The sequence below is a fragment of the Sphingomonas sp. genome (genome assembly GCF_029239295.1).
Lineage (GTDB): Bacteria > Pseudomonadota > Alphaproteobacteria > Sphingomonadales > Sphingomonadaceae > Sphingomonas.
This window is the reverse complement of sequence record NZ_JAQZBC010000002.1, coordinates 57,672-282,357: the sequence shown is the minus strand read 5'-3', so window position 1 is coordinate 282,357 and position 224,686 is coordinate 57,672. Positions and strand designations below refer to the sequence as shown.

Below are 224,686 nucleotides of genomic sequence, written 5' to 3'. Positions count from 1 at the left end.
TCGCCGACACGCGTCTGCCGCAGGCGCTCAACGTGCCCTACGCTGGCGGGTATATCCTGGAGCGGCACGGCGCGCCTGAGCAGGGAATCCATGCGATCCAGCTGGAGATCGACCGGTCATTGTATCTGGACAGCCGGATGGACGCCGCCGGCCCCGGCCACGGCCGCATCGTGGATCTGGTCCGCAGCATCCTTGATGCCCTGGCGGACGAGGCGATTTCCGGTCCCGAGCGGCTAGCCGCTGAATAAAAAAACCACCTCGGGCAGAGCCCGAGGTGGCCTAGGTTCAGGGAGGAGACACACCAGAAGGTGTGCCATACGGTTCCGCGAAAGGGGGGACACGGAAGCCGTACCATCACAACATAAGAAGGGGGCAATTGGTTTCAAGAACCGTGCGCCCCTGCAAAAAGATGCGGTCGCCAAGGGCGAGAGGCGGGTGCAGGAAACCCCGCGCCCGCCCGGATCATCACGCCGGGATCATCACAGCGTCGGCTGCGGCATCTTGCCCATCTGCACCTGGCGCGCGAACACTTCGCGCATCAGCGACAGCGAGAACAAGTGCGCATACAGCAGCGGCAGCATCCCGCTCTGCACCATCTTGCGCAGCTGATCACCGCGCAGGCCCTGCAGCTTCTCTTCGTTGACCATCTGGAAGCCGCGATACACGAACGGCTGCTCGAACCCTTCCTGCTGGATCGACACTTCGCCGTCCATCAGCAGTTCCGATTCACGCAGTTCGTTCATGAACTGGGCAGTGCGGGCGCCGGCCTGTTCGAACTGCTCGTTGAACGCCAGGATGTTCTTGGTCACTTCGCTGGGCTGGCCGTCTTCGAACAGCGCCTCGCCATCCTCGAACTGACCGATCGTGTCCGACGTCGGATCAAAGCAGAGCGACAGCTCTTCCGCATCCGGACGCAGGCGCGCGAGGAGATACGGATAGCGACGGATGTAGGCGGGGACGTAGAAGGTGCTGTCGACCAGCTTGCCATCGGCATCGACAAACACGTTCACGCCCTCGTTCAGGCCCATCAGCGCGATCGGGATCGAATCCTCGCCAGCGGAAAAGACAATCGGCATGTAGCGCTGGACCAGCGCGAATTCGTCGACCGTGACTGGAATGGCGTGCTGCGTCGTCAGGAACGGCGCGGTTGCGGCCGGGCGGATCTTGTAGTCGGCATGCAGATCGCTCGAAAGCGGCTCGAGGCCGTTGTAGAAAAGCGGAAGCTGCTGCGGCGCGCTGGCCATGGTTTCTCTCCAGATACGGGTGCGGGAACGACCCAAAAAGCTCGATTTCGGCCCCTATTCGGCCGGTGCGTCGGGCGCAAGCGCCACTAGTTTGCCGGGATTGAAGATGCCGTGGGGATCAAGCGCCTGCTTGATTGCGCGCAGCATCGCCATGCGGGGGGGCGGTGATAGGCGCTCCAGCTCCGCCAGCTTCATCTGGCCGATGCCATGTTCGGCCGAGATCGACCCGCCGGCTGCCACCACAAGATCGTCGACGAAGCGGGTGACGGTCGGCGCCTCTTGCGCCAGCCATGTTGCGCGGTCGGCGCCGCGCGGTGCGCGGACATGGAAATGGACGTTGCCGTCGCCGAGGTGCCCAAAACCGCTGGCACGCGTGCCGGGAAAGCGCGCCTCGCACGCGTCGGCGGCTTCGATCAGAAAGCGCGGCATCGCCTCCACCGGCACCGAAATGTCATGCTGCGCAGCCGGGCCGGTGGCCCGTTCGGCATCCGAGATGGAATCGCGAATGCGCCAGAACGCCTCCGCCTGAGTCTCGGTCGCAGCGATCGTCGCATCCTCGACGATGCCATCTTCGATCGCTTGTGCCAAAACACGCTCGACAAAGGCTGCAGGAGAGGGCGCCGCGGGATCACTGACGACCGCCTCCACCAGTACGTGCCAGCGGTGCTCCCCCGCCAGCGGTGCGCGTGCGCCGGGCACGTGCGCCAGCACGGCCTGCAGCGATTCCGCGGGCAGCAGTTCGAAGCTTTCGACCAGATCGCCGGCCTTCTGGAAGCGGCGCAACAGGTGGAGCGCGGCGTCAGGGGTGGCAAGGCCGATCCAGCCGACCGTCCGGGTTGCGACGGCAGGGGCGAGGCGCAGGGTGGCCGCGGTGATGATCCCTAGCGTGCCCTCCGCCCCGATCAGCAACTGATTGGGATCATAGCCACGATTATCCTTTTTCAGCGCGGCAAGACCATCATAAAGGCTGCCATCCGCCAGAACCGCCTCAGCCCCGGCCACCAGGCCGCGCATCGTGCCCCAGCGCAATACCTGGGTGCCGCCGGCGTTGGTCGACACCAGCCCGCCGATCGTCGCGGAGCCGCGGCTACCCAGCGTCAGCGGGAAACGGCGGTCCAGGGCGGCGGCTGCTTCGTGCAGATCGGCGAGGATGACGCCCGCCTCAACGATGGCGAGCCCGGCATCGGCATCGATCGAGCGAATCTGGTTCAGCCGTCGCAACGACAGGATCGCCGCCGTGCCGTCCGCCGGGGGGGTGGCGCCGCCTACCATCGACGTGTTGCCGCCCTGTGGAACCAGCGGCACCCGTTCGCGCGTCGCCGCGGTGACGATCGCCTGCACCTGCGCCGTCGTGGAAGGCGCGAACAGGATCGGCGCGGTGCCGTGCCAACGTTTCCGCCAATCGGTTTCCCACGGTGCGATTTCGGTGTGATCCGTCACGATCACGCGCTCGGGCAGCGTGTTGGAGAGCGATTGAAGCAGGCGGGACTGGCGCGGTGTCATCACCGCTTCATCGCGCGAATTCATGCGGGGTTCAAACTCCGAACAGGAGAGAGACGGACGTATCGATGCTGATCCGTGCCTGCCCCATGCTTCCGCTGCTTATGGCTGCTCCCCTGGCAATTGCTGCCGGGCCGGCGGATGAGCGTTATGCGCAGACGTCCTACCGGGAGCGGATCATCATCCGCATCCCGCGTTTGCCGCCGCAGACGCGCGCGCAACGGGCTGCGCCGATCACTTGGGAGGAGAAGAAGGCCCCCAAATGCGTGCCGGTTGATCGGCTGGCGAGCGCCAGCATCACCCCTGACGGTGATATCGACCTGATCGCCACGGATGGCCGCAGGCTGCGCGCGAAGCTGGATCGCGATTGTCCGACGCTGAACTTCTACGGCGGCTTTTATCTGAAGCGGTCGAAGGACGGGAAGTTCTGCGCGCGGCGAGACGTGTTGCGGACACGATCGGGCAGACAGTGTGAAATAAGTCGCTTTCGGCTGCTGATCCCGAAGAATCCGTCCTAAAAAGCCGCCTTGCGCACCGCGCTACCTTGACATCGAAGGCGCAATCGCGTCTCGCCCGGACGATAAAAGGGCAGCATTTACGCGCCTTCTTTTCAGGATTGCCATGAGCTTCGCCGACCTCGGCTTATCAGAAGAACTCCTCCGCGCCGTCGGTGACACGGGCTATACCGACCCGACTCCGATCCAGGCGTCTGCCATTCCCAGCGTGTTGATGATGCGCGACATCATCGGCGTCGCCCAGACCGGCACCGGCAAGACCGCATCGTTCGTGCTGCCGATGATCGACATCCTGGCGCATGGTCGCGCCCGCGCGCTGATGCCGCGCAGCCTGATCCTCGAGCCGACGCGCGAACTGGCGGCGCAGGTCGCCGAGAATTTCGAGATCTACGGCAAGTATCACAAGCTATCGATGGCGCTGCTGATCGGCGGCGTGCAGATGGGCGATCAGGTAAAGGCGCTGGAGCGCGGGGTCGACGTGCTGATCGCGACGCCGGGCCGCCTGATGGACCTTTTCAGCCGTGGCAAGATCCTGCTCAACGGCTGCAGCATGCTGGTGATCGACGAGGCGGACCGGATGCTCGACATGGGGTTCATTCCCGATATCGAGGAAATCTGCACCAAGCTGCCCAAGCAGCGCCAGACGCTGCTGTTCTCCGCCACGATGCCGCCGCCGATCAAAAAGCTGGCGGACAAGTTCCTGTCCAACCCCAAGACGATCGAAGTTGCCCGTCCGGCGACGACCAACATCAACATCGCCCAGTGGGTGGTGCCGGTGAAGGGATCGTCGTCCGACAAGCGAGCAGTGCTGCGTCAGTTGCTGCGTGAGGAAGCGGTGACCAACGCGATCGTCTTCTGCAATCGCAAGACGACGGTTCGTGAACTGAACAAGAGCCTGAAACAGCATGGATTTGCGTCAGGCGAGATCCATGGCGACATGGAGCAGCCGGCGCGCGTTGCCGAGCTTGAGCGGTTCAAGGCCGGCGATATCAGCATCCTGGTGGCGTCGGACGTCGCCGCCCGCGGGCTGGACATCAAGGGCGTGAGCCACGTCTTCAACTTCGACGCGCCATGGCATCCGGACGATTACGTCCATCGCATCGGACGCACCGGTCGTGGTGGCGCAACGGGCATCGCCTACACGCTTGTCGGACCCGACGACGCCGAGAATATCGAGAACATCGAGAAGCTCACGGGTCAAAAAATCCAGCGGCGCGAAGTGGTGGTCGAGGGCGAAGAGCGTAGCAAGCCGTCGCGTTCGCGGCGCCACGCCGACGACAGCGGCCGCGATGATCGGCGGGCGCCGGTGCGCGAGGCCGAAGCTCCGGTGGCGGGTGCGCCCCAGCGTGAGGTTGAGGCACCTGTCGCGCGTGCACCGCAGCGCGCCGTCGAGGCGCCGACCGCTCGCGCCCCGCGCCCTGAGCGCGAGCAGGAGCGGCCTCGCCGCCCGGCGCCGCAGCGTCAGGATGGCCGCGCCGAGCACGACAATGGGTCAGACTCGGCGTGGAACGGCCCGATTCCGGCCTTCCTGAGCGTCTCTCTGGGGTCCTGACGCGTGGTGGCTTGGCGCTACCGGGCTGCCGGGCGCGCCATGCGGCTTTATTCCCGGATCGTGCGACCGCGGACCTTTGGCGTCCGCGCACTGGTGCTTGATCCAACCGGCCGGATCGCACTGGTCCGCCACCATTATATCGAGGGATGGTATCTGCCCGGCGGCGGCGTTGACCGGCGGGAAAGCGCCGACGCAGCGATCCGGCGCGAACTGGCGGAAGAGGTCGGCCTGATCGACGTCACGCTCGCCGGGTTGCTCGGCGTCTATCACAATCGCTCCGAAGCAAAGGACGACCATGTCGTCGTCTATCGATGCGAGGTGCGCGATCCCGCGATCCTGCGGGCAGCCGATCCGCGTGAGATTGCCGAAGCCGGATGGTTCACCGTCGATGCGCGGCCGGCGACTACTTCGCCGGCCACCCGCCGCCGGATCGACGAGCATCTCGCCGGGCGACACGGCATGGGCACATGGTGAGCCTGCCGATTTGAGGCCGCCGGGGTGAGCGGTGCGGGGGTGATCGGCGGGCGCTACCACAAGCGCGGACGGCGTCGGACGGTTTCCATCTCGTCGATCGTGTCGGCCTCCACCTCCCAACTATGATTTTCGACGATCCAGGCATTTACCGGGCGCCCGCGGTCGTCGAGCGAGGGGCGGAAGCGGAACCGCTCGCGGATCAGCCGGCAGGTGATCGCATCAACGCTGGCGTTGCCGCTGGACCGCGTGACGACACAATCGCGCACGCGCCCGTCGGTGGCCACCAGATAGCGAACGCCAACCGTGCCCGAGAAACCAGAGACGAACAGCGCTTCCGGCAGATCAGACGTACTCATCCGGCCGCGCAGGAAGCGCGGCGGTGTTTCGGGAGAACCACCGCCGCTGCCATCGCCGTCCCCCGCGCCGCCGCTGCCAAACCCGTCGCCGACGCCCCCTGCGCCGGTCCCCGGACCGCGCACATCGGCTGATCCGGACATGGGGTCATTCGCGACATAAGGGCGCGGCGCTGCGATTACCGGGGGCGGGGGCGGGGGCGTGACGACGATCGGCGTCGGCGCCGCGACCGGCGAGGCGCGGCTGCGCAGATTGGGGGGCGAGGCGCGCCCCTCTGGCCGTTCAGCGGTGGCCCGCGGCGGCGGCACGGACGGTGGTGGCGGCGGCGGGGGCGGGGCGGGCACGGCGGTGAACAGTTTCAGGCTGTTTTCGACCGCGGCCGGGAAAGAGACGGCAAGGCCAGTGATCAACGCATAGCCGACGAGCAGTTGCACGACGATCGCGGCCGCGGCGCCGATCAGGCGCTCACGCGTCACCCTTTGCCGATCGATCGTGCCATAGGCCATGCGCGACGTAACGCACGGGCCCGCTGAACGGCTGCTGGCTAGCCGTTGCGCGTGGCGGCGATCTCGCCGGCGAGCACATCGTTCTTTTCCCGCGCCCGAACCGCAGCGCCACGGGTCGTCACGCGATCGAGAGAGCGGGCGAAACCACCGTCGGCGGCCAGGACCCCGATTGGGCATCCCCAGCCGATCTGGCTGCCGACATAGACATCGGCGGCGCTGAAGCAGCAGCCGGCGATACAATCATGCGCGCTGACGGCGGCACGAAGCGTCGGTACCCCAAGATCCATGCTGCCATAGCCGAGCATGATCTGCTGTTGCTCGGTGCGCTGACGCACAGCGCCAGATTCGTGCTTGTGGCTTCGATCGGACCGGCGGCGAAGAACAGCCAGCGGTGCTAGTCCACGCGCTCGACCTCGGTTGGTGCGAACCCGGCGGCGAGGAAGCTTTCCGCCAGACAGACGATGATCGCTGCCGTCTCGCTCGCCACCCGGCCGTGGTGGACGATCGTTGGCACTTTCCCCATCGGATTCGCCGCCAGCAGGTGCGCAGGCTTGTCCCTCAGATCGACCAGCCACACCCCATAGGGCGGCCCAATTCCTCCAGCATCCCCAGCGAACGATCCACCCACGCGACATCGGGTTGGTGTAGAAGATCAGATCAGCCGCGACGGCTGTCAGCCCTTGTGCGTGCGACGTGCCTCAGCGATCGAGGTAGCGATGCAGGAAGGCGGTACTGCGTTGCCACGCAAGGTCGGCCGTCGCCTTGTCGTAGCGCGCCGCCGAGGTGTCGTTGTTGAACGCATGATCGACGCCCGGGTAGGTGAAGGCCTGAAACGGCTTGCCCGCGGCCTTCAGCGCGGCGATCCATGGCTCACCGGTCTGGGCGACGCGCGTGTCCTTTTCGGCATATTGCAGCAGCAGCGGGGCCGACACGCGCGTGGCCTCCGCTGGCGCAGGTGCCGGGCCGTAATAGGAGACGCCAGCGTCGATCCCGCCGGCCACTGCCATACGGTTGACGAAGGCGCCGCCCCAGCAGAACCCGATCATGCCGACCTTGCCGGATGACTGCGGCAGTGTGCGCAATTCATCGGCAAAGGCGCGGGCCTGTGCGAGCGCCAGATCATAATCGACGGTGCCGATCAGTTCGCGCGCCTTGTCCTCGTCCGCGGGCGTGCCACCCTGCGGGGCGAGCAGATCGGGCGCGACCGCCAGGAAGCCATCGAGCGCAAGGCGACGGGTGACATCCTGGATATGCGGCGTCAGCCCGCGATTTTCGTGGATGACCAGCACGACGCCGCGCTTCGGCGCCTTTCCCGTATCCTTGAGCATGGCGACATAGGCGCGCGCTGGCTTTCCGGCCTGCGTGCCGGTGCGCATTTCCGTCATCAAGCGCGGATCGGCGGGGTCGATGATCGTCGCGGCGGCGGGCGAGGCGGCGATCCCCGTGATCAACGCCTCTGCAGCGACCGCCGAACCCGCGAGCGCCGTCATCTGCCGCAACAAGGTGCGCCGGTCCCGATGCTCATGGGTGAAGGCATCGTACAATTGCACGGCACGGTCGCGAAGGGACGGATCAGTCATGGCTTTCCCCGAATCGGCGCCGGTCGCCGCGGCCCCGAGGCTAGCGGGTAGCAGAGGGTTAGGCGAGGGCGGGGCGCCGCCGTGGGGGACACGGGTCATGCGCCGCCCGGCAAACCGGATCGCTCGTGCAACGAGTCCGCAGCGAGATCGTTACGGGCGCATGGCTACCCGCATTCATCCCGGTGCTTCGAGCGCCGTCAATCCGGCAACGATCGCCGTGCTGATCGCCGCCGCGCTACAGATCCTGACGCCGCTGATGCCGGCGCTGGGCATTGGCGAGCCGATCGGATCGCAGTCGGACTCGGTCCGCACGATCATCACGCCGGCCGGCTGGGCGTTCTCGATCTGGGGGGCGTTGTACACCGGATCGACGCTGTTCGCGATCTACCAGGCATTGCCGGCGCAGCGGAACAACGCGCTGATCGACCGGCTGCGCTGGCCGGCGGCCGGGGCATTCCTGGGCAATGCGCTGTGGGCAGCCTACACCCAGGTTTACGGGTTGAGCGTGATTTCCGTGGTGATCATCGCCGCCACGCTGCTGTGCCTGCTGATTTGTTATCGCACGCTTTCCTTTGCCCAGTTGAGCACTGGCGAGCGCTGGCTGGCCTATCTGCCGCTATGCGCGCTGGCGGCGTGGCTGACGGTGGCGACGACGGTGAATATCGCTGCGGCACTGCGCTACCATGGCGTGGAGGCGGGCGAATCGGCCCCGGTGATCGGCGCGATCATCGTCGTCGTGGCGGGCGCGATCGGCGCCACGGCGCTGGTGCGCGGGCGCGGCAACCTGCCCTACGCCGCGGTGTTCCTGTGGGCGTTGTCGGCAATCTTCGCGGCGGGCGGGCAGCAATCGTCGCTGGTCGCCGGCGGTGTGGCCGTCGCCGCTGTACTGATTATCGGCGGAGCGATCGCGGGCGCACGACGCACCCGCTGATCGGTGCTACAGGCCGAAGCGGAAGCCGTAGCCAAGGCCCAGCGTGAATTGCATCCGCCGGCCGCGCTCTCGCACCAAAGGCGAATCGCCCGGTTCGCCGCCGAGCCGATCGAGCCCGCTGAACAAGGTCAGGACGCTTCGGCGGTCGAGCGGGTGGATGACCGAGCTGCCCACGCCAAAGGACAGCAGGCCGCCACCCGGGCGATACGGCGCGAGGCCGGAGCGCTGCGATTGCACCGGATCAATCCCGAAATAGGTGCGCATATAATCCTTGCTGGCGACCGTCGCGCGTGGGCCGAAGCTGAGGATCGTGCGGCCAAGCCGCGCCTGGTACGCGACCGATCCGTCGACCAGCACGCCTTCATGACCGCCGAAGCCGCGCCGCGCCTCGACCCGGCCGCGCCAGGGGCCGATGCGCTTTTCGGCGAAGCCACCCAGTTCGGCCGCGGCGCTGACATCGCCCAGACCGAGCAGGGCATCGCTGCCGCCGGTGATGAGGAAGGGCGATCCGCCGCGTTCTTCGTCCCGCCCGAAGCGGATCTTGGCCAGCGGGCCGGCACGCCAGCCGTCGCTGTTCACCGCATTCCAGCCCAACCCCTCGGGGATCGAGGCGAAGATCACGTCCTTGTAGTTGAAGCGGATGTCCGGGAAGAGCGACAGCGCGGTGTCGCGCGATCCCTGCCACACCGGGCTGATCACAGGCGCGACGCCGATCGTCATGCTCCAGCCGTCGGCGCCCGGAAGGGTCGGCGGCCGACCGGGCAGCGTATCGGCCGGCCGGCCGGCCGATACGTCGGGTGGCGGCACCTGGACGATCGGCGGGGTCTGGACCGGCGCCTGGGCCTGAACGGACATCGGCAGGGCCAGGAACGTGGCCCCTAGGACAAGCGCCGCGGCGGCGGAGGATGAGCGCATCGATGAACCTTTGACTAGTCGCCAACCGGCCGCCGGAGCACCGGCGGAAAGAGCGAAGGTAAGTTGTGCGCAAACTAAATGGCCGCAGCATAAAGGCAACCGCTGATCATCATGCCCAAAGGTGCCGGTATTCAGCGTTGGTCTGCGGAGGGCGTGTTCAGCAGGCGAGGCAGCGCCCCAAGGTTAGAGCGGCAGCGTCATGAAGCGGTTGTGGAGGCTTTCGGGATAGTCGCCGAATGCTGGCCCATCCACGAAGCCGGCCGCCTCGTACATCCGGTTGGCGGCGGTGAACATCGGTGCGGTGCCGGTTTCCAGGCTGACCCTAGTATAGCCACGGGTACGGGCCAGCGCGATCAGATGCGCCAGCAGCGTGCGCGCCACTCCGCGCCGCAGATGCGTGGGCGCGGTGCGCATCGATTTGATCTCGCCATGATCGCTCGACAGGGCGCGGAGCGCGGCGATGCCAAGCAGTTCCTCGCTCTCCCACAATCCCCAAAAGCTGATGTCGCGGGCCCGCAGGCCATCGACGTTCATCGCATGAGCGTTTTCGGATGGGGTGGTGGCGCGCGCCTCACCCTGATGGTGCGCCACCAGCGCGAGGACACGCGGATCATCCAGCCCGCCCTCACGCAATTCCATCACTGCGCCGCGACCATGTCGGTCAGCACCTCGAGGCAGGAGACGCCGAGCCGGGCCGACCGCTCGGGTGACCAGGCGTGGTCGGAATCGGGATTTGCATCATGATCCTTGAACGGCATTTCCAGCGTTATGCTGACCGCGCCGAACCGCTCGGCCAGCTGATTGGTCGACAGCGACAGATTGGCGCGGCCGGGCTGTGCGCGATCATAGCCGAGCTCGGTCTGGAAGTCCGGCGTGTGCGCTGCCAGGCGGCGGCCGAACTCCACGAAGGCGTCGCCCTGTTCGGGCTTCAGTGAAGGGATGCCTTCGAAGCCGGCGATGAAATTGGCAGGAATCGCCTCGTCGCCGTGGACGTCCATCGCGAAATCGACGCCGGTTTCGTCCATCGCAGCCCGGACGTGGTACACTTCCGGGCTCCGCTCCAGCGACGGGGCGTGCCATTCACGGTTGAGGTTCACCCCCGCCGCATTGGTGCGCAAATGGCCCCGGCGAGTGCCGTCCGGGTTCATGTTGGGCACAACGTGCACCGTCGCGGCGGTTAGCAGCCGCTCGGCCGCAGGGCTGGTCAGCCAGTCCAGCGCACCGTCCATCCAATATTCGGCCATCGATTCGCCGGGGTGCTGGCGGGCGTAGAGCCACACCTGCGTCCGGCCGGTGCCGAGGCGAAAATAATCGATCGCCTGGCCATCAAGCGTCGTGCCCAGTTCGCGATGGGTGACGCCGGGCCTCGCTGCGATTCGCGCGACCAGATCGGCGTGGCGTTCCATCGTATAGGGTGCGAAATAGGCGAACCAGACGACTTGGCCGCCGCCGGCCCAGTCGAATTCCAGCACGCCATCGGCGTAGCGCGTGTCCACCGTCCGCCAGGTCTGCCGGTCGGTGGAGGCGCGGGTGCGATAGCCGGGCCAGCCGAACGGATAGGCAGAGCCACCCGCGTTCAGGATGCGGAACGTCAACCGGCGGCCGGCCGCACCCGCGACGCGGAAGTAGAACCACTGGTAGAAATCGGAGTCGTTGTCGCGGACGATCTCCAGGTCGACACGGTCGCCCTGAATCTCGACCAGACGGATGTTGCCGCTGTCAAAGGCGGCGTTGATGCTGAGGGTCATGGCACCTCGATAGTGCGCCCGCTGTCGCCGGGAAAGCCGGTGAAGAGCGCGCGGGCGAGCCGGGCCGCAATCGCCGGCGTATCCGATTCGGGGGCGGTGAGGTCAGTCAGCGACTGCGCCTGTCCTTCCCACAAGGCATCGGGACCACGGCGGATGCGCACCGACAATTCGGTGACGATCCCCTCGCGCGCGCCGCTGCCGCCGACCGGGAAGCTGACGCCGCCCCCGAGGCCAACGCCGCCGCCGCGCCCGCCGCTGATGCCGCCACCGCCCAGACCGATCGACACCGGCGATTGGCGCGGGGGAAGCACGCCTGGCGCGCGGCTGAAGGAGACGGTCGCCAGGAACTGCGGCGTCTGGCCCGGCGCCGGATTGGTATAGCCGAGGCGCAGCAATTCGGTCTGCACCGCGGCGGCATAGGTCTTGTATTCGATGCTGGCGGTGCCGCTGCCGGTCAGCGGCTCCACCGCGATCGTGCCGCGATCAGCCATTGCGTCGAAGTGGAATCGGGTCGCCTGGACGGGGAAGCGCGACGGGCCGGTGGCGCAGCCCGCCAGAGTGGCGGAAAGCCCCAGTGCCAGTCCTGTCACGATCGTTATTCTGCGCAATTGCGTTCTCCCCACTGTCGTTACGCTGCTACAACGCCTCGCGTGATCCCCGGCTCCGGCTTGACTTGCAAGGGGGTACGCCCTAGGCGGCCACGCTTTCCAGACACGCCCATTTAAAGAAGCGAATCCGCCATGAAGATCCGCAACAGCCTGAAGTCGCTCAAGGACCGCCATCGTGACAACCGCGTCATCCGTCGTCGCGGCCGGACCTATGTGATCAACAAGACGAATCGCCGCTTCAAGGCCCGCCAGGGCTGATTCGAATGCGGCCGATTGCCGTTGTCTTCGACATCGGCAACGTCCTGTACGATTGGGACCCCAAGGTCCTCTACCGGCGCCTCATCACCGATGATGAGGCGCTGGACGTATTTCTGCGTGATGTCTGCTCCAAGGAGTGGCATTTCCAGCATGACGCCGGCCGTCCGTTCGCCGAGACGTCCGCGGAGCTGTGCGCGAAATTCCCGGACCATGCCGATCTGATCGCCCAATGGGGGCCGCGCTTCTCGGAGCAGATTCCCGGGCCGATATCCGGCATGCCGGAACTGGTCAGCGATCTGGACGCGGCGGGCATACCGTTGTTCGCGATTACCAATTTCAGCGACGAATTCTTCACGCCGTTCCGAGAACGCGAGGCGGCGATGTTCGACCGTTTCCGCGACATCGTGGTGTCCGGCGCGGAGAAATTGGTGAAGCCGGATGTGGAGATCTACCATCTGGCGCTGAAGCGTTTTGGCCTTGCGCCGGGCGAGGCGCTGTTCGTCGACGACCGGCAGGACAATGTCGATGCCGCCGCGGCCGTCGGCATGCATTCGGTGCTGTTCAACGATGCCGCCGCCTTGCGCGCCGACCTGAAGCAGCAGGGGCTGCTCGCCTGACTCCCGCACGGCGCGGCCGCGCCGCCTGAGCAACCGGCGACTCGCCGGATCGATCAGGTGCGCCCCCAACCGGCGTCACTTGTGGCTGTGCAATTCGTCGCCGATGATGCTCACGACGTGAAGCACATTGGTGGCGCCCGGCGTGCGGAAGGGCACGCCGGCCATGATGATCACCCGGTCACCCGCATTGGCAAGCCCGTGGCGCAGCGCCATCCGCTTCGATTTGGCGACCATTTCCTCGAACGAATCGACGTCGCGCGTGTGAACGGCATGCGCCCCCCACAACATGCCCAGGCGACGCGCGGTTTCCATCCGGGGGGTCAGTACCAGCAGCGGGATCGACGGCCGCTCACGCGCCACACGCCGCGCGGTGGAGCCCGAGGTGGTGAAGCAGATGATCGCCTTTGCCGAAATCGTGATCGCGATATTCTTCGCCGCCTCCGCCAGCGCGTCGGCTGTCGTCGGGTCGGGGCGGGTTTCGGTGAAGCGAACCCGATCGCCGTGCATCGGATCGCGTTCGACCGAGGTGCCGATGGCGTCCATCATTGCCACCGATTCGACCGGCCAGTCACCCGCGGCGCTTTCGGCCGAGAGCATGATCGCGTCGGCGCCGTCGTACACCGCGGTGGCGACGTCCGACACCTCGGCCCGGGTCGGCGAGGGCGACTTGATCATCGATTCGAGCATCTGGGTTGCCACCACGACCGGGCGACCCAGCCGGCGGGCAGTTTCCACGATCCGCTTCTGTAGCGGCGGCACGGCCTGCGGGGGCAGCTCAACGCCCAGGTCGCCGCGCGCGACCATGACGCCGTCGCACAGCTCCACAATTTCATTCAACCGATCGATCGCCGCCGGTTTCTCGATCTTGGCCATCAGCGCCGCGCGGCCACCGATCAGCTTGCGCGCCTCCGCCAGATCCTCCGGTCGCTGGACGAATGACAGCGCGATCCAATCAACTCCCTGCTCGATGGCGAAGGCGAGATCGGAGCGATCCTTGTCGGTCAGCGCCGCCATCGGCAGCACCACGTCCGGCACGTTCAGCCCCTTGTTGTTGCTGAGCGGGCCGCCGATTTCGACATTGGTGATGATCCGGTCAGGCTCATGATCGACGACGCGCAGGACCAGCTTCCCATCATCAAGCAGCAGGCGTGCGCCGGGCTCCACTGCGGCGAAGATCTCCCGATGCGGCAGTTCGACGCGGGTGGCGTCTCCCGGCGTCGGATCGCGGTCGAGAACAAAGGTCGCGCCATGCGCCAGATCGACCCGCCCGGCGGCAAAGCGCCCGACGCGCAGCTTTGGCCCCTGAAGATCGGCGAGGATCGTCGTCGGACGGCCATAGCGTTTCTCCAGGGCGCGGATCGCCTGGATCACCTCCACCTTGGACGCCTGATCGCCGTGGCTCATGTTGACGCGAAAGGCATCCGCACCCGCGAGGAACAGCTTCGCGATCATGTCGGGCGTGTTGCTCGCCGGGCCGAGCGTCGCGAGTACGCGGACCTGACGGCTGCGAAGAATGATCGATCGTGTCATGTAAACGGTTACTCCGCTTTGCCGCGCGATGCACTAGCCTCTATCTCGTCGTGATCAACTGTGGAGAAGACAATGGATCCGATCGACGCGATCGACGATGCCGCCGCCGCTGCGGCCTTTCGCCGACTGGTACGCCATCTGCGGCATCGAAGCGATGCGCAGAATGTCGACTTGATGGGGCTCGCGGGTTTCTGTCGCAATTGTCTGTCGGACTGGATCGGTGAGGCGGGCGGACTGCCCAAGGATCAGGCGCGCGAGGCGATCTACGGCATGCCCTATGCGCAGTGGAAGGCCGAGCATCAGCAGGAGGCAACGCCCGAGCAGCTGCGCCGCATGGAAGAAAGCGTGGCAAAGAACGCCTGATCCGCGTTTGACGTAATTTTCCTGCTCGTGCCTGCTTGTCGGGCACGGGTTGTTTCTTCTACCGCCTGCCGCGTCAAACAATGCGTCGGGTACGAACCGGCGCCAAGGGGGGTAGGGGAACGATGAAGAAGATGATCGCGGCCGCGCTGCTGGCGGCCGTCAGCATGCCGGCAATGGCGCAGACCGGACCGGCTGGTCAGGCACCTGCCGTCGCACCTACGGTGACCTATATCCATGCCGGCGCGCTGCTCGACCGCCCGGGTCAGGCACCGCGCGGCAACAGCACCATCATCGTGCGCGATGGCAAGATCGTCGAAGTGCGCGACGGCTTCGTCCCGCCGGAGGGCGGCGCGAAGCTGGTGGCGCTGAACGACAAGTTCGTCCTGCCCGGGCTGATCGACCTTCACGTTCACCTGATCGGCATTGGCGGCGATCCGATGCGGGCGCGCCTGACCGCACTCAACACCGAGGGCGCGGACGACGTGCTCTATGGCGCGGGCAATGCGAAGGCGACGCTGAACGCGGGCTTCACCACCGTCCGTGACCTGGGCGGCGAGCCGCGCAGCATTCGTGCGCTGCGCGATGCTGTTGATCGCGGCGACGTGGCCGGCCCGACGATCGTTAACGCGGGCACCGCCATTTCGGTGACCGGGGGTCATGGCGATCCGCTCAACGGCCTCGCTGAGCCGTTCGCCCATGCGGTGAAGGAAACGGTGGAGAATACCTGCGACGGTCCGTCGGATTGCGTGCGCGCGACGCGGCGGCAGATCGGCCTCGGCGCGCAGGTGATCAAGATCACGGCGACCGGCGGCGTGCTCTCGAACGTGTCGGGCGGGCTTGGTCGTGCTTTCACTCCCGAAGAGATGAAGGCGATCGTCGATACGGCGCACAATCTGGGCCGCAAGGTCGCGGCGCACAGCCATGCCGCCGAGGGCACTAAGGCAGCGCTGGCGGCAGGCGTCGATTCGATCGAGCACGGCAGCTTCATCGACGACGAGGCGATCGCAGAGTTCAAGAAGACGGGCGCGTACCTGGTGCCGACTGAGATAGCGCCGGTGGCCGCCGTAGCGCAGGCGCGCGCAGGCGCGCTGCCGCCAGCAACGATTCCCAAGGCCGAGGCCGCCGCCGCGGCGATGCAGGAAAGCCATCGCCGCGCGTACAAGGCGGGCGTGAAGTTCGCTTTCGGCACCGACAGCGGCGTTTCCAAGCATGGGGACAATGCCCAGGAATTCGCCTTGCTGGTAGAGAAGGTCGGCATGACCCCGTCGGACGCGATCCGCAGCGCCACCGTCACCGCGGCAGAGGTGCTGGGGCAGGGCAATGTGATCGGCACAATCGAGCCCGGCAAGCAGGCCGACATCATCGCTGTCGACGCCTCGCCGCTATCTGACGTGCGCCAGCTGGAGCGCGTCCGCTTCGTGATGCGCAAGGGCGCAGTCGCCAAGCCGCTCGCCGAATAGCGTTTGCCGATTTCGATTTGATTGGGGCGGCGGCTTCCCATAGGAGCCGCGGCCGCAACCGATAGTACGGCAATTGCGCCGCCGCCCCACACGCGATTCGCGGGTGGAGCGGCGGTGCTTCACTTATGGGGTTTTCAAGATGGCTGAAGAACGCGGCGAGGGCATGGGCGGCGGTCAGGTGGCGGCGGACGAGCTGCGCCTGCTGATCGAGCGTGCCGAGCGGCTGGAAGAAGAAAAGAAGGGCATCGCCGACGACATCAAGGACGTGTTCGCCGAGGCCAAGAGCCGCGGATACGACCCGAAAGCGATCAAGAAGATCATGTCAATCCGCAAGAAGAAGCGCGAAGAATATCAGGAAGAGGAAATGATCCTCGAAACCTACATGCAGGCGCTGGGCATGCTCTGAGCCGCACGGCTCGAGAACGTCACACTATCCGGGCAGAGGCGGCCGGCATGAAGACCCTCATTCTTGCCCTGTCGCTTCTGCTGCCTGCCGCGGCGGCACCCGTCGTCGATCCCGCGGCAGGATTTTGCGCCCGCATGGCGGCGCAGCACGCGATGAAGCCGGTCAGCCAGCCGAGCGGCAAGCCGGCTTTTGAGGCGCGTGCGCTGAAGGGGCTGGGCGTGGCACTGTTCGGTGGGTCGACGATGGTCGGCATGCAACTGAGCTCGCCGGATGACCCGGCCCTGATTGGCGATCCCGCGCGCTTCGCCGATGCGTGCAAGCTGAGCGCGGGGCGCGTGGGCTGCAGGATCAGCGGCCCCGCCGTGTTCGAGATGACCGTCGGCGATCATGCCGCCAGCACCGATGCCGCGCCGGGGGAACAGGCGGAGGTCAGCATGGCCAAGAACCGGATCCGCTGCGAGGAGCGCTGACCGAACGTCTCGGCAGAGGCTAGGCAGCCTCCGCCGGCGCCGTCGTCCAGCCCAGCCGGGCGATGGTGATCGACCGTTTCCCCGACAAATCAGTGCGGGTGACGATGAGGTCGCGGCTCTCGATATAACCCATCAGCCGGCGCACGCGGCCGAGCGAGGACGTGCCATAGGTTTCGGCGAGCGCAGCGTCGCTGGGGCACGGGGCTCCCTCGCGCGCGGCCTTCGCCACCAGCAGGAACGGACCAACCATCTCGTCCTGAAGCGTGCCGGCCAGCGCGATCACCTCGGCCCAGTCGGGATCGGCGATATCGAAGATGCCGGCGCGTGCGCACGACAGGCGACGCGAGAAATCGCCAAGATCGACGCCTGAGCGCGTCAGGCCCTGCATCCGGCAGCGCACCTGGAAATCCTGGAACAGCATCGAGGCCGGACGACCGATCGCGTCGGCATCCTCGACGATCGCGCGCAGTACGTCGGCGATGATCCGCGCCACTTCCTCCTCGCTGCGTTCGGGTTCTGGCGGCAGCGGCGCTGGGCGCGCCATGTCGGCGATGATCTCATCCGCCGGCACGCGGCGCGGGCGTGCCTCGAACGCCATCGGCAGCTGGGGTGCGGCCTCCGGCTCTGGCGGGGCAAAAATCAGTTCCTGAAGATCCGCCGGCGGTGCCGAGGGGAGCGGCGTCAGCTTGGGGCTGCCGCTGCGGGCGCTGGTTTCCACTGCGCCGATCTTCACCGTCTTGGGACGGCGGCAGACCGCGGGGCCGAGCGCGAGAAAGGTGCCGCGCGGCAGATCGCGGATCGATTCGGCCTGCCGGCGTTCCATGCCGAGCAGGTCGGCAGCGCGCGCCATGTCGATGTCGAGGAAGGTGCGCCCCATGAGGAAGTTCGACGCTTCAGCCGCGACGTTCTTGGCAAGCTTCGCCAGCCGCTGAGTCGCAATGACCCCGGCGAGGCCACGTTTGCGGCCGCGGCACATGAGGTTCGTCATCGCCGATAGCGAGGCGCGGCGCACCTCCTCTGCCACTTCTCCGCCCGTGGTGGGGGCGAACAGCTGCGCCTCGTCGACCACGACCAGCGCGGGATACCAATGTTCGCGCGGCGCATCGAACATGGCCGACAGGAAGGTCGCGGCGCAGCGCATCTGCCCCTCGGCCTCCAGCCCCTCCAGGCTGAGCACCACCGAAGCGCGGTGTTCGCGCAGGCGGCCGGCGATTCGCGCGATCTCGCGCTCCGAATAGTCCGTCGCCTCGATCACCACGTGGCCGTACGCGGGGCCGAGCGTGACGAAATCGCCTTCCGGATCGATCACCACTTGTTGCACCTGCCCGGCCGACCGCTCCAGCAGGCGGCGCAGCAGGTGCGATTTTCCTGATCCGGAATTGCCCTGCACGAGCAACCGGGTAGCCAGCAATTCCTCTAGGTCGATCAGGACCGGCGCGCCCGAGGCATCGGCGCCCATGTCCACCGCTATCGTCATGCCGCGCGTTTGGCCGAAACCGGCCATGCGGGGCAAGACGTTTGCGCGCATTGCGGATATTGCAGGGGTCGCCCGGCAGCTAGCCAAGGCAGGCACGGCACGAGCAGAGGGAATGCAGGGGCACCGGGCGGATATCGAGGAACTAGCGCGCCATCTGCTGGGCAAGCCGCTGGAGGCGCTGGACGAAGAGGAGCAGCGCGTCCTGTCGGCGATCGCGTCCGGCACGACCGGTGTGCGCGATGCGTCCGATGTCGCCGAGGAGCAAGCGACCTTTGGCGAGCGACTGGCCGACCGAGTCGCGGAGATCGGCGGCTCGTGGGGCTTCATCATCGTCTTCACCGCGGTGCTGCTGGGCTGGATGGTGCTCAACAGCAACGTGCTGGGGCGGATCGGTCTGGTATTCGATCCCTATCCCTACATCTTCCTCAACCTGATGCTGTCGACGCTGGCTGCGGTGCAGGCGCCAGTCATCATGATGAGCCAGAACCGACAGGCAGCGAAGGACCGGCTGACCGCGGCGCTGGATTACGAGACGAATCTACGCGCGGAACTCGAGATTCTGCGGCTCCACCGCAAGATGGACCAAGATGTGATCGTGCGGCTGGAACGGATCGAGGCGCTGTTCCTGGAAAAACGCGCCTCCTGATGAGCGCAGCGACTTGAGCAGGGCGCCCAACCTTCGCTAGAGGCCCGCACATGGCAGGTCATTCCAAGTTCAAGAACATCATGCACCGCAAGGGTGCACAGGATAAGAAGCGTTCGGGCATGTTCTCGAAGCTTTCCCGCGAAATCACCGTCGCGGCAAAGATGGGATTACCTGATCCGGACATGAATCCACGCCTGCGCGCCGCTGTGAATGCGGCCAAGGCGCAGTCGATGCCCAAGGACAATATCCAGCGGGCGATCGACAAGGCGAGCCGCAGCGATGCGGAGAATTACGAGGAAATCCGCTACGAGGGCTTTGGCCCTGGCGGCGTTAGCCTGATCATCGAGGCACTGAGCGACAATCGTAACCGCACCGCCACCAACGTACGCACCGCGGTGAGCAAGAACGGCGGCAACCTTGGCGCGTCGGGTTCGGTCAGCCACGCGTTCGATCGCATGGGGCTGATCAACTATCCGGCGAGTGCGGGCGACGCCGACAAGGTGTTCGAGGCCGCGCTGGAAGCAGGCGCCGAGGACGTGACGTCGAGCGAGGATGGCCACGAGATCTGGACCGCGCAGGGCGATCTCCACGAAGTCGCCAAGGCGCTGGAGCCAGTGCTGGGCGAGGCGGAGAGCGCGAAGCTCGCATGGCGGCCGCAGACCATGGTCGCGGTTGACGAAGGCGATGCGGCGACGTTGTTCAAGCTGATCGACGCGCTCGACGACGACGACGACGTCCAACAGGTGTGGGGCAATTACGAAGTGTCCGACGAGGTGATGGCGAAGCTGGGCTGATGGCCCGGCGATGATCATCCTTGGCCTCGACCCGGGGCTTGGCACCACCGGCTGGGGGGTGATCGCAGCGGAGGGCAATCGACTGCGGCACATTGCCAACGGGCAGATCCGCACCGATCCCTCCATGCCGCTGCCGCGCCGGCTTGCGAACCTCTACGCGGCGCTGATCGATGTCATCCGCACCGAACGGCCCGACAGCGCGGCGGCGGAAGAGGTATTGGGCAACACCAACGCGCAATCGACGCTGAAGCTGGGGCAGGCGCGGGGCGTGGTGCTGCTCGCCGCTGCTGGTGCCGGGCTCGACATCGGCGAATATCATCCGTCCACGGTCAAGAAGGCGGTGGTGGGCACCGGCGGCGCGGAAAAACGGCAGATCCAGGCAATGATGGGGGTGTTGTTGCCCGGCGCCAAGGTCGCCGGGCCAGACGCCGCCGATGCGCTGGCGGTGGCGATCTGCCACGCGCATCACCGTGCCAGCGCGGCCGGCATGATGCGTCGACTGCAGGCCGGTAGCTAACCGGGAGTTGGCCCGCCCCGGCCAAGGCGCTACGGATCAACCCGGCATGAGGGACCAGCATCGGTGATCGCGTATCTGAAGGGTATCCTCGCCGCCACGAGCGCGGATTCGGCTGTGATCGAAGTCGGCGGTGTCGGCTATCTGGTCGGTGCGTCGTCGCGCACGCTGGCGGCGCTCGGCCCTGTGGGCGAGGCGGTCCACATCCACACCGAAATGCTCGTCGGCGAAGATTTCCAGCGACTGGTCGGCTTTGCCAATGCCGAGGAGCGTGACTGGTTTCGGCTGCTCACCGGCGTTCAGGGCGTCGGCGCACGGGTCGCGCTGGCGATCCTGTCGGCGCTGGAGCCCGCCGAGCTCAACCGCGCCGTCGCGGCGCAGGACAAGGCGATGGTGGCGCGCGCGAATGGTGTCGGCCCGAAGCTCGCTGACCGGATCGTGCGCGAGCTGAAGGACAAGGCCGGCGGCATCGTGCTCGGGCCGGGCACGGCGGCGCAGGCGATGCCGGTAGGCGCGGCGGCGGATGCGGTATCGGCGATGCTCAACCTGGGTTTCCGCCCGGCAGAGGCAGCTGCCGCGGTGGCCGCGGCCGAGGAGGATCTGGGCACGGGCGCCACGCTGGACGCACTCGTCCGGCTGGCGCTGCGCAAGGCGGCGAAGTGACCGGCCGCGCGGTCGCGGTCTACAGCCTGAAAGGAGGCGTCGGGAAGACGACGCTGGCGGTCAATCTGGCTTGGGCAGCAGCGACTCTGTCGGCGCGGCGCACCTTGTTGTGGGATCTGGATGGGCAGGCCGCGGCAACGTGGATCCTGGGCTATGACGGGCAGGGGCGCGAGGCTGGTGCCGCTATCCGGCGCGAGATCGATCCGCGTCGGCTGATCCGGCCTACTGCGATCGATCGGCTCGATCTGCTGCCGGCCGACCCCTCGTTGCGCACGCTCGACATCGCCTTTCATGCCATCGACAAGAAACGGCGGCTGGCGCGTCTCGTCGAAGACGTGGCGGGCGATTATGACCGTATCATCATCGATTGCCCGCCGGGGCTGACCGACACGTCGGACCAGATCATGCGTGCGGCCGACCTTGTGGTGGTGCCGGTGATCCCCTCGGCGCTGTCGCGCCGCGCGCTTGATACGATCGCCGCCCATGTGGCGGGCAAGAAGGGGCCAAAGGTGACGCTGGCGCCGGTATTCTCGATGGTTGATCGGCGCCGCGCGGTCCATCGCGAGGCATTGCAGCAGCATCCTGACTGGCCAGTCATCCCGATGACCAGCGCGTTCGAGGCGATGACCGAGCGTCGTGCCCCGCTGGGCGCCTATGCGCCGCGTGGCTCGATTGGCGTCGAGGCGATATCCGACCTGTGGCGCCGGATCGAAACTACGCTATCGGAGATCCGATGACCGATAGCGATCGCCTGATCACACCCGCGCGCCGCGTCGAGGATGCCGATGCGGCGCTGCGCCCCAAGCGGCTGGACGAATTTGTCGGCCAGGCGGCGGCGCGCGACAATCTGCGGGTGTTCATCGAGGCGGCGAAATCGCGCGGCGATGCGCTGGACCATGTACTGTTCTTCGGCCCGCCCGGGTTGGGCAAGACGACGCTGGCGCAAATCGTGGCGCGTGAGATGGGGGTGGGTTTCCGCGCGACGTCAGGCCCGGTGATCGCCAAGTCGGGCGATCTCGCCGCACTGCTGACCAATCTCGAGGACGGCGACGTGCTGTTCATCGACGAGATTCACCGGCTGCAGCCGGCGGTGGAGGAAGTGCTGTACCCCGCGATGGAGGATCGCGCGCTCGATCTGATGATCGGGGAGGGGCCGTCGGCGCGCAGCGTCCGGATCGACCTCCCGCGCTTCACGCTGGTAGGCGCGACGACGCGGCAGGGGCTGCTGACGACGCCGCTGCGCGATCGGTTCGGCATCCCGATCCGACTGCAATTCTACACGGTGGAGGAACTGACGCGGGTCGTCACCCGGGCGGCGGCGCTGCTGGATCTGCACATCGCACCTGACGGAGCGGCGGAGATCGCGCGCCGGTCCCGCGGGACGCCGCGCATTTCCGGCCGCTTGCTGCGCCGGGTGCGCGATTTCGCCAATGTCGCGGGTGTGGTGGAGGTCGATGCAGTTGCTGCCGATCGCGCGCTGAACCGGCTTGAGGTCGACAGCATGGGTCTCGACGCGATGGATCGCCGCTACCTGACGATGATCGCGGACATCTATCGTGGCGGCCCGGTAGGCGTGGAGACGCTGGCGGCTGGGCTGTCCGAACCACGCGACACGATCGAGGAAGTGATCGAGCCCTATCTGATCCAGCTCGGCCTGGTGGCCCGCACAGCGCGTGGACGGATGCTGAACGCGGGCGGGTGGAAACACCTGGGGCTCAATCCGCCGGCCGGGAGCCAGGACGGATTGTTCGATTAAGCGGGAGCCGTCGGCCGACGGCGGCGTTTGTTCTTTCAACAGCAAGAGGACCATGATGACCCACACGCCGCCGGTACCGCCAGGCAACCAGTCGCCCTTCCCGATCCAGGAACCGCCGCACACGCCGACCGCGTCGGCCACAGCTGGGTCTGCAACGTCTTCCAGCAAGGCCTCCACGCCGACGCCGAACTCCTCGTCCTCGAAGGGGGATGAATGGGCCGAACCAGGCAAGCGCCGTTGGTCGCTGGGCAAGATCATCGGCGCGACCGCAGGTGTCGGCGCCATCGCGATCGGTGTCGCTGCCGTGCTGTTCCCGCGCGACAGTGCGCCCGAGCCGAAGAAAAAGAAGCAGAAGAACTGATGTTTGCTGCGGTGCCACGCAGCAAATGTTGCGTGGCACCCAGCCCCTTCGCCTGCTAGCCCAGCGTCATGCTTTCTGCCGCCGCTTCCGCCCGCGAAATCCTCGTCAATCTCCATGACGTGATGGCGGCGCGGTCCAACGCGCAGGCCAAGCTGAACCAGGTCGTCGACATCATCGGTGAGGCGCTGAACAGCGAAGTCTGTTCGATCTACCTCCTGCGCGAAGGCGTGCTGGAACTGTTTGCGACGCGCGGCCTCTCTCCCGACGCGGTTCATGTGACCAAGCTGGCGCTGGGCGAAGGCCTGGTCGGCACGATCGCGCAGAACAGCGAAGTGCTGAACCTGGACGAGGCGGCGAGCCACCCCGATTTCGCGTACAAGCCCGAAACGGGTGAGGATCGTTTCCACAGTTTCGCCGGCGTGCCGATTATCCGGCGCGAACGCTCAGTCGGCGTTCTGGCGGTGCAGCATGCCGACCCGCGCCGCTATGCAGATGTCGAGATCGAGGCGCTGCAGACAGTCGCGATGGTGTTGAGCGAGCTGATCGCCAATGCAGGCCTGATCGACCCCGCCGGGGTGCGCGACCGGCCGCAATCCTCCACCGCCAGCATCCGGCTGACCGGGCAAAAGCTGGTCGAGGGAATGGGCGCGGGCTACGCGGTGTTTCACCAGCCGCGTATCCATATTGAGCATACCGTCGCCGAGGATGTCGAGGCGGAGCGGCACCGTGTCTATGCCGCGTTCGACAAAATGCGCGAACAGATCGACAAGATGACGCGCGAGGCTGAGTTCGGCGGCGGGGGCGAGCATGAGGAGGTGCTCGAGACCTACAAGATGTTCGCCTATGATGAGGGTTGGTCGCGACGCATCAACGAGGCCATCGACAGCGGCCTAACTGCCGAGGCGGCGATCGAGCGGGTGCAGCAGCGCACGCGCCAGCGGATGCGGCAGATCGACGATCCGCTGCTCGCCGACCGGATGCATGATTTGGAGGATCTGTCGAACCGCCTGCTGCGCATCGTGTCGGGTCAGATGGGTACCGCGGCGCAACTGGGGCTGCGACAGGACACCATTTTGATCGCGCGCAATCTGGGGCCGGCCGAGTTGTTGGAATATGACCGTCGGCGGCTGAAGGGCGTGATCCTGGAGGAAGGATCCCTGACCGCGCACGTCACCATTGTGGCGCGCGCGATGGGCGTGCCGGTGCTGGGCCGCGTGCGGGAGGTGCGTCGGCAGATCGCTGAGGGGGACCTGCTGCTGCTTGACGTTAACGGTGGGTCGGTCGTGGTCCGCCCGTCGAGCGCGATGGAGGAGGCGTTCGATGCCAAGCTGGCGCTGCGCCAGAAGCGACGCGCCGCCTATGCGGCGCTGCGCGATGTCGCGCCCACGACGAAGGACGGGCATCGCGTGACCGTGATGATCAATGCCGGTCTGCGCGACGATGTGGGCGCGCTGGACGTGACCGGCGCCGACGGCATCGGGCTGTTCCGTACCGAATTCCAGTTCCTGGTTTCCGCCACCTTGCCGCAGCGCGAACGCCAGCAGCGATTGTACCGCGAGGTGCTGGACGTTGCGGACGAGCGCCCGGTGGTCTTCCGCACCGTCGACATCGGCGGCGACAAGGCGCTTCCCTATCTGATCCAGCACGACGGCGAGGAGGAAAATCCGGCGATGGGCTGGCGCGCGCTCCGCCTGGCGCTGGAGCGTAACGGTTTGATGAAGGCGCAGGCGCGCGCGCTGCTCGAGGCGGCGGCTGGGCGGACGCTACACGTCATGTTCCCGATGGTGAGCGAGGCTTGGGAATTTGACGAGGCGCGCGCGCTGTTCGAACAACAGCGCGCCTGGGTCGCCTCGCGGCACCGGCGGCTGCCCAACGAAGTGCGCTACGGCGCGATGCTGGAGGTCCCGAGCCTTGCCTATCAGCTCGACCTGCTGCTGCCGCAGGTCGATTTCCTGTCGATCGGGACCAACGATCTGACGCAATTCCTGTTTGCCGCGGATCGCGCCAATCCGAAGCTGGCGGAACGGTACGACTGGCTGTCGGCGTCCATTCTGCGCTTCATCGGTTCGGTGCTGGAGCCGAGCCGCGTTGCCGGCGTGCCGGTTGCCGTCTGCGGCGAAATGGGTGGCAGGCCGCTGGAGGCGATGGCGCTGATCGGTATCGGGATCGATCGCTTCTCGATCACCCCTGCAGCCGTCGGCCCGATCAAGGCGATGGTCCGCACGCTCGACCGCGCCGCTATCTCCGCCGAGATGACGCGGCTGCTCGCCGCACCCCCGCGCGACATGCGCACCGTGCTGACGCAATGGGCCGAAGCGAACGGGGTCGAGCTCGGCTGAGCAAACGGCGCTGAACGGAGCGCCGGCACCGATCAAAAGACGTGTGGCTCGATTGACACAGATAGCCTGCTCTGTGAGACGTGCGGGCGAGGACGGACGGGGCAGTCCGCCCGAAGCGGAGAAGCGAATGACTGAGGCCGAGCGCGGCGATAACGCGACGCTCTTCCCGCAACCTGTTGGTGAGAGGCTGCGCGCCGCCCGCGAGCAGCAAGGCATGTCGCTGGCCGAAATCGGCGCGCGCACACGCGTGCCGCTGCGTCACCTGGAGGCGATCGAGGCTTCGAACTATGGGGCGCTGCCGTCGCCGACCTATGCGGTCGGCTTCGTGCGGGCCTATGCCCGTGCCGTGGGCGAGGACGAGGTCGTGCTGGCGCGCGACGTCCGCGTCGAGGCGTTGAAGTCGCCGCGTACGACGCCGCAATATCAGCCCTATGAGATTGCCGATCCCGCGCGCGTGCCAAGCCGCGGGATGGTGGTGGTTGCCGCCGGTCTGGCGCTGGCTGTAGCCGTTCTGGCGGTGCTGTGGTTTGCGAGTGGGCTGTTCCACGGTGAGGGCGATGCGCCTGCCGCCAGCCCCTCCGTCGCGGTGGCCGTTCCCGCCGCGCAGCCGACGCAGGTGCCGCGCCGCGCCGACCAAGTCTCGCTGGTCGCGACCGACGAGGTATGGCTGCGCGTCTATGATGCGGCGGACAAGACGCTGTATCTGGGCACGATGAAGCCGGGTGAGCGCTATGACGTGCCGGCGGACGCGAACGACCCCAAGATCAACGTCGGGCGGCCCGACAAATTGCAAGTGACGCTGAACGGTTCTGCACTGCCGCCGCTGGGCAGTGGCGCTCGCCCGATCAAGGACGTTCCGGTGGGTGCAGCGGCGCTCGCGGCGCGGATCGGCGGCGAGGGCGCACCCGCGCCTGCAGCATCGCCTACCGCCAGCCCGGCGGTCGCCGGCGCCCGCACCAGCGCGGCCGTGCCGCCGGCGTTCGCCACGTCCGATGCTGCTGCGGGTGCTGCGGTTGGCGCAGGGACCAGCGTTCCGGCGAACTGATCGGCCTTAAGGCTGGCGACAGGCAAGCGTGTGTAGCTATAGCGCGATATCAACCTGTTCCGGGGGCATTGACTGATGCGTAAGTTCCTCATTGTCGCCATGATGTCTGCTGCGGCGACGCCGGTTGCAGCGCAATCGGGCCTGGAGGGCCGCGTCGGGAAGCTCGAGAGCGAGATGCGGGCCGTCCAGCGCAAGGTATTCCCCGGTGGCGCCGCCGCGTATCTGGAACCGCAGGTGCGAGCGCCGCAGGCCGCTCCCGAAGAGATCGGGTCGCCCGCCTCCAGCGCGGTGCTTGACCTGACGCAGCGCGTGTCGTCGCTGGAACAGCAGATCGCCAGCATGACCGGGCAAATCGAGCAGACGCAATATCGCGTGCGCCAGCTGGAGGATCAGTTCACCGCCTATAAGAAGGCGACTGACGCGCGGCTGGACGGTGGCCTCGGCGGCGATGCAACGGCCAGCAATCTGGGCACCGGCGGGCCGGTGGTGCCGCCGCCGCCTCGCCCGGCGAGTGCGTCGACCGGCACGACCAGCCCGACCCGCGGCGGCGGCAGCCTTGAGGGGCAGGTTGCTGGCACGTCGACGGCCAGCAAGCCCGCTGGGGCCGGTGCGGTCGAGAAGCCGTCGACCGGCAAGGCCGACGAGGACGACTATATCTACGGTTATCGATTGTGGGCGGCCAAGCGCTATCCGGAAGCGGCCGATCAGTTGAAGAAGGTGGTGGCGACCTATCCCAAGTCACGCCGGGCGAGCTATGCGCAGAACCTGCTGGGCCGGTCCTATCTGGACGATGGCAAGCCGAGCCTCGCGTCGATCGCCTTCTACGACAATTACAAGAAATATCCGGATGGCGAGCGCGCGCCGGAAAGCCTTTATTACCTGGGACAGGCGCTGTTGAAGCTCAACAAGCCGGCCGACGCGTGCAAGGTCTATGGTGAGCTGACCGACGTCTATGGCGACAAGATCGGCCAGGGCATGAAGGACGACGTCGCGCGGGCGCGCACCGCTGCCAAGTGCAAGTGAGCCTGTGGCTGATCACCCGGAAGTCGTCCGGTTCCGCCAGGATCTGATCGGCCTGACCCGCGAGGCGCCGACGCGTGAGCGCCCGATTGGGGTCGCGGTGTCGGGCGGACCGGACAGCATGGCGTTACTGGTGCTCGCGGCGCTTGCCTTTCCTGACGCGGTCATCGCCGCCACGGTGGATCACGGCCTGCGCCCCGAAGCGGCAGAGGAAGCGCGGATGGTCGGGCGAGAGGCCGCCACATTGCGCATCCCGCACGACATTCTGACGGTCAGCGCGCCGATTGAGGGCGCCAGCGTGCAGGCGCGAGCGCGCGAAGGGCGCTACGATGCGCTGGCTACCTGGGCCGAGCGTCGCCAGGCGATGGCGATCGCCACCGCCCACCATGCCGACGACCAGGCCGAAACGTTCCTGATGCGCGCATCGCGCGGATCGGGGGTCACTGGGCTCGCCGCCATACGCCCGGCGACAACGATCAGCGGCGCATCGGTGGTGCGCCCGCTGCTGTCGTGGCGCCGTGCCGCATTGCGCGCCACCGTCCGCCGCGCCGGGCTGCCGTTCATCGACGATCCTGCCAATCACGACCTGCGGCATGATCGCACCCGTTTTCGTCAGCTGCTCGATCGCAACGAATGGCTTGATCCGCCGGCGCTGGCACGAACCGCCGCTGCGGTCGGTGAGGCCGAGCGCGAACTGGCGGAGATTGCGGCGCTCTTCTGGCGTGAGCGCGCCGAGATTCGCGTCGATGGCGTCCAGCTGAGCCATCAGGGGCTGCCGCGCGACACCCTCCGGCGCTTGGCCCGCCGCGCGATCATCGTCGTGCGGGCGGCGGCGGGAATCACCACGCCGGCGTTCGACGAGGCAGCCAATGTCGAGCCGCTGCTCGACGCGTTGCTGAGCGGCCGCCGGGCGACGCAGGGCGGGGTGGTGGCGGGCACCCGGCGGGGCAGCTGGTACTTCCGTGAGGCACCGCCGCGTCGATCAGTCTGAGCGAGCGAATTCTGCGTCCCGTTCCATTGCCATTAACCCGGCGCAGCCTACATTGCAGGGCGTGAAAGGTACGGCATGAACGACAACGACAAGCAGTCAGGTGATAACGGCGGCCCCGGCCCCAATCCCTGGATGAAGAGCCTGCTGATCTGGGTCGGCATCTTGCTGTCGCTGGCCATCGTCGTGACCATGTTCGATGGTCGCACGAGCGCCGCGACGGGCAACGCGATCGCCTATTCGGCATTCCTCGACAAGGTCGACGAGGGCACCGTCAAGGACGTGACCATTTCGCGCGACCAGATTTCGGGTACGCTGTCGAGTGGCGAGAAATTCCGTACCGACCCTGTTTCCGATCCGCAGCTGACCGATCGCCTGCGCAAGGCAGGTGTCGAGATTTCGGGCAAGCGCGACGAAGGCCCCTCGATCTGGCAGTATATGCTGGTTCAGGCGCTGCCGTTCCTGCTGTTCCTCGGCATCGCCTTCTTTGTCGTTCGGCAGATGCAGAAGGGTGGCGGCGCCGGCGGCGCCATGGGCTTCGGCAAGAGCCGCGCGAAGATGCTGACGCAGAAGGAAGGCAAGGTCACCTTTGCCGACGTCGCTGGCATCGACGAGGCGCGCGAGGAGCTGGAGGAGATCGTCGAGTTCCTGAAGGACCCGTCGAAGTTCGCCCGCCTGGGCGGCAAGATCCCGAAGGGCGCGCTGCTGGTCGGCTCGCCCGGTACCGGCAAGACGCTGCTCGCCCGCGCAATCGCGGGTGAGGCCGGCGTGCCGTTCTTCACCATCTCGGGCTCGGACTTCGTCGAGATGTTCGTTGGCGTCGGCGCCAGCCGCGTTCGCGACATGTTCGAACAGGCCAAGAAGAGCGCGCCGTGCATCGTCTTCATTGACGAAATCGACGCGGTCGGCCGCCATCGGGGCGCTGGCCTGGGCAACGGCAATGACGAGCGCGAGCAGACGCTGAACCAGCTGCTCGTGGAGATGGACGGCTTCGAGGCGAACGAAGGCATCATCATCATCGCAGCGACCAACCGCCCCGACGTGCTTGACCCCGCGCTGCTGCGTCCGGGCCGCTTCGACCGCCAGGTCGTTGTGCCGCGCCCGGACATCGAGGGCCGCGTGAAGATCCTCGAAGTGCATATGAAGAAGGTGCCGCTGGCGCCGGACGTCGACGCGCGCACCATCGCGCGTGGCACGCCGGGCTTCTCGGGCGCGGATCTCGCCAACCTCGTCAACGAGGCGGCGCTGACCGCGGCGCGCAAGGGCAAGCGGCTTGTCGCCATGGCCGAATTCGAAGAGGCCAAGGACAAGGTCATGATGGGTGCCGAGCGGCGCTCCATGGTGATGACCGAGGACGAGAAGCGCATGACCGCCTATCACGAGGCGGGCCACGCGATCGTCGCGCTGCACGAGCCGGCATCCGACCCGATCCACAAAGCGACGATCATCCCGCGCGGCCGTGCGCTGGGCATGGTGATGCGCCTGCCGGAACGGGACAGCTACAGCTACCATCGCGACAAGATGTACGCGAACCTAGCGGTGGCGATGGGCGGCCGCGTCGCCGAGGAAGTCATCTTCGGCTACGACAAGGTCTCTTCGGGTGCGAGCGGCGACATCCAGTATGCCACTGGGCTGGCGCGCGACATGGTCACCAAATGGGGCATGTCCGACAAGGTCGGCCCGGTCGACTATGCGCAGCCCGAGGGCGAGAGCTTCCTCGGCTATTCGTCCTCGCAGCCGACGCACATGTCGAACGAGACGGCGCAGTTGATCGACCATGAGATCAAGACGATCGTCGAGGGCGGTCTGGCGCGCGCCAGGGATGTGCTGACCGAGCACAACGACCAGCTTCACCTGCTGGCCGGCGCGCTGCTCGAATATGAAACGCTGTCGGGCGACGAGATCAAGAAGCTGATCTCCGGCGAGGGCATCGGCCGCACCGAGCAGCCGAAGACGTCGTCGCTGCCGGCGGTCGGGACGTCGATCCCGAAGACGCGCCGGCCGCAGGGCCCGTTCGGCAATCCGACGCCGGCCGGCGCCTGATCGCTGTTCAATGATTGCTGGACGGGCACCGCCGCTTGCCAGTCATCACGGCAAACGGAACGTTCAAATGCCGGGCATCGCCCGGCATTTGTCGTTTGGGTGTATGGCAAGCGTAACGCGCGCTAGGTGCGCAAATCCATCGGATTACCTCAGGCGACGCCCAGATAGACTAGCAGGAACGTGAAGGCGGGGATGATCGCCGCCATGATGAACAGGAGCAGCGCAGCCGTCCGCAGCAGCGCGCTTTTGCGACCCAGGGCGTAGGTGCCGCGCAGCTGTTTATAGATGTGGATCGGCGCGATCATGGAAACGACCGTGATCAGCAATTGCGCGGGGACCGCCAGCGACGCCAGGATTGCCGCCGCGATCGTCAGCAGCGACATGAAGGTGAGCGAGTACGTCGCGAAAACCGCGTGATCGTAGAGGCCGAAGCGCCGGTTAAACGGGAACAGCAGCCACAGGAACGGGACCGACAGCGGGATCAGCGCCCAGCTAAACTTATAAGCCGACGTCTTCATCTTGTAGAGCAGCAGCGTCGGGTTCTCCCGCGCATGGCGCAGCTTGGCATCAAGCCAGCTCTCTCCCGTCCCGCGCGACAGTTCACTGACACCGCGCTGCGGCAGCAACTGCTCGGCCCGGCGCAGATCAGCGGCGGTTTCACGCGCCTCGGTTAGCCTGCGCTCAAGCGACGCAATCCGCTCGCCTTTCGGGTCAGCCTTTTGCCGTTCGCCGGTCAGCCGGCGGCTGTAGTCGGCGATCTTGGCCTCGGCCTTTGCACGCTCGCCCGCCACCTTGGCGCGCGTTTCGGACATGCCGCCAGACAGCCCCGAGGCGAGCGCATCGCCCCCCGCAAACGTCCATCCCGGCAGGTTTGCAACGATTGCGAACATGAGGAACACGGTGAAGAGGAACATGGCGAGCGGCGAGACAAACCGCGCGCGCTGGCCGTCGACATAGCGCCGCGTGAGAAGCCCCGGCTGGCGCACCAGCATCGGTAATGTTCGCCAGATCTTTCCTTCGAAATGGAAGACGCCGTGGGCGATATCATGGACGATTGCGCCGGCGGTGCGATGGACATGGCCCGATTGCCCGCAGACGTGGCAGTGCGGGCCGATCAGCATCGTGTCGCAGTTCAGGCAGTGGGTTGGATGGTGATGCTGATGGTGAGCGACGGCGGTCGGCTCCACCGCTGGGCCGATCAGCCCGCCCCTCGCGCGGTCAGCGCCTGCGTCGATTGCGTTTGACATGAGCCCCCCTCGGCCGGTCGCGCCAGCATAAGGTGCGCGCCGGGCGGGAGGCAAGATGCGGGCGCGCGGCGGCGGACAGTCGCAGCCGCCGCGCTACCACATCAGTATTTGCTCAGTTGGACGGGAAGGCGGCGGTAGCCGTGGACGAAACAGGCCGATACGCGATCGGGCGCACCCGTGACGTTCACGCGCATGCGCCGCTTGGCCATTTCTTCCAGCAGGATGCCGATCTGCAATTCGGCGAGCCGCGCACCGACACAGCGATGGATGCCGTGGCCGAAGGCGAGGTGCCGCCGGGCGTTGGGGCGATCGACCACAAGCGCGTCGGCATCCGCGCCGAACACGCTCTCGTCACGGTTGCCGGAAATGTACCAGAGCGCCAGCTTGTCCCCGGCCTTGATCTGCTGCCCCATCAGCTCGGTATCGCGCGTCGCAGTGCGCCGCATATGGGCCAGCGGCGTCTGCCACCGGATCAGTTCGCTGACGGCATTGGGGATCAGGGAGGGGTCGGCCTCCAGCTTGGCGCGCTGATCGGGATATTTGTCGAGACCATAGGCCAGCCCCGACATGGTGTTGCGCGTCGTATCATTGCCGCCGACGATCAGCAGGATCAGGTTTCCGATGAACTCATTGTCGTCCATCTCCCGCATCGCATCGGAATGGACCATCATGCTGATAAGATCGGGCTGAAGCGGCTTGTCGAGCCGCTCGTTCCACAGCCTGCGGAAGTAGCTGCCGCACTCATACATGTGCATCAGCCGCTGCTGGCGCAGCTCGTCGTTCTTGATGATTTCGATATCCCCGGCCCAATCGGACCAGAAGGTCAGCTTGCGCCGGTCCTCCCACGGGAAATCGAACAGGATGGCGAGCATGCCGGTGGTCAGTTCGATCGACACGGTGTCGACCCAGTCGAACTCCTCGTTCCAGGGCAGCCGGTCGAGCACTTCCGCGGTACGACGGCGAATATCGGCCGCCATGCGCGTCATTTCGGAAGGGGTGAAGGCGGGCGCGACGGTGCGCCGCTGCGCGGTATGCACCGGCCGGTCGCGCGCGATGAACATCGGCATGCGCACCGCCTTGGGATCATCCGTCTCGAAATTGGCCAGCGTGATGCCGCCCGTCTCGGAAGAATAAAGGTCCGGAAGCGATTCGACCTCGACGATCGGCTTGTAGGTAGAGACCGACCAATAGGGGCCGAATTCCGAATGCGACACATAGTGCACCGGCGCCTCGGCCCGCAGCCGCGCAAAGGGCGCCCGCCAGGTGTCGTCACGGTAGAGCTCTGGTCGGCTCACATCGAACGGATCAACCGACTCCACCGCGCTCCTGGCAAGGGTCGCCATCATCTCTCTCCCGTATCTTATGGATGGAGAGAAGCCCTAACTGACAGAACTGTCAATAGGGGTTGCGGTCAAAGGTCTGACGACCCGCGACGAAACAGCTTCTTCCACCCGCCGGCCGGGCTTCCCGATTGAAGGACGCCGCGGCGGAACAGGCGCGCGCCAATGGTGATGAAGATCGCCACCCACAGCAATTGCCACGCGAGCGCCGCGACGTGCGGCCACAGTTCAGGCGAATTCGCCGCGCGCCCTGCCATGGCGAAGGGGGAGGACAGTGGGAATATCTCCGCCAGTTGCGCCACCCAGCTGCCCGGGTTCGACGCGGCGGCGGAGGCGAGCGCGAACATGCCCACCTGGAGCACGGTGATCGGCAGCGACAGCATCTGGATTTCGCGCATCGTCGACGCCTGCGCGCCGATGCCGAGGAACACCGAGCCGAGCAGAAGGTAGGCAGTGGTGAAATAGGCCGCGAACAGCAGGGCAAAGGTGCGGAAGCCAACCGCCGGCGTCAGATCCGCAATATCGACCTCCGGCGGTAGCAAGGCGCCAATCTGGCTTACGACCAGTCCCCAGAAGCCGACGAAGAGGACGGCAACGCCGAACATGCCGAGCAGCTTGCCCAGGAACACGCTTTCCAGCGGGACGGCCGCGGCAAGTACCTCGATCACCTTGTTGTTGCGCTCCTCCGCCATCGTTCCGACGACCTGGCCCGACAGGAACAGCGTCAGGAAGAAAATGCCGAACACTGCGAAAAACGCGGCGGTGTTGCGAGAGCCTGCGGTCGGGGCGGCACGAGTCATGCGGGTGAAGGTCGCGCGGCTAAGCGGATCGATGCCGGTGCGATCGATCCGCAGTGCCTGATCCGCAAGTACCGCCAGGTAGCGGGCGGAGCGCCGGCTTTGTCCGTACAGGATCTCGGGCGCGGCAAAAGGTCCGTGCATCACCGCGAGTACGTCGACATCGGGCGTGTTGAACGCTTCGAGCGCCTGGGCACGTGCGTTGCCCTGTGGCGCGCGCAGGTCGAGCGGCGGGGGCGCAGCCTCCGAGGAGGAGAGCCGCCGCAGCGCGCGGTCGGCGGCCACCAGAGTTGCCGTGTCCTGCGGATCGGCGATCACCACCACGCGCTCCTTTTCGGCGGCGCCCGCAGAGACGGACGCGGCGCCCAGCCCGCCGATGGCGCCGAACGAGCCCATGATGACGGGTGCCAGCAGGAACAGCAGAAAAATTGGCGTAAAGACGGTGGCGGTGAAATCGCGGTGCGCGATTGTCAGCGTCTGACGCAGGCGGCGGCGCAGATCCGTGGTGCGGGCGGTCATGCAGCGCGATCCATCGCGGCGGCCTCACCGACGATACGAACGAAGGCCTCGTGCAGCCCTGGCCGCTCGATCGACAGACCGGATATGCCATAGCCAGCATCGATCAATCGCTTCAGCAGCGTCTCTATTCCTTCCGCTGGTAGTTCAAAACGCCACCCGTCACCATCGGGCCGCGCATCGGGAGGTAATTGGCCGCGAATGTCGTCGTCGGGGAAGTGTGGCTCATAATGTACCTGTTGCGGCAGCATGGCGCGGGCCTGCGCCACCGTCCCCTCGAACCGGCGCTTGCCCCCGGCGATGATCGCCAGCCGATCGCACAGCCGTTGCGCATGGGCCATGACATGGGTGGAGAACAGGATCGTCGCGCCGCGATCGCGCTCCGCCAGGATCAGCGTTTCCAGCCGTTCCTGATTGACCGGGTCGAGGCCGGAAAAGGGCTCGTCGAGCACCAGAAGGTCGGGCTGATGGACGATTGACCCCAGCAGCTGGACCAGCTGAGCCATGCCCTTCGACAGCTTGCGGATCTTCTCATTGGCGGCCTGCTCCAGCCCGACTTGCTCCAGCAGTCGTCCCGCACGCACGCGTCCTTCGTGCCAGGGAAGGCCGCGCAGGGCGCCCATGAAGGCGATCGCCTCGCGTGCCTTCATCGCCGGATACAGGCCGCGCTCCTCCGGCAGATAGCCGACCCGGTCGCTCGCATCGCGCGGGTGGCGGCAGCCAAGCAGCATGCGGCTACCCTCCTCCGGCTCGATAATGCCGAGCAGCATTCGCAAAGTGGTGGTCTTGCCCGCGCCATTAGGCCCGAGCACGCCGTAGATCATGCCGCGCGGTACGGTGAGTGACACCCCGTCAACGACGCGGCGATTGCCGAAGCGTTTGACCAGACCATCGGCGACAATGACGAAATCCTGACTGCTGGTCACGTCCACAGGTGCTGCCCGTATAACGAACGATTGTCCGTCGTTGATCTGGTCGGGCGTTCGCGGACCGGCCGCCCCCCGTCTTTGTCGCTAGCAATCCCGCGGGGGAAAATACAGGCGAATTGATCGAGGTGAGCGGGGAGCAAATGGCACAGCCCGCCGTTGACCCGCTTCGAGCCGCCGCAACGCAGCAAACATAGATTACATTCCGCAGAAGCAGTGAAACAATCGTGTCCCTATATGCTTCCGCTCAACAAAGGAGCTTATGTAATGAGCCGTGAGCGAAAGCGCCTGGGAAGTTCGATCAGGGAGCAGTTTTGGTCGTCGCTGTTCTTTATGTGCTTTGGCGTCGCTATTCTGTTATTCCTTGTCGCTATCGAGCATCAGGAATGGTTCAGTCTGACGCCTGCAACTGGAACGGCAGAGGCGATGTCCTATGCCTCAACATCAAACGACACGAAATCATAAGGACGCGTTAGAAACGTTGCTGTGCGTCAGGCGTGGGTGCGGCACAGTACGAGCCTTTCGCCCGCTTCATCGATCAGAGCCGGATACGATTATGGTGGCGATTACTTCCCGCCAACGCGGCGGGTCAGCGCCGATACGCAGCTTGCGCGGTCGATCGCACGGCCGTCGGGCTGGCGGGCATCGACATAGGTTACGCGCGGTTCGGCCGATCCCTTGGGATATAGATAGGTGTCGAGCACGCAGATCCCGCTGTGGAATTGCAGCTTGCGCGCCTCGCCTTCCCGCACATCGGCGTCTGGCTGGCCGAACAGGCGCACTAGCCCGTTGGCGTTCTGACCGATGACGCGTTCAAGCCCGGCCCCACTGTACGGGATTGGCACCGGCGCGGCTCGCTCCAGCGTTCCGCCCCCGGTCGTCGCGCAACCTGCGACCAACAGAAGCAGGATGGGAGAGGCGGCAAGGCGGATCATCGATGGCTCCGGTGATAGAAATGGGTGGCCATAGCGGCGCCCAGCACCGGAGCCAGAATATTGAGGAAGGGGATCAGGAACAGGCCGGTCACCGCCAGCCCCAGCAAAAAGCGCCGTGCCATCGTCTGTCGCCGCCAGGCCGGCATCTCGGCGGGCGACATATGGCGCGCCGCCACCATGTCGCTCAGATCGCGGCCGAGCAGCCAGGCGTTGACCGCAAGGAACAGCGCCGCCGTGCCGATGCCGGTGGCCAGCAGCACCAGATACGCGGCCACCAGCAACAGGTTGATGCCGACGAAGCGCCCTGCGGAGGCAAGCCCCATCCGCATCGATTGTGCCATCGGCACGTCGTGCGCGGTGGCCAGCGCGCGCGGGTAATGGCGGCTTTCCACCGCCGCGACGATGGTGTCGGCATACAGCCCGACGATGGCGATCGCGACGGCGCGGAACATGAGCCACATCGCCAGCACACTGATGACCAGCGCGGCTGCCGCGGCCAGTGAGCCGTTGTACGTCCACCCTTCAAGCAGGCGGTTAACGCCCCACCAGGTAACGCCGCCGAGCAGCGCGAAGACGACAACGGTCAGCAACAGGCTTTTCCGCAGGACGGACCGGATCGGTCGATCCCCGAGCTGGGACAGGCTGAGAGCGAGCGCCGTGAACATCACGGCCCGAATGCGCGCAGCCGTGCGGTTGCGCAAGGCGGACCTGCCATCTACGGCCGCGCGCAACCCTCACCTTATCGGGATCGGAGTCTCCCCTTTTGACCCAGCCTGCTTATGACGTCGTCGCGATCGGCAACGCGATTGTCGATATCCTGTCTCCCGCCACCGACACCTTTGTTGCCGATAACGGCATGACCAAGGGCGCGATGGCGCTCGTCTTCTCACCGGAAGACGCCGACGCGCTATACGCCAAGATGGGTCCGGGGCAGGAAGTGTCCGGCGGGTCGGCTGCGAACACGATCGCGGGCATGGCCGCGCTGGGTGGCAAGTGCGCCTTCATCGGCCAGGTCGCTGACGATCAGCTCGGCACGGTATTCGCGCACGACATTCGCGCCGCCGGCATCCGGTTCGACACCGCGGCGCGGGCAGGCAGCCCCACCACCGGCCGCTGCATGATCTTCGTGACACCCGATGGGCAGCGCACGATGAACACCTTCCTTGGTGCGTCGCACTATCTGCCGGCAGACGCGCTCGACCGCGATCTGATCACCAACGCGAAATACCTCTACCTCGAAGGTTACCTGTGGGATCCGGAAGAGCCGCGCGCCGCGATGCGCGAGGCGATCGACGTCGCGCGCGGGGCAGGTCGCAAGGTGGCGTTCACGCTGTCCGCCGAATTCGTGATCGATCGCCATCGCGATGCCTTTCACGAACTGATCGATGCGGGCCTGATCGACGTCCTGTTCGCCAACGAAGCGGAAATCGTTTCGCTGACCCAAGCGGCCGACACCGAGGCCGCGATCGCCGCGGTCAAGAACAAGGTGCCGCTGCTGGTCGTGACGATGAGCGAGGAGGGCGCGTGCGCCATTACCGGCGACCAGCGCGTCCATGTGCCGGCAGCGCCGGTCGACAAGGTGGTCGACACGACCGGTGCGGGCGATCTGTTCGCCGCCGGGTTCCTGCACGGCCAGGCGCAGGGCTGGGATCTCGAGCGTTCGCTGCGGCTCGGCGCAATCTGTGCCGCGGAAGTGATTAGCCACTTCGGCGCGCGTCCGCTGGCTGACTTGAAGGCGCTGGCCGCCGACGCCTGATCGAAACGAGGGGGATCAGGCGGGCAGACGCCGCCTGATTCCCGCCCTCAACGGCTCAACTGCGACAATCCGCCTTCCAGCGGGCGTCCATCTCGGCATCGGTGGAAAGCTGCGAAGCCAGCGTCACCTTGCCCTGCTTCACGATGAAGCGTTCATAGCCCGTCCGACCCATGCCGACGCTGGCGTTCACCTCGCCGCACACGGCCTCGCCATGCGCGGCGACGCCCTTGAACTGCGCGGTTTCGGGCTCACGCAATTGCTGGCGCACCGCTTCGGTGCCGGCGCGCACGCGTTCCACTTCCTGCTGATCCGGCGCGACCTCGCAGCCGCCGAGCGCGAGCAGAAGCAGCGCGACCCGCTTCATTGCGCCGCCCCTGCTGCAGCGCCGGGCTTCAGCAGATCAAGCGCCGCCGCGGTCATCGCGGTTGCGCCGGTCACCACCACCGGCTCCGGCGTGATCTTGAAGAGCGGGGAGTGGTGCGATGCGACGGCCGGGCCGCCGCTACGCGCCGCCTCCAGTGCCGCGCGTGGGGTGCCACCGACCGCGATGTAATAGCCTTTCACGCCGGTATCGGGCTGAACGAAATAGGCGAAGTCCTCCGCGCCCATCCCCATTTGCTCGAAGGGGACGACGTTCGCTGCGCCCAGCGTGTCGACCATCACCGCGTTCAGTCGCCGCGCGAGCGCGGTATCGTTGATCGTCGTCGGCGTGCCTTCGATCTGGGTCACGACCGGCATCTTATCCTCAGGCATGCCGTTCATGATGCCCACGCCGCGCGCGATTCGCTTGATGCCGTTCACCAGCTGCGCGCGCGTGGCTTCGTCGTTGGCGCGTACGGTCACCTGCAGCTTCGCTTCGTCGCTGATGATGTTGTGCTTCAGTCCGGCGTGGAACGAGCCGACGGTGATGACGCCGGGAAGCAGCGGGGCGCGCTCGCGGCTGACGAGGCCCTGCAGCGCAATCACGATCTGCGACGCCATATAGACCGGGTCCTTGCCCGTATTCGGGCTGGCGCCGTGTGCGCCGATCCCCGGGACAACGATGTCGATCGAATCGGACGAGGAATATTGGATCGTCTCGCTTGCCGCGACCTTGCCCGTCTCCATGCTGGCGTCGACGTGATAGGCCAGCGCGTAATCCGGCTTGGGGAAGCGGGTGTAGAGGCCGTCGGCGACCATCGCCTTCGCGCCGGCGATCCGCTCCTCGGCGGGCTGGGCGACGAACACGATCGTGCCCTTCCAACGGTCGGTCATCGCGGCGAGGCGGCGGGCAGTGGCGATCAGGCCGACAATATGGGTGTCATGCCCGCAGGCGTGCATCACCGGCACTTCAACCCCGTCAATGCCGACCTGCCGCACGGTAGAGGCGTTGGGCAGGCCCGACTTTTCCTGCACCGGCAGGCCATCCATGTCTGCGCGGATCAGCACCACGGGGCCGGTGCCGTTCTTCAGCACGCCGACCACGCCCGTCTGGCCGACCTTCTCGGTCACTTGCATGCCACTGATCTTGCGCAGCTCGGCGGCAATCGCGGCCGCCGTCTTGGTCTCGCGGAACGACAGCTCCGGATTGCGGTGGAACTGGTCCCACAGCTTGCCCAGATCGCGGTCGTAATCGGCCTTGATCTGTGCCTGATAGTCAGGCGCCGCCGCCACGGGCGTGGCGACGGCGCAAAACAGTGAGGCAACAACGAAACGGCGCATTCGATTCCCCTCTTGTCGCGCACAGCATAGCCGCCGCGACGCCGGGGTGAAGCGGGTTTAGTCGACGAAGGCGCGTTCGATTACGAACTGGCCCGGATTGGCGTTCGACCCCTCGGTCATCCCAAGCTGTTCCAGCATCTGCGCGGTCTCGCGGATCATCGCGGTCGAACCGCACAGCATGACGCGGTCGGTTTCCGGATCGAACTTCGCTGGGCCGGTGACCGGCGGCGCGAACAGCCGGCCGTCGGCGATCAGATCGGTGATGCGGCCCTTCGTCTCGAATTCCTCGCGCGTGACAGTGGGGATATAGTGGAACTGCTCCTGTGCCTGGTCGCCAACCAGCGGGTCGTCGGCGAGCCGCGCGCCCAATTCCTCGCGGAACGCCAGGTCGTCGACACGGCGAACGCCATGAACGACGATCACCTGGTTGAAGCGTTCATACACTTCCGGATCGCGCGCGAGGCTGAGGAACGGGGCAAGGCCGGTGCCGGTCGACAGCAGCCACAGCCGCTCGCCACCCAGCAACGCGTCGCACACCAGCGTGCCCGTCGGCTTGCGGCCCATGTACAGCTGGTCGCCCGGCTGGATCATCTGCAGCCGGCCGGTCAGCGGGCCGTCCTGCACCTTGATCGACAGGAATTCGAGCTCGTCGGAATAGGACGGGCTGGCGATCGAATAGGCGCGCATGATCGGCTTTGCCGCGTCGTCCTCGCCCGGCAGGCCGATCATGATGAATTCGCCCGAACGGAAGCGCAGCGACGACGGCCGGTCCACCGCGAAGCTGAACAGATGCTCGTTCCAGTGGCGCACCCATTTCACGTTGACCGTCAGGAAGGCCTTGTGGTCGGGAATCAACTTTGGTTCTGCAAGTACGGTCAACGATCTCGCTCCTTGATGGCGCCCGGTGCGACAGGCGGCGCCACCCAATCATCGGCAGTCTTCAACACCTGACCGCCCCTTCGGTTACTAACAACGTCGTCGCCCTGCTCCTCGGCCGCAAGCAAGAAAAGCTCACGGCAAGAAAAGCCGGCCACGCGCTCGACCCTCACGTGACGGGGCGGGGGCAAGGCATGGCCAGCGCATGACGATCCGGTGCGCGCCGCCCGGCACCTCTGCCTGACGCGTACCATCGACCGCCCAAGTAGGTGAAGCGCGATGCGAGTGCAACGCATCCGCCGGTACAAGGAGGAGCAGCATTGCTCTTCCGCGCCGCACCTCGTGCCCCCATATTGCAGTGATGGCGATCCAGATCCGTACCTCGCTTGCTGAGCCTGAGACCGGCGAGAATTTTGTCCCTCATCGGCCTCAGCGCCCCGAAAAGGTGGAGGGTGGCAAGCCGTTCAGGCTGGTGTCGGATTACCAACCGGCGGGCGACCAGCCGACCGCTATCCGCGAGCTGGTCGATGCGGCCCTGCAGGGCGAGAAGGACCAGGTGCTGCTGGGCGTCACCGGCTCGGGCAAGACCTTCACCATGGCGAAGGTGATCGAGGAGTTGCAGCGCCCCGCGCTGATCCTCGCGCCGAACAAGATCCTGGCGGCGCAGCTCTATGGGGAGTTCAAGAGCTTCTTCCCGGAGAATGCCGTCGAGTATTTCGTCAGCTACTATGATTATTATCAGCCCGAGGCCTATGTCCCCCGGTCGGATACGTACATCGAGAAGGAAAGCTCGGTGAACGAGGCGATCGACCGCATGCGCCACTCGGCCACGCGGTCGCTTCTGGAGCGGGACGACGTGCTGATCGTCGCCTCGGTTTCGTGCCTCTACGGTATCGGATCTGTCGAGACGTACTCGGCGATGATCTTCGACCTGAAGAAGGGCCAGACGGTCGACCAGCGCGAGATCGTGAGGAAGCTGGTCGCGCTTCAGTACAAACGCAACGATGCGGCATTCCAGCGCGGCAATTTCCGCGTGAAGGGCGACAATCTGGAGATCTTCCCGTCGCACCTCGAGGATGCGGCGTGGCGGATCAGCTTCTTCGGTGACGAGATCGAGGAGATCGTCGAGTTCGATCCGCTGACCGGCAAGAAGGCGGCGAGCATGAACTCGGTCCGCGTCTATGCGAATTCGCACTATGTGACGCCCGGGCCGACGATGAAGCAGGCGACCGAGGCGATCCGCCACGAGCTGACCGAGCGGCTGAAGGAGCTGGAGGCGGAGGGCAAGCTGCTTGAGCATCAGCGGCTGGAGCAGCGCACCAATTTCGATCTCGAGATGATCGCCGCGACCGGCAGCTGCAACGGCATCGAGAATTACAGCCGCTTCCTGACCGGCCGACTGCCGGGCGAGCCGCCGCCCACGCTATTCGAATATTTGCCGGAGAACGCGCTGCTGTTCGTCGACGAAAGCCACCAGACGGTGCCGCAGATCGGCGCAATGGCGCGCGGCGACCATCGGCGGAAGATAACGCTGGCGGAATACGGCTTCCGCCTGCCGAGCTGCATCGACAACCGCCCGCTTCGCTTCAACGAATGGGACGCGATGCGGCCGCAGACGGTCAGCGTCTCGGCGACGCCCGGGCATTGGGAGATGGAGCAGACCGGCGGCGTCTTCGCCGAACAGGTCATTCGCCCGACCGGCCTCATCGATCCGCCGGTGGAGATCCGCCCGGTCGAGGAACAGGTGCAGGATTGCATCGTCGAGTGCCGCAAGACCGCGGAGCTCGGCTACCGCACGCTCGTCACCACGCTGACCAAGCGGATGGCGGAGGATCTGACCGAGTATATGCACGAGGCGGGCGTGAAGGTCCGCTACATGCACTCCGACGTCGAGACGCTGGAGCGCATCGAGCTGATCCGCGACCTCCGGCTCGGCGTCTATGACGTGCTCATCGGCATCAACCTGCTGCGCGAAGGGCTCGACATCCCCGAATGCGGGCTGGTCTGCATCATGGACGCGGACAAGGAAGGCTTCCTGCGCTCCGAAACCTCGCTGATTCAGACGATCGGGCGCGCCGCTCGTAACGTCGACGGGCGCGTGATCCTCTACGCCGATCGCATCACCGGCTCGATGGAGCGGGCGATGAACGAAACGGCGCGTCGCCGCGAGAAGCAGGAAGCGTACAACCGCGAACACGGCATCACGCCGACCACGATCAAGCGCAACATCGGCGACATCATCGCGCACGTGTCGAACAAGGACAGCGTGCTGATCGATACCGGCGACGAGGAACGGCCGCACATGGTGGGTCACAATCTGCGCGCCTATATTGAGGAGCTCGAGAAGAAGATGCGCAAGGCCGCGTCCGACCTCGAGTTCGAGGAAGCCGGGCGCCTGCGCGACGAGATCCGCGCCCTGGAGCAGGAGGAGCTTGGCTTGCCGGTGCAGGAGCACAAGGCGCCGCTGATGGGCCGAAGCAACGAGGGCAAGCCCGGCACGCGCAAGACGCGCTTCGGCAAGCAACAGGCGATCCGGATGGCAAAACGGCGGTAATCCGGGACGGCGGTGCGCGCTTCCCTCTGGAGACGCTCACCGCCGTCGGTACCGCTTATCGGAGCGTCAGGTCCTCGCCGCTGACCCCGTAATAACCTGCGACGCGATCGGCATAGGCCTGGTCGAAATGCGGGGCGTTGTTGGCCCAGCTCGGTCCGCCTTCCAGCATCCGCCGGTCGATCGTGACGACGTACAGATCGCGCACCGGATCGAAGTTCATCAGCGAGAACGGTAGCGGGTAAAAGCTTTTGCCCATTCCCAGGAACCCGCCCAGGCTGAGCACGGCATGGGTCACGCGGCCGCTGACCTTGTGGGTCAGGAACGACTGCACGGTGCCGATCTTGTCGCCATCACGGCTTTCGACCTTCACGGTCGACACAAGCGTCGCCTCGATCAGGGCAAGGGTGGTAGGGGTGTCGGCTGTGCTCATCATTGGCTCCCTGGCGCTGATCGTGTTTCGCTGAACCGATGTTCCCGCGCGGCGGTTCCGGTTGAGCCCGGGGGCAGGTGCGGGCTAGGGTGGGGCATGCGCCCTTTGATTGCCGCCGCCCTTCTTCTTCCGATCAGCGTGGCGGCGTGCGTCGCGCCCCCTGCCGACGCTCCGCCACCGCCCGCGCCGCGGCCGGCTGCGCCACCACCACCGGCGCCCACCCCGGCGCCGCTCGCTGGCGACTGGCAGGATTGGCCGCTGACTCCGGGCACGTGGCGCTATGCGCGCGAGAACGGGGGCACGCGTGCGATCTTCGGACAGGCGGGCGGCGTACCGCAATTATCGCTTCGCTGCGATCTGAACGGCCGCCAGCTGATCCTGTCGCGTCCGGGCGCTGCGACCGGCGCGATGACGATCCGCACCAGCAGCGCGACCCGCGCTGTCCCGGTGCAGGTCATGACCGGCTCCGCGCCATCGACGCAGGCGGTGTTCACCGCGCGCGAACCGCTGCTCGACGCAATGGCGTTCAGCCGCGGCCGCGTGGTGATCGAGCAGCAGGGTGCGCGAACGCTGGTGGTGCCGCCCTATGCCGAAATCGGTCGCGTGGTGGAGGATTGCCGCGCTTGACGCGCCATGGTGGCGGCATCGTCGCGGGGAACGGAGGATCGTTCAAAGCGGCATGCAAAACAAGACTTGTTTCCGATCGCTAAACGACTCAGATTGCGGATGTGGCCGATGAGGTCACGCTAGTTATCAGCCAGCGAAAGGAGGTGATCCGATGTCTCATGGTTCAGCAATGGGGTCGGTTCAGTTCGTTCGGGGGACGCGCTTCTGAGCCTGTAGCGGTCGACGGGGGGTATTTTCCTCCAGCCAACGTCGAACGCTGTAGTGATCAGAGGCCCGCATGGTCTCCCGGGCTGGAGCTCTCCGGCCGCTGACCATGTTTAGGGGTTGTCGGGTTGTCCGAAAGGGTGCCCGGCAACCTCTTCTCATATCTGGCGTACCCCGTATCGTCCCCCCGGTCGCGGCGGGCGCTCGCCCTGCCTCCCGCATTGGATGGCGAGCGGTGGTGATGGAGGCGCTTCGCCGCTAGACAGGCGGTCATGCGGTTCATCCTCCTGCTTCTTGCCCTCGGCATGTCCCTGCCGGCTGCGGCGCAGCGCGCCGACCGGGCTACTCCTGGCTTTGTTCGCGTGCGGCTGGAAACGGCGCTGGGGCCGATCACGCTGGCGCTCAATGCGAAGCGGGCACCCGCCACGACCGCAAACTTCATGAAATATGTCGATGATGGCCGCTTCGACGGGGTTAGTTTCTATCGCGTTGCGCGCAACAAGAAGGCGCAGCAGTTCGGCTTCATCCAGTCCGGCATCCGTACCGACGCGCGGCGCTTCCTCGACATGATCCCGCATGAATCGACCAAGAAGACCGGGATCAAGCATCTCGACATGACAATTTCGATGGCCCGGCGCGGCCCTCCGGGATCGGCCAACGGCAACTGGTTCATTTCGGTGGGCGCGATGCCCTGGATGGACTGGAAACCCGACAATCCCGGCTTTGCGGCGTTCGGCCGGGTCGTCGCGGGCCAGGCGGTGGTGAAGCGCATCCTGGCGCAGCCGACCGGCGGCGGCATGAACGGCACGCTGCTGATGAAGCCGATCTATGTGAAGCGCGCCGTCCGGCTGGATGGAAAGACAAAGCCGACCGGACGTCCGCGGCCGTGGGTGCTGGAAGGCCGCAAGGAAGGCTGAGCGGGCGGGTAGCGCCGAATGCTTTGAGGGGGAGCACCGCGACGGGCGCCGCTCGGCTCGTCGCAAGTGCACGATATATCGGTACTTTTACGTTGCTACGACAGTGGTCCTGACCTAGCAATGGTCATGCAGTACGGTGAGTTTACGGCCACTCCGGTCACGTCTTTCCGCTACGGTATGGCCGGGCTCAGTCGACCCGCAGCGCCGTGCTATGAGGAAGCGGATCCGGTCACGGCATTCGTCGCGCCCCCGCGCGCAACCTATGAGGAGGCTGACCCCAGCATCGATGACCGGCAGCAGCCGGACCCGATGGCCGATGGTGGTCCCTCGTTGTTCTTCATCACCAGCGCGCAGGATGACGCTGCCGAGCGGCAGCTGATCGGCTCGCTTGCCGCGCCCTTCTACCTGATGGCGCGCGAGAACGCCTGACCGCCGGACAGGCCCGATCGACCAGGCGAGCGGCGCTCAAGCGGTGCGCGCCTCGTCGGCAAAGGCATTCAACTGCTTCAGCGTGGCATCGAACCGGCCCTCCGCCTCGGCATTGCGCAGGAATTTGACCCGCTCGACCAAGATTTCCTCCGGCGTGGGTTGCTCGCCGAACAGCGCCATCACTTCATCGATAAAGGCCGTCAGCGGCACGTAGCCGGGCCGCGTTTCCTGGCCGGGCGTCAGGCTGGTCTGCACCGCGGGCGGCGCCAGTTCGATCACCTCCACCTTGCCGCGCAGCACTTCGCGCAGCGCCACGGTGTAGGAATGGATTGCCGCCTTGGTTGCGTTGTAGGTGGGCGCCGCCGTCATCGGCACGAACGCCAGTCCCGACGTGACATTGACGATCGCGGCGTCGGGCATGGCGGTCAAATGATCGACCAGCGCGTTGATCAGCCGAATGGGCCCAAGCAGATTTGTGGTGATCGTCGCCTCTGCATCGCCCAGATCGCGGCGGTGGGCCAGATCCTCGAACCGCATGATCCCCGCATTGTTGATGAGCACGTTGATCGCTGGATGTTCGGCGAGCAGCCGCTGGGCGAAATCCGCAACCCCCGCGTCGCTATCTACGTCCAGCTCGATCGCGTGCATATTGGTACGGCCGGAAACCGCCTGCTCGAGCGCGGCGCGGCGGCGACCTGCGATGATGACGGTGTTGCCGGCATCATGGAACCGCTCGGCCAGCGCCCGGCCGATGCCCGATCCGCCGCCGGTGATAAGGATCGTGTTTCCGCTCGTTTTCATGGCTGTGCTCCTGAACCCTGGAGCCGCCCATCTAGGAAGCGGGACGGCCCGCTACGACATGCGCGCGCGAAATAGCTGCCCTTCCTCGACGACCCAGACGATCCCCAGCACGATCAGGCCGATGCACAGATAGCCGATCGCCAGCGGCGCCGTCGTGCCGGTATAGGATTGACCGATCAGCGTGCCGACGATCACCGCGCCGATGCTGGTGATGAAGCCCTGCAGCGAAGAGGCGGTCCCGGCGATATGGCCGACCGGCTCCATCGCCATCGCGCCGAAATTGGCACCGCACAGGCCGATGCAGGTCATGCTGAGCGCCTGGAAGAAGACATAGCTCCACAGCGTCTCCCACCCGGCGAGCACCACGGCAACGTGGACGATCGACAGCGCGATCAGCGCCAGTACCGCGCTTTGCGAGATGAGCCGCGTGCCCAGCCGCTCGACCAACCGGCTGTTGAGGAACGAGGCCGCGCCCATCGCGCAGGCGCACAGCGCGAACAGCATGGTGAAGCGGTCCCCCGCACCGAATTCGTCGACGAAAATCTGCTGCGACAGCGAGACAAAGGCGATGATGCCGCCGAAGGTCAGCGACGCGGCAATGGCATAGCCGACCGAATAACGGTTGGTGAGGGTCAGGTGGTAGCTGCCGCGCAGTGCCTCGAGCGAGATCGGGCGGCGGAGGGCGACGGGCAGCGTCTCGGGCAGCCGCACCGCGCTCCAGGCGAGCACGAATGCCGCGAACGCCCCCAGCACGTAGAAGATGAAGCGCCACGGGCCAAATGCGAGCAGCAGCTGCCCGAGCGTCGGTGCCAGGATCGGTACCAGGAAGAAGATCATCTGCGCCACCGACATGGTGCGGGCCATCTGCCGTCCGGACGACCCGTCACGCACGATGGCCACTGCCAGCACGCGGGTGGAAGCGGACATCAGCCCCTGCAGCAGCCGCGCGCCGAGCAGCGCGACGAAGGTGGTGGAGCTAGCGGCGAAGATGCTGGCGGCGGTGAAGCCCGCCAGCGTGACAAGCAGGATCGGTCGCCGGCCGAAGCGGTCCGCCAGCGGCCCATAGACCAGCTGCCCCGCGCCGAACCCGACCATATAGACGGTGATGATCCACTGCCGGTGGTTCGCCTCGACGATCGACAGGTCGCGCCCGATGTCGGCCAGCGCCGGCAGCATCAGATCGACGCCAAAGGCGTTCACCGCCATCACCGCGGCGACAAAGGCGACGAATTCGCGCGGGTGCATGCCGGTGGGAGCAGCGTGGGTATTCATGGAAGGCCTATCGGAAAGGTGCGGCAGAGAAGAAGCGGCGCATGGAGCGGAGAGGAGGGGCTGTGCTACCCCTCGTCGACCGGGGCGACATCGACGGAAACGTCCATCTCCTGCGCGCCCGATCCCAGGACCACGCCATCGACGGGCGCGATCTCGGCATAGTCGCGGCCAACGGCGGTGATGATATGGTCGCTGGCCATCCAGATGCCGTTGGTCGGATCGACCCCGATCCAGCCACGCGCGGGCCCGCACCACAGCAGCACCCAGGCGTGTGTCGCGTCGGCACCGACCAGCCGTTCCTGTCCCGGCGGCGGCAGCGTGCGGATATAACCGGAGGCATAGGCTGCCGGCAGCCCCGCGGCGCGCAGCCCGGTGATCATGATCTGCGCGAAATCCTGGCACACGCCGCGCCGCTTCAGAAAGGCCTCGTGCGGCGGCGTGTCGACCAGCGTCGCGGCGGGATCGAATTCAAAATCGCGCTGGATCCGCTGCGCCAGCGCAATCCCCGCCTCCAGCGCATTTCGCCCGGGATCGAGGTCGGGCGCGCAATAATCCGCGATTTGGCGGTCCAGCGGGATCAGCGGCGAGGGGAAGAGATAGCTCGGCGCGCCAACCGGCGACAGATCGCGGCTGTCGCGCGCCATGGCGGCCACCTCGGCCAGCGTCGGGTCGCCAGCCTCGGGCATCGGCACCAGCCGGTCGACCGTCATGCGCGCACAGCTTTCGATCGTCAGCCGGCGCACGGGCGCATCGACCGTCAGGCGAGTTACATTGGCCAGCCCAGCCTCTGCCCGCGTCGGCGTGGTGCGCCCCGAAGGGGTCACGCGCAGCATGTACGATTCCAGCCGCTGCCCCGGCCAGTCGATCGGCTCCAGGCGCAGGTTGCAGCGCGCGAAACGGACCGGCGCGCCATAGTCGAAGCGCGTGACATGGGTGATGTCGTAGATCATGCGAGCGTCAGGCCGCTGGCACGAAGCGGCTCGGCCCCCTGCAGGAAATAGCGCCGCGCGACTTCAGCGGAGAGGATGCCCAGCCGCCGTTCGATCTCGCTCAGCGTCTTTCCGTCGAGCGTGCCGGCGCGGGCGATCGATACCATCGCTTTCAGCTCGGTCGCCTGTGCCTGTTGTTCCTCTGCCATGCCGTCGTCGTTCAATACCGGCAGCGCACACAGATGTTCCCAGATCCGCTCCACCTGAAAGGCGAGCGCGCGCGGATTGCCCGAATCGAGCGCCACCAGATCGACCACCGGCACGCGCGCGAGCCCCGTCAGGTACCGCTGGCGATAGCTGATCTGGCTGTCCGCAAGATCCAGCAACGTCGACAAATCATCGAGCGAGGCGCCCGCCAGACCGAAGGTCAGCACGGCGCGGACGATCGCCAGCGCGCGCTCGATCCGGCGGCCGAGGTCGTGGAAGCGCCAGGCCGCAGTGCGGCTCATATGCTCCGCAGACAGGCCGGCAATCGCCGCATAGCGCCGCTGGAGGGACCCTGCGCGGTCCAGCGTTCCGCGATGGGTGGGGAAGGGCGCATCGAGCAACCGCACCATGTCCGCCGACAGACGGTCACGCGAATTGTTGCCGATCCGCCGCGCGAGTAGGTTGATCTCGGCGACCGATTGCCAGCCTTGGCCGGTCGATTCCATCGCATGCCGCGCCATTTGCGTCAGGTCGGCGCGCTTGTGAGACGCGGGCGGTGCGGCGGCACCGGTCGCTACGATCAAACCGGCAAGCCGGCCCAGCGTCGCAGTGTTGAGCGCCGCCCCCCCATCGGCATCGATCGAATTGCCCAGCATGACGCGGATGACCGCCAGCAACGCCTCACCCCGCTCGAGATAGCGGCCGAGCCAGAAGAAATTGTCGGCGACGCGGCTGGGCAGCGTGCCCGGATTGCGGCGGATATGCTGCGAATCGGTCGGTGGCAGCAGCGACACCGGATCAACCGGGCTGGTGCCATGCACCACCACGTCGGCCGACCAATTGCCCTCGCCCATCACCGCCGCGCGCGGATCGGGATGCTCACCGATGCGCGCAAAGCCACCCGGCAGCACGACCCAGCGCCCATCGGCGCCACGCGCGGCAAATACCCTCAGGGTGAACGGGCGCGACACCAGCGTGTCGCCCGCCACCACGGGCATGGTCGACAACCTGACGATTTCCTGCCCGACATAATCCTGCGGGCGGCGCAGAAGGTCTGCGCGCAGCGCCGACCGTTGCGCATCGCTCAGGTCGTCGCCGGCGATCGGGACATCGGCCGGCAGCCCCAGCGTGCCGCCGCCGAATGCCGGACCGATCAGCAGATTATCCAGATCCTCCTCGACGCGCGCGCGCTCCGAAGGCTGGCCACACCACCAGGTTGCAATGTTGGGCAGGCTGAGGCTGGCGCCGGTCAGCCGGATGCACAGCTGCGGCAGGAAGGCATGCCAGGCCGGCGCCTCCAGCACACCGACGCCGGGCGCGTTCGACAGCACGACATTGCCCGCCGCATAGGCGTCGATCAGGCCAGGCACGCCGATCTGGGAGTGCGTGTCGAAGGCGAGCGGGTCGAGGTAGCGCGCGTCTAGCCGGCGCCACAGCGCGTCGATCCGCTTCAACCCGCCGATCGTGCGGACATAGACCTTGTCCTCCAGCGCCGCGAGGTCGGCGCCCTCCACCAGCAACAGGCCAAGGTAACGGGCGAGATGCGCCTGTTCGGGATAGCTGGGATTGTAATGGCCGGGGGTCAGCAACCCGATGCGTGGATCGGATCGGCGGCAGGAGGCGGCCAGGCCATCGCGGAACGCGGCGAAGAAAGGGGCGTGCCGCGCCACATTCAGCCGCGCCTGCAGGCCCCCCAGCGTTCGGCTGACCGCCAGCCGGTTTTCCAGTGCATAGCCCGCACCCGTCGGCGCCCGCAGATGATCGGCCAGCACACGCCATTCGCCGGTCGGGCCGCGCCCAAGGTCGACCGCGACGAAGTGGACGTGGTGGCCTCCGGGCGGCGGCAGCCCGACAAGCTGGCGCAGGAAGAACGGGCTGCCCGCAACCAGCGCGGCCGGGACCAGCCCGCGGCTGACCAGTTTCGCTTCCCCGTACAGGTCGGCAAGGATCGTCTCGAACAGGTCGGCCCGCTGGATCACCCCGCGTTCGATCGCCGACCATTCGTCGCCGTCGATCAGTAGCGGTACCGGTGACAACGGCCAGGGGCGCTCCTCGCTGTCGCCCATGATTCGGAAGCCGGTGCCGATGTCAGCGGCGTGGCGCTGCACGCGTTCGCGCGCATGTCCCAAGTCGTGATCCACCAGCGACGCGAGTTCCTCGAACATCGCAGCCCAAGGAGCTTCGTCGCCGCCGCACAACACGTCGCCACCGCTGGCGGCATGCGCGCGATAGTCGTCGATCCAGCGACGGGCGTTCGTGATCGGATCGAAAAGGGCGGGCTGTGTCGCCAAGACGATGGGGCTCCTGCGCGCCGCGGACCCTAGCGGGGCATTGTCGCGGCGCAATATGAAAGTGAGAATGGCGATGCATCGGCCGGGCGCCACTCGGCGCCCTGGGCGCTACAGGTCGGGCAAGCTCTGCGCCGCCACCCCCCATCCGGCGAGCGCGCGGCTGCCCGCCCGTTCGATCAGTTCCGCGGCGTCGGTGACATGCCACCGCGCGGCGCTGTCGATATCGCGCAACTCCGTCCAGGATACGGGCGCTGCGACAGGAGCGCCTTCCCGGGCACGCGCGGCATAGGGCATGATGGCCGTCGCGCCGCGCTGGTTGCGCAGCCAGTCGATGAAGATCCGGCCCTTGCGCTGCGCCTTCGACATGGTGGCGACGAAGCGGTCGGGCTCGGCCTGCGCCAGCGCGCGGGCAAAGCGATCAGCGAAGCTTTTCACCGCCGGCCACTTGGCGCCCGGGGTCAGTGGCACGATCACGTGCACCCCCTTGCCGCCCGACAGCATCGGGAAACTGGTGAGGCCAAGTTCGGCGAGCTGGTTCTTCAGATGCTCGGCCGCCTTCTTGGTATCGGCGAAGTCCAACCCTTCGTCAGGGTCGAGATCGAACACCAGCCGGTCGGGTTGTTCGAGATGGTCGATGGTCGATCCCCAACCGTGGAATTCGATCGTCCCCATCTGCACGCAGGCGACCAGCCCGTCCGCATCGTCGACCCACAGATAATTTTCGCTCGATCCGTCCTTTTCGGTGATCGGCACCTGATGGACGTGATCGCCGAACGATCCGGCGTCATGTTTCTGAAAGAAGCATTTGCGCGCACGGCCCTGTGGGCAGCGGACGAGGCTGATCGGGCGGCGGCCGGCCCAGGGCAGCATGATCGTGGCCGCCTGGGCGTAATAATCGGCCAGATCACCCTTGGTGACGCTCGACTCGGGGAAGATCAGCCGGTCGCGGCTGCTGACCTTGATGCTGGTGGCGGGGATGGCAGGTGGCGACACCGATGGTGCGGCCTCCGGCTGTTCGATCACCACATCCTTGGCCGCCTTGTCGCTGCGCAGGCCCAGGAAGCTGGGATGGCGCAGCAGCTTGTCGGGCGTGGTTTCGGTAAACGCGATTTCGGCGACCAGCTTGGGCGTGACCCAATGCGCGCCCTTCACCGCGGCACGGCCGAGATTCTTGGGCACCTCCACCGTCGGCGTCTTGCGCTCCAGCTTCGCAAGCTTCTCGCTCAGCTCGATCATCAGGTCGTTGGAAAAGCCGGTGCCGACCTTGCCGGCGTAGCGCAGCTTCCCGTCCTCATGCACGCCCAGCAGCAAGGACCGGAAGCCACGCGACTTGTCCGACGTCGTCCAGCCGACGATGACGAATTCCTGTCGCCGGGTGCATTTGACCTTCAGCCACGTCTTGGTGCGGGCACCGCGATACGGAGCATTGGCCTGCTTGGAGACGATCCCCTCCAGCCCCTCGCTGCACATCGTCTCGAACAGCTTTTCGCCCGAACCCACCACATGTTCGCTGAACTGCAGCCGGTCGTTGCCGGTGATCAGCGGACGCAGTCGCTCCTTACGCTGGATATTGGGCAGATCGCGCAAATCCTCGCCGTCCAGCTCCAGCAGGTCGAAGGCGAAGAACGTCATGTCGCCCGACGCCGAAATGGCATTCTTCAGCGTCGAGAAGTCGGGCCTTCCGTCCTTGAAGGCGACGATCTCCCCGTCGAGCAGCGCGCTCTCGACCGGCAGCGCCGCCGCCGCATCAGCGATCGCCTGGAACTTGTCGGTCCAGTCCAGCCCGTTGCGGGTATAGACCTTCGCCGTACCGCCACCGATTGCGATCACCGCGCGATAGCCGTCGTATTTCACCTCGTGCATCCACGCGGTGCCGGGGGGGACGCTGTCCACCAGCGTGCACAATTGCGGCGGGGTAAATGCGGGCGGCGCACCTTTGCCCTTGGCCCGCGTGCGCCTCACCGGTGCCTTGGCGGCCGCGGTGCTCCTGGTGGCAGCAGTCTTCTTCTTGGCAGTTGATTCAGTAGGGCGCTTGGCGGGCGCCTTTCCTTCGGCGATCTCCTGCATCGTCCGCCCGGTTTCGATGCTCGTCAGTGCGGTTTCGACCAACGTGTCGGTGCCGCCGGCATAGCCGTCGTCGATCTTGCGCAGCAGCCAGTTCTCGCGCTTCTCCTTGCCCCTGGGTTTCAGCCGGATCAGCAGCCACTCGCCCTTCATCCGCTCGCCATCCAGGACGAAGTGGAGGTGGCCCTTCTCCAGATCCTTGGGCGACTTGCCCTTGATCACCGACCAGGTGCCGCGATCCCATAGCATCACCGTGCCGCCGCCATATTCGCCCTGCGGGATCGTCCCTTCGAACGTCGCATAGCTGAGCGGGTGATCCTCGGTCCGCACCGCCAGCCTTTTTTCGTTGGGGTCGAGGCTAGGGCCGCGAGTCACTGCCCAGCTCTTCAGCACCCCGTTCAGTTCGAGGCGGAAGTCCCAGTGTAGCCGTGTCGCATCATGCTTCTGCACCATGAAGCTGTTGCCGTTGCCCGGCGCCAGCGTACCCGCAGGCTCCGCCGTCTTCGCGAAATCGCGCTTGGCATTGTAGAGCGCGAGGGGGTCGGTGCTCATGCGCTAGCGCCCTTCCGATCAGCGAGGGTTCCGCGCGCGAACGCCCCAACGGTGCGGCGGGCGGGGTCAGGCACGTTTGCGCGCCGCCGTCTTGGCTGCCGCTGTCTTGGCTGCCGCCGTCCGGGCGGCAGGCTTCTTGGCAGGCGCCTTTTTCGCAGCCGGCTTTTTGGCCGCCGCCGTGCTGGCCGCGCCCCCACCGGATTTCTCCATCGATTTCTTCAGCGCTGCCATCAGGTCGACGACGTTGGAGGCGGAGCGGCCGCTGCCCTCGTCCTTGTCCTCGATGATCTTGCGATTGCCCTTCTGCTTGCGCTTGCGCTCGATCAGATCCTTCAGCGCATCGACATAGCGGTCATGGAACTCCTGCGGGTCGAACGCGCCGCTCTTCTTCTCGATCAGCGCCTCGGCCAGTTCGAGCAGTTCCTCGTCCGGCTTTTCGTCAGGAATGTCGCGGAAATAACCTTGCGCGCGGTTCACCTCGTCGGCGTAACGCAGCGTCTCGAGCACCATGCCGCGCCCGCATGGTTTCAGGCTGACGACATATTCGCGCCCGCGCATCGCCAATTGGCCAAGGCCGACCTTCTTCGTCCGCCGCAGCGCTTCGCGCAGCACGATGAACGCTTCCTCCGCCAGATCATCGGCGGGCACGACGAAATAGGGCTTTTCGTAATACAGCACGTCAATGTCGCTCGCATCGACGAACTGGGTCAGCTCCAGCGTCTTTTTGGATTCGAGCTTCACCGAATCGATCTCATCCTGATCGAGCAGGACATATTCGCCCTTTTCGATCTGGTAGCCTTTCATGATGTCGTCGGGATCGACCGGACCGACGCCCTCGGCGACTTTTTCATATTTGATCGGCTTGCCGGTTGGCTCGTGGATCTGGCGAAAGCTGACGCTGGCGCCCGATTTCACCGCCGAATAGATTTCCACCGGGATGGAGACGAGCGCGAGGCGTATCTGCCCCTGCCAATATGCCCGTGCCGCCATGTTCGTCCGCCTTCATCGTTGCGAGGCCGATTCAATTCCCGGCGCGGGGAGTCGTTCCGCCGGATCGCCGGTGCTATGGGGCGGCGATGTCTACCGATCCCTTCGGCCTGTTCGACGCCTGGTTTGCCGAGGCGCAGGAAAGCGAACCCAATGACCCCAATGCGATGGTGTTGGCGACCGCCGATGCGAGCGGCCGCCCGGCGGCGCGCATGGTGTTGCTGAAGGGCCACGGACCCGACGGTTTCGTCTTCTACACCAACCGCGAAAGTCGCAAGGCGCACGACCTGAAGCAGAATATGCAGGCGGCGTTGCTGTTTCACTGGAAGTCCCTGCGCCGTCAGATCCGGATCGAGGGCGTGGTGGAGCGGGTGAGCGATGCCGAGAGCGACGCCTATTTCGCGTCGCGCGGCCGCGACTCGCAATTGGGCGCCTGGGCCTCCGAACAGTCGCGCCCGCTTGCCGCCCGCTCGATCTTTGAGGGCCGGTTCGACGCGATGCAGTTCCGCTTCGAGGGCACCGACGTGCCGCGCCCGCCGCATTGGGGCGGCTATCGCGTGGTGCCTGATCGGATCGAATTCTGGCAGGATCGCGCGCACCGCCTACATGAGCGTCGATTGTTCACGCGCGAAGAAGCGGGGTGGACGGAAGGCTTGCTGTACCCATGACCCACGACGAGCGCCGCCGGATCATCCCCCTTGCGATGCGCGCCGCGCTGGCGAGCGTCGCGACGGCGGCGTTCCTGCTGGCGCTGAAGGGGTTTGCCGCGTGGCACACGGGATCGGTCGCGATGCTCGGCTCGGTGGCCGACACGGGCCTTGATCTGCTCGCCAGCCTTGTGACGCTCTACGGGGTAAAGGTGGCGGCGGAGCCGGCCGATCACGATCACCGCTTCGGCCATGGCAAGGCGGAGGCGCTGGCCGCTTTGTTCCAGGTGGTGCTGATCACCGCCTCGGCGATCGGCATCGCCTGGCGTGCAGTCGAGCGGCTGTCCAACCCGCAGGTGAACCAGGATGCCTCGCTGGGCATCGGTGTGTCGGTCATCGCGATCATCGCGACCTTTGCGCTGCTCGCCTATCAGCGCAGCGTCATTCGCCGCACCGGATCGGTCGCGATCCTGGCGGACAATGTTCACTATCAGTCGGACGTCCTGCTCAACGTCGCGGTCATTGCGGCGCTGGTGCTCGATCAGTTCGCCGGCGTGCCCGGCGCCGATCCGATCTTCGGCATCGCCATCGCGGTCTGGCTGGCGTGGGGCGCGTTCAGCGCGTCGAGCCAGGCGATCGACATGCTGATGGACAAGGAATGGCCGGAGGATCAGCGCGCCGCCTTTATCGAGGTCGCCGCACGCCAGCCGGGCATTCGCGGCATCCATGATTTCCGGACTCGTCGCGCCGGCGCGCACGATTTCGCGCAATTCCACATGGAAGTGGATCGATCGCTGACCGTCGCCGCCGCGCACGATATTGTGGAAAATGTCGAGCGGCGGCTGCGCGATGTGTTCCCGCGGGTTGAGGTGCTGATCCACCTCGATCCCGAAGGGCATGTCGATACCGACAACCCGCTGGTTGAGGCCGATGTGACTCCGCATTGGTTCGGCAAGCGGGTCTGAACCCCGCGCAGCATCGTATCCAGGCTCGCCGCCACCAGGCGACCATTTCACGAAAGGACATCATGAGGATCCCGTTCGCGCAGATCGACGCCTTCGCCGGCGCGCCGTTCGTCGGCAATCCCGCCGCCGTCCTGCCGCTGGCCACGTGGCCCGAGGATGCGCTGCTTCAAGCGATCGCGTCGGAGAACAATCTATCCGAAACGGCCTTCATCGTGCCGATGCGCGGCAGCGATTCGGCCGATTACGAACTGCGCTGGTTCACGCCGGCCGCCGAAGTCGCGCTGTGCGGCCATGCGACGTTGGCCAGCGGGCATTTCGTCCTGTCATCCGACACAACGCTTGATCGGGTGCGCTTCGCTACTCGTCAGGCGGGGGTGCTCGAAGTCGCGCGGCGTCAGACCGGCTATGAGATGGCGCTCCCGGCGTGGCGGCCGCATCCCAAGCCGCTCGACGCAATCGTCGCGGCACTCGGCGTGGAGGCGGTGGAAACGCTGTGGCATGACATGGGCTATGCACTGGTGGTCGTCGCGGACGAGGCGGCGGTGCGCGCCGCGGCGCCGGACGGGCGTGCGATCAAGGCACTGGGGCCGATCGTTCACATCGTTGCCGCGCGTGGGGACAGCACGGATATCGTCAGCCGCGTTTTCACCGACTTCTACGACATTCCCGAGGATCCAGTGACCGGATCGGCGCACGCCGTGATGGCGCCCTATTGGGCCGACGTCCTGGGGCGCGATGCATTCACGGCGTTTCAGGCCAGTGCGCGCGGCGGCCGGCTCGGCTGCCGGGTGGCGGTCGACCGCGTGCTGCTGACCGGCGAGTGCGTTACCGTGATCGAGGGAACGTACCTGCTTCCCTGATCGGTGTTGGCTGTCGTGTGTCAGGCCGCCAGCGCGGCGGCCTGCGTGCTGGCGATCCATCCGCCGCCAAGCACCCGGTCACCGTCGTAGAGCACCGCCGCCTGGCCGGGCGCGACGCCATATTCCGGTGCGTCGAACAGCAATGTGTCGCCATGCAATCGCGCCGGTACCGGCTTGGCCATCGACCGCACCTTTGCCGCCAGCGGTCCTTCGAGCGGACCGAGAATGTTGAGATCGGCTAGCCGCGCGGCGGCCACTGCCAGCGCGGCGCGCGGGCCGACCACGACTCGGCGGGCCTGGGGCTCCAGCCGAATGACGTACAGCGGCTCGGGCTGGCCGCCGATGTCGAGGCCGCGGCGCTGGCCGACGGTGTAGTGGATGATGCCTTCGTGCCGGCCGATCGCGCGGCCCTGAAGGTCGACGATCTCGCCGCCGTCGACGGCCGCCGGGCGCAGCTTCTTCACCAGTCCGGCGTAGTCGCCGTCGGGAACGAAGCAGATGTCCTGACTGTCGGGCTTGCCCGCAACACCCAGGCCCATCTGTGCCGCGATCGCCCGCACCTGATCCTTGGGCAGCCCGCCCAGCGGGAAGCGCAGGAAATCGAGCTGCTGCCGGGTGGTCGCGAACAGAAAATAGCTTTGGTCGCGCGCGGGATCGATCGCGCGATGGAGTTCGGCGCCCTCGCTGCCGATCACCCGGCGGACATAATGGCCGGTGGCAAGGCAGTCCGCGCCTAGATCTCGCGCCAGTGCGAACAGATCGGTGAATTTCGGCCCCATGTTGCACTGGACGCAGGGGATCGGGGTGCGGCCGGCAAGATATTCGTCGGCGAACCGGTCGACCACTTGCGTGCGGAAGCTGCTTTCGTGGTCGAATACATAATGTGCGATGCCCAGGCTGTCGCACACGGCGCGCGCATCACGGATGTCCCGGCCCGCGCAGCAGGCGCCCGGGCGCGCGGTCGCTTCGCCATGGTCGTACAGCTGCAGCGTCACGCCGATCGTCTCAGCCCCGCTCGCCTTCGCGAGCGCCGCCACGACGGAGCTGTCGACTCCGCCGGACATGGCAACGACGATGCGGCGGCCGGCGGCGCCGCCGGCCAGCTGGAAATCACCGATATCAGTCACGCCCCGTCCATAACACATCCGAACCGGATGGTGAACGCGAACCGGGTTGGCGGCATCCTTTACGGACCCTTCACTTGCGTCGCGTAGCAATGGCTCTCCGATGGACGCATGAGGAGCCAGGCGTAGCGTGGATCTGAGTTTTGCCCTGTTTGACCGCCGCGCGCCGCTGGTCGAGCTTCCCAGCGACCTGGCGGTGCTGCTGGTGGAGATGACGGCGCGGCAGGCGGCGTCGCCGACCGCGACGGTATATGCCCGTTCGGCGCGGGTGCGGCTCGATTCGCCGCTTTTCGCGCCGGTAGACGGTGCGTTCAACGGCCCCGTGGCCAAAGCGCTAATGCAATGGAAGGACGATTGAACATCCTGTTTACCGATCGGTCGCTATGCTGCGCCGGTTCGCGTTCGTCACGCTGTGCAATGTCAGGTGGAAAGGGGGCCCGCGCCCCCAAAACCGAGGTTGAGTCATGATTGAGAACCAGAAGATCCGTCCCGCCCGGGTCATCGGCCCGCTCGGCGAGCCATTGACCCTCGACACGTTGCCGCCGCCCACTACGACGCGCTGGGTCGTGCGCCGCAAGGCGGAGGTCGTCGCCGCAGTCAACGGTGGGCTGCTGACCGTCGACGAGGTGTGCAACCGCTATGGCCTGACGGTGGAGGAATTCGCCAGCTGGCAGCGCGCGATCGACCGTTCGGGAATGCCGGGCCTGCGCGTCACGCGCATCCAGCATTACAAGTCGCTGTACGAACGTCAGCAGAAGTTCTGAGGCGAGTTACGCGAACGGAACAAAGATCGGCCGTCAAGAGTATTTTCCCCAGCCCGGCCGTTCGGGCCGTTAACGCAGGGGAGTTAGTTATGGGTATCATTCTCTGGTTGATCGTCGGCGGTGTGATCGGCTGGCTCGCCAGCATCATCATGCGCACCGATGCACAGCAGGGCATCTTCCTGAACATCGTCGTCGGCATCATCGGCGCGTTCATTGGTGGTCTTGTTCTTTCGGGTGGTTCGATCAACAATTCGCCGCTGACGCTGACCTCATTCCTGGTGTCGCTGCTGGGTGCGGTTGTTCTGCTGGCGATCGTCAACCTCGTTCGTCGCGGTAGCGTGCGTTAAGCGCTCGCCATTACGGCAACGATAAACGGGCCGCCCGATTGTTCGGGCGGCCCTTTTTCTTTGTTCTACTGACGATGTCATGGCCGCCCCGCGTCTCCGCGGGGCGGCCATTTGCTTATTTCAGCAGGAAGCGCACCGCGATGGTGACACTTACTTCGGTTTCACCGGCCATCATTTCGGGCGCCGAGTCCGCTTTCATCGCGCGGGCGTAAAGGACAGGCGGGCGGGGCTGGTCGCCGCGGTTCTCACCCTGTTCGTTGATCGACACGATCCGGTCGACCCGCAGTCCCGCTGCCTGAGCATAAAGCTCGGCCCGCGCGCGCGCCTGCTTCACCGCATCGACCCGCGCCGCATCAAGCGCTGCCGCCGGCTGATCGATCGACAACTGCGGCCCGTCGATCTGGTTCGCGCCCGCCTTCACCAGCGCATCCAGCACGTTGCCGCTCTTGCTGATGTCACGGAATTTCACCGAGACGGTGTTGGTCGCCTGATAGCCGGTGATCACCGGGGGCTGATTGTCGCCATAGCGATATTGCGGCGACAGGCTGATGCTGGCGGTAGCGATGTCGCGATTGGCGATACCAGCCGATCGCAGGGCAGCGATGACGCGTGCCATCTGATTGGCGTTCTGCGTCGACGCCTCGGTGGCTGTCGGGGCCTGAGTCACCACGCCGGCGCGCAGGGTGGCGACATCGGGCACGCGGGTAATGTCGCCCGTCGCGACAACGTCGAGCAGGGTTCCGTCCGGAAGAACCGGCCCGCCCATGGCGTTCTGCGCAAAGGCGGGAGTGGCGGCTGAGGCCAGCATCAGCGAAGCAATTAGGATGCGCATGCGTGTTTAACTCCGGGCAATCGGTTGGTCGTTCGTGGATAACGCTTCATCAACGCAGCCTGAACGCGGCTGGCTTGTCGCACAGCACTCAATCTGCCATGGCGCCAATCGGGGCAAGCCGGCACTTGAGGCCGGTGACTTATTCAGATAACACACTGCCAGTAAGGTAGCGAACGGCCGTCGGACGTCGCCGGAGCGGGATGTAGGGTGCATGAATCACGAGACCGGTAGTCTGAGTGGTGAGACCGTGTTGATCGAGGGGCCGGGGGACGATGGTGGACGCCGGCGGCGCCTCATCATCATTGCGATCATGGCGATCCTGGCGGTCGCAGCTGCGGCATACTTCCTCACCCGCAAGAGCGAGACCGGGCCGGCGGCGTCGTCCGCCGCCGATCAGGCGCCGCGCGTCACCGTGATCGTTCCGGGGCGGGCCGCGGTTGATCGCACGATCAACGCCACCGGCACGCTGGCCGCCCGCCGCGAAATGCCGGTCGGCGTCGCGGGCGAGGGTGGCATGGTCACCGCCGTGCTGGTCGAACCCGGCCAGTGGGTGCGCGCCGGGCAAGTGCTCGCCACCGTTGATCGTTCGGTCCAGACACAGACCGCCGCGAGCCTCGCGGCACAGGTCAATGTGGCGAAGGCCGATCTCACGCTCGCGCAGGCGGAGCTCGATCGGGCGCAGCAGCTGGTCGGCCGCGGCTTCATCAGCCAGGCCGACGTTCAGCGCCGCATCGCCACGCGCGATGCCGCCGCCGCGCGGCTGAAGGTCGCGTCGGCGACCGCCTCCGAACAACGCGCGCGCAACAATCGCCTTGATATCCGCGCGCCGGCCGCCGGTCTCGTGCTGACGCGCCAGGTCGAACCGGGCCAGATCATCAGTTCCGCCTCTGGCACGCTGTTTCGCATGGCCAAGGGCGGCGAGATGGAAATGCGCGCGCAGCTCGCCGAGGACGATCTGGTCACGCTGCGCCCCGGCGCTCGGGTCAGCGTGACGCCGGTCGGCAGCGCGACGAAGTTTGACGGTGAAGTGTGGCAGGTATCGCCGGTGATCGATCCGCAGACGCGCCAGGGCGTTGCCCGCGTCGCGCTGCGCTACGATCCTGCGCTGCGTCCCGGCGGTTTCGCTTCGGCCACCATCGTCGGCGGGACGGCCAGCGTTCCCGAATTGCCGCAGTCGGCGGTTCTTAGCGACGAGAAGGGCAATTATGTCTATATCGCCGACAAGGACAATGTGGTGCGCCGCCGCGACGTGCGGCTGGGCACGGTGAATGACGATTCGGTTGCGATTGCATCAGGCCTCGACGGCACCGAACGGGTGGTCGTTTCGGCGGGTGCGTTCCTGAACCCGGGGCAGAAGATCGCACCGGTGCTCGGCAAGCCCGGAGTGTGACGGCATGAACTTCCGCAATATCTCGGCTTGGTCGATCCGAAACCCGGTTCCGGTCATCGTCCTGTTCGTGATCCTGACGATCGCCGGGATCGTCAGCTTCATCCGAATGGACATCAACCGCGAACCGGACATCGATTTTCCGGCGGTGGCGGTCGAGATAACGCAGCCCGGCGCCGCGCCGAGCGAGCTGGAGACGCAGGTCACCCAACGGGTCGAGGCGGCGGTCCGTACGATCGAGGGCGTGGACGAAATCCAGTCCTTCGTGTCCGAAGGCAATTCGACGACGATGATCCAGCTGGACATCGGCACGCCGGTTGACCGCGCCGTGAACGAAGTGCGCGACGCGGTGACTCAGATCCGCTCCAACCTGCCTGAAGGCATCCTGGAGCCGCAGATCAGCCGCGTGAAGATCAACGACAATGATCTCGGCAGCTATTCGGCGATCGGCACCGACATGACGATCGAACAGCTCAGCTGGTACATCGACAATACGGTGACCAAGGAGCTGCTGGGCGTCGAGGGCATGGGCTCGGTCGAGCGGAACGGCGGCGTCGACCGCGAGATCCGCGTGATCCTCGATCCGGCGAAGCTCGCCGCTTACGGCCTCACCGCGACTCAGATCAATCAGCAGCTGCGGCAGGTGAACGTGAACGCCGCCGGTGGCCGTGCGGAAATCGCGGGTGCCGAACAGTCGGTGCGCGTGCTGGGCAATGCGCGCGACGCCTATGAACTCGGGCAGACGCAGATCATCGCCGGCAACGGTCGCACGATCAAGCTGAGCGCGGTGGCGACGGTGCGCGATTTGTACGCCGAGCAGCGGTCCGCCGCCGGCGTGAACGGCCGCCCGGTTATCACCTTCGATTTCAAGCGCGCCAAGGGCTATTCGGAAGTCACCGTCTTCAAGGAGGCACAGCAGAAGCTTGCCGAGCTGGAGAAGCGCAACCCGCAGGTGAAATTCCAGCTGCGGATCGACGGCTCCAAATACGCGATCGAGCAATATAAGAGCGCGATTCACGCGATGATCGAAGGCGCGGTGCTCGCGGTCTTCATCGTCTTCCTCTTCCTGCGCGACAAGCGGGCGACGTTCATCTCCGCGCTCGCCATCCCGCTATCTGCCATCCCGGCCTTCTGGTTCATGGACCTGATGGGGTTCACGCTGAACCAGATGACGCTGCTCGCGCTCAGCCTGGTGGCAGGCGTGCTGGTCGACGATGCGATCGTGGAGATCGAAAACATCGTGCGCCACATGCGAATGGGCAAATCCGCCTATCAGGCGTCGATTGATGCGGCCGACGAGATCGGTCTGGCGGTGCTGGCCACCACCATGGCGATCGTCGCGGTGTTCCTGCCGGTCGGCCTGATGCCGGGCGTGTCGGGTCAGTTCTTCAAGAACTTTGGCCTCACGGTTGTGGTCGCGGTGCTGATGAGCCTTGCCGTGGCGCGCATGATCACACCGATGATCGCGGCCTATTTCCTGAAATCCGCTGGGCCCGAGGCGCACGGCGAAGGCCGCATGATGGACATGTACATGAATGTCCTGCGCTGGACGCTCGACCCCGGCAAGTCGATGGCGATCCGGGCGCGCGGCGGCTTCCATCGTGTCACCGGCTATCTGCGCGATCACCGCATCTGGACGATCGGGATCGGCGTGCTCGCCTTTCTCCTGACCGTCGTCGGCTTCGCCGGTCTGCCGATGCAGTTCCAGCCGTCGATCGACCAGGAACGCTCGACCGTCACCGTCACCATGCCGCCCGGCTCCACGCTGGCGCAGACGCAGCAGGTGGTGAACAAGGTGTATGATCTGCTGCGTCAGCAGCCGGAGGCGGAAACGATCTATACCCGCGCCTTTGTTGGCAACGGGCGCGTGACCGTTCAGTTCAAGGACAAGCCTACCTTCAACGAACGGATCGGCGCGCTCTTCGGCGGTGACATCAGCGACAAGCGCCAGAAGACCTCGACCGAGTTCGAACGTGCGCTCGCGCCGGAACTGGCAAAGATCCCCGACGCTCGGGTCAACTTCCAGTCGCAGTTCGGCTGGGGCGACAACAATCGCGACGTGTCGGTGACCCTGGGCAGCGACGATCCGGTGCTGCTGCGCGAAACCGCTGACAAGATCGTGCGGGAAATGGCGAAGATCCCCGGCTTCCTCGCCCCGCGCATCGCGGGCGATCTCAACCGGCCCGAAATCGTCATCAAACCGCGGCTCGATCTGGCGGCGGACCTGGGCGTCACGACCAGCGCACTGTCGAACGCGATCCGCATCGCTACGCTTGGCGACATCGACCAGAACAGCGCGCGCTTCTCCCTCAGCGACCGGCAGATCCCGATCCGGGTCGCGCTCGATCAATCCTCGCGCACGCGCATGGCGACGATCCGCAACCTGCCGGTGCCGACGCAGAACGGTGGATCGGTGCCGCTGTCGGTGGTGGCGGAGATCGGCTTTGGCTCCGGCCCGACCAAGATCAATCGCCTCAATCAGCAGCGTCAGCTGACGATCGGTGCTGATCTGGCGCCCGGCCTCGTGCTGTCGAACGCGATGCAGCAGGTCAACGCGCTGCCGATCATGAAGAACCTGCCGCTTGGCGTGCAGAAGATGAGCGTTGGCCAGGCCAAGTGGCAGATGGAGATGCTGATCAACTTCGTGATCGCCGTGATCGCGGGCGTGTTCCTCGTCTTCTCGGTGCTGGTGCTGCTGTATCGCCGGCTGTTGCCGCCGCTGGTTAACATGGGCTCGCTGCTGCTTGCCCCATTGGGCGGCGTGATCGCGCTGCTGCTGACCGGCAATCCCCTGTCGATGCCGGTGTTCATCGGTCTGCTGATGCTGCTGGGGATCGTGGCAAAGAACTCGATCCTGCTGATCGACTTCGCGCTGGAGGAGATGCAGGCGGGTGTCCCGGTCTATGACGCGGTGGTCGATGCCGGGCACAAGCGTGCGCAGCCGATCGTGATGACCACGGTCGCCATGGTCGCGGGCATGGTGCCGACGGCGCTCGCGCTGACGGGCGACGGCGCATGGCGCGCGCCGATGGGGATCGTCGTGATCGGCGGCCTCATCGTGTCGACGCTGCTCACGCTGCTGATCGTGCCGGCTGCCTTCAGCCTGTCGATCGGGATCGAACGCCGCATCGGGCCATGGCTGGGCCGCAAGCTGTTGACCTATCGTCCCGGCGACGATGGATCGACGGTGATCGATCACCAGGGCCCCAGCGGTGTTCTGCCCGCCCCACACGGCCGCATCGGCTTCCGCGACGGCGATGTTCCGGCCGAATGACGGCGTCATAAGGATCAACTTCGAGAAAGAACGCTTGAACAATCCCCCGCTTGGGGGATTGATCGGGTCATGATGCCGGTCGCGCTGCGGCGCCCCTTGCGAATGTCTGCACCCCCGGGGTTGGTCCGCATGCGCGTGATCGCCACGGGAATGCTTGTTCTGATGGCGGCGACCTTCTTCGTCGCCGGGCGCCTGCAGGACAGCGCACCCGCCTGGGGCTTCGTCCGAGCCTTCGCCGAAGCCGCGATGGTCGGCGGCCTTGCCGACTGGTTCGCCGTCACCGCGCTCTTCCGCCACCCGCTGGGTCTCCCGATCCCGCACACGGCGATCATTCCGCGCAACAAGGATCGGATCGGCGACCAACTCGCCGTGTTCCTGCGCGACTACTTCCTCATTCCCGTGGTGGTGGCTCGCCGGATGCGGCGAATGGATGTGGCGGGTGTCGCCGCGCGCTGGCTCGCCAACCCGTCGGCGGGAAGCAAGCGCGTGACCCGCGGCGCCTCGCGCCTTGTGGTCGAGGCACTTCAGGCGCTGGATCAGGAGCGGCTCGGCGGGATGGTTCGCGGCGCCATGGTCGAGCAAATCCGGCGTTTGGATCTGGCGCCGCTGATCGGCCGCGCGCTGGAAGCTGCGATGGCGGAGAACCGCCATCAGCCGATTATCGACGGCATCGTGCGGTGGGCGGCGCGGGTGCTTGAGGCGAACCAGCAGGTCGTCCGCAATATGGTGCACGAACGGGCGGGCAGCATCCTGCGCTGGACGGGGCTGGACGAGACGATCGCCAACAAGATCATCGACGGGCTGGACAAGATGCTGGTCGACATGGCGGAGCAGCCCGACCATCCCCTGCGCACGAAGGCCGAGGAAGGGCTGGCGACGCTGGCACACGATCTTCAGCACAAGCCCGAGATGCGTGAGAGAGTAGAGGCGTTGAAGCTGGCGCTGCTCGAAAATCCGGCGATGCAGAACTGGATTAACGGCCTGTGGGAACAGGCGCGTCAAGCGATGCTACGTGCCGCGCGCGACCCGGAGCGGCTGCTGTCGGGCGGTATGGGTGACATGCTGCGCCAGCTGGGTGAGACGCTGGAGCAGGACATGCGCCTGCGCAATACGCTGAACCGCTATGTCCGTCGCGTGGCCGTGGGCACCGCAGCCGATTATGGCGATGTGATAGTCGGGCTGGTGTCGGAAACGGTGCGCGGCTGGGATGCGGAGACCATCACGCAGCGGCTGGAGCATGCAGTGGGCAAGGACCTGCAGTTCATCCGCATCAACGGAACGCTGGTAGGCGGCATGGTGGGGCTCCTCATCCATACGGTTGATGTTGCGCTATAGGGCGTGACCGTCACTGGACGGCGTCTCCATATCGCCGGCGCAACTCCATCGAGCGCTGCTCCGTGTCCGCTCTTGCAACAAGCGGACGCTCCGTACGTTCATCTTGCCGAGGTGCGGGGATTCCCGCAAAGGGTGGGAATGCGCGCACTGGCCGACTTCAGCGAAGATAGCGGAACGATGCGCTTTACTGGCGACCTGTCGCTTGCGCGCCTTGGTGATCTCCCGACCCGATTGGATGCCTACGATGGGCAGCTTTCGGTCGTCGACCTTTCGGGCGTTTCGCGCATCGACACGATCGGCGCGTGGATCATCCACCGCCTCGCTCAGCGCACCGGTGCGAAGGTCGAAGGCCTACAGGAGGAGCAGCGCGCGCTTTTTGATCTCGTCGTCAGTGCCGATCAGCCGGCCCAGACGCGCGCGAGACACATAAGTCCGTTCAATCGCGTTCTGGGCGAGGTGGGCGACGCGACCGTTACGGCCGGCCGCACCATGATCGGCCTGCTCGGCTTCATGGGTGCCACGCTGGCTGCGCTGGCCACCGTTATCCGTCATCCGCACCGCTTCCGCTTCAATGCGACAGTGCAGCGGTTCGAAGTTGTCGGTGTGTCGGCGCTCGGTATCATCGGGCTGATGAGTTTCCTCATCGGCATCGTGATTGCACAACAAGGCGCGGTGCAGTTGCGGCAGTTCGGTGCAGAGGTGCTGACGATCAACCTGATCGGGCGGATTACCTTGCGAGAGTTGGGCGTGCTGATGACCGCGATCATGGTGGCGGGCCGATCAGGATCCGCCTTCGCCGCACAAATCGGTACCATGAAGCTGACCGAGGAGGTCGATGCCATGCGGACGATCGGCGTGTCGCCAATGGAGGCGCTGGTGTTGCCGCGGACGATTGCGGCGGTCGTGCTGATGCCGCTGCTGGGCTTCTATGCATCCCTCGTCGCGATCATTGGCGGTGGCCTGCTGTGCTGGTGGCAACTCGATATTCCGCCAGTGACCTATGTCGCCCGCCTTCGCGAAGTGGTTCCGATCACTGATTTGTACGTCGGGCTGGTCAAGGCACCGGTATTCGGTGCGATCATTGCCGTCGCCGGATGCTTCCAGGGCATGCAGGTCAAGGGCGATGCCGAGCAGGTCGGCATGCGCACCACGGCCGCGGTCGTACAAGCGATCTTCCTGGTCATCGTTCTCGACGCTTTCTTCGCGGTCTTCTTCGAACGGATCGGCTGGATCTGATGGCGGGCGCGGAAAACATCATCGAGGTTCGCGGGCTGAAGAACGCCTTCGGCGATCAGATCGTGCACGAAGATCTGGATCTTGATGTTCGTAAGGGCGAGATCCTGGGTGTCGTTGGCGGCTCCGGTACGGGCAAGTCCGTCCTGATGCGGTCGATCATTGGCTTGCAGAGCCCGATGGCAGGCGAAGTCACCGTCTTTGGCGAACCGACAGTGGGGCGGCTGGAAACCGACGCCATTGAGATCAGGAAGCGCTGGGGCGTGCTTTTCCAGGGTGGGGCGCTTTTTTCGACATTGACGGTCGCGGAGAACGTCCAGGTCCCCTTGCGCGAATTCTACCCAACGCTCGGCCTGTCGCTGATGGATGAGATCGCGTCGTACAAGGTGACGATGACCGGTCTGCCCAATGATGCAGGGCCGAAATTCCCGGCCGAGCTGTCGGGCGGCATGAGGAAGCGGGCCGGGCTGGCGCGCGCGCTGGCGCTCGATCCCGAACTGCTGTTCCTTGACGAACCCACCGCCGGGTTGGACCCGATCGGTGCGGCGGCGTTCGACGAGCTGACGAAGTCGTTGCAGCGGACGCTGGGGCTGACGGTTTTTCTGATCACGCACGATCTCGACACGCTGTACGCCATTTGTGATCGGGTGGCGGTGCTCGCCGACAAGCGCGTGATCGCGGTGGGTACGATCGATGAACTACTGGCGCTCGATCATCCGTGGATCCAGGAGTATTTCCGTGGGCCGCGCGGACGGGCGGCAGTAGCAACGCAAGAGGCGCAGCGGGTGCCGTCGGAACAGGCGACCGCCGGTGCAGCAGCAGATTCAGGGGCTGATTGATGGAAACCCGTTCCAACCACGTCCTGGTCGGCGCCGTCGTGCTGATCCTGCTTGCCGTGCTCGCGCTATTCACCGTGTGGATCGCCCGGCTGGGTGGTACCCAGCAGAAGGAGTATGACATCTTCTTCAAGCAGTCGGTGGACGGCCTCGCCCGGGGTTCGCAGGTCACATACTCCGGCGTGCCGTCGGGTCAGGTCAAGTCGATCCAGCTGTGGCGTAACGATCCCCAGTTCGTTCGCGTGCGAATCGAAGTGAGCCAGGATACGCCAATCCTTCAAGGCACCGCCGCGACGATCCAGGGCAGCTTCACCGGCACCAGCACGATCAGTCTGGACGGCGCCCGCAAGGGTGCACCGCCCATTGTGTGCCCCGAACGGGATCCAGGCAGCGTCTGTCCCTATGGCGTTCCAGTCATTCCGACCCGAACGGGCGGTTTAGGTGCTATCCTGAACTCTGCGCCTCAGCTGCTGGAACGTTTGTCCACGCTGACCGAGCGTCTCACCGGGCTGCTAACCGACCGCAACCAGGCATCGATCGCCGGCATTCTGGAGAATACCAACCGGCTGACCGACGCGCTGGCCGATCGCGGGCCGGAAATCGCCGCTACGCTGGCGCAGACGCGCATCGCGGTGGCGCAGGCGGGCACGGCTGCTGAGCAGATCGGCAATCTGGCGGCGACGACAAACGGCATTCTGGCCGAGGACGTGAAGCCAACGCTGGCTAATCTGAACGAGACAATCCGCTCGGCGCGGCAAAGCACCGAAACGCTGAACTCGGCCATTCAGGATGCGCGGCCGGGCCTGCAGACCTTCTCGAAACAGACCATTCCGGAGGTCAACCAGCTCGTACTGGATCTGCGTCAGATGTCGGCAGCGCTCGCTTCCGTGGCAGAGAAGGTTGATCGGCAGGGTGCCGGGGCACTGGTGGGCCAGCAGAAGCTGCCGGATTACAAGGGCAAGTGAGGACGCACATGAAGAAGCTTCTGATCGGTCTTGCCGCCTTGCCGCTCGCCGGCTGCATCAGCTTTGGAGAAAAGCCCCCCAAGGCTCTTCTCAGCCTGTCATCGACCGAACAGGTGCCGGTTGGGCGCGAGCAATCATCAGCAGCGGCACGCACCGTGACGATCCAGGTGCCTGTGGTGCCGCAGGAACTCGCAACCAATCGCATCCCGGTGCAATCCAACCGCATCGACGTTGCCTATGTGAAGGACGCGCAATGGGTTGATCTGCCTGCGCGGCAGTTCGCCCGGGTGATGTCCGATACGGTCGCAGCACGTACCGGGCGCGTCGTCCTGTCGGGTGCGCAGGCGTTAGCTGATCCCGGGGCACGCCTGTCCGGTGAATTGCGGACCTTTGGCGTCGATGCCGGATCGTCCACCGCAGTCGTGACATTCGACGCAGCGCTGATCCGCGACGAGGGCGGCGCGCTGGAGAAGCAGCGCTTCGAGGCGCGTGTGCCTGTTTCCGTCATTGAGGCGGCGCCGGTTGCGGTGGCGCTAAACCAGGCGGCGAACCAGGTCGCGGTGCAGGTAGCCGACTGGATTGGCCGATAAGATACTTCCTCCCGCCCGCAGGCGGGGGGAAGGAGCAGGTCAGCCCTGCTCCGCCAATGTCTTCGCCAGATCGTAGAGGTAGTCTCGCCCTTCGTATAGCGCCGAGACCCGGATCCGTTCGTTCAAGCCGTGTGTCCCGTTCAGGTCAGGCTCCAGGAAGATGCCGGGAACGCCATAAACCGGCATCTTGAGCACGCCGAAAAAGACAGCGTCGGTCGCCCCCGTCGACATCATCGGCACGACCGGCGTGCCGGGGAAGTGCTTGGCCGCCAATGACTGCACTGGCCCCAGGATCTTGGCGTCAAGCGGCGGTGGTACAGCGATCGGACGAACCGGCTGGTTGGCAGTGACCGCGACCTTGGGACCGGCCAGCTCCTTCAGCTTTGCCAGCGTGGTGTCAACGCTTTCGCCGGGAAAGATGCGGCAATTGATGTTGGCGGTGGCGCGCTGCGGAAGTGCATTTTCTGCATGCCCTGCATTGAGCAGCGTCGCGACGCATGTCGTTCGCAACGTCGAATGCAGTACCTTGTCGCGGCTCACGGTTTCGTCGGCGCGCTTGTCGGCCGGATTGGCCAATAGGCGGTTGACCGCCTGGCCGGTCTGCGGCGGCAACGCCTGCGCGGTCGCGGTGAAGAAGGCGCGGGTCGTGTCGGTGAACTTGATCGGAAATTCGTATCCCTGAACACGCTTCACCGCGTCGGCCAGTTCGTAGATGGCGTTGTCCGGCGTCGGCGCGGAGCTGTGGCCACCTGGATTTGTGGCTGCGAAGGTGAAGTTCTGCGCCGCCTTCTCGCCGACTTGGATGGCAAGCGCCTGACGCTTTCCTTGCGCGTCCAACCGTCCACCACCACCCTCGTTCAGGACGAATTCGGCGCGAACCAGATCAGGCTTGTTGTTGGCCAGCCACTGCGCGCCGTTGAACGCGTAGGTGGTCTCCTCACCGCAGGTCAGCGCCAGCTTGATCGTGCGTCTAGGCCGAAAGCCATCCTGCTTGAACCGGATCATGCTGTCGGCCCAGATCGCGGACATGCCCTTGTCGTCGACCGTGCCACGGCCGTAGTAAAAACCGTTCTCTTCGATGAGCTTGAACGGATCGCGTACCCAGTCCTCGCGCTTGGCAGCGACGACATCGAGGTGTCCGAGAAGCAGCATGGCGCCTGCCGACGCGTCAGCGCCGGGCAAGGTGACCACCAGGCCGCCGTCGTCTGGGTGCTCCGGGGTCGAGAAAACAGTTACCTGTCCATCGGTGTAGCCGGCCGCTTTCAGGCGCGTCGCGACCTGTTGAGCCGCGCGCGTGCAGCTGCCTTCGCCAACAACCGTGTTGGTCTCCACCATTTCCTTATAAAGATCGAAGAACGCCCGTTCGTCTGGTCTCTTCTGCGCCGTCGCGAGAGACGGCGTCAGCGCCGCTCCGACGGTTACGACTGCCACGGCTTTCCAAATGCCCCGCATCCCACTCCCTTTTATTCATTATCTAAAGGGGGAGGTTACAGCCAAGTCGCTCAGGTGCAATGCGGCAATCGGTGTGTTGGCGCTTCCCGCGATAGGGGCAGTGGCTCAGGGTTGAGGCTTGGCCGCGGCTTGATCGTCAACACGGGCCTCGGCTGGCGTGGGTTCGGCTGGTGTCGGCGCCGGGGCGGTGTCAGCAGGCATCCCGGTACTTGGGATGGTGCCAACAATGGCTGCAGTCTCCAAGGTGTCGAGTGCCTGACGCGCCGCGATATAGCGTCGTGCCGCCGCGGACCAGTTTGCCGCCTGCGTGCCACCGGGCAGACGAGCCACTTCTTCAAGCGCCGGTTCCACCTGACCGGCATCGAGCAGGCGTTGCGCGCGCGCCAGCCGATCCGCCGGCAAGGGGGAAGGGGTGTTTGCATCGTGCAGCACCACGAGCCGGCGCATCTCGTCCATGAAGCCGGCAAACCAGCCATCCGCTCCGGGATTGAGGAGCATCGAGCGATTGGCGTCGAGCGCCTGTCGCAAGGCCTCGATCGTCACTGGATCTCGCCCGGCCTGGATCACCGTGTCGACAGCCGCTTGCTGGGTGGTGCCGAAACGCTGACGAAGCTGATCTTCGAGGTAACCGAGCGGCGCGCCCCGCTCGATTGCGCGGCGCGCAGCGAAGGAAATCAGGATCGCTTCGGCTTGCCCGGCCCGATCCTGCGACTGAGTGACATCCATATTGAGCCCGGCGGTGCGCGCCTCCAGCGCTGCAAGCTGAGCGGCAAGCGCGCTTTCTCGCGCGGCGAGGGTTGCCGGATCGACAGCCGCGGCGGCGGGGGCAGCAACAGCTGCGACCTCGGCCGTAGCGTTGGCCTTCTCCACCGCCGGTGGCTTCGCCTGCCGCTGCCACCAGCTGGTGCCGTCGCGCATCGACAGCCACATAAGAGCAAGGCCGACCACCAGGGCCAGAACCACGAAGAGTGTGAGTGGGCCAACTCGTGACCGGCGCGGAGCAGGAGCGAGCGGCGCGTTTTCGTCCATGTCGCGGCTTATCCCCGCCAGACGCTCACCGGTCAATCGCGAGCGTCATGGCAGTTTCCACCAAGGCCGGGTCGTGGGGCGCCGCGGCGACATCAACCTGCTGCCACCCGTTGCCTGCGGCAGCCGCGACTGCCTGGCTGAGAGCCGCCAGGCGGATACTGCTTCTGGCTACTTCCGCGGCGGCGACGAGGCTGCTGAAATGCTGCGCTGCGCGGGGGGAATGCAGCAGGACCACGCAGTCCTGGACGGCGCGTATTCGATGGGCGCCAGGATCAAGGGGATCGCTGGCATAGACGACAATGTCGGTGACGCCGGGAAGATGGATATGCTCCCGACCTGTCAGGCGGATCACCCGCCGCCACCCGTGCGCCTGCGCTAGCGCAAGCGCCTCTTTCCCGTCGCTATTCCCGACTGCTGCCAAGGACAGCCCTGCTTGTTGCGCGGCCTCGGCGGTGCCATGCCCGACCGCGACGATCGGGAGTTCGGCGAGAGTGTGAAGTCCTTCGCCCGCCTGCCGCACCGCATTGGCGCTTGTCAGAAGCAGGGCGTCGAAATCATCTGCCGGTGGAGCAGTCCACGGCACAGCAGCGATGGCAAACAGGGGAAGGCTTATCGCCTCGAACCCCGCCTCTGTAATCCGATTGGCGGTCGCGGTGTTGCCAGGTTCCGGCCGCAGCACGACGAGCGGGCGTATCATCCCGCAAACAATCGCCGTACCGAGTCTGGCGCGCGCGCCAGCAAATCGGCGGCGAGCTCACGGCCCAGCGTGGGGCCGTCCTCGCCTGCGATGACGCCGGTGACATGCTCCGACCCGTCCTCCGACAGCAGCTCGGCGGCAAGCGTGACGCCATCGCCCTCGCGACGGGCGAGCGCGCCAACGGGAGAATGGCAGGAGGCACCAAGCGCTGCCAGCAAGGCGCGCTCGGCCTGAACGCAGATGCTCGTTGCGGCGCAATCGATCGCCTGGACCAGCGCGAAGGCCGGGCCGTCAGTTAGCGTTTCGATACCGATGGCGCCTTGTGCCGGGGCGGGCAGCATGACGTGGGTCTCGATCGGCGCGCCCGTATCATGCCGGCCGAGACGCTCGAGGCCGGCGGCGGCGAGAAGTGTAGCGGCCACTTCCCCAGTCGCCAGCTTGCCCAGTCGCGTATCGACGTTGCCGCGAAACAGGGTGATCCGCAGGTCGGGCCGCTGGCGCAGGAGTTGCGCCCGGCGGCGGGGCGAGCTGGTCCCGACAATCGCCCCCTCTGGTAGAGCATCTATCGCATCCACGCCGATCAGGCGGTCTCGCACATCGGCACGCGGCAACATCGCGGCAATGGCGATTTCAGTAGGGCGGATCGTCTCCACGTCCTTCATCGAGTGAACGCAGGCATCGACCTCGCCGGCGATCAAGGCGCGGTCGAGCTCCTTGGTCCAGAGCGCCTTTCCGCCGATTTCAGCCAAGGCGCGGTCCTGTACGCGGTCGCCAGTGGTTCGCACGACGACGATCTCGACATCGTCCCAGCCATGGGCCGCCATCAGCGCGTCACGCACCATGCCGGCCTGGGTCAAAGCCAGCGGCGAACCGCGGGTGCCGAGTCTGAAACGCTGAGCCACCGGTCTCTTCTATCCTGCAGATATCCAGCCCGCTCTATCGCCGTGAGGCGCCCTTCGACAAGCGTGGGCCGAGCCGATATGAGCCCGGCATGCTGATCCTTGGTCTGGAATCCTCGTGCGACGAAACCGCGGCGGCGCTGGTGACGGGGGATCGCCGCGTGCTGGCGCACCGTCTGGCGGGGCAGGAAGCGGCGCATCGGCCCTATGGCGGCGTGGTGCCGGAGATCGCCGCCCGGGCACATGTCGAGGCACTAGAGCCTTTGATCGAGGCCGCTTTGGCCGATTCCGGGGTGTCATTGGCCGATATTGACGCTGTCGCGGCCACCGCCGGTCCGGGCCTGATCGGGGGGGTGATGGTAGGTCTGGTCACTGGCAAGGCGATCGCCCATGCCGTGGGCAAGCCGCTGGTGGCGGTCAATCATCTGGAGGGGCATGCGCTAAGCCCCCGGTTGGCCGATCCCGATCTCGCCTTTCCTTACCTGCTGTTGCTGGTGTCGGGCGGGCATTGCCAGTTGCTGCTGGTCGAAGGGGTGAACCGGTACCGCCGGCTCGCCACCACGATCGACGATGCGGCGGGCGAGGCGTTCGACAAGACGGCAAAGGTGCTCGGCCTGGGCTTCCCGGGCGGGCCGGCGGTCGAACGCGCAGCGGCGGCCGGTGAGGCCACGGCGGTGCCCCTGCCGCGGCCGTTGTACCGATCGCCGGAGCCGCATTTCTCCTTTGCCGGGCTGAAGGCTGCGGTGGCGCGGATCGCAGGCGATTATCGTCCGGAGGACGTCGCTGCATCGTTCCAGGCAGCGGTGGTGGACTGCCTGATCGATCGTACGGCCCGCGCCATCGGCCGCGCGCCGGGTGCCACGGCGCTGGTTGTCGCGGGGGGCGTTGCGGCAAACACGTCGGTTCGCACTGCGCTGGCGGCGCTCGCTGCGGAGCATGGCCTGCGGTTTGTCGCGCCGCCGCTTTGGCTGTGTACCGACAATGCCGCGATGATCGCCTGGGCGGGGGCTGAGCGATTTGCCGCCGGGCTGGTCGATCCGCTGGACACGCCGGCACGCGCACGGTGGCCGCTTGATCCCAACGCTGAGGCCGTGCGCGGCGCAGGGGTGAAGGCATGAACGGCGCGATGCGGATCGGGGTAATCGGCGGCGGCGCTTGGGGTACGGCACTGGCGCAGATCGCTTCGCGCGGCGGCGAGGTGCTGCTGTGGGCGCGCGAAACGGACGTCGTGGACGCGATCAACGAGCGGCACGAAAACAGTATCTTCCTGCCGTCCATCCCACTTTCCCGCGACATCCGGGCGACAGGCTCCCTGGACGATCTGGCGGATCGGGATGCGCTGCTGGTCGTCGCGCCCGCCCAGCATGTCGGCGCGGTGCTGGACGCGCTGCCGAGTGGCAACACACCCCTGGTGCTGTGTGCCAAGGGGATCGAGGCCGGATCACGCCGCCTGGTCGGGGAGGTTGCGCAGGCGGCGCACGCCGACGCGCCGATCGCGGTTCTTTCGGGACCCACGTTCGCACATGAGGTGGCGGCGGGCCTTCCCACCGCCGTGACGCTGGCATGTGCCGATCCGGCGCTGCAGGTGCGGCTTGCCGAGCGGCTCGCCAGCCCGACATTCCGCCCCTACGCCTCAAACGATGTGATCGGGGCGGAGATCGGTGGCGCGGTCAAGAACGTGCTGGCCATCGCGTGCGGCGTGGTGGAGGGTGCTGGCCTGGGCCAGAATGCGCGCGCAGCGTTGATCGCGCGTGGGTTTGCCGAAATGACCCGCTTTGGCCTGGCGCGCGGCGCGCGGGCAGAAACGCTGGCGGGACTGTCCGGCCTTGGCGATCTGGTGCTGACCTGCTCGTCGACCAGCAGCCGGAACTTTTCCTTGGGTGTGGGGCTTGGCCGGGGGCAACGAGCGAGCGAGCTGCTCGCCGATCGGCGGACGGTGGCGGAAGGGGCCTTCACGGCGCCCGTGCTCGCCGAAGCTGCGCGGGACGCCGGTGTCGACATGCCGATCACGGATGCGGTGTGCCGCCTGCTTCAGGGCGAGCCGGCGAGCGCGGTGATCAGCGGCCTGCTCGCCCGGCCTCGCCGCGACGAGGCCTGACTGGCTATGCCGGCGTCAACGTAGCACCTGCGCGGACAGTGCCGCGCAATCGGCACTGGTTGCGGTCGGACCTTGTCGCCCGGTGATCGCCCGCCCCAGCGCCTTGAACACGTTGCCGACCGACTTGACCTCCTTCGGCACCTGAACGTCTGGCTCGCTGATCGTGCCGGCGAGCGTTGCGGAGCCTGGCAGGCGAAGCACGCTATTCTGCTTGGGGGCTCCGGTAAGCCGGATGGCGAGCGTCTCGCCCGGGAACGTCACCGTGCCCTCGCCATCAAGCCGGCTTTGGGAGGTGTCGATCACGAAGGGCGAGGCCGTTCCGCGCCCGCCGCGCATCGCGAGGCCCACCACGACACAGCGCAATACGGCCCGATCCTTCTCATCGGCGAGCAGCGCACGGCCGGCGTCGAAGCCCAGTGCAGCGGCAATCTCCGCCGGCAGTTCGCCATTACGGGCGACGATGCCGATCCGTCCGGAGGACTTGCCCACCGCCTCACGGATGGTGCTGCCGCGCCCCGCCAACACCGCGCGGCCATCGACCCGGCCGGTCACCGATCCGCCACCGCCGCCAAGCGCCGGAACGCTGCTGTTGACGAGGCGCAGGTCCAGCCGAACGACCGGCACGGGCGCGCCGTCCGCCTGATCGATCACGGCGCTGCCCGTAATCTGACCGCGGGGAAGGCCAATGGTAAGCGGAGCGACCGTCAGCTTGCGCTGATCGAGCGTGAGCGTGCCTGCCAGTTTTGTCAGCGAGGACCGCCCCTGACGGCTGACAATGCGGTCGACGCGGAAAGCAATGTTGCCATCCGTCTTCCCGACCTTGGCAAGGTTGACGCGTGTGTCGGGGACTACACGCGGCCCAAGCGCGCGCTTCTTTGCTGCAGCCCGCCGCAGCCCCTCATCTGAGGCGAAATCGTCGAAATCTAGCTGGCGGGAGACAAAGGTGCCGGTCAGCTTTGTCCGGCCGTCCACCTTGTCGACGGTGAGCTTCCCCGACAAGTCGGAGCGGCCGATCCGACCATCCAGCCGGTCAATCAGCCATCGCTGCGGCTCGCGACGCACGTGAGCGGACAGGGTGACGGGCTGGGACTGGAACAGCCCGGCCTCGATAATGGCGTCAATGAGCTTCAGGTCATTCGCCCGCGCCGTGACGTCGAGCGTCATTCGATTGGTGTCGAACGGCGCCGCCATCGTGCCGCGTGCGTGCATCGATAGCGCGTCGCCGGCGATGCGCGCCTCAAAGGGCCAGCGCCCACCATCCGTGTCAGAGAGGGCAGGTGCGCGTGCGGAGAGTTGCACCGGTGCGCCGCGCACGGTGCCCGATCCCTGTAGCCGCAGCCCCGACGTCGCATCGGACCCTAACGCGAGGTCGAAGCGGCGATCCTGCTTGGCGTCGTCATAACGGAGCCGTGAATTGGCGACTGTCAGCCGATCAAGGCTGCTATTCCCCGATTTGCCCTTGTCATCATTTTCCTGGTGCCAGTTTTCGCGCCCATCCTTGGTGCGGATCAGATTGATCTGGGCGTTCGAGATGCTGATCTCACGCGGCGAAAGCCGCCCGGTGAGCAGTGCCAGTGAGTTGAAGCCCACATCCATTTGGCCAATCCGGGCCAAGTCTCGCGGGGCGGACCACGCAGGACCCGGTATCCGGATGTCGCGCAGCCGGACGGTGGTGGCGAAGCCGACAGGATCGACCCGCTCCATCTTGCCGATCGTGACGGGCCTTCCAAAGCGCTGTGTCAGGCGCTTCTCGGCGGTGTCCTTCAGCATGCCCCAGGGAAACACCGCCAGCGCCAGCACCGTACATAGAAGAAGCGCCACCAAAATGATCATGGTGGCGCGGACGCGGCGGCGGGACAGGAAGGCGGGCATCAAAGCTGAGACGCGCCGATGAACACTTCGTTCCGGAGGCGAAAGGAGTGACGTTACGTCACCCTACGGTCGATCGGACGGTCAGAAGTCGACGGCGATGCCCTTCTTTTCCCAGTCGCCATAGCGGACCGGATCACGGCCGAGCGGATCCTCGGCAGGCCGCTCCATCGGTGCGGGTTCAGGCACCGGCTTGTTGGGCGAAAGATAGGCCGGCGGCTTCACATGAGGGGGGCGTTTGGACATCGGCTCTTCCGGTTGAGGCGTTCACCCGCCACATGGGCGCGATGTCTGCTTCCGCCAACCCCCGCCCCGATCGCCAACGTCGTCCGGCCGATCCGCCCGGCACGGCCCCGCGCCGCGCTGCCCTTCGCCTTCTGGATGCGGTGCTGCGCCGAGGGGAACCGCTCGAATCCGCTTTGCCGCAGGCGACGCGCGGGCTGGAAGGCGCGGACCGCGGCCTGGCGCATGCCATTGCCGCGGAGACGTTGCGACGGCTGCCCGATCTCGATTCGCTGATCGATTCGGCGACCCGGCAGGTGTTGCCGGAGGATGCGAAAGCGCGCACCGCGTTGCGAATCGCTTTGGTCCAGACGCTCGCGCTCGGCACGCCGCCGCATGCGGCGATCGCCACCGTGCTGCCGCTGGTCGATAGTGGCCCGCGCAAGCTGGTGCATGGCGTGTTCGGTGCGCTGACGCGGGGGGGCGCGACATTGCCAGAGACTCCCACGCTGCCGCCGGTGATTGCCGATCGCTGGGGCACGGCGTGGGGCGAGGCAACGGTCGCTGCGGCAGCGCGCGCGATTGCAGTGCCCCCGCCGCTTGACCTGACGCTGGCGAGCCCGGCGGCGCTGGCGCCCGAGGGCGATCATCTCGCGCCCGACCAGCGCCGGGTCCGCGATGCGGCACCTGTCGCGAAGCTCCCGGGGTTCGCCGAGGGAGACTGGTGGGTGCAGGATGTCGCCGCGTCGCTTCCCGCCCGCTTGATCGGGCGGGGGCCGGGACGCGCGCTGGACCTGTGTGCCGCGCCGGGCGGCAAGACGATGCAGCTGGCGGCCGCGGGATGGGACGTGACGGCACTGGAAATCTCGCCGACGCGCGCGGCGCGACTTCACGAAAACCTGACCCGGACGAAACTGCCGGCGACCGTAGTGATCGCCGACGCGATGGACTGGGTGCCGGCCGAGCCGGTGGATGCACTGCTGCTGGATGCGCCGTGCAGCGCGACGGGCATTTTCCGGCGGCATCCCGACGTGCTTTACCGCGCCCATCCGCGCATCATCGCCGACATGGCGGCGTTGCAAGCGCAGCTGCTCGATCGCGCGGCTGACTGGGTCCGCCCCGGTGGGCGGCTGGTCTATGCCACCTGCTCGCTGGAACGCGAGGAAGGGGAGGAGCAACTGGAGCGCTTCCTCGCCGAACATCCCGATTATGCGATTGAGGCGCCGCGCCCGGGCGAACTTCCCGACGGGGTGAACGCAGAAGCGGCGGGCTATGTTCGTACGCTGCCCGGCACGCTGGAAGAAGCGGGCGGGTGTGACGGCTTTTTCATCGTCCGGCTCGTGCGTGCTTCCGCCTGATCGAATCGCAGGTTAAGCATCTTTGCGCATGTCCCTTCGTTTGCGCTGATCCGGCTTGCTGAGTGCAGGTGAGCCGGTCGGTGTGAGCCGATCAACAGTGAGATCCATGACCAAGCCTGTTCGTATCGCGCCTTCGATCCTGTCCGCCGACTTTGCCAAGCTGGGCGAGGAAGTCCGTGCGATTGACGCGGCGGGCGCCGACTGGATCCACATCGATGTGATGGACGGGCATTTCGTGCCCAACATCACCATCGGCCCGGCGGTGGTGAAGGCGCTGCGCCCGCACACCGCCAAGCCGTTCGACGTGCATCTGATGATCTCACCGATCGACGCGTACCTCGACGCCTTCGCCGAGGCGGGCGCGGACACGATCACCGTTCATCCCGAGGCGGGACCGCACATCCATCGATCGCTGCAGCACATCAAGTCGCTGGGCAAGCGGGCAGGGGTGGTGCTCAATCCTGGTACGCCGGCCAAGATGCTGGATTACCTGATCGACATGGTCGACCTGGTGCTGGTGATGAGCGTCAATCCCGGCTTCGGCGGACAGAGCTTCATCGAAAGCCAGCTGCGCAAGATCTCCTCAATCCGCAAGATGATCGAGGCGAGCGGCCGCGATATCGACCTGCAGGTCGATGGCGGTATCGATCAGCGTACTGCGGCGCTGGCGATCGACGCGGGCGCCGATGCGCTGGTGGCGGGCACCGCGACATTCCGCGGCGGCCCTGATGCCTATGCCGCTAACATCCGAGCCTTGCGGGGCGCATGAGCCAAGGCGCCCGCGATCCTGCAGCCGTCCCGGACGGGATAGACGAAGGCAAGCGGCTGGTCCGCGTCGGCGGCGATAAGGGCCTGTCGCTCGCTGAACGGCTGACCGACCGTTTCCATCGGCTGACCTGGCGTACCCCGATCCACGGGCTGCGCCTGAAAGGCCGCTACCCGCTGAAGCTGATCGCGGTGCCGGACGATCCCCTTTTTGGCGACGTCACGCGAGGCGAGGCGCTGCTCGCCGGACAGCTCGCCTTTCGTGGCGAGCGGCATGATATCGCAGGGCTGAACCTGCGAGCGCTTCAGCCGTCGGCCGCCTTTGCCGATTATCTCCACAGTTTCTTATGGCTGCGCGATCTGTCCAGCGTGGCCACGCGGACAACCGGGGCGCCGATCGCCGAGGACCTGATGTCGCGGTGGCTGGCGGCGCACGGCGAGCGAGTTACCGCAGTGGCGTGGCGGCCGGACCTGTGGGGGCGGCGGATCCTGTTCTGGACCGCTCATGCGCCGCTTATCCTGTCCTCCACTGATCTCGTCTACCGATCCAAGGTGCTGAACGCGCTGGCGCGGGGCGCACGGCATCTGGACACCAGTGCGGACAAGGCACCGATCGGCCCGGCCCGCGTGGCCGCATGGTGCGGCGTGATCGCTGCCGGATTGCTTATTCCGGGCGGCGATCCACGCCGCAGCTTTGGTGAGGCGGGGCTGGCACGCGCGCTGAGCGGTGCGGTGTTCGAGGATGGCGGGGCGGTGAACCGATCCCCTGAATCGCTGCTCGACATGATCGGGCTGCTCGCGATGCTGCGCGAAAGCTACATCACGCGCCGGCTGGAACTGCCCGAAGCGGTCCAGGGCACGCTGGCGCGGATGGTGCCGGCATTGCTTGCCGTCTGCCACGCCGATCGCGGCCTCGGCAGCTGGCAGAGCGGCGGTCCGGTGCCCGCGGAGCGGGTCGCGCAAGTGATCGAGGCTAGCGGCGTGCGGACTCGGCCACTGCGCCAGGCGCGCGACTGGGGATATCAGCGGCTGGTCGCGGGAACGACCGTCGTGCTGGTCGATGCGGCGCCACCGCCGGTGGCCCGGGAGGTCGAGGGTGGTTGCGCCTCCACGTTGGCCTTCGAGTTTTCGGACGGGCCGGCGCGGATCGTCGTGAATTGCGGCGGCGCGCGTGCGGCGATGGCGGGGCTGCCCCGTGCGCTGATCGAGGCGCTGCGTACGACGGCGGCGCATTCGACGCTGACGCTTGCCGACACGAATTCGACCGCCATCCATGCCGATGGAACGCTGGGGCGCGGCGTGGGTGAGGTTGAGCTGAGCCGTCAGGAATCGGAAAACGCCAGCCGGATCGAGGCCAGCCATGACGGTTATCTCCGCCGCCATGGCTTCTTGCATCGCCGCCAGCTGGTGCTGACCGACGACGGCAAGGAATTACGCGGTGACGACGTGCTGCTGCCGAAGGGGCGCCGCCGCGCGCCGGCAAGCGCAAAGCCATTCGCGATCCGCTTCCATCTCGGTCGCGGCGTCGAGGCGTCGCCGACGGCAGACAGCATGGGGGCGGTGCTCCGCGTCCCGGGCGGCGCGATGTGGCAGTTCCGCACGCGGGGTGGATCGCTGGTGATCGATGACAGCTTGTGGATCGACGGCGATGGTCGTCCGGTTACCACCCAACAACTGGTCGTCACCGGCATGTCCGAAGCGGGCGGCGCGACCGTCAGCTGGGTGCTGAAGCGCGCGCGCTGATCGATTTCTTGTCACACGGGTGCGCACGAGGGCTTGGGCGCACGCGCCGGCGGGTCTAGGGGGCTGCACGTCGCATCGCGACGATCCGGGACTCGTGCCCGATCCGTCGCCCACCCACCCCTTGCTCCTCCCCGTCCGCGGGAGAAGCGGAAAGAGTGTCATGACCGCCATCACCATCCGCCGCGCCCTTTTGTCCGTTTCCGACAAGACGGGGATCGTCGATCTCGCCCGAACGCTCGCCGAAAAGGGCGTGGAGCTGGTTTCCACCGGTGGCACGGCAAAGGCGCTGCGCGAGGCGGGGCTGACGGTGCGTGACGTGTCGGACCTGACCGGCTTCCCCGAGATGATGGATGGGCGGGTGAAGACGCTGCACCCGATGGTGCACGGCGGATTGCTGGCAGTGCGCGACGATGCCGCGCACGCCGCGGCGATGGAAGAACACGGTATCGGCGCGATCGATCTCGTCGTCGTGAACCTCTATCCGTTCGCGCAGACGGTGGCGAAGGGCGCCGACCGGCCCGAGGTGATCGAGAACATCGACATCGGGGGACCCAGCATGGTCCGCTCCGCCGCGAAGAATCATGCCTATGTGGCGATCGTCACTGATCCCGCCGATTATGCCGTCGTCGCTCGTGGCGAGACCACGCTGGACGAGCGCAAGCGCCTCGCCGCCAAGGCCTTTGCGGCGACGGCGACGTACGATTCGATGATTGCGAGGTGGTTCGGGCTGGAGGATCAGAAGGAGCAGTTCCCCGCAACGCTGCCCTTCACGCTCGAGGCGCCTACGGTGCTTCGCTATGGTGAAAACCCGCATCAGCAGGCGGCCTTCTATCGTCCTGCCGGCCCCAGTACGCCAGGCATTGGCCAGGCGCGTCAGGTGCAGGGCAAGGAGCTGAGCTACAACAACCTCAACGATGCCGACGCCGCGCTGGAGTTGGTCAGCGAATTCCGCGACGCCGACCCGACCTGTGTCATCGTGAAGCACGCCAATCCGTGCGGCGTGGCGACCGGGGCATCACTGGCAGAGGCTTATGAGGCGGCGTTCGCCTGCGATACAGTCTCGGCCTTTGGCGGGATCATCGCCCTGAACCGAACGCTGGACGCCGCGACGGCGAAGGCGATCACTGGCATCTTCACCGAAGTGGTGGTGGCGCCCGACGCCGACGAGGAAGCGATTGCGCTGTTCGCGGCGAAGAAGAACCTGCGGCTGCTGCTGACCGGTTCGTTGCCCGATCCGGCGCGTGGCGGGCTGACGGCCAAGACGATCGCTGGCGGATGGCTGGTCCAGTCGCGCGACAATGGCGTGCTGTCGGACGATATGCTGAAGGTGGTGACCAAGCGGCAGCCAACCGCGCAGGAACTGGCCGATTGCCGCTTTGCTTGGACTGTCGCCAAGCACGTCAAGTCGAACGCCATCGTCTATGCCAAGGATGGCAGCACCGCAGGCGTCGGCGCGGGACAGATGAACCGCCTGGAATCGGCACGGATCGCCGCATGGAAGGCGAAGGATGCCGCCGACAAGGCTGGCTGGGGCACGCCGCGCACGATCGGTTCGGCGGTCGCCTCTGACGCGTTCTTCCCCTTCGCCGACGGGTTGCTTGCGGCTGTCGAGGCCGGCGCGACGGCCGTCATCCAACCGGGCGGATCGATCCGCGACGCCGAAGTGATCGCCGCCGCCGACGAGGCCGGGCTGGCGATGGTTTTCACCGGCATGCGGCATTTCCGCCATTGATGATGGTGGAAGCGTTCACCGGGTCGCGGATCGGGCACGTCTGATGGCGGGAGGGGTAACGATCCTGGTCGACGCAGACGCGTGCCCGGTGAAGGAGGAGATCTATCGTGTCGCATATCGGCTGAACGTGCCGGTCACGATTGTCAGCAACGCGCATCTGCGGGTGCCACAGCATCCGCTGATCGCCCGCGTCGTCGTCAATGACGGGTTCGATGCGGCGGATGACTGGATCGTGGAACATGCCGATGCCACCACTGTGGTGGTTACCGGCGATATCCTGCTGGCTGATCGCTGCCTGAAACTGGGCGCGACGGTGATCTCGCCTTCGGGCAAGCCCTTCACCACCAGCTCGATCGGCAATGCGGTCGCGGTGCGCGCGATCATGGCTGACCTTCGCGCCGGGGGCGACAGGGTCGGCGGCCCAGCGCCGTTCGGCAAGGAAGACCGATCCCGCTTCCTGTCGGCGCTGGATCAGGCGTTAGGCAAGCTGTTGCGCGCGCGCGGAGGCTGAACGAAGGAGCTCAGGCGCGAGTGTACCACCAGGTGCCGCCACTTTCCTCACGCACGGCGCGCCCTTCGATCTCCAGACGCTTCAAATGGGCGAGCGATTCGCCAGTGGCCATGCCGATCACGTCCAGGCCGATCGGGCGCCGGAACAGCACCTTGAAGCAATCCACCGCGCGCACCGCCCCGCTTCCCATCAGGTCAACGATCGCATCCAGCCGGTCGATGTGTTCATCGCGAAGCGCATCAAGCCGGGTATGAAGCCCGTAGAAGGGGTCACCATGGCCGGGGAGCACCAGCAGATCCTCCGGCAGCGCGCGGAATTTCTCGATCGAGCGAAGCCAGTCGCCGAGCGGGTCGTCGTTGCTCTGGCTGACATGGACCGAAATGTTGGAGCTGATCTTTGGCAGGACCTGGTCGCCGGCGACGAGTACGCGGCGGTCGTAATCGACCAGGCAGGCATGTTCCGGGCTGTGGCCGTTGCCGGTGATCACATGCCAGTCGCTGCCGCCGATCCGCAGCACTTCGCCGTCCTGAATTCGGGTGTAGGTGAGCGGCATCCGCGCAATCGCCTTGCCAAAATTCGACCAGCCGCGACTGGCGCCATGCGCGACCTGATCCTCGTCCCATCCAGCGCCGCGCCAGAAGGCGAGCTGTTCATCGGGCACTTCGGGGCGCGAATCCGCCGACAGCATCCGTACCATCAGCCACTCGGTACGGGTCATCACGATTTGCGCATCATCGAAGCGGCGTGACAGCCAACCGGCCAGCCCCACGTGATCGGGATGCATGTGCGTGCACATGATCTTGCCGATCCGCTGACCCGCGAGCGGCCCCTCCAGAATCGTGCGCCACGCCTCTGTCGATCGCGGGCTGGCGGTGCCGGTGTCGATCGCCAGTAATTCCGGGCCATCATCCAGGATCAGGCCGTTCACATGCTTCAACGGGCCGGACATGGGCACGCGCCACCAGCGGATGCCGTCCATCAGCGTCAGCAGTTCGCCAGGCTGCGGCCCGCGATCACCGAAAGGAAAGGTCAGACCGGCCCAGCTGGTGGGCGTCAGCCCCTCATCCCCGATCAGCGTGCGTTGAATTGCCGTCGCCATGACCGAACGCTATCAGCATAACATTCGTTACGTCGAGAGGAATCGGGCGCCTTTATGCGATGAGCGCGATCCCGCCGAGCGGAACCGTGCCCATTATCCTGTTCAGGTCAGCCAGTGGCGGACCAGCCATCCGCCAGCAAACAGGGCCTGATTACCGGCGGAAAGGATCGTCCCCGAAGAACGGCTTGGGGCCGCGATCTTCGTCACCTGCCATCTGGGCATCGCGCGACGCCTGCTCACGCTCGGCGCGCAGCTGTTCGATCAGGGCCTCACGGTCCCCATCAAGGCGCGTATCGGTCGGCTGTGCCTCGACCCCGGCGGTCTTGGCAGCCTTTGCCACCGCCGCATCGAGCTCGCGCTGCGTGGTCAGACCCAGTGTCACCGGATCCTTTGGCGTGATGTTGCCGATGTTCCAGTGAGTCCGATCGCGGATCGCCGCGATCGTCGTGCGCGTCGTGCCGATCAGGTTGGAGATCGCACCATCGGTGATTTCCGGATGGTTGCGGATGATCCATGCGATGCCATCCGGCTTGTCCTGCCGCTTGGAAACCGGCGTGTAACGCGGCCCCTTCGTACGGCGGACCTGATCGGGACCCTTGGTCATCTTCAGGCGGTATTCGGAATTGGCCTGACCCTTTTCGATTTCGTCTTGGGTCAGTTCGTGCGCGCGCACCGGATCACGACCAGTCAACTTGGTCGCGGCGGTATCGTCGGCGATCGCCTGCACCTCGAGCACGTGAAGACCGCAGAATTCCGCGATCTGCTCGAACGTCAGCGACGTGTTGTCGACGAGCCATGAAGCGGTCGCGTGAGGCATGAGCGGCTGGGCCATGCGGGAAAGCCTTTCGGTAGAAACAAATAGGGCCGCCCCTTACCGGAGCGGCCGCCTAACCTGTGGTGACTTAATGTGCCCTTGCCGTCAGGGCAAGCGCCGTCGCGTCATGCCGCGTGCGGAACCGCGACCGGCACGAGGGCTGCCAAGAATTGTTCGGCGCTCGATTGCCAACTGTGCTGCCTGCCTTCCGCCGCGCATCGCGTGCGATCTAGCGTCAACGCGCCGGCGATCGCGCGGGTCAGATCATCGTCCATGACGCCGCTGGCTGACGACAAGACGTCGATCGGCCCGGGCACGGGATAGGCCGCAACCGGTGTTCCGCAGGCCAGCGCCTCGATCATGACGAGGCCGAAGGTGTCGGTTTTGCTGGGAAAGACCAGAACGTCGGCCGCGCGATAACAGGCGGCGAGCGCGTCTCCGAAGCGCGAACCGAGGAAATGAGCATCGGGGTAGCGCTGCCGAAGCGTGCTCAACGCCGGTCCGTCGCCCACCACGACCTTGCTGCCGGGGTGCGGCGTCGCAAGAAAAGCCGCGACGTTCTTCTCCACCGCGACGCGGCCCACGTAGAGGAGGATCGGGCTCGGAAGCGCGGTGATGAGGGGATCTTTCGTGCCCTCAACGCTGAATTCGCGCGAGACGCCGCGGCCCCACGGGCGCGTGTGATGGATGCCGTGCGCCTCCAGCATGTGCTGGATGGTGGGGGTGGATACCAGCACGGCGTCGGCTCGCCGATGGAAACGCCGGATAAGATGCCACACCCATGTCGGGTCCGCCCCGGTGCGCGCCGCGACGTAGTCAGGGAATTGCGTGTGATAGGCGGTGGTGAACCGCACGCCGCGGTCGAGGCACCAGCGCCGCGCTGCGAGGCCAAGCGGCCCTTCGGTGGCGATATGGACAGCCTCCGCGCCGAACGCGGCGATGCGGGCGCCGACCGCGCGGCGTCCGGCGAGCGCCAGCCGGATTTCAGGGTAGGTCGGGCAAGGCAGCGAGCGAAAGGCATCGGGGGCGATGACCATGGGCTCATGGTTCATCGCACGCAGTTCGGCGACCAGCGATTGCAGGGTGCGCACCACGCCATTGACCTGTGGTGCCCAAGCGTCGGTAACGATCGCGATCCGCATCAGGCATCCTCAGGCCGCAATCGCAACGATGGCGCCGGCATTGCGGCACGCCATCACCTCGGCCCAGTGCACGATCTCCATTCGTCCGTCGAAATGTTCGACAAGCGCGGTCGCGCTTTCCACCCAATCGCCATCGTTGAAATAATCGATGTCGCCGATCGTGCGCATTTCCGCCGTGTGAATATGCCCGCAGACCACCCCGTCGACGCCCCGCGCACCGGCAGCCTCCGCCACGACCTCCTCGAAGCGGGAGATGAAGGCGACGGCGTTCTTCACCCGCGCCTTCGCATGTTGGCTGAGCGACCAATAAGGGAGGCCAAACCGTCGGCGGAAGGCGTTCACGCCGCGATTAGCGAGCATCAGCAGGCCATAGGCAGTGTCGCCGACATGGGCGATCCAACGATGCGCCAGCGTGATGGCATCAAATTCGTCGCCGTGGAGGACCAGCAATCGTCGCCCATCGGCGGTGACGTGGATCGCGTTGCGGCGGATCGCGATACCCCCGAAATCAAGCCCGCAGAACTGCCGGAATGCCTCATCGTGGTTGCCCGGAATGAAGACCATCCGGGTGCCGCGGCCGGCCCGTTTCAGCAGGCGCCAGACCACGTCGCTATGCGCGGAGGGCCAGTAGAACTTTCGCCGCAGCCGCCACCCGTCGACGATGTCGCCCACCAGGTACATGGTGTCGCTGTCGACATGGTCGAGGAAGTCGATGAGCATCCCGGCATTACACCCTCGGGTGCCGAGATGGACGTCGCTGATCCAGATGGTGCGATACCGCATCCGCTCGACCGAGCGTTCGGGAACATGCGGCCGCGAATAAGCGAAATCAGTAAGGTCGGTGACGTCGGCGAACGTAACGGTCGTCGGCATGGCGGGCCCTCCCTGCCATGCGGTTCTATCGATGGTGCGTTACGGGCGCGTCTCCGATCGGTGACGCTTTCGTCTCAGGTTCGTCTCAACTGTGTGACGGCCCGCAGGCCGTCGCCGTGATCAGCGAACCTGTTCAACCGAGGGGGCGCCCGTCACCGGATCCGTGGTCGGGGTAAGCGTGAACAGGCCGACCGCGCCGAGCACGAACCCACCGGCGAACTGCCAAAGGAAGCTGGACTTGAGGAGGCGGGTCATAAGCGTGCTCTGTATCTCGTTTACGTGAATGCGGTGGTTACGCCGCCCGGCCTGAACGCGAGGTTGGACCCGCGTTCATCGACCGTTCGGCATATAGGGGGGCGCCCGATGCCCTTGTACGTCCACAATGGAAAGTAATCGTTTCCATTGTGGAACCGTTTTCAGGTTCATTCGTGCGGTGACTGCGCCCGATTGAGCGGCTCAGGTCAGCGCAGCGCGGCGCAGGCGCGCTGGATGCGGCTGCAGGCCTCGCGCAGGATGTCCTCGCTGGTGGCGTAGCTGATCCGCATTGCGGGCGAGAGGCCGAAGGCCACGCCCTGCACGGCAGCTACACGAGCTTCTTCGAGTAGGTAGCCGACAAAGTCGCTGTCGGTCTCGATCTTCTGTCCCTTGGGGGTCGTCTTTCCGATCAGACCCGAAACTTCGGGATAGACGTAAAAGGCGCCCTCGGGCGTTGGGCAGGTGATGCCGGGAGTGTCGTTCAGCATGCCGACAACGAGATCGCGACGCGCCTTGAATGCGGCATTTCGCTCAGCAAGGAACGACTGATCGCCATTCAGTGCGGCGGTTGCTGCGGCCTGCGCGATCGAACAGGGGTTGCTGGTCGATTGCGACTGGAGCTTGGCCATCGCCTTGATCAGCCATTGCGCGCCGCCGGCGAAGCCGATCCGCCAACCAGTCATCGCATACGCCTTCGAACAGCCGTTCACCGTCAGCGTGCGTTCGTAGAGCGACGGGCAGACCTCCGCGATCGTCGCGAATCGGAAGTCGTCGTAAACGATATGCTCGTACATATCGTCGGCGAAGATCCAGACATGCGGATGGCGCTCCAGCACCTCGCCCAGCGCCTTCAGTTCGGCGACGGTATAAGCCGCACCGGTCGGGTTCGAGGGCGAATTCAGGATCAGCCACTTGGTACGCGGCGTAATCGCCGCCTCAAGCATGGCGGGCGTCAGCTTGTAGCCATGCTCAGGCCCTGCAGCGACCACGACAGGCGTACCGCCAGTGAACTGTACGACATCGGGGTAGCTCACCCAATAAGGTGCTGGGACGATCACTTCGTCACCGGCCTCAACGGTTGCGACCAGCGCGTTGAACAGGGTGTGCTTGCCGCCGACATTCACGCTGATCTGCGCGGGCGTATAATCGAGGCGGTTGTCGCGCTTGAACTTGGCGACGATCGCGTCCTTCAGCTCGGGCGTGCCATCGACGTTGGTGTATTTGGTCTGGCCACGACGGATCGCCTCGATCGCCGCCTCCTTGACGAAATCGGGCGTGTCGAAGTCAGGTTCGCCGGCTCCGAGGCCGATGACATCGACGCCGGCGCGCTTCAGCTCCTGCACCTTGGTGGTGATCGCCAGCGTCGGCGATGGGCTGATGCGATCGAGCGCGGCGGACGTCTTCATGGTTGCGGCTCCTGTAGGCGCGGCGGGCTATAGCGACCGGCCTCCCGCCTCCGCAACCGCCACGAGCGCGGGAATGAGCCCGCGCAACGCATTTCCGACGTAAAACCCAGCGGCGAGGTCGGCCGGGGTCAAATTCTGCTCGGTCGCGCGCCCGGTTTCGAGCAGTTCGGCGCGGAGGACGCCGGGCAACAAGCCACGCGCCAGCGGCGGGGTCAGCAGCCGTCCGTTGCGCTCAACGAAGACGTTGGTGAAGCTGCCTTCGGTAAGGAACCCGTCCGGGTCGACGAACACCACCTCCGCCGTGCCGCCGACACGCCGGGCTTCGTCGTAGAAGCGCCGATTGCTGGTCTTGTGTCGCAGCCGGTAGTCGGACCGGCTGACCGGCAGAGGTACGAGTGTTACCTCGAGCGGTGCGGGGCGGGCCGGTGGCATCGGGGCGACCTCGATCGTGATCCTGCCGCTCTGGCTGAGGAGGAGCCGGATCCGCGCCGGCGCACGCAGGCGGAAGGTGGCGGCCTGCAATTCGTTGCGCGCGTCATGGCGATCGAAGACGAAGCCGAGCCGTGCGGCGCTCGCCTTCATTCGGGCGAGATGCCGTTCGATCAGCAGAATGCCGGCATCGGGATCGAAGCGCATCGTTTCGATCAGGTCGGGTGTCCGCTGGCCATGCGTCAGGAAGGCGCCTTTCGCCAGCGCTTCGTCCCACTCGCTATCGGCGTTGCTGTCGGCGACGATACCGCCGCCAAGCCCCAGCGTGGCATGATCGTCGCCATTTGCGATCACGAGCGTTCGGATGGCGACGTTGAACTGCGCATCGCCATTCGGGCTGATCGCCCCGATCGATCCCGTGTAGGCACCGCGCGGCGATTGCTCGATGTCGCTGAGCACCTGCATGGCGCGAACCTTCGGCGCGCCGGTGATCGATCCGCAGGGGAATAGCGCGGCAAGCACGTCAATCGCATCCCGGTCGGGCGCAAGGCGCGCGGTGACGGTGGAGGTCATCTGATGAACCGTCGGATACCGCTCCACCGCGAACAGCGCCGGCACCCTGACGCTGCCGGCCGCAGCGACGCGCGACAGATCGTTGCGCATCAGGTCCACGATCATCAGGTTTTCGGCGCGCTGCTTCTCATCCTCCGCCAGCGCGTCCGCCACTTGATCGTCGCGCGATGGATCGGCGGCACGGCGCGCCGTCCCCTTCATCGGCCGGCAGGTCAGCGCGTCACTCTGGAGGTGGAAGAACAGTTCCGGCGAAAAGGACAGCTGAAGATGGTCACCTGTCGCAACGATCGCGCCCCAACCGGCGGCGGCGCGACTCCGGACCGCGGCATATAGCGCCAGCGGATCGCCGGCGAAGGGAACGCGCGCCCGGAAGGTCAAGTTCGCTTGATATACGTCGCCCGCCGCGATCAGATCCAGCACCTGCCGCAGCGCAACGTCGTAGGCCTCGCGCGAGATCGTCGGCTCCGGCGCGCCGATCCAGGCGCCGGCGCCATCGGGCAGGTAGGCTGCGGGATCGCTTACTTCCTCTGCCGTCGCGAATAATCCGAACCAGAGAAGCGGCGTCGGGGGGGCGATGTGCGTATCAGTTCGCCGGCCGACGGCCCGAGGTTCGAACGCGGGGGCCGCCTCATAGGTAAGGAAGCCCGCGGCGTGATGCCCGGCCGAGATGCCGGCGCGCACGCGGCCCAACGCGGGCGCGACCTGATCCACCGTTTGCGCTTCGATGATCGCGACCGGGTCGCGATAAAGGCGTGCAGCGGCGCCTCCGGAACGGGCATCGTCGAGCAGCACGAAGGGTGCGGCGAGGGACATGGCACGCGCCATGCCCGTCCCCGCCCGTGGCGGCAACCCCGCGGCAGCTGACGCTCCTGCCTTGCGGTTGATGCGATCCGCGGGTTAGCAGTGGGTGCCGCCCACCAGGCGCCAGTCCCCGAGGAACCGCACGTGACCGAAACAACGACCGAACCAGCGCTGCGTGCGATGATCGTCCCGGTGACGCCGATCGAGCAGAATTGCACGATCATCTGGTGCACCAAGACGAAGAAGGCGGCAGTGATCGATCCGGGCGGCGACCTGCCGAAGATCAAGGCTGCGGTGGCGCAGGCCGGGGTGACGGTCGAGAAGATCCTGTTGACGCACGGGCATATCGACCACGCCGGGGAGGCCAAGCCGCTGGCGGTGGAGCTCGGGGTCCCGATCGAGGGGCCGCAGGAGGAGGATCGGTTTTGGCTGGCGCGGCTGGGTGATGACGGCCGCAACTGGGGCATTCGCGGGGTCCCGTTCGAGCCGGATCGCTGGCTGGAGGATGGCGATACCGTCTCCGTCGGCGAACTGACGCTCGATGTTTATCACACGCCGGGGCATACCGCTGGGCACGTCATTTTCCACCACGCGCCTTCTAAGTTTGCTCAGGTTGGCGACGTGCTGTTCCAGGGTTCGGTCGGCCGCACGGACCTGCCGCAGGGCAATCACAAGACGCTGATCAACTCGATCGTGACCAAGCTGTGGCCGCTGGGCAGCGAGACGGCATTCATCCCGGGCCACGGCAAGCCGTCCACCTTCGCGCATGAGCGGCAGTGGAATATGTTCGTCAGCGACGACGCGATGGAGGCGTGAGCCGACGCGCGACCTCGCCATTGTTGGATAAGGGCGCATGACCGAGGCCGAGTTCATCACCGCGCTGCGCCGCCTGCCGTTGCATGAGGGCGCGCATGGGCTGAGCGACGATGTCGCGCGGCTGGGCGATCTGGTCATCACCACCGACACGATGGTGGCGGGCGTGCATTTCCTGCCGGACGACCCGCCGGGCGACGTGGCGTGGAAGCTGGTTGCGGTGAACCTGTCCGATCTCGCCGCCAAGGGCGCCGCGCCAGTGGGTGTGCTGCTCAACTATCCCCTGTCTGACACGTCATGGGACCGGGCGTTTCTGGCAGGTCTGAATGCGTGCCTCTCGGCGCTTGATTGCCCGCTGCTCGGCGGTGACACGGTCGCGCTTCCGGAGGGTGCGCCGCGGGTGTTGACGCTGACGGCGATCGGGCGCGCCGATGCGCCGCCGCGGCGGTCCGGCGCGAAGGCGGGGGACCGATTATGGGTGACCGGCACCATCGGCGACGCCGGCGCCGGATTGAAGGTGGCTCGGGACGGGGCCGGGCCCGAGGCGCTTCTTGCCGCTTACCGCCGACCCCGCCCGCGGCTTGCGGAGGGGCGAACGCTCGCGCCGCTGGCTCACGCAATGATGGACGTTTCGGACGGGCTACTGATCGACGGTTGGCGGATGGCGGCGGCAAGCGGGCTGGCTCTGACCATCGCGCTCGACAGGATACCCTTGTCACCGGCCTATCGCAGCTATGCGGGCGACGACGTTTTAGCCGCAGCGACGGCGGGCGATGATTATCAACTGCTGTGCGCGCTTCCGTCGGATGTCGCGCCCACGAGCATCGCAACCTGCATCGGCGCGTTCGAAGCGGGCAAGGGACTTTCCCTGACCCATGCCGGGGCGCCCGTCGCCTTGCCATCGCGGCTCGGGTTCGAACATCGCGCCTGACGCGCCAAAGTCGAACACCAGTCAAAGCGCGTTCATCATCAATGATGCAGGGCATCATTTAAGCCTTTGGCGGCTCAAATAGCTGTTGTTATTGGCGCCTTGCACTTTCCTGCGGCGTGGTTACGCTCCGTCATACAAGAACGATAATCATGGGAGACCGGCGGTTACCGCCCAGGCGCGGGGCCGATCGGCCACGTTAGGGGAAGGAACGCGATGACTACGGTCTATATCGCCATCCTCTGCGGCCTGTTGGCCGTGGTCTATGGCATCGTAACCAGCCAACAAGTCCTACGTGCTTCTCCGGGCAATGACCGGATGCAGGATATCGCCGCCGCCATCCAGGAAGGGGCCAAGGCCTATCTGGGCCGGCAGTACACCACCATTGCGATCGTTGGTGTGGTCGTCGCCATCATCATCTTCGCCACGCTCGGCACCTTATCCACCGTTGGATTTGTGATCGGCGCGGTTCTGTCCGGCGTCGCAGGCTATGTCGGCATGAACATCTCGGTTCGGGCCAATGTCCGCACCGCGGAGGCCGCACGCGGCAGCCTGCAGGGCGGCCTGACGATGGCGTTCCGCTCGGGCGCGGTCACGGGAATGCTGGTCGCTGGCCTGGGGTTGCTCGCGATCGCGGGCTTCTTCTGGTATTTGACCGGGCCTGCCGGCTACGCGCCCAATGCGCGCGTGATCATCGAGGCGCTGACTGCCCTGGCGTTCGGCGCATCGCTCATCTCCATTTTCGCGCGGCTCGGCGGCGGCATCTTCACCAAGGCCGCTGACGTGGGCGCCGATCTGGTCGGCAAGGTGGAGGCGGGTATCCCGGAGGATGATCCCCGCAACCCCGCCGTCATCGCCGACAACGTGGGCGACAATGTCGGCGATTGTGCCGGCATGGCCGCCGATCTGTTCGAAACCTATGTGGTCACGCTGGGCGTGACGATGATCTCGATCGCGCTGTTGATTCAGGCAGCGCCCGCCGAACTGATGAACCTGATGAGCCTGCCGCTGATCGTCGGCGGCGTGTGCATCATCACCTCGATCATCGGCACCTATATGGTGCGGCTGGGATCGAAGGGATCGATCATGGGCGCGCTGTACAAGGGGTTTTGGACCTCCGCGCTGCTCGCCATTCCGGCGATCTACATCGCGACGCAGATGACGCTGGGCGACCTGAACGCGCCGATCGGCGCGTCTGGCTTCCTTGAGGCGACCAGCGACACGATCCTCAGCGGGGCGGGTGATCTTACAGTCACTGAGGTAACGGGCGCTCCGGGGGCGGATGCGTTCACCGGTATGGATCTGTTCTGGTGCATGCTGATCGGGCTGGCGGTCACCGGCCTCATCGTGTGGATCACTGAATATTATACGGGGACCAATTACCGCCCGGTGAAGTCGATCGCCCATGCCAGCCAGACTGGCCATGGCACCAACGTGATCCAGGGGTTGGCGATCAGCCTGGAGGCGACGGCGCTGCCCACGCTGGTGATCGTCGTCGCGGTGGTCGCGACGTACAAACTGGCCGGCGTGATCGGCATCGCCTTCGCCGCAACGTCGATGCTGGCGCTAGCCGGGATGGTTGTCGCGCTCGATGCCTATGGCCCGGTGACCGACAACGCCGGCGGCATCGCCGAAATGGCGGGCCTCGAAGACGAGGTTCGGCACCGGACCGACGCGCTCGATGCGGTTGGCAATACGACCAAGGCAGTGACCAAGGGCTATGCCATCGCCTCGGCCGGCCTCGCTGCACTGGTGTTGTTCGGCGCCTATACCACTGATCTTCAAACCTACTTTCCTGACATTGCCGTCGATTTCAGTTTGTCCAACCCCTATGTCATCGTTGGCCTGCTGCTAGGCGCGTTGCTGCCTTATCTGTTCGGCGCGTTCGGCATGACCGCGGTGGGTCGCGCGGCTGGCGCGGTGGTCGAGGAGGTGCGCGAACAGTTCCGCAACAATCCCGGGATCATGGAAGGGACGAGCCGGCCCAACTATGGTCGGACGGTCGATCTCGTCACCCGCGCGGCGATCCGTGAGATGATCATACCGTCACTGCTCCCGGTCCTCTCGCCGATCCTGCTGTATTTCGTGGTCACGGCAGTCGATGGCCAGGCCTCCGGGTTCGCTGCGCTTGGCGCGATGCTGCTGGGCGTCATCGTGTCGGGCCTGTTCGTCGCGCTATCGATGACCAGCGGCGGCGGCGCGTGGGACAATGCCAAGAAATATATCGAAGACGGGAACTACGGTGGCAAGGGATCCGAGGCGCACAAGGCGGCCGTGACAGGCGATACCGTCGGGGACCCGTACAAGGATACCGCAGGCCCGGCGGTCAATCCGATGATCAAGATTACCAACATTGTCGCGCTGTTGTTGCTGGCTGCGCTGGCCGGCGGCGGAGGAGGCTGACACACCCGCAATATTGCGTCGGGCCGCTGCGCTGCCTATCCCGGGTTGAAACAGGAGCAACGCAGCAGCCATGACTACCTTCGACGATCGCGAGCGCGCCTTTGAAACCAAGTTCGCGCGCGATGAGGACCTCGCGTTCCGCATCATCGCCCGGCGCAACCGCCTGCTCGGCCAGTGGGCGGCCGGGTTGATGAAGCTGACCCCCGAGGAAGCGGACGCTTATGCCAAGACGGTGGTTCACGCCGATCTGGAAGAAGCGGGCGACGGCGACGTAATCCGCAAGCTGGTCGGCGATCTGACCGCTGCTGGCGTCGACATCGGCGAGGCCGACGTGCGCGAAGCGCTCGACAAGCAGACGGTCGAGGCGCGCCGCCAGTTGATGGAAGCAAAGTAAGATGCCGATGGCGGCGGACGAAATCGCGGCGCTGATCCAAGAAGGCATTCCCGATGCCGAGGTCGAGATCACGGATCTGGCCGGTGACGGGGACCATTATGCCGCGCGCGTGACCGCCGTGTCGTTCGCCGGTCTGTCGCGCGTGAAGCAGCACCAGGCGGTATATGCCGCATTGGGTGGGCGCATGGGCGGGGTGCTCCATGCCTTGCAGTTGACGACGGGCGTGCCGAAATAACCATCAGCCCGCTTCCACGCGAAGGACCAAGAATGACTGACGATAGCAACGCCCGCATCGACGCGGTGGTGAAGAACAACCCCGTGGTGCTGTTCATGAAGGGCACGCCGCTGTTCCCGCAGTGCGGCTTTTCCAGCCGGGCGGTGGCCATCCTCCAGCATTTGAATGCTGACTTTGAAAGCGTAGACGTGCTGCAGGATCAGGGGATCCGGCAGGGCATCAAAGCCTATTCGGACTGGCCGACCATTCCGCAGCTGTACGTCAATGGCGAGTTTGTCGGCGGCTCCGACATCATGATGGAAATGTATGAAAGCGGTGAGCTTGCCGAGCTGATCAAGGACGGTGCTAAGACCGCCTGAGTACGGCTCCTACGGGCGGGCACGGGGAATAGCTGAACCGATGTGCCCGCTCGGCTGACGCCCTGACTATTTAGCAGCGAATCTAAATCACGATCTCTCGGCGGGCGCAGCAGGTGATCAGTGCAGCGACTGTAATTGTTCGCGTGTGTCGACATCGATCAGTTCATCGGCTGTCGCCCGTACGTGGTGCCCGCGCATGATCACCTCGCGGGCGCCCGCGTCTCCCGTCAGCGCTTCGAGCTTCGGAAAGATCGCCCGGCCAAAGATTGCCGGCGGCCGCGGTGTCTGGCCGTCCGTCGATGCGACGATCGCGTGGCTTCCGCTTGCCACTGCTAGGAGGCGTTGGATGTGGTCCGCGGAGACGCGGGGCATGTCAGCGAGCACGATCATCAGCGCGAGCGGTTGGGCAGCTGCCGCCTGGCGTACCCCCAGTCGAAGCGAGGATGCCATGTCGCCGACCGGATCTTCATTCTCGACGGCGACGTACCCGTGTTCGGTATAATCGATACTGCTCCGCTTCACGATCGCCAGCCGTGCCCGAAACGGGATCGGCGCCAGCGTTTCCACCACGTGCAACCCGAGCGGCCGGCCGTCGAGCATGGCATCCAGCTTGCTGTTTTGGCCCAAGAAGCGGCTTGATCGACCGGCCGCCAGAAGCAGTAGGGCGGTGTCCTCAGCCGCGATCATGAAACGCCTTCACCATCGCCCCGGCGATGGAGAGGGCGATTTCGGCCGGGCCGATCGCGCCGATATCAAGGCCAACCGGGCCGTCGATCCGGGCGAGATCCTCGGCCGCGACGCCGGCCTGCCTTAGCCGCTCCAGCCGAGCCGCATGGCTTTTTCGGCTGCCAAGCGCGCCGACATAGCCGGTGTTGGCGGCCAGCGCCGCGAGAAGGGCAGGGTCATCGATCTTGGTGTCGTGGCTGAGCGTCACCACGGCAGTCGCCGGACCCGGCTTGTAGGCCTCGACAGCCTCGTCGGGCCAGCGGTCGTCCAGGGTCGTGCCAGGGAAGCGATCTTCGGTGAGGAAGCGGCCGCGCGGATCGACCACCACCGTTTCGATGCCGAGCGTGCGGGCGAGGCCGACCAGCGACTGGGCAATCTGCACCGCGCCTACCACGATCAGGCGGCGTGGCGGATCGTAGCGGTTTACGAAGATCTCTCCCGTCTCCAGCGGCCGGAGATCGCTGTGACCAGTGGAAAGGTCGGTTGTCACGGTCAGCGCCTGACCCTCGCTGCGCGCCTCGAGGATGCGATCGAACAGTTCGGGGTCGAACCCTTCTGCCGAGACCGGTTGCACCATCACGCTGATCTCGCCGCCGCAGGGGAGGCCGGCCTCCCAGGCGCTGGCATCGGCGACGCCATATTTTTTCACCGCGAAAGGCGCACCCGCGATCACCTGTGCCGCGGTATCCAGGATCTCGCCCTCGACACATCCGCCCGATACCGAGCCTTCAAAGCGGCCGTCCTCATGCACCAGCATATGGCTGCCGCGGGGGCGAGGCGCCGAACCCCAGGTGGAGACCACCGTGGCGAGCGCCATGCGCGCGCCCTTCCACGTCCGGGCCGCGGAAAGGACACTGTCGTTATCGGCCATGGATCACACCGGGGGGAGATGAGGGAGAAGTTTGTCGAGCGTCACGGGCATATCGTAAATGCGCGCGCCGGTCGCATTGTGGATCGCGTTGACGATAGCAGCGCCAGCGCCGGCAATGCCAAGCTCCCCCACGCCCTTGGCGCCAGCGGGATTCGCCGAATCATCGATCTCCTCGATGAAATAGGCCTCGATCTGCGGCACATCGGCATTCACCGCGACGTGATATTCACCAAAGTCGGGGTTCACGAAGCGGCCGTTGCGGGGATCGACAACGCCGTCCTCGGTCAATGCATAGGCCAGGCCCCAGACCATGCCGCCGATCACCTGGTTCTTCGCGGTCTTTTCATTCAGCACGCGGCCGATGTCGAACACGCCAAGCATCCGGCGTACGCGAACCTCGCCGGTGACGGCGTTGACCGCGACTTCGGCGAAGTGCGCGCCGTGGCTCGCCTGGCTGGTCGCCTGAGATTCCTTGCCCGGTGAGGTTTTGCCGCGGGCGTTGATCGGCGAGCCACGTACGAGATCGGCGATCGGGCTGGTGCGCGCCCCGGCCGTCACCACGCCATCTTTCAATCGGAGGTCATCGGGCGCGGCGTTCATGCGGCGGCCGAGTTCGGTGAGGATGTCCTCACACGCCAGTGCGGCGGCGGCGCAGGCGCTGCCCGCCCCGAACGAACCACCCGATCCGGCGCTCGGCGGCAGATCGCTGTCGCCGATTACCACGTCGATTGACTCGATCGGCAGGCCGAGCATGTCGCCGACCGTCTGTGCGAGGATGGTGTAGGTGCCAGTGCCAATATCGGTCATGTCGGTTCGCACGGTGGCGCGCCCGTCGTCCCCCAACGTGACCTCCGCCTCGGCATTGACGGTGAAATTGCCGCGCAGTGCGGCGGCCATGCCCATGCCGATCAGCCATTCGCCCTCGCGCCGCCCTCCCGGCGTGGAGTCGCGCTGGTCCCAGCCGAAGCGGCGTGCGCCTTCCTCGTAACAATCGAGCAGGCGGCGCGTAGAAAAGCGCTTGCCAGTGGTGGGATCCTTAGCCGGTTCGTTGCGGCGGCGAAGCTCGATCGGGTCGAGCCCAAGCTCTTCGGCCAGTTCATCCATCGCGCATTCGACCGCGAAGGTGCCGATCGCCTCGCCCGGGGCGCGCACCGCGCCGGTCGCGGGCAGATCGATCCGCGCGAGATCGGTGCGGAAGCGGCGTGCCTCGCCGGCGTAGAGCGGCAGCGTGCCGAACGGCACCGGTTCCAGGAAGCCGCTGTCGTCATTCTGATAGGCGACGCTTTCGTGACCGATGGCGCTGATCCGGCCCTCGCGATCGGCACCAAGGCGAAGTCGCTGGGTCGTGGGAGAGCGGTGATGGACCATATAGGCGGTTTGACGGCGGGTGAGCGCGACCTTCACGGGGCGGCCGATTTTCTCCGCAGCGATGGCGGCGAAGATCACCTCGGGGCCGACTCCGGTCTTCCCGCCGAACCCCCCACCCACATAAGGGGCCAGGACGCGGACGCGATCCGCCTCGATGCAAAGTGCGGTGGCGATGGTGGACTTGGCCGCGCCGATCACCTGATTGCTGGAGCGGACAATGAGCTTGTCGCCCTCCCACCAAGCGAGCGTCGCGTGCGGCTCCAGCGCGGCTGGGAAGTGGATCGGCGTCGAGTAGCTACGGTCGATTACTACCTCGGCAGCAGCGAGTGCTGCGTCCAGGTCGCCGCGGTTTACCGGGGGCAGGAAGCCCAGCTTGTGGTCGCGCTGGATCTCCACGTTTGTCGCATCGAACCGACCGCCCCTTTCCTCGTAGCGGACATGGACAAGCCGAGCGGCGGCGCGAGCCGCCTCCTGCGTCTCCGCGACGACGATCGCGATGCCCTGGCCGTAGTGAAACACTTCGTCCTTGCCGATCGCGGACATGGCGCGTGAGTTGCCTTCGCCGGTCGGCATCCGTGGATCGCCGTGGATCACGGCAAGGACACCAGAGGCGGCTTCCGCCTCTGACGCGTCAATGCCCGTCACGCGGCCGCGCCCGATGCTGGCCTGGACGACGGCCAGGTAGGCGGTGTTCTCCGGTGCCTGTTCAAAGGCGTAAGGCGCAGCGCCACGGACCTTCTCACGGGCCTCATAGCGGTCGATCGGCTTTCCGAGCAGGCCCTGCTGGGCTCGATCGAGCGCCGCTGGGCGGTACGGTGCGTCCATAGCGAGATCGTTCATGCCGGCTCCCCGGTGAGATCGCGCAGCGCAGTGACCAGGATGCGCCGGGCGAGTGGGATCTTGAAGTCATTGTGGCCAAAGCCGCGTGCACCCTTGAGCAGCGCGTCGGCCGCGGCATTAAATGCGGCCTGCTCCGGCGGCTGCCCGATCAAAGCGGCCTCTACCGCAGGGTCGCGCCACGGCTGGTGGGCGAGACCGCCAAAGGCGAGCGCGGCATGAGTGATCGTGGCCTTCTCCACGGCTATGACCCCGGCGACCGAGACGAGCGCGAAGGCGTAAGATGCGCGGTCACGCACCTTTCGGTAGAGCTGTCGTGCGCCAGCGGGCGGTGCGGGCAGCGCGACATGGGTGATGAGCTCCCCTGGCTCCAGCACTGTCTCGATGTGCGGCGTGTCGCCGGGCAGCCGGTAGAACTCGCCAAGCGGGATCCGCCGACGATCACCATCGGGCTTCAGCGTAACCAGAGTCGCATCGAGCGCGCGCATCGCCACCGGCATATCGCCGGGGTGGGTGGCGATACACTTGTCGCTGGTGCCCAGGATCGCGTGGATGCGGTTGAAGCCGTCAAGCGCGTCACATCCGCTACCAGGCTCGCGTTTGTTGCACGCGGCGTGGGTGTCATAGAAGAAATAGCAGCGTGTGCGCTGGAGGAGATTGCCGCCGGTCGTCGCCTTGTTGCGCAGCTGACCGGAGGCGCCGGCGAGCAGCGCTCGGCTGAGCGCCGGATAGAGCGCGATGACGCGAGGATCAGCAGCAAGATCGCTGTTCGGGACGAGCGCACCGATCAGCAGGCCGCCATCCTGTTCCTCGACCGTGTTCAGATCCAGCCGGCTGATGTCGACTAGCTTTTCCGGCGTCTCCACCTGCAGCTTCATCAAATCGATCAGGTTGGTGCCGCCCGCGATGAAGCGACCGCCAGCGCGTACCGCTTCTTCGGGGCTGTTGGCGCGGGCATAATCGAAGGTTTTCATGCCTTCTCCCCCTGCTGATGCACTTCGCGGATCGCGTCCACGATGTTGGGATAGGCGGAGCAGCGGCAGATATTGCCGCTCATCCGCTCGCTGATTTCCGCATCATCCAGGCTGGGCGCGGCCAGATTGTCGCTGACATGGCTGGGCCAGCCCCTTGCGACTTCATCCAGCATGCCCGCCGCCGAGCAGATCTGGCCCGGCGTGCAATAGCCGCACTGGTACCCGTCATGACGAACAAACGCGCTTTGTAGCGGATGAAGCGAATCGGCGCTGCCGAGGCCCTCGATCGTCACAATGTCATCATCCTGGTGCATCACGGCGAGCGTGAGACACGCATTGATCCGCCGCCCGTTGACCAGCACCGTGCAGGCGCCGCACTGGCCATGATCGCAGCCTTTCTTCGTGCCCGTCAGGGCAAACTCCTCGCGGAGGACGTCGAGGAGCGAGGCGCGGATATCGGGATCGGCCTCGCGCTTGCTGCCGTTGATGGTGAAGCGCATGGCCGTACTATGCGCCACTCGCCCAGACGATCCAAGTATATCCCAATAATTCTTGTTATGGTGCTGGCGGGTTGTGGATCTACGCAGCAGATGGAGTCGATGAACATCGTTCCTTCGTTGTCCTCGCCAATCGTAATTGCTCATCGCGGTGCTTCCGGAGAGCGCCCGGAGCATACGATTGCTGCCTATGAACTGGCGATCGAGCAGGGCGCTGACGTGATCGAACCCGATCTAGTGCCGACTCGCGATGGCGTGCTGGTGGCACGGCACGAGAATGAGATCAGCGAGACGACCGATGTAGCGGACCATCCCGAGTTTGCCGAGCGACGCACCACCAAGACGATCGATGGGCGTGAGCAGACGGGCTGGTTCACCGAGGATTTCACGCTGGCGGAACTGAAGACACTGCGCGCGAAGGAACGGCTGCCGCTGATGCGGCCGGGCAATACGGCTTATGACGGTACAGAAGCGATCCCAACCTTCGACGAGGTGATCGCGCTCGCCAAACAGCATCGGGTGGGGATCTACCCAGAAACGAAGCACCCGACCTATTTCGCATCGATCGGCAAGGGGACCGATGCGCCATTGGTCGAAGCACTGCGCCGCGCAGGGTGGAACAGCGCCGAAGCACCGGTCTTCATCCAGTCGTTCGAGGTCGCGAACCTCAAGCGGCTGAAGGGGATGACTACGGTGCGGCTGATCCAGCTGGTCGATGGACAGGGCGGGCCGGCGGACGGAGCGGCGCCCAGCTATGCGGCGATGATGACCCCGGCGGGCTTGAAGGCAATTGCCGAATACGCCTGGGGCATCGGACCGAACAAGGCCATGTTGTGGGACGGCGTTGTGCCGACGGCGCTGGTGGACAACGCCCATGCCGCGGCGCTGCGTATTCACCCCTGGACGTACCGCGCCGAGAATTATTTTCTGCCAAGTAGTTTTCGCGCAGGCATCAACCCGCGCGGGCATGGAGATCTTGAAGGCGAGATTTCGGCGGCTCTTCGCCTTGGTATCGACGGATTTTTCACCGACTTCCCCGCAACAGGCGTAAAGGTGCGCGATCAGGCGCGGGGAGTGAAGTAATGCGTAAGACTGTTCTGATCGCGATGGCCGTGATGATCCCGCTGGCCGTCGGCGGCTGCGTCCGCACTGCCGCCAGCGTCGTGACGGCGCCTTTCAAGGCTGCTGGTCAGGTGGTCGATTGGACCACCACGAGCCAGGAGGAGGCCGACCGCAATTACGGCCGCAAGATGCGCAAGGCGGAAGCCCGCGAAGGACGCGAGCGTCGGGCCTGGGAGAAGCGCTGCCGCAAGGATCCGGAAACGTGCGGCCCCTATGACGGGTACGTCGCCGGGCGCGATCGCTAAAGCGAGCGCCAACTCCGCTAAAGTCTGATCAGTCGAACGCCGCGGCGAGACTCAGGCGGCGCGGCGTTGGCTTTGCGCGATGATCGCGCGGGCTGCCCGCTGCGCCACGGCGATGTCGCGCGCGGGCATGTCGTCCGCGATCTCGGCACGCGCCGCTTGTGCCGCCACGTTGCCGGCGACTGCGGCGAGATTGAACCATTTGTGCGCTTCGATCAGGTCGTATTCCGCGCCGTTGGTCCCGGTGGAATAGGCAACGCCAAGGTCGTAGCAGGCATCATCATCGCCGCGCAGCGCATCGCTGAGCCGGCTGTTGATCAGAAAACGCGCACTTTCGAGACTGTTACCCATTTCAATCGCCCCACGTTCATGTCCCCATGCGGTGACACTGCCGTGATTCGTGTATCAAAATGGTTAACGCGGCTCAGTCCAGCGTCACCGCGATGTTATCGATCAGCCGGGTGTGCCCCATCCGCGCTGCGGCGAGGAGCCGTCGGGGGCGATCAGCGCCCGGGTTAGCCGCCAGCGTCTCTGCATCGACCAGCGTTACATAATCGACGCTGAACCCCGCCGCGACGAGGCTGGTCTGCGCCTCCGACGTGGCCTCCTCGGCCGACATACCACGTGCGATGGCCCGCGCCGCAACACCCAGTGCGCGTGGCAAAGCCACCGCCTTGGCGCGCTCTTCTTCGTCAAGGTAGATGTTGCGCGACGAAAGGGCGAGCCCGTCATCGTCACGCTGAGTGGGCACGCCGACCACCTCGATCGCGAAATCGAGATCGGCCACCATCCGGCGAATCACCTGTAGCTGCTGATAATCCTTTTCGCCGAAGAAGGCTGCGTCGGGCGTGACCTGGTTGAACAGCTTGGTGACCACCGTCGCAACACCGTCGAAATGCCCCGGGCGGGTCGCCCCATCTAGCGTTTCGCTCACACCGGCGACACTGACCGCCGAGGCGAAGCCATCAGGGTACATGGTTTCAACTGCGGGCAGCCACAGCACGTCGCAGCCGGCCTCCACCAGCATGCGCGAATCGGCCGCTTCGCGCCGCGGATAGCGCGCCAGATCCTCGTTCGGGCCGAATTGCGTGGGATTGACGAAGATCGAGGCCACCACCTTCGTGCCGGTCCGCTTGGCCGCATCGATCAGGGCGACGTGCCCCGCGTGGAGAGCGCCCATGGTGGGTACGAGCGCGATACGCGCACCCTCTGCGCGGAAGGCGGCAATCGCGGCGCGCAGTTCGGTCAGGTCACGGACAGTCTGCACGCCGATGAAACTCCACTCGAAACGGAACGGGCGGGCATCTATGGGGATCGGTGCACGCGATCAACAAAGGATGCGACGATTTGCCGACCGGTTCCGACAATACTCACGTGATCGTGTTCGCCAATGAGAAAGGCGGGACTGGAAAGTCGACCACCGCCGTTCACGTTGCGATCGCACTTTCCGTGCGCGGCGCGCGCGTTACCTGCCTTGATCTCGATCATCGTCAGCGAACGATGGGGCGGTATCTCGACAATCGCGCCGAAACCGTTCGTCGCACCGGATCGGAATTGACGATCCCGCGCTATCGCACGGCGCATGAGGATTTCGAGGAGGCGTATCAGGACATGCTGCGCGACAGCGACTTCTTGGTGATCGATACGCCCGGCCGCGACGATCCCTATGCGCGCGCAGCAGCGACGCGGGCGGACACGCTGGTGACGCCGATGAACGACAGTTTCGTCGACTTTGACCTGATCGGGCAGGTGCATCCCGAAACGTTCAAGGTGACGCGGCCCAGCTTCTATTCTGAACTGATCTGGGACGCGCGCAAAGCGCGCGCCAAGGCGGATGGATCGACGATCGACTGGGTGGTGCTGCGCAACCGCCTTCAGCACATCGAGGCACGAAACATGCGGCGCGTCTCGGAAGCGCTGGACCAGTTGGCGAAGCGTGTAGGCTTCCGAATCATTCCCGGGCTTGGCGAGCGCGTGATCTATCGCGAGCTGTTCCCGTCGGGCCTCACGATGCTGGATACGAAGGATTTCGGCGGGATGGGGCTGGGCCATGTCGCAGCGCGCCAGGAATTGCGCGAGATGATGTCGGGCCTGTCGCTGCCTGAGCCTGCTGCGCCGCTCGTCGCATGATGCTGAAGCTGCTGTTTGCGCTGCTGGTGGCCTATGCCGGCTGGCGATTGTGGAAGAACGGCTTCGGCGGCAAGCCGGCTCAACGCAGGGTTGTTGCGGTCGACCCCACCGACGCGGCGGAGGCCCGCCGGTTGCTGGGGGTCGATCGGTTGGCGGACGAGGCGACGATTCGCGCAGCGCACCGTCGACTGATGGCAGCGGCGCACCCTGACCGGGGTGGTTCCCCCGAACAGGCGCGCGCGCTGAACGCTGCGCGCGACCTGTTGCTGCGCGGTGCCGGCTGAGCGACCGGCAAGCCGCGTCAGGCGGTGGTGGAATCCTTGTCCGCCCGCTCCTGATAGAAGCGCTGGACGATCGCCCAGCCCTCTGCGGCGCTTTCGACATACGTGAAGATGCCGAGATCGCGCTCTGAGATCACACCCTCTTCGACCAGCGCTTCGAAGTTGACGACTCGTTCCCAGAACTCGCGGCCGAACAGCAGCACCGGGATCGGCGCAACCTTGCCGGTCTGGATCAGGGTCAGCAACTCGAACAATTCATCAAAGGTGCCAAAGCCGCCCGGGAAGGCGGCGAGCGCGCGCGCCCTGAGCAGGAAGTGCATCTTGCGCAGCGCGAAATAATGGAACTGCATCGACAGTGATGGAGTCACATACGGGTTCGGCGCCTGCTCATGAGGCAGGACGATGTTGAGCCCGATCGATTCGGCATGAACATCCGCCGCGCCGCGATTCGCGGCCTCCATGATCGACGGGCCGCCCCCTGAGCAGACGACGAAGTGTCGCTTGCCCTGTTCGTCACGCGGGAAATTGCTGGCGAGACGTGCGAGCTCGCGCGCCATCTCGTAATATTTGGACTTGGCGACCAGCCGTTCGGCGATGTGGCGATGCTCGGGATCGGCCATCTCCAGCATTGCCTGCGCCTTTTCCGGCTCGGGGATTCGGGCCGAGCCGTACATTACGAAGGTGGAGCCGATATGGGCCTCCTCCAGCAGCAGTTCCGGCTTCAGCAGCTCAAGCTGGAAGCGCACCGGACGCAGATCCTCACGCAGGAGGAAATCCATGTCCTGGAAGGCGAGGCGGTAGGCCGGGTTTTCGGTCTGCGGAGTGGAGATGCCGGTCTTTGCCGACTCGGCATCCTGGCGCGCACGGGGAAAGGTGCGGCTCGGCACGCGTGTTTCTGTCATTTCGTCGGTCTTTAACGGCAGAAATTGGCCTTGTCGTCCTCCAGATGAAAGTGGTTGCGGTGGGCGCTGTTATAGTTTGGGCCAAGTACCGTGCCGAAACGGCGGCAAGCAGAGGCGGTAATCGTGCGCATGAACTGGCGCACCGCGGGGTCGGGCGAGTTCCAGTCATTGAGAACGGTGATTCGCCGCCCGTCCTTCAGAACGAAGCCACCGATATCGATGGCATTGGCCACCGAATGGCCGGAGCGGCGCGCAGTGCCCGCAACGTTGCGGCAATTATACGTGCCCATGCTTTCAATCTTGGCCAGTTCGCTGCCCAGGATCTGATAGGCCGCCGGCGCGACGGCGTTGCGCGCCCAGCGGGCGTAGGTGCGCGCCGCGCCGCATCGCACGGCGCCAAGGTTGGTGGTCGGGACGCCGATGTCGAGCAGCTTGACCGTGCCGATTACGCCGCAGCCGGGCCCGAACTGGCGATCGGGCAGTGGCTCGTACGCAACTCCGATCTCCCGCAGGTCGCGGTGGCATTGCGCGGTTTCGCGCGACGACGGCCCTTCGATTCGCGGTGCGGGCGTGCGTCGATCGGATCGCGCCGGCGGTTCCGATCGACCGCACGCCGCGAGGCTCGCCGCCAGCGCGAGCATGATGAAGGTACGCAACACTTCCCCCGATCGCGATGAACTGTTTGACGCGCCGCTCTTTTCTTGCCGGTTTTCTCCTCGAGGAAAAGGCGTGGCTGAGTCCGGCAGGTCGAATGGTGGGTGGCAGGGGACGAAGCGAGTCGATCGCAGTTTATCGCGGTTGCCACGTTGACCCCTGCTCACTAGAGCCGTCGGCGGGCCACGCGGTCCCAACGCCGCGCGTGCTCTCTGTAAGGAGAGACAGACATGACTGATACGACGCTCGCCGACGCCACCATTGCGCCTGCGAAACCCGCCGCTACTCCGGCGCGACCTTATTTTTCCTCGGGCCCCTGCGCAAAGCCGCCGGGCTGGGATGCCGCCAAGCTGGCCGATGCCACGCTCGGTCGTTCGCACCGCTCCAAGATCGGCAAGCAGCGCCTCCAATATTGCATCGATCTGATGCGCGAGCTGCTGAAGCTCCCTGACACGCACCGCATCGGCATCGTTCCGGGATCGGATACCGGCGCCTTCGAAATGGCGATGTGGACGATGCTGGGCGCCCGCCCGGTCACCGCGCTCGCCTGGGAAAGCTTCGGCGAAGGCTGGGTGACGGACGCCGTGAAGCAGCTGAAGATCGACCCCACCGTCATCCGCGCCGATTACGGCCAGCTGCCGGATCTCGGCCAGGTCGATTGGTCGAACGACGTGCTGTTCACCTGGAACGGCACCACCAGCGGCGTGCGTGTGCCGAATGGCGACTGGATCGCTGACGATCGCGAGGGCCTGTCCTTCGCCGACGCGACCAGCGGCGTGTTCGCGTACGATCTGCCGTGGGACAAGATCGATGTCGCCACCTTCTCCTGGCAGAAGGTGCTGGGCGGTGAGGGCGCGCATGGCGTGCTGATCCTCGGCCCGCGCGCGGTCGAGCGGCTCGAAACCTATACGCCCGCCTGGCCGCTGCCGAAGGTGTTCCGCCTCGTTTCCAAGGGCAAGCTCGCCGAGGGCGTGTTCAAGGGCGAGACGATCAACACTCCGTCGATGCTCGCGGTCGAAGACGCGATCTTCAGCCTCGAATGGGCAAAGTCGCTGGGCGAGAACGGCCTCATCGCGCGCTCCGATGCCAACGCCAAGGCGCTCGACGAGATCGTCGCCGCCCGCGACTGGCTCGGTCATCTCGCGGCCGATCCGGCCTCGCGCTCGACGACCAGCGTCTGCCTGACGGTTGATGCCGACGAAGCGGTGATCAAGAAGATGGTCTCGCTGCTGGAGGCAGAGGGCGCCGCCTATGACATCGGCGGCTATCGCGATGCCCCTCCGGGCCTGCGCATCTGGTGCGGCGCCACGGTCGATACGGCGGACATTGTCGCGCTCGGCCCGTGGCTCGATTGGGCCTACGCGACCGCCAAGGCGGCCTGAGACCACCCACTCCCTTGCGTCACCCCGGAGTTGATCCGGGGTCACGCTTCTTCTCACCGTAGCGCCGCAGATGGCGGAGTCCCGGATCACGGCCGGGCAACGGTGTAGGCAAAGGACTATCCCATGCCCAAGGTTCTTATCAGCGACAAAATGGATCCCAAGGCCGCGCAGATCTTTCGTGAGCGCGGCGTGGAAGTGGACGAAATCACCGGCAAGACGCCGGAAGAGCTGAAGGCGATCATCGGCCAATATGATGGCCTCGCGATCCGCAGCTCCACCAAGGTCACCAAGGACATTCTCGAAGCGGCGACCAACCTGAAGGTCGTCGGCCGCGCCGGCATCGGCGTCGACAATGTCGACATCCCCGCGGCTAGCGCGAAGGGCGTGGTTGTGATGAACACGCCGTTCGGCAATTCGATCACCACTGCCGAGCACGCCATTGCCCTCATGTTCGCATTGGCGCGTGATCTGCCGGAGGCGGATCGGTCGACCCAGGCAGGCAAGTGGGAAAAGAACCGCTTCATGGGCGTCGAGGTCACCGGCAAGACGCTCGGCCTGATCGGCGCGGGCAACATCGGCTCGATCGTCGCGGACCGCGCGCTCGGGCTGAAGATGAAGGTCGTCGCCTACGATCCGTTCCTCACCGAAGAGCGCGCGATCGAGCTTGGCGTGCAGAAGGCGACGCTGGACGAACTGCTCGCCCGTGCGGACTTCATCACGCTGCACACGCCGCTGACCGATCAGACCCGCAACATCCTGTCGGCGGAGAATCTCGCCAAGACCAAGAAGGGCGTGCGGATCATCAACTGCGCGCGCGGCGGTCTGATCGACGAGGCGGCACTGAAGGAAGGCCTCGACAGCGGCCATATCGGCGGCGCGGCGCTCGACGTGTTCGTCACCGAGCCCGCCAAGGAAAGCCCGCTGTTCGGCACGCCGAACTTCATCTCGACCCCGCACCTCGGCGCCTCCACCACTGAGGCGCAGGTGAACGTCGCGATCCAGGTTGCCGAGCAGATGGCGGACTATCTCGTGTCGGGCGGCGTCACCAACGCGCTCAACATGCCCAGCCTGACGGCCGAGGAAGCGCCGAAGCTGAAGCCCTACATGGGCCTCGCCGAAAAGCTCGGCAGCCTCGTCGGCCAGCTGGCACATGGTGCGATCGATCGCATTTCGATCCATCTGGAAGGCGCAGCGGCGGAACTGAACCCGAAGCCGATGACCAGCGCGGTGCTGAAGGGCTTCCTCGGCACGCAGACCGACACGGTGAACATGGTCAACGCGCCGGTCCTCGCCCGCGAGCGTGGCATGGAAGTGCGTGAGATCCGCACCGAGCGCGAGGGCGATTACCACACGTTGATCCGCGTCTCGGTTCGCACCGCCGATGGCGAGCGGTCGGTGGCGGGCACGCTGTTCGGCGATTCCGCTCCGCGCCTGGTCGAACTGTTCGGGATCAAGGTCGAGGCGGATCTGACCGGCGCGATGCTATATGTCGTCAACGAGGACGCGCCGGGGTTTATCGGCCGCCTGGGCACGACGCTGGGTGAGGCCGGCGTCAACATCGGTACCTTCCACCTTGGCCGCCGTCAGGCGGGTGGTGAGGCGGTGCTGCTGCTGTCGGTGGATCAGCCGGTGACGGCAGATCTGCTCGCGACGGTGAAGGCGCTGCCGGGCGTGAAAACCGCCATGGGGCTTCGCTTCTAAGCTCTCTTACCTTACCCGGCGCGGCCTGCCTCTGGAGAGAAATGGCCGCGCAGGCGATGAATTCGGCGATGATCTGGCCGCGGCACCTGATGTCGCGGCCAGATCGGTTTCGGGCAGGATCGGTGTCGAGCACGCCTTCCCGCATCGGCGCGTTGCGGCGGCGCGCATCATCAAGGTTGACGGCGGCACCCGTGCGGGCAACGAGGCGGGCGATGTTGTCCGATCGCTGTGGTCGGGCTGCAAAGCTTTCGCGTCATCGCGCGGCGCTGCGTTGCGCAGGATGATGAATTCGAACGAGGTGCCTTTCAGATGATCGCCGTGGTGCTGTCGACTGCTCCTTTCCCATGCGCCCACCTGATCGGGGCGAGCGCGTAGGATGACGACGCTGCTCCCTGAAGGGTTTCGCGATCGCCTGCCGCCGCATGCTGATGCGTCGGCGGCGGTCGAATCGCGCGTGCTCGCGGTTGCCCATTCCTATGGCTATGAGCGGGTCGATCCGCCGCTGGCCGAGTTCGCCGACGGGCTGGCCTCTCGCTTGAAGGATGGCGGGCTGGCCGACGCGGTGCGGTTCGTCGATCCGGTCAGCCAGCGGACGATGGCGATCCGCCCCGACATCACGGCGCAGGTTGCGCGAATCGCGGCGACGCGCATGGCGCACCATCCGCGCCCGGTGCGCCTCAGTTACGCCGGGTCGGTGCTGAAGCTGCGCGGCCGGGCGCTGCAGCCCGATCGTGAGGCACGGCAGATCGGGTGCGAGCTGATCGGGCTCGATTCGGTGGCCGCCGCGCGCGAGGTCGTGACGGTAGCGGTCGAGGCACTGGCGGCGGCAGGCGCAAGCGGCGTGTCGGTCGATTTCACCTTGCCTGATCTGGTCGAGACGCTGTCGTCAGGACCGCTTCCGGTGAGCGATGTGGAGCAGCTGCGCGATCGGCTGGATGCGAAGGATGCGGGCGCTGTCGCGGCGCTGGCGCCCGAATATCTGCCGCTGATCGAGGCGGCGGGCCCGTTCGACGCGGCGATCGCCCGCTTGCGGGCGTTCGACAGCGCCGGCGTATTGTCGTCGCGACTCGACGGGCTGGAGGCGATTGCCGCCTCGCTTGGCAATCGCGCCACGCTGACGCTCGATCCGACCGAGCGGCATGGCTTCGAATATCAGACCTGGCTCGGTTTCTCGCTGTTCGCCGAAGGGGCGACGCGCGAGGTTGGACGGGGCGGTACCTACACGCTGATGCATGAGGATGGCGCCGAAGAGGCCGCCACCGGCTTCTCGCTGTTCGCTGCGTCGATCGCTGGCGATAGCGCGGGCAAGCGGCGGCGGTTGTTCCTGCCGCTGGGCACGTCCGATGCCGACGGCGCGGCGATGCGTTCGGCCGGATGGGCGACCGTCGCCGCGCTTGCCGCCGGCGATACGCCCGAGGCGCAATTGTGCACGCACCTGTTCGTTGACGGTGAGGCGCGACCGCTGGCTGGTTGACAGTGGCAATGCGCCACGGGTACCGGCGCGGCGCGATTTCTGGACCCTCCTGCGTACCGAGTCCTGTCGAAGGGCGCGCAGGATCATTCCGGCAGGGGGAGTTTTGTACCCATGGCGAATGTTGCGGTGATCGGAGCCCAGTGGGGCGACGAGGGCAAGGGCAAGATCGTCGACTGGCTGGCGGAGCGCGCCGACATGGTCGTCCGTTTCCAGGGCGGCCACAATGCCGGTCACACGCTGGTGGTGGGCGAGCAGGTGTACAAACTGTCGCTGCTGCCGTCGGGCATCGTCCGGGGCACGCCGTCGGTGATCGGCAATGGCGTGGTGCTGGATCCCTGGGCGCTGAAGGCCGAGGTGGAGAAGCTGTCGGGCCAGGGCGTGAAGGTGACGCCGGACACGCTGCGCATCGCCGAGACGTGCGCGCTGATCCTGCCATTCCACCGCGACCTCGACGGCCTGCGCGAGGATGCGAGCGGCGCCGGCAAGATCGGCACCACCCGCCGCGGCATCGGCCCGGCCTATGAGGACAAGGTCGGCCGCCGCGCGATCCGCGTGTGCGATCTGGCGCATCTCGACGGTCTCGATCCGCAACTCGACCGCCTGACCGCGCATCACGACGCGCTGCGTGCCGGCTTTGGCGAACCGCCGATCGATCGCGAGCGGTTGCTGACGGATCTGCGCGAGATCGCCGATTTCGTCCTTTCCTTCGCCAAGCCCGTATGGCGTGACCTGAACGAGGCGCGCGCCGCCGGCCGGCGCATCCTGTTCGAAGGCGCGCAGGGCGTGCTGCTGGATATCGACCACGGTACTTATCCGTTCGTCACCTCGTCCAACACGATCGCGGGGACTGCGGCAGGCGGTTCCGGCCTGGGGCCGGGCGCGGTCGGCTTCGTGCTGGGCATCGCCAAGGCGTACACCACCCGCGTCGGTTCGGGCCCGTTCCCGAGCGAACTGGATGATGAGACGGGCGAGCGGCTGGGCACGCGCGGGCATGAATTCGGCACGGTCACTGGCCGCAAGCGGCGGTGTGGCTGGTTCGACGCCGTGCTGGTGCGCCAGTCGGCGGCGGTCAGCGGGATCACCGGCATCGCACTGACGAAGCTGGACGTGCTCGACGGATTCGAGACGATCTCGATCTGCACCGGGTACAAGCTGCGCGGCGAGACGCTGGATTATTTCCCGTCGCATGCGGCCGATCAGGCGGCGGTCGAGCCGATCTACGAAGTGATGGAAGGCTGGTCGCAGTCAACCGCCGGCGCACGCAGCTGGGCCGATCTGCCGGCGCAGGCGATCAAGTACATCCGCCGCGTCGAGGAGCTGATCAACTGCCCGGTGACGCTGGTGTCGACCAGCCCGGAGCGCGAGGACACCATCCTGGTACGCGACCCCTTCGCCGATTGAGGTGGAATGATCCTCCCTGCACGGCGCGGGGAGGATAGTTTGCCTGCCCGCCGCTTTCCGTTACGGCTCTCCGCAAAACAAGCGGGAGAGTGACATGGCCAAGGTGGTCCGGATCGGTGGCGCAGGCGGCTTCCTCGGCGACAGTTCAGTGGCGGCGCCGCAACTGCTCGCGGGCGGCAAGCTCGACTATATGATCCTCGACTATCTGGCCGAAGCCACGATGGCACCGCTCGGCCAGCTCAAGCAGGTTCGCCCCGACCAGGGCTATGCGCGCGATTTCACCGAATGGGTGTGGAAGGACAATCTGCGCGAGTTCAAGGAGCAGGGCGTCCGCGTGGTGACCAACGCTGGCGGCGTCAATCTAGAGGCCTGCCGCGCGCGGATGGAGCAGATCGCGGCGGAGGCGGGCCTGTCGTTCAGGATCGCCATCGTGACCGGAGATGACCTGATCGCCCGTGTCCCTGACTTCGTCGCTGACGGCGTGGTCGAGATGTTCAACGATGCGCCATTCCCCAATCCCAAGAAGGTGTGGACGGCGAACGCCTACCTCGGTGGCGGGCCGATCGCGGCCGCGCTGGCGGCGGGGGCGGAGATCGTCATCACCGGCCGGGTGGTCGACAGCGCCCTGACGCTCGGCCCGCTGATGCATGAATTCGGCTGGGGACCAGACGATCACGATCGGCTGTCGGCGGGATCGCTCGCCGGCCATGTGATCGAATGCGGCGCGCAGGCAACCGGCGGGCTGTTCACCGATTGGGAAAAGGTGCCTGACTGGGCGCACATCGGCTATCCCGTGATCGAATGCCACGCCGATGGCGATTTCATCGTGACCAAGCCGGAGGGTACCGGCGGCCTCGTGTCCGCCGCCGCCGTCGCCGAGCAGATCCTGTACGAGGTAGGCGATCCGCAGGCCTATGCGCTGCCGGACGTGGTGTGCGATTTCTCGCAACTCAGCGTGACGGAGGAAGGCGATGCGCGGGTGCGTGTCTCCAACGCGAAGGGCTATCCGCCGACCGGCAAGCTGAAGACGTGCGTTACCTATGAGAATGGCCACCGCTTCATCGGCATCATGCCCGTCGTCGGCCGGGATGCCGCGAAGAAGGCGCAGGCGCAGGCGCAGGCCGTGCTGACGCGGGTGGGGGAGATGCTGCGTGGGCGCAATCTGCCGCCGTTGCGCGACACGCGCGTCGAGTTGCTGGGGACCGAGGCGAGCTATGGTGCGCAGGCGAACCCGGTACTTTCCGCCACACGCGAAGTGATCGCGCGGATCGGCGCGGAGCATGAGGATGCCGAGGCGCTGGGCATCATGATGCGCGAGTTCGATTCGCCCACCACGTCGATGAGCGTAGGATCGACCGGATGGTTTGGCGCGCGCCCCACCATCTCACCGGTATCGCAGGTATTCTCGTTCCTGGTCGACGGCGCATCGGTGAGCGCGCACGTGTCTCTGGGCGGCGAGACGATCGCGGTGGCCAGTCCTGCGCCGACCACGCCGTTCGAGCCGGCAATGATCGTGCGACCGCAGGTGGAGGAAGGCAGGGCAGGCGCCACCGATGACGACGACGAGCTGGTCGAGGTTCAGTTGATCGACATCGCCTGGGCGCGATCGGGCGACAAGGGCAATGCGTTCAACGTCGGGGTGATCGCGCGTCACCCGGAATATCTGCCGTGGATCCGGGCCGGGCTGACCGAAGAGGCCGTGCAGGCGTTTTTCGCACACGAGTTCGAAGGCGCAACGCATCCCGAAGTTCGTCGGTACGAGCTGCCGGGGATGAACGCGATCAACCTGCACTGTATTCAGTCGCTGGGTGGGGGGCAGTTCGCGAGCCTGCGCCTGGATGCGCTGGCCAAGGGCAAGGGGCAGCAGCTGCTGGACATGAAGGTGAAGATACCGCGGCGTCTGGTGGGCTGAGAACGGCGGGCGGCCGGGCCCCACCAGCTCGGCGCCCGCTTATCCGCCGCTGAGCGCGCGCTGGCGCCGCCGCTGCACCGAGCTGCCGATCCCCATCGCCTCGCGGTATTTGGCGACCGTGCGACGAGCGATGTCAAAGCCCTTGGCGTTGAGCAGCTCAACGATCGTGTCGTCGCTCAGGATCTTGGCGCCTTCGTTCGCGACGAGGGAGCGGATCGCGCTTTTCACCGCTTCGGCGGATACCGCATCTCCGCCGTCGGCCGACTGAATCGCGGAGGTGAAGAAGTATTTCAGCTCGAACAGGCCGCGCGAGCAGCTGAGATATTTGTTGGATGTCACCCGGCTGACGGTGGATTCGTGCATCTCGATCGCGTCGGCGATCTGCCGCAGCGTCAGCGGGCGAAGATGCGCCACCCCCTTCAGGAAGAAGGCCTCCTGCTGGCGCACGATTTCGGTGGCCACGCGGATGATCGTCTTCTGCCGCTGGTCGAGCGCCTTCACCAGCCAGTTGGCGCTCGCCAGCATGTCGCCCAACCATGCCTTTGACGCCTTGTCCTGCTGCCCGGAGGATAGCTCCGCGTGGTAGCGGCGATTGACGAGAACGCGGGGGAGGGTGGCATTGTCGAGCTCCACCACCCATCCGCCACGCGTCCGGCGAACGTGTAGGTCAGGCGTCACCGCCTGCATCGGCTCCCCACCGAAGCGCAGGCCGGGCTTTGGATCATAGCCGCGAAGCTCGCGGATCATGTCCGCCATATCCTCGTCATCGACCTCGCAGATCCGCTTCAGCCGGGGCAGGTCGCCACGCGCCACCAGATCGAGGTTGGCGATCAGCCGCGCCATCGCCGGATCGTAGCGATCCGCCTCCTTCGCCTGAAGCGCGATACATTCCGCCAGATCGCGTGCACCGACGCCGGTCGGGTCGAAGGTCTGCACGACCGTCAGAAGGCGTTCCACCTCCCCCAACGCGACGCCCAGCCTGGTGGCGACGTCGAGCAGATTGGCGGTGAGGTAGCCGGCTTCGTCGATCAGATCGATCAGATGCTGGGCGAGGAACAGATCGGTGCCGCCAAGCACTTCGCCGGCCTGTTTCAGAAGATGGTCGGCCAGCGACAGGTCGCCGGCTGCGAAGGCGTCGAGATCCGGCCCGTCCTCGGGGCCTGCGCCGGCCGCTCCGTTCAGCCCCAGGCCGTCGCCGGCCACCCGATCACCGACCATGCCGTCAGTGGGGCCGTCGTCAAACCGTTCGGCGACGATGTCGACATCCAGCGCCTCGCCGGCCGCCTCGCCGGCGATGATGAGTTCGTCGGCGGGTGCCGGCTCCTCGCGCAGCAGCTCTGGCTCCCGCTCGGGGACGGGCGAATCATCCGTTGCGGGCAGCGCCTCCAACAGCGGGTTCTTTTCCAGCTCCTCCGCAATCACGCCCTCGATCTCGAGATTCGACAGCGTCAGCAGCTTGATCGCCTGCTGCAGTTGCGGCGTCATCACCAGCGATTGCGACTGGCGCAGGTCGAGGCGCGGGGCGAGACTCATCGCACGACCATCCCGCGCGCGGCATGAGCGTGGTTGTGCCCGACGCCACCCCGGCCACGCACGGTCCAGGCCTGGGCCAAGACAGTGAGGAGAGCGGGGTTCAGCATCGGATCAGAGCGAGAATTCTTCGCCCAGGTAGAGCCGCCGCACGTTGGGGTCGGCGACAAGATCCGCCGGGGCGCCGGAGAACAGCACGCGGCCATCATAGATGATATAGCCGCGATCGACGATCTCGAGCGTCTCGCGCACGTTGTGATCGGTGATGAGCACACCGATGCCGCGGCTCTTCAGCTGCTTCACCAGTGCGCGGATGTCGGCGATCGACAGCGGGTCGATGCCGGCGAACGGCTCGTCCAGCAGGATGATCGACGGATCGGCTGCGAGCGCCCGCGCGATTTCCGCGCGGCGCCGCTCACCACCGGACAAGGCCATGGCGGGCGCGTCGCGCAGCCTGGTGAGCCCGAATTCGTCGAGTAGTTTGTCGAGCTTCTGCTGGCGTGCCGTAGCGTCCGGCTCGTTCAGTTCGAGAACGGTCAGGATGTTCTTTTCGATCGTCAGCCCGCGGAAAATCGAGGTTTCCTGCGGCAGATAGCCGAGCCCCAGGATCGCACGCCGGTACATCGGCAGCCCGGTGATATCCTCGCCGTCGAGCATGATCCGCCCGGCGTCGGGCTTCACTAGCCCCATGACCGAATAGAAGCACGTCGTCTTGCCGGCGCCGTTGGGGCCGAGCAGGCCCACGACCTCGCCACGACCGACCGACACCGACACGTCGCGCAGCACGGTACGCTTGTCATAGGACTTCGCGATCGAGACGACCTGAAGCCCATCGGAGATCGGCGCTTCGTGGACTGCTTCCACTTCGTCGAGTGTCGTGACGTCGTCCATCGCCTGTTCTTGCCTCGCCAATCGTTCCAGTGCCGCGTCAGTCGCAGGGCAACTGGCAGGGATCATGCATCACCGATGATGCATAATGCACGCGTGGAGGGAAACCCCCGATCGCGGTGCGTTGCTCCCGGTCAGTTTCGCTTGGGGACCGAGAAGGTGCCGGTGACGCGGCCCGACGGCGCCGTCGTGGTATTGCCCGCGCCGCCGCTGCCGCCGCCGCGGACCGACGATCCGTCAATCACGGCGCGACCGGTGTCGAGGTTGATCGTCAACCGCCCGCCGTTCACCGTGTTGGCGCCCTGCGTCAGCGACACGCCGCCAATCATGGTGATGACGCGCCGGTTCAGATCATAGACCGCAAACTGGCTGCGTGCCGTCTGGTCGGGGCGACGCACCACGACGCCGCCGGACGCATCCAGCCGCGAAACCTGCGGGCTGCCGTCGACCACCTGACCGGTGTAGTTCACGGTCATCCGCGCGGCGCTCAGCGACATTTCAGCCTGGCGCACGGACACATTGCCCAGCAGCACCGCCCGATTGGCGCGATCCTGCAGCTCGATCGTATCGGCGGCAAAGTCGATCGGCGCATTGGTATTGTGCCGCGTCTGAGCGCCGGCCGAGGTCGCCAGCGAGGCGGAGGCCAGCAAAAGGGCGAAAAGGACCGGACGTGTCATGGCGCGCTATCTCGCCCCTCGCGGGTTCACGCGCAAGCGGGCATTGCCACGCAATGTGACGGTTCGCGCCTCAAGATCGGCATCCAGCCTGTCGGCGCTGAACGTACCTTGAGACACGGTCCCCGTCACCGAGTCGCGAGAACGAAGCTTGCGGGTTTTCAGATCAACCTCGGCATCCTGCGTGTCGAGCGTGTAGTTGTTGGGTCCACGGAAGGCGATCGGCCCATCCACGTTCACGCGCTCGCTCTCCATGTCGTAGCGGCCGCTGGGCGCGGTCAACGAAGCGGGGCCATCCTCCAGCCGGATACGCGCGATCAGCTCGTTCAACTGCACGACCGGCTCGGCCGAGCTGCGTTGCACGGCAGAGCCGGCGTTGAGCGAGAACGGCTGCCCCTTGGCATCAGAGCCGCGATATTGCGCCTTCTGGATCTTGAGCCGCTCCTTCGCGACCTCGACCATGTTCTTGTCCAGAACGAAGGAAACATCGCCCGCCCGGGTCAGCGGCGCCATCACCAGGAACGCGGCCAGGACACCGATCAGGACCGGCAGCAACCAGTAGGTCACGCCGATCAGCCGATCGTGCCGACTGCCAGGCGCGGCCCAACGCTGGCGTTTCGTGCGTTCGCGTAGGGCGATCTCAGACATGCGTGCCGCATTTCCCCTGGGGCGTCACCGTTCGGCCGGTGGGCAACAAACGCCACGACGCGCGAAAAGGGCGCAGCGCGCGCCGAACCACGCCGGCCCGCATCGCGGGCACGGTGGGGCGGCAGCGCGCGGCGCAAACGTCAGGCATGCGCGAAGATATCGGTTTCGGGCCAACCGGCGAGATCGAGTTCAGCGCGGTGCGGCAGGAAATCGAAGCAGGCCTGCGCCAGCGCCGTGCGGCCTTCGCGCGCCAGCCGCCGGTCGAGTTCTTCCCGCAGCCGGTGGAGGAAGCGGACGTCGGAGGCGGCATATTCGCGCTGCGGTTCGCTCAGTTCCGGGGCGCCCCAGTCCGACGATTGCTGCTGCTTGGAAATGTCCTGCCCCAGCAATTCGCGAACGAGCTCCTTCAGGCCATGACGGTCGGTATAGGTGCGCACCAGCCGCGACGCGATCTTGGTGCAATATACCGGGGCGGCAACGATCCCCATATAGTGGCGGATCGCCGCAATATCGAAACGACCGAAGTGGTAGAGCTTCAGCCGGGCCGGATCGGCCAGTGCCGCGCGCAGATTGGGCGCGGCATAATCAGAACCGGGGTTGAACCGCACGAGATGCTCATCCCCCATGCCGTCCGAAATCTGCACCAGGCACAGCCGGTCGCGCGGGGTGATGAGGCCCATCGTCTCGGTGTCCACGGCGAGCGGGGCGCCCGGTGCGAACACATCGCCCGGCAGGTCTTCTTCATGAAAATGTACGGCCATCGTCGTGCCGTAGCGCGACGAGCAGAAAGGCTCAACAACCCACCGCACACTGACGTTTTTGCAGCAAATCAAGCGACAAGCTGTGCTTTCAACGCGACAGTTACGCAATGATCGAAGCGTAATACTTGTTTTTGGCGACGATTCTATTCGCGATGGGTGCCAGGATGCGCTATGACGAGTCTCGTGGCGCATCAGCTTTCGCGTCACGAAGCTCCGCGCCGGCCGTCCATCGCGCGGGACTTGAACGATTTTGCGGGCGGAGCGGGAAGACGAACAGGGTTTATGGGTTACGACAAAGGTGGCCGCGGCAATCGTGGCGGACGCGGGCGCGACAAGCGCGATGACTTCGGCGGCGGCGATTTCGGCGGCGACTTCGGTGGCGGCGGCGGTTTCGGCGGCGGCGGTTTCGGCGGCGACCGTGGTGGTTTTGGTGGTGGTGATCGCGGCGGCTTCAGCGGCGGCGGCGGTGGCTTCCGTGGCGGCGGTGGCGGCTTCGGCGGCGGCGGCGGCGGCGGTGGTTTCCGCGGCGGCGGCGGCGGTGGCGGCGGCTTTGGTGGCGGCAATCGCATGCCTCCGCAGGTCGTTGGCGAAGGCACCGGCGTGGTCAAGTTCTTCAACGCGCAGAAGGGCTTCGGCTTCGTGGTTCGCGATGACGGCGGTGAGGACGTGTTCGTGCACATCTCCGCAGTCGAGCAGGCTGGCCTGACCGGTCTTGCCGAAGGCCAGCCGCTTGGCTTCACGCTCGTCGATCGCGGCGGCCGCATCTCTGCGACCGACCTCAAGATCGAAGGCGAGCCGATGGCGGTGACCGATCGCGCTCCTCCGCGTGATGGCGGCTTCGGTGGCGCTGATCGCGGCCCGCGTCCGGGCGGCGCAGGCGGCCCGCAGCGTGAGCTGACTGGTGAGAAGGCGACCGGCACGGTCAAGTTCTTCAACGCGATGAAGGGCTTCGGCTTCATTCAGCGCGACGACGGTCAGCCTGACGCCTTTGTGCACATCTCTGCTGTTGAGCGTGCAGGCATGTCGAGCCTGAACGAGGGCGATCGCCTGTCGTTCGAGATCGAAGTCGATCGTCGCGGCAAGTACGCAGCGGTCAACCTGTCGACCTCCAGCTAATACCCCGCTTCTGCTACTAGGAGAGGGAAGGGCCGTCCGGGACAACCGGGCGGCCCATTTTCGTTGCGGCGCGGTCAACAGCCTGGCCCGCATGTGAAATCATGGCGCGTTTCGGTACGAGGCACGGCACGGGGCGACATGCGAGGGCGCGGCGGCAGGCGGTGCTACGGCTCTTGAGGACGCGTCGGCGTGACAACCGGCATTCGCCTCAATCGCCGATTGCGTGAGCCGGCGGCATTGCCGCGAGTGGCCGACAGGTTCTAGGTGTGGGGCAACCCCATCGAAAGGTCATCTGTTGCGCCTGGTTCTCCCGCTCTTGTTGTCGATCGCCATTCCCGCCCTTGCCACTGCCCAGACCAGCCCAGCCCCATCAAAGGCAGGCGCTACAACGCTGACCGCGACCCAGGCTGCCGAGGGCGCGAAGCTCCGCCGCTTGTTCGAGGAAAGCAATGAAGCCGCGCTGCGCCGCAACCCGATCGAGGCGATTTCACGCGGCGATTTGCGCTACGCTGACCGGCTGGGGGACTATTTCACCCGCGCCTATGATGAGGCGGAGCGGCAGGCGCTGGTCGATGATCTGAAGGCGTTGAAGAAGATCGACCGCACGAAGCTGGGGCCGGTCGACAGGATCGCCTATGATGTCTTCGAAAGCGATCGCGCGCGCGACCTGAAGGCGTTTGACCCCGCCCTGCGCCGCATCAGCGACGTGCTGCCGGTCAATCACTTCCGCGGTTTCCAGACATTCTACCCCGAGTTCGCCTCAGGGCAGGGCGCTGCGCCGTTCAAGACGACCGAAGACTATGACAATAATCTGAAGCGCAACGCGCAATATGCGGCGCTGGTCGATCGGATCATCGAGCGCGCGCGGGTCGGCATGGCGCAGGGCATCATGCCGCCACGTCTGGTGGTGCAGAACGTGATTGGACAGCTGGACAATCTGCTCGCCCCGCCGGTGAAGGAGTCGCTGTTCTACGAACCAGTGACGAAGTTTCCCGACACCGTCGCCGCCGCAGATCGCGCCCGCCTGACGGCGGCCTATGCAGCGCAGGTCACCGATGTGCTGAACCCGGCCCATCAGCGGCTGCGCGACTTCCTGCAGCGCGACTACCTTTCCAAGGCGCGCGACACGATCGGCATGTCCGCGCTGCCGGGCGGGGCGGCTTATTATGACTATCTGATCGAAAGTAACACGACCCTGCCGCTGAAGGCCGAGGATGTGCACCAGCTCGGCCTGCGCGAAGTGGCGCGGATCCTCGCCGAAATGGAGCAGCAGAAGGAGCGTGCCGGGTTCAAGGGAAGCTTGCCCGAGTTCTTCCGTCATCTGCGGACGGACCCGCGGTTCCAGCCCAAGTCCGCCGAGGAGATCGCCGCCGGCTATGCCGCGGTCGGCAAGAAGGTCGATGCGCGGGTGCGCGAGCAATTCGCCCTGATCCCAAAGACGCCGCTGGATATTCGTCCGGTCCCCGCGTTCCGGGAAAAGACGGCAGCGGCGGGATCCTATCAGTCGGGGACGCCCGACGGTTCGCGACCGGGTATCTTCTATTACAACACCTACGATCTGGCGAACCGCTACCTGTGGGGCATGGAGACGCTGTACCTCCACGAGGCGGTGCCCGGCCACCATTTCCAGATCAGCCTGGCGCAGGAGAACGAAAGCCTACCCGCGTTCATGCGCTTTGGCGGCAATACGGCGTTCGTCGAGGGGTGGGGGCTTTACGCCGAGACGCTGTATCCCGAGCTTGGCGTCGAAACCGACCCGTATCAGCGGATGGGCGGACTGAACGACGAGATGCTGCGCGCGATGCGGCTGGTGGTCGACACCGGCATCCATGCCAAGGGTTGGACCCGCGAACAGGCGATCCGCTACATGATCGACAATTCGCCAATGCCGGAAAGCGACGCGACCGCCGAGGTGGAGCGCTACATCGCGATTCCGGGCCAGGCACTTGCCTATAAGATCGGGCAGCTGACCATGCTGCGGCTGAAGGCGGACGCGAAGGCGAAGCTGGGCGCCAAGTTCGACCCGCGCGGCTTCCATGCGACTCTGCTGGATACGGGCGCGCTGCCGATGCCGGTACTGGAGCGCAAGGTGGCCGACTGGATCGCCGGGCAGCGCTGACGCGGATGCCGATTTTCCGCGCGATCCTGGCCGGCGGCACGCTGCGTGATCGATTGATCGCCAGCGCCGGCGGGGTCGTCGGCGTTGGCTTGACAGGTGCGCTGGCGATCTTCCTGCTTCATCCGGTCGGTGCCAGCCCCTGGCTGGTCGCGCCGATGGGAGCGGCAGCGGTGCTGGTGTTCGCCGTACCGGCGAGCCCGTTGGCGCAGCCGTGGCCAGTGATCGGGGGCAATACGATTTCCGCGCTGGTCGGCATTGCGGCGGCGCAACTGATCCCGGATCTGGCGCTCGCCTCGGGCGTCGCGGTCGGTGGTGCGATCCTGATCATGTCGCTTTGCCGCTGCCTGCATCCACCGGGAGGCGCGGCCGCGCTGACGGCGGTCGTCGGCGGGCCAGCGGTGGCATCGATGGGCTATTGGTTCGCGGTGGTGCCGGTCGGGCTCAACGCCGTGCTGCTCGCGCTGGCCGGCATCGTCTTCCACCGCTTCTCAGGCCATTCCTACCCGCATCGGCCGGTGGCTTTGGTGAGCCACGGCGCGCCAGATGCGGAGGATGTGGATCGCGCGCTGGAGGACATGGGTGAGGCCTATGACATCGATCGCGAGGATCTGACGCTGCTCGTCCAGCGGGCGGTCCATCATGCGGCGGTTCGGCGTGCCTTGCCGCCGCCGCGCCGCCGATAACCGACGTTTATTGCGTTCGGGCGCGGGCCGCGGCGACAGCTTCCTGGAGGCGATCGAGCGGCAGCGCACCTGAGAGGACGCGGTCACCCACAACCCATGCCGGCGTCCCGGTGATTCCGAGCTTTGTCGCAAGACCGATGTTGCCGGCAAGCTCGGTATCGGCGTCATCGGGAATCTTGCTGAGATCGACACCCGCGGTGCGTGCCGCCGCCGCGATTGTGTCAGCGGTGACCGGGCCGGCCTCGTACAGCGCGTTGTGGAAGGGGACAAAGCGGCCCTGCGCCGCGGCAGCGAGCGAGGCACGCGCGGCGTCGCGGCTTTCTTCCGCCAGGATCGGCAGTTCGCGGAATACCACCCGCACCTTCGGGTCGCGCTGGATCAGCTGCTCGATGATCGGCAGGCTGGCCCGGCAATAGCCGCAATTATAGTCAAAGAATTCCACCAAGGTGACGTCGCCATTGGGATTGCCCATGATCGCGCCCTTGTACGGCGTTTCGATGCGCGACCGGTCGGCGGCAATGGCCTTGCCGCTTTCGCGCTCCTGCAGCCGCTGCATGGCCTGCGGGATGATCTCCGGATTGGCGAGCACATAGTCGCGCACGACCTGTTCGACCCGGCTCATGTCAGCGCCCGAAAGTTCGCCCGGCGCCGCGCGCTCGGCGAGCCACATGCCGCCAGCACCAAAAGCGGCGCCAAGCACCACGAGAAGCAGCAGTTGAAGACGGTTCATCGACGCTTCTTCTTGCCGTCTTCGAGTGCTTGCTGGGAGGTCATCGAAATATCCTGTGCCCGAATCCAGTCCGGTGTGTTCTGGGGAATACCGCCCATCGCATAGCCGGCGCTGATCGCGGCGGTGCGCGCATCGCCCATCATGCTGGCCCGTTCCGCAGTGGCCAATGCCGCGCGGGCGGGGTCGCCGAGACGATCATAGACGGTGCCAAGCTGCTGCCAGGCGAAGGGGTTCTGATCGTCGCGCGCGACGGCGACCCGCAATACCTTCTTCGCCTCGTCGTAATTCGCCGTGTTCTCGGTAGCGATCAGCGCGTGGCCAAAGGTCGTCGCGATCAGCGGGTTGTTGCGCGATCCCTCAGTCGCGGCACGCAAGGGTGCCAGTGCCTCGGTCGGCTTGCCAGCCTCCAGCAGGATCTGCCCCTTGATCTCGAGGAAATACGGATCGGTCGGCTTTGCTTTCACCAGCGCATCCGCCTCGGCATCGGCCTTTTCCGGGAAGCCGCCGCGATGGAAGGCATAGGCGCGTGCATAATGACCGTAGATGGTCTGGTTGCTCTCGGGATACTTCTGCAGCGCCTGGGCGGGCGGCAGCAGATAGCCGTCGAGCTTCGCCTGCACGCGCTTGAAGCGGTCCTCCCAATCCTGGTTGAGCGGCTTGCCCCAGGCGGGCGACGATTGCAGCGATTCCGAGATGGCGGCGATACGCTCGGACGAGACCGGGTGGCTGAGCATATACTCGACCTTGCGCGTGATCCCGTAGCGATACTCGAGCTGCTGCATCGTCTTGAAGAAGTTGAGATACCCCCTGCCGCTGATACCGGCACCGTTGAGGTATTTGACGCCGGCGGCATCCGTCGACGCTTCCTGCTGGCGCGAGAAGGCAAGGTATTTGCCGACAGCCGCCTGCTGACCCGCAGCCAGGAGACCGGCGCCCGCCTCGCCAGCACCGGCCGCCATCGCGGCGAGGCCAAGCACCATCGACAGGATCGTGATCCCGGTGGCTTCCTGATAGCCGCGGCCGGCGAGCGTTACGTGCCCGCCAGTGATGTGGCCCAGTTCGTGGGCGATCACGCCCTGGACCTCATTGGCGGTTTTCGCCGCCTGCAACGTGCCGGAGTGAACGTAAACGATCTGGCCGCCAGCGACGAAGGCGTTGATCGAATCGTCGTTGACGAGAACGACGCGCACATCGTTGGGTGACAGGCCCGCCGCCGTGACGAGCGGCGCCGTCATGTCGTGCAGCAATGCCTCTGTTTCGGCATCGCGCAGGATCGATTGTGCCTGTGCCGGCTGCGCCAGCACCATGCAGGCCAGCGTGGCCGCGGCGGCGAACCGGAGAACCTGCTGACGCCGCTGCGGCCTGCGGTGGCCGCCAGCGGCGTCTTGCTGGAGGGAAACAGCCATGCGCCGGACCCATGGCGACGGCGGCTGAACCGTCGCTGAAGCCCGGCGCATATCTGTCACCGCGCGCTCATCATGCGCCGAAGGTACGCTGCCACCAGCCGCGGCGCGGGCTCGCCTCGCCGCCAGCGTCAGCCTCTTCATTGCCTTCAGCAGCCGCATCGGCCGGTGCGGCACCGTCAGCACCGCTGCCGGGCACGGTTGCGGTCTCGGTCGCCTGCGGTGGCGGCAGGTCAGCGGACGGCACGTCCACGATCGGCACGTCCGCCTTCTTGCGGCGCGTACGCTTCGGCTTGGCAGGTGCCTCCTCAGCGGCGGTCACCTCGGCAGGTGCTGTCTCGGCAGCGTCGGCCGCGGCCGCGGGAGCGTCAGCCTTCTTACGGCGGGTGCGCTTCGGCTTGGCGGGTGCCTCCTCAGCTGCGGGCGCGTCTTCGGTAGCCGGAGCGATCGCTTCGATCCCCGGGGTGGCGATCGGCGCGGCCTCGGCAAGGGGAGCGGCCTCGACCGGTGCCTCGACAGCCTTCTTGGCGCGCGGGCGACGGCGCGTCTTGGGCGCAGCCGGCTCGGCAACAGGCTGTTCAGGCTCTGCGGCGACCGGCGTCGGCTCGGCCGGAGCCGGCTCGACGACCGCAGCCACTTCGGGGCTGCTCTCCGGTGCGACTACCGGCGCATCGATCGGCGAAGCGTCGGTCTGTTCGCCGGCGGTATCCGCCGACTGGCCATCGCCATTCTCGCGCCGCCGCCGGCGACCACGGCGATTGCGACGGCGACGTCCGCCTTCGCCCTCGCTGTCGTGGGCGGCTTCGGCGGTGCCTTCGAAGGTTTCGCCTTCGTCATCGCCTTCGACCACGTCTTCTTCGGCCAGGTCGGCATTGGAAGCGGGCACCTCAGCGCCGCCCACCGCGTCGGCATGATCGCCTTCGCCATTGGGCCGGCCACGACGGCCGCGACGGCGCCGCCGCTTGCGGCCGCCCTCGCGCTGCTCGTCGCTGCGCTCCTCAGAGGAACGCGGCGCTTCGTCCTCGACGATGACCTCGTCTTCCTCTTCCTCGATCTCCTCGGGGATATCCTCCTCGATTTCCTCGACGGGCGGATCGAACTTCGGCGCGTAGGCGGGCGGCGGGCCGGAAGCCTCGACCTCCATGCGGGCGCCTTCCTGCTCGCCATCGGGCAGGATCTCGACCGTCACGCCGTAGCGATCCTCGATCTCGGCAATGTCGGCGCGCTTGCGGTTGAGCACGTATACCGCTGCCTCGACGCTGGCGCGCAGCGTCAGGATCGAGCCGCGACCGCGGGCGGCTTCGTCCTCGATGAGGCGCAGCGCGCTGAGACCGGCCGACGATGCGGTGCGCACGAGACCGGTGCCTTCGCAATGCGGGCAGGGGCGGGTGGAGGCTTCGAGCACGCCGGTGCGCAGGCGCTGACGGCTCATTTCCATGAGGCCGAAGGACGAGATGCGGCCGACCTGGATGCGGGCGCGATCGTTCTTCAGCGCCTCCTTCATCGCCTTCTCGACCTTCCGGACATTGGAATTGTTATCCATGTCGATGAAGTCGATGACGACGAGGCCGGCCATGTCGCGCAGGCGCAGCTGGCGTGCGATTTCCTGCGCGGCCTCGAGGTTCGTCGCCGTCGCGGTCTGCTCGATATTATGCTCGCGCGTCGAGCGGCCGGAGTTGATGTCGATTGAGACCAGTGCCTCGGTCGGATTGATGACGAGGTAACCGCCCGACTTCAGCTGCACCACCGGGTGGTACATCGCGGCGAGCTGATCCTCGACGTGGCAGCGCTGGAACAGCGGGATGGGGTCGCTGTAATGCTTTACCCGCTTCGCGTGGCTGGGCATCAACAGACGCATGAATTCCTTCGCCTGGCGATAGCCTTCGTCACCCTCGACGATCACCTCGTCGATATCCTTGTTGTAGATATCGCGGATCGCACGCTTGATGAGGTCGCTGTCACCATAGATCAGCGCGGGTGCGGCGCTGGTCAGCGTCTTTTCGCGGATCCCATCCCACAGGCGGGCGAGATAGTCGAAATCGCGCTTGATCTCGGTACGCGTACGGCTGAGGCCGGCGGTGCGCACGATGCAGCCCATCGAAGGCGGCAGCTCGAGCTCGGCCATGATCGACTTCAGTCGCTTGCGATCGGACGAATTGCTGATCTTCCGGCTGATCCCGCCGCCATGCGACGTGTTGGGCATCAGCACGCAGTAACGGCCGGCGAGCGACAGATAGGTCGTCAGCGCCGCGCCCTTGTTGCCGCGCTCTTCCTTGACGACCTGGACCAGCAGCACCTGACGGCGGCGGATCACGTCCTGGATCTTGTAGCGGCGGCGCAGGTTCATGCGACGCTGGCGCAGCGCCTCCACCTGATCGTCGTTGATGCCGGTGGTCGGGACGGGGGCGCCTTCGCCTTCCTCGCCCTCTGCGGCATCGAGATCGCCCGAATCGTCGCCATCAACGTCGTCGCCATCATCCATGATGTCGCCGTCGTCGTCCTCTGCCGCTTCCTGCTCGGCGCGCAGCTTCGCTTCCTCGGCGGCATGCTCTGCCTCCTCGCGCAGCAGCGCCTCGCGATCCTCCTTGGGGATCTGGTAATAGTCAGGGTGGATTTCGGAAAAAGCCAGGAAGCCGTGACGATTGCCGCCGTAATCGACAAACGCCGCCTGCAGCGACGGCTCAACGCGCGTCACCTTGGCAAGATAGATATTCCCTTTGAGCTGCTTGCGCTCAGCACTCTCGAAATCAAACTCTTCGATGCGGTTTCCCTTGACGACCGCCACGCGGGTTTCTTCCCGGTGGCGTGCGTCGATCAGCATGCGCATGGTCATTATAAGGTCTCCACGCGCGCCACACGCCGCCGGACGGCGGGGGCGCGCGATGATGAATCGGTGCCGGCGTATGGTCGCCGGGCACGCGGATGGTGGTGGACTGTGCCTTCGTTTGCCGCGCATGGCCGGGCGATACGCCCTGGACCGTCTCCACGCCCGCGCCGCCGGCAAAGGCCGGTCGGAACTGCGGTGCGGGAATATGCAACATGCAAACGTCAACCTGAAGGCCCGTGCCGGCGCAGGGCCGGTCGGGCGGTGGGTCGGAGGCGGGCGCAGTAGGCGACCGCACGCCGATCAATTCATGAGGTAGCAACTAAGTCATCCTTCGGCAACCGGAACAAGTCTGCCGGCCGGTCGGCAATAACTTGCCGAACGCGCTGTTAACCGTGATACGAAACCGCGCCTTGATAAGCGGCAACTAGACCGACCCAACAGGGAAGGAAGGGTTAGCGTACGATGGCTTTTCGCTGGACCGAGGAGCGGCCGGCACGGCATGTACGACGTATGTCGGTGTTGTTCGCGTTATTCGCCGGCCTGTCGCTGGCGCTGCCTGCCTGGGCGGCAAGGGTTGAGCATGTCGAGGTCGGCAACGACCGGATCACGATCCGCTTCGATGAAGCGGTGCGTGGCGCGTCGAGCTTCATCCTCGACACGCCGCAACGGATCGCGATCGACATCGATGGCGCGCGGCCCGGTGCCCCCAGCCGCGGCAATGGCGCGATAACCGCGGTCCGGCAGGGGTGGCGCGGCGCGGACGGCGCCCGCGTGGTGCTCGACCTCGCGCAGCCGATGATCGTGACCAAAGGTTCCTTCGACGACGACGGGCGAAAGCTGGAACTGTCGCTGCGCGAAGTGGACGGCCGGCGCTTTTCTGCCGCCAGCGCTGCCTCCCCGCTCAGCTTCCTGCCGTTCGGCTGGGGAGAGTCGCGGCCCAAGTACAAGGTCAGCGTTCCCGTTCCCAAGGCGAAAAAGGCCGTTCTGCCGCGCGTGCAGGGCGACGACAGTCGCCCGCTGGTGGTGATCGACGCGGGGCACGGCGGCAACGATCCCGGTGCCATCAACCCGGAAACCGGCCTGCGCGAAAAAGACCTGACGCTGAAGATCGCCAAGGCGATCCGCGACGAATTGCTCGATTCGGGCCGCGTGCGGGTCGCGCTGACCCGTGATGACGATCGCTATATCCTCCATCGTGAGCGGTTCGGCATCGCCCGCCGGCTGGGCGCCGACCTCTTTATCTCTGTCCATTGCGATAGCGCGGGTAACGTCGAGGCGACGGGTGCCACCGCTTACACCCTGTCCGACGTAGCATCCGACAAGGAAGCGGCGCGGCTGGCGGCGCGCGAGAACAAGGCGGACGTGATCGCCGGGGTGAACCTGGACGAGGATGCCGACGTGTCGTCGATCCTGATTGACCTGACCCAGCGCGAGACGATGAATGCGTCGGCCGGCTTCGCCCGGCTGCTGGGGCGTGAGGCAAAGCCGCTGATTCCGACCAAGCAGAATTTCCACCGCATGGCATCGCTGCTGGTGTTGAAGGCGCCGGACATGCCCTCGATCCTGTTCGAGACGGGCTATATCTCCAACGCGCAGGATGCCGCTTTCCTCGACAGCCGCGAGGGGCGCGAGCGGGTTGCGCAAAGCGTGCGACGGGCGGTCGAGGTGTATTTCGCCCGGCGGACGACGCAGACGGCATCGCGCTGATTATCGCCGACCTTGCTCGATTCGGCGGAGTTTTCCGCGCCGTTGTTGCCAGCCGCATGGCCGCTGCCTAAACACCGGCGCTGCGTATGGTGTCCGAACCCCCCGAACCGATGAAGCTGCAACGTCGCACGAACGGCCTTGGCCAGTCGCTGTCCGACCTGTGGCAGCGCCGGTGGGTGAAGGCGCTGGCGGTTCTGGCGGCGATCGGCCTGCTCGTCGCGGGGGGCGGCTGGTGGTTCATCACGCGCGACCTGCCGTCGGTTGAGCAACTGCGGACCTACGAGCCGCCGCTTCCAACCAACGTAAGGGCGATCGACGGATCGCCGATCTATTCCTACGCCCGCGAACGCCGCGTCGAATTGTCGTTCAACGAATATCCCAAGATGCTCGTGAACGCCTTTCTGGCGGCAGAGGACAAGACCTTCTTCGAACATCACGGCGTCGATTACCCCGGCCTTGCCGGCGCGGTGGTCGATTACGTGTCGAAGCTGGGCAGCGGACAGCGTGCGCGCGGCGGATCGACCATCACCCAGCAGGTCGCCAAGAACCTGCTGATCGGCAACGAATATTCCCCGACCCGCAAGATCCGCGAAGCGATCCTGGCGTGGCGTATCGAGGATACGCTGACCAAGCCGCAGATCCTGGAATTGTATCTCAACCAGATCTTCCTGGGACGGAACGCCTATGGCGTGGAGGCGGCAAGTCACGCGTATTTCGACAAGGAGCTGGACCAGCTGAGCCTGCCGCAGATGGCGTATCTCGCCATTCTGCCGAAGGGCCCGGCCAACTATGATCCGTTCCGCGATACCGAGCGGGCGATCAGCCGGCGCAACTGGGCGTTGGGTGAGATGGAGCGCAACGGCTTCATCACCGCGGCGCAGCGCGCAGAGGCACAGGCGCAGCCGATCGGCGCGATCGTGACGCGGGTGCCCAAGTTCGAGCGGGTCGGCGGATATTTCGTCGAGGAGGTTCGCCGCGAGCTGATCAACAAGTTCGGCGAGACGGCGCGCGACGGACCGTACAGCGTCTACTCCGGCGGGCTATGGGTGCGGACCTCGATGGACCGCGGCGTCCAGGAGGCGGCCGCGCAGGCGCTTCGCGACGGGCTGCTGCGCTTTGATCGCGGCCGCGGCTTCTCCGGGCCGCTGCGCCAGGTGACGATCAACGGCGATCGCTGGCAGTCGGCGCTGCTGAACACCAACATCACGCTCGATTATGGCGACTGGCGGCCGGCCATCGTCATCGCGCGCGATGCATCCGCAGCCCGCATCGGCTTCGCCAATGGTGAAGAGGGCGTGCTGCCGCGCGCGGCAGCGCAGATGCCGCTGCGCGGGGAGGGGACGCCGGCCTTCGGTACGCTGGAGCCGGGCGACATCATCGCGGTGGCGCCGCAAGGCGGCCAGTTCGCGCTGCGATCGGTGCCCAAGATTTCGGGCGGGTTCGTGGTGCAGGAGCCCCAGTCGGGCCGGATCCTGGCAATGCAGGGCGGGTTCGACGCATCGCTCCAGTCGTTCAATCGCGCGACACAGGCGATGCGCCAGCCCGGGTCGACCATCAAGCCGATCGTTTATGCCGCTGCGCTGGAGCACGGCATGACGCCGGCGTCGATCATCGTCGATGGGCCGTTCTGCGTCGATCAGGGCGCGCGGCTGGGGCAGAAGTGCTTCCGCAATTTCGGCAATTCGCGCGGTGCCGGACCACGCACGATGCGCTGGGGCGTCGAGCAGTCACGCAACCTGATGACGGTGCGCGCGGCGGCGCAGACCGGCATGGCGAACGTCGTGCGCCTGATGAAGGCAATGGATATCGGCGACTATCAGCCGTATCTTTCCTATGCGCTGGGCGCAGGCGACACGACCGTGATGAAGATGGTCAATGCCTATGGCGTGCTGGCCAACCAGGGCCGGTGGCACGCGCCGACGCTGATCGATTTCGTGCAGAACCGCCGTGGCCGGGTGATCTGGCCGGAGAATTGGCGTGCGTGCGATCGCTGCAACATGCCCGAGTGGGATGGCAAGGCGATGCCCCGCCCGGTGGCACGCGGCAAGCAAGTGCTCGACGCGATGTCCGCTTTCCAGATGGTGCACATCGCCGAAGGCGTCATCCAGCGCGGCACGGCGACGACGCTGCGCGACCTGAACCGCCCGATCTTCGGCAAGACCGGCACCAACTCGGGTCCGAAGGACGTGTGGTTCATTGGTGGTACGCCGCAGATGGTGGCTGGCGTGTACATCGGCTATGATTCGCCAGTGAACCTGGGTGGCTACGCGCAGGGTGGCACGCTGGCCGCGCCGATTTTCAAGCAATGGGCGGTGAAGGCGTATGAAGGCCTGGAGCCGCTGCCGTTCCGTGCACCGCCGGGGATTCGCATGGTGCGTGTCGACCGGGCCAGTGGCCGCCCCGTGTTCGGTGCGTGGCCGAGCGGCAACGATCCCAAGCCCGCCGTGATCTGGGAAGCTTTCAAGCCGCAGGCGGAAAGCCGTCGCGCGGCACGCCGCACAGGACCTGCGCCAGTGTCCAGTGCGACCGCGACAAGCGCGGCGAAGAAGCAGGCGAGTGACAGCGACTTCTTGCAGCGAGAGGGCGGCATCTACTAAGTCGCCGCTTTGTTATTTAGATCGTCATCCCCGCACCACGGGAATTCATCGGCCGGCTGGGCCGCGTTACTGGATTCCCGCACCCCGCTGGTCTGACGGAATTGGAGAATTACCATGCGCGCCGAAGCGCAGGCCCATGTCGCAACGATCAACGAGGCGCTCGCGCTGCTCCGGCGCAGCCTCGATTGGGATCGTGCGCTGCGGCGCCTCGACGAACTGAACGCGCGGGTCGAGGATCCGACGCTGTGGAACGACCCCAAGGGCGCGCAGGACGTGATGCGCGAGCGTCGCCGGCTGGAAGAGGCGATCACCGCCACGCGCACGATCGAGCGTGAACTCAGCGACACATCCGAATTGATCGAGATGGCCGAAGCCGAGGGCGACGAGGAAATGGCGTCGGAAGGCACGACGGCGCTCGCCCAACTCGCGGAACGGGCGCAGAAGGACAAGGTAAAGGCGCTGCTGTCAGGCGAAGCCGATGCCAACGACACCTATATCGAAATCAACGCGGGCGCCGGCGGTACCGAGAGCCAGGACTGGGCCGAAATGCTTCAGCGCATGTACACGCGCTGGGCCGAACGGCAGGGCTATAAGGTCGAACTGATCGACTATCATGCCGGTGAGCAGGCGGGTATCAAGTCGGCAACGTTGCTGGTGAAGGGCGAGAACGCCTATGGCTATGCCAAGGTCGAAAGCGGTGTGCACCGTCTGGTCCGCATCAGCCCGTATGACAGCTCGGCACGCCGCCACACCAGCTTTTCGAGCGTGTGGGTCTATCCGGTGATCGACGATTCGATCGACATCGAGATCAACGACAGCGAGCTGCGCATCGACACCTATCGTGCGTCGGGTGCGGGTGGGCAGCACATCAACACGACCGACTCGGCGGTGCGTATCACTCACTTGCCGACCGGTATCGTGGTCGCCTGCCAGAACCAGCGATCGCAGCACAAGAACAAGGCCGAGGCCTACAATCAGCTGCGCGCGCGCCTGTACGAGCACGAACTGCGCAAGCGTGAGGAAGAGGCCAACACGATCAATGCGGCGAAGACCGACATTGGCTGGGGCCACCAGATCCGATCCTATGTGCTTCAGCCGTATCAGCTGGTGAAGGATCTGCGCACGGGCGCAACATCGACCTCGCCGGGCGACGTGCTCGACGGGGATCTCGACGACTTCATGGCCGCCGCGCTGGCGCAGCGCGTGACGGGTGAGGCAGTCGAGGTGGAAGACGTCGACTGAGCGTGCCCGACGCCTCCCCTCATTCTCTTCCACGCCAGCGCACCGGCCGGCGCCGTGCGTTGGCGCTGGCGCTGCTCCTGCTTGCTGCCTGTGATGGGGGTGAGCCGCTCATCAAGAAGGAGCCGAAGGAGCCTGGCCCGTTCCCGGTTGCCGATCGTCCTGTGGCGACCATCGTGTCGTCGCGGTGGTCGAACGAAGAAGCGCGTGACCGGCTGAACGAGGCCGCGGCGGTGATGGCCAAGGCCGAGATCAAGCCGGGCATTACCGTGGCCGACATCGGCGCGGGCGAGGGATATTATACCATTCGCCTGGCGCAGAAGGTGGGAGAGGAGGGCCGCGTTCTAGCGCAGGACGTGATCCCCGCGGTCCGCGACACATTGGCCGAGCGCGTGGCACGCGAACGGCTGGACAATGTGAGCGTGAAGCTGGGTGAGGGCGCGGATCCCAAACTGCCGGAAAACAGCTTCGACCGCATTTTCATGGTGCATATGTATCATGAGATCGAGGAGCCGTATGAGTTCCTCTGGCGTATGCGCCCCGCGCTTCGCCCGGGTGGGTTGGTGGTAGTGGTAGATGCGGATCGCCCGACGGCGAACCACGGCACGCCGCCCGCGCTGCTCCGCTGCGAATTCGGGGCGGTGGGATATCAACTGGTCGCGATGACCCCGATGGCCTCGGCCGGGGGGTATCTTGCGACGTTCCGGGCGGTGGGTGAGCGGCCCGAACCAAAGGATATCAAATCCTGCCGCCTTCCGCCGTCACAAAAGACCACGGGCGCGAAAGCTGACCATGGCGTCGCCAGCCAGCACGAGATGGTCGACGAGCCGAATCCCTAGGCTGCTCAGCACATCCGCCACACGGCGGGTCGTACGAAAATCCTCCGCCGTTGGCTCGGGATCGCCGGAGGGATGATTGTGCGCCATTACGATCTCGCGCGCGCCCATCGCGAGGGCCACGCCCACCACCGAGCGGAGCGGCACCTCCACCGATGCCATCTCGCATGAGGACACGTGCTGAAGCCCCAGCGTCGCCCCGGCCGTGTTGAGAAAGACGAAGGCTACCGACTCGTGCCTTGCCCCCGCCAGGGTTTGAAGGTGCTGCACCGTCGCGGGGTCAAGATTCTGCATCTCCTTCGCTTCTCCGGGCGTCACCGCGTGGCGCAAGGCCATGGCTCCGTAACGGCGCTATCCCACCGCACGCGACCAGGGTGCTTGGAACCGCACCGCGGTGGCTGTAGGCCGTCGCGATGCGCCAATATCTCGACCTAATGGCTCGCGTGCTCGATTCGGGCGTCGAGCAGATGGACCGCACGGGCACGGGAACGCTCAGCGTCTTCGGCCATCAGATGCGGTTCGATCTGGCCAAGGGGTTCCCGGTACTCACCACCAAGAAGCTGCATTTGCGGTCGATCATCATCGAGCTGCTGTGGTTCCTGCGCGGCGACACCAACGTGCGCTGGCTGCAGGACCGCAAGGTCAGCATCTGGGACGAATGGGCCGACGACAGCGGCGATCTTGGGCCCGTCTATGGCAAGCAGTGGCGCGATTGGGAGACCCCGGACGGTCGCCATATCGACCAGATCAAGGGGTTGATCGAGGACATCCGCACCAATCCCGCCTCGCGCCGTCAGATCGTAACCGCTTGGAACCCCGGCGACTTGCACGCCATGGCGTTGGCGCCGTGCCATTGCCTGTTCCAGACCCATGTCGCGAACGGCCGTTTGTCGCTGCAGCTTTATCAACGGTCGGCCGACATCTTCCTGGGGGTGCCGTTCAACATCGCGAGCTACGCATTGCTCACGCACATGCTGGCGCAGCAATGCGGGCTGGAGGTTGGCGAGTTCATCTGGACCGGCGGCGATTGCCACCTGTATTCCAATCATCTGGAGCAGGCGCGGCTTCAGCTGACGCGCGAGCCGAGCACGTTGCCGCGACTCGAGATCCTGCGGAAGCCCGCCGGTATCGACCAGTATGAATATGAGGATTACGCGCTCCACGGCTACGAAGCGCAGCCGCATATCAAGGCGCCGGTCGCAGTATGACCTTGCAGTTCACCTCCGGTTCAGCGACTAAGACTACATCTGTAATCGTAGTTCGGGAGGTCAGGATGCGCGAATATCTCATCACCATCAGCACGGCGACTCTTGCCGCCTTGCTGCTTCAGTTCGGTAGCCCTCCAGCTCCGTCGAACGCCGCTGCGCCGGTCGCGAACGAAGGCGGCGCTCGGTAAGATGTCAGCGCCTGCCACCCTGACGCTTCATCTAGCGCGTGCGGCCAATGGCGTCATCGGACGTGATGGCGGGCTGCCGTGGCATCTGCCGGCGGATCTCAAGCGGTTCAAGGCGCAGACCCTTGGTCGTCCGATGATCATGGGGCGCAAGACGTTCGAGAGCTTCCCGTCCCCACTACCCGGCCGGCGCCATATCGTTCTGACCCGCGATACCGCTTGGCAGGCGGCGGGTGCAGAGGTCGCGCATAGCCCTGAAGAAGCGCTTTCGCTCGCCGGGAACGATGCCGCTGTGATCGGCGGCGCGGACGTGTTCGCGCTCTTCTCCAATCGTGCCGACCGCGTCGAACTGACGGAGGTTCATGCGACGCCTGACGGCGAGACGATCGTGCCTCCCTTCACCGGCTGGCGCGAGATCTTTCGCGAGGATCATCCCGCCGAGGGCGACCGGCCCGCCTTCAGCTTCGTGACACTGGTGCGCTGACCCACAGGCCGCTATGCGCCGCTGCAATGGAGCGGCAGGGACCCATCAGGCTGGACGATAGCGAGGCGTTGCCCGAGCCGTTGCGCGGCGCGATCGTCGCTCTGGGCAATTTCGACGGCTTTCACCTTGGCCATCAGGCAGTGGTCGGACGTGCCGTGGAGCGCGCCCGCGCTGAGGGGCGTCCAGCCTTGGTCGCAACATTTGATCCGCATCCGATGCGGTTCTTCAAGCCCGACACGCCGTGGTTCCGGCTGACAACGCTTGATCAGCGGGCCGAGCTGGTCCGACAGGCCGGCGCGGATGCGCTGCTTGTGTTTCACTTTGACGCGGCGCTTGCGGCGGAATCGGCGGAGGCGTTCGTCACGTCGCGGCTGATCGGCCAGGTTGGCGCGGCGGGTGTGGTGACCGGCGCCGACTTCACCTTCGGCAAGGGGCGATCGGGCGACGTGGCCATGCTCGCCGCATTGGGCCGCGATCTCGGACTGTCCGCAGATACCGTCGGCGCAGTCGCGCTCGACGGAGAAAAGGTGTCATCCACCAGCATTCGCAGCGCGCTGCGCCAAGGGCGTCCACGCGACGCCGCGCGACTGCTGACGCGGCCGTTCACCATTCGCGGCGAGGTGCGTCACGGCGACAAGCTGGGACGTGAGATCGGCTACCCCACCGCCAATGTCGATCTCGGCAACTATCTGCGGCCCGCTTACGGCATCTACGCGGTGCGAGTGACGTTGGAGGACGGACGCGTGTTCGATGGCGCGGCGAACCTGGGGATCCGGCCGAGCTTCGATCCGCCCAAGGAACTGCTTGAGCCATATCTGTTCGATTTTTCCGGCGATCTTTACGGGCAGGTGATCGACGTCGCGCTGGTCGATTTTCTGCGGCCGGAGGCAAAATTCGACACGCTTGAGGCGCTGACTACGCAAATGGCGGCGGACTGCGACAAGGCGCGCGAACTGCTGGCGCGCTAACCCTCCTTGCAGGGAGGGGAGGTAAAGCCGTAATGCGCGCGGCACCCATGGCCGACGATACACCCTCCGCACCGACTGCCGATCAGAAGGATTGGCGCGACACTGTCTTCCTGCCGAAGACTGCTTTCCCGATGAAGGCAGGTCTGCCGCAGAAGGAGCCCGCGATTCTGGAGCGGTGGCAGCGGCTGGGCCTGTACCAGCGGCTGCGCGAACAGCGCGCCGGGCGCGAGAAGTTCATCCTCCACGATGGTCCGCCGTACGCCAATGGCGACATGCACATCGGCCACGCGCTGAACCATATCCTGAAGGATATGGTGGTGCGCACCCAGACGCTGCTGGGCAAGAACGCGCCGTATGTGCCCGGCTGGGATTGCCATGGCCTTCCGATCGAATGGAAGGTTGAGGAAGAATATCGCAAGAAGAAGCTGAACAAGGACGAGGTGCCGCCGGCGGAATTTCGTGCCGAGTGCCGCGCCTATGCCCAAAAGTGGGTCGATACGCAGCGCGAGCAGCTGAAGCGGCTGGGCGTCAACGGTGACTGGGACAAGCCGTACCTGACGATGGACTTTGCCGCGGAAGCGACGATCGTTTCCGAGCTGATGAAGTTTGCCGAGACGGGCCAGCTGTATCGCGGCGCCAAGCCGGTGATGTGGAGCCCGGTCGAGAAGACCGCGCTGGCCGAAGCCGAGGTTGAATATGAGGACGTGGTGTCGACACAGATCGACGTTGCGTTCGAGATCACCGAGGCGCCGAACGCGCCGGAGTTGGTCGGCGCGCATGCGGTGATCTGGACCACGACGCCGTGGACGATCCCGGTCAACCAGGCGCTCGCCTACGGCCCGGAGGTCGAATACGTCCTCGCGCGCTTCGACGACATGGTGGAGGGGCCGCGCACGCTGCTGGTGGCGCGCGATCTGCTGGAGAGCTTCGGCGCGCGGATCGGGCATCCGGTGGTGGTGAAGATCGGCGATGCGGCGGGCACGGTGACGGTGCTGGCGGCGTTCACCGGCGAGAAGCTGGCGGGCGCGGTGGCGCGGCATCCGATGCATGAACTGGGCGGCTTCTTTGCCAAGCCACGTCCGTTCCTGCCGGGCGATTTCGTCACCACTGATGCGGGCACGGGCCTCGTCCACATGGCGCCCGACCATGGCGAGGACGATTTCGAGCTGTGCAAGGCTCATGGCATCGACCCGGTCTTCGCGGTGGATGCTGCTGGCATGTACCGGCCGGACTGGCTGTGGCTCGGCGGCCAGGGCAGCGTCATCAACAAGAAGTTCGTCGCCAGCGATGGCCCGATCTGCACCGACCTGCGCGAAGCGGGCGCGCTGGTCGCGGCGAGCGACGATTTCAAGCACAGCTACCCGCATTCCTGGCGCTCCAAGGCCAAGGTGATCTTCCGCTGCACGCCGCAGTGGTTCATTGCGGTCGACAAGCCGATCGAGGGTGGCGACACGCTGCGGCAGAAGGCCGTGGCGGCGATCGTTGCGACTCGCTTCGTGCCCGAAAAGGGGCGCAACCGCATCGGTGCGATGGTCGAGGGGCGGCCGGACTGGGTGATCAGCCGCCAGCGTGCCTGGGGCGTACCGATCGCGCTGTTCGTTCATCGTGCGACGGGCGAGTTGCTGGTCGATGCGGACGTGAATGCGCGCATCGTCGAGGCCTTCCGCGAGAAGGGCGTCGATGCCTGGACCGACGAGGCGATGGCTGGCTTCCTCGGCGAAGGTCGCGACTCCGCGGATTACGAGCGCGTCACCGACATTCTCGACGTGTGGTTCGATTCGGGCTGCACCCATGCCTTTGTGCTGGGAAGCGGGCGCTGGCCGGAATTGTCGTGGCCGGCGGACCTGTATCTCGAAGGATCGGATCAGCATCGCGGCTGGTTCCAATCTTCGCTGCTGGAAAGCTGCGGCACGCGCGGGCGGGCGCCCTATGATGCGGTGCTGACGCACGGCTTCACGATGGACGCCAAGGGCATGAAGATGTCCAAGAGCCTGGGCAACACGATCAACCCGCTCGATCTGATGCGCGATTATGGCGCTGACATCCTGCGGCTGTGGGCGCTGTCGGTGGATTTCACCGAGGATCACCGCATCGGCAAGGAGATCCTGGCTGGTGTCGCGGACCAGTATCGCAAGCTCAGGAACACCTTCCGCTATCTGCTGGGTGCGCTTGACGGGTTCGACGATCGCGAGAAGCTGCCGGTCAGCGAGTGGCCTGAGCTGGAGCGGTATATGCTCCATCTGGTCCATGCGCTCGACAAGCAGCTCAAGCGCGCGATCGCCGATTACGACTTCAACGGTTACGTCCGCTTGCTGAGCGATTTCGCGAACGAAGACCTGTCGGCCTTCTTCTTCGATATCCGCAAGGATTCGCTCTATTGCGACGCGCCGGACGACGTGAAGCGGCGTGCCTATCGCACGATGCTGGATGTGCTGTTCCACGCGATGGTGCGCTGGGCCGCGCCGGTGCTGGTCTTCACCGCCGAGGAAGTGTGGCAATCGCGCTTCCCGAGCGAGGATGGCTCGGTGCATTTCCTCGACTGGCCGGAACTGCCGGCGGAAGCGGGCGAGGACGTCAGCGTCCGCTGGCTAGAGGTACGCAGCCTTCGCGAGCGCGTGACCGAGGCGATCGAGCCGCTTCGCCGCGAGAAGATCGTGCGCTCCAGCCTGGAGGCGGATGTGACCGTCACCGATACGCCGCTGCCGGTCGACCAGCTGGCCGAGGCGTTCATCGTCGCGAAGGTATCGCCGGGCGATGAAGTGACGGTGAGCCGGACTGATTATCACAAGTGTGGGCGCTGCTGGCGCTTGCTGCCTGAGGTGGTCGAGGACAGCGCGTTGTGCGACCGCTGTGCCGACGTGGTGAGCGACGAGGTGGCGGCGTGAAGCGTGGCGTGCCTGCGGTTGGCCTGGCCGTCGCGGTAGCCGTGTTCCTGCTCGACCAGCTGACCAAGTGGCTGGTGACTGGGCCGCTGGGGATCAATTTCCTGGGTGCCTCGCGCGAGATCGTGTCCTTCTTCGATCTTCGCTTCGTGCAGAACATGGGTGTCAGCCTGGGGCTGCTGCGCGCGGAGAGTGAGCTCGCGCGCTGGGGGCTGGTGGTGATGACGGCGGCGATTGCCGGCGCGGTCACCTTCTGGATGTGGCGCGAGGAAAAAGCGGCGGACAAGCTGGCGCTCGGCCTCGTACTGGGCGGCGCGTTGGGGAATATCGTTGATCGGGTGCGGTTCGGCTATGTCGTGGACTTCGCCGATCTGCATTTCGGCGAATGGCGGCCGTTCCTGGTCTTCAACGTGGCGGATGCGGCGATCACCATCGGTGTGCTCATTCTGCTGGTGCGCGCGCTGCTGATTCGCGATAAGCCAGCGGCAAAGCCGGACAAGATGGCTTCGGAGAATGTGAATGCGTAAGTCGATCGTCATGGGTGCAGGCCTTGCGGTGCTGCTGGCCGGATGTGCGAGCAATGGCCTCAACCGCGATCGGCCGGACGAGTTCGCGGTGGCGCGCCAGCCTTCGCTGATCATCCCGCCTGACTTCGCGCTGGTGCCGCCGACGCCGGGTGCAGCACGTGTTCAGTCTGCGACTGCCGCTCAGGCCCAGACGCTCGACGCGCTGTTCGGCAGCGCGCCGCGTAGCGCCGGTGAGACCGCCGTGGTGCAGGCGGCCGGTGGCGATACGGCGGACGCGGGCATCCGCTCCTCCGCTGGCGATCCGCAGACCAACGTCGTCGACAAGGGTCAGACGACCCGCGACATCATCGCCGCGCCGGAAGGCGACGGTCAGGATGCGCGGGCCAACGCACCGCGCTGAGCGAGGGCCGCCAGCGGGGTCAGCCCCGCGCGGCGGCGAAACGCTCCAATCCCGCGGCCAGATCGGCGATCAGATCGTCGCTGTCCTCCAGCCCTATCTGCAAGCGGACGAGCGGCCCGGCAAAGTCGGGCCGTGTCGCCGTGCGATAGTTGGCCGGATCGACGGGAATCGCGAGGCTTTCAAACCCGCCCCACGAATAGCCGATGCCGAAATGCTGCAGGCCGTCGATGAGGGCAGCGCGTGCGGACTCGTCACCGCCGGCAAGCACGAACGAAAACAGCCCGCTCGATCCGCGGAAGTCGCGCGCAAACAGGGCGTAGCCCGGGCATGAAGGCAACGCAGGGTGAAGCACCCTGTCCACCTCTGGGCGGCTCTCCAGCCAATGCGCGATCTTTAGCGCGCTGGCCTGATGGTGGGCGAGGCGAACGGCCATGGTGCGAAGGCCGCGTGACCCCAACCACGCATCGTCGGGGCTGACGACCTGCCCCAGCTGGAAGCTGGTTTCCCGCAGCTTGCGCCAGTGCGTGGGGCTAGCCGTCACGCTGCCGAGCATGACGTCGGAATGACCAACCACATATTTGGTGCAGGCCAGAATCGAAAGGTCGACGCCATGTTCGAGTGCGCGGAAATGCAGCGGCGTTGCCCACGTGTTGTCTAGCAGCGTTGTCACCCCGCGGGCCTTTGCGGCCGCGACGATGGCGGGAACGTCCTGCACCTCAAACGTCAGGCTGCCGGGACTTTCCATGAAAATGGCGCGCGTCTTGTCACCGATGAGGTCAGCGATGCCGGCGCCGACGAGCGGATCGTAGAATCGCGTGCTGATGCCGAACCGCTTCAGCAAGCCGTTGGCCATCGAACGGGTGGGATCATAGGCCGAATCGGTTAGCAGCAGCTCGTCACCCGGCGACAGGACCGACATCAGCGCCGCAGCGATGGCGGCAACGCCCGATGGGTACAGGAACGTCGCTTCCGCGCCTGGCTCCAGTTCGGTCAGGGCCTCGGCCAGACTCCATTGGGTCGGCGCGCCTTTGCGGCCGTAGAACAGGCGGTGATGCGTGTCCCGGCCGCCTGCTGCGCGCAAGTCACCAACCGTGTCGTACAGGTGAGTCGATGCACGCCACACCGGCGTGTTGACCACGCCCTGCGTCCATTCGGGACGGCGGCCGGCGCCGACGACCCGCGTCGCGTCACCAACGGGCTTGTCGTCACTCATCGGCCGGTTTCCTTCGGCGTCGTCGGGTCAGCGCCCCACTCAGACCAGCTGCCGTCATAGATCGGGATCTCGCGTCCGAGCAGATGGCCCGCAAAGGCGATGACCGATGCCGTGACGCCCGAGCCGCAGGTGGCTACGATCGGCTGGTCCAGATCGATGCCCGTCTCGGCGAAGACCTGCGCCAGTTCGGCGCCCTGCTTCCACGTGCCGTCGTCGTGGAAGAAGCGCGGGTAGTGCAGGTTGGTCGACCCCGGGATGTGTCCCGGCTCCACGCCGGGGCGAGGCTCCGGCTCGGCGCCTGCGAAACGGCTGGGCGATCGCGCGTCGACGATCTGTTCGCTCCCCTCAGCGAGGATCTGCTTCATTTCCGCCAGGGTTCGGATCAACGCTCCCTGCGATGGCGGGGTGAGGTGGCGCGCCTTCGGCGGGGTGGCATCACCGACGAGCGGCTTTCCCTCTGCGCGCCACTTGGCCAGTCCGCCGTCCAGCAGCGCCACGTCGGTAATCCCGAAGCTGCGCAGCATCGCCCAGCCGCGCGCCGCCGTGTGATGCGGCGATTGATCGTACAGGATGATCCGCGTGCCATCGCCGAGACCCAGCCGCGACAGCCGGCTGACGAACTTCTCGCGTGGTGGCAGCATCATGGGGGCGTCGGCATCGGTGTCGACGATCTCTGCGAGGTCCATGAATATCGCGCCGGGGATGTGCCCGTGCGCATATTCCGCGGCGGCATCGCGGCCCTCGCCGGGGAGGAACCACGTGCAATCGGCGATCCTCAGGTCGGGATCCCCGATCGCGTCCGCGAGCCATTCGGTTGAAACTAATGCGTCCATGTCGTCTCTTTACCCTCCGCCTGCGTGAAGTCGAAGAAACAGGGGGCGCCGGTGTTTTCCTGCAACTGGCGCCGACGCGTCGGTGCGACTATCTCGCGCGGCATGACACTTCATCTCGGCAAGGCCACTCCGCTCCCGCAGTCCCCGGAAGAAGCGGTGCTCGACTATGTTCCCAATCCGCGCCCGGGTCGCAATTACCTGGTGCGGTTTGTTGCGCCGGAATTTACCTCGCTCTGCCCGGTCACTGCACAACCAGATTTCGCGCATCTGGTGATCGATTACGTGCCGGGTGAGACGATTGTCGAATCGAAGTCGCTGAAGCTGTTCCTGGGCAGCTTCCGCAACCATGCGGCGTTTCACGAGGATTGTACGGTCGGCATCGGGGCGCGTCTGGTGGCCGAGATGAGCCCGGTGTGGCTGCGTATCGGCGGCTATTGGTATCCGCGTGGTGGCATCCCGATCGACGTTTTCTGGCAGACTGGTGCGCCGCCGGCGGAGGTCTGGGTGCCGGAACAGGGGGTGCCGTCGTACCGCGGCCGCGGCTAATCTGAGGCACCCAACAACTCATCTTGCAATGCAACATAAAGCGCAACCAAGCGGCGGTTCGCCCGTTATCGCTGGTTGAACGCTTTGTGAACAGGGCGTCTTTTCACCAGCGAAGGCACACCAGGATGAATCAGGCGGTCGCACTGGACGGCATCAAGCGCATTGCCCTCATCGGTAACTTCCTGCCGCGCAAGTGCGGCTTGGCGACTTTCACCACTGATACGTACAACGCGATGGCCAGCCGGTTCCCGGACCTGGCCGTCGACGTTTATGCGATGGACGATCACGTCGGACGGTATGACTATCCGCCTGCCGTCACGAGCACGATCCCGCAGCAGGATCGGTCGGCCTATATGGATACGGCGCGCAAGATCGAGGAATCTGGCGCGCAGGCGATCTGGCTGCAGCACGAATACGGCATCTATGGCGGCGCGGCTGGCGAGCATATCCTGGCGCTGCTCGACCGTACCACGCTGCCGCTGATCGTGACTCTGCACACCGTGCTGGAAAAGCCGAGTGCGGACGAACGTTCGGTCATGGAAGGGCTGCTGCGCCGCGCCTCCAAGGTGATCGTCATGGCCGAGCGGGGGCAGGAAATCCTGACCCGTGTCTATGGCGCCAATCCGCGCGCGATCGTCACCATTCCGCACGGCGTGCCCGACCGCGAATTTGCCGACCCTGATGCCTTCAAGCCGCGGTTCGGCTGGGAAGGGCACAAGATCATCCTGACCTTCGGCTTGCTCGCGCCGGGCAAGGGCATCGAAACGGTGATCGAGGCGATGCCCGACGTCGTCGCGCAGCATCCCGATGCGATGTACGTGGTGCTGGGCGCGACGCACCCGAACCTCGTTGCGCATGAAGGCGAGAAGTATCGCGATTCGCTGCTCGATTTGGCAGCAGAGAAGGGTGTTCGCGACAATGTCGCCTTCATCGATGCTTTCGTCGAACATGACGAACTGATCGACTATCTCCAGGCGGCGGATCTGTATGTGACGCCCTATCTGAACCCGGCGCAGATCACGAGCGGGACGCTGTCCTACGCCGTGGGTGTGGGGAAGGCAGTGATCTCGACCCCTTACGTCCATGCGACGGAGATCCTGGCGGACGGCCATGGCGTGCTGGTCGATTTTCGCGACGTCGCTGCGTTCGCGCGCGAGATCAACAATCTGCTGGGTAGCGAGCGCAATCGTACGCGGCTGTCGCAGCGCGCCTATGATCGCGGCCGCACGATGACCTGGTCGCGTGTGGCCGAGCGGGCGATGAATGAGATCGCGGCCATCATCGAGGGGCGACCACAGCGGATCGGCGCGCCGTCGCCGATAAAGCCGCTGGCGCCCGATATCGCCGCGGTTGAGCGCATGAGTGATTCGACCGGCATGCTGCAGCATTCGATCTATTCGGTGCCCGATCGGCGCCACGGCTATTGCATCGATGACAATGCGCGCGCGCTGATCCTGATGAGCGCGATCGAGAAGCTCGACGACGTCACGCGCGACAAATGGATGACGGTCTATGCGTCGTTCGTCCAATATGCGTGGAACCCGCAGAAGCGCCGTTTCCGAAATTTCATGAACTTCGACCGGACATGGTGTGAGGATACCGGGTCGGAGGATTCGAACGGTCGCGCCCTCTGGGCGCTTGGCGTCACGGCGCGCGATGCCCGTACGCGGAAGCATCGCGACTGGGCGACGATGATGTTCGACATGACCGCCAGTCTGGCGTTCGAGCTGGGCAGCCCGCGTGCGCAGTCGTTTGCGATGCTAGGCGCGGCGGCGATGCTGGAGGCGTCGCCCGGGCATCAGCTTGCCCATGCGATCCTGTCGCGCTTTCCGGATGAGCATATGGCGCTCCTCGATACGGCTCGCCGTCCCGACTGGGTGTGGTTCGAGGTCGTGCTGGCTTATGACAACGCCCGTCTGCCGGAGGCGCTGATCCGCGCGGGTAAGGCGCTGGGGCGGCGCGATGTGGTCGAGACCGGGCTGGAGACGCTCGACTGGATCATTTCGCAGCAGAAGAATCCCGAGGGCCGGTTCCGCGCCGTGGGCTCGGAGAGCTTCGGCAGGCCGTACGCCCCGCCGTTGCCGTTCGATCAGCAGCCGCTTGAGGCGCAGGCCACCATCGAGGCTTGCTGTGCGGCGTATGGCGTAACTGGTGACGAGAAGTGGCGCGCAGAGGCTGAGCGCGCTTATGGCTGGTATCTCGGCCACAACGATCTCGATCTCCCGCTCGCCTCGGTTCACGACGGCGGGTGCTTCGACGGCCTGATGCCCACCGGGCTCAACCGCAACCAGGGCGCAGAGTCGATTTTGGCGCTGCAACTGTCGAGTTGTGCAATTTCGGGGCTTTCAAAGGTGACCCAAGGCGTGGCAGGGACAGGCCGCGCCGTCGCTTAAGTCACCGCTTCCACACGGCGCGTCGCCCACGGACCGCAACGCGAGGCCTTTTCCTTTGGACTTGTACAATCATCGGCTCCGGCTGCATGCCGATCCGTCGCGCGTCGTGGTACGCCCGTTCCATATCTCCAGCACCGCTTTGAACGGGCAGGGCCAAAGCCGCGCCCAGCGCATGATCGACGAAGTGCTGGCGATGACAGCGGTTCAGGCTGGTGAGCAGCTCAGCCTCGTCCTCAAGGATTTCGAGGCGCGGCACTGGCAGACGCGGCGGGTGTTCATGACCCGCTATCGCGAGATCGCAGAGATCCACGGGATCGATGACAGCGCGCTGGGAGACGAAAAGCGTCAGCTGATCGGCGCATATTTCTGTCACGAATACAGCTACGCCGCGGCGGCGCTGATGAACCCGAGCGCGGTACCTCATTACGATCAGTCCGGCATGCCGGAGGGATCGCAGCGCATCCTCATGAGCCTTCGTGCCGTCGGGGAAGGCCACATCTCTTCCGTCGCGTTTCGCGAAGGCATCATCACGGACGAGAATGAACTGATTCTCGCACCGGAGCCGCCCTTCGCCACGGCCGCCGACGGCTATGGAATTGATGGCCCCGAAATGCCGAGCGGCGTCGTGACCGTCCATCGCGATCGCGATTCGACGCTGTCCGGGACGGTCATCTTTCCGATCACCGAGGCGCAGTCGAAGGGCCTCGAGGACCTTCGCCTTGTGCATTTCACCCATGATGATGGTTCGGGTGAGTGGCTGGGCACCTACACCGCCTATAATGGCGCCCGAATCCAGTCCGAGCTGATGCGGACGCGGGATTTCCGCGCGTTCGACCTGGTGCCGATGACCGGCAGCGCCGCGCGCAACAAGGGGATCGCGCTTTTTCCGCGGACCGTGAACGGCGAATATTTGTCGATCGGACGGCAGGACGGCGAGAATCTGTACCTGCTGCGCTCGGACCGTCTGGATCACTGGGACGATGGCGAACTTATCCTGACGCCGGTTTTCCCGTGGGAGCTCGTGCAAATCGGCAATTGCGGTCCGCCGATCGAGGTGGATGAGGGATGGCTCCTGCTCACCCACGGGGTGGGCGCGATGCGCAAATACTCGATCGGCGCGGCATTGCTCGACAAGAACGATCCGTCGAAGGTGATCGGCCGGACGCGCGAGCCGATCCTTGCCGCGGCCGACCAGGACCGTGAGGGCTATGTACCCAACGTTGTCTATACCTGCGGCGCTATGCGGCACGGCGACAAGCTGTTTATCCCGTACGGGATCGCTGACAGCTCGGTGGGCTTCGCCTTTGTTGAGATCGAGAAGCTTCTCGAACTGATGTAGGCGTCATCGGAAAGCTGGGGCGCCAGTCATGAGTTGGCGCTCCACGCCATCTGTCAGCGCCAATTCCCATGTAAAAAGGCGGGCTGTTCAAAGCTCGTTGAGCCCAAGTCGCTGATATTCAGCCATAATCATAGTTGGCACGATGGCTGCAAAGCGCTCGGTCAATCAGGCCCCTAGCCTGCACATGTACCGGAGCAACCACGATGACCGACACCTCGCCGCGCGCCACTTCGAAGGACAATCTGCTCGGCATCTGCAATGCGCTGGGCGAAGACTTCGGCTTCAATCCCCTGTGGCTCCGTCTCGCGCTGGGGGCGGCCTTCGTGCTTCAACCGGTCGCCATCGTCACCTTGTATCTGGCGCTCGGCGCCGCTGTGTTGATCTCGCGTATCGTCATTCGCCCGCAGCGGGCCGCCGCACCGCAGGCGCTGGTCGACGTGAGTGAGCCCCAGCCGGAACGCCAAGCGGAACAGGTCTTCGCGAAGGCCGCCTGATCCGCCACGCCTGCGCACGAAAGCGTCCCGCTGACACCAAACCCCTGCCGACGGTCGACAGGGCCGCGTGGACCGCTTAGGCCCGGCGCCTTGTTGAAAGAGGTGGGTCATGACGACGGCGTTGCGGGTGGCTTTGGCAGGATTGGGTACCGTGGGGGGCGGGGTCATCCGGGTGCTGGAGACCAATCGCGAGTTGATCGCCCGTCGTGCCGGCCGCCCGATCGAGATCGTCGCCGTCTCCGCGCGCGATCGGACCAAGGATCGCGGCGTCGATGTCAGCGGCTATGAATGGGTCGACGACACGACCGCGCTCGCGCGGTGCGATGCCGATGTAGTGGTCGAGCTGGTCGGTGGCGCTGACGGCCCGGCGTTGGCGTTGGCGCGCGCTACCCTCGCCGGCGGCAAGGGTTTCGTGACTGCGAACAAGGCGATGCTGGCTCATCACGGTATCGAACTGGCCGAGATGGCGGAGGCCGCCCGCGTCCCCTTGAAGTTCGAGGCCGCGGTGGCCGGCGGCATTCCCGTTATCAAGGGACTGCGCGAAGGTGTCGCAGCCAATGCAGTCGCGCGGGTCTATGGCATTCTCAACGGCACCTGCAATTTCATCCTCACCAAGATGGAGCAGGAGGGCCGTGACTTCGCCGAGGTTCTGGCGGAGGCGCAAGCGCTGGGCTTTGCCGAGTCAGACCCGTCCTTCGACATTGATGGCGTTGATGCCGCGCACAAGCTGTCGATCCTGTCGTCGATTGCGTTCGGAACGCGTCCGGCCTTCGGCGACGTTGCGATTGGCGGCATCCGGAACGTGACCGCGGCCGACGTCGCCGAGGCGCAGGCGCTAGGCTATCGTGTGCGACTGGTTGGCATGGCACATGCCGATGCGAACGGTCTGTTCCAGCGCGTTCACGCGCATCTCGTCCCCCACGATCATCCACTGGCGCACGTTACGGGATCCACCAACGCAGTTGTGGCGGAAGGTAATTTCGTCGGCAGGCTGCTGTTCCAGGGCGCGGGCGCGGGCGATGGTCCGACGGCCAGCGCCGTGGTTGCCGATCTGATCGACATCGCGCGCGGCGAATTTGGACCACCTTACGCCATGCCAGTGGCGTCGCTGGCCGAAATTGCCCCGGCAGCGGCCGGTGCGCAGCGCGGCCGGGCCTATCTGCGTTTCGCCGTGGCCGACCGGATCGGCGTGCTCGCCGAAATCGCGGCGGCGATGCGCGACGCCGGCGTTTCGATCGAGAGCCTGATTCAACGTGCCGTGCCGGTAGAGGGCACAGCGTTAGTCGTGATCGTCACTCATGAAGCGCCGGGGTCCCATATCGAGGCCGCGCTGGAGCGACTGCGTGGATCGCAAAGCCTCGCTGGCGAGCCTTTGTGGATGCACATTCTCGACTGAGTCCGGCCTGTGCGGAAGCGGCGAGGCGGTGTGGAAGCGGCCCCGCCGGGATCATGTCCGATAAGGCTCGATCTTCCAGCTCTTTTGCTGTATTAAGGCAGCATGACAGCGCTGAGTAACGAAGACAGCCCGGTCTATATTCGGCTCCGTGGCACGATCGCCGCCGGAATCCTTCGCGGCGACTATCGGGCGGGGGATCAGCTGCCCTCGGTTCGCGCGCTTGCGGCGGAACATGGCGCCAATCCGCTGACGGTCGCGAAGGCCTATCAGTCGTTTCAGGACGCCGGCTATGTCGAGGTGCGGCGCGGGGTGGGAATGTTTGTTCTGCCGGGCGCTGCGGAGCGGCTTCGCATCGCAGAGCGCGACATGTTCGTGACGCAGCAATGGCCCCGAATCCGCGCCTATATCGAGTTGCTGGATCTGGATACGGCAGCCTTGCTTGCCGGCGAGGAAGTCTGACCAGGTAAAGTCGGACTCCTCTCGCAGGCAAGCGGTTGGACGATGATCAGCGCCTACCTCTCACGCCCTATTCTGCATGGCGTCGAGGAGCGACTTGACCTCCTGGCTGCGGCCCCGAGGCAGGATCAATATGTCATTGCCTGACGCAACTACGATCAGGTCCTTCACCCCCACCATCGCGATCCGCGCGCCATCGCTACGCACCAGACAATTGGTCGAGTCGAGCGCGATCACTTCGCCGCGAATGGCGTTCTCCGAATCGTCGCGCGCGCTGATGGAGTGCAAAGCATCCCAGCTGCCGACATCGTTCCAGCCCATGGTGACGGGAACGACTGCGACCTGATCCGACTTCTCCATGACGGCATAATCGATCGACTGATTGGGTGCTTCGGAGAAGGCGAGGGCGGCCGGGCGGGTGTATGAACCGGAACGCTCCCCGTCCGCGACAGAGCGCCGTACCGCGTCCAGCATTGCCGGTTCGAACCGGGCGAGGGCATCGAGATAGGCGTCGGCCCTAAAGAGGAAGATGCCCCCGTTCCAGACATGGTCGCCCGACTCGAGCATTGCTTCGGCTGCATCGCGCGGCGGCTTCTCCACAAACCGATCGACGCGATGGACGCGATCGGCGACCATTTCCCCGACCTTGATGTAGCCATAGCCGGTCTCAGGTGAGTCTGGCGTGATGCCGAACGTCACCAGCCAGCCTTCTTCGACCAGTGGTCGTGCCGCTTCGATCGCGGCGTGAAAGGCATCAACGTCGTGAATCACATGATCTGACGGCATTACCAGCAGCGGGGCTGCGGCATCGCTGGCGCAAAGCGCGGCCAGCGCGATCGCCGGCGCCGTATTGCGGCCCAGTGGCTCTAGGATCACTGCCTGCGGGCGGCAGCCAACCGCTGCCAATTGAGCATCGATCATCTCTACGTGCCGGGCATTGGCAACGACGATCGGCGCTTCGAACCGGTCGCCCACGGCGCGCATCGCAGTCAGCTGGAGCATCGTCTGGTCAGCGGTCAGCGGTAGCATCTGCTTGGGCCGTTCCGATGTGGACATCGGCCATAAGCGCGTGCCCGACCCGCCCGACAGGATAACGGGAACGATTGGCGACATGCGCGCTGGCTCCTTTGCAGATGGTGAAAGTCGGCCGACAGGGGGCATCGCCGACGCACGGTAAGTTGAAGTTCCCCCAGGCGTTTCAATGCGCATAGCGCAAAAACGATCCACGCTTTCGCATTCAGCCTTTCTTTGTCATTTGCTGCGACACGAGCCTGTCGGATTTCCTTACACCGACCAGGCAGGCGCAGGCGATGATCAGGATTTTCAAACACTATGTGCCGAATGCGGTGGCGCTGGTCGGGCTGATCGATTTCATCATCCTGCTGTGCGCGGCGGAGCTTGGCTGGCTGGTACGTGCCGCGCAGCTGGAGATGGTGCCAGAACCGATTTACACGCGGGTACCGGAGCTGTTTGCGTTCGCCGTGCCGCTTTCAGTCGCGATGCTGGCGGTTGGCGCTTATCACGCCGATGTCCTGGTTTCCGTCCGCCAGGCGGTGATGCGGTTGATCGTCGCGGTTTGCGTCGGGGTGATTTTCCTCAGCCTGCTCTATTTCTTCATGCCGTCGGTCACGTTCTGGCGGTCCAGCCTCTTCTACGCGATGCTGTTTGCGATTGCCGGGCTGATCATCGCCCGCCTGCTTTTTGGACGACTGCTGGGCGGCGAGCGCTTTCGCCGCCGGGTGGTGGTGCTTGGTGCCGGCACGCGGGCGGCGCGTCTGCAGCGGTTGGCGCAGGCTAATGGCGCCAGCTTCGTCATTGGCGGAGTGGTCGCGATGAGTGAGGCCGCCCCGGAAGTCGAAGGAGCCGTGTCGCGCAGCGACATCGCGAACCTCGCCGGCTTTGTCGTGGAGCGGCGCGCGACGGAGGTGGTGCTTGCGATCGAGGAACGGCGCAACGCCCTTCCGCTCAAGGATTTGCTGCGCGTGAAAACGACGGGTGTCCACGTGAGCGATTATTCGACCTTTCTGGAGCGGGAGACGGGGCGGATCGATCTGGCGAGCCTTAACCCGTCTTGGCTGATCTTTTCGGACGGCTTCGCTTCGGGGCGGATGCTCTCCGGGGTCGCCAAGCGGGCGTTCGATATCGTGGTCAGCTCCTTGTTGCTGCTCGTCGCTGGGCCGTTGATCCTCATCACCGCCATCGCGATCCGGTTGGAGAGCCGTGGCCCTGCCTTTTATCGTCAGCGCAGGGTCGGCCTCTATAATGAGCCGTTCGACATTCCGAAGCTGCGTTCGATGCGGCAGGACGCGGAGGTCGCGGGCCAGCCGGTCTGGGCGCAGGAGCGTGATCCGCGCGTCACCCGCATCGGGCGGTTCATCCGCAAGGTCCGGATCGACGAACTGCCGCAATGCTGGAGCGTGTTGAAGGGCGAGATGAGCTTCGTCGGGCCGCGCCCCGAACGCCCGCAGTTCGTCGAAGAGCTGGAACAGCAGCTTCCCTATTATGCCGAACGTCACATGGTGAAGCCCGGCATTACCGGCTGGGCGCAGATCAACTATCCCTACGGCGCATCGATCGAGGATGCGCGTCACAAGCTCGAATACGATCTGTACTACGCCAAGAACTATTCGCCGTTCCTCGACATGCTCATCCTGCTTCAGACGCTCCGCGTGGTGCTCTGGCCGTCAGGTGCTCGGTGACCCGCGCTTATGCGGAGGCCGCGGAAACCGCGTTGGCGGTTCCGGCTCATCACGACGATCAGCCCGTCCTTCTGCTCGCCAGCAGTAATCGGGCACTGCTCGACGAGGCTGGCGTTGCCTTCGCCCGCTGGCCGATCCAAATCGCTGCGGACAGCGAACGCCTGATCGAACTGGCAGGCTCAACGAACGCCGGGGTCGTGATCATCGACAGCGGGTTCCTTGTGGCGGCGACTGACGGGGGAGCAGGGCCGGGGATCATTGCGGCACTGCTGCGACCTCACCCGGCGCTCAAGATCATCCTTCTATGCCCGCCCGACGCTCGCGGCGTGGCACGCGACGCGATCGCGGCGGGCGCATGGGATGTCTATCATCCGCCAATCGACGCCGCCGCGCTCGGCCTGATCGTCGCGCGCGCCTTTCGTGTCCACGAACTGGAGGTCGAAGCCAGCAGATCTGTGGACAGCGACGCCCCGGTATCCGTCGGCGGGCTGATCACTGCTGCACCGGAAATGACGCAGGTTCTTCGCACGGTCGGCCGTGTCGCGCGGGCCGACGTGTCGGTCCTGCTCTCGGGGGCAAGTGGCACGGGCAAGGAGTTGCTCGCACTCCACCTGCACGCCGCCTCACCGCGCGCGCGCGGTGCCTTTGTCGCGATCAATTGCGCCGCGATCCCGGATACTTTGCTGGAAAGTGAGCTGTTCGGGCACGAGAAGGGCGCGTTTACCGGCGCGATCAGGACGACGCCGGGCAAGATCGAACAGGCGGCGGGCGGGACCTTGTTCCTGGACGAGATAGGCGACGTGCCGCTCGCGCTTCAGGTGAAGCTGCTTCGCTTCCTGCAGGAACATGCCATCGAGCGGATCGGCGGACGCCGCCAGATCGTGGTCGATACACGGATCGTCTGCGCCACGCATCGCGATATCGATCAGATGGTCGCCCATGGCCAGTTCCGCGAAGACCTCTATTACCGACTGGCGCAGGTCGTCGTGCCAATCCCGCCGCTGAGCCAGCGACCCGGTGACGCGGTGCTGCTCGCACGGCATTTCGTTGCCCAGTTCGCGCCCTCGATGAACCCTGTGGTGCGCGGTTTGGCGGCGGATGCGATCGCAGCGATCGATGCCCATACGTGGCCAGGCAACGTGCGCGAGCTGGAGAACCGGGTGAAGCGCGCCGTCATCATGGCGGATGCCCGCCTGATTATCGCAACCGATCTGGATTTGACGAACGGCGATGATCGCCCGGTCAGCCTGCGCGCGGCGCGCGAGGCGGCCGATCGCCGCGCCATTCACCGTGCGCTTGCCCGCACCGACGGAAACATCTCGCAGACCGCACGGCTGCTGGGCGTCAGTCGCCCAACGCTCTACGATCTGCTCAAGAGTTACGATCTGCATGCATGATCTGAGCGCCCGCTATCCCCTGCTGCGCCGCCGTCGTCGGCGATCGACCCAGCGCGGCCCGGATCACGCCCGTCGGATGCCGCTCCGGTTGCTGGCGGTGTTGGTACTTGCTGCGTTGGTGCTGGGGGGAATCGTGATCCTTGCCCGGCGCGCCAGCGCGCCTGATCCTGCCCGCGCGTATGAGGAGGGCGTGGCGGCACTCGCGCGAGGCAATTACAGTGCGGCACGAAACCACGCGCTGATTGCCGCTGTCGGCACCGATGATCCCGCGCGCGCAAATGTCCTCCTTGGGCGCGTGAACCTGCTGATGGAGGATGGCTCTGCTGCGGAGGCGGCGCTCAATCGCGCTGTCGCTGCCGGTCTGCCTGCGGCACGGATCAACCCCCTGCTGGCCGAAGCCTTTCTGCTCCAAGGTGACCCCGACCGCGCGCTCGCCACCGCCAGCCGCGCCGCTGGACCGATGGCCGCCGAAGCACGGCGGGTGCGTGCCCTTGCGCTAGCGGCCAAGGGCGATCTTGCCGGCGCAACGGCGCAACTGACCGGCCTCGTCAACGCTGATCCGCGCAACAGCCGGGCCAATGGCGATTTGGCACGGCTTCGCATGGAGGCGGGCGACGTGCTGGGCGCCGAAGTTGCCGCACGCTCCGCGCTCGCCGTCGACCCGACAAATCTCGGCGCCGTCGTCGTCGCGGGGCAGGTGATCCGAAGCCGATATGGGCTGGTCGCCGCCTTGCCGTGGTTCGCACGCGCGCTGGAGAGCGACGCATATTACTATCCCGCGCTGATTGAATATGCGGCGACGGCCGGGGACGCGGGTCAATATGGCATCATGCTGGACGCGAGCAGAAAGGCGCTGGCGACCCGGCCCGGCAGCGTTCCGGCGCTGTATCTTCAGGCGGTGCTTGCCGCTCGGGCGGGCAAGCGTGACCTCGCGAGGGCGATGCTTGCAAAGACGGGTGACGACGGGATCGACATTCCGGGCGTCGTGCTGCTCGCAGGGCTGCTGGCCTATGCAGATGGCGCGTATGAGCAGGCGGTGGTCAGCTTCCGTGAGATCGTTGGCCGTCAGCCGATGAACCTTGTCGCCCGCCGACTGCTCGGCGCATCGTTGTTGCGCACCGGCGATGTGCGGGGCGCGCTCGATACGCTGCGACCGATGGCGCTCCGCTCCGACGCGGACAGTTATACGCTGATGCTGGTCGCTCGCGCCTTCGAGGCCAATGGAGAACGGGATTGGGCCGCTCGCTTCCTTGATCGCGCCAACCGGCCTGCGATCGGCGATCCATCGCCGTTCGCCAGCGACCTCGGCGCGGCAGCCGCCGCCGCCGCGGTGGCGCGCGCGCCTGACGATCCGGCGCTGGCGGTAGCCAATGTTCGCAGCCTGCTGGAAGCTGGTGAACCGGGGGCGGCGCAGCGGGCGGCGGACGTGGTTGCCAACGCGTCACGCGGCGCGTCTGACGCGCAATTGCTCGCAGGCGATGTGCATGCGGCAACCGGGCAGTGGTCCGCGGCGCTGGAACGCTATCGTCTTGCGGCGGACCTGCGGTTCGACGGGCCCTCGTTGCTTCGCTTGTCAGAGGCGGCTGTCCGCGCCGCCCGTCCGCGCGACGGGGCGGGGGCACTGACATTGTACCTGTCACAGAACCCCCACGCGCTTCTTGGTTATCGCTTGCTCGGCAATCTGCAGCTTGCAAGCGGCGACTGGGACGCTGCCGTGACGACGCTGGAAGAATTGCGGAGCGGGGGTGCTCAGCGTGATGCGTTCGTCCTGGCACAACTCGCCCAAGCCTACACCGAGGCAGGCGATCCGCAGAGCGGATTGGCATATGCCCGGCGAGCCTATGGCATGCTGCCGATGAACCCTGGTGTCGCAGACGCCTATGGCTGGGCATTGTACGAGACCGGGAATATCGAAGGCGCGCTTCAACTGCTGGCGAAGGCGGTAGCGCTGGCGCCGGGCGACCCCGCGATCCGCTGGCATGAAGCGCAGGCATTGGCGGAGGCAGGGCGGACTGCGGCGGCGCAGCGCGCGATCCGCTCGCTTCTTGGTGACTCGCGTTTCCAGCCGCGTGCGCCGGCCGAGGCGCTGCTGCGAGCGATTGGCGGCTGAGGCTGTGACGGCGTTGCGCGAGCGCTTGGCCGGTCGTAGCAGCAGGGCAATGGACGACATCGCCCGTATCGCTGCCGCGCTTGAGCGCATCGCTCCGGCTCCGGAGCCGGCGGCGGACGCGCTGGCGCATCCGGCCTATGTCTGGCGTGATGGCGGGCTGGTGGCGGCGCGTGCGTTCGCGCCGTTGCCGCTGGAGTTGATCCTGGGCGTCGATGCGCAGCGCGCCGCCTTGTTGGCCAATATGGAGCGTCTCGCCGCCGGCCATGCCGCACAGGACACCCTGTTATGGGGCGCCCGCGGCACCGGCAAATCGGCACTGGTCAAAGCGTCTGTGGGGCAGGTTCAGGCCCAAGGCGGGGCGCTCGCGCTGGTCGAGGTCGCACCCGATCAACTTGGCCGCCTTCCGGCCTTGTTCGATTCCATAGCCGGGGTGCCGCGCGCCTTCGTCTTGTTTGTCGACGATCTGGGATTTGACGCAGCCTCGGACGCCCGAGCGTTACGATCGCTGCTGGAAGGGGGGGCAGAGGCTCGGCCCGGCAACTCGCGCCTCGTCGTCACCTCGAACCGCCGCCATCTGATCCCGCGCGACGTGCACGAGCAGGAAAACGCGATCAATCCGCGCGATTCGATCGACGATCATCTCGCGCTCGCCGACCGGTTTGGCCTGAGCCTCGGCTTTCACGTCGTCGACCAGCCACTCTATCTCGAGATCGTGCGGTCCTATGCCGCGGCGAATGACCTGCCTTTCGATCCGTCCGACGCGCTGCTCTGGGCGGCCCGGCGCGGCAGCCGCTCGGGCCGTGTCGCGTGGCAATATGTGGTCGATCTGGCTGGACGCGCGGGCAAGGCGGTCTAGGTAACCGACCAGGTTCGCCGCGGCATCAGGCGAGCGCTTCGGCCATCTCCGCGAGTTCCAACCACCTCAGCTCGGCAGCGTCCTTTTCGTCGCGCGCTGCCGCGATCGCCTTCATGAGCCTGTCGAACGCGGCGGGATCGCGCGCGTAGAGGGTCGGATCGGCCAACAATGCCTCATCGCGCGCAATCGCTGCGTCCAAGGCCTCGATCCGCTTGGGCAGCTGATCGTAGTCGCGCTGGTCCTTGTAGCTCAGCTTGGTCTTGGCCTGCGCGGGAGTGGAAGGCGAACTGGCGCCCTTCGCAGCGGCCTTTTTCGCCTCCGCGCGGGGCGCCCGCTGGCGTTCCCAATCCTCATAGCCGCCGGCGACAATGTCGACCTTGCCCGACCCGTCGAGACCGAGCGTGACGGTGACCGTACGATCGAGGAAGTCACGATCGTGGCTGACGATCAGCACCGTGCCGTCGTAATCGCCGATCACTTCCTGCAGCAGATCGAGCGTTTCGAGATCGAGATCGTTGGTGGGCTCGTCCAGCACCAGAAGATTGGAATGGCGGGCGAATTCGCGCGCGAGCAACAGGCGCGAGCGCTCACCGCCGGAGAGCGAGGCGATCTTCGCCTCGGTCAGGCTGGGATCAAACAGGAATTCCTTGAGATAGCCGTGAATGTGCTTCTTGGTACCGAGCACATCGATCCAGTCGCCGCCGTCCGCCAGCACCTCGCGCACCGTTTTCTCGGGCGACATCAGCTTGCGCTGCTGATCGATGATGATGCCGTCCAGCGTCTTGGCGAGCTTCACCGTGCCGGTGTCCGGTGCGAGTTCGCCGGTCAGCAGGCGAAGCAGCGTGGTCTTGCCTGCGCCATTGCGTCCGACGATGCCGATCCGGTCGCCGCGCGTTACCCGGAAAGTGAAATCGCGGATGATTGTGCGGCCGCCATATTCTTTGGTGACGTGCTCCGCGTCGATCACGACCTTCGTCTTGTTGTCGTCATGGCCCATGGCGAGCGCGGCAGCGCCCTGCGGGCCGATCATCGCAGCGCGTGCGGCGCGCATTTCCTTGAGCTTGGTCAAGCGTCCCTGGTTGCGGCGGCGGCGCCCGGTGACACCGCGCAGCAGCCAATGTTCCTCGAGCTTGAGCCTGGCGTCGAGCTTCTCGGCGGCGCGCTGTTCCTCGGCATAGACCTGCTCGGTCCAGGCGTCGAAACCGCCGAAGCCTACCTCGGCCCGCCGAAGGTTGCCGCGGTCGAGCCACAGTGTCTGCTTCGTCAGCCGTGTCAGGAACGTACGGTCGTGGCTGATCACGACGAATGCCCCGCGATAGCGGTTCAGCCACTCCTCCAGCCATTCGATCGCGCCGATGTCGAGATGGTTGGTCGGCTCGTCGAGCAGCAGCACGTCCGGGTCCTGCGCCAGCGCCCTGACGATGGCGGCGCGGCGGCGCTCGCCGCCCGAGGCGGTGGCGGCTTCGCGCGACAGATCGATGCCCAGCTGGTCGGCGATGGCATCGGCCTCGAAATGCTGGGGCGCGTCGCTGCCGGCCAGGACATAGTCCGCGAGCGTGGCGAAGCCGCTGAGATCCGGATCCTGCTCCAGCAGGACCACCCGTGTGCCCGGGACGATCATGCGGCTGCCCTCGTCGCTGTCGACGGTTCCCGCGATCAGCTTCAGCAATGTCGTCTTGCCGGCGCCGTTACGGCCGATCAGCGCCAGCCGGTCCCGCGGACCGACGTGGATGTCGAGGTGGCGGAACAGCCAGCCGGCCCCCTGAACGAGGCCGAGGTTTTCATATGCAAGGATCGGGGCTGCCATGAGGCGCCAGATAGGCGGGCTGGGCCGATGCGCCAAGCGCCGTGACGCGCCGCGCATGGATTATCGGGCAATGTCCGGCTGGATCATCGCGCCCAGCGACGCAGGAACTGGCGCGGCCCCGGCGGCTCTGCCACGGAGATGCCCATGAAGCTTCGCGATTTCCTGCTGCTGGTCCTGATCTGTCTCGTCTGGGGCTACAGCAATGTGCTCAGCAAGATCGTCGTCGGTAACTGGGCGATCCCGCCGCTGTTCTTCGCCGCAATCCGCTTTGCCGTGGTGATCGCGGTGACGCTGCCGTGGTTGCTGCCGATGCCCCGACCGCGCTGGCGGATCGTGGCAATCGGTATCCTGATGGGGGCGGGCAATTTCGCGCTTCTTTTCATCGGCTTGCAGACAGCTTCCCCCTCAGCGGCCGCGGTGGTGATCCAGATCGGCGTGCCGTTCACCACGCTGCTGTCGATTGTGATGCTGGGCGAACGGATCCATTGGCGGCGCGGGCTGGGCATTTCGCTGACGCTGGCCGGCGTGCTGCTGGTGGTGTGGAATCCCAACGGCATCGCGCTGTCGACCGGGCTGTGGTTCGTCGTGGGGGCGGCGTTTACCGGCTCGCTGGGGGCGGTGTTGATGAAGCAGGTGGAGAATGTCGCGCCGCTGCGCTTCCAGGCGTGGGTGGGCCTGGTATCGTTCCTGCCGCTGGCGCTCGCGTCAGCGCTCTTCGAAACAGGGCAGTGGAGCAGCGCGGCGGCGGTCGGGTGGCCGTTCGTCGGCGCGGTGCTGTTCGCGGCGCTTGTCGTCTCCGTACTGGGGCACACCAGTTATTACGGGCTGATCCGGCGGTATGAGGCCAATATGCTGGCGCCGCTGACGCTGATGACGCCGATTTTCACCATCGCCTTCGGGGTGATGCTGACCGGGGACAAATTGGATGGCCGGATGATCGCCGGAGCGATGCTGGCGCTGGCCGGGGTGCTGGTGGTGGCGTTGCGGCAGAAGGCGGCGAGCCCACTGCTGGCGGAGCGGGAGCAAGCCTGAATGCCGGCCTGCTAGCGGAGAAGATCGGCCGCGGCCGGCATGCAGGCGGCCTGCCGTCGGCCTGCCATCGGCCTCGTTTCACACGGGCGTGGCCACCACTGACGATCCATCTGGCGCGCGCAACGAAAGGGGCCGGACGCATGGTGCGTCCGGCCCCTTTCTTTTTGCGAATGGCGCAGCGGCTGGGCCACTGCGGATCCGATATCGTGTCCGGGGCAGCGTTCGCTGCCCCGGTCCGAAATCAGAAGTCCATGCCGCCCATGCCGCCGCCCGGCATTGCCGGCATCGAGGGCTTGTCTTCCGGCAGCTCGGAAACGGTCGCCTCGGTGGTGATGAGGAGACCCGCCACCGATGCGGCGTTCTGGAGCGCGGTACGAACGACCTTGGTCGGATCGATCACGCCGGCCTGCACCAGGTTCTCATAGGTGTCGGTTGCGGCGTTGAAGCCGAACGACGTGTCATTCTGGTCAAGCAGCTTGCCCGAAACGACCGCGCCGTCCTGGCCAGCGTTCTGAGCGATCTGGCGAACCAGCGCCGTCAGCGACTTGCGAACGATGTCGATGCCGCGGGTCTGGTCCTCGTTGGCACCCTTCAGGCCCTCGAGAGCCTTGGTCGCGTACAGCAGCGCCGTGCCGCCACCCGGGACGATGCCCTCTTCAACCGCAGCGCGGGTCGCGTGCAGCGCGTCGTCGACGCGATCCTTGCGCTCCTTGACCTCAACCTCGGTCGCACCGCCGACCTTGATCACGGCGACGCCGCCAGCAAGCTTGGCGAGACGCTCCTGCAGCTTCTCACGGTCATAGTCCGAGGTCGTGACCTCGATCTGCTGACGGATCGCCTCGGTGCGGCCCTTGATCGCTTCGGCATCACCAGCGCCATCGACGATGGTGGTGTTGTCCTTGTCGATCGTGACGCGCTTGGCGGTGCCGAGCATGCCAAGCGTGACGGTCTCGAGCTTGATGCCGAGATCCTCGCTGATGACTTCGCCCTTGGTCAGGATCGCGATGTCTTCCAGCATCGCCTTGCGACGATCGCCGAAGCCCGGTGCCTTGACCGCTGCGACCTTCAGGCCACCGCGCAGCTTGTTCACGACGAGCGTGGCCAAAGCCTCACCCTCGATGTCCTCGGCGATGATCAGCAGCGGACGACCCGACTGAACGACTGCTTCCAGGATCGGGAGCATCGCCTGCAGGTTCGACAGCTTCTTCTCATGGATCAGGATGTACGGATCGGTGAGTTCGACCGACATCTTTTCCGGGTTGGTGATGAAGTACGGCGACAGGTAGCCGCGGTCGAACTGCATGCCCTCGACGACGTCGAGCTCGAATTCGAGACCCTTCGCCTCTTCGACGGTGATCACGCCTTCCTTGCCGACCTTTTCCATGGCCTCGGCGATCTTCTCGCCGACTTCACGGTCGCCGTTCGCGGAGATGATGCCGACCTGGGCAACTTCCTGCGAACCCGAAACCGGCTTCGAGCGTGCCTTCACGTCCTCGACCACCTTGGTCACGGCGATGTCGATGCCGCGCTTCAGATCCATCGGGTTCATGCCGGCGGCCACCGACTTCATGCCCTCGCGAACGATCGCCTGGGCGAGGACGGTCGCGGTGGTGGTGCCGTCACCGGCGATGTCGTTGGTCTTCGAGGCCACTTCGCGCACCATCTGGGCGCCCATGTTCTCGAACTTGTCCTTGAGCTCGATCTCCTTGGCGACGGTGACGCCGTCCTTGGTGATGCGCGGTGCGCCGAAGCTCTTGTCGATGACGACGTTACGGCCCTTCGGACCAAGCGTCACCTTCACTGCATCGGCGAGAATGTCGACGCCGCGCAGAATGCGCTCGCGTGCGTCACGGCCGAATTTCACGTCCTTGGCTGCCATGTGGCTACCCTTTCAAATGAACGAATGTTGTAAAATATGAAGAGGTTGCGGATCGCTCAGGCGAGAATGCCGAGGATGTCCGATTCCTTCATGATCAGCAGGTCTTCACCGTTGACCTTAACCTCGGTGCCCGACCACTTGCCGAACAGGATGCGATCACCGGCCTTGACGTCCAGCGGGGTAACCTTGCCATCCTCAGCCTTGGAGCCAGCACCGGCGGCGACGACTTCGCCTTCCTGCGGCTTTTCCTTGGCGGTGTCCGGAATGATGATGCCGCCTGCGGTCTTTTCCTCGGCCTCGACGCGGCGCACAAGCACGCGGTCGTGCAGCGGACGGAAGTTCATGCGGATTCCCTCTCTTTGAGCGGAGTATAACAGTTCGTTGGCACTCCCCTGATGCGAGTGCCAGCGACAGCGATATGTGATTGAGGGTGAGCAGCGTCAACGGGGACGCGCACAAAATTCTGGAACAATTCGTCAGGAGGTGCGTGGCAGCAGACCAAGCCGTTCACGGGCGCGCCAACGCCACAGCAACAGGATCGAGACGGCGAGGAGGCCAACGGCCAGCCCAAGCCAGATGCCGACGCCGTCCAGCCCGAAATAGAAGCCGAGCAGGCCCGAGGTGCCGAAGCCGATCACCCAATAGCCGAAAAGCGCGATGATCATCGGTACGCGCGTATCCTGCAGGCCGCGCAGCACGCCGGCGGCCACCGCCTGCGCCCCGTCGACCAGCTGGAACATCGCGGCCACCGCGAGGAACTTCACGGCCAGGCCGACAACCACCGCGTTCTGCGGCGCATCGACATCGACATAGGCGCTGACGAACAGGCGAGGCGCCAGCCAGATCGCGAGCGCCGTCACGCCCATGAAGCCGATGCCGAGCACGAGCGCGACGCGCCCCGCCCGGGCGATCCATGCCGCATCGGCCGCGCCATAGGCCATGCCGACGCGGATGGTTGCCGCCTGGGCAATGCCGAACGGCACCTGGAAGGCAATGGCGGCGATGTTCAGCGCGACGGCATGCGCCGCCACCTCGTTCACGCCGATCAACCCCATCAGGATCGCGGCGCCACCGAACAGCGCGCCTTCGAACACCCAGGTCAGCATGATCGGCACGCCCAGCCGCACGATCTCCCGAAAGCGCGACCATTCGGTGACCCACCAGCGGCCGAACAGCCGGTAACGGCGAAGGCGCGGATCGAGGAGCAGGATCGCCACATAGGCAAGCGCCATGGCAGTCAGGCTGATGACGCTGGCCCAGGCGGACCCCTCCAGCCCGAGCGCGGGGGCGCCGAGATTGCCGAACACCAGCATCCAATTGGCCAGGATGCTGACGCCGAGCGACAGCCCCGTCACCACGAAGGCCCAGCCGGGCCGGCCCAGCGCGGCGGCGGCGGTGCGCATCACCCCGGCGGCGACGCCCATCGGAATGGCCAGCAGGATGATGTCGAGAAAACTGCCCGCGCGGCGCGAAACCTCCGGATCCTGACCGAACAGCAGCAGCACCGTTTCGCCATTGGCGAGGAGGAGGACCACCGGGACGCAGCCGGCCGCACCGACCCAGAAGGCCATGCGCACACTGCGGCGAACCTCGCGCACGGCGTGGCGGCGGCGGCCAAGCTCGGCCGCGATCAGCGGGGCCGCTGCGCTGGTCAGCCCGATCAGCGCATACATGCACAGGTTGAAGAGGAAGACGCCGAGCGTGGCGGCGGCGAGCTCAACGGTGCCCAGCCGCGCGACGAAGATCACGTCCACCGCGCTGACCGCCATCTGGAGCAGATTCGCCCCGACCAGCGGCCCCGCCAGCCGGACCAGTGCCGACAGTTCGGCCCGGTCGGTCACCGGACGCGTATCGGTCAGCGGAGGATTGGCGGCGATCTCCATGATGACCGCGCGTTAGGCGGGTTTGTGGTGAAGCGAAAGGCGTGCCGGCAAGTCAAAGCCGGCCAGAGATCCGGCATAGACCCGGCAGAACGGCAATGTTCGTCAGTTGGCGACGGGTGCCGCAAGAAGTTGCGCGGTCTTTTTCTTGAACGCGCGCAGCTTTTCACCCGACAGCGTCGCGACGCTGGACAGCGGAATCGAGCGCGGATTGACGTTCTTGCCGTTCTTCCACACTTCCCAGTGCAGATGCGGTCCGGTCGACATGCCGGTGGAGCCGACATAGCCGATCACCTGGCCGCGCGAGACCTGCTGGCCGGCGCGCACGGCAAAGCGGCTGAGATGGCCATAGCCGCTCGAAATGCCGCTGGAATGGTCCAGCTTGATGAAATTGCCATAGCCGCGGTTGCGCGCCGCCATGACGACCCGGCCGTCGATCGGGGCGTAGATCGGCGAGCCGTGCGGCGCGGCGAGATCGAGGCCCTTGTGCATCCGCAGGAAGCCCAGCAGCGGGTGGCGCCGCATGCCAAAGGTGGAGGAAATCCGCCCGGTGACCGGCATGCCCATGAAGCCCTGGCGCTTAACCTGGCCATTGGCGTCCCAGAACTGCCCGCCGTTGCCGTCGCCACCCTCCCAGCGCACGAGCCGCAATTTCGTGCGGCCCTGGTCGAGACCGGCATATTGGAGCTGGCCGACCTGCACCTCGCCGGTGGCGGCGCGGGCGTGATCGGCAATCATGTCGAAGGTGGCGCTGGCGGGGATCGAGCCGACTGAGGTCCGCGCGGCGATCGCCTTGATATAAGCCTCGACCAGTTTCGCGGGGGCGCCGGCGGCGCGGGCCGAGCGGTAGAGGCTGGAGCCGACCTGGCCCTTGATCCGCAGCGGCGTATTGTCGATCGCGATCGGGCGCCGCTCCAGCGTCAGCCCCTCTGCCTGGCGATGCAGCACGAGATTGAGGTCGAAGCGGGCGCGGAAGGCGAGCTTTTCGAGCGGCCGGGCAGTGCGGCGATCGTGGCGGCGGCCGAGCGTCAGATCGAGGACGGTGCCGGGCTTCAGATCCTTCAGGCCCACTTCGCTCGCGACCAGCGCGGCGGCGCGGGCGGCATCGGCGCGGCCGACACCGGCGCGTTGCAAGGCTGCGCCAAAGCTGTCGCCGTTGCTCAGCGAGGCCGACAATTCGATCGTTGGACGCTCGGGTGTTTCGGACAGCGGGCGGACGAGATCGTTGGCGGCCATGCGCCGCCCGCTCGAGGCGCCAAGGCCGAGCGGGGCGATCGACAGGGTGCGCGCCTCTTCGCGCTCGGCGCCGATCATTTGCGTGGCAATGCTGCCCGGAAGCGGGCGGATGCCCGGCGCGGTCAGCGTCGCAGCGGCGATCAGGCCGCCGCAGGTCGCCAGGCCGCGCCACCAGTCACGGCTGCCGATGCGCGCGCCCAGATCGGGCACCCAGTCGGTCTGATGCAGCGCGAGGCGGAGGCGGTCGGGCCAGGGGAGGACGCGCACGGGCGCAACGGCACGCCCGAAGCTGCGGGCGCCGGCTGCACCAGCCATTTCCAGTCCAGGCTGCTCACGCAAGAACACGGAGAGAGAGGCGCCCCCAAGCACATAAACGTCGCCGATCAACCCCCGGCGCAGGCCAAGGCGTTGTGGCTGCAAGGTCCTAAAGTCAAATTAACCCGCGAGCCTGCGAGTCGCCGCTGCGCCGGCCCGTTGGATTGGCGGGATGAAATGGAATGGTTGATTCATAGGTGCTTGCGCCCGATGTTGCTGGCACCATGGCTCCCCACGACAACCTCCGCGTCACAGCGGTTCTCGGGCCGACCAACACCGGCAAGACTCACCTCGCCGTGGAGCGGATGGTGGCGCATTCGAGTGGCATGATCGGCTTCCCGCTACGGCTGCTGGCGCGCGAGGTGTATGACCGGGTGGTCGCGATGAAGGGGCCCGAGCGCGTCGCGCTGATCACCGGCGAAGAGCGGATCGTGCCGAAGGACGCGCGCTGGTTCCTGTGCACCGCCGAGAGCATGCCGGTGGACCGCGACGTTGCGTTCGTGGCGCTGGACGAGGCGCAGCTGGGCGCTGACGCCGAGCGCGGGCATGTGTTCACCGACCGGCTGCTTCATGCCCGCGGGCGTGAGGAAACCATGATCCTGGGGTCAGCGGCGCTGAAACCGGTGGTGCGCGCCTTGATCCCGCGCGCCGAGATCGTCGAGCGGCCTCGGTTCTCCGACCTGTCCTATGCCGGCGCCAAGAAGATCAGCCGGCTGCCGCGGCGGTCGGCGATCGTCGCGTTCAGCGCCGAGGAAGTCTATGCCGTGGCGGAGATGCTGCGGCGCCTACGCGGCGGCGCGGCGGTGGTGATGGGGGCGCTCAGCCCGCGCACGCGCAACGCGCAGGTGGCGATGTTCCAGGCCGGGGAGGTCGACTATCTGGTCGCCACCGACGCGATCGGCATGGGGCTGAACATGGATGTCGCGCATGTCGCCTTTGCCGGCTTGCACAAGTTCGACGGCAAGCGACGGCGGCGGCTGACCGTTTCCGAGATGGCGCAGATCGCGGGACGTGCCGGGCGGCACCAGCGCGACGGCACCTTTGGCGCAGTCACCGAAGAAGGGCCGGACGCGTTTCTGCCCGAAGAAGTGCTGGCGATCGAGGAGCATCGCTTCCCGGCGCTCGACTGGCTGTACTGGCGCAACGGCCGCCCCGACCTGTCGACCGTAGACACCCTGTTGGCCTCGCTGTCGGAGCCGCCGGATCACGAGCGGCTGCGCGCGGCCCCGGAGGCGCTTGATCTGGCCGTGGCGCGGCGTCTTTCGGCCGACCCCAAGGTCCGGGCCCAAGCGCGCGGGCAAGTGGAGCGTTTCTGGGCGGTTTGCGGGATTCCCGATTTCCAGAAGCTGGGCGCGGAGCCGCATGCCCGGTTCGTCGGGCGCGTCTTCGACCATCTGTCGACCGGCTATCTGCCGCATCAGTGGTTCGCCGACGAAGTCGCGCGGCTCGACCGGGTCGATGGGGACGTCGAGACGATCGCCGGGCGCGTCGCGGCGATCCGGACCTGGGCCTATATCGCGCAGCGTAAGGGCTGGCTGGCCGATCCGGAGCATTGGGCGGCGCGCACGAGCGCGGTCGAGGAACGGCTGTCCGACGCGCTGCACACCAGCCTGACGCAGCGGTTCGTCGACAAGCGCACCAGCGTTCTGATGAAGCAGATCGGCGCCGGGGCCGGCGCCTTGCCGGTGGAGATCGGTGCCGAGGGCGAAGTGACGATCGATACGCATTCGATCGGCCGGCTCGACGGGTTCCGCTTTGTGGTGGCGCCGGATGCCAGGGCAGCCGACAAGAGGTTGCTGCTGTCGACGGCGGAGAAACAGCTTTCCAAGGAGCGCGACGCGCGCGGCGCGGCGCTGATCGGCGATGAGGACCAGGCGTTCGCGCTGAACGCGGAGGGCGTGATTACCTGGCAGGGGCATGCTGTCGGCCGATTGGCGCGGGGACGATCGGCGGGGCGGCCGGTTGTCATGCTGAACGATGCGCTGGATTGCCTGGCGGCGGCGGTGCGCAAGGCTGCCAATGCGCGGCTCCAGCGCTGGGTCGACGATGCGGTTGCGGCGCAACTGCCGGTGGTCGCGCGGCTGGCGACGATGGCGAGCGACCCGGCGGCGACCGGCGCGCTGCGCAGCGTGGCCCGCGCGATCGAGGCAGGGGCAGGAATGACCCAGCGGCTGCCGATCCGTAGCGCGGTCGAGGCGCTGAGCCCGGAGGAACGCCAGCGGCTGCGCAAGGCGGGGGTGACGATCGGCGCGCTTGACCTGTTCGACCCCCGGACGATGAAGGCGCGCGCCTATCAGTGGCGCGCCGCGCTGCTGCAGGCGGCGGGCCAGCCGCTGAAGGGTGTGCCGCCCGGCGGCGCCTCCGTCCTGCCGCGCGGCGCCCCTGGTGCGGTGCTGATGGCCGGGTATCGCCCGTTGGGCGCCCAGGCGGTGCGGATCGACCTGGTCGAGCGGATCGCGCGCGCGGCACATGACGGGCGCAAGGGCCGCGGCGCATTCACGCCCGACCCTGCGCTGGCGACATCGATGGGGCTGGAACCAGCGACCATCGCGCGGCTGATGACCGAACTGGGCTTTCGCGCGCTGTCGGAAGGACGATGGGCATGGCGCGGGCGCCCACCGGCCAAAACGGTGCAGCCACGCAGCGACAATGCCTTTGCCGCCTTGTCGGAACTGACCTTTGGCTAATCCTCCCGGCGACGACGCCACGATGCGGCTTGACCGCTACCTGTGGTTCGTTCGCCTGGCGAAGACGCGCGAGATCGCGCAGGACATGGCGGTGCAGGGGCGGCTGCGGATCGACGGGCGCCGGATCGAGCGCGCGCACGCGCCGGTGCGGGTCGGCAATATCCTGACGTTCATGAAGGCAGGCAGCGTTCGCGTCTTGCAGATCGAGGCATTGCCCCTACGTCGCGGGCCTGCAGCAGAGGCGCAGGCCTGCTATCGCGAGCTGGAGGCAAAGATCGATTACGCGTCGCCCAAGTGCGACGACGATTGACGCTGGCAAGCAGCACGCATAGCAGCGGCGCCCGATCTGCTGATCGATGGAGGAGTTGAACCGGCCATGACCTATGTCGTCACCGACGCATGCATCCGTTGCAAATATATGGATTGCGTGGAGGTGTGTCCGGTCGATTGCTTCTATGAGGGCGAGAACATGCTCGTCATCAATCCCAGCGAATGCATCGACTGCGGTGTGTGCGAGCCGGAATGCCCGGCCGAAGCGATCCTGCCCGATACCGAGAGCGGCCTTGAGCAATGGCTTGAACTGAACGCGACCTTCTCCGCGCAATGGCCCAATGTCACGCGCAAGGCGGATCAGACGCCGCCCGACGCGGACGAGTTCAAGGGCGCCGACGGGAAGTACGACAAGTATTTCTCCGCGGAGCCCGGCACCGGCGACTGAGCCCGCGCCGGTGATCGGGCCGGCGGAGCGCGAAAAGCGTTCGTGCTGAGGCCGATCGTCGCGGCGGCGACCGCGTAGAATCCCCGATAGCTACCGCGACGATGGTGGTGAAGCGTGGATCGCTGGCGAAATGCCAGCGATGCTGACTGATCGACTCTGGTAATATTGTTGCAACGCTGCTATATGAGTCCGTGACGGGCGCATTGTTCTCGCGCGTCCGCTGGAGTCGCTAACCTTTCACGTCAATTGTGCATGGGCTCAAGCGGGCAATTGTCCGCACAAAGCTTTGCCCCGGCGTGAATCAACCCGGAGGATCCGGATCCTATGGCTGCCAAGGCGCTGCATTTCGATGTCGGTGATTATGTCGTTTATCCCAAGCACGGCGTGGGCCGGGTGATCGAGCTGCAGAAACAAGAAATTGCCGGCATGCAGCTCGAGCTCTACGTGCTGCGCTTCGAAAAGGAAAAGATGACGCTGCGCGTTCCGACCAACAAGGCGGAGAGCGTGGGCATGCGTAAGCTGTCGTCCGACAAGACGATGCGCGAGGCGATGGAGACGCTGAAGGGCAAGCCCAAGGTCAAGCGCACCATGTGGTCGCGCCGCGCCCAGGAATATGAAGCGAAGATCAATTCGGGCGACCTGGTGTCGATTGCCGAAGTGGTCCGTGACCTGTTCCGTGCCGACGACCAGCCCGAGCAGAGCTATTCCGAGCGGCAGATCTTCGAAGGCGCGTGCAGCCGTCTGGCGCGCGAGCTTGCCGCGATGGAGCAGATCGACGAGCCGGCTGCGCAGGAAAAGATCCTGGAGATCCTTCGCGAAGCCGCGGCGATCTACAACAAGGACAAGGTGCCGGCCTGAACCGGCTGATACTGCCGCACGGCGGCGGTGATCGAAAGGGCGGTCTTCCTTCGGGAAGGCCGCCCTTTCGCTTTGGGGCGTCATCCATAACCCGCTGGCCTTTGCCTTTCGCAGCAACGGGTGTATTATGCTGCAAACACACCTAGGCAGGTTGCAATGATGAAATCCGATCCAAAGCATTCATTTGACCGCACCGTCTCCCGCCGGAATGCCGGCACTGGTGTGACGCATGGTCGCCGCCTTGATCGTGCGCGCGGGCGCTCGCTCAGCTATTGGCTGGCGCTCGCGATACTGGTGCCGGTGGCGGCGTGCGGCAGCGCGCGATCGAGCGGCGACGATACGCCGGGGGTCCGCGGCGATGGAGCCGGCGGTACCCGCACCTATGCCGTCTCCAACTTCACGAAGATCGACCAGCGTGGCCCGGATGACGTGGACGTCAGGGTCGGCGCGGGCTTCTCCGTCAGGGCGGAAGGAGACCCGAAGGCGGTCGAGCTGCTGAAGATCGTGCTGGACGGTGACCGCCTGCGGATCACGCGATCGTCGAACAGCGGGATCAACTGGGATAGCGGATCGGCAAAAGTCTATGTCACCATGCCGCGGATCGAGGCGGCGCGCCTAGCCGGGGCAGGCGATGTGACGATCGACCGGGTCGACGGAGCGGCCTTTGACGGCGCGATCTCCGGTGCGGGCTCACTGGCCCTGAACCGCGTGACGGTCGACACGCTGAAGCTGTCGATCGACGGATCGGGAACGGTGACCGCGGCCGGAGAGGCGCAGGACATCGACGTGTCGATCGCCGGCGCGGGTGACGTGGCCGGCGAGCAGCTGCGCGGGACCAAGGCGTCGATCCGGATCGCAGGCACCGGCAATGTTCGTGCCGCGATCGATGGCAATGCGAGCGTGTCGATCATGGGCACTGGCGACGTGGACCTTGGCCCCAAGGCGCGCTGCGAGGTGCGCAAGATGGGCACGGGAGATGTGCGCTGCGGCGGATGAGTGCTTGCGGGCGGCGGTGAACTGGTGCCACCTGCCGCCGATGAACCCTCGCGTGCTTGCCCTCCCGCTTCTGCTGGCCCCTGTTCCCGCGCTCGCGGCCGATCGCGTCTTTTCCGTCGGCAGCTTTGAACGAGTCAGAGTGGATGGCCCGTTCGAAGTGCGGATCGTCACCGGCGAGTCCCCGGGCGCGACAGCCAGCGGCGACCGCCAACTGATCGAGCGGATTGCGATCGCGGTAAATGGCGGAACGCTATCGGTACGGCTGGGCACCGGCGGTTGGGGCGAGACGTTCCGCGCCGACAACGCGACGCCGCCGGTCATCATCCTTCGGACGCCGCGACTGGGCACGCTGGCTGTTTCGGCGGGCGCGCGCGTGACGGTGAACCGCCTGGCGTCGCAGAAAGTGGATGTGTCGCTGGCCGGATCGGGCAGTGTGGTGGCCGAGCGGATCGATGCCGATCAGTTCAGCGCGTCACTGGTCGGCGCGGGTACGATCACCGCGGGCGGGCAGGCCAATCGCGCCCGCCTGATCACTGACGGGCCCGGCGTGATCGATGCATCGAAGCTGGCGGTCAAGGATCTGACCGTGCTGCTGACCGGGCCGGGCGAAACGCGCGCAGCCGCACGCTACACGGCATCGGTGACGAATGCCGGGCTGGGGAAGGTGACTGTCGCGGGCAACGCAACCTGTACCGTGCGCGCTGCCGGGGGTGGCCCGGTAAGCTGTGGCAAGCTGGTCGCGAAATAGGCCGGCCGCGAAATAGGCCGGACGGTACCATCCGGCGGCTCAAGCCCGTGGGCGATGCCGCCGGCGATAATCAGTCGATCAGCGTCATGCCCCGCGGGGCACGACCGATCGCGACTTACTTGATCTTCGCTTCCTTGAACTCGACGTGCTTGCGCACGACGGGATCGTACTTGTTGAAGCTAAGCTTCTCCGTCTTGGTCCGCGGATTCTTCTTCGTTACGTAGAAGAAGCCGGTATCGGCCGAGCTGACGAGCTTGATCTTGACGGTGGTCGGCTTAGCCATGACCCGCGAATCCTGTTCTGTAGCAAACAAAAAAGGAGCGGCGAACGTGGGCGCGCCGCTTCCAACGGTCGGCGGAATGAAGGAAGGGGCCCGGGAAGTCAAGCAGGCGCATGGCTTAACGCCGCCTTCAGGGGGATTCAGTCAATAAGGACGCGACCATGGACCGCCGGAGCCGCGGGCTCCACCGCGATCGCGGGCCGAATCGGCGTTGCAGAGAATGGCCGGGGCAAGATCGGCCAGGGGAAAAGGGACGACGATCGTGGATGCACTGATGGCGGCACTGGTGCTGGGTGCGATCTGCCAGGCGGGGGACAAGACGCCGTGGCTTGCCGCTATCCTGGCGGACCGATTCCGCTCACCCGCGCTGGTGATTGCCGCCGCTGCGGTGGCGCTGGCGGCAAATTACGCCATCGGGGTGGTCGCCGCGCTGTGGATCGCGCCGCTGCTGACCACCGAAGCGCGCCAGTTGCTGCTGGCATTGGCGCTGGTGCTGGCGGGGCTGAGCACGACGCTTCGTTCGCGCACGCCTGACCGGCTGAGCGGCTGGCGGCTGGGGGCACTGGGGACGAGCGTACTGGGGCTGGCGATCATGATCGTCGGTGACCGGATGCAGTTCGTCGTCCTGGGCCTGGCGGCGCGCAGCGACTTGCCCTGGCTGGCGGCGGTCGGCGGGACGCTGGGCGCGCTGGCCGTGGTGGCACCGGCGGCGCTGATCGGGGAACGCCGCTGGCTGGCGCTGCCCCAGCCGATCATCAGGATCGTGTCGGCAAGCGTGCTTGTCGTGACCGGCGTCATCGCCGGGCTGAGCGCGTTGCGGCTGGCATGATGCGCGCCTCGCTCCGGGATTCCACGAGGGAGGGATAGAAACGCCGGTCAGACCGTTGTCGCAACGAATTCCCGATCTGTGAAAGGTATGCACCGTGGCCGACATCGCGCCTGACCTGAAAACCCCCTCTGACCTGCCGCGCAACGACACGCGCACGGTGGGTGAGGCGCTCAATACCTCGCTGGCGAATTGCTATGCGCTGTATCTGAAGACGAAGAACTTCCACTGGCATGTGTCGGGGCCGCATTTCCGCGACTACCACCTGATGCTGGACGATCAGGCGACGCAGATCCTGGGCGTAACCGACGCGATCGCCGAGCGCGTCCGCAAGACCGGCAACGTCACGTTGCGGTCGATCGGCGACATCTCGCGCCGCCAGACGATCACCGACAACGACCGCGATTTCGTGCCGGCCGACGAGATGCTGGCCGAGCTGCGCGACGACAATCTGAAGCTGGTCGAGAGCTTCCGCGCGGTGAAGGAAGCCGCCGAGGAAGCGAAGGACAATGCGACCAGCGGGATCGTCGACGAATGGACCGATCAGGCCGAAGAGCGCGCCTGGTTCCTGTTCGAGGCCAGCCGCAAGGGCCGGAAGTAACCTCCGATGTTGAAATGGGCTCTGATTTTCCTCGTCGCCGGCCTCGTGCTGGGGGCGCTGGGCTTTGGCGGGATCGGCGGCGCGTTCGTCGGTATCGCGAAGGTGCTGTTCTTCATCGCGATCGCGATCTTCGTCATTCTCCTGGTCCTCGCGCTGATGACCGGACGGGCGATCAAGGACGCGATCGACTGACGCTGCCGTTATCCGGCGCGGGCGGGCCAGGTGCCCTGCCGCGCCGGGTGGCGGTGGCTAACCCTCTATGGACGCGCTGGCCGCTCGTCCCGGCGCAGTGTCAGGACCTCAACGCCTGTATCCGTCACCGCGACGGTATGTTCGAACTGCGCCGACAGTTTGCGGTCCGCGGTGACGACGGTCCATTCGTCGTCGAGCGTTGCCACCTTGCGGCTCCCCTGATTGATCATCGGTTCGACGGTGAACACCATGCCGGTGCGGATCGGCGGGCCTGAACCGGCCTTGCCGAAGTTCAGGACCTGCGGTTCCTCGTGCATCTCGCGTCCGATCCCGTGGCCGCAATATTCGCGCACGACCGAATAGCCGTTCTTCTTGGCGTGACGCTCGATCGCGAAGCCGATGTCGCCAATGTGGGCGCCGGGGCGAACCTGCCTGATGCCCTGCCACATCGCCTCCTGCGCCACGCGCGCCAACCGGCGGGCGGGCGGGGCGACGGTGCCGACCAGATAGGTCTTGCTGGAATCGGCGATGAAGCCGTTCTTTTCGAGCGTGATGTCGAGATTGATGATGTCGCCATCGCGGATGATCTCGTCCGCGCTCGGCACGCCGTGGCAGACGACTTCGTTGCGGGAGCAGTTCAGCACATAGCCATAGCCATATTGCCCCTTGCTGGCCGGGCGCGCGGCGAGATCGACGGTGATGAACCGTTCGACCATATCGTTGACCGCCAGCGTCGACATGCCGGCCAGGTTCTGTGCGTCGAGCATTTCGAACACGCTGGCGAGCAGGCGGCCTGACACGCGCATCAACGCCAGTTCGTCGGGAGTCTTGATCATGTCAGGCGATCGACAGCCGTGGCAGATCGGCCGGTACGGCGGCGAGCTGCGCCTTGATGATCTCGTTGAAGGAGAGGGTGGGGTTGGTTTCGGCGAGCATGCCGATCTTCATCCAGAATTCCGCCTGGGCATTGATCGACCGGCACATCACCGCACTCGCGCGGCGGATATCCTCGTGCAGAACGTCGTCAATCTTCACAATGCCCATGCATGTAGCCCTCCGATCACCATCCGGCGCGTATACAAAGCGTATATGGAACGTCAATCGGCACCGACGCGCAGCAGCCAGATGTCGGGTGGCGCGCCGTAGCGCAGCGGGAGCAGGCTGGTGCCAAGACCCGCAGTGGTGAGGACGGTGCGCGCGCCCTCCCGAACCATCCCGCAGCGATAGCGATCGCCATAGCGCGACGGCACCCACAAGGCGCCGACCACCGGCAGGACGATTTGCCCGCAATGCGTGTGCCCGGCGAGCAGGAGGGGAATGTCGGCCGGCATGGCCGGGGCGATGTCGGGGGAATGGGTGACGAGCAGCCGCGGGCCCGACAGGCGGGCGAGCGCGCGCAAAGTCACCGGCAGATCATCGTTCCCGCTATAGGCGTCCCCCACCACGCCGATGGCGAGCGGGCCGCGCTGCGTGGCGGCATTGTCGAGGACCGAAATGTCCGCGGCCGCCAGCGCGGCTGCGACGACGGCGGGATCGCTGTCATGATCGTGATTGCCGAGCACCGCGATGGTGCCGAGCCGGGCGCGCAGCCCGCGGAGCGCCTCCGTCAGCACCGGGGCATTGTCGCGCGCGGTCTGCGCGTCATGACCGTCGATGAAGTCGCCCGCGAGAACGATCAGGTCGGGCGCTGCGGCGTTGATCTGCGCGACGATGCGCGCGAGGCGGGCGCCGTCCATCGCGCCGCCGCCGATGTGAATGTCGCTGGCCAGCGCGATCGTGACCGGCGGCTGGCCGGCCGGCCAGCCGGGCAGCGGCACCGACGCATGGCGGATCACCGGATCGCGATGCGCCTCGCGCCAGGCGAAGACGGCCAGGACACTGGCGGCGGCAATGGCGAGGACAAGAAGTGTGACAAGGAGAGGGTGCCTGCGGATCATCCGGCGTCGCTAGCGTTCGCGGGCGCGCGACACCATCACCGGAGCGGTTCGGGCCTGCCGTGCGTTGGAGCCGCCATGCACGCCTTTGCGCAGCTTCTCGATTCGCTGATCTACACCCGGTCGCGGACTGCGAAGCTAAGATTGATCGGTGATTATCTGAAAACGACGCCCGATCCCGATCGCGGCTGGGCGATGGCCGCACTGACCGGCGAGCTCGACATTCCGGGGATCAAACCGGCGGTGATCCGCGGGCTGATCGAGGAGCGCGTCGACCCGGTGCTGTACCGGATGAGCCGCGATTTCGTGGGCGATTCGGCGGAAACGGTCGCGTTGTTGTGGCCCACGCCGGAGACGCCGGTCCAGGCGGCGCCGCTGTCTGTCGGGGCGGTGGTCGAACGGTTGCTGACGCTGCCGCGCGGACAGGCGCCCGCGGCGCTGGCGCAGATGCTGGACCAGGCCGACTCCGAGGAACGTTTCGCACTGCTCAAGATGGCGACCGGGGCGCTGCGGGTCGGCGTGTCGGCGCGGCTGGCCAAGCAGGCGCTGGCGGATGCCTTCGGGATCGATGTCGATGCGGTGGAAGAGGTGTGGCACGGGATCGACCCGCCCTATGAAAGCCTGTTCGCCTGGGCCGAGGGGAAGGGCGAACAGCCGACGCCCGCCAATGTGCCGGTATTCCGCCCCTTCATGCTGGCGCATCCGCTGGAGGATCTGCGCTTCGATCTGACGGAGTATGCCGCGGAGTGGAAATGGGACGGGATCCGCGTCCAGATCGTGCATGTCGCCGGCGAGACGCGGCTGTACAGCCGCACCGGCGATGATGTGACCCGCGCCTTCCCCGATGTTGCCGCCGCCTTTGCCGAAACAGGCGCGGTGGACGGCGAACTGCTGGTGAAGGGCGAGGCGCAGGGCGGCGCGCTGAGCAAGAACGGCGGGGACGAGGGCGGCGGCGCGGCGAGCTTCAACGCGCTTCAGCAGCGGCTGGGGCGCAAGGTGGTGTCGGCGAAGATGCTGGAAGAAGCGCCGGCGTTCGTCCGGCTGTACGATATCCTGCTGGACGGCGAGGAGGATCTGCGCGCGCTGCCGTGGCACGAACGGCGCGGGCGGCTGGAGGCGTTCGCCACGCGATTGAACCCCGAGCGGTTCGATGTTTCCGTTCTGATCGAGGCACCGGATTTCACCGCATTGGAAGGCATCAGGGCCGGCGCGCGCGATGCGGCGATCGAAGGCGTGATGCTGAAGCGGCGCGATTCGCCCTATGTCACCGGGCGGCGCGCGGGGCTGTGGTACAAGTGGAAGCGCGACCCGCTGACCGCCGATTGCGTGATGATGTACGCCCAGCGCGGCAATGGCCGGCGATCATCCTTCTACAGCGACTATACCTTTGGCTGCTGGACCGAGGATGGCGAGCTGCTGCCCGTCGGCAAGGCCTATTCCGGGATCACCGACGAGGAGCTGAAGCAGCTCGACAAGTTCGTGCGCAACAACACGCTCAATCGCTTCGGCCCGGTGCGCGAGGTGGAGAAAAGCCTGGTGCTGGAAGTGGCGTTCGATTCGATCCACGAATCGAAGCGGCACAAATCGGGCGTCGCGATGCGCTTCCCCCGGATCGCGCGGATCAGGACTGACAAGCCGGCGGCGGAAGCCGACACGCTTGCAGGATTGCGGCGGCTGGTGACATAAATAGCGGGTCTGCCGGAGGCTAGCGTAGCCAGAAAGCAACGATCGAGCCGATGCGCCCGCGAAAACCCAGTGTCGCTTGTCAGCGTGTCTTTCGACGGAGCGGTTGGGAAACATCAAGCACAAGGCCGTAGGCGCCTCGCTTTGATCCTCGAACGAAGCCGCCGATAATCTCTCCCTTGCAGATAACCGGCAGTCGCTCCGGGTTCGCCTGCAAGACGGCAGTGCGTATCTCCTGAGCCTGATCGCGTGGAATATAACCAGCAGGCATGCCCTCGATCATAATACCAACCGCGTTCGGATCAGCAGCGTTGTCGTCGATGAGAAAAAGCTGAGCGACGACGTGCCAATATACTCCTCCACGCCAACGATCCCCGATCACCGTCTCGAATGTTTCTTGGAAGTGGCTCTCTCCTACGATCTCGATTTGGCCCCCGGTAGCGAGCGGAAAGAAGCCATCGATCTTCCACCAGTTTTTCGGCAGTCGATGTCGATCGAAGCCGTCGTTGATCCTCTCTCGGCCAAGTGCCTTAAGGAGCGAACTAAAGAAGCCCAAAGGTTATACTTTCTCGCGAGAGGCGTAACCGATGGGAGCCGTAACATTCATTCGAATGAGGGGTCCAGTGGGCGTCATATTTCCAAGTGGGACGAAGGCGCTTAGGCACGTTACTAGGGTCTGATGTCGCCGATGCTGCTTGCCTCGTTGATGATGATTGCGTCGGGTTCGATCCACGCGCTGGTCAACGGGATCGTGAAGGGTGGCCGCGACAAGGCGGCGGCGCGGGCGCTGACCGATGGATCGGGCGCGATCATCATGCTGCCCGCACTACCCTTCGTCACCATGCCCGATGGCGCTTGGGGGTGGCTGGCCGCCAGCGCGTTGGTGCACGGCATTTATCTGTACGCGCTGATCCGCGCCTATGAGCGCACCGATTTCTCCACTGCTTACCCCGTACTGCGCGGGACGGCGCCGGTGCTGACCGCGATCGTGACGATCGGGCTGCTGGGGGAGCCGGCGAGTGCGGGCGATCTCGTTGGCATCGCGCTGATCGCGGGGGCGATGTTCCTGCTGGTGATCGGGCGGCATCTGGACCGGGCGTCGCTCGGCTGGTCGCTGCTGACGGGGGCGATGATCGCGACCTATACGGTGATCGATGCCTGGGGCGTGCGCGCGGCGCCGACGCCGACCGGCTATATCGCGTGGCTGTTCGTGATGATGGGCGCGGTGACGCCGGTGATGTTCGGCGTCGCGACCAAGGGGCGCGTGTTCGGCGCGGTGCGCAGCCAGTGGCGGCCGGGGGCGATTGCCGGCGCGCTGTCGATCGTCACCTATGGATTGGCGCTGATCGCCTTTTCGATGGGGCCGACCGCGCCGCTTGCCGCGCTGCGCGAGACAGGGATGGTCACCGCGCTGGCGATCGCGATCTTCGCGCTGGGAGAACGGGTGTCGTGGCAGCGCGGGGTCGCAGTGGGCATGATCATGGCCGGCGCGGCGACGATCCTGGCAACGTAACGCGCACTATCTGGCGGGCGCGACGGTGAGGCTGCCGGGGGGGAGCGGCTGGCACAGTTCGCGCGACGGCACGGCGGGGTCGAGCCAGGCGGCCCAGGCGTCGCGGCCGAGCACGACCACTTGCCGCGCGTGATAAGGGGCGATGTCAGGTCCCGGTTCACAGGTCAGCATGGTGAAGGCCTCCCCCACCTCCGGATCCTTGCGCCACAGGCCGGCGATGCAGAACCAGTCGTGACCGACGAGGCGGAACGCCCATTTGTCCTTGCGCTTCGCCTTGGGATCGGCGGGCTTGGTGAATTCGAAAAAGCTGTCGACCGGGATCAGGCAGCGGCCGGTGCGCAGATCGCGACCGTCGGAGCGGAAATTGTACACCGGCTTTCCGCCCGAGCCGGGCCAGCTCCAGCGGCGGGTGACGCATTCTGCCTCGTCCGCGCGGCCATCGACGCCGCGGATGATGATGGTGGGATCGGTGATGCGCACGCTCTCGAGCGGCGCCATGTTGGGGACGCCCTCGGGAAAGACGAGCGGCATGCGTGTCTCACCCCAGTCGTTGCGCAATTCGCCGATGGCGATGCGGCGGGCGGCCTCGTTGCACATGTGCCAGAGGTTAGCGGATCGCAGCGGCCGGCGCCAACCCGCCCTGCGGGAGGGCGGCGCCGGCGAGCGGGTTACTTGGCGGCCAGCGCCTCGGCGATCAGGCGGCGGGTGTTGGCGACGCCGTACAGCTTGATGAAGCTGCCCATGCGCGGCCCCTGGCTGGAGCCGAGCAGGGTTTCGTAGAGCGCCTTGAACCAGTCGCGCAGCTCCGCAAAGTCGCCAGTCTTGCCGATTTCATAGACCGCGTTCTGGATGTCCTCCGCCGAGGCATCTTCGCCGAGCGCGGCGAGATCGGCGTCGAGCCGCTGAAGCGCGGCTACTTCCACCCCCTGCGGCGCGCGGCGCTTCAGCGTGGGGGCAATGAAGTCGCGGTGATAGGCCAAGGCATAGCCGATCATCCGGTCGAGCTCAGGGTGCGCGGCGGGGTTCGCATCGGCGAGGTAATTGCCGAGATAGCCCCAGACCTGCTCCTTGGTGGCGCCTTCGCCCATCACGCCGACCAGGTTGAGTAGCAGCCCGAAGGTAACCGGGAGCGTTGCCGCAGGCACGTTGCCGGTGTGGACGTGGTGGACCGGGTTGCCGAGCTTTTCCTTCCAGCCCTGGGCCGGATAGTTGGCGCGGAACTGCCAGTAATCGTCGACGGCGCGGGGGATGAGGCCGAGGTGAAGCGACTTCGCCTTCTTCGGTTCGCGATAGATGTAGAAGGCGAGGCTTTCGTCAGGGCCGTAGGTGAGCCATTCCTCGATCGAGAGGCCGTTGCCCTTGGACTTGGAGATCTTCTCACCCTTGGCGTCCAGGAACAGCTCGTAGATCAGCCCCTCGGGCTTACAGCCGCCGAGGATCTGCGCGATCTTGCCGCCGAGGATGCCCGAATCGATCAGGTCCTTGCCGTACATCTCATAATCGACGCCGAGCGCGGCCCAGCGCATGCCCCAGTCGGGCTTCCACTGCAGCTTTGCCTTGCCGCCGAGGATCGACTGCTCGACCGTCTCGCCGCCGGGAACGGAGGTGTCGACGAAGCGGATGATGCCGGCTTCGGCGTCGACCACCTCGACCGGGACCTGAAGCACGATGCCGGACGTGGGGCTGATCGGCAGGACGGGGGAATAGGTCGCCTGCCGTTCAGCGCGGAGCGTCGGCAGCATGACGGCCATGATCTTGTCGTAGTTGCGCAGCACGTCGCGCAGCTTCTCGTCGAAGCGGCCCGAGGTATAGTAATCGGTCGACGAGACGAATTCGTAGTCGAAGCCGAAGCGATCGAGGAAGTCGCGCAGCATGGCGTTGTTGTGCGCGGCGAAGCTGTCGAACTTGCCGAAGGGATCGGGGACGCGCGACAGCGGCTTGCCGAGGTTCGCCTCCAGCAGTTCCTTGTTGGGCACATTGTCCGGCACCTTGCGCAGGCCGTCCATGTCGTCGCTGAACGCCACCAGCCGGGTCGGCCGGCCGGTCATTTCCTCATAGGCGCGGCGGACCATGGTGGTGCGCAGCACCTCCTGAAAGGTGCCGATGTGCGGCAGGCCCGACGGGCCGTAGCCGGTTTCGAATAGCATCGGTTCACCGTTCGGCTTGCCTTCCGGCCAGCGCTTCAGAAGCTTTCGCGCTTCCTCATAGGGCCAGGCCTTGGACTCGAGCGCTGCGGCGCGCCGTTCGGGATCGAATGCGTCTGTCATAACGTGGTGCGACGTAGCGACGCGGGCGCGCGATGGCTATATGGGCAACGCATGTCGATCTGGTCCGGCCTTCTCCTGTTGCTCCTCACCGTCGCCGGGATGGAGGGTTTCGCCTATGTCATGCACCGCTGGGTGATGCATGGGCCGGGCTGGTTCCTGCATGCCAGCCATCATCGACCACGCACTGGCCGGTTCGAACTGAACGACCTGTACGGCGCGATCTTCGCCGTGCCGTCGATCGTGCTGATCTGGGGCGGGGTGCAGGGTGGTTGGTGGGAAGGCTATGCCTGGATCGGCGCGGGTATCGCCGCCTATGGCGCGATCTATTTCGGGTTCCACGACATCATCGTGCATGAGCGCGTGCGCACGCGGTATCTGCCGAAATCCAGCTATATGAAGCGGATCGTGCAGGCGCACCGATTGCACCATGTCGTGAATACCAAGGAAGGCACGGTCAGCTTCGGCTTCCTCGTCGCGCCCAAGCCGGAAGAGCTGAAGGCAGAGCTGAAGCGGCGCGGGCGGGCAGGGGTTCGTGCCCCCGCCGGTTCGGATCGGACGTTTGCCGAAAAGTAACCTTCGCGGGGGATAAGGGTGCCATGGACCACGCCATCCCACTTCCCAGCCCGGGCGAGGGCGATGAAAACCGCGGCGCGTTGCGCAAGGCGGTCAAGATGCGCGCGCATCTGCGTGATCGCGGCACCACGCGTTTCGAGATCGAGGTGGTCGACCTGTCCACCACCGGTTTCCGCGCGCAGACCAGCTTCACGCTATGGCCGGGAACGACGGTGTGGCTGACCCTGCCGGGTCTCGCCGGGCTGGAAGCGGTGGTCGCGTGGCGTGACAAATATCGCTACGGCTGCGCCTTCACGAAGCCGCTGCACCCGGCGGTGTTCGACCATATCGTGGCGCTGAGCAACAGCTAGGCCGCGACGGCGCGGCAGACGCGGCCGGGACGGCCGTGATCGTCTGCATGCGCGTTACCCTGATTTACCTAGCCGTCAGTTGGCGGCTCAGGCGGCCGTGCCGCCCACCGTCAGGCCGCCGACCAGCAGCGTCGGCTGACCGACGCCGGCGGGCACGCTCTGCCCACCCTTGCCGCACATGCCGATCCCCTCATCCAGCGCGAAGTCGTTGCCGACGCCAAGCACCTTGGTGAGTACGGTCGGACCATCGCCGATCAGCGTCGCGCCCTTGATCGGCGCGCCGATGCGGCCGTTCTCCACCTTATACGCCTCGGTGCAGGAGAAGACGAACTTGCCCGAGACGATGTCGACCTGGCCGCCGCCGAACGACTTGGCATAGATGCCGTTCTTCACGCGGGAGAGCAGCTCCGTCGGATCGTCGTTGCCGCCCTTCATGAAGGTGTTGGTCATGCGCGGCATGGGTGCGTGCGCGAAGCTTTCGCGACGGCCGTTGCCGGTCGCCTCGACGCCCATCAGGCGGGCGTTGAGGCGATCCTGCATATAGCCCTTCAGGAAGCCGTCCTCGATCAGGATCGTCTCGCGAGTCGGCGTGCCTTCGTCGTCGATGGTCAGCGAGCCGCGGCGATCGCGGATCGAGCCGTCGTCGACGACCGTAACGCCGCGCGCGGCGACCTGCTCGCCGATGCGGCCCGAAAAGGCGCTGGTACCCTTGCGGTTGAAATCGCCCTCCAGCCCGTGGCCGATCGCCTCGTGCAGGAGGATGCCGGGCCAGCCGGGTCCGAAGAGCACGGTGAATTCGCCGGCCGGCGCCGCAACCGATTCGAGATTGACCAAGGCCTGTGCCAGCGCCTCATCAATCGCGCGGTTCCACGTGGCCGGATCGAGCAGCGAATCGTAGAGATAGCGGCCGCCAATGCCGAAGGTGCCGGTTTCGCGGCGGCCATTCTGTTCGACCACGATCGACACGTTGAGCCGCACCAGCGGGCGAACGTCAGTGGCGACGAAACCGTCCGGGCGGACGATTTCCACCACGCTCCAGGTGCCCGACAGGCCGACCGACACCTGCGCGACGCGCGGATCGCGCGCACGCGCGGCGGCATCAATCGTCTGGCACAGGTTCACCTTGTCGGCGAACGGGACGAGATCAAGCGGGTCGCCATCGGTGTAGAGCCGCTGGTTGGTGCCGGTCGGCGGCGGCGCCTTGGCGCTGGTCGACCTATCGATCAGCTGCATCGTTTCCGCCGCGCGCTTGATCGCCGCCTCCGACAGTTCGCTGGCATGAGCGAAGGCGGTCATCTCCCCCGAGACGGCGCGCAGGCCGAAGCCGGAATGGGTATCGTAGCTGGCGGTTTTCAGCCGGCCGTCGTCAAAGCCGAACGCTTCCGACTTGCGATATTGCAGGAACAGCTCCCCGTCGTCGGCGCGCGAGAGGGCGCCCGCGGTGAGCGACAGCGCGGCCTCCGGATCCAGCGAGTCGCGGTAAAGGAACGAGCGGGGATCGAGTGCGGTCATCGTTGGAATGTAGGGTGCATGAGGCGCCGCGCAAAGCCTGTGGATAAAGCTGTGCGCAACTATGTGGATCGGTTCCGGATAAGCCGTGGGCAAGATGTGAGCGACCTGTGGATATCGGCTGAACGGACTGTGGATAAGGCGTGGGTGGGCTGTGGATAACGTGTGAACAGCCTGTGCATGGGCTGTGCACAGCGTGGCAATGCCAGCGATCCTAAGGGTTTGGCGTGGGGTGGTCGGCCGACGAGGCCGGGGCGCGCGGCTTCGAACGACGGCGTGGTGGCGCCGTTCGACGGTTTTGCCGCGTTTCTGGCGGAAGGAGGCGGAGCAAATGCCTGGGCTGCGGGCCGCCAGGGCACACGGGCGTCACGCACGGGCGGCGCAAGTCCGCGTTCAATCCGCGCCGCGGCGTACCTTCAGGCTTGTCGTTGTGCTGATCGGCCGCAGCGACGGCAGCGCGACGTTCCGACGCAGCGGAAGCCCCCGCCGCACAACGCAGCAGGTGGTTCCTATGTCGCGTCGACGGGCGGGTTAGCGCCCGGCGCCGTCGCCGTGATCGGGGAGGGTCGACGGGTCGACGCCATCGGCCGGGCCGCCGATCAGCACGAAACGGCGATCGCAATAGCCGCAGTCGACATAGCCCAGTTCCGAGATTTCCAGCCAGACGCGCGGGTGGCCGAGCGCTGCGGGGATCCCGTCATGCGCGCCATCACAGGCGACGCGGTGGTGCGAAACACGGCTGATCTGGGGCGGCGGCAACATGGGCCCGCGTTAGCAACGTCGTGCTGCGCAAGCAATGACTTGCCTAGCATTCGCGCGCGGCCGGGCGTAACCACCCCGACCATGACCGACGCTGCGATCGCCATCCAGGATCTTTGCAAGACCTATCAGGGCGGCAAGCGCGCGCTCGACGGGGTCAGTTTCGACGTGCCGCAAGGGACCATATTCGGCCTGCTGGGGCCGAACGGCGCCGGCAAATCGACGCTGATCAACATTCTGGCCGGGCTGGTGAACAAGACCAGCGGCACGGCGTCGATCTGGGGCTTCGACATCGACGCCCACCCGCGCAATGCCAAGGCATCGATCGGGATCGTCAACCAGGAGATCCTGTTCGATCCGTTCTTCACGCCGCTGGAAACGCTGGAGATCCAGGCCGGGCTGTACGGCATCCCGAAGGCCCAGCGGCGGTCGATGGAGCTGCTGCGCGCGGTGCATCTGGAGGATAAGGCGAAGGCCTATGCCCGCACGCTGTCAGGCGGGATGAAGCGACGGTTGATGGTGGCGAAAGCAATGGTCCATTCGCCGCCCGTGCTGGTGCTCGACGAGCCGACGGCGGGCGTCGACATCGAGCTGCGCCAGCAATTATGGGCCTATGTCCGCGAACTGAACGCCGGTGGCGTGACGGTGGTGCTGACGACCCATTATCTCGAAGAGGCCGAGGAATTGTGCGATCGCATCGCGATCATCAATCACGGCACGGTCGTCGCCAACGAGCCGACCCGGCAGCTGCTGAGCCGCGCGCAGGAGAAGGTGGTCGATGTGACCGTCGAGCGTGACGTGACGGCGCTGCCCGAGGCGGCATGCTTCCAGAAGATCGCGCTGAAGGGTGAGCGCACGCTGTCGATCACTTACTCCAAGGATCAGGTGAACGCCGGCGAGGTGCTGGCCGCGGTGCAGGGCGCGGGCTTTGGCATCGTCGATGTGTCGACGCGCGAGGCCGACCTGGAGGACGTGTTCCTGAGCCTGACGCGAGCGGCCTGACCGGCCGCTGACGTGGCCCGGCGCCGCGGCGGCATCATTGCTTGGCGGCGGCCTTCTTGGGCTTCAGGTGAAGCAGGCCGGCGACGATCGCACCGACGATGATGCCGAACACCGCCGACAGGGCGGCGTTGACGATCCAGGCGACGACACCCCCGGCGGCGGGCACCGCGTGGCGGGCGCCTTCCGCGGCATGTTCGATCCATTCGGGGATCGGCGTCAGGTGGAATTCGTGAAGCCCGTGGACGATGATTTGCCCGCCGACCCACAGCATCGCGGCCGTGCCGATGATACCGAGCCACTTCAGGACGACCGGCATGGCGGCCACGAGACCGCGGCCGATCGCCCGGGTGCCGCTGTTCTCGCGCTTCGCCAGCGCCAGCCCGATGTCGTCCATCTTCACGATCAGCGCGACGACGCCATAGACGCCGATGGTGATCGCGATGCCGACGAGCGCAAGCGCGATCGCCTGGTTCACGATCGTCTGGTCGGCGAGTTCGGACAGGGCGATCGCCATGATTTCACCCGACAGGATGAGGTCGGTGCGAATGGCGCCGGAAACCTGACGATCCTCAAGCTGCTTGGGATCGGTGACCGCGCACGCTTCCTCGCCATGGTGAGTGCCGGTCAGCGCCTCGATCACCTTTTCGGCGCCTTCGAAGCACAGGAAGGTGCCGCCGGCCATCAGGATCGGGGTGATTGCCCAAGGCGCGAAGGCGGACAGGATGAGCGCCGCGGGAAGGAGCAGGATCAGCTTGTTACGCAGCGAGCCGAGCGCGATTTTCCAGATGATCGGCAGTTCGCGCGCTGGGCTGAGCCCGGTGACGTAGCGCGGCGTGACGGCGGTGTCGTCGATGACCACGCCGACCGCCTTCGTCCCCGCCTTTGCCGAGGCGCCGGCGACGTCATCCAGGCTGGCGGCGGCCAGCTTGGCCAGCGCCGCAATGTCATCCAGCAACGCAACCAGGCCACCAGCCATCTGATCTGATCCTTCAATCCTTCGCCGCCGCTATTGGCGAACGCGCGTAGCGGCAAGGGGCGGACAACGCGGCGCCAAGAAAAAAGGCCGACCCCCGGAGGGATCGGCCATGAAAGTTTTTAGGAGAGGATGCCTGAAAGGCCTGGCACTTGTGCACTGCAGCATGATTCGCTGCAAGTGCAAAGTTGCATGTAACCGGTTGCATAAATTGCATCGCAAGGCGTGGCATCGACTTCGCACCGATGCGGGTTAAGAAGGGAAATGACGATTTCCCCGCCGATTGCCGCCACCCGTTCGCACGCCTTCACCGCTCATGGTGTTACCATCGAGGATCCCTGGGCTTGGCTGAAGGACGCGAATTACCCGGACGTCTCCGACAAGGACGTGCTGGCGTATCTGGAGGCGGAGAACGCCTATTTCGAACAGGCGATGGCGCCGCACCGACCGCTGGTCGACCGGCTGTACGAAGAGATGAAGGCGCGCATCAAGGAGGATGAATCCTCCGTGCCGCAGAAGGACGGCGACTGGCTGTACTGGACCGCGTTCGAGACAGGCGGCGAGTATCGCAAATGGTGGCGCCGGCCGGTCGGGTCGACCGACGACGGCAGTGCGGACGAGTTGCTGCTGGACGAGCCGGCCCTGGCGGCGGGGAAGGAGTATTTCCGGCTGGGCGCCTTTGCCGTGTCGAACGACGGCATGAAGCTGGCCTATGCGATCGACGACAATGGATCGGAACGCTTCACCATCCATGTGAAGGATCTGGCGACGGGCGCGCTATTGCCTGACACGATCCCGGGGATGCTGTCCGACATCGTGTGGACCGCGGACGACGCCGGATTTCTCTACGGCCTAGCCAACAAGGAATGGCGCACCGACAATGCGCGGTTCCACCGTTTGGGCAGCGATCCGGCCGAGGATGTCGAGCTCTACCACGAGGATGACGAGGGCTATCGCGTCGCCGTGGCAGAGACGAGCGACCGGCGATGGATCGTGATCGCGACCGGCGATCATGTGACGAGCGAGGTGCGCCTGCTGCCCGCGGATAATCCGCTGGCCGAGCCGATCGTCGTGGCGCCACGCCAGTCGGGTCGCGAATATGACGTGGATGCGCACGGCGACACGCTGTTCATCCACACCAACGACATTGACCCGATGTGGCGGCTGGTGACCGCGCCGATCAGCGCGCCGGGCGAGTGGACCGAACTGATCGCGCCGAGCCGCCATTTCTACATGACCGGCGTCGAGTGCTACCGCGACTTCTTCGTGGTCGAGGGGCGCGAGGACGGGCTCGATCAGGTGGCGATCCATCGCTACGACGCGCCCACCGTGGCCGAGCGCATCGACTTCCCCGAGGCGAGCTACGCGGCCGGGCTGGGGGACAATCCCGAATATGAGCAGACGGTTCTGCGCGTCGGTTATGAATCGATGGTCACGCCGGGCACCGTCTATGATTATGATACGGCCACTCGCGGGCTGACCGTGCTGAAGGTGCAGGAGATCCCGTCCGGCTATGAGGCGGGGAAGTATCGCACCGAGCGGCTGCACATCACGGCGCGCGATGGCACCGAGGTGCCGGTATCGATCGTCTATCCGGCCGATTTCCCGCGTGACGGCAGCAGGCCGTTGTTCCTGTACGCCTATGGCGCCTACGGTCATGCCATCCCGCCCGGGTTCTCGACCGGCCGGCTGAGCCTGCTTGATCGCGGCTTCGCCTATGCCATCGCGCATATCCGCGGCGGCGACGATCTGGGCCAGCAATGGTACCATGACGGGAAGCTCGCCAAGCGGACCAACACCTTCACCGATTTCGTCGACGTGGCGCGCGGGCTGATCGACGGCAAGTGGACCAGCGCGGGGCGCATCGCGATCGCCGGGCGGTCAGCGGGCGGCGAACTGATGGGCGCGGTGGTCAATTCCGATCCCGAACTATGGGGTGCGGTGATAGCGGACGTGCCATTCGTCGACGTGCTGAACACGATGATGGACGAAAGCCTGCCGCTGACGCCGGGCGAATGGCCCGAATGGGGCGATCCGATCACCGATCCGGCCGCATTCCAGCTGATCCGCAGCTACAGCCCGTACGACAATGTCCGCGCGCAGGATTATCCGCCGCTGTTCATTTCCGGCGGGCTGAACGATCCGCGCGTGACCTATTGGGAGCCGGCGAAATGGGCTGCCAAGCTGCGCGCGACCAAGACCGACGACAATATCCTGCTGCTGAAGACCAACATGGGCGCAGGTCATGGCGGGAAGTCCGGCCGGTTCGAGAGCCTGCGTGAAGCGGCCGAGGAGCATGCGTTCGTGCTGTGGCAGCTGGGGGTAGAGGAGTGATGATCGCCCTGCGCCGGATCCGTCGCCTGTGACGATCGAGGAGATCGTCGCGCATTGGGGCGTGGTGGCGGTTTTCGCCGGCGCGATGATCGAGGGCGAGACGGCGGTGCTTGCCGGGGGATTGCTGTCCCACCAGGGGCTGTTGCACTGGCCGCTTGCCTTTGTCGCGGCGGCGGTCGGCTCGTTCCTGTCCGACCAGTTCTTCTTCGCGGCGGGCAGGCGTTATCGCGATAGTCCGACGGTGAAGCGATGGACGCAGAAAAGCGCCTTTGCCAAGGCGCTGCGGCTGCTGGAGCGATACCCCACCGGGTTCATCTTCGGATTTCGCTTCCTGTATGGATTCCGCACCGTCAGCCCGATCGCGATCGGGACGAGCCAGGTGCCGACATCGACCTTCGTCGTGATCAACGCCGTCGCCGCGACGGTGTGGGCGGCGCTGTTCACGGCGCTGGGTTACTGGTTCGGCGAGGCGGTGACGGAGCTGGCCGGACGGTTACAGCCAAGCCGCGAAACGCTGCTGATGGGCGTGGCGATGCTGGGCGGCGTCTTTGCGATCCTGCAGATCCTGCGATGGTGGCGAAAGCGATGACCTTCACCAAGACCTTTGTCGCCGATGCGGCCGACATCGATGAGCTGGGCCATGTGAACAATGCCGTGTGGGTGCGGTGGATCCAGGAACTGGCGGTCGCGCATTGGGAGGCGGTGGCGCCGCAGGAGCATCGCGAGGCCTATATCTGGGTCGTGACGCGGCACGAGATCGATTACCGCGGCAATCTGGCTGAGGGGCAACAGGCGACGGGCGCCACGTGGGTGCCGGAGCCTCCGCGCGGCGCGCGGTTCGACCGTCATTTCCGCTTTACCAGCGCGGATGGCCGAACGCTGGTGGAGGGGGTGACGACCTGGGCGCTGCTGGACCGGGCGAGTGGCCGGCTGCTGCGGGTACGCGCGGACGTGGCAGCGCCATTCATCAGCGACGGCCCAGCCTGATGCTGGATCGCCGCGCGGTCCTTGCCGCTGCCCCGCTGATTCTGCCGGCCTGCACCACGACACGCGCGCGGCCGATCGCATCGCCAGCGTCGGCCTGCCTCGCGCCGGTGCGGGTCGCCGCGGACCGGGTGATCCGAACGGTGGCTGGCCTCAGGCCCTATCGCGCGGGCGGGTTCGTGGTCCGGGCTGATCCGTTCGGCGACAAGCGCGTCGTGCACAATTACGGTCATGGCGGCGCCGGCATTACGCTGTCCTGGGGTACGTCACGCCTGGCCGTGGATGCTGGCCTGCCCGGCCATAGCGGGAGCGTGGCGGTGATCGGCGCCGGCATCATGGGCCTGACCACCGCACGGCTGTGCCAGGAGGCCGGTTTTCCGGTCACGCTGTACACCAAGGCGCTGCCGCCCGACACGACATCCAACATTGCGGGTGGGCAATGGGAGCCCGCCAGCCATTTCGCCGAGGATATGGTGACGCCCGAATGGCGCGCGCAATATGCACAGGCGCTGGAATATAGCTGGCGCCGGTTCCAGATCATGGTCGGCGAGGATTATGGCATCCGCTGGGTACCAACCTATCAGCAGACCCGGACGCCGCCGGGTCAGGCGCGAGCGTCAGCGCGCTACATGCCGGGCCTACGCTACCTCGACACGGCAGAGCATCCGTTCCCGATCAGCGGCCATGTGATCCGTTTCGACACAATGTACGCCGAGACCGGGCGGCTGCTTCGCAAGCTGGAGCAGGACGTTCGGATCGCAGGTGGACGTATCGTCGTTCGCAACTTCGACAGCGCGGCGGACGTCGACGCCCTGCCTGAGCGGCTGGTGTTCAATTGCACCGGCCTGGGTGCGGCGGCGCTGTTTGGCGATCGCGACCTTATCCCCGTGCGCGGCCAGCTGGCGATCCTGTTGCCCCAGCCCGAGGTGAATTACGCCTTTGGCGGCCAGATGGGATATATGTTTCCGCGGCCGGACGGCATCGTCTGCGGCGGCACGTTCGAGCGCGGGGAGCGAGTGGCCGTTCCGCAGCCGGGCGATATCGACACGATATTGTCGCGCCACGCGGCGTTTTTCGGCGGATTTCGCTGCAGCGCGTAACTGGTCGACCGGGCCAGCGGGTGGCCCGGCCTGTCGCGTCCGTCCTAGCTCAGCGAGGCACCGGGCGGGGCGGCGTTCATCATGGCATCGTTCAACGCCATGATCGCGGCGGCATCATCATTGTACACCTTGTCGAGATAATAACCGGCCAAAGTGTAATGAGCCTTCACCGCTTCGGGATTTTCGGTGCGCTGCGCCATTTCGAGCTCCGACTCGGCGCGGCGATAATAATATTCCTTGTCGTCGTCCACGAAACTCACTCCATCTCCCGATTGAGACCGTAGCCCGGTTGCCGGGAGTGCGAAATCAACCAAATCAATAATCAAAGAAAAAGCGCCCGAAAGCTGCGTTCATTGTTGCTGAAGCGCAATGTTCTTCTGCTCTCCATCTTCTATTCTACAGACAAGGAAACCCCGTCGCAGACGGCGACGAGGCTGGTTTATTGCTTGCACCGACAGCTGCTTTCGCAGACCATCGGAGGCCCGGTTCTTCACCGGGCTTCACCACACAACATATGGGCTGGCGGATTGTTCCTGCACGGCCCGCACAGCCGGAGATGTCATGTCGCTGATTGCCCTTCTGTTTGTCGCCCAAGCAGCAACAGCCTTCGTGCCCTCCGCAACGCCGGTCACCGCCGCCGCCCAGCCGGCAGTGCCGGCGCGCATCACGTCCTTGCTGAAGCGTTATCCCGTGATCGACGGACACAACGACCTGGCGTGGGAAATTCGCGACCGGCACGATGGCAAGGTCGAGGAGCTTGACCTGACGCGCGATACCTCCGCGCTGCCCTATCCCTTGCAGACCGACATTCCGCGGCTGCGGCGCGGCGGCGTGGGCGGGCAATTCTGGTCGGTGTGGATCCCGGCGACGACCACCGGGCCGCGCGCGGTGGAAATGACGCTGGAGCAGATCGACATCGTGCGCCGGGTCGCCGCAGCGAACCCCAGCGCCTTCGCGCTCGTCACGACCGCGGCTGAGGCGCGCGCGGCGCAGAAGGCGGGTCGCATCGCGTCGATGATCGGGATCGAGGGTGGGCACCAGATCGACGGACGGCTGTCGGTGCTGCGCCAGATGAAGGAACTGGGCGTTGGCTATATGACGCTGACGCACGGCAAGAGCCTGAGCTGGGCGGATTCGTCCACCGACACGCCGCGCGCCAACGGGCTGACCGATTTCGGCCGCTCGGTCGTGGCGGAGATGAACCGGATCGGCATGATCGTCGACGTCAGCCATATCTCGGACGCGACGATGGCGGCGGTGCTTGACGTGACAAAGGCGCCGGTGATCGCGTCGCATTCGGGCGCGCGGGCCGTCGCCGACGTGCCGCGCAACATTCCCGACGATCTGCTGGCACGGATCGGCAAGGCCGGCGGCGTGGTGATGGTCAACGTGTACCCGGCATTCGTGTCGGAGGAATGGCGCAAGTGGGATCGTGAGCGCACGGCCTTTGGCAAGGCGCAGGGGCTGGCGACCGACGTGTACGGGCCCAAGGCGCCGGCGCCGATGATCGCCTGGGACGCGGCGCATCCCATGCCGCATGTCACCGCCGCCAATGTGGCTGACCATGTCGAGCACATCGCCCGCATCGCCGGCAAGGGGGCGGTCGGGATCGGCGGCGATTATGATGGGATCGGCGGCACGGCGCCGGCCGACATGACGGGCGTGGATGGCTACCCGCGCCTGTTCGCTGAACTCGCGCGGCGCGGCTGGAGCGATGCGGAGCTGGGCGCGCTGGCGCAGGGCAATGTCCTGCGGGTGATGGAGCGGGTCGAGGCTGTCGCCGCCAGCCAGAAGGGGATGAAGCCGCTGGACGCGACCGCCACGGACTGAGCGGCCGGGCGGGCGCCGCCGCCTAGAGGTGCCGCAGCTGCGGTGCCAGGCGGCGCACGTCGAGATTGTCGACGCCAAGCACCAGGACCGTGCCGAGCCGCCGGTCGCGCGTGGCGACGCGCAGCCCCTCCCGCGTGGCCTGGACGTCGCGCCAGGCGATCTCACGCGCGGCGGGGCCCTTGCCACGGATCGCGAGAACCGCGACGCGCAAGCCGTCGCCGACGATGAGCGCGGCCTGTCCGTCGGTGCCGAGCACCGCGGATACCGGCAGGAAGCCGCCGAGCAGCTCTGCCGTGGCGGAGATCGCCTGGTCGGGGTCGGTCAGCCGCTGCCCGCCACCGCGACGCAGCAGCAGCCACCAGACGAACGCCCCCAACCCGGCCAGCGCAGCGATGGCCGCGCCCGCCATGATCCAGATCATCTGGGAGGCGCGACCGCGTCCATCAACGGACGAAGGGCGGTGAGATCATAGCCGGCGCCGCGTGCCTGCTGGGTCAGCGAATCCGGATCGACCCCCAGACCGGCCTGCGACAAGGCCCACAGGTTGCACGAGCGCGTGCCGGACCGGCAAAACGCCAGCACCGGGCCGCTTGCCGCGCCGAGCGCGTCGATCATTGCGGTGACCTGCGGCATCGAGAAGCCGGCGTGAGTGACCGGAATCGACGAATAGGCGAGCCCTTGATCCTCCGCGGCAGCGCGGATGGCGTCGCCGGTTGGCTGCGTATCCTCCTCGCCATCGGGACGATTGTTGATGATCGCCGCGAAGCCAGCGGCCTTGATCGCCGGGATGTCCTCCGGTGCGATCTGCTGGGCGACCGAGATGCGGTCGTCGATGCGGCGAATATCTAGCATGGCACCAGCGATAGCGCAGCTTCGCGCAGGGGAGAACCGGCACCGGTGCGTTATCCACCGGTTTTTACGCGGCTCACTGTTCGCGGATCACCCGCAGAAAAGGTTCGCCATAGGCGTCGAGCTTGCGCTGCCCGACACCGGTCAGGCGGCCGAGCGCCGACAGGCTGGTGGGACGGGTGGCCGCCATCTCGCGCAGCACCGAATCGTGGAAGATCACATAGGGAGGCACGCCCGCCTCCAGCGCCAGTTCGCGACGGCAGGTGCGCAACGCCTCGAACAGCGGATCGTTGACGGGATTGGCTGCCTGATCGCCGCGGCGGCGGCGCGCGCGCTTGGGCGGCATGACGAGCTTCAGATTATCCTCGCCCTTGATCAGCCCACGGGCGGCGGGGCCGAACTCCAGCCCGCCATGCGGATTGGTGCGCAGCGCGTCGCGCAGCAGCAGCGCACGGCCGACCGGCTTCAGCAAGGTTGTCTCATCGCCGTCGACGATGTTCCAGACCGACAGCGCCTCATGCCCGTTCATCAGGCTGCGTTCCGACGATTTGCCGGTCAGCACTTCCTCGACATAGGTCGCGCCATAGCTTTGGCCGGTGCGGAAGACGGCGGAGAGGTATTTGCGCGCGGTTTCGGTGGCGTCGATCGCATTGGGCGGCGAGAGGCAGTTGTCGCAGTTTCCGCACGTCGCGGGCGGCTGCTCACCGAAATGCGCCAGCAGGATGCGGCGACGGCACCCCGCGGTTTCGGCCAGCGCCCCGAGTGCGTTGAGGCGCTGCCGCTCACCCGGCTGGCGCTGCGGCTCGACCTCCGCGATGCGCTGGCGTGCGCGGGCGAAGTCTTCGGCGCCCCAGAACAGATGCGCGACCGCCGGGTCGCCGTCACGGCCTGCGCGGCCCGTTTCCTGGTAGTAGGCCTCGATCGATTTGGGCAGCCCGGCATGTGCGACGAAGCGCACGTCCGGCTTGTCGATCCCCATCCCGAACGCGACGGTGGCGACGATCACCATGTCCTCGCTGGCGACGAATGCAGCCTGGTTGCGGCGGCGGATCTCCGCGTCGAGGCCGGCGTGATAGGCCCGTACCGGGCGGCCCGTCGCCTGGCGCAGCGAATCGGCCAGCTTCTCCGTCCCGGCGCGGGTCTGGGCATAGACGATGCCTGGGCCGGGGGTGTCGCGGATGATGTCGGCGATCTGCCGCGTGGTGTTGTCGCGCGGGGTGATGGCGTAGCGAATGTTGGGCCGGTCGAACCCGGCGACGATCATGCCCTCCGCCGGAATGCCGAGCTGATCGAGGATGTCGGCGCGAGTATGCTCGTCCGCCGTCGCGGTCAGCGCGAGCCGGGGCACATCCGGGTAGCGATCCAGCAGCGGGCGCAGCAGGCGATAGTCGGGGCGGAAGTCATGGCCCCATTCGCTGACGCAATGCGCCTCGTCGATCGCGAACAGCGCCACCCGGCCGCGCTCCAGCAGATCGCGGAAGTCGGCCGTGGAGGCGCGTTCGGGCGCGATGTAGAGAAGGTCGAGATCGCCATCGAGGAAGCGGCCGCGCGTCTCGGCCTTATTCTCATCGACACTGGTGAGCGTGGCGGCGCGGATCCCGACCGCTTCCGCCGCGCGCAGCTGATCATGCATCAGGGCGATGAGCGGCGAGACGACGATGCAGGTACCGTCGAGCATCGTCGCGGGCAGCTGATAGGTCAGCGATTTGCCGGCGCCGGTCGGCATCACGGCGAGCGTCGACTGGCCCGCCAGCACGCGATCAACGACGTTGCGCTGAACACCGCGGAAATCGGGGAAACCAAACAGCTTCTGGAGGACGGAAACGGGGTCGGCGGCCATTCGATGCGGCTCTACGCGTCGCGAACGGAGGCGGCAACCGCGATGCCGCCGCTTGATCCGCAGCAGTTTACCCGGCGGCGGGACGCACTACATGCGGCGCATGAACAAGGTCCGCGACAATCGTGCCGAACAGGAATTCGAACTGGACGTCGGCGGCTATCGCGCGCTTGCCGCCTATCAGCGCGAGGGCGAGCGGATCGTCTTCACCCACACCGTCGTCCCGCCCGAGATCGAGGGGCGCGGGGTGGCATCGAAGCTGATCCGGGCGGCGCTGGACAGTGCGCGTGACCAGGGGCTGAAGGTCGTGCCGCAATGCACGTTCGTGGCGGCGTTCATCCGCCGGCATCCCGAATATCGCGACCTCGTCGGCTGAACGGGGGCGTCAGAGCATAAGGCGCGGCGCGCCGCCGCGGCTATTCGGCGCTCTCGGTTTCTTCGCTGGCATTCTCGCTCGCCTGCCGCGCCCATAGCTCGGCGTAGGTGCCGCCGGCGCGCAGCAGTTCCTCATGCGTGCCCTGTTCGGTCACCCGGCCGGCCTCCAGCACGACGATCTTGTCGGCATGTACGACGGTCGAGAGACGGTGGGCGATAACGATGGTGGTACGGCCGCGCTCGATCGCCTCCAGCGTCGCCATGATGTCCGCCTCGGTACGGCTGTCGAGCGCCGAGGTTGCTTCGTCCAGGATCAGGACGGGCGGGTTCTTGAGCAGGGTGCGGGCGATCGCCACGCGCTGCTTCTCACCGCCGGACAGCTTCAGGCCGCGCTCGCCGACGCGGGTCGCATAGCCATCAGGCTGCGCCTCGATGAAACCGGCGATAGCGGCCCCGCGCGCGGCGGCGCGGATGTCCGCATCGTCGGCGCCCTCGCGCCCGTATGCGATATTGTAGCCGATGGTGTCGTTGAAGAGCACCGTATCCTGCGGGACAATGCCGATCGCGCTGCGCAGGCTCGCCTGCGTTACGGCGGCGATATCCTGCCCGTCGATCGTGATCCTGCCGCCAGTCAGGTCGTAGAAGCGGTACAGCAGGCGCGCGAGCGTCGATTTTCCGGCGCCCGACGGGCCAACGACGGCGACGGTGCTGCCGGCCGGAATATCGAGCGTGATGCCCTTCAGAATGTCACGGCCGGGTTCGTAGCCGAAGCGAACATTTTCGAAGCGGAGATGCCCCGCGCCGACGCGTAGCGGGCGAGCGCCCGGCGGATCGACCACTTCGGACGGGGTGTCGACCAGATCGAACATCGCGCCCATGTCGATCACGCCTTGGCGGATCGTGCGATAGACCATGCCGAGCAGGTCGAGCGGACGGAAGAGCTGCGACAACAGGGTCGATACGAGCACCACGTCGCCGGCGGAGAAGCGCCCTTGCGACCAGCCCCAGACGACGAACGCCATGCCGCCGCCAAGCATCAGGTTGGTGATCGCGGCCTGGCCGATGTTGAGCCAGGCGAGGCTGTTTTCGGATTTTACGGCGGCCGTCGCATAGGCCTGCATCGCGGCATCGTAGCGCCGCGCCTCGCGATCCTCGGCGCTGAAATATTTTACCGTTTCAAAGTTCAGCAACGAATCGACCGCATGGGCGACGGCCCCGGTATCGAGATCGTTCATCCGCTGGCGCAAATTGGCCCGCCAGTCGGTCACTTTCCGGGTGAACCAGATGTAGACGACCACCATCACCACGGTGGCGGCGACCAGTGGCCAGCCGAACTTCACCCAGAAGATGCCGAGGACCAGCGTCAGTTCAAGGATGGTCGGCGCGATGTTGAACAGGAGGAAGTAGAGCATCGTGTCGATGCTCTTGGTGCCGCGTTCGACCACCTTGGTGACGGCGCCGGTGCGCCGTTCGAGATGGAAGCGCAGCGACAGATCGTGGAGGTGGCGGAACACCTGGCTGGCAAGCCGGCGAGTTGCCTCCTGCCCGACGCTTTCGAACACGGTGTTGCGCAGATTGTCGAACAGCGTGCTGCCGAAGCGTGCCGCAGCGTAGCCGACGACAAGCAGGATCACGAGCATCGCCGGCGAGCGTGGCAGCGTCGCCATGCCGTCCACCGCGCCCTGCAACGCAAAGGGGGCGCCATAGACCTGAACCAGCTTCGACATGAGGACGAGCAGCATCGCGCCCGTCACGCGCAGCTTCATGCCCGGCGCGTCGGAGGGCCAGAGATAGGGCAGGAAGCGGCGCAGCGTTGGGCCAAGCGGACGCTCGGTGCTGGTCCCGGTCGGGTCGGTCGGTGGCATTGTTGCTTATGTCGTAGCCCGGAGGGGCGCGTGCAATGGGGTGAAGCGCAGTTGATGCGAAGGAGCCGCCACCCCGAGGCGATCGGGGTGACGGCCCTGCCGGTTCGTCGATGCGCGAGCGTTACTTCGCGGCGGACCTGGTCGAACCAAGACCCTTCACATGATCGGCGCCGTGGCGGATCTCCGCGGTGGAGCCCTGCAGCGCGTCGCCGATCGGCTCGGCGCGTCCGCCGAGGCACGGGGCGAGGAAGTTCTCCGTCACGGCGTTGAACGCGATGTTGTTCACCGGTCGGGCGAAACCATGGCCTTCGTCGGGGAAGACGACATAGGTCACAGGGATGTTCTTCGCCTTCATTGCGTCCACGATCTGATCGCTTTCGCGCACGTTGACGCGCGGATCGTTGGCGCCCTGACCGATCAGCAGCGGCTTCTTGATCCTGTCGGCGGCGAACAGTGGTGAGCGTTCCTTGAGGACCGCCTGGCCTTCTGCCGTGTTCGGATCACCCATGCGCCGGTACATCTGCTGCTTGCCCGCCTCCCAATAGGCGGGAATCGAGCCGAGCAGCGTATGCAGATTGGACGGGCCGACGATATCGACGCCGCAGGCGAAGGTGTCGGGCGTGAAGGCGAGGCCGGCGAGCGTTGCATAGCCGCCGTACGAGCCGCCCATGATCGCGACCTTGTCCTTGGTCGTGACGCCCTGCGCGACGGCCCAGTCGACCGCGTCGAGCAGATCGTCATGCATCTTCTTGCCCCATTCCATGTTCCCGGCGGCGAGGAATTTCTTCCCGAAACCGGTGGAGGCGCGGAAGTTGACCGACAGCACCGCATAGCCGCGGTTCGCGAGCCACTGGTGGTAGCTGTTATAGCCGTAGACGTCGCGGCCCCATGGCCCGCCATGGACGAACAGCACCATCGGCACGGGCCGATCCGCCTTGCCATCGCCATTGGCATCGGCGTCCTTCGGCAAGGTGAGATAGGAGACAAGGTCGAGCCCGTCGCGCGCTTTGATCACGGTCGGGTGCATCGGCACCAGCGGGGCGCCGACCAGCGCGGGACGCGATACATAGAGCTGCTTCAGCGTCTTTGCCGTGCGGTCATAGACCCAGGTCGACGCAGGGGCGGAGACCGCATCGAAAGAGACAAGCCAGGTGTCATCGGCATCGGTGCGGCTGGTGACGGTGAACTCACCCTTGTTCTGCGCCTTCAGAAAGGCGATGTCCGCCTTTACGGCATCGCCGACGGGGACATATTCGCCCCGCAGATACTCCTGCCGGTACGCCTCGATCTCGCCCGTCTTCGGGTTGAACAGCCCGGCCTCCAGATCGACGCGGGGATCCTGAGCGATCGGCGTCATCTTGCCCGATGCATCCTGCGCCATGATCGCGGCGGTGTCGCGATCGCGCGAATCCATCCAGTAGATCGTCCGGCCGTCGGTGGTGAAGGCGAGCGGCATCGTGGTCAGGCTGTCGTCGAGGCCGTAAGAAACCGCGGGGGTCGCCTCCACCTTGTTGTTGACGACGCGGAACCAGTCGTCGCCGCCGTCGGCGCGCGGCCGGGAGGCGAGGCGCACGTTCAGTTGGTCGTCCGCGAGGAAGCCGCCATAGCCGTCGTTCTGCATCACCAGCGTCAGCTTGCCCGTCTTCAGATCGAGGCTGTAGACGTCGTGCCAGCGCGGATCGCGGTTGTTGAGGCCGATGAGGATACGGTCCTTGATGACCGTACTCTGCCCGATCGGCATGACGCGAACCTTGTCGAACGGCGTGTAATCGCGCGCCTCGCCACCGGTGACGGGAGCGCCGTAGAGCCGGAAATTCTCGTCGCCGCCCTTGTCGTTGACGAACAGGATCTGGCTTGAGTCGGGTGCCCAGAAGGTCTGCCGGATCGGGCGCTGTTTCTCCGCGGTCAGCGGGCGGGCAGCGGCGGGATCAGAGGCGGGTGCAACCCAGACGTTGAGCACGCCATCGCGCGGCGCGATGAAGCTGATCCACTTGCCATCGGGGGAGAGGCGCCCGCTGGTTTTCTCAGGGTTTCCGAACAGCTTCGTCCGTTCGATGAGTGGCACCTCAGCACTCATGGCGGGTGCCCCTGCAAGCATCAGCGCGGTCGCGGCAAGCGCGGCCTTCGTCACGGACAGCATGATTGTTCCTCCCCATTTTCATCCTTTTAGTGTGTCAGTGTGGCAGCACACCTGCAAGCGCATTCATGGAACAGTCTGACGGCGTCGCGGGTTGTTGGAGGAGAGTGGAGGCGCGTGTGCAACCGATCTTTTTCGTACTGGCGATCATGGGCTGCGGGGACGATCAGTCCGGCTGCGCCGAGGCGCGGATTGAGCCGGTTCGCTTCGCTACGGTACAGCAATGCCGGGCAGCGGCGCCTGCCGCTCTGGCGCGTAATACCGACCTTATGTTTCCGGTAATCAGCGCCGCGTGCCGCGCTAGCGGGCCGCAGTGGGTGGCCAAGGACAAGGGCCAGCCGAAGGGCTGAACCGATTGCGGCGGCGGCAGCGCCGGCGGTTCATCCGACATCCAGAGAGACAGAAAGGGCGCCGGTCGATCGACCGGCGCCCTTCTGGTTTATTCCACCGCGACCTTTGCCTTGCCGCCCTTGCGCTTCGGCTTCTTGGGCGCCGCGCCGACGATCTCGAACGTCAGCGCATTGTCCTTCAGCTTCACCACGACCTCGCCGCCATGGACCAGCTTGCCGAACAGCAATTCCTCGGCCAGCGGCTGCTTGATCTTCTCCTGGATCAGGCGGCCCATCGGGCGTGCGCCATAGAGCTTGTCATAGCCCTTGGTGGTCAGCCACTGGCGCGCCTCGTCGTCGAGCTTGATGTGGACGTCGCGGTCCGCCAGCTGGAGCTCCAGCTGAAGGATGAACTTGTCCACCACCCGGGCGACCACTTCGGTCGGAAGGTAGCTGAACGGCACGATCGCATCGAGACGGTTGCGGAATTCCGGCGTGAACAGCTTCTGCACGGCCTGCTCGTCCTCGCCCTCGCGGGAAAGGTTGCCGAAGCCCAAAGTCTCGCGCGCCATGTCGGAAGCGCCCGCATTGGTCGTCATGATCAGGATGACGTTGCGGAAATCGACCGTCTTGCCGTGCTGATCGGTCAGGCGGCCGTTGTCCATCACCTGCAAGAGGATGTTGAACAGGTCGGGATGCGCCTTCTCGATCTCGTCCAGCAGCAGCACACAATGCGGGTTCTGGTCGACCGCGTCGGTCAGCAGGCCGCCCTGGTCGAACCCGACATAGCCCGGAGGCGCACCGATCAGCCGGCTGACTGAGTGGCGCTCCATATATTCGGACATGTCGAACCGCTGCAGCGGGATGCCCATGATCGTCGCAAGCTGCTTGGCAACCTCGGTCTTGCCGACGCCGGTAGGGCCGGTGAACAGATAGTTGCCGATCGGCTTCTCGGGATCGCGCAGGCCTGCACGGCTGAGCTTGATCGCCGAGGCGAGGTTCTCGATCGCCTTGTTCTGGCCGAAGACGACACGCTTCAGGTCGGTCTCGAGCGTCTCGAGCACCTTCTTGTCGTCGGTCGACACGCTCTTCGGCGGGATGCGCGCCATGGTCGCGATGACCTGCTCGATCTCCTTGGGCGTGATCGTCTTCTTCCTCTTAGACGGCGCCACCAGCATCTGCATCGCGCCGACCTCGTCGATCACGTCGATCGCCTTGTCGGGCAGCTTGCGGTCATTGATGTAGCGCGCTGACAGCTCCACCGCCGACTTGATCGCGTCGGGCGTGTACTTGACGTCGTGGTGGCTCTCGAACGCCGAACGCAGGCCGGCGAGGATCTTGATCGTATCCTCGATCGTCGGCTCGTTCACGTCGATCTTCTGGAACCGGCGCAGCAGCGCGCGATCCTTTTCGAAGTGGTTGCGGAACTCCTTGTAGGTGGTCGAGCCGATGCAGCGGATCGTGCCGCCGGACAGCGCCGGCTTCAGCAGGTTCGATGCATCCATCGCGCCGCCGCTGGTCGCGCCGGCACCGATCACGGTGTGGATCTCATCAATGAAGAGCACCGCGTCGGGCAGCTTCTCCAGCTCGTTAACGACCTGCTTCAGCCGTTCCTCGAAATCGCCGCGGTAGCGCGTGCCGGCAAGCAGCGCGCCCATGTCGAGCGAATAGATGACGGCTGGCTTCAGCACGTCGGGCACGTCGCCCTCGACGATCTTGCGCGCCAGGCCCTCCGCAATGGCGGTCTTGCCGACGCCCGGATCGCCCACATACAGCGGGTTGTTCTTCGACCGGCGGCACAGGATCTGCACCGTGCGGTCGACCTCCGGACCACGACCGATCAGCGGATCGACCTTGCCGTTGCGGGCCTTTTCATTGAGGTCGACGGTGAACTGCTTGAGCGCGCTTTCGCCCTTGCCGCCCTTCTCCGCCGGCTTCTTCTCTTCCTTGTCCTCGGCGCCCTTGGGGGTGGAGGCTTCAGGTGCCGACGCGCCCTTGCCGACGCCGTGGCTGATGAAGCTGACGGCATCGAGGCGGCTCATGTCCTGCTGCTGCAGGAAATAGACCGCATAGCTTTCGCGTTCGGAAAACAGCGCGACGAGCACGTTGGCACCGGTCACTTCATCGCGACCGGAAGACTGGACGTGCAGGATGGCGCGCTGAACGACGCGCTGGAAACCGCTGGTGGGGGAGGGATCGGTCTGCTGATCGACCTTCAGCGCGCCAAGCTCGGTATCGAGATAGTGCGCGACGGTGGTCTTGAGTTCGCCAAGGTCGACGCCGCACGCGGTCATCACCTGGCTGGCGTGCTCATCATCGACGAGCGCGAACAGCAGATGTTCGAGCGTGGCATATTCATGGCGCCGGGACGACGCGGCCTCGAGTGCCTTGTGCAGCGTGGTCTCGAGAGCGCTGGCAAAGGATGGCATTCAGGATACTCCAACCGGGCGGCAGGCAGGCGCCTGGCCCTTTCTCACCATGTCGTGATTGCGATGGCCGGCATCAAGAAGCGCGGCTCGGCACCGGGGGGTGGCGTGTCGCCGGGCGGATGCCCGCCGGATCATTGCCTGAACAAGGCGTCCGCAGAAGCGCGCGTGTTCGAGGCCAGTTCAATCTTGCGCCGGCTGCGGGCGATTTCGCCCTCCAGCACCGTGATACGCGCCTCCAGCTCGGCAACCGAGAGGCGATCGAGATCCTCACGCACGAGGGCGGTCAGCGGATCGTCGGGCCGGGACCCGAGGATATCATCCAGATCCATAGCCCCCATCGTTGACCGCTGCGGGTGCGAAGTCAATAAGGCGCGCACAGGGCGATGAAGGGGGAGGCGAATGTACACCATTCCTGCGACAATGCGGGCGATCGATCCGGAGGCACCGGGCGGGCCCGAGGTGCTCCAGATCGTCGAACGTCCCGTTCCTGTCGTGCAGGCTGGCGAGGTGCTGATCCGCGTTGCCGCTGCCGGCGTCAATCGCCCGGACGTGATGCAGCGCAAGGGCGCCTATCCGCCACCCCCCGGTGCGCCGAGCATCTTTGGCCTGGAAGTGTCGGGAACGGTGGTCGCGCTGAGTGATGACGTCCACCAGCTGATGGTGGGGCAGCCGGTGTGCGCGCTGATCGCCGGCGGCGGCTATGCCGACTATGTCACTGCGCCGGCGGGACAATGTCTGCCCGTGCCCGAGCTGCTGTCGATGGAAGAAGCAGCCGCGATGCCCGAGACGCTGTTCACCGTGTGGACCAACCTGTTCGAGCGGGCCTATGCCTCGGAAGGCGATACCGTGCTGGTGCATGGCGGGACGAGCGGGATCGGCACGATGGCGATCGCGCTGTGCAACACCTTTGGCGTCACGATCATCGTCACTGCGGGCTCGGATGAGAAAGTGGCGGCGGCCAAGGCGCTAGGGGCGGATCACGCGATCAATTACAAGACCGAGGATTTCGTCGAGCGGGTGAAGGAAATCACCGGAGGCGCTGGCTGCGCCGCGGTGCTCGACATGGTGGGCGGCGACTATGTTGCCCGCAATCTCAAGTGCCTGGCGCCGGACGGGCGGCATGTGTCGATCGCGGTGCAGGGCGGCGCGAAGGCGACGATCCCGATTTTCGAGCTGATGATGAAGCGGCTGACGCTGACCGGATCGACGCTGCGCGCGCGTGACACCGGGTTCAAGGCGATGGTCGCCGACGAACTGGCGCGCACCGTGTGGCCGCATGTCGAGGCGGGGCGATTGAAGCCGGTGATGGACAAGGTGTTCCCGCTGGAACAGGCGGCAGAGGCGCATCGCCGCATGGAAGCCGGCGATCACGTGGGGAAGATCGTCCTGACGATGGGCTAGTTCCGGCCGCCTTCCGGAGAAGATTGGCCGATCTGCGTGGCGAGCTGGCCAGCAGCGATTTCCGGGGTCGATTTGTCGGTATCGCGATCGACCTGATAGTTGGCGGCGCGCATCATCGCAGGGGTGATCGCGCCGATCAGCGGGCGAAGCGCGTTCACGAAGCGCGCGTCCTGCGCCCGCCGCGGCGATAACAGCAGGATCGCGTCATAGCCCGGGATCGCGCCGCGCGGATCGGGCAGCACGACCAGATCGTCCGCCGCGATCCGGCCGTCCGACGAAAAGGCGCTGATCACATCGGCGCGGCCGCTGGCGAGCGCACGATACATGAAGGTGGGGCTGTAGGGCGTCGTCGCGGCGAAGCGCATCGGATAGGCGCGGCGGATCGCGGCCCATTCGGCGCGGTCGAGAAATTCGAGATCAGCGCCCAGGCGTAGCTGTGGCGATTGCCGCGCGAGATCGTCGAGGTTGGCAATGCCGCGGCGTGCCGCATCCTGCCGCCGCATCGCAAAGGCATAAGCGTTTTCGAAGCCGAGCGAGCCGAGCAGCGCGACCCCATGCTGCTGGCGCGCCCAGTCCGCGATCGCACGCACCTGTTGCTCGCGCGGCGGGGTGTCAGTGCGCTTCATCTCACCGGTCCAGATCGTGCCGGCATAATCGACATAGACGTCGATCGCGCCGCTCTTGATCGCGCCAAAGGCGACCGCGGAGCCGAGGCCGTCGCGGTACTCGACCGCATAGCCGGCATCGCGCAGCCGATCGCCGATGAGGCGCGCGAGGATGAATTGTTCGGAGAAATTCTTCGCGCCGACGATCACCCGATCCTGATCGCTGCGCCAGAGCGGCGCGGCGGCGGCGATCGTTGCCGCGACGATCAGCCCGAGCGACAGCAGCGCGATCCAGCGGCGGCGGTGAACGATACCCCATTCGGAGGCGCCGAGCAGCGCGTCGGTCGCGAGCGCGAGCCCGGCCGAGGCGATGCAGCCGGCGAGCACCAGCGGCCAGGATTGCGTCTGCAACCCGGCGAAGATCAGATCGCCGAGGCTCGGCTGACCAACGGTGGTGGAGAGGGTGGCTGCACCAATTGTCCAGACGGCGGCGGTGCGTACCCCCGCCATCACCATCGGCAGCACCAGTGGTGCCTCGACCAGCCGGCGTTTCTGCCAGCCGGTCATGCCGATCCCGTCGGCGGCCTCGATCACCGCGGGGTCGAGCCCCTGCAACCCGGTGACGACGTTTCGCAGGATCGGGAGGATCGCATAGAGCGTCAGCGCGAGCACCGACGGCAGGAAACCGAGCGCGGGCAAGCCACCGATCCACAAGAGGATCGGGTAGAATAAGGCGAGCAGCGCGAGGCTGGGGATCGTCTGGACGAGGCTGGCCGCGCCAAGCGCGATCCGCGCCGCGGTGGGCCGGCGGGCCGACCAGAAACCAAGCGGGACGGCGATCAGGACGCCAGCCGCCAGCGCGGCCATGGCCAGCAGGAAATGCTGCGCGGCGAGATCGGGGACGCGGCCCCAGGCGTCAGTCATCGGGAAAGGCTCGCAAGGCGAAGCGCCTGATCGCGCGGGACGGCGACGAGCGCCTGCGCCTGATCCCCGCCGGCGCCGGCAAGCAGCGCGGCCGGCGTTTCGTCGGCGACGATCTGGCCGTGGCTCATCACCAGGATACGATCGGCGAGCAGCAGCGCCTCCGCCATGTCATGCGTGACCATGATGGTGGTGAGGCCAAGCCGATGGTGAAGCGCATGGACCGCGTCGCCCAGCGCGCTGCGCGTGATCGGATCGAGCGCGCCGAACGGTTCGTCGAGCAGCAGCAGGCGCGGCCCGGTGACGAGTGCGCGTGCGACGCCGACGCGCTGGCGCTGCCCGCCCGACAGCGCATCGGGGAGGCGCGCGCCCAGTGTCCGGGGCAGATCGACAAGATCGAGCATGTCCCCGACGCGGTTGTCGCGATCCACCGCCGTCGGGCGATCAGCGGCGATGCGCAGCGGGAGGGCGATATTCTCCGCGACGGTCAAATGCGGGAAAAGCCCAACATTCTGGAAAACGTAACCGATCGAGCGGCGCAGGATGGCGGGAGGCTGCTCAGTCACCAACGTGTCCGCGACGGTGACATGGCCGCCGGTCGGCTCCGCCAGGCGATTGATCATCTTCAGCAGGGTCGACTTGCCCGAGCCCGAACTGCCGACCAGTGCGACGAAGCTGCCGCCATCGATGTGAAGGGTCACGTCATCGACGGCCGCCGTGCCACCGGCATAGTGTTTCGAGACGCGGTGGAAAGCCACCGCCGGGCCGGATAAGTCCACGGGCATCGGCCGGCAGGATGCGGGATGCCGCCACCGGCGTCAAACATGAGGGTTCAGTTATGAAGGCGATCCTGATCACCGGCGGGGGTTCCGGAATCGGACGGGCAGCGGCGCAATTGTTCGCCGAGCGGGGATGGCGCGTCGGCCTGGCGGATCGCGATAGCGCGGCGCTGAAGGAAACCGCTGCGATGCTGCCGGCGGAGCAGACCACCTGTCACGTCATGGACGTGCGATCCCCGGAGGACTGGGAGGAGGTGCTGACCGAATTCACCGAGGTCAGCGGCGGACGGCTGGACGTGCTGTTCAACAACGCCGGCGTGGCGGTGGGCGGGCCGTTCGGCGCGGCGGCGCTGGAGGACATTGACCGGGCGGTGGACGTCAATCTGAAGGGCGTGCTGTATGGCGCGCGGATGGCCTATCCGTTTCTGGCGGCGACGCCGGGATCGTGCCTGCTCAATACCGCGTCGGCAGCGGGCATCTATGGCACGGCCGGAGCAGCGATCTATTCCGCCACCAAGTTTGCGGTGCGCGGGCTGACCGAGGCGCTGGACGGCGAATGGGCGGGCGACGACATTCGCGTCCGCAGCCTGATGCCCGGTTTCATCGATACGCCGTTGCTGCGCGAGATGGTCGGCGCGAGCAACCGCAGCGTACGCGAGACGGTGGTCGAGGCGGGGCTGGAATTCACCCCGGTGGAGGCGGTCGCCGAGGCGGCGTGGGATGCCGTCCATGGCGGGCGGGTCCACACGCTGGTGGGCAAGACCGCGCGCCGCCTGTCCTTTGCCGCGCGCTGGCTGCCGGGCAGCCTGCGCAAGCGGATGCGCAAGACGCGCCGCTGACGCCGCGCGATCGCCTGACGTCAGCCGGGCGCGCTGGCGTCAGCCGAACGTGCTGGCGTCAGGCGATCAGCAGGCCGGCCAGCGCCGCCGACATCAGATTGGCGAGGCTGCCGGCGAGGAGGGCGCGGATGCCGAGCTTCGCGATCATCGGCCGCTGGTTGGGCGCGAGATTGCCGGTCACCGCCATCTGGATCGCGATGGAGGAGAAATTGGCGAAGCCGCACAGCGCGAAGGTGACGATCGCCACGGTACGCGGCGAGAGCGCGTCGGCCTGCCGACCCAGATCGATATAGGCGACGAATTCGTTCAGCACGATCTTCTGACCGAACATGCCGCCGGCGCGCAGCGCCTCGTCCCAGGGCACGTTGATGAGGAACATCACCGGCGCGAAGACATAGCCGAGCAGTTGCTGGAAGCTGAGATCCGGATAGCCGAACAGGCCGCCGACCCCGCCAAGGATGCCGTTCGCCAGCGCGACCAGCGCGACGAAGGCAAGCACCATCGCGCCGACCGCGACCGCCAGGCGGACGCCGGTCTGAGCGCCTTGCGCCGCGGCCATGATGAGGTTCGCTGGCGCTTCCTCGTCATGCGTCGCCTGCGGCATCGGTTCGCCGGGGGTGAGCTCATCGGGGAGCGCGGCGATGGTGTTGCCGGCGATGCGCGCCTCCGACACGCGGATCTCGACATCGGGATCGGGCAGGTCGCCGAGCGGCAATTCGCCCTCCGGCGGCACGCTGCGGTCGGGCATGATGATCTTTGCCATCAGGATGCCGCCCGGCGCGGCCATGAAGCTGGCGGCCAGCAGATAATCGATGCGAATGCCCATCGAGGCATAGGCGGCGAGGATCGTGCCCGCGACGCCGGCCATGCCGCTGGTCATGACGGTGAACAGCTGCGGCGGGGTGAGGCCGGCGAGATAGGGACGGATCACGAGCGGCGATTCGCTCTGCCCGACGAAGACGTTGGCGGCGGCGCACAGGCTTTCGACCTTTGACACGCCGATCACCTTTTCGATCGCGCCGCCAAGCCAGCGGACGACGAACTGCATGATGCCGAGATAATAGAGAATCGACACCAGGCTGGCGAAGAAGATGATCACTGGCAGCGCGGCGATCGCAAAGCTGTTGCCGCCGATTTCAGGCGAGGCGAGCGGGCCGAAGAGAAAATCGACCCCCGCCTTGGCATAGCCTAGCAGGCTGGAGACGCCCGCCGACATGCCCGACAGGATCCTTTTGCCCCAATCGACGTATAGCACCAGCACGGCAATGCCGACCTGAAGCGCAAAGGCGCTGAGGACGACGCGTGGGCGAATGGCGCGCCGATCGGTGGACAAGGCCAGCGCCAGCGCGAGGATCACCAGAATACCGGCGATACCGATCAGAAAACGGCTCAACTGCGACTCATCCCCGCTACGGGCGGAGCTGTGCCGCCTGATCACTTTTCGCGCGCTCTCATAGGGAATTGGCGACCGGTTCGACAAGCATTCAACCGCTTGCTTGCCATGATCCTGCAACAACGCCCTTTTACCATCGCGCCGCACGATGTACCGGCGGCCGATGGAATCCCGCGCTCCCGCGCCGATCGCGCGCTCGCTTTTCGGCTTCTCGATCTTCTACGGCGGCATGGTCTGCATCGCCGGGGTGCTGGGCAACAAGCAGGTGGCGCTCGGCCCGCTGGCGGTGGAGGCGGGGATCTTCGCCTTTCTGCTGCTGGTGGTGACATCGAGCGCGATCGCCGAGCTGCATGGGCGGCAGATCGCCAGCCGGCTGGTGCAGATCGGCTTCATTCCGCTGATCGTATCGCTGTTCCTGACGCTGATCGTGCTGGCGGTGCCCGCCTCGCCGGCGATGGAGCCGGAGCGACTCAATGCGTTCGAGCTGATGATGACCGGCACGCCGCGCATCTGGGTCGGCGGGATCATCGCCTATGGCACGTCGCAGACGCTGAACGTGACGATCTTCGCCGCGCTGAAGGGGCGCGAGGGCGGGCGGTTCCTGTGGTTGCGCGCGGCGATCGCCAGCGTCCTGTCGCAGGTGGTCGACACGCTGCTGTTCGTGACGATCGCCTTTTACGGCGTGTTCCCGATCGGCGAGCTGATGGTCGGGCAGATGATCGCCAAGGTCGTCCTGTCGGTCGTGCTGGTGCCGCCGCTGATCTACGCCTTTGTGGCGCTGGGGCGCCGGCTGGACCGGTAAGACGCGGGCCGGACGCGCGAATGCCGCGGCACAGCCGCCTTTCGCGCGCCGGGCGATGTGATTAAGGGCACCGGCATGAACGACCATACGCCCGCGCCCGAACTGCTCGCGAAAGCCGAAACGCTCGTCGAGGCGCTTCCTTATCTGCAGCGCTATGCCGGCGCGACCTTTGTCGTGAAATACGGCGGCCATGCCATGGGCGACCCCGAGGCGCAGCGCGACTTCGCCGAGGACGTCGTGTTGATGAAGGCGGTGGGGATCAACCCTGTCGTCGTGCACGGTGGCGGGCCGCAGATCGGATCGATGCTGAAGCGGCTGGGCGTCGAATCGCGTTTCGTTGACGGGCTGCGCGTGACCGACGAGGAAACCGCGCAGATCGCCGAAATGGTGTTGGCGGGATCGATCAACAAACAGATCGTGTCGTGGATCGCGGCGGCCGGCGGCCGGGCGGTCGGCATTTCCGGCAAGGACGCCGGGCTGGTGCAGGCCGAGAAGGTCGGGCGCAGCGAACCCGATCAGCGGCAGGGGATCGAGCGCAAGGTGGACCTGGGCTTCGTCGGCGAGCCGGTGGCGGTCGACCGGCGGATCATCGACACGCTGAGCCGCGACGGGATCATCCCGGTGATCGCGCCGATCGGCATCGGCGCCGATGGCCACACCTATAATATCAACGCCGACACGATGGCCGGGGCGATCGCATCGGCGCTGGGCGCCAAGCGCTTCTTCCTGCTGACCGATGTCGCCGGCGTGCTCGACAAGCAGGGCGATCTGGTGACCGACCTGACGCCGCCGGACGTAGCCCGGTTGCGCGCCGATGGCACCATTTCGGGCGGCATGATCCCGAAGCTGGAGACGTGCGTGGCGGCGGTGGAATCGGGCGTCGACGCGGCGGTGGTTCTGGACGGGCGGGTGCCGCACGGTATGTTGCTTGAGATCTTCACACGGCGCGGGGCGGGCACGCTGATCCGCCGGGCTTGATCGCGACGCGCGCGATGCCCAACTGTGCTATGGTAATGATACACCCGAACGGAGACCGCCCTTGCTGATGCTAACCCTCGTCCAGATCCTGCAGGTGCTGCTGAACGTGGTGTGGTGGGTGATCATCATCCAGTTCGTGCTGTCGCTGCTGGTGACGTTCAACGTCGTCAACATGCAGTCGAACTTCGTCCGCTCGCTCTATGCCGGTCTCGATCGGCTGACGGAGCCACTGTATCGCCCGATCCGCCGCATCCTGCCGCAGACCGGCGGGATCGATTTCGCGCCCGCGGTGGTGCTGATCGGCATCGCGATCCTGACGATCATCCTGAACAACATCGCCGCCAGCGTGGTGATGGGCGGCGTCTGAGCGCTTGGCGTCCTGTTCCTGAAGGGCTGGCGATTGCGGTCAGAGTGACGCCGCGCGCCGCCCGCGATGTGCTGGCGGCAGGAACCGAACACCATCTGGCGGCGCGGGTCTGTGCGCCGCCGGTCGACGGCGCCGCCAACACGGCGGTCATCGCGCTGGTCGCCAAGGCATTTCAGGTGCCGCGTAGCGCCGTCCGGCTGGCCGGCGGGGATACCGCGCGGATCAAGCGGCTTCTGATCACCGGGGACAGCGACATGCTGGCGCGCCGGGCGGCGAGCCTCTATGGCGCTGTGCCATGACGGCACGGATCATCGACGGAAAAGCCTTCGCGGCGGATTTGCGCGCGCGGGTGGCAGAAGGCGTGGCGCAAGTCGCGGGCGAAGCAGGGCGCAAGCCGGGGCTGGCCGTCGTGCTGGTCGGCGAGGATCCCGCCTCCGCCGTCTATGTCCGGTCGAAGGGCAAGGCGACGCTCGCCGCCGGCATGGAAAGCATCGAGCATCGGCTGCCAGCGGATACGACGCAGGAGACGCTGGAGGCGCTGGTCGACCAGCTGAATGCCGATCCCGCAGTGGACGGCATCCTGGTGCAGCTGCCGCTGCCCAAGCATCTGAACGAAAGCGCGATCATCACGCGCATCGATCCCGACAAGGACGTCGACGGATTCCATCCGGTGAACGCCGGGCGGCTGGCCACCGGGCTGCCCGGGTTCGTGCCCTGCACGCCTTATGGCTGCCTGTTGCTGCTGCGCGATGTGCTGGGTGACCTCAGCGGCAAGGACGCGGTGGTGATCGGCCGGTCGAACATCGTCGGCAAGCCGATGGCGCAATTGCTGATCGGAGAGAGCTGCACCGTGACGGTCGCGCATTCGCGCACCCGCGACCTGCCAGCCGTGGTGAAGCGCGCCGACATCGTCGTGGCGGCGGTGGGCCGCGCCAAGATGGTGAAGCCCGACTGGATCAAGCCGGGGGCGACGCTGATCGATGTCGGCATCAACCGCACCGAAGATGGCCTGGTCGGCGATGTCGATCCGGCCTGCGCCGAAGTGGCGGGCGCAATGACGCCAGTGCCCGGCGGGGTCGGCCCGATGACCATCGCGGTGCTGCTGCGCAATACGCTGGTATCCGCGGCACGCCGCGAAGGGATCACGCTGGCGAAGCAGATCTGATGCCGGCGGCATCGCGGCGCCGGGCGTCGGTACACGCCCGAACGGTCTGCCTGGGGGGGCATCATCATGGTTGAGCTGTTCATCTCCTCCTTCATCACGTTTTTCGTGATTATCGATCCGCCCGGCTGCGCGCCGATCTACGCCGGGCTGACCACCGATGCCTCCGCGCAGCAGCGCCGGTCGATGGCGATCCGTGCGGTAGGCGTGGCGACCGGCATCCTGCTGGTGTTCGCGTTGTTCGGCGAGAAATTGCTGAAGGGCCTGGGGATCGAGCTCGCGTCGTTCCAGATCGCGGGCGGCATCATGCTGTTCCTGATCGCGCTGGAAATGGTGTTCGAGAAGCGCACGCAGCGCCGTGAGGATCGTGCCGCCGCCGTCGCGCTGGAAGAGGTGGAGGACGTGTCGATCTTCCCCATGGCGATGCCGATGATCGCTGGGCCGGGATCGATCGCCAGCGTCATGCTGCTGATGAGCGGCAGCAACGGGTTGAACCAGTCGCTGGTCGTGTTCGCCGCGCTGGCCGTGGTGCTGCTGATCACGCTGGTCGCGCTGATCGCCGCGGGGCCGCTGATGCGGTTGATGGGGCACAAGATCGAGGCGGTCATCACGCGGCTGCTGGGCGTGCTGCTCGCCGCGCTGGCGGTGCAGTTCGTGATCGACGGGGTGCAGGCGCAGCTGGGCTGAGCCGCACCGCCATCCCACCCCGGCCATCGGGCCGCGGGCCGATGGCGCCACCAAGACAGTTGCCAATCATCACCTTCAGCGGCCATCAGGCACAAAAAAGGAGATGATCCATGGCCGACCAGCAGCTGTACGCCGTCCCAGAACACTGGGCGGCCAACGCGAAAGTCGATCGCGCCGCCTATGACGCGCTGTACGCCGCCGCGGCGGCCGATCCCAACGCCTTCTGGCTGGAAGAGGCCAAGCGGTTGGACTGGATCAAGGCGCCGACGGTGGCGGGCGACTGGTCGTTCGACGAGGATGATTTCCACATCGAATGGTTCAAGGACGGCGTGCTCAACGTGTCCGCGAACTGCGTCGACCGCCATCTGGCCGAGCGCGCCGATCAGGTCGCGATCATCTGGGAGCCGGATGTTCCGCAAGAGGAGCCGCGCCGCTTCACCTACCGCCAGGTGCATGAGGAGGTTGGGCGGTTCGCCAATGTCCTGAAGGCGCAGGGCGTGCGCAAGGGCGACCGCGTCACCGTCTATCTGCCGATGATCCCCGAAGCCGCCTTTGCGCTGCTGGCCTGCACGCGGATCGGCGCGATCCATTCGGTGGTGTTCGGCGGCTTTTCCCCGGATGCCCTGGCGGGCCGGATCCAGGATTGCGATTCCAAGCTGGTCATCACCGCGGACGCCGGGCGGCGCGGCGGCAAGCGGATCGCGCTGAAGGCGAATGTCGATGCTGCCGCCGAGCGCGCGCCCAGCCTGGAGCGGGTGATCGTGATCAAGGCGACCGGCGACGACGTGCTGATGCACGATCGGGACGTCTGGTATCATGAGGCCGCGGAGGGCGTGTCGAGCGAGTGCGTGCCCGAGCCGATGAACGCCGAGGACCCGCTGTTCATCCTGTATACCTCTGGATCGACGGGCAAGCCGAAGGGCGTGCTGCATACCACCGGCGGCTATCTGTTGTGGGCCAGCTACACCCACGATCTGGTGTTCGACCACCGACCCGAGAACGTCTTCTGGTGTGCCGCCGACATCGGCTGGGTCACGGGGCACACCTATGTCGTCTATGGCCCGCTGGCGAACGGCGCGACGACGCTGATGTACGAAGGCCTGCCCAACTGGCCCGATGCGAGCCGCATCTGGCAGGTGGTCGACCGTCATCAGGTGCACACCGTCTTCACCGCGCCGACCGCGCTGCGTTCACTGATGAAGGAAGGCGATGCGCCGGTGAAGGCGACCAGCCGCGCCAGCCTGAAGCTGCTCGGCACCGTCGGCGAGCCGATCAACCCGGAGGCATGGCGCTGGTATCACCATGTCGTGGGCGAGGGGCGCTCGCCGATCGTCGATACCTGGTGGCAGACCGAGACCGGCGGCGCATTGATCGCACCGCTGCCGGGCGCGACCGACCTGAAGCCCGGATCGGCGACCAAGCCGCTGCCGGGGGTGCATCCGCAGCTGGTGGATGAGGCGGGCGCGGTGCTGGACGGGGCGGTGAGCGGCAATCTGTGCATCACGGCAAGTTGGCCGGGGCAGATGCGCACGGTGTGGGGCGACCATGAGCGGTTCTTCCAGACATATTTCACCACTTATCGCGGCAAATATTTCACCGGCGACGGATGCCGCCGCGACGAGCATGGCTATTATTGGATCACCGGGCGCGTCGATGACGTGCTGAATGTCTCAGGCCACCGGATGGGCACGGCGGAGGTGGAGAGCGCGCTGGTGCTTCACCCCAAGGTCGCCGAGGCGGCGGTGGTGGGCATGCCGCACGACGTGAAGGGGCAGGGCATCTACGCCTATGTCACGCTGAACTCCGGCGAGGCAGCGTCGGACGATCTGGCCGCGGACCTGCGGACATGGGTGCGCAAGGAGATCGGCCCGATCGCCACACCCGACGCGGTTCAGTTCGCGCCCGGCCTGCCCAAGACGCGCAGCGGCAAGATCATGCGGCGCATCCTGCGCAAGATCGCGGAAGGCGAGGTCGACAGCCTGGGCGATACCTCGACACTGGCGGACCCGTCGGTGGTCGACGATCTGGTGGCCAACCGGCAGCATTGAGCGCGCGACTCGGCCGTTTTCCGGCCGGGAGGATAAGCGTTCAGCAAAGGCCGGCAAGACCGATGAGCGGGCCGTTTTCCGGCTCGCCGCCGGCCCATTTCGCCGGGCGACGCAGCCTGCCAACGATTCAGCGCGCCCGGTCGCTCCTTGGTCGCGAATCGGTTGATTTCGTTAAGGGATCGTTGTCCTTTAGCGGGAATAACAACAGCTGCCGTAAACCCTTGGGGGGTCACTTTGGGACAGCAAGATGATGGCGCTTGGCTGACCGCTGAGTTGCTCGAACGTATCCTCGGCTCAGCGCGAGCCGCAGGACCTAATCTCATGATCTCGCGCGGTGATTGTCCGATGACGCTCAACGCCCTGACCCGGCAGGGTTGGGTGCAGGAAAAGCGTGGTCATATCGTATTGACTGCCAAGGCCCGCGCGCATCGCCGCGAGCTGGACCTGCACATCGCCTGATACCGCTGCAGACCGGTGCCGGTGCCCCGCAAGGGACGCCGGCGCCAGTCGGCCGCTGCCCTGAGTAGCGGCCTGTTTCAGCTGGATCTCGACGGTTGTCTTAGGCGGCGACCGCGTACGGCTTGATCTCGCCCGACAGATACAGGTTGCGTGCCTTTGCCCGGCTCAGCTTGCCCGAGCTGGTGCGCGGGAGCGTGCGCGGCGGCACGAGTTCGATCACGCAGTTCATGCCCGTCACCGCGCGCACACGATCGCGGATCTCGTCGCGCAGGCGGCTGCGCTCCTCGACGTCGGAGGTGCGGCACTGCACGAGAACGGCGGGGGTTTCCTCACCGCCCGGCGTGGTGATCGCGAAGGCCGCGATATCGCCCTGCTTGAAGCCGGGGAGCTGCTCCACCGCCCATTCGATGTCCTGCGGCCAATGGTTGCGGCCGTTGACGATGATCATGTCCTTGGCACGGCCGACGATGTAGATGTAGCCGTCCGAGATGTAGCCCATGTCGCCGGTGTCGAGCCAGCCATCGACCATGCATGCCTCGGTCGCGGCATCGTCACGGAAGTACCCGACCATCAGCGACGGGCCGCTGCACCACAATTTGCCGATCGCACGCTCCGGCAGGACGCTGCCGTCCTCCTCGCGCACCTCGACCAGCATGTCGCGCACCGGCTTCCCGCAATTGACGATCGCACGGTAGCGTTGCGGCCGATCCTGACCCGCCGGCACGCCCGAAAGCTGGGTTTCCTCGACCAGTTCGACGCGGATGCCCTCACCCGGCGGCATGATCGACACGGCGAGCGTCGCTTCGGCGAGCCCGTAGGAGGGGAGGAAGGCGCTTGCCTGGAAGCCGGCATCGGCGAAGGCGTCGACGAAGCCCTGCATCACGTCGGGCCGGATCATGTCCGCGCCATTGCCGGCGAGGCGCCAGCGCGACAGGTCGAAGCGGTCGGCCGCCTTCGTCTGGCTCGACATGCGGCGCGAGCAGATGTCGTAGCCGAAGGTCGGCGAATAGCTGATCGACGTGCCGGGATTGCGGCTGATGAGATCGAGCCACGCGAGCGGGCGGCGGGCGAAATCCTCGGTCTTCAGATAATCGACTGACACCTGATTGGCGATCGGTGACAGGAAGCAGCCGACGAGGCCCATGTCATGGTACCACGGCAGCCAGGAGATGCAGCGATCGGTTTCGATCAGCTCCATGCCATGGGCGTGCGCGGCGAGATTGTTGAGCAGCGCGTGGTGAGTGATCGCGACGCCGTGCGGGAAGCGCGTCGAGCCGCTGGAATATTGCAGATAGGCGATGTCGGTGCCTGAAGCCTGCGGCAGATCGACCGCCGCCGCCGGTCGCGCGAGCAGATCGGCCCAGTCGATGCCCTGCGTACCGACCGCAGTCGCCGCCGCGCCAGCCATCTCCGCCAGTTCGGGCGGATAGATCAGCATGACGGGATCGCAGCTCGTCAGCTGAACGCGCAGTTGATCGATATAGGAATCCTTGCCACCGAACGAGGTGGGCAGTGGCAGCGGCACCGGCCAGGCGCCGGCATAGACCGTGCCGAAGAACAAGGCGGCGAATTCTGCGCTGGTTTCAGCGACCAGCGCGACGCGGTCGCCCGGCTTGATGCCCGCCGCGATCAGGCGATAGGCCGCCTGCGTCGCATCACCCTGAAGCTCGCGGAACGGATAGGGGCGCACCAGCGTGCCGCGCGCATCGTGGAAATTCAGCCCGCGATCGCCCTGAGCGGCATAATCCAGCGCCTCGCCCAGCGTCTCGAAATCGGCAAAGCGACGCGGCCGGGCGTCGCTGCTCGGGGTGGGGATCAGGGTCGCGCTCGTCATGGTCGGTTGCTCAAAATCTCGTTCGGGTGCTGTTTCGGACCTGCACACCGGATCATTCCGGAGGCCGGCCAACTGACGGTTCGCCACGTTCAAATTCCGATGTCAGTGTGGCAACATAAAGGCGCATGACCAACAGCCGCCGCCCGCCGCCCCCGCTCGACCGCCGTGCACTGGAGGATTTGGCATTACGCTATGTTGGTCGTTTCGCCACAACCCGTGGGAAGTTGGCCGATTATCTGGCGCGCAAAGTGCGCGAGCGCGGCTGGGACGGGCCGCTCGCCGACCCCAAAGAGATCGCCGAGCGGATGGCGGGGCTGGGCTATATCGACGATCGCGCCTTCGCCGAGGCGCGCGCACGGTCGCTGGCGCGGCGCGGCTATGGCGCCGGGCGGGTCGGCCAAGCGCTGAAGGCAGCCCGAATCGCGCAGGACGACATCGGCGAAGTGATCGAGCAGAGCGAGGAGCAGGCGCTGGAAAGCGCGCTGGCGTTCGCCCGCCGCCGCCGGATCGGCCCGTTCGCGACCCTGCCGGTGGATGAGCGCGGCCGGCAGCGACACATGGCCGCGATGCTGCGCGCGGGCCATTCCTTCACGCTGGCGCGGCGGATCGTGGCAGCTGCCCCCGGCGACGTCCTGGAACCGTGAGCCCAGCCCTTGTTTTCACACGAGGATATTGTGCGGCGCGACAACCATGCTAGCGTTCGGTCCAGGGGAAAGAACAATGCAAAGCGAACCGTCCGAGGCCAACCAAGGCCCCGACGCCGCCAGTGCTGGCGAAGATGATGGCGTGCGCATCGCGGGCGCGTTGAAGTGGTTCGACGTGACGCGCGGCTTCGGCTTCCTGGTGCCGGACGAAGACGCCTATGGCGACGTGCTTATCCATTTCTCCGTGCTGCAGCCGCTGGGCCGCCGCAGCCTGCCCGAAGGAACCCGCATCGACGCGATGGTCGTACGTCGCGAGCGCGGGTACCAGGCACGCGAAATCCTGGCGATCGACACGACCACCGCAGTGGAGCCGGTGGTGCGGCCGACGACGCGCATCGACCCGGCTTCGCTGATCGACGAAGCGGGCGACTGGGAGCCGGTGGCGGTGAAATGGTTCAATCGGCTGAAGGGATATGGATTTCTGGTGCGGGATGACGTGCCAGGAGATATCTTCGTCCACATGGAAACGCTTCGCCGCGGTGATATCGGCGAGGTGATGCCCGAACAGCGGCTGCGCGCGCGGGTGGTGGATGGACGCAAGGGGCCGATGGCCGTGAGCGTTACACGGGAGAATTGACGATGAAGCTCATTGCCATGGCGTCGCTGGCGTTCCTGCTGGGGGCGGCGGCGTGCACCGGCCAAGACGCTGCCGCCACGGCTGGCGATGAGCGTGCGAGGGCGGCGCTGACCGAAGTGACCATCACCAGCGCGAACGGACCGCACGTGTTCCGCGTGGAGCTGGCGGACACGCAGGACAAGCAGCAGCGCGGGCTGATGTTCCGGACGGATATTCCCAAGGATGGCGGCATGTTGTTCGCGCCCTATCCGCCGGAGGGCGGCGGGCCGCGCGAGGCGAGCTTCTGGATGAAGAACACGCCCTCGCCACTCGACATCATCTTCATCCGCCCTGACGGCACGATTGCGCGCATTGCGGAAAACACCGTGCCCTTCTCCGAAGCGCAGGTGCCCTCGGGCGAGCCGGTCAGCGCAGTGCTGGAACTGAACGGCGGGCGATCCGCCGAGCTGGGGATCGCAGAAGGCGACAAGGTTTCCTGGAAGCGGTGACGCCGACGCGCCGGTGCAGGTCGTTCCAGGCCGGCGCAATGGTGAACCGTAGAAAGTGGCGGCGCGCTGACATGACCGCCTGTCGCCAACCGGCGTCACTATGCGGCTGAGCGCGACTGCCATCGTCCTGTCGAGCAGGGCGCATGGTGAGCATGGCGCGATCGTTCGCGCGCTGACTGCCGACGACGGGGTGCAGGCGGGTTATGTGCGGGGCGGACGATCGCGGGGCCTCCGCCCGATCCTGCAGCCAGCCAACATCATCATCGGGGAATGGCGCGCGCGGACCGATGCACAGCTTCCCGCGCTCACCGCCGAAATGGTTCGCAGCCGCGCGCCGCTACACGGGGAGCCGTTGCCCGCCGCCGCGCTGGAGTGGCTGACCGCACTGACCGCCGCCGCGCTGCCAGAAGGGCATCCCTATCCCCGACTGTACCAGGCGCTGTCCGGCCTGCTGGACGCGATCGATGCGGCGCCGGCGGCGCGGGGGTGGGCTGGCCCGCTGGCGCGATACGAGCTGTTGCTGCTGTCCGAGCTTGGCTTTGGCCTCGATCTGCAACGCTGCGTGGTGACGGGAGCGGTGGAGAACATTGGCTATATCAGCCCCAAGACCGGCGGCGCGGTAAGCCGCCCGGCGGCGATCGGCTATGAGGATCGCCTGTTGCCGCTGCCGGCGTTCCTGTCAGCAGGCGGCGAGGCGGATTGGGCTGATATCTTCGCCGGGCTGGCGATCACCGGGCGGTTCCTGGCGCGCAGCATCATGGTTGATCGCCACGCCGAAACGCTGGCCGCACGCGAGCGGCTGATCGACCGGCTGCACAGAGCGGTTGCGTGAGATCATGGCGGTGGGCAAGGAACGGTACCGTTCGCATTCCGTATCCGTCTGGAGGCACGCATGGCCCTGATCGCAATATTGCCGGGTGACGGCATCGGACCCGAGGTGACCGCGGAAGCGCGCCGGGTGCTCGAGGCATTGGAGCTGCCGCTGGCGTTCGAGACGGCGCTGGTCGGCGGCGCGGCCTATCACGCGGCGGGCCACCCGCTGCCGCCTGACACGCTGGACCTGGCGCATCGCGCGGACGCGATCCTGTTCGGATCGGTCGGTGACCCGAGCTGCGACGCGCTGGAGCGAGGGCTTCGCCCCGAGCAGGCGATCCTGGGACTGCGCAAGGAATTGACGCTGTTCGCGAACCTGCGACCGGCGAAGCTGTTTCCGGGGCTGGAGGATGCCTCCGCGCTGCGGCCGGAAGTCGCACGCACGATCGACCTGCTCATCGTGCGCGAGCTGAACGGCGATGTCTATTTCGGCGAAAAGGGCATGCGCACCACGCCCGCGGGGCTGCGGCAGGGCTATGACCTGATGAGCTATGACGAAAGCGAGGTCGCCCGGATCGCCCTCGCCGGCTTCGAAGCGGCGCGGCGACGGGGCGGGCAGCTCTGCTCGGTGGACAAGGCCAATGTGCTGGAAACGTCGCAATTGTGGCGCGACGTGGTGACCGAGGTGGCGCAGGAATATCCTGACGTCACGCTGACGCACATGTACGTCGACAACGCGGCGATGCAGCTGGTGCGCGATCCGGGCCAGTTCGACGTGATCGTGACGGGCAATCTGTTCGGCGACATCCTGTCCGATCAGGCGTCGATGTGTGTCGGGTCGATCGGGCTGCTGCCGTCCGCCTCGCTCGATGACACGGGCAAGGGGCTGTATGAGCCGATCCACGGCTCCGCGCCGGATATTGCCGGGCAGGGGAAGGCCAATCCATGCGCCGCGATCCTGTCTGCGGCGATGATGTTGCGTCATTCGCTGGAACTGCCCGACGCGGCGGACCGGGTGGAGGCGGCGGTCGCCAGCGCGCTTGCCACCCATCGCACCGCCGACCTGGGCGGCACCTGTTCGACCCGCGCGATGGGTGATGCGGTTCTTGCCGCGCTGTAATCGCGCGTGAGCGACCTGCTCGACCTCGCGGTCGTCATCCCGACGTTCAATGAGAAGGGCAATGTCCCCGTTCTGATCGCCCGGCTGGACCAGGCGCTGGCCGGGATCAATTGGGAAGCGATCTTCGTCGACGATGACAGCCCCGACGGGACGGCCGATGCCGCGCGCGAGATTGCGCGGATCGACCGGCGCGTCAGGGTGATCCAGCGGATCGGGCGGCGCGGACTGGCTACCGCCTGTATCGAGGGGATGTGCGCCACCGCCGCCCCGGCGGTCGCAGTGATCGACGGCGATCTGCAGCACGACGAGACGATTTTGCCCGACATGCTGGCGGCACTGCGCGCCGACCCGGCGCTTGATATCGTCGTGGGGTCTCGGTTCGTGGCGGGTGGGGGAACGGGCGACTGGGATCGTGATCGTGTCGCCAAGTCGGCGCTGGCGACACGATTGTCGCAGCGCGTGCTGAACGTTGGGCTGACCGACCCGATGAGCGGGTTCTTCATGGTTCGAACCGACGTCCTGCGCGCGCGGGCGCCGCATCTGGCCGGCATCGGGTTCAAGATCCTGCTCGACATCATGGCGGCGGGGGATCGGCCGCTCCAATATCGCGAACTGCCCTATGTCTTTCGCATCCGGACCGAGGGCGAATCGAAGCTCGATCACGTCGTGGCGCTGGAATATCTGATCGCGCTGTACGATCGCCGGTTCGGCAAGCTGGTGCCAGTACGCTTCGCCATGTTCTCTGCCATCGGCGTGATCGGCGTGGGCATCCACATGGGGGTGCTGGCGCTGTTTTACCTCGTCGCGGGGACGACGTTCCTGCTGGGGCAGATCGCCGCGACGGTGGTCGCGATGACGTTCAACTTCCTGCTCAACAATGCGCTGACCTATCGTGACCGGCGCTTGAAGGGGTGGCGTCAGCTGCTCGACGGGTGGGTGTCCTTCTGTGTCGTCTGCTCGGTCGGCGCGGTGGCGAATGTCGGGGTGGCGGCGTTCCTGTACGACTTCCATTACGGAGCCTGGGCGGCGTCGGCGCTGGCCGGTGTGTTCGTCGGCGCGGTGTGGAATTATGCCCTGTCGTCGCGCTTCGTCTGGGGGCGGTATTGAGGCCCCCTCAGATCCCCCGTCAGATCCACGTCGAGAACCAGGTCCAGTAGCGGAAGGCGTTCGCGTCCGGCAGCGGCAGTGCTGCGAGCACCGGGTAGAAATAGATCCCGAGTGCCATCGAGATCGCCAGCAGCGCGATGTCCCAGCCGCGCGTCCGGTCGCGCCAATGATCGAGCGCGACCACGATCGGGATCACGATGAAGACGCTGGACGGATAGTAATAATAATAGAAGCCGAGCGATTTTGGGATGATTGCCCAGATGCCGAGGCTGCCGGTCCATAACGCGGCGGCGGCGAGCAGACGGGGCGAGCCTGAGCGTACCCAGCCCCACCAGCAGGCAAGGACGGCGACAAGGCCCGACCACATGATGGCCGGATTGCCCAGCAGCAGGATGCCGCGCTGCGCGCCGTCGGCTGGCTCGTACAGATACCAGATCGGGCGGATCAGCAGCGGCCACGTCCACCAGTTCGACTGATAGGCGTGGGTCGGCAGAAGCTGCGTCTGCCGTTCGAACATGTCGAGCTGGAACGGCAGCAGCGTCGCCAGCGTCAGCGGCGCATCGCGATAGAAGAAGGCCGGCGCAAAAGTGGCGAGGTATGTCGCGGCGGACAGCAGCGCGAGCGTGCCGAGCGCGAGCGGGACGGAGAGCCCGGGGAAACGGCGCGAATCCTCGCGCTTCAGCAGCACGAAGGCGATGGCGGCAAAGGCGACATAGGGCGCGGCCAGCCACTTGCAGGCAGTTGCGGCCCCCAGCAGCACCGATGCCGCCGACCAGCGCGCGAGGCCACCGGCACGGAGCGTCCATGCTGCCATTGCGATCGCCGAGGTCAGGAAGGCGAGCATGAAGCCGTCCAGCATCGCGATCCGTGCCTGCACGAACACGGTGAAGCCAAGCACGGTGAGCGCGGCTGCGATCAGGCTGGGGCGGCGACGATGCGTGATCTGCCAGATGATGGCGAACATCGAAGCGACAGTCGCGCTGCCGGCCAGCGTCGACATGATCCGCCAACCGAACGCATTGTCGCCGAACAGCAGGATCCCTTGAGCGATCAGCCATTTGGCGAGCAGCGGATGCTCGATGTTCACAGGGCCGTCGAGCGCGATGAGGGCGCGTGCGGCAGGCACGTAATGCACCTCATCAAACACGAACTGGTGCGGGACCGTCAGATGGATGAGGAACAATGCCTCCGCCAGCAGGAAGACGATGATCCCGAGCGGCAGGGGGCGGCGCAGCATGGTTCACGCTTAGCCGCCTGATGCCGCCGCGCCAACGTGGCGGGGGCGAATGGGTGACTGTGCCCCGCGCGTCATGCTTGAAAGCCCGCGGCAATTGGCCGAAAGCAGCCGGCATGAAGCGCCGCACCGGACAAGACCGCTCGATCACTGACACCTGGCGCCCGGCGACCCGCGCGATCCGCGGCGGCACCGTCCGCTCCGAATTCGGCGAAACCTCCGAGGCGATCTTCGTCACCTCCGGCTATGCCTATGACTGCGCCGGTGACGCCGCCGCGCGTTTCGCCGGCGAGCAGGAGGGGATGACCTATTCCCGGCTGCAGAACCCGACGGTCGAAATGCTGGAGCATCGCATCGCCCTGCTGGAAGGGGCGGAGGCTTGCCGCACGATGGCGAGCGGCATGGCAGCGATGACCGCGGTGCTGCTGAGCCAGTTGCAGGCGGGTGACCATGTGGTGGCCGGCCGCGCGGCGTTCGGATCATGCCGCTGGCTGGTCGACAATCTGCTGCCCAAGTTCGGCATCGCCACCACCGTCGTCGACGCGCGCGACCCACAGCAGTTCGAGGATGCGGTGCGGCCCGAGACAAAGGTGTTCTTCTTCGAAACGCCGGCCAATCCGACGATGGATGTGGTCGATCTGCGCGCGGTGTGTGACATCGCACGGGCGCGCGGGATCACCAGCGTCGTCGACAATGCCTTTGCCACCCCAGCGTTGCAGCGCCCGATGGAGTTCGGCGCGGACGTCACCGCTTATTCTGCGACCAAGATGATGGACGGGCAGGGCCGCGTGCTCGCCGGCGCCGTGTGTGGCACGAAGGATTTCATCGACAACACGCTGTTGCCGTTCACGCGCAACACCGGGCCGACGCTGTCGCCGTTCAATGCCTGGGTCGTGCTGAAGGGGCTGGAGACGCTGGACCTCCGGATCCGGCGCCAGTCCGAAAATGCGCTGAAGGTCGGCGCTTTCCTCGAAAAGCGCGTGGCGCGGATCCTTCATCCCGGCCTCCCCAGCCATCCGCAGCATGAGCTTGCCATGTCGCAGATGGAAGCGGCGGGGCCGATCTTCGCCTTTGAAGTCGATGGCGGGCGGAGCCAGGCACATGGGTTGCTCGATGCGCTGGCGCTGGTCGATATTTCCAACAACATCGGCGATTCCCGATCGCTGATGACGCATCCTGCCTCCACCACGCACGCATCGGTCACACCCGAGAAGCGCGAGGAGATGGGGATCAGCGAGGGCATGTTGCGGCTGAACGTCGGGCTGGAAGATCCCGCCGACGTGATCGACGATCTTGACCAGGCGCTTCGGACGGTGGGCCTGTGAAGGCATTTTTCCCTTCGTCACAGACGACGCGGGGAGTGACCGTGCGCGTGTCGGTCAGCTATCTGCCCGAACAGTCGGAGCCGGAGCGTGGGCGCTGGTTCTGGGCCTATCATATCCGCATCGAAAACGACGGGCCAGCGGCGGTGCAACTTCTGACGCGGCACTGGATCATCATCGACGGGCGCGGTGCGCGCCATTCGGTGGAAGGCGAGGGCGTGGTCGGCGAGCAGCCGCTCATCGAGCCGGGCGGCAGCTATGACTATGTGTCCGGGTGTCCGCTCGCGACGCCCGCCGGATCGATGCAGGGCAGCTACCGCATGGTCGATGCCGCGGGCATGACGTTCGATGTGGCAATTCCGAAGTTCGCGCTGATCGCGCCGGCGGTGACGGGTGGAGAACGTGGCTGAGCAGCGTCGCTTGCGAGTGAGGCCGGCGCGCGGCATGGCAGGCGCCATGGTGAACAGCCACGCAGACATCAGCAACGGATCGCGCCGCCGGAAGGATGCCGCCAAGTGAAGCGCACGCACCTTCCGCTTAACGGGCTGCGCGTGCTGGATGCCGCCGCGCGGCACCTGTCCTTTACCCGTGCCGCCGACGAACTGGCGGTGACCCCGGCAGCGGTGGGCCAGCAGGTCCGCGCGCTGG

General features: G+C 66.0%; 220 protein-coding genes (2 of these 220 only partly in view). 128 read left to right on the top strand and 92 right to left on the bottom strand.

Annotated features, from left to right (window positions below; translation table 11 throughout):
- On the top strand, positions 1-248 hold the final stretch of the coding sequence (locus K0S66_RS02960) for an N-formylglutamate amidohydrolase (protein WP_301073623.1). It extends 556 nt beyond the left edge of the window; the window shows 248 of its 804 coding nt (coding positions 557-804); its start codon lies off the left edge, out of view; its stop codon occupies positions 246-248.
- Positions 249-479: 231 nt separating this feature from the next.
- On the opposite strand, the gene K0S66_RS02955 is transcribed toward K0S66_RS02960, so the two are convergent.
- Positions 480-1,244: a SapC family protein gene (locus K0S66_RS02955; RefSeq protein ID WP_301073622.1), complete on the bottom strand. Its 765-nt coding sequence runs from the start codon at positions 1,242-1,244 to the stop codon at positions 480-482.
- A 54-nt stretch (positions 1,245-1,298) separates the two neighbouring features.
- A complete protein-coding gene (locus K0S66_RS02950) occupies positions 1,299-2,771 on the bottom strand; it encodes an FAD-binding oxidoreductase (RefSeq protein ID WP_301073620.1) in 1,473 nt (490 codons plus the stop codon).
- A gap of 62 nt (positions 2,772-2,833) precedes the next feature.
- Here K0S66_RS02950 and K0S66_RS02945 point away from each other — a divergent pair, with 62 nt between their 5' ends.
- From K0S66_RS02945 to K0S66_RS02935, 3 genes are all read left to right on the top strand, one after another.
- Positions 2,834-3,262, top strand: a complete 429-nt coding sequence (locus K0S66_RS02945; protein ID WP_301073619.1) for a hypothetical protein — start codon at positions 2,834-2,836, stop codon at positions 3,260-3,262.
- 103 nt (positions 3,263-3,365) lie between these two features.
- A complete protein-coding gene (locus K0S66_RS02940) occupies positions 3,366-4,811 on the top strand; it encodes a DEAD/DEAH box helicase (protein ID WP_301073618.1) in 1,446 nt (481 codons plus the stop codon).
- Positions 4,812-4,850: 39 nt separating this feature from the next.
- Positions 4,851-5,285 carry an NUDIX domain-containing protein gene (locus K0S66_RS02935; RefSeq protein ID WP_301073617.1) on the top strand — a complete coding sequence of 145 codons (435 nt, stop codon included), beginning with the start codon at positions 4,851-4,853 and terminating at the stop codon, positions 5,283-5,285.
- Positions 5,286-5,338: 53 nt separating this feature from the next.
- On the opposite strand, the gene K0S66_RS02930 is transcribed toward K0S66_RS02935, so the two are convergent.
- The 4 genes from K0S66_RS02930 to K0S66_RS02915 form a co-directional block, all read right to left on the bottom strand.
- On the bottom strand, positions 5,339-6,115 hold the full coding sequence (locus tag K0S66_RS02930) for an energy transducer TonB (RefSeq protein ID WP_301073616.1): 777 nt from the start codon (positions 6,113-6,115) through the stop codon (positions 5,339-5,341).
- A 68-nt stretch (positions 6,116-6,183) separates the two neighbouring features.
- Positions 6,184-6,480 carry a hypothetical protein gene (locus K0S66_RS02925; RefSeq protein WP_301073615.1) on the bottom strand — a complete coding sequence of 99 codons (297 nt, stop codon included), beginning with the start codon at positions 6,478-6,480 and terminating at the stop codon, positions 6,184-6,186.
- 59 nt (positions 6,481-6,539) lie between these two features.
- Positions 6,540-6,773: a glutathione S-transferase N-terminal domain-containing protein gene (locus K0S66_RS02920; protein ID WP_301073614.1), complete on the bottom strand. Its 234-nt coding sequence runs from the start codon at positions 6,771-6,773 to the stop codon at positions 6,540-6,542.
- Between the two features lie 70 nt (positions 6,774-6,843).
- Positions 6,844-7,725 (bottom strand): dienelactone hydrolase family protein, encoded by an 882-nt coding sequence (locus tag K0S66_RS02915; protein ID WP_301073613.1) that lies wholly within the window; start codon positions 7,723-7,725, stop codon positions 6,844-6,846.
- Between the two features lie 160 nt (positions 7,726-7,885).
- On the opposite strand from K0S66_RS02915, the gene K0S66_RS02910 reads away from it, so the two are divergent.
- On the top strand, positions 7,886-8,656 hold the full coding sequence (locus K0S66_RS02910) for a hypothetical protein (RefSeq protein ID WP_301073612.1): 771 nt from the start codon (positions 7,886-7,888) through the stop codon (positions 8,654-8,656).
- 6 nt (positions 8,657-8,662) lie between these two features.
- Here the strand turns inward: K0S66_RS02910 and K0S66_RS02905 are convergent, their stop codons facing one another.
- The 4 genes from K0S66_RS02905 to K0S66_RS02890 form a co-directional block, all read right to left on the bottom strand.
- The gene (locus K0S66_RS02905) at positions 8,663-9,571 is read right to left on the bottom strand and encodes a MipA/OmpV family protein (protein WP_301073610.1); all 909 of its coding nucleotides are present in this window, start codon (positions 9,569-9,571) and stop codon (positions 8,663-8,665) included.
- Positions 9,572-9,754: 183 nt separating this feature from the next.
- Complete coding sequence (locus K0S66_RS02900; RefSeq protein ID WP_301073609.1) at positions 9,755-10,210, bottom strand: GNAT family N-acetyltransferase; 456 nt, start codon at positions 10,208-10,210, stop codon at positions 9,755-9,757.
- On the bottom strand, positions 10,210-11,319 hold the full coding sequence (locus K0S66_RS02895; RefSeq protein WP_301073608.1) for a M14-type cytosolic carboxypeptidase: 1,110 nt from the start codon (positions 11,317-11,319) through the stop codon (positions 10,210-10,212). The genes K0S66_RS02900 and K0S66_RS02895 overlap by 1 nt, the downstream gene beginning before the upstream one ends.
- On the bottom strand, positions 11,316-11,927 hold the full coding sequence (locus tag K0S66_RS02890) for a hypothetical protein (RefSeq protein ID WP_301073607.1): 612 nt from the start codon (positions 11,925-11,927) through the stop codon (positions 11,316-11,318). The genes K0S66_RS02895 and K0S66_RS02890 overlap by 4 nt, the downstream gene beginning before the upstream one ends.
- A 132-nt stretch (positions 11,928-12,059) precedes the next feature.
- On the opposite strand from K0S66_RS02890, the gene ykgO reads away from it, so the two are divergent.
- On the top strand, positions 12,060-12,185 hold the full coding sequence (ykgO, locus tag K0S66_RS02885) for a type B 50S ribosomal protein L36 (protein WP_003046794.1): 126 nt from the start codon (positions 12,060-12,062) through the stop codon (positions 12,183-12,185).
- A gap of 5 nt (positions 12,186-12,190) precedes the next feature.
- On the top strand, positions 12,191-12,802 hold the full coding sequence (locus K0S66_RS02880; RefSeq protein ID WP_301073606.1) for an HAD family phosphatase: 612 nt from the start codon (positions 12,191-12,193) through the stop codon (positions 12,800-12,802).
- Positions 12,803-12,877: 75 nt separating this feature from the next.
- Here the strand turns inward: K0S66_RS02880 and pyk are convergent, their stop codons facing one another.
- Positions 12,878-14,332, bottom strand: coding sequence for a pyruvate kinase (gene pyk, locus K0S66_RS02875; protein ID WP_301073605.1), 1,455 nt, complete (start codon positions 14,330-14,332; stop codon positions 12,878-12,880).
- Positions 14,333-14,404: 72 nt separating this feature from the next.
- Between pyk and K0S66_RS02870 the strand changes: the two genes are divergently transcribed.
- The 4 genes from K0S66_RS02870 (at position 14,405) to K0S66_RS02855 (ending at position 17,031) form a co-directional block, all read left to right on the top strand.
- Positions 14,405-14,695, top strand: a complete 291-nt coding sequence (locus K0S66_RS02870) for a DUF1244 domain-containing protein (RefSeq protein ID WP_301073604.1) — start codon at positions 14,405-14,407, stop codon at positions 14,693-14,695.
- A gap of 122 nt (positions 14,696-14,817) precedes the next feature.
- Positions 14,818-16,155 carry an amidohydrolase family protein gene (locus K0S66_RS02865; RefSeq protein ID WP_301073603.1) on the top strand — a complete coding sequence of 446 codons (1,338 nt, stop codon included), beginning with the start codon at positions 14,818-14,820 and terminating at the stop codon, positions 16,153-16,155.
- Between the two features lie 139 nt (positions 16,156-16,294).
- Entirely contained in the window at positions 16,295-16,561 is a 267-nt protein-coding gene (locus tag K0S66_RS02860) for a DUF2312 domain-containing protein (protein ID WP_125945112.1), read from the top strand.
- Between the two features lie 47 nt (positions 16,562-16,608).
- The gene (locus K0S66_RS02855; protein ID WP_301073602.1) at positions 16,609-17,031 is read left to right on the top strand and encodes a hypothetical protein; all 423 of its coding nucleotides are present in this window, start codon (positions 16,609-16,611) and stop codon (positions 17,029-17,031) included.
- Between the two features lie 19 nt (positions 17,032-17,050).
- On the opposite strand, the gene K0S66_RS02850 is transcribed toward K0S66_RS02855, so the two are convergent.
- Positions 17,051-18,508, bottom strand: coding sequence for an ATP-binding protein (locus K0S66_RS02850; protein ID WP_301073601.1), 1,458 nt, complete (start codon positions 18,506-18,508; stop codon positions 17,051-17,053).
- Positions 18,509-18,620: 112 nt separating this feature from the next.
- Between K0S66_RS02850 and K0S66_RS02845 the strand changes: the two genes are divergently transcribed.
- The 12 genes from K0S66_RS02845 to ftsH all read left to right on the top strand — a co-directional run bounded on the left by K0S66_RS02845 (position 18,621) and on the right by ftsH (position 30,677).
- The gene (locus K0S66_RS02845) at positions 18,621-19,154 is read left to right on the top strand and encodes a DUF1003 domain-containing protein (RefSeq protein ID WP_301073800.1); all 534 of its coding nucleotides are present in this window, start codon (positions 18,621-18,623) and stop codon (positions 19,152-19,154) included.
- Between the two features lie 50 nt (positions 19,155-19,204).
- On the top strand, positions 19,205-19,948 hold the full coding sequence (locus K0S66_RS02840; protein ID WP_301073600.1) for a YebC/PmpR family DNA-binding transcriptional regulator: 744 nt from the start codon (positions 19,205-19,207) through the stop codon (positions 19,946-19,948).
- Between the two features lie 10 nt (positions 19,949-19,958).
- Entirely contained in the window at positions 19,959-20,465 is a 507-nt protein-coding gene (gene ruvC / locus K0S66_RS02835; protein WP_301073599.1) for a crossover junction endodeoxyribonuclease RuvC, read from the top strand.
- 63 nt (positions 20,466-20,528) lie between these two features.
- Positions 20,529-21,125 (top strand): Holliday junction branch migration protein RuvA, encoded by a 597-nt coding sequence (gene ruvA / locus K0S66_RS02830; RefSeq protein ID WP_301073598.1) that lies wholly within the window; start codon positions 20,529-20,531, stop codon positions 21,123-21,125.
- A complete protein-coding gene (locus tag K0S66_RS02825; RefSeq protein ID WP_301073597.1) occupies positions 21,122-21,862 on the top strand; it encodes a ParA family protein in 741 nt (246 codons plus the stop codon). Before ruvA ends, K0S66_RS02825 begins: the two co-directional genes overlap by 4 nt.
- The gene (ruvB, locus tag K0S66_RS02820; RefSeq protein WP_301073596.1) at positions 21,859-22,881 is read left to right on the top strand and encodes a Holliday junction branch migration DNA helicase RuvB; all 1,023 of its coding nucleotides are present in this window, start codon (positions 21,859-21,861) and stop codon (positions 22,879-22,881) included. Before K0S66_RS02825 ends, ruvB begins: the two co-directional genes overlap by 4 nt.
- 55 nt (positions 22,882-22,936) lie before the next feature.
- A complete protein-coding gene (locus K0S66_RS02815) occupies positions 22,937-23,242 on the top strand; it encodes a hypothetical protein (RefSeq protein WP_301073595.1) in 306 nt (101 codons plus the stop codon).
- Between the two features lie 68 nt (positions 23,243-23,310).
- On the top strand, positions 23,311-25,581 hold the full coding sequence (ptsP, locus tag K0S66_RS02810; protein ID WP_301073594.1) for a phosphoenolpyruvate--protein phosphotransferase: 2,271 nt from the start codon (positions 23,311-23,313) through the stop codon (positions 25,579-25,581).
- A 127-nt stretch (positions 25,582-25,708) separates the two neighbouring features.
- Complete coding sequence (locus tag K0S66_RS02805) at positions 25,709-26,626, top strand: helix-turn-helix domain-containing protein (protein WP_301073593.1); 918 nt, start codon at positions 25,709-25,711, stop codon at positions 26,624-26,626.
- Between the two features lie 75 nt (positions 26,627-26,701).
- Complete coding sequence (locus tag K0S66_RS02800; protein WP_301073592.1) at positions 26,702-27,649, top strand: tetratricopeptide repeat protein; 948 nt, start codon at positions 26,702-26,704, stop codon at positions 27,647-27,649.
- A gap of 4 nt (positions 27,650-27,653) precedes the next feature.
- The gene (tilS, locus tag K0S66_RS02795; protein ID WP_301073591.1) at positions 27,654-28,637 is read left to right on the top strand and encodes a tRNA lysidine(34) synthetase TilS; all 984 of its coding nucleotides are present in this window, start codon (positions 27,654-27,656) and stop codon (positions 28,635-28,637) included.
- Positions 28,638-28,712: 75 nt separating this feature from the next.
- Positions 28,713-30,677 carry an ATP-dependent zinc metalloprotease FtsH gene (gene ftsH, locus K0S66_RS02790; protein ID WP_301073590.1) on the top strand — a complete coding sequence of 655 codons (1,965 nt, stop codon included), beginning with the start codon at positions 28,713-28,715 and terminating at the stop codon, positions 30,675-30,677.
- Positions 30,678-30,826: 149 nt separating this feature from the next.
- Here the strand turns inward: ftsH and K0S66_RS02785 are convergent, their stop codons facing one another.
- The 4 genes from K0S66_RS02785 to K0S66_RS02770 all read right to left on the bottom strand — a co-directional run bounded on the left by K0S66_RS02785 (position 30,827) and on the right by K0S66_RS02770 (position 35,503).
- Positions 30,827-31,924 carry a DUF3667 domain-containing protein gene (locus tag K0S66_RS02785; protein WP_301073589.1) on the bottom strand — a complete coding sequence of 366 codons (1,098 nt, stop codon included), beginning with the start codon at positions 31,922-31,924 and terminating at the stop codon, positions 30,827-30,829.
- A 101-nt stretch (positions 31,925-32,025) separates the two neighbouring features.
- Positions 32,026-33,267: a cytochrome P450 gene (locus K0S66_RS02780; RefSeq protein WP_301073588.1), complete on the bottom strand. Its 1,242-nt coding sequence runs from the start codon at positions 33,265-33,267 to the stop codon at positions 32,026-32,028.
- Between the two features lie 68 nt (positions 33,268-33,335).
- Positions 33,336-34,580, bottom strand: coding sequence for an ABC transporter permease (locus tag K0S66_RS02775; protein ID WP_301073587.1), 1,245 nt, complete (start codon positions 34,578-34,580; stop codon positions 33,336-33,338).
- The gene (locus K0S66_RS02770; protein WP_301073586.1) at positions 34,577-35,503 is read right to left on the bottom strand and encodes an ATP-binding cassette domain-containing protein; all 927 of its coding nucleotides are present in this window, start codon (positions 35,501-35,503) and stop codon (positions 34,577-34,579) included. Before K0S66_RS02770 ends, K0S66_RS02775 begins: the two co-directional genes overlap by 4 nt.
- Positions 35,504-35,770: 267 nt before the next feature.
- Between K0S66_RS02770 and K0S66_RS02765 the strand changes: the two genes are divergently transcribed.
- Positions 35,771-35,968 carry a hypothetical protein gene (locus K0S66_RS02765; protein WP_301073584.1) on the top strand — a complete coding sequence of 66 codons (198 nt, stop codon included), beginning with the start codon at positions 35,771-35,773 and terminating at the stop codon, positions 35,966-35,968.
- 101 nt (positions 35,969-36,069) lie between these two features.
- On the opposite strand, the gene K0S66_RS02760 is transcribed toward K0S66_RS02765, so the two are convergent.
- Positions 36,070-36,438 (bottom strand): hypothetical protein, encoded by a 369-nt coding sequence (locus tag K0S66_RS02760; RefSeq protein ID WP_301073583.1) that lies wholly within the window; start codon positions 36,436-36,438, stop codon positions 36,070-36,072.
- Positions 36,435-37,103 (bottom strand): EI24 domain-containing protein, encoded by a 669-nt coding sequence (locus K0S66_RS02755; RefSeq protein ID WP_301073581.1) that lies wholly within the window; start codon positions 37,101-37,103, stop codon positions 36,435-36,437. Before K0S66_RS02755 ends, K0S66_RS02760 begins: the two co-directional genes overlap by 4 nt.
- Before the next feature lie 98 nt (positions 37,104-37,201).
- Between K0S66_RS02755 and K0S66_RS02750 the strand changes: the two genes are divergently transcribed.
- Positions 37,202-38,194: an adenosine kinase gene (locus tag K0S66_RS02750; RefSeq protein ID WP_301073580.1), complete on the top strand. Its 993-nt coding sequence runs from the start codon at positions 37,202-37,204 to the stop codon at positions 38,192-38,194.
- Between the two features lie 55 nt (positions 38,195-38,249).
- Here the strand turns inward: K0S66_RS02750 and K0S66_RS02745 are convergent, their stop codons facing one another.
- Genes K0S66_RS02745 through K0S66_RS02735 form a run of 3 tightly spaced genes read right to left on the bottom strand, consistent with a single transcriptional unit; the run spans position 38,250 to position 40,774 of the window.
- Complete coding sequence (locus tag K0S66_RS02745; RefSeq protein ID WP_301073578.1) at positions 38,250-38,558, bottom strand: hypothetical protein; 309 nt, start codon at positions 38,556-38,558, stop codon at positions 38,250-38,252.
- Positions 38,555-39,895: an amidohydrolase gene (locus K0S66_RS02740; protein ID WP_301073576.1), complete on the bottom strand. Its 1,341-nt coding sequence runs from the start codon at positions 39,893-39,895 to the stop codon at positions 38,555-38,557. The genes K0S66_RS02745 and K0S66_RS02740 overlap by 4 nt, the downstream gene beginning before the upstream one ends.
- A 57-nt stretch (positions 39,896-39,952) precedes the next feature.
- Positions 39,953-40,774 carry a ferredoxin--NADP reductase gene (locus K0S66_RS02735; protein WP_301073574.1) on the bottom strand — a complete coding sequence of 274 codons (822 nt, stop codon included), beginning with the start codon at positions 40,772-40,774 and terminating at the stop codon, positions 39,953-39,955.
- A gap of 358 nt (positions 40,775-41,132) precedes the next feature.
- Between K0S66_RS02735 and uvrB the strand changes: the two genes are divergently transcribed.
- Positions 41,133-43,325 (top strand): excinuclease ABC subunit UvrB, encoded by a 2,193-nt coding sequence (gene uvrB / locus K0S66_RS02730; protein ID WP_301073573.1) that lies wholly within the window; start codon positions 41,133-41,135, stop codon positions 43,323-43,325.
- Between the two features lie 55 nt (positions 43,326-43,380).
- On the opposite strand, the gene K0S66_RS02725 is transcribed toward uvrB, so the two are convergent.
- Complete coding sequence (locus K0S66_RS02725; RefSeq protein ID WP_301073570.1) at positions 43,381-43,755, bottom strand: PRC-barrel domain-containing protein; 375 nt, start codon at positions 43,753-43,755, stop codon at positions 43,381-43,383.
- Between the two features lie 96 nt (positions 43,756-43,851).
- On the opposite strand from K0S66_RS02725, the gene K0S66_RS02720 reads away from it, so the two are divergent.
- The 3 genes from K0S66_RS02720 to K0S66_RS02710 all read left to right on the top strand — a co-directional run bounded on the left by K0S66_RS02720 (position 43,852) and on the right by K0S66_RS02710 (position 45,932).
- Positions 43,852-44,382, top strand: coding sequence for a hypothetical protein (locus K0S66_RS02720; protein ID WP_301073568.1), 531 nt, complete (start codon positions 43,852-43,854; stop codon positions 44,380-44,382).
- Positions 44,383-44,858: 476 nt separating this feature from the next.
- Positions 44,859-45,503 carry a peptidylprolyl isomerase gene (locus K0S66_RS02715; protein WP_301073567.1) on the top strand — a complete coding sequence of 215 codons (645 nt, stop codon included), beginning with the start codon at positions 44,859-44,861 and terminating at the stop codon, positions 45,501-45,503.
- Positions 45,504-45,680: 177 nt separating this feature from the next.
- Entirely contained in the window at positions 45,681-45,932 is a 252-nt protein-coding gene (locus tag K0S66_RS02710) for a hypothetical protein (protein WP_301073566.1), read from the top strand.
- Between the two features lie 36 nt (positions 45,933-45,968).
- Here the strand turns inward: K0S66_RS02710 and K0S66_RS02705 are convergent, their stop codons facing one another.
- From K0S66_RS02705 to K0S66_RS02680, 6 genes are all read right to left on the bottom strand, one after another.
- Positions 45,969-46,733 (bottom strand): SDR family oxidoreductase, encoded by a 765-nt coding sequence (locus K0S66_RS02705; protein ID WP_301073565.1) that lies wholly within the window; start codon positions 46,731-46,733, stop codon positions 45,969-45,971.
- A gap of 51 nt (positions 46,734-46,784) precedes the next feature.
- Positions 46,785-47,978, bottom strand: a complete 1,194-nt coding sequence (locus K0S66_RS02700; RefSeq protein ID WP_301073799.1) for a multidrug effflux MFS transporter — start codon at positions 47,976-47,978, stop codon at positions 46,785-46,787.
- A gap of 92 nt (positions 47,979-48,070) precedes the next feature.
- Positions 48,071-48,955 carry a transglutaminase family protein gene (locus tag K0S66_RS02695; protein ID WP_301073563.1) on the bottom strand — a complete coding sequence of 295 codons (885 nt, stop codon included), beginning with the start codon at positions 48,953-48,955 and terminating at the stop codon, positions 48,071-48,073.
- On the bottom strand, positions 48,952-51,432 hold the full coding sequence (locus K0S66_RS02690; protein ID WP_301073561.1) for a circularly permuted type 2 ATP-grasp protein: 2,481 nt from the start codon (positions 51,430-51,432) through the stop codon (positions 48,952-48,954). Before K0S66_RS02690 ends, K0S66_RS02695 begins: the two co-directional genes overlap by 4 nt.
- 108 nt (positions 51,433-51,540) lie before the next feature.
- Positions 51,541-54,048 (bottom strand): DNA ligase D, encoded by a 2,508-nt coding sequence (gene ligD, locus K0S66_RS02685; RefSeq protein ID WP_301073560.1) that lies wholly within the window; start codon positions 54,046-54,048, stop codon positions 51,541-51,543.
- A 66-nt stretch (positions 54,049-54,114) separates the two neighbouring features.
- Positions 54,115-55,038: a Ku protein gene (locus K0S66_RS02680; RefSeq protein WP_301073559.1), complete on the bottom strand. Its 924-nt coding sequence runs from the start codon at positions 55,036-55,038 to the stop codon at positions 54,115-54,117.
- Positions 55,039-55,124: 86 nt separating this feature from the next.
- Between K0S66_RS02680 and pdxH the strand changes: the two genes are divergently transcribed.
- The 3 genes from pdxH (at position 55,125) to K0S66_RS02665 (ending at position 57,507) form a co-directional block, all read left to right on the top strand.
- On the top strand, positions 55,125-55,703 hold the full coding sequence (pdxH, locus tag K0S66_RS02675; RefSeq protein ID WP_301073558.1) for a pyridoxamine 5'-phosphate oxidase: 579 nt from the start codon (positions 55,125-55,127) through the stop codon (positions 55,701-55,703).
- A complete protein-coding gene (locus K0S66_RS02670) occupies positions 55,700-56,647 on the top strand; it encodes a cation diffusion facilitator family transporter (RefSeq protein WP_301073557.1) in 948 nt (315 codons plus the stop codon). Before pdxH ends, K0S66_RS02670 begins: the two co-directional genes overlap by 4 nt.
- Before the next feature lie 62 nt (positions 56,648-56,709).
- Positions 56,710-57,507 carry a PhzF family phenazine biosynthesis protein gene (locus K0S66_RS02665; protein ID WP_301073556.1) on the top strand — a complete coding sequence of 266 codons (798 nt, stop codon included), beginning with the start codon at positions 56,710-56,712 and terminating at the stop codon, positions 57,505-57,507.
- 20 nt (positions 57,508-57,527) lie between these two features.
- On the opposite strand, the gene mnmA is transcribed toward K0S66_RS02665, so the two are convergent.
- Positions 57,528-58,652 carry a tRNA 2-thiouridine(34) synthase MnmA gene (gene mnmA / locus K0S66_RS02660; protein ID WP_301073555.1) on the bottom strand — a complete coding sequence of 375 codons (1,125 nt, stop codon included), beginning with the start codon at positions 58,650-58,652 and terminating at the stop codon, positions 57,528-57,530.
- Positions 58,653-58,761: 109 nt separating this feature from the next.
- On the opposite strand from mnmA, the gene K0S66_RS02655 reads away from it, so the two are divergent.
- From K0S66_RS02655 to K0S66_RS02645, 3 genes are all read left to right on the top strand, one after another.
- The gene (locus tag K0S66_RS02655) at positions 58,762-58,989 is read left to right on the top strand and encodes a hypothetical protein (RefSeq protein WP_301073554.1); all 228 of its coding nucleotides are present in this window, start codon (positions 58,762-58,764) and stop codon (positions 58,987-58,989) included.
- A gap of 106 nt (positions 58,990-59,095) precedes the next feature.
- Entirely contained in the window at positions 59,096-59,395 is a 300-nt protein-coding gene (locus tag K0S66_RS02650; protein WP_301073553.1) for a DUF1153 domain-containing protein, read from the top strand.
- 89 nt (positions 59,396-59,484) lie between these two features.
- The gene (locus tag K0S66_RS02645; protein WP_301073552.1) at positions 59,485-59,742 is read left to right on the top strand and encodes a GlsB/YeaQ/YmgE family stress response membrane protein; all 258 of its coding nucleotides are present in this window, start codon (positions 59,485-59,487) and stop codon (positions 59,740-59,742) included.
- Positions 59,743-59,857: 115 nt separating this feature from the next.
- On the opposite strand, the gene K0S66_RS02640 is transcribed toward K0S66_RS02645, so the two are convergent.
- A complete protein-coding gene (locus K0S66_RS02640) occupies positions 59,858-60,574 on the bottom strand; it encodes an SIMPL domain-containing protein (RefSeq protein WP_301073551.1) in 717 nt (238 codons plus the stop codon).
- Positions 60,575-60,785: 211 nt separating this feature from the next.
- Here K0S66_RS02640 and K0S66_RS02635 point away from each other — a divergent pair, with 211 nt between their 5' ends.
- The 7 genes from K0S66_RS02635 (at position 60,786) to K0S66_RS02605 (ending at position 70,194) form a co-directional block, all read left to right on the top strand.
- Positions 60,786-61,964, top strand: a complete 1,179-nt coding sequence (locus tag K0S66_RS02635; RefSeq protein ID WP_301073549.1) for an efflux RND transporter periplasmic adaptor subunit — start codon at positions 60,786-60,788, stop codon at positions 61,962-61,964.
- A gap of 4 nt (positions 61,965-61,968) precedes the next feature.
- Complete coding sequence (locus K0S66_RS02630; RefSeq protein ID WP_301073548.1) at positions 61,969-65,235, top strand: efflux RND transporter permease subunit; 3,267 nt, start codon at positions 61,969-61,971, stop codon at positions 65,233-65,235.
- Positions 65,236-65,364: 129 nt separating this feature from the next.
- Positions 65,365-66,570, top strand: coding sequence for a DUF445 domain-containing protein (locus K0S66_RS02625; protein WP_301073798.1), 1,206 nt, complete (start codon positions 65,365-65,367; stop codon positions 66,568-66,570).
- A gap of 138 nt (positions 66,571-66,708) precedes the next feature.
- Positions 66,709-67,806 carry an ABC transporter permease gene (locus tag K0S66_RS02620; protein ID WP_301073547.1) on the top strand — a complete coding sequence of 366 codons (1,098 nt, stop codon included), beginning with the start codon at positions 66,709-66,711 and terminating at the stop codon, positions 67,804-67,806.
- Complete coding sequence (locus K0S66_RS02615; RefSeq protein ID WP_301073546.1) at positions 67,806-68,642, top strand: ABC transporter ATP-binding protein; 837 nt, start codon at positions 67,806-67,808, stop codon at positions 68,640-68,642. The genes K0S66_RS02620 and K0S66_RS02615 overlap by 1 nt, the downstream gene beginning before the upstream one ends.
- On the top strand, positions 68,642-69,604 hold the full coding sequence (locus tag K0S66_RS02610; protein ID WP_301073545.1) for an MlaD family protein: 963 nt from the start codon (positions 68,642-68,644) through the stop codon (positions 69,602-69,604). Before K0S66_RS02615 ends, K0S66_RS02610 begins: the two co-directional genes overlap by 1 nt.
- 8 nt (positions 69,605-69,612) lie before the next feature.
- Entirely contained in the window at positions 69,613-70,194 is a 582-nt protein-coding gene (locus K0S66_RS02605; RefSeq protein ID WP_301073544.1) for an ABC-type transport auxiliary lipoprotein family protein, read from the top strand.
- Positions 70,195-70,233: 39 nt separating this feature from the next.
- Here K0S66_RS02605 and K0S66_RS02600 read toward each other — a convergent pair whose 3' ends face one another.
- From K0S66_RS02600 to hemC, 4 genes are all read right to left on the bottom strand, one after another.
- Positions 70,234-71,646 (bottom strand): M20/M25/M40 family metallo-hydrolase, encoded by a 1,413-nt coding sequence (locus tag K0S66_RS02600; RefSeq protein ID WP_301073543.1) that lies wholly within the window; start codon positions 71,644-71,646, stop codon positions 70,234-70,236.
- Positions 71,647-71,751: 105 nt separating this feature from the next.
- Complete coding sequence (locus tag K0S66_RS02595) at positions 71,752-72,675, bottom strand: hypothetical protein (protein ID WP_301073542.1); 924 nt, start codon at positions 72,673-72,675, stop codon at positions 71,752-71,754.
- Between the two features lie 25 nt (positions 72,676-72,700).
- Positions 72,701-73,372 (bottom strand): uroporphyrinogen-III synthase, encoded by a 672-nt coding sequence (locus K0S66_RS02590; RefSeq protein WP_301073541.1) that lies wholly within the window; start codon positions 73,370-73,372, stop codon positions 72,701-72,703.
- Complete coding sequence (gene hemC / locus K0S66_RS02585) at positions 73,369-74,274, bottom strand: hydroxymethylbilane synthase (RefSeq protein WP_301073539.1); 906 nt, start codon at positions 74,272-74,274, stop codon at positions 73,369-73,371. Before hemC ends, K0S66_RS02590 begins: the two co-directional genes overlap by 4 nt.
- Positions 74,275-74,363: 89 nt before the next feature.
- On the opposite strand from hemC, the gene tsaD reads away from it, so the two are divergent.
- Together tsaD and K0S66_RS02575 are read left to right on the top strand one after the other, a co-directional pair.
- Positions 74,364-75,389, top strand: coding sequence for a tRNA (adenosine(37)-N6)-threonylcarbamoyltransferase complex transferase subunit TsaD (gene tsaD, locus K0S66_RS02580; protein WP_301073538.1), 1,026 nt, complete (start codon positions 74,364-74,366; stop codon positions 75,387-75,389).
- Positions 75,390-75,397: 8 nt separating this feature from the next.
- Positions 75,398-76,369 carry an NAD(P)H-dependent glycerol-3-phosphate dehydrogenase gene (locus K0S66_RS02575; RefSeq protein ID WP_301073797.1) on the top strand — a complete coding sequence of 324 codons (972 nt, stop codon included), beginning with the start codon at positions 75,398-75,400 and terminating at the stop codon, positions 76,367-76,369.
- Between the two features lie 15 nt (positions 76,370-76,384).
- Here the strand turns inward: K0S66_RS02575 and K0S66_RS02570 are convergent, their stop codons facing one another.
- Both K0S66_RS02570 and K0S66_RS02565 read right to left on the bottom strand, forming a co-directional pair.
- A complete protein-coding gene (locus K0S66_RS02570; protein ID WP_301073537.1) occupies positions 76,385-78,241 on the bottom strand; it encodes an AsmA family protein in 1,857 nt (618 codons plus the stop codon).
- An 81-nt stretch (positions 78,242-78,322) separates the two neighbouring features.
- The gene (locus tag K0S66_RS02565; RefSeq protein ID WP_301073536.1) at positions 78,323-78,484 is read right to left on the bottom strand and encodes a DUF1674 domain-containing protein; all 162 of its coding nucleotides are present in this window, start codon (positions 78,482-78,484) and stop codon (positions 78,323-78,325) included.
- Positions 78,485-78,525: 41 nt separating this feature from the next.
- On the opposite strand from K0S66_RS02565, the gene K0S66_RS02560 reads away from it, so the two are divergent.
- The 5 genes from K0S66_RS02560 (at position 78,526) to K0S66_RS02540 (ending at position 84,569) form a co-directional block, all read left to right on the top strand.
- A complete protein-coding gene (locus K0S66_RS02560; RefSeq protein ID WP_301073535.1) occupies positions 78,526-79,818 on the top strand; it encodes a transcription antitermination factor NusB in 1,293 nt (430 codons plus the stop codon).
- 106 nt (positions 79,819-79,924) lie between these two features.
- Positions 79,925-80,587: a ribulose-phosphate 3-epimerase gene (gene rpe, locus K0S66_RS02555; RefSeq protein ID WP_301073534.1), complete on the top strand. Its 663-nt coding sequence runs from the start codon at positions 79,925-79,927 to the stop codon at positions 80,585-80,587.
- Positions 80,584-82,326: a heparinase II/III family protein gene (locus tag K0S66_RS02550; protein WP_301073533.1), complete on the top strand. Its 1,743-nt coding sequence runs from the start codon at positions 80,584-80,586 to the stop codon at positions 82,324-82,326. The genes rpe and K0S66_RS02550 overlap by 4 nt, the downstream gene beginning before the upstream one ends.
- A gap of 160 nt (positions 82,327-82,486) precedes the next feature.
- A complete protein-coding gene (purH, locus tag K0S66_RS02545; protein WP_301073531.1) occupies positions 82,487-84,058 on the top strand; it encodes a bifunctional phosphoribosylaminoimidazolecarboxamide formyltransferase/IMP cyclohydrolase in 1,572 nt (523 codons plus the stop codon).
- Between the two features lie 43 nt (positions 84,059-84,101).
- Positions 84,102-84,569 (top strand): YaiI/YqxD family protein, encoded by a 468-nt coding sequence (locus K0S66_RS02540; RefSeq protein ID WP_301073530.1) that lies wholly within the window; start codon positions 84,102-84,104, stop codon positions 84,567-84,569.
- Between the two features lie 10 nt (positions 84,570-84,579).
- Here K0S66_RS02540 and K0S66_RS02535 read toward each other — a convergent pair whose 3' ends face one another.
- The 7 genes from K0S66_RS02535 to pabB form a co-directional block, all read right to left on the bottom strand.
- The gene (locus K0S66_RS02535) at positions 84,580-85,668 is read right to left on the bottom strand and encodes an MBL fold metallo-hydrolase (RefSeq protein ID WP_301073529.1); all 1,089 of its coding nucleotides are present in this window, start codon (positions 85,666-85,668) and stop codon (positions 84,580-84,582) included.
- A 151-nt stretch (positions 85,669-85,819) separates the two neighbouring features.
- Positions 85,820-86,500: a DUF1013 domain-containing protein gene (locus tag K0S66_RS02530; protein WP_301073528.1), complete on the bottom strand. Its 681-nt coding sequence runs from the start codon at positions 86,498-86,500 to the stop codon at positions 85,820-85,822.
- A 107-nt stretch (positions 86,501-86,607) separates the two neighbouring features.
- A complete protein-coding gene (locus K0S66_RS02525; RefSeq protein WP_301073526.1) occupies positions 86,608-87,624 on the bottom strand; it encodes a glycosyltransferase family 1 protein in 1,017 nt (338 codons plus the stop codon).
- A gap of 9 nt (positions 87,625-87,633) precedes the next feature.
- Positions 87,634-88,497, bottom strand: a complete 864-nt coding sequence (locus K0S66_RS02520) for a UDP-2,3-diacylglucosamine diphosphatase (RefSeq protein ID WP_301073524.1) — start codon at positions 88,495-88,497, stop codon at positions 87,634-87,636.
- Between the two features lie 120 nt (positions 88,498-88,617).
- Entirely contained in the window at positions 88,618-88,752 is a 135-nt protein-coding gene (locus K0S66_RS02515) for a hypothetical protein (RefSeq protein WP_301073523.1), read from the bottom strand.
- A gap of 206 nt (positions 88,753-88,958) precedes the next feature.
- A complete protein-coding gene (locus K0S66_RS02510; RefSeq protein WP_301073522.1) occupies positions 88,959-90,158 on the bottom strand; it encodes a pyridoxal phosphate-dependent aminotransferase in 1,200 nt (399 codons plus the stop codon).
- A 27-nt stretch (positions 90,159-90,185) separates the two neighbouring features.
- Positions 90,186-91,985, bottom strand: a complete 1,800-nt coding sequence (pabB, locus tag K0S66_RS02505; RefSeq protein ID WP_301073521.1) for an aminodeoxychorismate synthase component I — start codon at positions 91,983-91,985, stop codon at positions 90,186-90,188.
- Between the two features lie 156 nt (positions 91,986-92,141).
- On the opposite strand from pabB, the gene K0S66_RS02500 reads away from it, so the two are divergent.
- From K0S66_RS02500 to grxD, 6 genes are all read left to right on the top strand, one after another.
- Positions 92,142-92,777 (top strand): MBL fold metallo-hydrolase, encoded by a 636-nt coding sequence (locus tag K0S66_RS02500; protein ID WP_301073796.1) that lies wholly within the window; start codon positions 92,142-92,144, stop codon positions 92,775-92,777.
- A 37-nt stretch (positions 92,778-92,814) separates the two neighbouring features.
- Positions 92,815-93,705: a thiamine-phosphate kinase gene (gene thiL / locus K0S66_RS02495; RefSeq protein ID WP_301073520.1), complete on the top strand. Its 891-nt coding sequence runs from the start codon at positions 92,815-92,817 to the stop codon at positions 93,703-93,705.
- Between the two features lie 213 nt (positions 93,706-93,918).
- Positions 93,919-96,105 carry a sodium-translocating pyrophosphatase gene (locus K0S66_RS02490; protein ID WP_301073519.1) on the top strand — a complete coding sequence of 729 codons (2,187 nt, stop codon included), beginning with the start codon at positions 93,919-93,921 and terminating at the stop codon, positions 96,103-96,105.
- A gap of 70 nt (positions 96,106-96,175) precedes the next feature.
- Positions 96,176-96,499, top strand: a complete 324-nt coding sequence (locus K0S66_RS02485; RefSeq protein ID WP_301073518.1) for a DUF1476 domain-containing protein — start codon at positions 96,176-96,178, stop codon at positions 96,497-96,499.
- 1 nt (position 96,500) lies between these two features.
- On the top strand, positions 96,501-96,734 hold the full coding sequence (locus K0S66_RS02480; RefSeq protein ID WP_301073517.1) for a BolA family transcriptional regulator: 234 nt from the start codon (positions 96,501-96,503) through the stop codon (positions 96,732-96,734).
- Positions 96,735-96,766: 32 nt separating this feature from the next.
- Complete coding sequence (grxD, locus tag K0S66_RS02475; protein WP_301073516.1) at positions 96,767-97,093, top strand: Grx4 family monothiol glutaredoxin; 327 nt, start codon at positions 96,767-96,769, stop codon at positions 97,091-97,093.
- Between the two features lie 117 nt (positions 97,094-97,210).
- Here grxD and K0S66_RS02470 read toward each other — a convergent pair whose 3' ends face one another.
- The 5 genes from K0S66_RS02470 to K0S66_RS02450 are packed head-to-tail and all read right to left on the bottom strand — an operon-like array spanning position 97,211 to position 102,369.
- Positions 97,211-97,780: a nucleotidyltransferase family protein gene (locus K0S66_RS02470; protein WP_301073515.1), complete on the bottom strand. Its 570-nt coding sequence runs from the start codon at positions 97,778-97,780 to the stop codon at positions 97,211-97,213.
- Positions 97,767-98,690: an XdhC family protein gene (locus K0S66_RS02465; RefSeq protein ID WP_301073514.1), complete on the bottom strand. Its 924-nt coding sequence runs from the start codon at positions 98,688-98,690 to the stop codon at positions 97,767-97,769. The genes K0S66_RS02470 and K0S66_RS02465 overlap by 14 nt, the downstream gene beginning before the upstream one ends.
- 3 nt (positions 98,691-98,693) lie before the next feature.
- Complete coding sequence (locus K0S66_RS02460; RefSeq protein WP_301073513.1) at positions 98,694-100,898, bottom strand: xanthine dehydrogenase family protein molybdopterin-binding subunit; 2,205 nt, start codon at positions 100,896-100,898, stop codon at positions 98,694-98,696.
- Positions 100,895-101,869: a xanthine dehydrogenase family protein subunit M gene (locus tag K0S66_RS02455; RefSeq protein WP_301073512.1), complete on the bottom strand. Its 975-nt coding sequence runs from the start codon at positions 101,867-101,869 to the stop codon at positions 100,895-100,897. The genes K0S66_RS02460 and K0S66_RS02455 overlap by 4 nt, the downstream gene beginning before the upstream one ends.
- Positions 101,866-102,369, bottom strand: a complete 504-nt coding sequence (locus K0S66_RS02450) for a 2Fe-2S iron-sulfur cluster-binding protein (RefSeq protein ID WP_301073511.1) — start codon at positions 102,367-102,369, stop codon at positions 101,866-101,868. Before K0S66_RS02450 ends, K0S66_RS02455 begins: the two co-directional genes overlap by 4 nt.
- Positions 102,370-102,459: 90 nt before the next feature.
- On the opposite strand from K0S66_RS02450, the gene K0S66_RS02445 reads away from it, so the two are divergent.
- Entirely contained in the window at positions 102,460-103,449 is a 990-nt protein-coding gene (locus tag K0S66_RS02445) for a glycerophosphodiester phosphodiesterase (RefSeq protein WP_301073510.1), read from the top strand.
- Positions 103,449-103,733 (top strand): hypothetical protein, encoded by a 285-nt coding sequence (locus K0S66_RS02440; protein WP_301073509.1) that lies wholly within the window; start codon positions 103,449-103,451, stop codon positions 103,731-103,733. The genes K0S66_RS02445 and K0S66_RS02440 overlap by 1 nt, the downstream gene beginning before the upstream one ends.
- Before the next feature lie 51 nt (positions 103,734-103,784).
- Here the strand turns inward: K0S66_RS02440 and K0S66_RS02435 are convergent, their stop codons facing one another.
- Positions 103,785-104,081, bottom strand: coding sequence for a hypothetical protein (locus tag K0S66_RS02435; RefSeq protein WP_301073508.1), 297 nt, complete (start codon positions 104,079-104,081; stop codon positions 103,785-103,787).
- 73 nt (positions 104,082-104,154) lie between these two features.
- The gene (panC, locus tag K0S66_RS02430; RefSeq protein WP_301073507.1) at positions 104,155-104,997 is read right to left on the bottom strand and encodes a pantoate--beta-alanine ligase; all 843 of its coding nucleotides are present in this window, start codon (positions 104,995-104,997) and stop codon (positions 104,155-104,157) included.
- A gap of 80 nt (positions 104,998-105,077) precedes the next feature.
- On the opposite strand from panC, the gene K0S66_RS02425 reads away from it, so the two are divergent.
- On the top strand, positions 105,078-105,860 hold the full coding sequence (locus K0S66_RS02425; RefSeq protein WP_301073506.1) for a division plane positioning ATPase MipZ: 783 nt from the start codon (positions 105,078-105,080) through the stop codon (positions 105,858-105,860).
- Positions 105,860-106,144 (top strand): J domain-containing protein, encoded by a 285-nt coding sequence (locus K0S66_RS02420; protein WP_301073795.1) that lies wholly within the window; start codon positions 105,860-105,862, stop codon positions 106,142-106,144. The genes K0S66_RS02425 and K0S66_RS02420 overlap by 1 nt, the downstream gene beginning before the upstream one ends.
- A 17-nt stretch (positions 106,145-106,161) precedes the next feature.
- On the opposite strand, the gene K0S66_RS02415 is transcribed toward K0S66_RS02420, so the two are convergent.
- Entirely contained in the window at positions 106,162-107,043 is an 882-nt protein-coding gene (locus K0S66_RS02415; protein WP_301073505.1) for an LOG family protein, read from the bottom strand.
- An 11-nt stretch (positions 107,044-107,054) separates the two neighbouring features.
- Positions 107,055-107,702 carry an extensin family protein gene (locus K0S66_RS02410; RefSeq protein ID WP_301073504.1) on the bottom strand — a complete coding sequence of 216 codons (648 nt, stop codon included), beginning with the start codon at positions 107,700-107,702 and terminating at the stop codon, positions 107,055-107,057.
- 225 nt (positions 107,703-107,927) lie between these two features.
- Here K0S66_RS02410 and K0S66_RS02405 point away from each other — a divergent pair, with 225 nt between their 5' ends.
- The 5 genes from K0S66_RS02405 (at position 107,928) to K0S66_RS02385 (ending at position 115,567) form a co-directional block, all read left to right on the top strand.
- Positions 107,928-109,079, top strand: a complete 1,152-nt coding sequence (locus K0S66_RS02405; RefSeq protein WP_301073503.1) for a phosphoserine transaminase — start codon at positions 107,928-107,930, stop codon at positions 109,077-109,079.
- Positions 109,080-109,202: 123 nt separating this feature from the next.
- Positions 109,203-110,780 carry a phosphoglycerate dehydrogenase gene (gene serA / locus K0S66_RS02400; RefSeq protein WP_301073501.1) on the top strand — a complete coding sequence of 526 codons (1,578 nt, stop codon included), beginning with the start codon at positions 109,203-109,205 and terminating at the stop codon, positions 110,778-110,780.
- A 376-nt stretch (positions 110,781-111,156) separates the two neighbouring features.
- A complete protein-coding gene (locus K0S66_RS02395; protein ID WP_301073500.1) occupies positions 111,157-112,254 on the top strand; it encodes an ATP phosphoribosyltransferase regulatory subunit in 1,098 nt (365 codons plus the stop codon).
- 111 nt (positions 112,255-112,365) lie between these two features.
- The gene (locus K0S66_RS02390) at positions 112,366-113,655 is read left to right on the top strand and encodes an adenylosuccinate synthase (protein WP_301073498.1); all 1,290 of its coding nucleotides are present in this window, start codon (positions 112,366-112,368) and stop codon (positions 113,653-113,655) included.
- 94 nt (positions 113,656-113,749) lie between these two features.
- Positions 113,750-115,567, top strand: coding sequence for an acyclic terpene utilization AtuA family protein (locus K0S66_RS02385; protein WP_301073497.1), 1,818 nt, complete (start codon positions 113,750-113,752; stop codon positions 115,565-115,567).
- Between the two features lie 39 nt (positions 115,568-115,606).
- Here the strand turns inward: K0S66_RS02385 and rpoN are convergent, their stop codons facing one another.
- The 5 genes from rpoN to K0S66_RS02360 all read right to left on the bottom strand — a co-directional run bounded on the left by rpoN (position 115,607) and on the right by K0S66_RS02360 (position 120,068).
- The gene (gene rpoN, locus K0S66_RS02380) at positions 115,607-117,100 is read right to left on the bottom strand and encodes an RNA polymerase factor sigma-54 (RefSeq protein WP_301073496.1); all 1,494 of its coding nucleotides are present in this window, start codon (positions 117,098-117,100) and stop codon (positions 115,607-115,609) included.
- Between the two features lie 111 nt (positions 117,101-117,211).
- Positions 117,212-117,988, bottom strand: coding sequence for an LPS export ABC transporter ATP-binding protein (gene lptB / locus K0S66_RS02375; RefSeq protein ID WP_301073495.1), 777 nt, complete (start codon positions 117,986-117,988; stop codon positions 117,212-117,214).
- Positions 117,989-118,119: 131 nt separating this feature from the next.
- Positions 118,120-118,662, bottom strand: coding sequence for an LptA/OstA family protein (locus K0S66_RS02370; RefSeq protein ID WP_301073494.1), 543 nt, complete (start codon positions 118,660-118,662; stop codon positions 118,120-118,122).
- Between the two features lie 6 nt (positions 118,663-118,668).
- Entirely contained in the window at positions 118,669-119,307 is a 639-nt protein-coding gene (lptC, locus tag K0S66_RS02365) for an LPS export ABC transporter periplasmic protein LptC (RefSeq protein ID WP_301073493.1), read from the bottom strand.
- A gap of 140 nt (positions 119,308-119,447) precedes the next feature.
- Positions 119,448-120,068, bottom strand: a complete 621-nt coding sequence (locus K0S66_RS02360; protein WP_301073492.1) for a ribonuclease H-like domain-containing protein — start codon at positions 120,066-120,068, stop codon at positions 119,448-119,450.
- Positions 120,069-120,350: 282 nt separating this feature from the next.
- Here K0S66_RS02360 and K0S66_RS02355 point away from each other — a divergent pair, with 282 nt between their 5' ends.
- From K0S66_RS02355 to K0S66_RS02345, 3 genes are all read left to right on the top strand, one after another.
- Positions 120,351-121,184, top strand: a complete 834-nt coding sequence (locus K0S66_RS02355) for a cold-shock protein (RefSeq protein ID WP_301073491.1) — start codon at positions 120,351-120,353, stop codon at positions 121,182-121,184.
- Positions 121,185-121,479: 295 nt separating this feature from the next.
- Positions 121,480-123,303, top strand: a complete 1,824-nt coding sequence (locus K0S66_RS02350; RefSeq protein WP_301073490.1) for a DUF885 family protein — start codon at positions 121,480-121,482, stop codon at positions 123,301-123,303.
- 5 nt (positions 123,304-123,308) lie between these two features.
- Positions 123,309-123,986 carry an HPP family protein gene (locus K0S66_RS02345; RefSeq protein WP_301073489.1) on the top strand — a complete coding sequence of 226 codons (678 nt, stop codon included), beginning with the start codon at positions 123,309-123,311 and terminating at the stop codon, positions 123,984-123,986.
- A gap of 7 nt (positions 123,987-123,993) precedes the next feature.
- On the opposite strand, the gene K0S66_RS02340 is transcribed toward K0S66_RS02345, so the two are convergent.
- The 3 genes from K0S66_RS02340 to K0S66_RS02330 form a co-directional block, all read right to left on the bottom strand.
- The gene (locus K0S66_RS02340) at positions 123,994-124,716 is read right to left on the bottom strand and encodes a DsbA family protein (RefSeq protein ID WP_301073488.1); all 723 of its coding nucleotides are present in this window, start codon (positions 124,714-124,716) and stop codon (positions 123,994-123,996) included.
- Entirely contained in the window at positions 124,713-126,023 is a 1,311-nt protein-coding gene (locus tag K0S66_RS02335; RefSeq protein ID WP_301073794.1) for a M48 family metalloprotease, read from the bottom strand. Before K0S66_RS02335 ends, K0S66_RS02340 begins: the two co-directional genes overlap by 4 nt.
- Before the next feature lie 169 nt (positions 126,024-126,192).
- On the bottom strand, positions 126,193-128,940 hold the full coding sequence (locus tag K0S66_RS02330; RefSeq protein WP_301073792.1) for an Rne/Rng family ribonuclease: 2,748 nt from the start codon (positions 128,938-128,940) through the stop codon (positions 126,193-126,195).
- Between the two features lie 468 nt (positions 128,941-129,408).
- Between K0S66_RS02330 and K0S66_RS02325 the strand changes: the two genes are divergently transcribed.
- From K0S66_RS02325 to K0S66_RS02310, 4 genes are all read left to right on the top strand, one after another.
- Positions 129,409-130,653: an N-acetylmuramoyl-L-alanine amidase gene (locus K0S66_RS02325; protein ID WP_301073487.1), complete on the top strand. Its 1,245-nt coding sequence runs from the start codon at positions 129,409-129,411 to the stop codon at positions 130,651-130,653.
- 110 nt (positions 130,654-130,763) lie between these two features.
- Positions 130,764-133,250, top strand: a complete 2,487-nt coding sequence (locus tag K0S66_RS02320) for a transglycosylase domain-containing protein (protein WP_301073791.1) — start codon at positions 130,764-130,766, stop codon at positions 133,248-133,250.
- Positions 133,251-133,364: 114 nt separating this feature from the next.
- Entirely contained in the window at positions 133,365-134,492 is a 1,128-nt protein-coding gene (prfB, locus tag K0S66_RS02315) for a peptide chain release factor 2 (RefSeq protein ID WP_301073486.1), read from the top strand.
- Positions 134,493-134,551: 59 nt separating this feature from the next.
- Positions 134,552-135,328 carry a class I SAM-dependent methyltransferase gene (locus tag K0S66_RS02310; protein ID WP_301073790.1) on the top strand — a complete coding sequence of 259 codons (777 nt, stop codon included), beginning with the start codon at positions 134,552-134,554 and terminating at the stop codon, positions 135,326-135,328.
- On the opposite strand, the gene K0S66_RS02305 is transcribed toward K0S66_RS02310, so the two are convergent.
- Entirely contained in the window at positions 135,251-135,661 is a 411-nt protein-coding gene (locus K0S66_RS02305) for a JAB domain-containing protein (protein WP_301073485.1), read from the bottom strand. The genes K0S66_RS02310 and K0S66_RS02305 overlap by 78 nt on opposite strands.
- Positions 135,662-135,738: 77 nt before the next feature.
- On the opposite strand from K0S66_RS02305, the gene K0S66_RS02300 reads away from it, so the two are divergent.
- The 7 genes from K0S66_RS02300 (at position 135,739) to K0S66_RS02270 (ending at position 141,979) form a co-directional block, all read left to right on the top strand.
- On the top strand, positions 135,739-136,533 hold the full coding sequence (locus K0S66_RS02300) for a thymidylate synthase (protein WP_301073484.1): 795 nt from the start codon (positions 135,739-135,741) through the stop codon (positions 136,531-136,533).
- Between the two features lie 65 nt (positions 136,534-136,598).
- Complete coding sequence (locus tag K0S66_RS02295; RefSeq protein WP_301073482.1) at positions 136,599-136,721, top strand: hypothetical protein; 123 nt, start codon at positions 136,599-136,601, stop codon at positions 136,719-136,721.
- Position 136,722: 1 nt separating this feature from the next.
- The gene (locus K0S66_RS02290) at positions 136,723-137,202 is read left to right on the top strand and encodes a dihydrofolate reductase (RefSeq protein WP_301073481.1); all 480 of its coding nucleotides are present in this window, start codon (positions 136,723-136,725) and stop codon (positions 137,200-137,202) included.
- A 26-nt stretch (positions 137,203-137,228) separates the two neighbouring features.
- Positions 137,229-138,170: a bifunctional riboflavin kinase/FAD synthetase gene (locus tag K0S66_RS02285; RefSeq protein WP_301073480.1), complete on the top strand. Its 942-nt coding sequence runs from the start codon at positions 137,229-137,231 to the stop codon at positions 138,168-138,170.
- Between the two features lie 32 nt (positions 138,171-138,202).
- On the top strand, positions 138,203-141,055 hold the full coding sequence (gene ileS, locus K0S66_RS02280) for an isoleucine--tRNA ligase (RefSeq protein WP_301073479.1): 2,853 nt from the start codon (positions 138,203-138,205) through the stop codon (positions 141,053-141,055).
- Positions 141,052-141,579, top strand: coding sequence for a signal peptidase II (gene lspA, locus K0S66_RS02275; protein ID WP_301073478.1), 528 nt, complete (start codon positions 141,052-141,054; stop codon positions 141,577-141,579). Before ileS ends, lspA begins: the two co-directional genes overlap by 4 nt.
- Positions 141,572-141,979: a DUF3035 domain-containing protein gene (locus K0S66_RS02270; protein WP_301073477.1), complete on the top strand. Its 408-nt coding sequence runs from the start codon at positions 141,572-141,574 to the stop codon at positions 141,977-141,979. Before lspA ends, K0S66_RS02270 begins: the two co-directional genes overlap by 8 nt.
- 19 nt (positions 141,980-141,998) lie before the next feature.
- Here the strand turns inward: K0S66_RS02270 and metC are convergent, their stop codons facing one another.
- On the bottom strand, positions 141,999-143,192 hold the full coding sequence (gene metC, locus K0S66_RS02265; RefSeq protein WP_301073475.1) for a cystathionine beta-lyase: 1,194 nt from the start codon (positions 143,190-143,192) through the stop codon (positions 141,999-142,001).
- On the bottom strand, positions 143,189-144,025 hold the full coding sequence (locus tag K0S66_RS02260; protein WP_301073474.1) for a sulfurtransferase: 837 nt from the start codon (positions 144,023-144,025) through the stop codon (positions 143,189-143,191). The genes metC and K0S66_RS02260 overlap by 4 nt, the downstream gene beginning before the upstream one ends.
- Before the next feature lie 102 nt (positions 144,026-144,127).
- Between K0S66_RS02260 and queF the strand changes: the two genes are divergently transcribed.
- The 6 genes from queF (at position 144,128) to K0S66_RS02230 (ending at position 150,652) form a co-directional block, all read left to right on the top strand.
- On the top strand, positions 144,128-144,571 hold the full coding sequence (gene queF / locus K0S66_RS02255; protein WP_301073473.1) for a preQ(1) synthase: 444 nt from the start codon (positions 144,128-144,130) through the stop codon (positions 144,569-144,571).
- Positions 144,572-144,696: 125 nt separating this feature from the next.
- The gene (locus K0S66_RS02250; RefSeq protein ID WP_301073472.1) at positions 144,697-146,964 is read left to right on the top strand and encodes a glycosyltransferase family 4 protein; all 2,268 of its coding nucleotides are present in this window, start codon (positions 144,697-144,699) and stop codon (positions 146,962-146,964) included.
- Between the two features lie 55 nt (positions 146,965-147,019).
- Positions 147,020-148,303 (top strand): glycoside hydrolase family 130 protein, encoded by a 1,284-nt coding sequence (locus K0S66_RS02245; protein ID WP_301073471.1) that lies wholly within the window; start codon positions 147,020-147,022, stop codon positions 148,301-148,303.
- Between the two features lie 203 nt (positions 148,304-148,506).
- The gene (locus tag K0S66_RS02240) at positions 148,507-148,797 is read left to right on the top strand and encodes a PspC domain-containing protein (RefSeq protein WP_301073470.1); all 291 of its coding nucleotides are present in this window, start codon (positions 148,507-148,509) and stop codon (positions 148,795-148,797) included.
- A gap of 109 nt (positions 148,798-148,906) precedes the next feature.
- Complete coding sequence (locus K0S66_RS02235) at positions 148,907-150,193, top strand: homoserine dehydrogenase (protein WP_301073469.1); 1,287 nt, start codon at positions 148,907-148,909, stop codon at positions 150,191-150,193.
- A 102-nt stretch (positions 150,194-150,295) separates the two neighbouring features.
- On the top strand, positions 150,296-150,652 hold the full coding sequence (locus K0S66_RS02230; RefSeq protein ID WP_301073468.1) for a GntR family transcriptional regulator: 357 nt from the start codon (positions 150,296-150,298) through the stop codon (positions 150,650-150,652).
- Positions 150,653-150,712: 60 nt separating this feature from the next.
- On the opposite strand, the gene K0S66_RS02225 is transcribed toward K0S66_RS02230, so the two are convergent.
- On the bottom strand, positions 150,713-151,762 hold the full coding sequence (locus tag K0S66_RS02225; protein WP_301073467.1) for a mannose-1-phosphate guanylyltransferase/mannose-6-phosphate isomerase: 1,050 nt from the start codon (positions 151,760-151,762) through the stop codon (positions 150,713-150,715).
- Positions 151,763-151,959: 197 nt separating this feature from the next.
- Here K0S66_RS02225 and K0S66_RS02220 point away from each other — a divergent pair, with 197 nt between their 5' ends.
- The 4 genes from K0S66_RS02220 to K0S66_RS02205 are packed head-to-tail and all read left to right on the top strand — an operon-like array spanning position 151,960 to position 157,711.
- A complete protein-coding gene (locus tag K0S66_RS02220) occupies positions 151,960-153,348 on the top strand; it encodes a TIGR03013 family XrtA/PEP-CTERM system glycosyltransferase (RefSeq protein WP_301073465.1) in 1,389 nt (462 codons plus the stop codon).
- The gene (gene prsR, locus K0S66_RS02215; RefSeq protein ID WP_301073464.1) at positions 153,345-154,745 is read left to right on the top strand and encodes a PEP-CTERM-box response regulator transcription factor; all 1,401 of its coding nucleotides are present in this window, start codon (positions 153,345-153,347) and stop codon (positions 154,743-154,745) included. The genes K0S66_RS02220 and prsR overlap by 4 nt, the downstream gene beginning before the upstream one ends.
- The gene (locus tag K0S66_RS02210; RefSeq protein ID WP_301073463.1) at positions 154,738-156,855 is read left to right on the top strand and encodes a tetratricopeptide repeat protein; all 2,118 of its coding nucleotides are present in this window, start codon (positions 154,738-154,740) and stop codon (positions 156,853-156,855) included. The genes prsR and K0S66_RS02210 overlap by 8 nt, the downstream gene beginning before the upstream one ends.
- A 49-nt stretch (positions 156,856-156,904) precedes the next feature.
- Positions 156,905-157,711, top strand: coding sequence for an ATP-binding protein (locus K0S66_RS02205; protein ID WP_301073462.1), 807 nt, complete (start codon positions 156,905-156,907; stop codon positions 157,709-157,711).
- Positions 157,712-157,736: 25 nt separating this feature from the next.
- Here the strand turns inward: K0S66_RS02205 and K0S66_RS02200 are convergent, their stop codons facing one another.
- Entirely contained in the window at positions 157,737-159,518 is a 1,782-nt protein-coding gene (locus tag K0S66_RS02200) for an ATP-binding cassette domain-containing protein (protein WP_301073461.1), read from the bottom strand.
- Positions 159,519-159,662: 144 nt separating this feature from the next.
- On the opposite strand from K0S66_RS02200, the gene K0S66_RS02195 reads away from it, so the two are divergent.
- A complete protein-coding gene (locus K0S66_RS02195) occupies positions 159,663-160,550 on the top strand; it encodes an EamA family transporter (protein WP_301073460.1) in 888 nt (295 codons plus the stop codon).
- 241 nt (positions 160,551-160,791) lie between these two features.
- Here the strand turns inward: K0S66_RS02195 and groL are convergent, their stop codons facing one another.
- The 4 genes from groL to K0S66_RS02175 all read right to left on the bottom strand — a co-directional run bounded on the left by groL (position 160,792) and on the right by K0S66_RS02175 (position 165,860).
- Positions 160,792-162,429, bottom strand: coding sequence for a chaperonin GroEL (groL, locus tag K0S66_RS02190; protein WP_301073459.1), 1,638 nt, complete (start codon positions 162,427-162,429; stop codon positions 160,792-160,794).
- A gap of 56 nt (positions 162,430-162,485) precedes the next feature.
- On the bottom strand, positions 162,486-162,773 hold the full coding sequence (gene groES, locus K0S66_RS02185) for a co-chaperone GroES (protein ID WP_301073458.1): 288 nt from the start codon (positions 162,771-162,773) through the stop codon (positions 162,486-162,488).
- A 132-nt stretch (positions 162,774-162,905) separates the two neighbouring features.
- Positions 162,906-164,312: an MATE family efflux transporter gene (locus K0S66_RS02180; protein ID WP_301073457.1), complete on the bottom strand. Its 1,407-nt coding sequence runs from the start codon at positions 164,310-164,312 to the stop codon at positions 162,906-162,908.
- A gap of 102 nt (positions 164,313-164,414) precedes the next feature.
- Positions 164,415-165,860: a M23 family metallopeptidase gene (locus tag K0S66_RS02175; RefSeq protein WP_301073455.1), complete on the bottom strand. Its 1,446-nt coding sequence runs from the start codon at positions 165,858-165,860 to the stop codon at positions 164,415-164,417.
- A 224-nt stretch (positions 165,861-166,084) separates the two neighbouring features.
- Between K0S66_RS02175 and K0S66_RS02170 the strand changes: the two genes are divergently transcribed.
- The 6 genes from K0S66_RS02170 (at position 166,085) to K0S66_RS02145 (ending at position 171,867) form a co-directional block, all read left to right on the top strand.
- Entirely contained in the window at positions 166,085-168,547 is a 2,463-nt protein-coding gene (locus tag K0S66_RS02170) for a helicase-related protein (RefSeq protein WP_301073454.1), read from the top strand.
- Positions 168,548-168,569: 22 nt separating this feature from the next.
- Positions 168,570-168,857 (top strand): S4 domain-containing protein, encoded by a 288-nt coding sequence (locus K0S66_RS02165; RefSeq protein ID WP_301073789.1) that lies wholly within the window; start codon positions 168,570-168,572, stop codon positions 168,855-168,857.
- Between the two features lie 66 nt (positions 168,858-168,923).
- On the top strand, positions 168,924-169,265 hold the full coding sequence (gene fdxA, locus K0S66_RS02160) for a ferredoxin FdxA (protein WP_301073453.1): 342 nt from the start codon (positions 168,924-168,926) through the stop codon (positions 169,263-169,265).
- Positions 169,266-169,589: 324 nt separating this feature from the next.
- The gene (locus K0S66_RS02155; protein WP_301073452.1) at positions 169,590-170,123 is read left to right on the top strand and encodes a CarD family transcriptional regulator; all 534 of its coding nucleotides are present in this window, start codon (positions 169,590-169,592) and stop codon (positions 170,121-170,123) included.
- A gap of 159 nt (positions 170,124-170,282) precedes the next feature.
- On the top strand, positions 170,283-171,119 hold the full coding sequence (locus K0S66_RS02150) for a head GIN domain-containing protein (protein WP_301073451.1): 837 nt from the start codon (positions 170,283-170,285) through the stop codon (positions 171,117-171,119).
- 40 nt (positions 171,120-171,159) lie between these two features.
- Entirely contained in the window at positions 171,160-171,867 is a 708-nt protein-coding gene (locus K0S66_RS02145) for a head GIN domain-containing protein (RefSeq protein ID WP_301073450.1), read from the top strand.
- 115 nt (positions 171,868-171,982) lie between these two features.
- On the opposite strand, the gene rpmG is transcribed toward K0S66_RS02145, so the two are convergent.
- Positions 171,983-172,150 carry a 50S ribosomal protein L33 gene (gene rpmG / locus K0S66_RS02140; protein WP_007407030.1) on the bottom strand — a complete coding sequence of 56 codons (168 nt, stop codon included), beginning with the start codon at positions 172,148-172,150 and terminating at the stop codon, positions 171,983-171,985.
- A gap of 259 nt (positions 172,151-172,409) precedes the next feature.
- Here rpmG and K0S66_RS02135 point away from each other — a divergent pair, with 259 nt between their 5' ends.
- The 3 genes from K0S66_RS02135 (at position 172,410) to K0S66_RS02125 (ending at position 173,766) form a co-directional block, all read left to right on the top strand.
- Positions 172,410-172,976, top strand: coding sequence for a TMEM165/GDT1 family protein (locus K0S66_RS02135; RefSeq protein WP_301073449.1), 567 nt, complete (start codon positions 172,410-172,412; stop codon positions 172,974-172,976).
- Between the two features lie 94 nt (positions 172,977-173,070).
- Positions 173,071-173,574: a DNA starvation/stationary phase protection protein gene (locus K0S66_RS02130; protein ID WP_301073447.1), complete on the top strand. Its 504-nt coding sequence runs from the start codon at positions 173,071-173,073 to the stop codon at positions 173,572-173,574.
- A gap of 6 nt (positions 173,575-173,580) precedes the next feature.
- Positions 173,581-173,766 (top strand): DUF1328 family protein, encoded by a 186-nt coding sequence (locus K0S66_RS02125; protein WP_301073446.1) that lies wholly within the window; start codon positions 173,581-173,583, stop codon positions 173,764-173,766.
- A gap of 65 nt (positions 173,767-173,831) precedes the next feature.
- On the opposite strand, the gene map is transcribed toward K0S66_RS02125, so the two are convergent.
- The 3 genes from map to K0S66_RS02110 are packed head-to-tail and all read right to left on the bottom strand — an operon-like array spanning position 173,832 to position 175,703.
- Positions 173,832-174,602, bottom strand: a complete 771-nt coding sequence (gene map / locus K0S66_RS02120) for a type I methionyl aminopeptidase (RefSeq protein WP_301073445.1) — start codon at positions 174,600-174,602, stop codon at positions 173,832-173,834.
- Position 174,603: 1 nt separating this feature from the next.
- Positions 174,604-174,810: a ParD-like family protein gene (locus tag K0S66_RS02115; protein ID WP_301073444.1), complete on the bottom strand. Its 207-nt coding sequence runs from the start codon at positions 174,808-174,810 to the stop codon at positions 174,604-174,606.
- Between the two features lie 53 nt (positions 174,811-174,863).
- Positions 174,864-175,703, bottom strand: coding sequence for a metallophosphoesterase (locus K0S66_RS02110; protein WP_301073443.1), 840 nt, complete (start codon positions 175,701-175,703; stop codon positions 174,864-174,866).
- A gap of 75 nt (positions 175,704-175,778) precedes the next feature.
- On the opposite strand from K0S66_RS02110, the gene K0S66_RS02105 reads away from it, so the two are divergent.
- Entirely contained in the window at positions 175,779-177,386 is a 1,608-nt protein-coding gene (locus K0S66_RS02105) for a cisplatin damage response ATP-dependent DNA ligase (protein WP_301073442.1), read from the top strand.
- 79 nt (positions 177,387-177,465) lie between these two features.
- On the opposite strand, the gene K0S66_RS02100 is transcribed toward K0S66_RS02105, so the two are convergent.
- On the bottom strand, positions 177,466-177,939 hold the full coding sequence (locus K0S66_RS02100) for a hypothetical protein (protein ID WP_301073441.1): 474 nt from the start codon (positions 177,937-177,939) through the stop codon (positions 177,466-177,468).
- Positions 177,940-178,062: 123 nt separating this feature from the next.
- On the opposite strand from K0S66_RS02100, the gene K0S66_RS02095 reads away from it, so the two are divergent.
- The gene (locus K0S66_RS02095) at positions 178,063-178,896 is read left to right on the top strand and encodes a DMT family transporter (protein WP_301073440.1); all 834 of its coding nucleotides are present in this window, start codon (positions 178,063-178,065) and stop codon (positions 178,894-178,896) included.
- Positions 178,897-178,902: 6 nt separating this feature from the next.
- Here K0S66_RS02095 and K0S66_RS02090 read toward each other — a convergent pair whose 3' ends face one another.
- Entirely contained in the window at positions 178,903-179,493 is a 591-nt protein-coding gene (locus K0S66_RS02090; RefSeq protein ID WP_301073439.1) for an SOS response-associated peptidase family protein, read from the bottom strand.
- Positions 179,494-179,564: 71 nt separating this feature from the next.
- Positions 179,565-181,163 (bottom strand): lysine--tRNA ligase, encoded by a 1,599-nt coding sequence (locus tag K0S66_RS02085; RefSeq protein ID WP_301073438.1) that lies wholly within the window; start codon positions 181,161-181,163, stop codon positions 179,565-179,567.
- Positions 181,164-181,214: 51 nt separating this feature from the next.
- Here K0S66_RS02085 and K0S66_RS02080 point away from each other — a divergent pair, with 51 nt between their 5' ends.
- The gene (locus K0S66_RS02080; protein ID WP_301073437.1) at positions 181,215-181,736 is read left to right on the top strand and encodes a sterol desaturase family protein; all 522 of its coding nucleotides are present in this window, start codon (positions 181,215-181,217) and stop codon (positions 181,734-181,736) included.
- A gap of 23 nt (positions 181,737-181,759) precedes the next feature.
- The gene (locus K0S66_RS02075) at positions 181,760-182,086 is read left to right on the top strand and encodes a pilus assembly protein PilZ (RefSeq protein ID WP_301073436.1); all 327 of its coding nucleotides are present in this window, start codon (positions 181,760-181,762) and stop codon (positions 182,084-182,086) included.
- Positions 182,087-182,173: 87 nt separating this feature from the next.
- Here K0S66_RS02075 and tldD read toward each other — a convergent pair whose 3' ends face one another.
- Together tldD and K0S66_RS02065 are read right to left on the bottom strand one after the other, a co-directional pair.
- Entirely contained in the window at positions 182,174-183,598 is a 1,425-nt protein-coding gene (gene tldD, locus K0S66_RS02070) for a metalloprotease TldD (RefSeq protein ID WP_301073435.1), read from the bottom strand.
- Positions 183,599-184,126: 528 nt separating this feature from the next.
- Positions 184,127-184,357 carry a zinc-finger domain-containing protein gene (locus tag K0S66_RS02065; RefSeq protein WP_301073434.1) on the bottom strand — a complete coding sequence of 77 codons (231 nt, stop codon included), beginning with the start codon at positions 184,355-184,357 and terminating at the stop codon, positions 184,127-184,129.
- Positions 184,358-184,438: 81 nt separating this feature from the next.
- Between K0S66_RS02065 and K0S66_RS02060 the strand changes: the two genes are divergently transcribed.
- A complete protein-coding gene (locus tag K0S66_RS02060; RefSeq protein WP_301073433.1) occupies positions 184,439-185,356 on the top strand; it encodes an ABC transporter ATP-binding protein in 918 nt (305 codons plus the stop codon).
- 34 nt (positions 185,357-185,390) lie between these two features.
- On the opposite strand, the gene K0S66_RS02055 is transcribed toward K0S66_RS02060, so the two are convergent.
- Complete coding sequence (locus tag K0S66_RS02055) at positions 185,391-186,332, bottom strand: DUF808 domain-containing protein (RefSeq protein WP_301073432.1); 942 nt, start codon at positions 186,330-186,332, stop codon at positions 185,391-185,393.
- Between the two features lie 261 nt (positions 186,333-186,593).
- Here K0S66_RS02055 and K0S66_RS02050 point away from each other — a divergent pair, with 261 nt between their 5' ends.
- Genes K0S66_RS02050 through K0S66_RS02035 form a run of 4 tightly spaced genes read left to right on the top strand, consistent with a single transcriptional unit; the run spans position 186,594 to position 190,747 of the window.
- On the top strand, positions 186,594-188,663 hold the full coding sequence (locus tag K0S66_RS02050; RefSeq protein WP_301073431.1) for a S9 family peptidase: 2,070 nt from the start codon (positions 186,594-186,596) through the stop codon (positions 188,661-188,663).
- A gap of 28 nt (positions 188,664-188,691) precedes the next feature.
- Positions 188,692-189,252 carry a DedA family protein gene (locus K0S66_RS02045; protein ID WP_301073430.1) on the top strand — a complete coding sequence of 187 codons (561 nt, stop codon included), beginning with the start codon at positions 188,692-188,694 and terminating at the stop codon, positions 189,250-189,252.
- Entirely contained in the window at positions 189,249-189,650 is a 402-nt protein-coding gene (locus tag K0S66_RS02040; protein ID WP_301073429.1) for an acyl-CoA thioesterase, read from the top strand. Before K0S66_RS02045 ends, K0S66_RS02040 begins: the two co-directional genes overlap by 4 nt.
- Positions 189,650-190,747, top strand: a complete 1,098-nt coding sequence (locus tag K0S66_RS02035) for an FAD-dependent oxidoreductase (protein WP_301073428.1) — start codon at positions 189,650-189,652, stop codon at positions 190,745-190,747. Before K0S66_RS02040 ends, K0S66_RS02035 begins: the two co-directional genes overlap by 1 nt.
- A 44-nt stretch (positions 190,748-190,791) precedes the next feature.
- On the opposite strand, the gene K0S66_RS02030 is transcribed toward K0S66_RS02035, so the two are convergent.
- Positions 190,792-191,007 carry a hypothetical protein gene (locus tag K0S66_RS02030; protein WP_301073427.1) on the bottom strand — a complete coding sequence of 72 codons (216 nt, stop codon included), beginning with the start codon at positions 191,005-191,007 and terminating at the stop codon, positions 190,792-190,794.
- Positions 191,008-191,308: 301 nt separating this feature from the next.
- Between K0S66_RS02030 and K0S66_RS02025 the strand changes: the two genes are divergently transcribed.
- Entirely contained in the window at positions 191,309-192,577 is a 1,269-nt protein-coding gene (locus K0S66_RS02025; RefSeq protein ID WP_301073426.1) for a dipeptidase, read from the top strand.
- A 22-nt stretch (positions 192,578-192,599) separates the two neighbouring features.
- Here K0S66_RS02025 and K0S66_RS02020 read toward each other — a convergent pair whose 3' ends face one another.
- The 3 genes from K0S66_RS02020 to recQ form a co-directional block, all read right to left on the bottom strand.
- Complete coding sequence (locus K0S66_RS02020) at positions 192,600-192,998, bottom strand: hypothetical protein (RefSeq protein ID WP_301073425.1); 399 nt, start codon at positions 192,996-192,998, stop codon at positions 192,600-192,602.
- Entirely contained in the window at positions 192,995-193,429 is a 435-nt protein-coding gene (locus K0S66_RS02015; protein ID WP_301073423.1) for a TIGR01244 family sulfur transferase, read from the bottom strand. The genes K0S66_RS02020 and K0S66_RS02015 overlap by 4 nt, the downstream gene beginning before the upstream one ends.
- A 73-nt stretch (positions 193,430-193,502) precedes the next feature.
- On the bottom strand, positions 193,503-195,266 hold the full coding sequence (gene recQ, locus K0S66_RS02010) for a DNA helicase RecQ (protein ID WP_301073422.1): 1,764 nt from the start codon (positions 195,264-195,266) through the stop codon (positions 193,503-193,505).
- Positions 195,267-195,366: 100 nt separating this feature from the next.
- Here recQ and K0S66_RS02005 point away from each other — a divergent pair, with 100 nt between their 5' ends.
- Complete coding sequence (locus tag K0S66_RS02005; protein ID WP_301073421.1) at positions 195,367-195,639, top strand: GNAT family N-acetyltransferase; 273 nt, start codon at positions 195,367-195,369, stop codon at positions 195,637-195,639.
- Between the two features lie 40 nt (positions 195,640-195,679).
- Here K0S66_RS02005 and K0S66_RS02000 read toward each other — a convergent pair whose 3' ends face one another.
- A complete protein-coding gene (locus K0S66_RS02000; RefSeq protein ID WP_301073420.1) occupies positions 195,680-197,503 on the bottom strand; it encodes an ABC transporter ATP-binding protein/permease in 1,824 nt (607 codons plus the stop codon).
- Positions 197,504-197,624: 121 nt separating this feature from the next.
- The gene (locus K0S66_RS01995) at positions 197,625-199,643 is read right to left on the bottom strand and encodes a S9 family peptidase (RefSeq protein WP_301073419.1); all 2,019 of its coding nucleotides are present in this window, start codon (positions 199,641-199,643) and stop codon (positions 197,625-197,627) included.
- A gap of 116 nt (positions 199,644-199,759) precedes the next feature.
- On the opposite strand from K0S66_RS01995, the gene K0S66_RS01990 reads away from it, so the two are divergent.
- Positions 199,760-199,990 carry a hypothetical protein gene (locus tag K0S66_RS01990; protein WP_301073418.1) on the top strand — a complete coding sequence of 77 codons (231 nt, stop codon included), beginning with the start codon at positions 199,760-199,762 and terminating at the stop codon, positions 199,988-199,990.
- A gap of 89 nt (positions 199,991-200,079) precedes the next feature.
- Here K0S66_RS01990 and clpA read toward each other — a convergent pair whose 3' ends face one another.
- Both clpA and K0S66_RS01980 read right to left on the bottom strand, forming a co-directional pair.
- Positions 200,080-202,398, bottom strand: a complete 2,319-nt coding sequence (gene clpA, locus K0S66_RS01985) for an ATP-dependent Clp protease ATP-binding subunit ClpA (protein WP_301073417.1) — start codon at positions 202,396-202,398, stop codon at positions 200,080-200,082.
- Between the two features lie 131 nt (positions 202,399-202,529).
- Positions 202,530-202,727, bottom strand: coding sequence for a DUF1192 domain-containing protein (locus tag K0S66_RS01980; RefSeq protein WP_301073416.1), 198 nt, complete (start codon positions 202,725-202,727; stop codon positions 202,530-202,532).
- Positions 202,728-202,797: 70 nt separating this feature from the next.
- Between K0S66_RS01980 and K0S66_RS01975 the strand changes: the two genes are divergently transcribed.
- The gene (locus K0S66_RS01975; protein ID WP_301073415.1) at positions 202,798-203,799 is read left to right on the top strand and encodes an NAD(P)H-quinone oxidoreductase; all 1,002 of its coding nucleotides are present in this window, start codon (positions 202,798-202,800) and stop codon (positions 203,797-203,799) included.
- On the opposite strand, the gene K0S66_RS01970 is transcribed toward K0S66_RS01975, so the two are convergent.
- A complete protein-coding gene (locus K0S66_RS01970) occupies positions 203,796-205,328 on the bottom strand; it encodes an ABC transporter permease/substrate-binding protein (protein ID WP_301073414.1) in 1,533 nt (510 codons plus the stop codon). The genes K0S66_RS01975 and K0S66_RS01970 overlap by 4 nt on opposite strands.
- Complete coding sequence (locus K0S66_RS01965; RefSeq protein ID WP_301073413.1) at positions 205,325-206,110, bottom strand: ATP-binding cassette domain-containing protein; 786 nt, start codon at positions 206,108-206,110, stop codon at positions 205,325-205,327. The genes K0S66_RS01970 and K0S66_RS01965 overlap by 4 nt, the downstream gene beginning before the upstream one ends.
- A gap of 53 nt (positions 206,111-206,163) precedes the next feature.
- Here K0S66_RS01965 and K0S66_RS01960 point away from each other — a divergent pair, with 53 nt between their 5' ends.
- Positions 206,164-206,943 (top strand): SDR family oxidoreductase, encoded by a 780-nt coding sequence (locus K0S66_RS01960; protein WP_301073412.1) that lies wholly within the window; start codon positions 206,164-206,166, stop codon positions 206,941-206,943.
- A 58-nt stretch (positions 206,944-207,001) separates the two neighbouring features.
- Here K0S66_RS01960 and K0S66_RS01955 read toward each other — a convergent pair whose 3' ends face one another.
- Positions 207,002-208,336, bottom strand: a complete 1,335-nt coding sequence (locus K0S66_RS01955) for a NupC/NupG family nucleoside CNT transporter (protein WP_301073411.1) — start codon at positions 208,334-208,336, stop codon at positions 207,002-207,004.
- A 163-nt stretch (positions 208,337-208,499) separates the two neighbouring features.
- Here K0S66_RS01955 and K0S66_RS01950 point away from each other — a divergent pair, with 163 nt between their 5' ends.
- The 7 genes from K0S66_RS01950 (at position 208,500) to acs (ending at position 214,380) form a co-directional block, all read left to right on the top strand.
- The gene (locus K0S66_RS01950; protein WP_301073410.1) at positions 208,500-209,138 is read left to right on the top strand and encodes a queuosine precursor transporter; all 639 of its coding nucleotides are present in this window, start codon (positions 208,500-208,502) and stop codon (positions 209,136-209,138) included.
- A gap of 75 nt (positions 209,139-209,213) precedes the next feature.
- Positions 209,214-210,116 carry an acetylglutamate kinase gene (gene argB, locus K0S66_RS01945; protein WP_301073409.1) on the top strand — a complete coding sequence of 301 codons (903 nt, stop codon included), beginning with the start codon at positions 209,214-209,216 and terminating at the stop codon, positions 210,114-210,116.
- A gap of 67 nt (positions 210,117-210,183) precedes the next feature.
- Entirely contained in the window at positions 210,184-210,483 is a 300-nt protein-coding gene (locus K0S66_RS01940) for a YggT family protein (RefSeq protein WP_301073788.1), read from the top strand.
- The gene (locus tag K0S66_RS01935; RefSeq protein WP_301073787.1) at positions 210,480-210,782 is read left to right on the top strand and encodes a DUF167 family protein; all 303 of its coding nucleotides are present in this window, start codon (positions 210,480-210,482) and stop codon (positions 210,780-210,782) included. The genes K0S66_RS01940 and K0S66_RS01935 overlap by 4 nt, the downstream gene beginning before the upstream one ends.
- Positions 210,779-211,648, top strand: a complete 870-nt coding sequence (gene folD / locus K0S66_RS01930; protein WP_301073408.1) for a bifunctional methylenetetrahydrofolate dehydrogenase/methenyltetrahydrofolate cyclohydrolase FolD — start codon at positions 210,779-210,781, stop codon at positions 211,646-211,648. Before K0S66_RS01935 ends, folD begins: the two co-directional genes overlap by 4 nt.
- 66 nt (positions 211,649-211,714) lie before the next feature.
- Positions 211,715-212,332 (top strand): MarC family protein, encoded by a 618-nt coding sequence (locus tag K0S66_RS01925; protein ID WP_301073407.1) that lies wholly within the window; start codon positions 211,715-211,717, stop codon positions 212,330-212,332.
- Between the two features lie 110 nt (positions 212,333-212,442).
- Positions 212,443-214,380 carry an acetate--CoA ligase gene (gene acs, locus K0S66_RS01920; RefSeq protein ID WP_301073406.1) on the top strand — a complete coding sequence of 646 codons (1,938 nt, stop codon included), beginning with the start codon at positions 212,443-212,445 and terminating at the stop codon, positions 214,378-214,380.
- Between the two features lie 559 nt (positions 214,381-214,939).
- On the opposite strand, the gene K0S66_RS01915 is transcribed toward acs, so the two are convergent.
- Positions 214,940-216,673, bottom strand: a complete 1,734-nt coding sequence (locus K0S66_RS01915) for a fatty acyl-AMP ligase (protein ID WP_301073405.1) — start codon at positions 216,671-216,673, stop codon at positions 214,940-214,942.
- Between the two features lie 125 nt (positions 216,674-216,798).
- Here K0S66_RS01915 and K0S66_RS01910 point away from each other — a divergent pair, with 125 nt between their 5' ends.
- From K0S66_RS01910 to K0S66_RS01885, 6 genes are all read left to right on the top strand, one after another.
- The gene (locus tag K0S66_RS01910) at positions 216,799-217,317 is read left to right on the top strand and encodes a RecX family transcriptional regulator (protein ID WP_301073404.1); all 519 of its coding nucleotides are present in this window, start codon (positions 216,799-216,801) and stop codon (positions 217,315-217,317) included.
- Positions 217,318-217,393: 76 nt separating this feature from the next.
- A complete protein-coding gene (locus tag K0S66_RS01905; RefSeq protein ID WP_301073403.1) occupies positions 217,394-217,954 on the top strand; it encodes a cold shock domain-containing protein in 561 nt (186 codons plus the stop codon).
- Positions 217,955-217,956: 2 nt separating this feature from the next.
- On the top strand, positions 217,957-218,442 hold the full coding sequence (locus K0S66_RS01900; RefSeq protein WP_301073402.1) for a DUF192 domain-containing protein: 486 nt from the start codon (positions 217,957-217,959) through the stop codon (positions 218,440-218,442).
- A gap of 100 nt (positions 218,443-218,542) precedes the next feature.
- Positions 218,543-219,274 (top strand): DNA repair protein RecO, encoded by a 732-nt coding sequence (gene recO / locus K0S66_RS01895; protein ID WP_301073401.1) that lies wholly within the window; start codon positions 218,543-218,545, stop codon positions 219,272-219,274.
- A gap of 60 nt (positions 219,275-219,334) precedes the next feature.
- On the top strand, positions 219,335-220,375 hold the full coding sequence (leuB, locus tag K0S66_RS01890) for a 3-isopropylmalate dehydrogenase (protein ID WP_301073400.1): 1,041 nt from the start codon (positions 219,335-219,337) through the stop codon (positions 220,373-220,375).
- Between the two features lie 6 nt (positions 220,376-220,381).
- Positions 220,382-221,482, top strand: a complete 1,101-nt coding sequence (locus K0S66_RS01885; RefSeq protein WP_301073399.1) for a glycosyltransferase family 2 protein — start codon at positions 220,382-220,384, stop codon at positions 221,480-221,482.
- Positions 221,483-221,501: 19 nt separating this feature from the next.
- Here K0S66_RS01885 and K0S66_RS01880 read toward each other — a convergent pair whose 3' ends face one another.
- A complete protein-coding gene (locus K0S66_RS01880) occupies positions 221,502-222,719 on the bottom strand; it encodes a glycosyltransferase family 39 protein (protein ID WP_301073398.1) in 1,218 nt (405 codons plus the stop codon).
- A gap of 113 nt (positions 222,720-222,832) precedes the next feature.
- Between K0S66_RS01880 and K0S66_RS01875 the strand changes: the two genes are divergently transcribed.
- The 3 genes from K0S66_RS01875 to K0S66_RS01865 all read left to right on the top strand — a co-directional run.
- On the top strand, positions 222,833-224,041 hold the full coding sequence (locus K0S66_RS01875; protein ID WP_301073397.1) for an aminotransferase class I/II-fold pyridoxal phosphate-dependent enzyme: 1,209 nt from the start codon (positions 222,833-222,835) through the stop codon (positions 224,039-224,041).
- Positions 224,038-224,448, top strand: coding sequence for a Co2+/Mg2+ efflux protein ApaG (gene apaG, locus K0S66_RS01870; protein ID WP_301073396.1), 411 nt, complete (start codon positions 224,038-224,040; stop codon positions 224,446-224,448). Before K0S66_RS01875 ends, apaG begins: the two co-directional genes overlap by 4 nt.
- A gap of 105 nt (positions 224,449-224,553) precedes the next feature.
- Positions 224,554-224,686, top strand: partial view of a LysR family transcriptional regulator gene (locus K0S66_RS01865; protein ID WP_301073395.1) — the 5' portion only. It continues 659 nt past the right edge of the window; only the first 133 of its 792 coding nucleotides appear in the window; its start codon is at positions 224,554-224,556; its stop codon lies beyond the right edge, outside the window.

What these genes read in the sequence shown, in the direction of transcription:
- K0S66_RS02480 (WP_301073517.1), top strand. Translation starts at nt 96,501, where the DNA reads ATGCCGATGGCGGCGGACGAAATCGCGGCGCTGATCCAAGAAGGCATT.
- K0S66_RS02625 (WP_301073798.1), top strand. Translation starts at nt 65,365, where the DNA reads ATGCGCGTGATCGCCACGGGAATGCTTGTTCTGATGGCGGCGACCTTC.
- K0S66_RS02510 (WP_301073522.1), bottom strand. Translation starts at nt 90,158, where the DNA reads ATGAAGACGTCCGCCGCGCTCGATCGCATCAGCCCATCGCCGACGCTG.
- K0S66_RS01880 (WP_301073398.1), bottom strand. Translation starts at nt 222,719, where the DNA reads ATGCTGCGCCGCCCCCTGCCGCTCGGGATCATCGTCTTCCTGCTGGCG.
- K0S66_RS02595 (WP_301073542.1), bottom strand. Translation starts at nt 72,675, where the DNA reads ATGGACGAAAACGCGCCGCTCGCTCCTGCTCCGCGCCGGTCACGAGTT.
- K0S66_RS02850 (WP_301073601.1), bottom strand. Translation starts at nt 18,508, where the DNA reads ATGACGATAGCGGTGGACATGGGCGCCGATGCCTCGGGCGCGCCGGTC.
- leuB (WP_301073400.1), top strand. Translation starts at nt 219,335, where the DNA reads ATGGCCCTGATCGCAATATTGCCGGGTGACGGCATCGGACCCGAGGTG.
- K0S66_RS02125 (WP_301073446.1), top strand. Translation starts at nt 173,581, where the DNA reads ATGTTGAAATGGGCTCTGATTTTCCTCGTCGCCGGCCTCGTGCTGGGG.
- K0S66_RS02065 (WP_301073434.1), bottom strand. Translation starts at nt 184,357, where the DNA reads ATGTTGCCGCCGCCCCAGATCAGCCGTGTTTCGCACCACCGCGTCGCC.
- rpe (WP_301073534.1), top strand. Translation starts at nt 79,925, where the DNA reads ATGACCAAGCCTGTTCGTATCGCGCCTTCGATCCTGTCCGCCGACTTT.
- K0S66_RS02515 (WP_301073523.1), bottom strand. Translation starts at nt 88,752, where the DNA reads ATGACCCGCCTCCTCAAGTCCAGCTTCCTTTGGCAGTTCGCCGGTGGG.
- K0S66_RS02210 (WP_301073463.1), top strand. Translation starts at nt 154,738, where the DNA reads ATGCATGATCTGAGCGCCCGCTATCCCCTGCTGCGCCGCCGTCGTCGG.
- tsaD (WP_301073538.1), top strand. Translation starts at nt 74,364, where the DNA reads ATGCTGATCCTTGGTCTGGAATCCTCGTGCGACGAAACCGCGGCGGCG.
- ruvC (WP_301073599.1), top strand. Translation starts at nt 19,959, where the DNA reads ATGATCATCCTTGGCCTCGACCCGGGGCTTGGCACCACCGGCTGGGGG.
- K0S66_RS02445 (WP_301073510.1), top strand. Translation starts at nt 102,460, where the DNA reads ATGGAGTCGATGAACATCGTTCCTTCGTTGTCCTCGCCAATCGTAATT.
- K0S66_RS02520 (WP_301073524.1), bottom strand. Translation starts at nt 88,497, where the DNA reads ATGCCGACGACCGTTACGTTCGCCGACGTCACCGACCTTACTGATTTC.
- K0S66_RS01875 (WP_301073397.1), top strand. Translation starts at nt 222,833, where the DNA reads ATGAAGCGCCGCACCGGACAAGACCGCTCGATCACTGACACCTGGCGC.
- K0S66_RS02060 (WP_301073433.1), top strand. Translation starts at nt 184,439, where the DNA reads ATGACCGACGCTGCGATCGCCATCCAGGATCTTTGCAAGACCTATCAG.
- K0S66_RS02420 (WP_301073795.1), top strand. Translation starts at nt 105,860, where the DNA reads ATGCTGAAGCTGCTGTTTGCGCTGCTGGTGGCCTATGCCGGCTGGCGA.
- K0S66_RS02250 (WP_301073472.1), top strand. Translation starts at nt 144,697, where the DNA reads ATGAATCAGGCGGTCGCACTGGACGGCATCAAGCGCATTGCCCTCATC.
- K0S66_RS02170 (WP_301073454.1), top strand. Translation starts at nt 166,085, where the DNA reads ATGGCTCCCCACGACAACCTCCGCGTCACAGCGGTTCTCGGGCCGACC.
- K0S66_RS02860 (WP_125945112.1), top strand. Translation starts at nt 16,295, where the DNA reads ATGGCTGAAGAACGCGGCGAGGGCATGGGCGGCGGTCAGGTGGCGGCG.
- purH (WP_301073531.1), top strand. Translation starts at nt 82,487, where the DNA reads ATGACCGCCATCACCATCCGCCGCGCCCTTTTGTCCGTTTCCGACAAG.
- K0S66_RS02415 (WP_301073505.1), bottom strand. Translation starts at nt 107,043, where the DNA reads ATGACAGAAACACGCGTGCCGAGCCGCACCTTTCCCCGTGCGCGCCAG.
- K0S66_RS02435 (WP_301073508.1), bottom strand. Translation starts at nt 104,081, where the DNA reads ATGGGTAACAGTCTCGAAAGTGCGCGTTTTCTGATCAACAGCCGGCTC.
- map (WP_301073445.1), bottom strand. Translation starts at nt 174,602, where the DNA reads ATGATCAAGACTCCCGACGAACTGGCGTTGATGCGCGTGTCAGGCCGC.
- K0S66_RS02340 (WP_301073488.1), bottom strand. Translation starts at nt 124,716, where the DNA reads ATGAACCGTCTTCAACTGCTGCTTCTCGTGGTGCTTGGCGCCGCTTTT.
- K0S66_RS02755 (WP_301073581.1), bottom strand. Translation starts at nt 37,103, where the DNA reads ATGTTCACGGCGCTCGCTCTCAGCCTGTCCCAGCTCGGGGATCGACCG.
- K0S66_RS02715 (WP_301073567.1), top strand. Translation starts at nt 44,859, where the DNA reads ATGCGGTTCATCCTCCTGCTTCTTGCCCTCGGCATGTCCCTGCCGGCT.
- K0S66_RS02355 (WP_301073491.1), top strand. Translation starts at nt 120,351, where the DNA reads ATGGGTTACGACAAAGGTGGCCGCGGCAATCGTGGCGGACGCGGGCGC.
- K0S66_RS02485 (WP_301073518.1), top strand. Translation starts at nt 96,176, where the DNA reads ATGACTACCTTCGACGATCGCGAGCGCGCCTTTGAAACCAAGTTCGCG.
- K0S66_RS02950 (WP_301073620.1), bottom strand. Translation starts at nt 2,771, where the DNA reads ATGAATTCGCGCGATGAAGCGGTGATGACACCGCGCCAGTCCCGCCTG.
- K0S66_RS02325 (WP_301073487.1), top strand. Translation starts at nt 129,409, where the DNA reads ATGGCTTTTCGCTGGACCGAGGAGCGGCCGGCACGGCATGTACGACGT.
- K0S66_RS02260 (WP_301073474.1), bottom strand. Translation starts at nt 144,025, where the DNA reads ATGGACGCATTAGTTTCAACCGAATGGCTCGCGGACGCGATCGGGGAT.
- fdxA (WP_301073453.1), top strand. Translation starts at nt 168,924, where the DNA reads ATGACCTATGTCGTCACCGACGCATGCATCCGTTGCAAATATATGGAT.
- K0S66_RS02760 (WP_301073583.1), bottom strand. Translation starts at nt 36,438, where the DNA reads ATGATCCGCCTTGCCGCCTCTCCCATCCTGCTTCTGTTGGTCGCAGGT.
- K0S66_RS02725 (WP_301073570.1), bottom strand. Translation starts at nt 43,755, where the DNA reads ATGAGCACAGCCGACACCCCTACCACCCTTGCCCTGATCGAGGCGACG.
- K0S66_RS02535 (WP_301073529.1), bottom strand. Translation starts at nt 85,668, where the DNA reads ATGGCGACGGCAATTCAACGCACGCTGATCGGGGATGAGGGGCTGACG.
- K0S66_RS02370 (WP_301073494.1), bottom strand. Translation starts at nt 118,662, where the DNA reads ATGACACGTCCGGTCCTTTTCGCCCTTTTGCTGGCCTCCGCCTCGCTG.
- K0S66_RS02550 (WP_301073533.1), top strand. Translation starts at nt 80,584, where the DNA reads ATGAGCCAAGGCGCCCGCGATCCTGCAGCCGTCCCGGACGGGATAGAC.
- K0S66_RS02115 (WP_301073444.1), bottom strand. Translation starts at nt 174,810, where the DNA reads ATGGGCATTGTGAAGATTGACGACGTTCTGCACGAGGATATCCGCCGC.
- thiL (WP_301073520.1), top strand. Translation starts at nt 92,815, where the DNA reads ATGACCGAGGCCGAGTTCATCACCGCGCTGCGCCGCCTGCCGTTGCAT.
- queF (WP_301073473.1), top strand. Translation starts at nt 144,128, where the DNA reads ATGACACTTCATCTCGGCAAGGCCACTCCGCTCCCGCAGTCCCCGGAA.
- K0S66_RS02570 (WP_301073537.1), bottom strand. Translation starts at nt 78,241, where the DNA reads ATGCCCGCCTTCCTGTCCCGCCGCCGCGTCCGCGCCACCATGATCATT.
- ileS (WP_301073479.1), top strand. Translation starts at nt 138,203, where the DNA reads ATGCGCGCGGCACCCATGGCCGACGATACACCCTCCGCACCGACTGCC.
- K0S66_RS02530 (WP_301073528.1), bottom strand. Translation starts at nt 86,500, where the DNA reads ATGGCCCAGCCGCTCATGCCTCACGCGACCGCTTCATGGCTCGTCGAC.
- K0S66_RS02395 (WP_301073500.1), top strand. Translation starts at nt 111,157, where the DNA reads ATGACGACGCTGCTCCCTGAAGGGTTTCGCGATCGCCTGCCGCCGCAT.
- K0S66_RS02005 (WP_301073421.1), top strand. Translation starts at nt 195,367, where the DNA reads ATGAACAAGGTCCGCGACAATCGTGCCGAACAGGAATTCGAACTGGAC.
- K0S66_RS02025 (WP_301073426.1), top strand. Translation starts at nt 191,309, where the DNA reads ATGTCGCTGATTGCCCTTCTGTTTGTCGCCCAAGCAGCAACAGCCTTC.
- K0S66_RS02765 (WP_301073584.1), top strand. Translation starts at nt 35,771, where the DNA reads ATGAGCCGTGAGCGAAAGCGCCTGGGAAGTTCGATCAGGGAGCAGTTT.
- K0S66_RS01925 (WP_301073407.1), top strand. Translation starts at nt 211,715, where the DNA reads ATGGTTGAGCTGTTCATCTCCTCCTTCATCACGTTTTTCGTGATTATC.
- K0S66_RS01915 (WP_301073405.1), bottom strand. Translation starts at nt 216,673, where the DNA reads ATGACGAGCGCGACCCTGATCCCCACCCCGAGCAGCGACGCCCGGCCG.
- K0S66_RS02455 (WP_301073512.1), bottom strand. Translation starts at nt 101,869, where the DNA reads ATGAAAACCTTCGATTATGCCCGCGCCAACAGCCCCGAAGAAGCGGTA.
- K0S66_RS02105 (WP_301073442.1), top strand. Translation starts at nt 175,779, where the DNA reads ATGCACGCCTTTGCGCAGCTTCTCGATTCGCTGATCTACACCCGGTCG.
- K0S66_RS02610 (WP_301073545.1), top strand. Translation starts at nt 68,642, where the DNA reads ATGGAAACCCGTTCCAACCACGTCCTGGTCGGCGCCGTCGTGCTGATC.
- K0S66_RS02345 (WP_301073489.1), top strand. Translation starts at nt 123,309, where the DNA reads ATGCCGATTTTCCGCGCGATCCTGGCCGGCGGCACGCTGCGTGATCGA.
- K0S66_RS02915 (WP_301073613.1), bottom strand. Translation starts at nt 7,725, where the DNA reads ATGACTGATCCGTCCCTTCGCGACCGTGCCGTGCAATTGTACGATGCC.
- K0S66_RS01905 (WP_301073403.1), top strand. Translation starts at nt 217,394, where the DNA reads ATGCAAAGCGAACCGTCCGAGGCCAACCAAGGCCCCGACGCCGCCAGT.
- K0S66_RS02230 (WP_301073468.1), top strand. Translation starts at nt 150,296, where the DNA reads ATGACAGCGCTGAGTAACGAAGACAGCCCGGTCTATATTCGGCTCCGT.
- K0S66_RS02775 (WP_301073587.1), bottom strand. Translation starts at nt 34,580, where the DNA reads ATGACCGCCCGCACCACGGATCTGCGCCGCCGCCTGCGTCAGACGCTG.
- K0S66_RS02845 (WP_301073800.1), top strand. Translation starts at nt 18,621, where the DNA reads ATGCAGGGGCACCGGGCGGATATCGAGGAACTAGCGCGCCATCTGCTG.
- K0S66_RS02940 (WP_301073618.1), top strand. Translation starts at nt 3,366, where the DNA reads ATGAGCTTCGCCGACCTCGGCTTATCAGAAGAACTCCTCCGCGCCGTC.
- K0S66_RS02895 (WP_301073608.1), bottom strand. Translation starts at nt 11,319, where the DNA reads ATGACCCTCAGCATCAACGCCGCCTTTGACAGCGGCAACATCCGTCTG.
- K0S66_RS02525 (WP_301073526.1), bottom strand. Translation starts at nt 87,624, where the DNA reads ATGCGGATCGCGATCGTTACCGACGCTTGGGCACCACAGGTCAATGGC.
- K0S66_RS02630 (WP_301073548.1), top strand. Translation starts at nt 61,969, where the DNA reads ATGAACTTCCGCAATATCTCGGCTTGGTCGATCCGAAACCCGGTTCCG.
- K0S66_RS02075 (WP_301073436.1), top strand. Translation starts at nt 181,760, where the DNA reads ATGGACCACGCCATCCCACTTCCCAGCCCGGGCGAGGGCGATGAAAAC.
- K0S66_RS01965 (WP_301073413.1), bottom strand. Translation starts at nt 206,110, where the DNA reads ATGCCCGTGGACTTATCCGGCCCGGCGGTGGCTTTCCACCGCGTCTCG.
- K0S66_RS02805 (WP_301073593.1), top strand. Translation starts at nt 25,709, where the DNA reads ATGACTGAGGCCGAGCGCGGCGATAACGCGACGCTCTTCCCGCAACCT.
- grxD (WP_301073516.1), top strand. Translation starts at nt 96,767, where the DNA reads ATGACTGACGATAGCAACGCCCGCATCGACGCGGTGGTGAAGAACAAC.
- K0S66_RS01960 (WP_301073412.1), top strand. Translation starts at nt 206,164, where the DNA reads ATGAAGGCGATCCTGATCACCGGCGGGGGTTCCGGAATCGGACGGGCA.
- K0S66_RS02785 (WP_301073589.1), bottom strand. Translation starts at nt 31,924, where the DNA reads ATGTCAAACGCAATCGACGCAGGCGCTGACCGCGCGAGGGGCGGGCTG.
- K0S66_RS02050 (WP_301073431.1), top strand. Translation starts at nt 186,594, where the DNA reads ATGACGATTTCCCCGCCGATTGCCGCCACCCGTTCGCACGCCTTCACC.
- K0S66_RS02640 (WP_301073551.1), bottom strand. Translation starts at nt 60,574, where the DNA reads ATGCGCATCCTAATTGCTTCGCTGATGCTGGCCTCAGCCGCCACTCCC.
- K0S66_RS02240 (WP_301073470.1), top strand. Translation starts at nt 148,507, where the DNA reads ATGACCGACACCTCGCCGCGCGCCACTTCGAAGGACAATCTGCTCGGC.
- K0S66_RS02500 (WP_301073796.1), top strand. Translation starts at nt 92,142, where the DNA reads ATGATCGTCCCGGTGACGCCGATCGAGCAGAATTGCACGATCATCTGG.
- K0S66_RS02055 (WP_301073432.1), bottom strand. Translation starts at nt 186,332, where the DNA reads ATGGCTGGTGGCCTGGTTGCGTTGCTGGATGACATTGCGGCGCTGGCC.
- K0S66_RS02650 (WP_301073553.1), top strand. Translation starts at nt 59,096, where the DNA reads ATGATTGAGAACCAGAAGATCCGTCCCGCCCGGGTCATCGGCCCGCTC.
- groES (WP_301073458.1), bottom strand. Translation starts at nt 162,773, where the DNA reads ATGAACTTCCGTCCGCTGCACGACCGCGTGCTTGTGCGCCGCGTCGAG.
- ykgO (WP_003046794.1), top strand. Translation starts at nt 12,060, where the DNA reads ATGAAGATCCGCAACAGCCTGAAGTCGCTCAAGGACCGCCATCGTGAC.
- K0S66_RS02270 (WP_301073477.1), top strand. Translation starts at nt 141,572, where the DNA reads ATGCGTAAGTCGATCGTCATGGGTGCAGGCCTTGCGGTGCTGCTGGCC.
- K0S66_RS02095 (WP_301073440.1), top strand. Translation starts at nt 178,063, where the DNA reads ATGTCGCCGATGCTGCTTGCCTCGTTGATGATGATTGCGTCGGGTTCG.
- K0S66_RS02090 (WP_301073439.1), bottom strand. Translation starts at nt 179,493, where the DNA reads ATGTGCAACGAGGCCGCCCGCCGCATCGCCATCGGCGAATTGCGCAAC.
- K0S66_RS02840 (WP_301073600.1), top strand. Translation starts at nt 19,205, where the DNA reads ATGGCAGGTCATTCCAAGTTCAAGAACATCATGCACCGCAAGGGTGCA.
- groL (WP_301073459.1), bottom strand. Translation starts at nt 162,429, where the DNA reads ATGGCAGCCAAGGACGTGAAATTCGGCCGTGACGCACGCGAGCGCATT.
- recQ (WP_301073422.1), bottom strand. Translation starts at nt 195,266, where the DNA reads ATGGCCGCCGACCCCGTTTCCGTCCTCCAGAAGCTGTTTGGTTTCCCC.
- K0S66_RS02180 (WP_301073457.1), bottom strand. Translation starts at nt 164,312, where the DNA reads ATGGAGATCGCCGCCAATCCTCCGCTGACCGATACGCGTCCGGTGACC.
- K0S66_RS02695 (WP_301073563.1), bottom strand. Translation starts at nt 48,955, where the DNA reads ATGATCTACGACATCACCCATGTCACGCGCTTCGACTATGGCGCGCCG.
- K0S66_RS02470 (WP_301073515.1), bottom strand. Translation starts at nt 97,780, where the DNA reads ATGATCGCGGCTGAGGACACCGCCCTACTGCTTCTGGCGGCCGGTCGA.
- K0S66_RS02880 (WP_301073606.1), top strand. Translation starts at nt 12,191, where the DNA reads ATGCGGCCGATTGCCGTTGTCTTCGACATCGGCAACGTCCTGTACGAT.
- K0S66_RS02000 (WP_301073420.1), bottom strand. Translation starts at nt 197,503, where the DNA reads ATGCCACCGACCGACCCGACCGGGACCAGCACCGAGCGTCCGCTTGGC.
- K0S66_RS02320 (WP_301073791.1), top strand. Translation starts at nt 130,764, where the DNA reads ATGAAGCTGCAACGTCGCACGAACGGCCTTGGCCAGTCGCTGTCCGAC.
- K0S66_RS02235 (WP_301073469.1), top strand. Translation starts at nt 148,907, where the DNA reads ATGACGACGGCGTTGCGGGTGGCTTTGGCAGGATTGGGTACCGTGGGG.
- K0S66_RS02295 (WP_301073482.1), top strand. Translation starts at nt 136,599, where the DNA reads ATGCGCGAATATCTCATCACCATCAGCACGGCGACTCTTGCCGCCTTG.
- K0S66_RS02935 (WP_301073617.1), top strand. Translation starts at nt 4,851, where the DNA reads ATGCGGCTTTATTCCCGGATCGTGCGACCGCGGACCTTTGGCGTCCGC.
- argB (WP_301073409.1), top strand. Translation starts at nt 209,214, where the DNA reads ATGAACGACCATACGCCCGCGCCCGAACTGCTCGCGAAAGCCGAAACG.
- K0S66_RS02110 (WP_301073443.1), bottom strand. Translation starts at nt 175,703, where the DNA reads ATGATCCGCAGGCACCCTCTCCTTGTCACACTTCTTGTCCTCGCCATT.
- K0S66_RS01900 (WP_301073402.1), top strand. Translation starts at nt 217,957, where the DNA reads ATGAAGCTCATTGCCATGGCGTCGCTGGCGTTCCTGCTGGGGGCGGCG.
- K0S66_RS02955 (WP_301073622.1), bottom strand. Translation starts at nt 1,244, where the DNA reads ATGGCCAGCGCGCCGCAGCAGCTTCCGCTTTTCTACAACGGCCTCGAG.
- K0S66_RS02560 (WP_301073535.1), top strand. Translation starts at nt 78,526, where the DNA reads ATGTCTGCTTCCGCCAACCCCCGCCCCGATCGCCAACGTCGTCCGGCC.
- K0S66_RS02945 (WP_301073619.1), top strand. Translation starts at nt 2,834, where the DNA reads ATGCTTCCGCTGCTTATGGCTGCTCCCCTGGCAATTGCTGCCGGGCCG.
- K0S66_RS02150 (WP_301073451.1), top strand. Translation starts at nt 170,283, where the DNA reads ATGAAATCCGATCCAAAGCATTCATTTGACCGCACCGTCTCCCGCCGG.
- K0S66_RS02815 (WP_301073595.1), top strand. Translation starts at nt 22,937, where the DNA reads ATGACCCACACGCCGCCGGTACCGCCAGGCAACCAGTCGCCCTTCCCG.
- K0S66_RS02385 (WP_301073497.1), top strand. Translation starts at nt 113,750, where the DNA reads ATGGCCAAGGTGGTCCGGATCGGTGGCGCAGGCGGCTTCCTCGGCGAC.
- K0S66_RS02205 (WP_301073462.1), top strand. Translation starts at nt 156,905, where the DNA reads ATGGACGACATCGCCCGTATCGCTGCCGCGCTTGAGCGCATCGCTCCG.
- K0S66_RS02220 (WP_301073465.1), top strand. Translation starts at nt 151,960, where the DNA reads ATGATCAGGATTTTCAAACACTATGTGCCGAATGCGGTGGCGCTGGTC.
- K0S66_RS02145 (WP_301073450.1), top strand. Translation starts at nt 171,160, where the DNA reads ATGAACCCTCGCGTGCTTGCCCTCCCGCTTCTGCTGGCCCCTGTTCCC.
- K0S66_RS02620 (WP_301073547.1), top strand. Translation starts at nt 66,709, where the DNA reads ATGCGCGCACTGGCCGACTTCAGCGAAGATAGCGGAACGATGCGCTTT.
- K0S66_RS02710 (WP_301073566.1), top strand. Translation starts at nt 45,681, where the DNA reads ATGGCCGGGCTCAGTCGACCCGCAGCGCCGTGCTATGAGGAAGCGGAT.
- folD (WP_301073408.1), top strand. Translation starts at nt 210,779, where the DNA reads ATGACGGCACGGATCATCGACGGAAAAGCCTTCGCGGCGGATTTGCGC.
- K0S66_RS02665 (WP_301073556.1), top strand. Translation starts at nt 56,710, where the DNA reads ATGAGGATCCCGTTCGCGCAGATCGACGCCTTCGCCGGCGCGCCGTTC.
- K0S66_RS02910 (WP_301073612.1), top strand. Translation starts at nt 7,886, where the DNA reads ATGGCTACCCGCATTCATCCCGGTGCTTCGAGCGCCGTCAATCCGGCA.
- K0S66_RS02600 (WP_301073543.1), bottom strand. Translation starts at nt 71,646, where the DNA reads ATGCGGGGCATTTGGAAAGCCGTGGCAGTCGTAACCGTCGGAGCGGCG.
- K0S66_RS02330 (WP_301073792.1), bottom strand. Translation starts at nt 128,940, where the DNA reads ATGCTGATCGACGCACGCCACCGGGAAGAAACCCGCGTGGCGGTCGTC.
- prfB (WP_301073486.1), top strand. Translation starts at nt 133,365, where the DNA reads ATGCGCGCCGAAGCGCAGGCCCATGTCGCAACGATCAACGAGGCGCTC.
- K0S66_RS02635 (WP_301073549.1), top strand. Translation starts at nt 60,786, where the DNA reads ATGAATCACGAGACCGGTAGTCTGAGTGGTGAGACCGTGTTGATCGAG.
- K0S66_RS01950 (WP_301073410.1), top strand. Translation starts at nt 208,500, where the DNA reads ATGGAATCCCGCGCTCCCGCGCCGATCGCGCGCTCGCTTTTCGGCTTC.
- K0S66_RS02800 (WP_301073592.1), top strand. Translation starts at nt 26,702, where the DNA reads ATGCGTAAGTTCCTCATTGTCGCCATGATGTCTGCTGCGGCGACGCCG.
- K0S66_RS02290 (WP_301073481.1), top strand. Translation starts at nt 136,723, where the DNA reads ATGTCAGCGCCTGCCACCCTGACGCTTCATCTAGCGCGTGCGGCCAAT.
- K0S66_RS02285 (WP_301073480.1), top strand. Translation starts at nt 137,229, where the DNA reads ATGGAGCGGCAGGGACCCATCAGGCTGGACGATAGCGAGGCGTTGCCC.
- K0S66_RS01980 (WP_301073416.1), bottom strand. Translation starts at nt 202,727, where the DNA reads ATGGATCTGGATGATATCCTCGGGTCCCGGCCCGACGATCCGCTGACC.
- K0S66_RS02575 (WP_301073797.1), top strand. Translation starts at nt 75,398, where the DNA reads ATGCGGATCGGGGTAATCGGCGGCGGCGCTTGGGGTACGGCACTGGCG.
- K0S66_RS02670 (WP_301073557.1), top strand. Translation starts at nt 55,700, where the DNA reads ATGACCCACGACGAGCGCCGCCGGATCATCCCCCTTGCGATGCGCGCC.
- K0S66_RS01975 (WP_301073415.1), top strand. Translation starts at nt 202,798, where the DNA reads ATGTACACCATTCCTGCGACAATGCGGGCGATCGATCCGGAGGCACCG.
- ptsP (WP_301073594.1), top strand. Translation starts at nt 23,311, where the DNA reads ATGCTTTCTGCCGCCGCTTCCGCCCGCGAAATCCTCGTCAATCTCCAT.
- K0S66_RS02870 (WP_301073604.1), top strand. Translation starts at nt 14,405, where the DNA reads ATGGATCCGATCGACGCGATCGACGATGCCGCCGCCGCTGCGGCCTTT.
- pyk (WP_301073605.1), bottom strand. Translation starts at nt 14,332, where the DNA reads ATGACACGATCGATCATTCTTCGCAGCCGTCAGGTCCGCGTACTCGCG.
- K0S66_RS02040 (WP_301073429.1), top strand. Translation starts at nt 189,249, where the DNA reads ATGACCTTCACCAAGACCTTTGTCGCCGATGCGGCCGACATCGATGAG.
- K0S66_RS02705 (WP_301073565.1), bottom strand. Translation starts at nt 46,733, where the DNA reads ATGAAAACGAGCGGAAACACGATCCTTATCACCGGCGGCGGATCGGGC.
- K0S66_RS02200 (WP_301073461.1), bottom strand. Translation starts at nt 159,518, where the DNA reads ATGGCAGCCCCGATCCTTGCATATGAAAACCTCGGCCTCGTTCAGGGG.
- K0S66_RS02035 (WP_301073428.1), top strand. Translation starts at nt 189,650, where the DNA reads ATGCTGGATCGCCGCGCGGTCCTTGCCGCTGCCCCGCTGATTCTGCCG.
- K0S66_RS02020 (WP_301073425.1), bottom strand. Translation starts at nt 192,998, where the DNA reads ATGATCTGGATCATGGCGGGCGCGGCCATCGCTGCGCTGGCCGGGTTG.
- K0S66_RS02855 (WP_301073602.1), top strand. Translation starts at nt 16,609, where the DNA reads ATGAAGACCCTCATTCTTGCCCTGTCGCTTCTGCTGCCTGCCGCGGCG.
- mnmA (WP_301073555.1), bottom strand. Translation starts at nt 58,652, where the DNA reads ATGTGTTATGGACGGGGCGTGACTGATATCGGTGATTTCCAGCTGGCC.
- uvrB (WP_301073573.1), top strand. Translation starts at nt 41,133, where the DNA reads ATGGCGATCCAGATCCGTACCTCGCTTGCTGAGCCTGAGACCGGCGAG.
- K0S66_RS01940 (WP_301073788.1), top strand. Translation starts at nt 210,184, where the DNA reads ATGCTAACCCTCGTCCAGATCCTGCAGGTGCTGCTGAACGTGGTGTGG.
- K0S66_RS02645 (WP_301073552.1), top strand. Translation starts at nt 59,485, where the DNA reads ATGGGTATCATTCTCTGGTTGATCGTCGGCGGTGTGATCGGCTGGCTC.
- K0S66_RS02450 (WP_301073511.1), bottom strand. Translation starts at nt 102,369, where the DNA reads ATGCGCTTCACCATCAACGGCAGCAAGCGCGAGGCCGATCCCGATATC.
- K0S66_RS02605 (WP_301073544.1), top strand. Translation starts at nt 69,613, where the DNA reads ATGAAGAAGCTTCTGATCGGTCTTGCCGCCTTGCCGCTCGCCGGCTGC.
- K0S66_RS02085 (WP_301073438.1), bottom strand. Translation starts at nt 181,163, where the DNA reads ATGACAGACGCATTCGATCCCGAACGGCGCGCCGCAGCGCTCGAGTCC.
- pdxH (WP_301073558.1), top strand. Translation starts at nt 55,125, where the DNA reads ATGTCTACCGATCCCTTCGGCCTGTTCGACGCCTGGTTTGCCGAGGCG.
- K0S66_RS02460 (WP_301073513.1), bottom strand. Translation starts at nt 100,898, where the DNA reads ATGAACGATCTCGCTATGGACGCACCGTACCGCCCAGCGGCGCTCGAT.
- K0S66_RS02390 (WP_301073498.1), top strand. Translation starts at nt 112,366, where the DNA reads ATGGCGAATGTTGCGGTGATCGGAGCCCAGTGGGGCGACGAGGGCAAG.
- K0S66_RS02305 (WP_301073485.1), bottom strand. Translation starts at nt 135,661, where the DNA reads ATGGCCTTGCGCCACGCGGTGACGCCCGGAGAAGCGAAGGAGATGCAG.
- K0S66_RS02615 (WP_301073546.1), top strand. Translation starts at nt 67,806, where the DNA reads ATGGCGGGCGCGGAAAACATCATCGAGGTTCGCGGGCTGAAGAACGCC.
- K0S66_RS02225 (WP_301073467.1), bottom strand. Translation starts at nt 151,762, where the DNA reads ATGTCGCCAATCGTTCCCGTTATCCTGTCGGGCGGGTCGGGCACGCGC.
- acs (WP_301073406.1), top strand. Translation starts at nt 212,443, where the DNA reads ATGGCCGACCAGCAGCTGTACGCCGTCCCAGAACACTGGGCGGCCAAC.
- K0S66_RS02700 (WP_301073799.1), bottom strand. Translation starts at nt 47,978, where the DNA reads ATGCACCCGCGCGAATTCGTCGCCTTTGTCGCCGCGGTGATGGCGGTG.
- K0S66_RS02590 (WP_301073541.1), bottom strand. Translation starts at nt 73,372, where the DNA reads ATGATACGCCCGCTCGTCGTGCTGCGGCCGGAACCTGGCAACACCGCG.
- K0S66_RS02720 (WP_301073568.1), top strand. Translation starts at nt 43,852, where the DNA reads ATGCGCCCTTTGATTGCCGCCGCCCTTCTTCTTCCGATCAGCGTGGCG.
- K0S66_RS02865 (WP_301073603.1), top strand. Translation starts at nt 14,818, where the DNA reads ATGAAGAAGATGATCGCGGCCGCGCTGCTGGCGGCCGTCAGCATGCCG.
- serA (WP_301073501.1), top strand. Translation starts at nt 109,203, where the DNA reads ATGCCCAAGGTTCTTATCAGCGACAAAATGGATCCCAAGGCCGCGCAG.
- rpmG (WP_007407030.1), bottom strand. Translation starts at nt 172,150, where the DNA reads ATGGCTAAGCCGACCACCGTCAAGATCAAGCTCGTCAGCTCGGCCGAT.
- K0S66_RS02440 (WP_301073509.1), top strand. Translation starts at nt 103,449, where the DNA reads ATGCGTAAGACTGTTCTGATCGCGATGGCCGTGATGATCCCGCTGGCC.
- K0S66_RS02490 (WP_301073519.1), top strand. Translation starts at nt 93,919, where the DNA reads ATGACTACGGTCTATATCGCCATCCTCTGCGGCCTGTTGGCCGTGGTC.
- K0S66_RS02015 (WP_301073423.1), bottom strand. Translation starts at nt 193,429, where the DNA reads ATGCTAGATATTCGCCGCATCGACGACCGCATCTCGGTCGCCCAGCAG.
- ligD (WP_301073560.1), bottom strand. Translation starts at nt 54,048, where the DNA reads ATGAGCACCGACCCCCTCGCGCTCTACAATGCCAAGCGCGATTTCGCG.
- K0S66_RS02465 (WP_301073514.1), bottom strand. Translation starts at nt 98,690, where the DNA reads ATGGCCGATAACGACAGTGTCCTTTCCGCGGCCCGGACGTGGAAGGGC.
- K0S66_RS02780 (WP_301073588.1), bottom strand. Translation starts at nt 33,267, where the DNA reads ATGGCGACCCTTGCCAGGAGCGCGGTGGAGTCGGTTGATCCGTTCGAT.
- K0S66_RS02335 (WP_301073794.1), bottom strand. Translation starts at nt 126,023, where the DNA reads ATGGTGCTGGCGCAGCCGGCACAGGCACAATCGATCCTGCGCGATGCC.
- K0S66_RS02175 (WP_301073455.1), bottom strand. Translation starts at nt 165,860, where the DNA reads ATGGCTGGTGCAGCCGGCGCCCGCAGCTTCGGGCGTGCCGTTGCGCCC.
- K0S66_RS02905 (WP_301073610.1), bottom strand. Translation starts at nt 9,571, where the DNA reads ATGCGCTCATCCTCCGCCGCCGCGGCGCTTGTCCTAGGGGCCACGTTC.
- K0S66_RS01995 (WP_301073419.1), bottom strand. Translation starts at nt 199,643, where the DNA reads ATGCTGTCCGTGACGAAGGCCGCGCTTGCCGCGACCGCGCTGATGCTT.
- K0S66_RS02080 (WP_301073437.1), top strand. Translation starts at nt 181,215, where the DNA reads ATGTCGATCTGGTCCGGCCTTCTCCTGTTGCTCCTCACCGTCGCCGGG.
- lptC (WP_301073493.1), bottom strand. Translation starts at nt 119,307, where the DNA reads ATGTCTGAGATCGCCCTACGCGAACGCACGAAACGCCAGCGTTGGGCC.
- ftsH (WP_301073590.1), top strand. Translation starts at nt 28,713, where the DNA reads ATGAACGACAACGACAAGCAGTCAGGTGATAACGGCGGCCCCGGCCCC.
- K0S66_RS02740 (WP_301073576.1), bottom strand. Translation starts at nt 39,895, where the DNA reads ATGCGCCGTTTCGTTGTTGCCTCACTGTTTTGCGCCGTCGCCACGCCC.
- K0S66_RS02360 (WP_301073492.1), bottom strand. Translation starts at nt 120,068, where the DNA reads ATGGCCGTACATTTTCATGAAGAAGACCTGCCGGGCGATGTGTTCGCA.
- K0S66_RS02195 (WP_301073460.1), top strand. Translation starts at nt 159,663, where the DNA reads ATGAAGCTTCGCGATTTCCTGCTGCTGGTCCTGATCTGTCTCGTCTGG.
- K0S66_RS02680 (WP_301073559.1), bottom strand. Translation starts at nt 55,038, where the DNA reads ATGGCGGCACGGGCATATTGGCAGGGGCAGATACGCCTCGCGCTCGTC.
- K0S66_RS02900 (WP_301073609.1), bottom strand. Translation starts at nt 10,210, where the DNA reads ATGGAATTGCGTGAGGGCGGGCTGGATGATCCGCGTGTCCTCGCGCTG.
- lptB (WP_301073495.1), bottom strand. Translation starts at nt 117,988, where the DNA reads ATGGACGACGTCACGACACTCGACGAAGTGGAAGCAGTCCACGAAGCG.
- K0S66_RS02745 (WP_301073578.1), bottom strand. Translation starts at nt 38,558, where the DNA reads ATGAAGCGGGTCGCGCTGCTTCTGCTCGCGCTCGGCGGCTGCGAGGTC.
- K0S66_RS02300 (WP_301073484.1), top strand. Translation starts at nt 135,739, where the DNA reads ATGCGCCAATATCTCGACCTAATGGCTCGCGTGCTCGATTCGGGCGTC.
- clpA (WP_301073417.1), bottom strand. Translation starts at nt 202,398, where the DNA reads ATGCCATCCTTTGCCAGCGCTCTCGAGACCACGCTGCACAAGGCACTC.
- recO (WP_301073401.1), top strand. Translation starts at nt 218,543, where the DNA reads ATGCGGCTGAGCGCGACTGCCATCGTCCTGTCGAGCAGGGCGCATGGT.
- pabB (WP_301073521.1), bottom strand. Translation starts at nt 91,985, where the DNA reads ATGGCGCGTGCCATGTCCCTCGCCGCACCCTTCGTGCTGCTCGACGAT.
- K0S66_RS02155 (WP_301073452.1), top strand. Translation starts at nt 169,590, where the DNA reads ATGGCTGCCAAGGCGCTGCATTTCGATGTCGGTGATTATGTCGTTTAT.
- K0S66_RS02405 (WP_301073503.1), top strand. Translation starts at nt 107,928, where the DNA reads ATGACTGATACGACGCTCGCCGACGCCACCATTGCGCCTGCGAAACCC.
- K0S66_RS02165 (WP_301073789.1), top strand. Translation starts at nt 168,570, where the DNA reads ATGCGGCTTGACCGCTACCTGTGGTTCGTTCGCCTGGCGAAGACGCGC.
- rpoN (WP_301073496.1), bottom strand. Translation starts at nt 117,100, where the DNA reads ATGAGTCTCGCCCCGCGCCTCGACCTGCGCCAGTCGCAATCGCTGGTG.
- K0S66_RS02540 (WP_301073530.1), top strand. Translation starts at nt 84,102, where the DNA reads ATGGCGGGAGGGGTAACGATCCTGGTCGACGCAGACGCGTGCCCGGTG.
- ruvB (WP_301073596.1), top strand. Translation starts at nt 21,859, where the DNA reads ATGACCGATAGCGATCGCCTGATCACACCCGCGCGCCGCGTCGAGGAT.
- K0S66_RS02565 (WP_301073536.1), bottom strand. Translation starts at nt 78,484, where the DNA reads ATGTCCAAACGCCCCCCTCATGTGAAGCCGCCGGCCTATCTTTCGCCC.
- K0S66_RS01910 (WP_301073404.1), top strand. Translation starts at nt 216,799, where the DNA reads ATGACCAACAGCCGCCGCCCGCCGCCCCCGCTCGACCGCCGTGCACTG.
- metC (WP_301073475.1), bottom strand. Translation starts at nt 143,192, where the DNA reads ATGAGTGACGACAAGCCCGTTGGTGACGCGACGCGGGTCGTCGGCGCC.
- tldD (WP_301073435.1), bottom strand. Translation starts at nt 183,598, where the DNA reads ATGACCGCACTCGATCCCCGCTCGTTCCTTTACCGCGACTCGCTGGAT.
- K0S66_RS01970 (WP_301073414.1), bottom strand. Translation starts at nt 205,328, where the DNA reads ATGACTGACGCCTGGGGCCGCGTCCCCGATCTCGCCGCGCAGCATTTC.